This is a genomic window from Streptomyces sp. NPDC007991 (genome assembly GCF_042958445.1).
Taxonomy (GTDB): domain Bacteria; phylum Actinomycetota; class Actinomycetes; order Streptomycetales; family Streptomycetaceae; genus Streptomyces.
In genome coordinates this window covers 286,827-517,512 of sequence record NZ_JBIBJD010000001.1, presented here as the reverse complement: position 1 = coordinate 517,512, position 230,686 = coordinate 286,827, and the positions used below count along the sequence as shown (strand labels likewise).

At 72.0% G+C, this 230,686-nt stretch carries 185 protein-coding genes and 3 pseudogenes (2 of these 188 only partly in view); 98 read left to right on the top strand and 90 right to left on the bottom strand.

Annotated features, from left to right (window positions below; translation table 11 throughout):
* Positions 1-1,239, top strand: the 3' portion of a protein-coding gene (locus ACFZDA_RS02160; RefSeq protein WP_391074558.1) for an LCP family protein. Its footprint begins 306 nt before the window's first position; only the last 1,239 of its 1,545 coding nucleotides appear in the window; the start codon falls outside the window, past its left edge; the stop codon is at positions 1,237-1,239.
* Here ACFZDA_RS02160 and mgtA read toward each other — a convergent pair.
* Both mgtA and ACFZDA_RS02150 read right to left on the bottom strand, forming a co-directional pair.
* Entirely contained in the window at positions 1,230-3,743 is a 2,514-nt protein-coding gene (gene mgtA / locus ACFZDA_RS02155; protein ID WP_391073500.1) for a magnesium-translocating P-type ATPase, read from the bottom strand. The genes ACFZDA_RS02160 and mgtA overlap by 10 nt on opposite strands.
* Entirely contained in the window at positions 3,733-4,080 is a 348-nt protein-coding gene (locus ACFZDA_RS02150) for a metalloregulator ArsR/SmtB family transcription factor (RefSeq protein WP_391073497.1), read from the bottom strand. The genes mgtA and ACFZDA_RS02150 overlap by 11 nt, the downstream gene beginning before the upstream one ends.
* 335 nt (positions 4,081-4,415) lie before the next feature.
* Here ACFZDA_RS02150 and ACFZDA_RS02145 point away from each other — a divergent pair, with 335 nt between their 5' ends.
* The 5 genes from ACFZDA_RS02145 (at position 4,416) to ACFZDA_RS02125 (ending at position 9,511) form a co-directional block, all read left to right on the top strand.
* Complete coding sequence (locus tag ACFZDA_RS02145; RefSeq protein ID WP_391073494.1) at positions 4,416-5,426, top strand: substrate-binding domain-containing protein; 1,011 nt, start codon at positions 4,416-4,418, stop codon at positions 5,424-5,426.
* A 193-nt stretch (positions 5,427-5,619) separates the two neighbouring features.
* The gene (locus ACFZDA_RS02140) at positions 5,620-8,133 is read left to right on the top strand and encodes a nitrate- and nitrite sensing domain-containing protein (RefSeq protein ID WP_391073491.1); all 2,514 of its coding nucleotides are present in this window, start codon (positions 5,620-5,622) and stop codon (positions 8,131-8,133) included.
* Positions 8,134-8,147: 14 nt separating this feature from the next.
* Positions 8,148-8,579 carry a roadblock/LC7 domain-containing protein gene (locus tag ACFZDA_RS02135; RefSeq protein WP_010034179.1) on the top strand — a complete coding sequence of 144 codons (432 nt, stop codon included), beginning with the start codon at positions 8,148-8,150 and terminating at the stop codon, positions 8,577-8,579.
* Position 8,580: 1 nt separating this feature from the next.
* The gene (locus tag ACFZDA_RS02130; protein WP_307178201.1) at positions 8,581-8,940 is read left to right on the top strand and encodes a DUF742 domain-containing protein; all 360 of its coding nucleotides are present in this window, start codon (positions 8,581-8,583) and stop codon (positions 8,938-8,940) included.
* Positions 8,927-9,511, top strand: a complete 585-nt coding sequence (locus ACFZDA_RS02125; RefSeq protein WP_391073488.1) for an ATP/GTP-binding protein — start codon at positions 8,927-8,929, stop codon at positions 9,509-9,511. The genes ACFZDA_RS02130 and ACFZDA_RS02125 overlap by 14 nt, the downstream gene beginning before the upstream one ends.
* 54 nt (positions 9,512-9,565) lie before the next feature.
* On the opposite strand, the gene ACFZDA_RS02120 is transcribed toward ACFZDA_RS02125, so the two are convergent.
* The 6 genes from ACFZDA_RS02120 to ACFZDA_RS02095 form a co-directional block, all read right to left on the bottom strand.
* Entirely contained in the window at positions 9,566-10,516 is a 951-nt protein-coding gene (locus ACFZDA_RS02120) for a glycine betaine ABC transporter substrate-binding protein (RefSeq protein WP_391073485.1), read from the bottom strand.
* Between the two features lie 69 nt (positions 10,517-10,585).
* On the bottom strand, positions 10,586-11,251 hold the full coding sequence (locus tag ACFZDA_RS02115; protein ID WP_391073483.1) for an ABC transporter permease subunit: 666 nt from the start codon (positions 11,249-11,251) through the stop codon (positions 10,586-10,588).
* Positions 11,248-11,946 (bottom strand): ABC transporter permease subunit, encoded by a 699-nt coding sequence (locus ACFZDA_RS02110; protein WP_391073480.1) that lies wholly within the window; start codon positions 11,944-11,946, stop codon positions 11,248-11,250. The genes ACFZDA_RS02115 and ACFZDA_RS02110 overlap by 4 nt, the downstream gene beginning before the upstream one ends.
* Positions 11,943-13,064, bottom strand: a complete 1,122-nt coding sequence (locus ACFZDA_RS02105; RefSeq protein WP_391073477.1) for an ATP-binding cassette domain-containing protein — start codon at positions 13,062-13,064, stop codon at positions 11,943-11,945. The genes ACFZDA_RS02110 and ACFZDA_RS02105 overlap by 4 nt, the downstream gene beginning before the upstream one ends.
* Before the next feature lie 79 nt (positions 13,065-13,143).
* Positions 13,144-14,631 carry an ATP-binding protein gene (locus ACFZDA_RS02100; protein ID WP_391073475.1) on the bottom strand — a complete coding sequence of 496 codons (1,488 nt, stop codon included), beginning with the start codon at positions 14,629-14,631 and terminating at the stop codon, positions 13,144-13,146.
* A complete protein-coding gene (locus tag ACFZDA_RS02095; RefSeq protein ID WP_391073472.1) occupies positions 14,628-15,326 on the bottom strand; it encodes a response regulator in 699 nt (232 codons plus the stop codon). The genes ACFZDA_RS02100 and ACFZDA_RS02095 overlap by 4 nt, the downstream gene beginning before the upstream one ends.
* Before the next feature lie 205 nt (positions 15,327-15,531).
* Between ACFZDA_RS02095 and ACFZDA_RS02090 the strand changes: the two genes are divergently transcribed.
* The 3 genes from ACFZDA_RS02090 to ACFZDA_RS02080 are packed head-to-tail and all read left to right on the top strand — an operon-like array spanning position 15,532 to position 18,029.
* Positions 15,532-16,818 (top strand): ferric reductase-like transmembrane domain-containing protein, encoded by a 1,287-nt coding sequence (locus ACFZDA_RS02090; RefSeq protein WP_391074555.1) that lies wholly within the window; start codon positions 15,532-15,534, stop codon positions 16,816-16,818.
* Positions 16,819-16,837: 19 nt separating this feature from the next.
* Entirely contained in the window at positions 16,838-17,248 is a 411-nt protein-coding gene (locus tag ACFZDA_RS02085) for an FMN-binding protein (RefSeq protein ID WP_391073469.1), read from the top strand.
* A gap of 4 nt (positions 17,249-17,252) precedes the next feature.
* Positions 17,253-18,029, top strand: coding sequence for an FAD:protein FMN transferase (locus tag ACFZDA_RS02080; RefSeq protein WP_391073467.1), 777 nt, complete (start codon positions 17,253-17,255; stop codon positions 18,027-18,029).
* A gap of 8 nt (positions 18,030-18,037) precedes the next feature.
* On the opposite strand, the gene ACFZDA_RS02075 is transcribed toward ACFZDA_RS02080, so the two are convergent.
* From ACFZDA_RS02075 to ACFZDA_RS02050, 6 genes are all read right to left on the bottom strand, one after another.
* Positions 18,038-20,101, bottom strand: coding sequence for a beta-galactosidase (locus ACFZDA_RS02075; protein WP_391073464.1), 2,064 nt, complete (start codon positions 20,099-20,101; stop codon positions 18,038-18,040).
* Positions 20,102-20,130: 29 nt separating this feature from the next.
* Positions 20,131-20,949 (bottom strand): ABC transporter permease subunit, encoded by an 819-nt coding sequence (locus ACFZDA_RS02070; RefSeq protein ID WP_391073462.1) that lies wholly within the window; start codon positions 20,947-20,949, stop codon positions 20,131-20,133.
* Complete coding sequence (locus ACFZDA_RS02065; RefSeq protein ID WP_391073459.1) at positions 20,949-21,887, bottom strand: ABC transporter permease subunit; 939 nt, start codon at positions 21,885-21,887, stop codon at positions 20,949-20,951. Before ACFZDA_RS02065 ends, ACFZDA_RS02070 begins: the two co-directional genes overlap by 1 nt.
* An 88-nt stretch (positions 21,888-21,975) precedes the next feature.
* Positions 21,976-22,740, bottom strand: coding sequence for an extracellular solute-binding protein (locus ACFZDA_RS02060; RefSeq protein WP_391073456.1), 765 nt, complete (start codon positions 22,738-22,740; stop codon positions 21,976-21,978).
* A 27-nt stretch (positions 22,741-22,767) separates the two neighbouring features.
* Positions 22,768-23,325 carry an extracellular solute-binding protein gene (locus ACFZDA_RS02055; protein WP_391073453.1) on the bottom strand — a complete coding sequence of 186 codons (558 nt, stop codon included), beginning with the start codon at positions 23,323-23,325 and terminating at the stop codon, positions 22,768-22,770.
* Positions 23,326-23,348: 23 nt separating this feature from the next.
* The gene (locus tag ACFZDA_RS02050; RefSeq protein ID WP_391074552.1) at positions 23,349-24,359 is read right to left on the bottom strand and encodes a substrate-binding domain-containing protein; all 1,011 of its coding nucleotides are present in this window, start codon (positions 24,357-24,359) and stop codon (positions 23,349-23,351) included.
* 293 nt (positions 24,360-24,652) lie between these two features.
* On the opposite strand from ACFZDA_RS02050, the gene ACFZDA_RS02045 reads away from it, so the two are divergent.
* A complete protein-coding gene (locus ACFZDA_RS02045) occupies positions 24,653-27,028 on the top strand; it encodes a SpoIIE family protein phosphatase (RefSeq protein WP_391073451.1) in 2,376 nt (791 codons plus the stop codon).
* A 61-nt stretch (positions 27,029-27,089) separates the two neighbouring features.
* Here the strand turns inward: ACFZDA_RS02045 and ACFZDA_RS02040 are convergent, their stop codons facing one another.
* Entirely contained in the window at positions 27,090-27,854 is a 765-nt protein-coding gene (locus ACFZDA_RS02040) for a sugar isomerase domain-containing protein (RefSeq protein ID WP_391073448.1), read from the bottom strand.
* A gap of 166 nt (positions 27,855-28,020) precedes the next feature.
* Here ACFZDA_RS02040 and ACFZDA_RS02035 point away from each other — a divergent pair, with 166 nt between their 5' ends.
* The 6 genes from ACFZDA_RS02035 (at position 28,021) to ACFZDA_RS02010 (ending at position 37,282) form a co-directional block, all read left to right on the top strand.
* The gene (locus ACFZDA_RS02035; RefSeq protein WP_391073446.1) at positions 28,021-28,905 is read left to right on the top strand and encodes an SIS domain-containing protein; all 885 of its coding nucleotides are present in this window, start codon (positions 28,021-28,023) and stop codon (positions 28,903-28,905) included.
* A gap of 107 nt (positions 28,906-29,012) precedes the next feature.
* Positions 29,013-33,224: an NEW3 domain-containing protein gene (locus ACFZDA_RS02030; protein WP_391073443.1), complete on the top strand. Its 4,212-nt coding sequence runs from the start codon at positions 29,013-29,015 to the stop codon at positions 33,222-33,224.
* Complete coding sequence (locus ACFZDA_RS02025) at positions 33,221-33,865, top strand: peptidyl-prolyl cis-trans isomerase (RefSeq protein ID WP_391073440.1); 645 nt, start codon at positions 33,221-33,223, stop codon at positions 33,863-33,865. The genes ACFZDA_RS02030 and ACFZDA_RS02025 overlap by 4 nt, the downstream gene beginning before the upstream one ends.
* Positions 33,866-33,993: 128 nt before the next feature.
* The gene (locus ACFZDA_RS02020) at positions 33,994-35,367 is read left to right on the top strand and encodes an extracellular solute-binding protein (RefSeq protein ID WP_391073438.1); all 1,374 of its coding nucleotides are present in this window, start codon (positions 33,994-33,996) and stop codon (positions 35,365-35,367) included.
* Between the two features lie 2 nt (positions 35,368-35,369).
* A complete protein-coding gene (locus ACFZDA_RS02015; protein ID WP_391073435.1) occupies positions 35,370-36,407 on the top strand; it encodes an ABC transporter permease subunit in 1,038 nt (345 codons plus the stop codon).
* Positions 36,404-37,282 (top strand): ABC transporter permease subunit, encoded by an 879-nt coding sequence (locus tag ACFZDA_RS02010; protein WP_391073432.1) that lies wholly within the window; start codon positions 36,404-36,406, stop codon positions 37,280-37,282. Before ACFZDA_RS02015 ends, ACFZDA_RS02010 begins: the two co-directional genes overlap by 4 nt.
* Here ACFZDA_RS02010 and ACFZDA_RS02005 read toward each other — a convergent pair.
* Positions 37,246-39,426 (bottom strand): glycoside hydrolase family 3 N-terminal domain-containing protein, encoded by a 2,181-nt coding sequence (locus ACFZDA_RS02005; RefSeq protein WP_391074549.1) that lies wholly within the window; start codon positions 39,424-39,426, stop codon positions 37,246-37,248. The two genes, ACFZDA_RS02010 and ACFZDA_RS02005, sit on opposite strands and share 37 nt — an antisense overlap.
* Positions 39,427-39,506: 80 nt before the next feature.
* Positions 39,507-41,555 (bottom strand): hypothetical protein, encoded by a 2,049-nt coding sequence (locus tag ACFZDA_RS02000; protein ID WP_391073430.1) that lies wholly within the window; start codon positions 41,553-41,555, stop codon positions 39,507-39,509.
* Between the two features lie 30 nt (positions 41,556-41,585).
* Between ACFZDA_RS02000 and ACFZDA_RS01995 the strand changes: the two genes are divergently transcribed.
* A complete protein-coding gene (locus ACFZDA_RS01995; protein WP_391073428.1) occupies positions 41,586-42,857 on the top strand; it encodes a cellulase family glycosylhydrolase in 1,272 nt (423 codons plus the stop codon).
* Between the two features lie 3 nt (positions 42,858-42,860).
* On the opposite strand, the gene ACFZDA_RS01990 is transcribed toward ACFZDA_RS01995, so the two are convergent.
* Positions 42,861-44,429, bottom strand: coding sequence for a glycoside hydrolase family 3 N-terminal domain-containing protein (locus ACFZDA_RS01990; protein ID WP_391073425.1), 1,569 nt, complete (start codon positions 44,427-44,429; stop codon positions 42,861-42,863).
* A gap of 204 nt (positions 44,430-44,633) precedes the next feature.
* On the opposite strand from ACFZDA_RS01990, the gene ACFZDA_RS01985 reads away from it, so the two are divergent.
* Positions 44,634-47,492: an ABC transporter substrate-binding protein gene (locus ACFZDA_RS01985; RefSeq protein ID WP_391073422.1), complete on the top strand. Its 2,859-nt coding sequence runs from the start codon at positions 44,634-44,636 to the stop codon at positions 47,490-47,492.
* Between the two features lie 14 nt (positions 47,493-47,506).
* On the opposite strand, the gene msrB is transcribed toward ACFZDA_RS01985, so the two are convergent.
* The 4 genes from msrB to ACFZDA_RS01965 form a co-directional block, all read right to left on the bottom strand.
* The gene (gene msrB, locus ACFZDA_RS01980) at positions 47,507-47,914 is read right to left on the bottom strand and encodes a peptide-methionine (R)-S-oxide reductase MsrB (protein WP_391073420.1); all 408 of its coding nucleotides are present in this window, start codon (positions 47,912-47,914) and stop codon (positions 47,507-47,509) included.
* A gap of 14 nt (positions 47,915-47,928) precedes the next feature.
* Positions 47,929-49,320, bottom strand: a complete 1,392-nt coding sequence (gene murC / locus ACFZDA_RS01975) for a UDP-N-acetylmuramate--L-alanine ligase (protein WP_391073418.1) — start codon at positions 49,318-49,320, stop codon at positions 47,929-47,931.
* 82 nt (positions 49,321-49,402) lie between these two features.
* Positions 49,403-49,876 carry an indole-3-glycerol phosphate synthase gene (locus ACFZDA_RS01970; RefSeq protein WP_391073415.1) on the bottom strand — a complete coding sequence of 158 codons (474 nt, stop codon included), beginning with the start codon at positions 49,874-49,876 and terminating at the stop codon, positions 49,403-49,405.
* A gap of 252 nt (positions 49,877-50,128) precedes the next feature.
* Positions 50,129-50,944, bottom strand: a complete 816-nt coding sequence (locus tag ACFZDA_RS01965) for a dihydrofolate reductase family protein (RefSeq protein WP_391073412.1) — start codon at positions 50,942-50,944, stop codon at positions 50,129-50,131.
* 37 nt (positions 50,945-50,981) lie between these two features.
* On the opposite strand from ACFZDA_RS01965, the gene zapE reads away from it, so the two are divergent.
* The 7 genes from zapE to ACFZDA_RS01930 all read left to right on the top strand — a co-directional run bounded on the left by zapE (position 50,982) and on the right by ACFZDA_RS01930 (position 58,330).
* Positions 50,982-52,079, top strand: a complete 1,098-nt coding sequence (gene zapE / locus ACFZDA_RS01960) for a cell division protein ZapE (RefSeq protein WP_391073409.1) — start codon at positions 50,982-50,984, stop codon at positions 52,077-52,079.
* A 164-nt stretch (positions 52,080-52,243) separates the two neighbouring features.
* Positions 52,244-52,672, top strand: a complete 429-nt coding sequence (locus ACFZDA_RS01955; protein WP_391073406.1) for a hypothetical protein — start codon at positions 52,244-52,246, stop codon at positions 52,670-52,672.
* Positions 52,673-52,751: 79 nt separating this feature from the next.
* Entirely contained in the window at positions 52,752-53,333 is a 582-nt protein-coding gene (locus tag ACFZDA_RS01950; RefSeq protein WP_391073404.1) for a carbonic anhydrase, read from the top strand.
* Between the two features lie 8 nt (positions 53,334-53,341).
* Positions 53,342-54,835 (top strand): SulP family inorganic anion transporter, encoded by a 1,494-nt coding sequence (locus tag ACFZDA_RS01945; protein ID WP_391073401.1) that lies wholly within the window; start codon positions 53,342-53,344, stop codon positions 54,833-54,835.
* 156 nt (positions 54,836-54,991) lie between these two features.
* Positions 54,992-55,882, top strand: coding sequence for an SPFH domain-containing protein (locus ACFZDA_RS01940; RefSeq protein ID WP_391073398.1), 891 nt, complete (start codon positions 54,992-54,994; stop codon positions 55,880-55,882).
* 90 nt (positions 55,883-55,972) lie between these two features.
* Positions 55,973-57,358: an alkaline phosphatase PhoX gene (locus ACFZDA_RS01935; protein WP_391073395.1), complete on the top strand. Its 1,386-nt coding sequence runs from the start codon at positions 55,973-55,975 to the stop codon at positions 57,356-57,358.
* A gap of 87 nt (positions 57,359-57,445) precedes the next feature.
* Positions 57,446-58,330 carry a PPK2 family polyphosphate kinase gene (locus ACFZDA_RS01930; RefSeq protein WP_391073393.1) on the top strand — a complete coding sequence of 295 codons (885 nt, stop codon included), beginning with the start codon at positions 57,446-57,448 and terminating at the stop codon, positions 58,328-58,330.
* Between the two features lie 24 nt (positions 58,331-58,354).
* Here ACFZDA_RS01930 and ACFZDA_RS01925 read toward each other — a convergent pair whose 3' ends face one another.
* The gene (locus ACFZDA_RS01925; protein ID WP_391073391.1) at positions 58,355-58,840 is read right to left on the bottom strand and encodes an SRPBCC domain-containing protein; all 486 of its coding nucleotides are present in this window, start codon (positions 58,838-58,840) and stop codon (positions 58,355-58,357) included.
* Positions 58,837-59,211 carry a metalloregulator ArsR/SmtB family transcription factor gene (locus ACFZDA_RS01920; RefSeq protein WP_391073387.1) on the bottom strand — a complete coding sequence of 125 codons (375 nt, stop codon included), beginning with the start codon at positions 59,209-59,211 and terminating at the stop codon, positions 58,837-58,839. The genes ACFZDA_RS01925 and ACFZDA_RS01920 overlap by 4 nt, the downstream gene beginning before the upstream one ends.
* Before the next feature lie 85 nt (positions 59,212-59,296).
* Here ACFZDA_RS01920 and ACFZDA_RS01915 point away from each other — a divergent pair, with 85 nt between their 5' ends.
* Together ACFZDA_RS01915 and ACFZDA_RS01910 are read left to right on the top strand one after the other, a co-directional pair.
* Positions 59,297-60,817, top strand: a complete 1,521-nt coding sequence (locus tag ACFZDA_RS01915; RefSeq protein ID WP_391073384.1) for an FAD-dependent oxidoreductase — start codon at positions 59,297-59,299, stop codon at positions 60,815-60,817.
* Positions 60,818-60,856: 39 nt separating this feature from the next.
* A complete protein-coding gene (locus ACFZDA_RS01910) occupies positions 60,857-61,036 on the top strand; it encodes a hypothetical protein (protein ID WP_391073381.1) in 180 nt (59 codons plus the stop codon).
* Here ACFZDA_RS01910 and ACFZDA_RS01905 read toward each other — a convergent pair.
* The gene (locus ACFZDA_RS01905) at positions 61,028-61,699 is read right to left on the bottom strand and encodes an ABC transporter (protein WP_391073378.1); all 672 of its coding nucleotides are present in this window, start codon (positions 61,697-61,699) and stop codon (positions 61,028-61,030) included. The two genes, ACFZDA_RS01910 and ACFZDA_RS01905, sit on opposite strands and share 9 nt — an antisense overlap.
* Positions 61,696-62,562, bottom strand: a complete 867-nt coding sequence (locus tag ACFZDA_RS01900; protein WP_391073376.1) for an ATP-binding cassette domain-containing protein — start codon at positions 62,560-62,562, stop codon at positions 61,696-61,698. Before ACFZDA_RS01900 ends, ACFZDA_RS01905 begins: the two co-directional genes overlap by 4 nt.
* A gap of 42 nt (positions 62,563-62,604) precedes the next feature.
* Between ACFZDA_RS01900 and ACFZDA_RS01895 the strand changes: the two genes are divergently transcribed.
* A complete protein-coding gene (locus tag ACFZDA_RS01895; RefSeq protein ID WP_391073373.1) occupies positions 62,605-63,366 on the top strand; it encodes a peptidyl-tRNA hydrolase in 762 nt (253 codons plus the stop codon).
* A gap of 106 nt (positions 63,367-63,472) precedes the next feature.
* On the opposite strand, the gene ACFZDA_RS01890 is transcribed toward ACFZDA_RS01895, so the two are convergent.
* Positions 63,473-63,991: an ion channel gene (locus ACFZDA_RS01890; protein WP_391073370.1), complete on the bottom strand. Its 519-nt coding sequence runs from the start codon at positions 63,989-63,991 to the stop codon at positions 63,473-63,475.
* Positions 63,992-64,173: 182 nt separating this feature from the next.
* On the opposite strand from ACFZDA_RS01890, the gene ACFZDA_RS01885 reads away from it, so the two are divergent.
* The 6 genes and pseudogenes from ACFZDA_RS01885 to ACFZDA_RS01860 all read left to right on the top strand — a co-directional run bounded on the left by ACFZDA_RS01885 (position 64,174) and on the right by ACFZDA_RS01860 (position 70,828).
* On the top strand, positions 64,174-65,817 hold the full coding sequence (locus ACFZDA_RS01885) for a DUF692 family multinuclear iron-containing protein (RefSeq protein WP_391073367.1): 1,644 nt from the start codon (positions 64,174-64,176) through the stop codon (positions 65,815-65,817).
* A gap of 322 nt (positions 65,818-66,139) precedes the next feature.
* Complete coding sequence (locus tag ACFZDA_RS01880) at positions 66,140-66,871, top strand: DUF4142 domain-containing protein (protein ID WP_391073364.1); 732 nt, start codon at positions 66,140-66,142, stop codon at positions 66,869-66,871.
* 86 nt (positions 66,872-66,957) lie between these two features.
* Positions 66,958-67,716: a TIGR04222 domain-containing membrane protein gene (locus ACFZDA_RS01875; RefSeq protein WP_391073362.1), complete on the top strand. Its 759-nt coding sequence runs from the start codon at positions 66,958-66,960 to the stop codon at positions 67,714-67,716.
* Between the two features lie 481 nt (positions 67,717-68,197).
* Positions 68,198-68,368, top strand: a pseudogene (locus ACFZDA_RS01870) (LacI family transcriptional regulator); the annotation flags it as partial.
* 254 nt (positions 68,369-68,622) lie between these two features.
* A complete protein-coding gene (locus tag ACFZDA_RS01865) occupies positions 68,623-68,952 on the top strand; it encodes an RICIN domain-containing protein (protein WP_391073359.1) in 330 nt (109 codons plus the stop codon).
* A gap of 217 nt (positions 68,953-69,169) precedes the next feature.
* Positions 69,170-70,828: an alpha/beta fold hydrolase gene (locus ACFZDA_RS01860; protein WP_391073356.1), complete on the top strand. Its 1,659-nt coding sequence runs from the start codon at positions 69,170-69,172 to the stop codon at positions 70,826-70,828.
* On the opposite strand, the gene hemQ is transcribed toward ACFZDA_RS01860, so the two are convergent.
* Positions 70,829-71,572, bottom strand: coding sequence for a hydrogen peroxide-dependent heme synthase (hemQ, locus tag ACFZDA_RS01855; protein ID WP_391073353.1), 744 nt, complete (start codon positions 71,570-71,572; stop codon positions 70,829-70,831).
* Between the two features lie 5 nt (positions 71,573-71,577).
* Positions 71,578-73,041, bottom strand: coding sequence for a protoporphyrinogen oxidase (gene hemG / locus ACFZDA_RS01850; protein ID WP_391073350.1), 1,464 nt, complete (start codon positions 73,039-73,041; stop codon positions 71,578-71,580).
* Positions 73,042-73,212: 171 nt separating this feature from the next.
* On the opposite strand from hemG, the gene ACFZDA_RS01845 reads away from it, so the two are divergent.
* On the top strand, positions 73,213-74,214 hold the full coding sequence (locus ACFZDA_RS01845; RefSeq protein ID WP_391073347.1) for a DUF4349 domain-containing protein: 1,002 nt from the start codon (positions 73,213-73,215) through the stop codon (positions 74,212-74,214).
* 27 nt (positions 74,215-74,241) lie between these two features.
* Positions 74,242-75,634 (top strand): annotated as a pseudogene (locus ACFZDA_RS01840) (FAD-dependent oxidoreductase).
* Between the two features lie 93 nt (positions 75,635-75,727).
* On the opposite strand, the gene ACFZDA_RS01835 reads toward ACFZDA_RS01840, so the two are convergent.
* The gene (locus ACFZDA_RS01835) at positions 75,728-76,057 is read right to left on the bottom strand and encodes a hypothetical protein (RefSeq protein WP_391073345.1); all 330 of its coding nucleotides are present in this window, start codon (positions 76,055-76,057) and stop codon (positions 75,728-75,730) included.
* A gap of 134 nt (positions 76,058-76,191) precedes the next feature.
* On the opposite strand from ACFZDA_RS01835, the gene ACFZDA_RS01830 reads away from it, so the two are divergent.
* Positions 76,192-77,016 carry a rhomboid family intramembrane serine protease gene (locus ACFZDA_RS01830; protein WP_391073343.1) on the top strand — a complete coding sequence of 275 codons (825 nt, stop codon included), beginning with the start codon at positions 76,192-76,194 and terminating at the stop codon, positions 77,014-77,016.
* Between the two features lie 13 nt (positions 77,017-77,029).
* Here ACFZDA_RS01830 and hemE read toward each other — a convergent pair whose 3' ends face one another.
* Entirely contained in the window at positions 77,030-78,097 is a 1,068-nt protein-coding gene (hemE, locus tag ACFZDA_RS01825) for a uroporphyrinogen decarboxylase (RefSeq protein ID WP_391073341.1), read from the bottom strand.
* A gap of 102 nt (positions 78,098-78,199) precedes the next feature.
* Here hemE and ACFZDA_RS01820 point away from each other — a divergent pair, with 102 nt between their 5' ends.
* The 3 genes from ACFZDA_RS01820 to ACFZDA_RS01810 all read left to right on the top strand — a co-directional run bounded on the left by ACFZDA_RS01820 (position 78,200) and on the right by ACFZDA_RS01810 (position 81,336).
* Positions 78,200-78,874 (top strand): DUF3000 family protein, encoded by a 675-nt coding sequence (locus tag ACFZDA_RS01820; RefSeq protein ID WP_391073338.1) that lies wholly within the window; start codon positions 78,200-78,202, stop codon positions 78,872-78,874.
* Between the two features lie 324 nt (positions 78,875-79,198).
* Entirely contained in the window at positions 79,199-79,861 is a 663-nt protein-coding gene (locus ACFZDA_RS01815) for a response regulator transcription factor (protein WP_003993737.1), read from the top strand.
* Positions 79,862-80,046: 185 nt separating this feature from the next.
* Positions 80,047-81,336 carry an HRDC domain-containing protein gene (locus ACFZDA_RS01810; protein ID WP_391073334.1) on the top strand — a complete coding sequence of 430 codons (1,290 nt, stop codon included), beginning with the start codon at positions 80,047-80,049 and terminating at the stop codon, positions 81,334-81,336.
* Positions 81,337-81,389: 53 nt separating this feature from the next.
* On the opposite strand, the gene ACFZDA_RS01805 is transcribed toward ACFZDA_RS01810, so the two are convergent.
* The 3 genes from ACFZDA_RS01805 to ACFZDA_RS01795 are packed head-to-tail and all read right to left on the bottom strand — an operon-like array spanning position 81,390 to position 84,480.
* Positions 81,390-82,220: an ABC transporter permease subunit gene (locus tag ACFZDA_RS01805; RefSeq protein WP_391073332.1), complete on the bottom strand. Its 831-nt coding sequence runs from the start codon at positions 82,218-82,220 to the stop codon at positions 81,390-81,392.
* The gene (locus ACFZDA_RS01800; protein WP_391073330.1) at positions 82,217-83,167 is read right to left on the bottom strand and encodes an ABC transporter permease subunit; all 951 of its coding nucleotides are present in this window, start codon (positions 83,165-83,167) and stop codon (positions 82,217-82,219) included. Before ACFZDA_RS01800 ends, ACFZDA_RS01805 begins: the two co-directional genes overlap by 4 nt.
* Positions 83,167-84,480, bottom strand: coding sequence for an extracellular solute-binding protein (locus ACFZDA_RS01795; RefSeq protein ID WP_391073327.1), 1,314 nt, complete (start codon positions 84,478-84,480; stop codon positions 83,167-83,169). Before ACFZDA_RS01795 ends, ACFZDA_RS01800 begins: the two co-directional genes overlap by 1 nt.
* Before the next feature lie 163 nt (positions 84,481-84,643).
* Between ACFZDA_RS01795 and ACFZDA_RS01790 the strand changes: the two genes are divergently transcribed.
* From ACFZDA_RS01790 to ACFZDA_RS01765, 6 genes are all read left to right on the top strand, one after another.
* On the top strand, positions 84,644-87,019 hold the full coding sequence (locus ACFZDA_RS01790; protein ID WP_391073324.1) for a glycoside hydrolase family 2 protein: 2,376 nt from the start codon (positions 84,644-84,646) through the stop codon (positions 87,017-87,019).
* Positions 87,016-88,053: a substrate-binding domain-containing protein gene (locus ACFZDA_RS01785; protein WP_391073321.1), complete on the top strand. Its 1,038-nt coding sequence runs from the start codon at positions 87,016-87,018 to the stop codon at positions 88,051-88,053. Before ACFZDA_RS01790 ends, ACFZDA_RS01785 begins: the two co-directional genes overlap by 4 nt.
* 128 nt (positions 88,054-88,181) lie before the next feature.
* Positions 88,182-89,399: an acetyl-CoA C-acyltransferase gene (locus ACFZDA_RS01780; RefSeq protein ID WP_391073319.1), complete on the top strand. Its 1,218-nt coding sequence runs from the start codon at positions 88,182-88,184 to the stop codon at positions 89,397-89,399.
* Positions 89,396-91,525, top strand: a complete 2,130-nt coding sequence (locus ACFZDA_RS01775) for a 3-hydroxyacyl-CoA dehydrogenase NAD-binding domain-containing protein (RefSeq protein ID WP_391073316.1) — start codon at positions 89,396-89,398, stop codon at positions 91,523-91,525. Before ACFZDA_RS01780 ends, ACFZDA_RS01775 begins: the two co-directional genes overlap by 4 nt.
* Before the next feature lie 163 nt (positions 91,526-91,688).
* Positions 91,689-93,140 (top strand): cellulose binding domain-containing protein, encoded by a 1,452-nt coding sequence (locus ACFZDA_RS01770; protein WP_391073314.1) that lies wholly within the window; start codon positions 91,689-91,691, stop codon positions 93,138-93,140.
* Positions 93,137-94,624 carry a polysaccharide deacetylase family protein gene (locus ACFZDA_RS01765; RefSeq protein WP_391073311.1) on the top strand — a complete coding sequence of 496 codons (1,488 nt, stop codon included), beginning with the start codon at positions 93,137-93,139 and terminating at the stop codon, positions 94,622-94,624. Before ACFZDA_RS01770 ends, ACFZDA_RS01765 begins: the two co-directional genes overlap by 4 nt.
* Before the next feature lie 69 nt (positions 94,625-94,693).
* On the opposite strand, the gene ACFZDA_RS01760 is transcribed toward ACFZDA_RS01765, so the two are convergent.
* The 3 genes from ACFZDA_RS01760 to ACFZDA_RS01750 form a co-directional block, all read right to left on the bottom strand.
* Positions 94,694-96,445, bottom strand: coding sequence for a glycosyltransferase (locus ACFZDA_RS01760; RefSeq protein WP_391073308.1), 1,752 nt, complete (start codon positions 96,443-96,445; stop codon positions 94,694-94,696).
* On the bottom strand, positions 96,442-97,713 hold the full coding sequence (locus ACFZDA_RS01755) for a nucleotide sugar dehydrogenase (RefSeq protein WP_391073304.1): 1,272 nt from the start codon (positions 97,711-97,713) through the stop codon (positions 96,442-96,444). The genes ACFZDA_RS01760 and ACFZDA_RS01755 overlap by 4 nt, the downstream gene beginning before the upstream one ends.
* A gap of 209 nt (positions 97,714-97,922) precedes the next feature.
* Positions 97,923-98,939: a hypothetical protein gene (locus tag ACFZDA_RS01750; protein ID WP_391073302.1), complete on the bottom strand. Its 1,017-nt coding sequence runs from the start codon at positions 98,937-98,939 to the stop codon at positions 97,923-97,925.
* Positions 98,940-99,021: 82 nt separating this feature from the next.
* On the opposite strand from ACFZDA_RS01750, the gene ACFZDA_RS01745 reads away from it, so the two are divergent.
* Positions 99,022-99,393 (top strand): NTP pyrophosphohydrolase, encoded by a 372-nt coding sequence (locus ACFZDA_RS01745; protein ID WP_391073299.1) that lies wholly within the window; start codon positions 99,022-99,024, stop codon positions 99,391-99,393.
* Positions 99,394-99,675: 282 nt separating this feature from the next.
* On the opposite strand, the gene ACFZDA_RS01740 is transcribed toward ACFZDA_RS01745, so the two are convergent.
* The 9 genes from ACFZDA_RS01740 to ngcE form a co-directional block, all read right to left on the bottom strand.
* The gene (locus ACFZDA_RS01740; RefSeq protein WP_391073296.1) at positions 99,676-101,169 is read right to left on the bottom strand and encodes an amino acid permease; all 1,494 of its coding nucleotides are present in this window, start codon (positions 101,167-101,169) and stop codon (positions 99,676-99,678) included.
* A 147-nt stretch (positions 101,170-101,316) separates the two neighbouring features.
* Positions 101,317-103,248: a 1-deoxy-D-xylulose-5-phosphate synthase gene (gene dxs, locus ACFZDA_RS01735; RefSeq protein WP_391073293.1), complete on the bottom strand. Its 1,932-nt coding sequence runs from the start codon at positions 103,246-103,248 to the stop codon at positions 101,317-101,319.
* A 255-nt stretch (positions 103,249-103,503) separates the two neighbouring features.
* Positions 103,504-104,802, bottom strand: a complete 1,299-nt coding sequence (locus ACFZDA_RS01730) for a sugar ABC transporter permease (RefSeq protein WP_391073291.1) — start codon at positions 104,800-104,802, stop codon at positions 103,504-103,506.
* Positions 104,799-105,590, bottom strand: a complete 792-nt coding sequence (locus ACFZDA_RS01725; RefSeq protein ID WP_306962490.1) for an ATP-binding cassette domain-containing protein — start codon at positions 105,588-105,590, stop codon at positions 104,799-104,801. Before ACFZDA_RS01725 ends, ACFZDA_RS01730 begins: the two co-directional genes overlap by 4 nt.
* Positions 105,591-105,793: 203 nt before the next feature.
* Entirely contained in the window at positions 105,794-106,894 is a 1,101-nt protein-coding gene (locus ACFZDA_RS01720) for a substrate-binding domain-containing protein (RefSeq protein ID WP_391074546.1), read from the bottom strand.
* A gap of 133 nt (positions 106,895-107,027) precedes the next feature.
* The gene (locus ACFZDA_RS01715) at positions 107,028-108,239 is read right to left on the bottom strand and encodes an ROK family protein (RefSeq protein ID WP_391073287.1); all 1,212 of its coding nucleotides are present in this window, start codon (positions 108,237-108,239) and stop codon (positions 107,028-107,030) included.
* Between the two features lie 337 nt (positions 108,240-108,576).
* Complete coding sequence (locus ACFZDA_RS01710; protein ID WP_391073285.1) at positions 108,577-109,500, bottom strand: ABC transporter permease subunit; 924 nt, start codon at positions 109,498-109,500, stop codon at positions 108,577-108,579.
* Positions 109,500-110,426 carry an ABC transporter permease subunit gene (locus ACFZDA_RS01705; RefSeq protein WP_391073281.1) on the bottom strand — a complete coding sequence of 309 codons (927 nt, stop codon included), beginning with the start codon at positions 110,424-110,426 and terminating at the stop codon, positions 109,500-109,502. Before ACFZDA_RS01705 ends, ACFZDA_RS01710 begins: the two co-directional genes overlap by 1 nt.
* 42 nt (positions 110,427-110,468) lie before the next feature.
* Positions 110,469-111,923 (bottom strand): N-acetylglucosamine/diacetylchitobiose ABC transporter substrate-binding protein, encoded by a 1,455-nt coding sequence (gene ngcE, locus ACFZDA_RS01700; RefSeq protein WP_391073278.1) that lies wholly within the window; start codon positions 111,921-111,923, stop codon positions 110,469-110,471.
* Positions 111,924-112,442: 519 nt separating this feature from the next.
* Between ngcE and ACFZDA_RS01695 the strand changes: the two genes are divergently transcribed.
* A complete protein-coding gene (locus ACFZDA_RS01695) occupies positions 112,443-114,428 on the top strand; it encodes an alpha-glucuronidase (protein WP_391073275.1) in 1,986 nt (661 codons plus the stop codon).
* Between the two features lie 6 nt (positions 114,429-114,434).
* Here ACFZDA_RS01695 and ACFZDA_RS01690 read toward each other — a convergent pair whose 3' ends face one another.
* From ACFZDA_RS01690 to ACFZDA_RS01680, 3 genes are read right to left on the bottom strand one after another with little or no spacing between them, the layout of a single operon-like run.
* Positions 114,435-116,441: a beta-galactosidase gene (locus tag ACFZDA_RS01690; protein ID WP_391073272.1), complete on the bottom strand. Its 2,007-nt coding sequence runs from the start codon at positions 116,439-116,441 to the stop codon at positions 114,435-114,437.
* Positions 116,438-117,121 (bottom strand): hypothetical protein, encoded by a 684-nt coding sequence (locus ACFZDA_RS01685; protein ID WP_391073269.1) that lies wholly within the window; start codon positions 117,119-117,121, stop codon positions 116,438-116,440. The genes ACFZDA_RS01690 and ACFZDA_RS01685 overlap by 4 nt, the downstream gene beginning before the upstream one ends.
* The gene (locus ACFZDA_RS01680; RefSeq protein WP_391073266.1) at positions 117,118-117,342 is read right to left on the bottom strand and encodes a hypothetical protein; all 225 of its coding nucleotides are present in this window, start codon (positions 117,340-117,342) and stop codon (positions 117,118-117,120) included. The genes ACFZDA_RS01685 and ACFZDA_RS01680 overlap by 4 nt, the downstream gene beginning before the upstream one ends.
* Before the next feature lie 42 nt (positions 117,343-117,384).
* On the opposite strand from ACFZDA_RS01680, the gene ACFZDA_RS01675 reads away from it, so the two are divergent.
* The gene (locus ACFZDA_RS01675; RefSeq protein WP_391073263.1) at positions 117,385-117,609 is read left to right on the top strand and encodes a hypothetical protein; all 225 of its coding nucleotides are present in this window, start codon (positions 117,385-117,387) and stop codon (positions 117,607-117,609) included.
* A gap of 101 nt (positions 117,610-117,710) precedes the next feature.
* Here the strand turns inward: ACFZDA_RS01675 and ACFZDA_RS01670 are convergent, their stop codons facing one another.
* From ACFZDA_RS01670 to ACFZDA_RS01660, 3 genes are read right to left on the bottom strand one after another with little or no spacing between them, the layout of a single operon-like run.
* Positions 117,711-119,366 carry an extracellular solute-binding protein gene (locus tag ACFZDA_RS01670; RefSeq protein WP_391073261.1) on the bottom strand — a complete coding sequence of 552 codons (1,656 nt, stop codon included), beginning with the start codon at positions 119,364-119,366 and terminating at the stop codon, positions 117,711-117,713.
* Positions 119,367-119,409: 43 nt separating this feature from the next.
* Entirely contained in the window at positions 119,410-120,282 is an 873-nt protein-coding gene (locus ACFZDA_RS01665; protein ID WP_391073258.1) for an ABC transporter permease subunit, read from the bottom strand.
* Positions 120,276-121,268 (bottom strand): ABC transporter permease subunit, encoded by a 993-nt coding sequence (locus ACFZDA_RS01660; protein WP_391073255.1) that lies wholly within the window; start codon positions 121,266-121,268, stop codon positions 120,276-120,278. Before ACFZDA_RS01660 ends, ACFZDA_RS01665 begins: the two co-directional genes overlap by 7 nt.
* Before the next feature lie 231 nt (positions 121,269-121,499).
* Between ACFZDA_RS01660 and ACFZDA_RS01655 the strand changes: the two genes are divergently transcribed.
* A complete protein-coding gene (locus ACFZDA_RS01655; RefSeq protein WP_391073252.1) occupies positions 121,500-122,495 on the top strand; it encodes an acetylxylan esterase in 996 nt (331 codons plus the stop codon).
* Positions 122,496-122,600: 105 nt separating this feature from the next.
* On the opposite strand, the gene ACFZDA_RS01650 is transcribed toward ACFZDA_RS01655, so the two are convergent.
* On the bottom strand, positions 122,601-123,011 hold the full coding sequence (locus ACFZDA_RS01650) for an MmpS family transport accessory protein (protein WP_391073249.1): 411 nt from the start codon (positions 123,009-123,011) through the stop codon (positions 122,601-122,603).
* Positions 123,012-123,329: 318 nt separating this feature from the next.
* Here ACFZDA_RS01650 and ACFZDA_RS01645 point away from each other — a divergent pair, with 318 nt between their 5' ends.
* The 6 genes and pseudogenes from ACFZDA_RS01645 to ACFZDA_RS01620 all read left to right on the top strand — a co-directional run bounded on the left by ACFZDA_RS01645 (position 123,330) and on the right by ACFZDA_RS01620 (position 131,530).
* The gene (locus tag ACFZDA_RS01645; protein WP_391073246.1) at positions 123,330-124,421 is read left to right on the top strand and encodes a lytic polysaccharide monooxygenase; all 1,092 of its coding nucleotides are present in this window, start codon (positions 123,330-123,332) and stop codon (positions 124,419-124,421) included.
* Positions 124,422-124,742: 321 nt separating this feature from the next.
* Positions 124,743-127,265, top strand: a pseudogene (locus tag ACFZDA_RS01640) (SpoIIE family protein phosphatase); the annotation flags it as partial.
* Positions 127,266-128,022: 757 nt separating this feature from the next.
* Positions 128,023-129,099: a substrate-binding domain-containing protein gene (locus ACFZDA_RS01635; protein WP_391073244.1), complete on the top strand. Its 1,077-nt coding sequence runs from the start codon at positions 128,023-128,025 to the stop codon at positions 129,097-129,099.
* A 13-nt stretch (positions 129,100-129,112) separates the two neighbouring features.
* Positions 129,113-129,892, top strand: a complete 780-nt coding sequence (locus ACFZDA_RS01630) for an ATP-binding cassette domain-containing protein (protein WP_391073241.1) — start codon at positions 129,113-129,115, stop codon at positions 129,890-129,892.
* The gene (locus tag ACFZDA_RS01625) at positions 129,883-131,187 is read left to right on the top strand and encodes a sugar ABC transporter permease (protein WP_391073239.1); all 1,305 of its coding nucleotides are present in this window, start codon (positions 129,883-129,885) and stop codon (positions 131,185-131,187) included. Before ACFZDA_RS01630 ends, ACFZDA_RS01625 begins: the two co-directional genes overlap by 10 nt.
* Positions 131,188-131,248: 61 nt before the next feature.
* On the top strand, positions 131,249-131,530 hold the full coding sequence (locus ACFZDA_RS01620; RefSeq protein WP_391073236.1) for a hypothetical protein: 282 nt from the start codon (positions 131,249-131,251) through the stop codon (positions 131,528-131,530).
* Positions 131,531-131,622: 92 nt separating this feature from the next.
* On the opposite strand, the gene ACFZDA_RS01615 is transcribed toward ACFZDA_RS01620, so the two are convergent.
* Positions 131,623-134,418, bottom strand: a complete 2,796-nt coding sequence (locus tag ACFZDA_RS01615; protein WP_391073233.1) for an aconitate hydratase AcnA — start codon at positions 134,416-134,418, stop codon at positions 131,623-131,625.
* Positions 134,419-134,681: 263 nt separating this feature from the next.
* Between ACFZDA_RS01615 and ACFZDA_RS01610 the strand changes: the two genes are divergently transcribed.
* The 9 genes from ACFZDA_RS01610 (at position 134,682) to ACFZDA_RS01570 (ending at position 145,963) form a co-directional block, all read left to right on the top strand.
* Complete coding sequence (locus tag ACFZDA_RS01610; RefSeq protein WP_391073230.1) at positions 134,682-134,882, top strand: DUF4236 domain-containing protein; 201 nt, start codon at positions 134,682-134,684, stop codon at positions 134,880-134,882.
* Positions 134,883-134,965: 83 nt separating this feature from the next.
* On the top strand, positions 134,966-136,495 hold the full coding sequence (locus ACFZDA_RS01605; protein ID WP_391073227.1) for a UDP-N-acetylglucosamine 1-carboxyvinyltransferase: 1,530 nt from the start codon (positions 134,966-134,968) through the stop codon (positions 136,493-136,495).
* 211 nt (positions 136,496-136,706) lie between these two features.
* A complete protein-coding gene (locus ACFZDA_RS01600) occupies positions 136,707-140,363 on the top strand; it encodes a nitrate reductase subunit alpha (RefSeq protein ID WP_391073225.1) in 3,657 nt (1,218 codons plus the stop codon).
* Complete coding sequence (gene narH / locus ACFZDA_RS01595; protein WP_391073222.1) at positions 140,363-141,970, top strand: nitrate reductase subunit beta; 1,608 nt, start codon at positions 140,363-140,365, stop codon at positions 141,968-141,970. The genes ACFZDA_RS01600 and narH overlap by 1 nt, the downstream gene beginning before the upstream one ends.
* Complete coding sequence (gene narJ, locus ACFZDA_RS01590; protein ID WP_391073219.1) at positions 141,967-142,590, top strand: nitrate reductase molybdenum cofactor assembly chaperone; 624 nt, start codon at positions 141,967-141,969, stop codon at positions 142,588-142,590. The genes narH and narJ overlap by 4 nt, the downstream gene beginning before the upstream one ends.
* Positions 142,587-143,330 carry a respiratory nitrate reductase subunit gamma gene (gene narI / locus ACFZDA_RS01585; protein ID WP_391073216.1) on the top strand — a complete coding sequence of 248 codons (744 nt, stop codon included), beginning with the start codon at positions 142,587-142,589 and terminating at the stop codon, positions 143,328-143,330. Before narJ ends, narI begins: the two co-directional genes overlap by 4 nt.
* A complete protein-coding gene (locus ACFZDA_RS01580) occupies positions 143,327-144,358 on the top strand; it encodes a tellurite resistance/C4-dicarboxylate transporter family protein (protein WP_391073213.1) in 1,032 nt (343 codons plus the stop codon). The genes narI and ACFZDA_RS01580 overlap by 4 nt, the downstream gene beginning before the upstream one ends.
* A gap of 126 nt (positions 144,359-144,484) precedes the next feature.
* A complete protein-coding gene (locus ACFZDA_RS01575) occupies positions 144,485-145,324 on the top strand; it encodes a glucose 1-dehydrogenase (RefSeq protein WP_391073210.1) in 840 nt (279 codons plus the stop codon).
* A 108-nt stretch (positions 145,325-145,432) separates the two neighbouring features.
* Positions 145,433-145,963, top strand: coding sequence for a DUF488 family protein (locus ACFZDA_RS01570; protein ID WP_391073208.1), 531 nt, complete (start codon positions 145,433-145,435; stop codon positions 145,961-145,963).
* Positions 145,964-145,968: 5 nt separating this feature from the next.
* Here the strand turns inward: ACFZDA_RS01570 and ACFZDA_RS01565 are convergent, their stop codons facing one another.
* The gene (locus tag ACFZDA_RS01565; protein ID WP_391074543.1) at positions 145,969-146,607 is read right to left on the bottom strand and encodes a hypothetical protein; all 639 of its coding nucleotides are present in this window, start codon (positions 146,605-146,607) and stop codon (positions 145,969-145,971) included.
* Positions 146,608-146,970: 363 nt separating this feature from the next.
* On the opposite strand from ACFZDA_RS01565, the gene ACFZDA_RS01560 reads away from it, so the two are divergent.
* The 8 genes from ACFZDA_RS01560 (at position 146,971) to ACFZDA_RS01525 (ending at position 155,747) form a co-directional block, all read left to right on the top strand.
* Positions 146,971-148,974: a protein kinase gene (locus ACFZDA_RS01560; protein WP_391073205.1), complete on the top strand. Its 2,004-nt coding sequence runs from the start codon at positions 146,971-146,973 to the stop codon at positions 148,972-148,974.
* A gap of 161 nt (positions 148,975-149,135) precedes the next feature.
* The gene (locus ACFZDA_RS01555) at positions 149,136-149,930 is read left to right on the top strand and encodes an FHA domain-containing protein (protein WP_391073202.1); all 795 of its coding nucleotides are present in this window, start codon (positions 149,136-149,138) and stop codon (positions 149,928-149,930) included.
* A 156-nt stretch (positions 149,931-150,086) separates the two neighbouring features.
* On the top strand, positions 150,087-151,553 hold the full coding sequence (locus tag ACFZDA_RS01550) for an alanine racemase (RefSeq protein ID WP_391073199.1): 1,467 nt from the start codon (positions 150,087-150,089) through the stop codon (positions 151,551-151,553).
* Positions 151,550-152,869, top strand: a complete 1,320-nt coding sequence (locus tag ACFZDA_RS01545; RefSeq protein WP_391073197.1) for a pyridoxal-phosphate dependent enzyme — start codon at positions 151,550-151,552, stop codon at positions 152,867-152,869. The genes ACFZDA_RS01550 and ACFZDA_RS01545 overlap by 4 nt, the downstream gene beginning before the upstream one ends.
* Positions 152,870-152,874: 5 nt before the next feature.
* Entirely contained in the window at positions 152,875-154,071 is a 1,197-nt protein-coding gene (locus tag ACFZDA_RS01540) for an aminotransferase class V-fold PLP-dependent enzyme (RefSeq protein WP_391073194.1), read from the top strand.
* 90 nt (positions 154,072-154,161) lie between these two features.
* Positions 154,162-154,926, top strand: a complete 765-nt coding sequence (locus tag ACFZDA_RS01535) for a methyltransferase domain-containing protein (RefSeq protein WP_391073191.1) — start codon at positions 154,162-154,164, stop codon at positions 154,924-154,926.
* Between the two features lie 159 nt (positions 154,927-155,085).
* Positions 155,086-155,385 (top strand): hypothetical protein, encoded by a 300-nt coding sequence (locus ACFZDA_RS01530; protein ID WP_391073189.1) that lies wholly within the window; start codon positions 155,086-155,088, stop codon positions 155,383-155,385.
* A gap of 50 nt (positions 155,386-155,435) precedes the next feature.
* Positions 155,436-155,747 carry a metalloregulator ArsR/SmtB family transcription factor gene (locus ACFZDA_RS01525; RefSeq protein ID WP_391073186.1) on the top strand — a complete coding sequence of 104 codons (312 nt, stop codon included), beginning with the start codon at positions 155,436-155,438 and terminating at the stop codon, positions 155,745-155,747.
* 74 nt (positions 155,748-155,821) lie between these two features.
* On the opposite strand, the gene ACFZDA_RS01520 is transcribed toward ACFZDA_RS01525, so the two are convergent.
* From ACFZDA_RS01520 to ACFZDA_RS01510, 3 genes are all read right to left on the bottom strand, one after another.
* Positions 155,822-156,259, bottom strand: coding sequence for a DUF6299 family protein (locus ACFZDA_RS01520; RefSeq protein WP_391073183.1), 438 nt, complete (start codon positions 156,257-156,259; stop codon positions 155,822-155,824).
* 105 nt (positions 156,260-156,364) lie between these two features.
* Positions 156,365-156,763, bottom strand: coding sequence for a Rid family hydrolase (locus tag ACFZDA_RS01515; RefSeq protein WP_391073180.1), 399 nt, complete (start codon positions 156,761-156,763; stop codon positions 156,365-156,367).
* Positions 156,760-157,905, bottom strand: coding sequence for an acyl-CoA dehydrogenase family protein (locus ACFZDA_RS01510; RefSeq protein WP_391073177.1), 1,146 nt, complete (start codon positions 157,903-157,905; stop codon positions 156,760-156,762). Before ACFZDA_RS01510 ends, ACFZDA_RS01515 begins: the two co-directional genes overlap by 4 nt.
* Positions 157,906-158,033: 128 nt before the next feature.
* Here ACFZDA_RS01510 and ACFZDA_RS01505 point away from each other — a divergent pair, with 128 nt between their 5' ends.
* Both ACFZDA_RS01505 and ACFZDA_RS01500 read left to right on the top strand, forming a co-directional pair.
* The gene (locus ACFZDA_RS01505) at positions 158,034-159,659 is read left to right on the top strand and encodes an AMP-binding protein (RefSeq protein WP_391073175.1); all 1,626 of its coding nucleotides are present in this window, start codon (positions 158,034-158,036) and stop codon (positions 159,657-159,659) included.
* A gap of 15 nt (positions 159,660-159,674) precedes the next feature.
* On the top strand, positions 159,675-160,493 hold the full coding sequence (locus tag ACFZDA_RS01500) for a PaaX family transcriptional regulator C-terminal domain-containing protein (protein ID WP_391073172.1): 819 nt from the start codon (positions 159,675-159,677) through the stop codon (positions 160,491-160,493).
* A 43-nt stretch (positions 160,494-160,536) separates the two neighbouring features.
* Here ACFZDA_RS01500 and ACFZDA_RS01495 read toward each other — a convergent pair whose 3' ends face one another.
* The gene (locus ACFZDA_RS01495) at positions 160,537-162,948 is read right to left on the bottom strand and encodes a bifunctional salicylyl-CoA 5-hydroxylase/oxidoreductase (protein WP_391073169.1); all 2,412 of its coding nucleotides are present in this window, start codon (positions 162,946-162,948) and stop codon (positions 160,537-160,539) included.
* Complete coding sequence (locus ACFZDA_RS01490) at positions 162,933-163,760, bottom strand: enoyl-CoA hydratase family protein (protein WP_391073166.1); 828 nt, start codon at positions 163,758-163,760, stop codon at positions 162,933-162,935. Before ACFZDA_RS01490 ends, ACFZDA_RS01495 begins: the two co-directional genes overlap by 16 nt.
* A gap of 309 nt (positions 163,761-164,069) precedes the next feature.
* Between ACFZDA_RS01490 and ACFZDA_RS01485 the strand changes: the two genes are divergently transcribed.
* Positions 164,070-164,537 carry an ATP-binding protein gene (locus tag ACFZDA_RS01485; protein ID WP_391073164.1) on the top strand — a complete coding sequence of 156 codons (468 nt, stop codon included), beginning with the start codon at positions 164,070-164,072 and terminating at the stop codon, positions 164,535-164,537.
* 6 nt (positions 164,538-164,543) lie between these two features.
* Here the strand turns inward: ACFZDA_RS01485 and argF are convergent, their stop codons facing one another.
* From argF to ACFZDA_RS01430, 11 genes are all read right to left on the bottom strand, one after another.
* Entirely contained in the window at positions 164,544-165,551 is a 1,008-nt protein-coding gene (gene argF / locus ACFZDA_RS01480; RefSeq protein ID WP_391073161.1) for an ornithine carbamoyltransferase, read from the bottom strand.
* Positions 165,552-165,649: 98 nt separating this feature from the next.
* Complete coding sequence (locus tag ACFZDA_RS01475) at positions 165,650-166,873, bottom strand: arginine deiminase (RefSeq protein WP_391073158.1); 1,224 nt, start codon at positions 166,871-166,873, stop codon at positions 165,650-165,652.
* 116 nt (positions 166,874-166,989) lie between these two features.
* Positions 166,990-168,684, bottom strand: a complete 1,695-nt coding sequence (locus ACFZDA_RS01470; protein ID WP_391073155.1) for an aKG-HExxH-type peptide beta-hydroxylase — start codon at positions 168,682-168,684, stop codon at positions 166,990-166,992.
* Between the two features lie 94 nt (positions 168,685-168,778).
* The gene (locus tag ACFZDA_RS01465; protein ID WP_391073152.1) at positions 168,779-169,012 is read right to left on the bottom strand and encodes a hypothetical protein; all 234 of its coding nucleotides are present in this window, start codon (positions 169,010-169,012) and stop codon (positions 168,779-168,781) included.
* A gap of 97 nt (positions 169,013-169,109) precedes the next feature.
* Positions 169,110-170,237 carry a caspase family protein gene (locus ACFZDA_RS01460; protein ID WP_391073149.1) on the bottom strand — a complete coding sequence of 376 codons (1,128 nt, stop codon included), beginning with the start codon at positions 170,235-170,237 and terminating at the stop codon, positions 169,110-169,112.
* Positions 170,234-171,406, bottom strand: coding sequence for a hypothetical protein (locus ACFZDA_RS01455; RefSeq protein ID WP_391073146.1), 1,173 nt, complete (start codon positions 171,404-171,406; stop codon positions 170,234-170,236). The genes ACFZDA_RS01460 and ACFZDA_RS01455 overlap by 4 nt, the downstream gene beginning before the upstream one ends.
* 41 nt (positions 171,407-171,447) lie before the next feature.
* Positions 171,448-176,010, bottom strand: a complete 4,563-nt coding sequence (fxsT, locus tag ACFZDA_RS01450; RefSeq protein WP_391073143.1) for an FxSxx-COOH system tetratricopeptide repeat protein — start codon at positions 176,008-176,010, stop codon at positions 171,448-171,450.
* Positions 176,010-177,101 carry an AAA family ATPase gene (locus tag ACFZDA_RS01445; RefSeq protein WP_391073140.1) on the bottom strand — a complete coding sequence of 364 codons (1,092 nt, stop codon included), beginning with the start codon at positions 177,099-177,101 and terminating at the stop codon, positions 176,010-176,012. The genes fxsT and ACFZDA_RS01445 overlap by 1 nt, the downstream gene beginning before the upstream one ends.
* Before the next feature lie 16 nt (positions 177,102-177,117).
* Positions 177,118-178,635, bottom strand: a complete 1,518-nt coding sequence (locus tag ACFZDA_RS01440) for a hypothetical protein (protein ID WP_391073137.1) — start codon at positions 178,633-178,635, stop codon at positions 177,118-177,120.
* A 154-nt stretch (positions 178,636-178,789) separates the two neighbouring features.
* Positions 178,790-181,366: a polynucleotide kinase-phosphatase gene (locus ACFZDA_RS01435; protein ID WP_391073135.1), complete on the bottom strand. Its 2,577-nt coding sequence runs from the start codon at positions 181,364-181,366 to the stop codon at positions 178,790-178,792.
* Positions 181,363-182,826, bottom strand: coding sequence for a 3' terminal RNA ribose 2'-O-methyltransferase Hen1 (locus ACFZDA_RS01430; protein ID WP_391073132.1), 1,464 nt, complete (start codon positions 182,824-182,826; stop codon positions 181,363-181,365). The genes ACFZDA_RS01435 and ACFZDA_RS01430 overlap by 4 nt, the downstream gene beginning before the upstream one ends.
* Before the next feature lie 156 nt (positions 182,827-182,982).
* Between ACFZDA_RS01430 and ACFZDA_RS01425 the strand changes: the two genes are divergently transcribed.
* Complete coding sequence (locus ACFZDA_RS01425) at positions 182,983-183,783, top strand: SAM-dependent methyltransferase (protein WP_391073129.1); 801 nt, start codon at positions 182,983-182,985, stop codon at positions 183,781-183,783.
* 94 nt (positions 183,784-183,877) lie between these two features.
* Here the strand turns inward: ACFZDA_RS01425 and ACFZDA_RS01420 are convergent, their stop codons facing one another.
* Positions 183,878-184,801, bottom strand: coding sequence for a TIGR03560 family F420-dependent LLM class oxidoreductase (locus tag ACFZDA_RS01420; RefSeq protein WP_391073126.1), 924 nt, complete (start codon positions 184,799-184,801; stop codon positions 183,878-183,880).
* Positions 184,802-185,040: 239 nt separating this feature from the next.
* Here ACFZDA_RS01420 and ACFZDA_RS01415 point away from each other — a divergent pair, with 239 nt between their 5' ends.
* Positions 185,041-185,214 carry a hypothetical protein gene (locus ACFZDA_RS01415; protein ID WP_391073123.1) on the top strand — a complete coding sequence of 58 codons (174 nt, stop codon included), beginning with the start codon at positions 185,041-185,043 and terminating at the stop codon, positions 185,212-185,214.
* 613 nt (positions 185,215-185,827) lie between these two features.
* Here the strand turns inward: ACFZDA_RS01415 and ACFZDA_RS01410 are convergent.
* From ACFZDA_RS01410 to ACFZDA_RS01395, 4 genes are all read right to left on the bottom strand, one after another.
* Complete coding sequence (locus ACFZDA_RS01410; RefSeq protein WP_391073120.1) at positions 185,828-186,298, bottom strand: DUF6099 family protein; 471 nt, start codon at positions 186,296-186,298, stop codon at positions 185,828-185,830.
* A gap of 199 nt (positions 186,299-186,497) precedes the next feature.
* Positions 186,498-186,821 (bottom strand): MazG-like family protein, encoded by a 324-nt coding sequence (locus ACFZDA_RS01405; protein ID WP_391073118.1) that lies wholly within the window; start codon positions 186,819-186,821, stop codon positions 186,498-186,500.
* Positions 186,818-187,975, bottom strand: a complete 1,158-nt coding sequence (locus ACFZDA_RS01400) for an AAA family ATPase (protein WP_391073115.1) — start codon at positions 187,973-187,975, stop codon at positions 186,818-186,820. The genes ACFZDA_RS01405 and ACFZDA_RS01400 overlap by 4 nt, the downstream gene beginning before the upstream one ends.
* Before the next feature lie 87 nt (positions 187,976-188,062).
* Entirely contained in the window at positions 188,063-188,458 is a 396-nt protein-coding gene (locus ACFZDA_RS01395) for a cell division protein SepF (protein ID WP_391073112.1), read from the bottom strand.
* Positions 188,459-188,652: 194 nt separating this feature from the next.
* Between ACFZDA_RS01395 and ACFZDA_RS01390 the strand changes: the two genes are divergently transcribed.
* The gene (locus ACFZDA_RS01390) at positions 188,653-192,771 is read left to right on the top strand and encodes a molybdopterin-dependent oxidoreductase (RefSeq protein ID WP_391073110.1); all 4,119 of its coding nucleotides are present in this window, start codon (positions 188,653-188,655) and stop codon (positions 192,769-192,771) included.
* Positions 192,772-192,901: 130 nt separating this feature from the next.
* The gene (locus ACFZDA_RS01385) at positions 192,902-194,608 is read left to right on the top strand and encodes a hypothetical protein (protein WP_391074540.1); all 1,707 of its coding nucleotides are present in this window, start codon (positions 192,902-192,904) and stop codon (positions 194,606-194,608) included.
* 11 nt (positions 194,609-194,619) lie between these two features.
* On the opposite strand, the gene ACFZDA_RS01380 is transcribed toward ACFZDA_RS01385, so the two are convergent.
* Positions 194,620-195,135 carry a YceI family protein gene (locus ACFZDA_RS01380; protein WP_391073107.1) on the bottom strand — a complete coding sequence of 172 codons (516 nt, stop codon included), beginning with the start codon at positions 195,133-195,135 and terminating at the stop codon, positions 194,620-194,622.
* Positions 195,136-195,263: 128 nt separating this feature from the next.
* On the opposite strand from ACFZDA_RS01380, the gene ACFZDA_RS01375 reads away from it, so the two are divergent.
* From ACFZDA_RS01375 to ACFZDA_RS01355, 5 genes are all read left to right on the top strand, one after another.
* Entirely contained in the window at positions 195,264-195,779 is a 516-nt protein-coding gene (locus tag ACFZDA_RS01375; protein ID WP_391073104.1) for a MarR family winged helix-turn-helix transcriptional regulator, read from the top strand.
* Positions 195,780-195,973: 194 nt separating this feature from the next.
* Positions 195,974-197,317: a CNNM domain-containing protein gene (locus ACFZDA_RS01370; protein ID WP_391073102.1), complete on the top strand. Its 1,344-nt coding sequence runs from the start codon at positions 195,974-195,976 to the stop codon at positions 197,315-197,317.
* Positions 197,314-198,336: a CNNM domain-containing protein gene (locus ACFZDA_RS01365; RefSeq protein WP_391073100.1), complete on the top strand. Its 1,023-nt coding sequence runs from the start codon at positions 197,314-197,316 to the stop codon at positions 198,334-198,336. Before ACFZDA_RS01370 ends, ACFZDA_RS01365 begins: the two co-directional genes overlap by 4 nt.
* 384 nt (positions 198,337-198,720) lie before the next feature.
* Entirely contained in the window at positions 198,721-198,945 is a 225-nt protein-coding gene (locus tag ACFZDA_RS01360) for a hypothetical protein (RefSeq protein WP_391073097.1), read from the top strand.
* A gap of 202 nt (positions 198,946-199,147) precedes the next feature.
* The gene (locus tag ACFZDA_RS01355) at positions 199,148-199,321 is read left to right on the top strand and encodes a hypothetical protein (protein WP_391073096.1); all 174 of its coding nucleotides are present in this window, start codon (positions 199,148-199,150) and stop codon (positions 199,319-199,321) included.
* Between the two features lie 3 nt (positions 199,322-199,324).
* Here the strand turns inward: ACFZDA_RS01355 and ACFZDA_RS01350 are convergent, their stop codons facing one another.
* Both ACFZDA_RS01350 and ACFZDA_RS01345 read right to left on the bottom strand, forming a co-directional pair.
* Positions 199,325-200,443 carry an acyltransferase family protein gene (locus tag ACFZDA_RS01350; protein WP_391073093.1) on the bottom strand — a complete coding sequence of 373 codons (1,119 nt, stop codon included), beginning with the start codon at positions 200,441-200,443 and terminating at the stop codon, positions 199,325-199,327.
* 333 nt (positions 200,444-200,776) lie between these two features.
* The gene (locus ACFZDA_RS01345; RefSeq protein ID WP_391073090.1) at positions 200,777-201,838 is read right to left on the bottom strand and encodes an N-acetylmuramoyl-L-alanine amidase; all 1,062 of its coding nucleotides are present in this window, start codon (positions 201,836-201,838) and stop codon (positions 200,777-200,779) included.
* A gap of 269 nt (positions 201,839-202,107) precedes the next feature.
* Between ACFZDA_RS01345 and ACFZDA_RS01340 the strand changes: the two genes are divergently transcribed.
* Positions 202,108-202,809 (top strand): hypothetical protein, encoded by a 702-nt coding sequence (locus ACFZDA_RS01340; protein ID WP_391073087.1) that lies wholly within the window; start codon positions 202,108-202,110, stop codon positions 202,807-202,809.
* Here the strand turns inward: ACFZDA_RS01340 and ACFZDA_RS01335 are convergent.
* Positions 202,783-203,367: a GNAT family N-acetyltransferase gene (locus tag ACFZDA_RS01335; RefSeq protein WP_391073084.1), complete on the bottom strand. Its 585-nt coding sequence runs from the start codon at positions 203,365-203,367 to the stop codon at positions 202,783-202,785. The genes ACFZDA_RS01340 and ACFZDA_RS01335 overlap by 27 nt on opposite strands.
* Before the next feature lie 137 nt (positions 203,368-203,504).
* Here ACFZDA_RS01335 and ACFZDA_RS01330 point away from each other — a divergent pair, with 137 nt between their 5' ends.
* The 3 genes from ACFZDA_RS01330 (at position 203,505) to ACFZDA_RS01320 (ending at position 206,555) form a co-directional block, all read left to right on the top strand.
* Positions 203,505-204,269, top strand: coding sequence for a hypothetical protein (locus tag ACFZDA_RS01330; RefSeq protein WP_391073081.1), 765 nt, complete (start codon positions 203,505-203,507; stop codon positions 204,267-204,269).
* Between the two features lie 202 nt (positions 204,270-204,471).
* Entirely contained in the window at positions 204,472-206,184 is a 1,713-nt protein-coding gene (gene ctaD, locus ACFZDA_RS01325; protein ID WP_391073079.1) for a cytochrome c oxidase subunit I, read from the top strand.
* Complete coding sequence (locus ACFZDA_RS01320) at positions 206,181-206,555, top strand: hypothetical protein (RefSeq protein WP_391073077.1); 375 nt, start codon at positions 206,181-206,183, stop codon at positions 206,553-206,555. The genes ctaD and ACFZDA_RS01320 overlap by 4 nt, the downstream gene beginning before the upstream one ends.
* Here the strand turns inward: ACFZDA_RS01320 and ACFZDA_RS01315 are convergent.
* The 10 genes from ACFZDA_RS01315 to ACFZDA_RS01270 form a co-directional block, all read right to left on the bottom strand.
* Positions 206,545-207,852, bottom strand: a complete 1,308-nt coding sequence (locus ACFZDA_RS01315; RefSeq protein WP_391073074.1) for a DUF5933 domain-containing protein — start codon at positions 207,850-207,852, stop codon at positions 206,545-206,547. The genes ACFZDA_RS01320 and ACFZDA_RS01315 overlap by 11 nt on opposite strands.
* A 133-nt stretch (positions 207,853-207,985) precedes the next feature.
* Positions 207,986-209,125, bottom strand: coding sequence for an XdhC family protein (locus tag ACFZDA_RS01310; protein ID WP_391073071.1), 1,140 nt, complete (start codon positions 209,123-209,125; stop codon positions 207,986-207,988).
* Positions 209,126-209,287: 162 nt separating this feature from the next.
* Entirely contained in the window at positions 209,288-211,486 is a 2,199-nt protein-coding gene (locus tag ACFZDA_RS01305) for a molybdopterin cofactor-binding domain-containing protein (RefSeq protein ID WP_391073068.1), read from the bottom strand.
* Complete coding sequence (locus ACFZDA_RS01300) at positions 211,483-212,463, bottom strand: FAD binding domain-containing protein (protein WP_391073065.1); 981 nt, start codon at positions 212,461-212,463, stop codon at positions 211,483-211,485. Before ACFZDA_RS01300 ends, ACFZDA_RS01305 begins: the two co-directional genes overlap by 4 nt.
* A gap of 7 nt (positions 212,464-212,470) precedes the next feature.
* On the bottom strand, positions 212,471-213,109 hold the full coding sequence (locus ACFZDA_RS01295; protein ID WP_391073062.1) for a 2Fe-2S iron-sulfur cluster-binding protein: 639 nt from the start codon (positions 213,107-213,109) through the stop codon (positions 212,471-212,473).
* A 209-nt stretch (positions 213,110-213,318) separates the two neighbouring features.
* Positions 213,319-214,086: a glucose 1-dehydrogenase gene (locus ACFZDA_RS01290; protein WP_391073060.1), complete on the bottom strand. Its 768-nt coding sequence runs from the start codon at positions 214,084-214,086 to the stop codon at positions 213,319-213,321.
* A gap of 34 nt (positions 214,087-214,120) precedes the next feature.
* Positions 214,121-215,374 (bottom strand): MFS transporter, encoded by a 1,254-nt coding sequence (locus tag ACFZDA_RS01285; RefSeq protein WP_391073058.1) that lies wholly within the window; start codon positions 215,372-215,374, stop codon positions 214,121-214,123.
* A gap of 68 nt (positions 215,375-215,442) precedes the next feature.
* A complete protein-coding gene (locus tag ACFZDA_RS01280; protein WP_391073056.1) occupies positions 215,443-215,955 on the bottom strand; it encodes a cyclophilin-like fold protein in 513 nt (170 codons plus the stop codon).
* Between the two features lie 15 nt (positions 215,956-215,970).
* Positions 215,971-216,636: an SDR family NAD(P)-dependent oxidoreductase gene (locus ACFZDA_RS01275; RefSeq protein WP_391073053.1), complete on the bottom strand. Its 666-nt coding sequence runs from the start codon at positions 216,634-216,636 to the stop codon at positions 215,971-215,973.
* 76 nt (positions 216,637-216,712) lie between these two features.
* On the bottom strand, positions 216,713-217,729 hold the full coding sequence (locus ACFZDA_RS01270; RefSeq protein WP_391073050.1) for a zinc-binding dehydrogenase: 1,017 nt from the start codon (positions 217,727-217,729) through the stop codon (positions 216,713-216,715).
* Between the two features lie 177 nt (positions 217,730-217,906).
* Here ACFZDA_RS01270 and ACFZDA_RS01265 point away from each other — a divergent pair, with 177 nt between their 5' ends.
* From ACFZDA_RS01265 to ACFZDA_RS01225, 9 genes are all read left to right on the top strand, one after another.
* Positions 217,907-218,788, top strand: a complete 882-nt coding sequence (locus ACFZDA_RS01265) for a helix-turn-helix domain-containing protein (protein ID WP_391073047.1) — start codon at positions 217,907-217,909, stop codon at positions 218,786-218,788.
* A 339-nt stretch (positions 218,789-219,127) separates the two neighbouring features.
* Positions 219,128-220,606, top strand: coding sequence for an exopolysaccharide biosynthesis polyprenyl glycosylphosphotransferase (locus ACFZDA_RS01260; protein ID WP_391073045.1), 1,479 nt, complete (start codon positions 219,128-219,130; stop codon positions 220,604-220,606).
* 100 nt (positions 220,607-220,706) lie between these two features.
* Positions 220,707-222,023, top strand: coding sequence for a nucleotide sugar dehydrogenase (locus tag ACFZDA_RS01255; RefSeq protein ID WP_391073043.1), 1,317 nt, complete (start codon positions 220,707-220,709; stop codon positions 222,021-222,023).
* Positions 222,013-223,293 carry a glycosyltransferase gene (locus ACFZDA_RS01250; protein WP_391073040.1) on the top strand — a complete coding sequence of 427 codons (1,281 nt, stop codon included), beginning with the start codon at positions 222,013-222,015 and terminating at the stop codon, positions 223,291-223,293. The genes ACFZDA_RS01255 and ACFZDA_RS01250 overlap by 11 nt, the downstream gene beginning before the upstream one ends.
* Positions 223,290-224,684 carry a Wzz/FepE/Etk N-terminal domain-containing protein gene (locus tag ACFZDA_RS01245; protein ID WP_391073037.1) on the top strand — a complete coding sequence of 465 codons (1,395 nt, stop codon included), beginning with the start codon at positions 223,290-223,292 and terminating at the stop codon, positions 224,682-224,684. The genes ACFZDA_RS01250 and ACFZDA_RS01245 overlap by 4 nt, the downstream gene beginning before the upstream one ends.
* Positions 224,681-226,240 (top strand): Wzz/FepE/Etk N-terminal domain-containing protein, encoded by a 1,560-nt coding sequence (locus ACFZDA_RS01240; RefSeq protein WP_391073034.1) that lies wholly within the window; start codon positions 224,681-224,683, stop codon positions 226,238-226,240. Before ACFZDA_RS01245 ends, ACFZDA_RS01240 begins: the two co-directional genes overlap by 4 nt.
* Before the next feature lie 3 nt (positions 226,241-226,243).
* The gene (gene asnB, locus ACFZDA_RS01235; protein WP_391073031.1) at positions 226,244-228,145 is read left to right on the top strand and encodes an asparagine synthase (glutamine-hydrolyzing); all 1,902 of its coding nucleotides are present in this window, start codon (positions 226,244-226,246) and stop codon (positions 228,143-228,145) included.
* A 49-nt stretch (positions 228,146-228,194) separates the two neighbouring features.
* Positions 228,195-230,366, top strand: a complete 2,172-nt coding sequence (locus ACFZDA_RS01230) for a Gfo/Idh/MocA family oxidoreductase (RefSeq protein WP_391073028.1) — start codon at positions 228,195-228,197, stop codon at positions 230,364-230,366.
* Positions 230,363-230,686, top strand: partial view of a heparinase II/III family protein gene (locus ACFZDA_RS01225; RefSeq protein ID WP_391073026.1) — the 5' end (the start) only. Its footprint extends 1,620 nt past the window's final position; 324 of the gene's 1,944 nt are visible here — the first part of the coding sequence; the start codon lies at positions 230,363-230,365; its stop codon lies beyond the right edge, outside the window. Before ACFZDA_RS01230 ends, ACFZDA_RS01225 begins: the two co-directional genes overlap by 4 nt.

Genomic DNA, 230,686 nt, shown 5'->3' with positions numbered 1-230,686 from the left:
GCGCTGGGCGGCGGCGACAAGGACGACGTGGGCCGCTCCGACACCGCGTTCCTGCTGCACGTCTACGCCGACCACCGGCACGCCATCGCCGTGTCCATCCCCCGCGACACGCTGGTGACCATCCCGCCGTGCAAGCTGCCCGACGGCGGCTGGACGAAGGCCCAGCCGGACACGATGTTCAACGCGGCGTACTCGGTCGGGCAGACGGCCAGGGGCAACCCCGCCTGCACGCAGAACACCGTCGAACAGCTCACCGGCCTGCGTGTCGACCACACGGTCGTCGTCGACTTCAAGGGCTTCGCACGGCTGACGGACGTGGTGGGCGGTGTCAGGGTGTGCCTGCCTCAGGACGTGTACGAGAACGATCTCAACCCGCACCTCACCGCCCCCGGCAAACTGCTCTTCCACAAGGGCGAGCAGACCGTCTCGGGCCAGAAGGCGCTGGACTACGTCCGGATCCGGCACGGCATCGGCGACGGTTCCGACATCGGCCGGATCAAGCGCCAGCAGGCGTTCGTGGCGAGCCTGCTGAAGGAGGTGAAGAGCCAGGGCCTCACCCCGACTCGGCTGCTGCCGCTGGCCGAGGCCGCCACGAAGTCGCTGACCGTCGACCCCGGCCTCGGTTCCGCGGACAAGCTGATGTCCTTCGCGTTGTCCCTGAAGGACATCGACCTGCACAACACCAAGTTCGTGACCCTGCCCTGGCGCTACGAGGGTTCCCGGGTCGCGGTCGTGCAGCCGGACGCCGACGCCCTGTGGGCCGCGCTCCGGGCCGACCGCACCATCGACGGAAGGAACGCCGGCGGGAAGAGGACCGGGACGTCGGGTTCTGAAGCGTCCGCCTCCCCCACGCCGGTCTCCGGTGCGGGCATCGACGTCGCCGTCTACAACGGCACCTCCGTCCCCGGCCTGGCCGCCCGCGCCGCCGCCGCTCTCACCGCGGACGGCTTCACCGTCACGGGCACGGCGACGGCGTCCGCCCAGGACCACACCACGACCCTGGTCGAGTACGGCCCCGGCCTGAAGGACCGCGCCCGGACGGTGGCGGCGGCCTTCCCCGGCGCGGAGCTCCAGCCGGTGACCGGCAGCGGGATCAGCGTCGTGCTGGGACAGTCGTACGCGGACAGCCCGGCGGCGAACGCGTCCGCGTCGCCGGCTCCGACCGCCGTGCCGTCGGAGGTCGCCGACGGGGCCAGGTCCGCGGACGACAACCCCTGCTCGAACCTCACCTACGGCTGACGCCGTGTCTGCCGGGCCCGGGCCGCCGTCAGGGCCAGGGCGTACAGGCCGAGGACGACTCCCGGCAGGAGGTAGTAGGCGGCGGGCAGGGCCGTCATGCCGAGGGCCGTGCCGAGAGGGCTCGGCGGCAGCAGCAGGCCGACGGCCGCGAGACCGGCCGCGGCGAGACCGACCGGGCCGGGGGCACGACTCCCCTCGGCCCGCCGGCCGGTGCGCAGGAGCAGCATCACCAGGGCCTGGGTGAGCAGGTTCTCGGTGAACCAGGCGGAGTGGAACACGGCTTCGTCGTCGACGGCGTCGGGGCCGTCGAGCGCGAACGCGAGCACGGCGAAGGTGGCGAGGTCGGCGACCGCGTTGAGCAGGCCGAAGCCGGTGACGAACCGGAGGAAGGAGCGCGGCCGCAGCACGGCCGGCCCGCGTAGGGCCGCCGCGCCGGGACGGTCGTGGGCGAAGGCGAGCTGGGCCGCGTCGAAGCACAGGTTCTGGGCGAGCACCTGCGCGGGGAGCATCGGCAGGAAGGGCAGGAGCAGGCCCGCGGCGAGCATCGCGACGACGTTGCCCAGGTTGGAGGAGAGCGTGACGCGCAGGTACGAGGCGATGTTGCCGCTCGCGTGCCGGCCGGCGGTGATCGCGTGGCCGATCGCCGTGAGGTCCTTCTCGGCGAGGACGACGTCGGCGCTGACCCGTGCCACGCCGACGGCGCAGCGGGGCGCGAGGCCGACGTCGGCGGCACGCAGCGCGGCCACGTCGTTCACCCCGTCCCCGAGGAACCCGACGGTGTGCCCGGCGGCGCGCAGGGCGGCGACGATCCGGGCCTTGTCCTCGGGGGTGCAGCGGGCGACGACGGTCGCCTCGCTGGCGGCCTCGGGGTCTGGCAGCTGTGCCGCGGTCCGTACCTGCCCCGGATCCAGGCCGAGGTCCCGGCAGGCCCGGGCCGCGGTGGCCGCATGGTCGCCGGTGAGGACCTTCACCGTGACGCCCCGGTCGGCCAGGCCGCGCAGGGCCTCGGCGGCGGTCGGGGCGAGGGCGTCCCGGAAGGTCACCAGGCCCCGGAAGGTCAGACCCCGTGTGCCGGGCGGCCCGGGCGCACCGGCAGGGCGGTCGGCCGTGGCGACGGCCAGCACCCGCAGCCCGGCGTCCGCCTCCCGGGCGGCGAACGCCAGCAGCCGGTCGCGCTCGCGGGGCTGAGTCGTACAGCGCTCCACCACGGCCTCGGCGGCGCCGGTGACCACGACGGTGTGACGCCCGAGGGAGCCGCGCACCACCGCCGTCGACAAACGCCGCTGCGGGTCGAACGGCAGGGCGTCCACCCCGTCGTACTCCTCGCCCACCGCCCCGGCCGCCTCCAGCAGGGCCTCGTCGAGGGCGTCGGGCGCGGGCAGTTCGGCGAGCTGGAGGGTCCACCAGGCGCCGACGGCGGCCCAGCGCAGCACCTCCGGGTCGTCCCGGCCGGCCGGGTCGAGGGCCCGTTCGACGACCGGCCGGTCCTGGGTGAGGGTGCCGGTCTTGTCGACGCACAGCACGTCGACCGCGCCCAGGTCGTGCAGCGCGGGCAGCCGTGTGACGATGACGCCGCGGGCGCGGGCGAGCAGGGCGGCGCCCCGGGCCAGGCAGGTGGTGACGATCACCGGCAGCATCTCGGGCGTCAGCCCGACGGCGACCGCGACGGCGAAGGGCAGGGTCTCCGGACCGCGTCCGCGCAGCGCGGCGTTCGCCATCAGGACCAGGGGCGGCGTCAGCAGCATGAAGCGGATCAGCACCCAGGAGATGCCGTGCACGGACCGGTCGAAGGCCCCGCCGTCCCGGCGTGCGGCCGGCTGCCGGTGAGCGGCGGCGAACCGGGTGCCGTCCCCGGTCGCGACGACGACGGCGGTAGCGCTGCCCGTGGCGACGGTGCTGCCCTGGAGACACAGCGGGGAGTCGTCGTCCGCGCCGGATCCGTCCGGTCCCTCCACCGCCCGCTTGGCCACCGGCGCCGATTCCCCGGTGAGCGCGGCCTGGTGGACCGTGAGCCCGCGGGCGCGCAGCAGTCGTACGTCGGCCGGGACGAGGTCGCCGGGGCCGAGGCGCAGGACGTCGCCGGGGACGAGGTCCGTGACCGGCACCTCCCGGGGCCGGGGCGGCTCCCGGTCGGTGTCGCGCCGCAGCACCGTGGCCGTGCCGGCGACGAGCTCGCGCAGGGCGGCCAGGGAGCGGTCGGCCCGGTGCTCCCCGCTCGCGCGCAGCACGCAACTGACCGCCACCAGGGCGAGGATGACCGCGGCGGTGCCCCAGGAGGCGACGGCGGCGGACACCAGGCCGAGGCAGAGCAGGACGGCGGTGAAAGGGTCGCGCAGGGCGTGCGCGCACCTGCGGGGCCAGGACGGCGTGCGCCGCTCGGGCAGGGTGTTCTCGCCGTGGGTGAGCAGCCTGGCCGCGGCCTCGGTCCCGGTGAGTCCCCGGGGGCCCGACTCCAGCCGCCGCAGCACCTCCAGGGTGGTGCCCTCGGCGGTCTCAGAGGCCATGGAGGAGGCGGCGCGGCGGCGCGGCGCGGTCGGTGAGCCGGCCCACCAGGAGCCGTACGACGTCGACGACATCGGGGTCGTCGACGTAGTACACCTGCCGGCGGCCCTCGCGGCGGGAGCCGACGAGTCCGGCCAGCTTCAGCTTGGTGAGGTGCTGGCTGACCGCGGGCAGTGCGCCGCCGACCCGCTCGGCGAGTCCGGTCACGTCGCTCTCGCCCTGGGCCAGCGCCCAGACGATGTGCAGCCGGGCGGGAGAGGCGAGCAGCCCGAAGGCCGCGGCTGCCCGGTCGAGCACGTCGGCGGGCGGGTCCTCGAAGCCACTGCCGGCTGCCGCCACCGTCGCCGTCCCTTCCGTCGCCTCCGTCGCCCTGCGGGCCGCACCAGTCTAGGCGGCCCCGGCAGCCGCCCCGGGAGGCCCTTTCCCGCGGGACGCCGGGACCCGAACCGCACGGACGGTATGAAAAACCCGGGGATGACCTCGACTGTTCGACCGGTCGGACAGATCATCACGATGCGGCAGCGCTGACTCACGGCATGTGGCCGCTCACTTGACGCCCAGTGGTCACACACGGTTGGCTCCGGGCCAGCGAGAGTCATCGGACCCGTGCTCACGTGCGGTCCGCCTGGCTCTCACCCTGCTCTTGCTCGGCCGCACAGCGAGGTCCGCCCCTCATGAACACTCCTCCCCCGCCGCACACCTCCGCGAGACTCAGCCGTGTCGCGGCCCTGGTGTCCGCCGTGTGTCTGCTGGTGGCCGGCTGCTCCGTCCTCGGCACGAGTGATGACGGGTCGGACACGGACCCGGTGGGCGGGCCGGGCGGCGGGATGAAAGTCGCCCTGGTGACGCACGGCGGCAAGGGCGACGCCTTCTGGGACCTGGTGCGCCGGGGCGCCGAGACGGCGGCGGCCAAGGACGGCATCGACCTGACGTACGCCAGCGACGCCGACGGGGCCGCGCAGGCCGCGCTGGTGCGCGACGCGGTCCGCGACAAGGTCGACGGCATCGCGGTGACGCTCGCCAAGCCGGCGGCGATGCGGGGCCCGATCGCCCAGGCCAAGGCGGCCGGCATCCCCGTCGTCGGGCTCAACTCCGGTATCGACGCCTGGCGGCCGGCGGGCCTGCTGGAGTACTTCGGCCAGGACGAGTCCGTCGCCGGCCGGGCCGTCGGCGACAAGCTGGACGAGGTCGGGGCCAAACACGCCCTGTGCGTCGTGCACGAGCGGGGCAACGTCGCGCTGGAGGCCCGCTGCGCCGGCGTGCGCAAGACGTTCCACGGCGAGACCGACAACGTGTACGTGGACGGCTCCGACATGAACGCGGTGACCGCCACGATCGCGTCCCGGCTGCGGCAGGACTCCAGCATCGACGAGATCGTCACCCTGGGCGCCCAGTACGGGCTCAGCGCGGTCGACGCCGTCAAGCAGGCCGGCAGCAGGGCCAAGGTCGCCACCTTCGACCTCAACAAGGACCTCGTCAAGGCGGTCCGGGGCGGCGAGGTGCAGTTCGCCGTGGACCAGCAGCCCTACCTCCAGGGCTACCTCGCGGTGGACGCCCTGTGGCTGTACCGGACCAACGGCAACACCAGCGGCGGCGGGACGGCCCCGGTGCTCACCGGCCCCGCGTTCGTGACGCGGTCCAACGTGTCCGCGGTGGCACGGTTCGCCGCCGCCGGGACCCGGTGACGGACCCTTCCTGTGACGGTGTCGCCAAAGATTCGGTCAGGCCCGGCCCCCGGGGTCACTTGTACGGATAACATCCTGCACACCCCATGTGCCGTAACCGGCACGCGAACACCCCCGCGTCCGTCCCCCACCCCCCGCCCCGACCGTTCCGACTCCCCGTTCCCCGCTCCCCGCTGATCGCCCTAGGACGACGATGTCTCGACGGACAGGTGCCCGGCGCCGTCTCGGTTCCATACGCCTCTCCCTGGTGCTTCTGGCCCTGGTGCCCAGCGTCACCCTCGCCGCCATGTGGGGCGTGACGACCATCCAGATGTTCTCGGAGGGGCTGCGGCTGCGTGACCAGACGGAGCTGAGCCGGTCCACCGGTGCCATGGGTACCGACACGACGCTCGCCCTGCAGCGGGAACGCAGCCTGTCGGCGGCCTGGCTGGCCTCGCCGCACGGCCCACGGGCCGCCCTCGACCAACAGCGCGAGGAGACCGACGCGGCGGTCGGGAAGCTGGTCGGGCAGGCGGACGCGATCGAGAAGGCGCCCTCCCGCGTGTCGGACCGGCTGTACTCGGTGCTGGGCTCGGTGGGCAGCCTGGAGTACTACCGCGACCAGGTGGACCACCCGACCGACATCACCGCGCAGCAGGCGCTGGACCAGTACTCCTCGATCATCGACGACCAGATCCACGCCTTCCAGGAGCTCTCCCAGGTCGACGACGGCGACCTCACCTCGCAGGCCGGTCCGCTGGTCGCCCTGGAGCACGCGGCGGAGCTGGTCTCCCGGGAGGACGCGCAGCTGACCCTGGCCTGGCCGTCCGGGCACCTCGACGACAAGGCCTGGGTGCAGTTCACGGAGCTGGTGAACACCCGGCGCTGGCTCGTCCAGGACCAGGTCGTGCCCCAGCTGACCGGCAGCGCCAAGGCACAGACCGAGCAGATCCTGGCGAGCCCGGAGTGGCGGACGCTGCAGTCCGTCGAGGACCAGGTGCTGGCGTCCCGCAACGCCGGCGCCGACGCGGACCGGATCGCCCTGCCGGACGCCCAGAAGCGGTGGAACGCCGCCATGGACAAACTGTCCGCCCACTACGCGAGCCTGATCCAGCGGCAGACGACGGGCCTGCTCGAACGCAGCGCCGACAAGGCGGACGGGCTGCTGATCAAGGCGGGGATCCTGAGCGCCGGCGGGCTGCTCGCGCTGCTGGTGTGCGTCGGCATGTCCTGGCGGATCACCCGCTCGCTGTCCCGGCGGCTGCGCGGACTGCGCCGGGCCGCCGTCAGCCTCGCACAGGAGCGGCTGCCCGACGTGGTGGCCCGCCTCGACAGGGGCGAGACGGTCGACCCGGACTCCGCGACGCCCCCGTTGGACTACGGCAACGACGAACTCGGCGAGGTGGCACGGGCGTTCAACACCGCCCAGCGCACGGCCGTGCACACCGCCGTCGAACTCGCCGACACCCGGCGCGGCTTCCAGAAGGTCATCCTGGGCATCGCCCGGCAGAGCCAGAACCTGGTCAACCTCCAGCTCAGCAGGCTCGACACGCTGGAACGCGAGCACACCGACCCCGACATCCTCAAGGGCCTGTACGAACTGGACTCCACGGCCAGCCAGTTGCGCCGCTACGAGGAGAACCTCGTCATCGTCAGCGGCGAACGGCCCGGCCGCAGCTGGACCGAGCCGGTGGCGCTGATCGACATCCTGCGCAGTGCGGTCGGTGAGGTCGCCGAGTACCAGCGGGTGGAGGTGCACACCGAGGAGGAGGTGTGCGTCGCGCCGCCCGCGGTGGCCGACGTCATCCATCTGCTGGCCGAGCTCATCGACAACGCGACCGCGTACTCGCCCGCCCCGAGCCCCGTCACGGTGCGGGCCGGGATGGTCGCCAAGGGCCTGGCCGTCGAGGTCGAGGACCGCGGCCTCGGCATGTCGGAGGAGGACTACGCCTCTTTCAACGAACAGCTCGCGGTGCCCCCGCAGTTCGACGTGGTGGCGCTCGCCGACGACCTGCGGCTCGGCATGTTCGTGATCGCCCAGCTGGCCCACCGGCACGGCATCGCCGTCACCCTGCGCTCCTCGCCGTACGGCGGGACGACGGCGATCGTGCTGATCCCGCACGACATCGTGGTGCGGGAACCGGAGGCCGGTGCGCCGGGCTCCCGGGACGGCAAGGACAAGGCCGGCGTGAACGGCCTGGCCGCCCTCGTCGGCCCGCGAGGGGCGGGTGGGGGCCCGAAGCAGAGCGGTGACGGCCCCGACCACGGGCAGAGCACGGTGGACGCCGAGAAGGCCGGCAGCGCCACGGCCGGCGCCGAGGTGCCGGAGGGTGCCGCGGGCACCGCCGGGTCCGCGCGCGAGCCCCGGCCCCTCACCTCGGCCCGGACCGCCACCGCGACCGCCACCACCACCGCAGCCGCCCCTGCCGCCACGTCCGCCGCCCGCGAGGTCATCCCCCGCCGGGACGGTCTCGCCCCACTCCCCCGCCGGGTACCGCAGACCAGTCTGGTGGAGGAACTGCGTGAGGAGTCCACGCCCGCCGAAGACGACGGCTCCCCCGACGACTTCACCGCGGAAGCCGCCGCCTCGTCCCTGGCCGGCTTCCAGCGCGGCACGCTCCGGGCCCGTGACGACGACGCCGAGCCGCCGTACGACGAGGAGGCGGCCGCACCACCCCGGCAGGCCGCCGCCGGCCCCGTCCCCTCGACTCCGCCCGCCGACCGCTGACGAAGGACACCGCAATGACACGCCCCATCCCCGCCACGCACACCCAGCTCGACCAGCTGCTGACCGGACTCGTGGAGCGGGTCGCCGACGTGAACCAGGCCGTGGTGCTGTCGGAGGACGGCCTGGTGGTCAGCAAGTCCACCGGATTCCTGCGCGACGACGCCGAGCGGCTCGCGGCGACGGCGTCCGGCCTGATGAGCCTCAGCAAGGGCGTCAGCATGGACTTCCGGGGCGGTCCGGTGCGCCAGGCGCTCATCGAGATGGCCAACAGCTATCTGATCCTCACCTCCGCCGGTCCCGGCGCCCACCTGGTCGTGCTCACCGGGCCGGGCGCGGACGTCGGTGTGGTGGCGTACCAGATGAACATGCTGGTGAAGAAGATCGGCGAGCACCTCAGCGCGGCACCGCGGGGCGTGGCCGGGCCCGTTGTCGACCCCGGCGTGTGAAGTGGGCGGAGGCGACTCGGCGGGGCGGCTCGTACGGCCGTTCGCGCTGACCGGTGGCCGGACGCGGCCCAGCCGCGCCGACTTCACACTCATCGCGACGGTGACCGCGGTCGATCCGCAGCCCGCCGCGGCGGCTCCCGTTCAGCCCGAGTACACCCGGATCCTCCGGTTGTGCGCCGAGCCGCTGGCCGTGGCGGAGCTGGCCGCCCGGCTCGACCTGCCGGTGAGCGTGGTCGTCATCCTGCTGTGCGACCTGCTGGAGGCGGGCCGGATCACCGTCCGTCCGCCGCGCCTTGTTTCCCGTACCGCTCCGGACCTGGACCTGCTGAAGAAAGTGAGGGACGGCCTTGGCCGGCTCTGACGTCGCCACCGACGCGTCCTCGGCACCCGACACGGTCAAGATCCTCATCGCCGGCGGCTTCGGCGTGGGCAAGACCACCATGGTCGGGTCGGTCAGCGAGATCGCCCCGCTGCGCACCGAGGAACCCCTGACCATCGCCGGTCTGGGCGTCGACGACCTGGACGGTATCGAGGAGAAGCGGGCCACCACGGTGGCCCTGGACTTCGGCCGCATCACCATCAGCCGGGACCTGGTGCTGTACCTGTTCGGTACGCCCGGGCAGCAGCGGTTCTGGTTCATGTGGAACGACCTGGCCCTCGGCGCGCTCGGTGCCGTGGTCCTGGTCGACGTGCGCAGACCCGAGTCCAGCTTCGCCGCGATCGACTTCTTCGAACGCCGGGGCATCCCGTTCGTCGTCGGGGTCAACGGCTTCCACGGGGAACACCCGTACCCGGCCGAGGACATCCGGGACGCGCTCGCGGTGCCGGAGCACGTCCAGGTACTGCTGTGCGACGCGCGGGAGAGGGAGTCGTGCCGGGACGTGCTGATCGCCCTGATCGACCAGCTGATCGCGACGGCGGTGCAGGCTTGACGGCGGTGCGGGCTTTGGGGGTGCCCGGTGCCCCGGACACCCCATGGACAACTATCAGTTCAGTCCCGCCGACTTCAGCCACGCCTTGGCCACGTCCAGCGGGTCCTTCTTCTCCAGCTGTACCTGCGCGTCCAGTTCGCGCAGGGCGTTCGTGTCGAGCTTGGCCGAGACCGCGTCGAGCGCCGCGGCGCCCTCCTTGGACAGCTCTCCCTTGCGGACGAGCGGCTGCACGTTCTGGAAGCCGAAGAGGTTCTCCGGGTCCTTCAGGACGACGAACTTCTCCCGGGCGATGGTCGGGTCGGTGGTGAAGACGTCCGCGACCTGCACGGTGTTCTTCTTCAGCGCCGCCTGGGTCAGCGGGCCGCCCGCGTCGAGGGACTTGAAGGACTTGAACTCCAGGCCGTACACCGACTTCAGGCCTGCCAGGCCCTGGTACCGGGTCTGGAACTCCGGTGAGCCGCCGAAGACCAGGTCCTTGGCTATGCCCTTGAGATCGGCGATGGAGGAGTCCGAGCCGAGCTGGTACTTCTTCGCGGTCTGAGCGTTGAGGGTGACGGAGTCCTTGGTCTGCGCGGCCGAGGGCTTCAGCAGCTCCAGCTTGGGGTCGAGCTTGCCGTTGATCGCGGTCGTGGTCTCCTCGACCGTCTTCGGCTTGGCCTTGGAGCCGAGGTACGCCAGCAGGGAGCCGTTGTACTCGGGCAGCAGGGTGATGGCGCCGTTCTTCATCAGACCGTACGTGGTCTCACGACTGCCGATGTTGGGCTTGTAACTGACCTTGATTCCCTTGGCCTTGAGGGCCTCGCCGTAGATGTCGGCGAGCAGGATGCTCTCGGCGAAGTTGTTGGAGCCGACCACGACGGTGCCGCTCTGCTCTCCGCCGCCCTTGAGCGGGTCGTCGGAGGTACCGCCGGAGGAACAGCCGCCGAGAAGAGCCGCCGCCGCGGCGAGCGCGACCGCCGCCGCGCCGGGGTGCCTGGTGATGGACCGGGTGCTGCTCTTCGCCATAGTAATCACCCATTGATCCAAGCCAGCCGATAATCGGTCAGTCAAGAGCAGCCCGGTCAACAATTGGCGTCATCTCCTGCGTACGCCGGGCGACACCGCGGCCCGCGCCACCGCCCAGAACAGCGCGAGCGTGACCAGCGCCAGGACGGCGACCAGGGTCGCGCCGCCCACCACCTTCTCGTAGTCGCGCTGGTAGAGGCCGTCGACGATGTACCGCCCGAGGCCGCCCAGACTGACGTACGCGGCGATGGTCGCCGTCGACACGATCTGGATGGCCGCCGAGCGCAGGCCGCTGAGGATCAGCGGCAGGGCGACCGGCAGTTCGACCTGGAAGAGGATCCGGGACTCGTGCATGCCCATGCCGCGGGCGGCGTCCACCGGCGAGGGGTCGACGGAGCGCATCGCCTCGTAGGTGGTGACCAGGATCGGCGGGACGGCGAGGACGACCAGCGGGATCATCACGGGCAGCATCCCGAACCCCAGCAGGGTGGTCATCAGCACCAGCAGGCCGAAGCTGGGCAGGGCCCGCCCGGCGGTGGCGACGAGCGACAGGGCGTTCCCGCCGCGTCCGTAGTGACCGGTGACCAGGCCGACCGGCAGTCCGATGGCGGCGGCGAGGGCGAGGGCCTCCAGGGTGTACCCCACGTGCTCCCCGAGGCGGGCCGGGATGCCGTCGTAGCCCTGCCAGTGGGCGCTGTCGCTGAAGAAGGCGTTGACGAAGTTCAGTACGTTCACCGGGCTGCGTCCTTGAGAGCGGGCGCCTGCTTGCGGCCGGCCGTGCCACTGGGCATCCAGGGCGTCAGCAGCACGCGCACGAGGACGAGCAGGGCGTCGACGAGGACCGCAAGGAGGGCCGTGGTGATCACGGAGTTCCAGGTCAGTTCGGGCCGGTTGTAGATCTGCGCGTCGTGGAGCAGGTTGCCGAGCGCGCCCTGGTTGCCGATCAGCATGCCGACGCTGACGAGGGAGATGCTCGACACGGTCGCCACCCGCAGGCCGGCGATGATCGCCGGGACCGCGATCGGCAACTGCACCTGGAAGTAACGGCGTACGGGTCCGAAGCCCATGGCGGTGGCCGCGGACAGGGTCTCCTGCGGCACCGAGCGCACCCCGTCGACGATCGCCGGGACGAGCACCACCAGGCTGTACACCGCCAGCGGGATCATCACGGTGAGTTCGGTCTGCCCGGTGTAGTTGATGAGGACGACGAAGAACGCCAGCGAAGGGACTGCGTACAGCACGGTCGTGACGCCGAGGACGGGCGGGTAGAGCCAGCGGAAGCGGACGCAGAGCTGGGCGATCGGCAGCGCCAGGAGCAGTCCGGCCGCGACCGGCAGCAGGGCCTCTCTCAGGTGGAGCCCGACCAGCCCGATCCAGCTGTGCTGGAGGTCGCTCGGGATGTCGAAGAAGCCGTGGAGGAAGTCGCTCATCCGGCGACCTTCTCGTCGTCGCGTCCCGCCGCGTGGGCGCTGCGGATGGCCGCGCCGATGGTCGCTTGCGAGACGACGCCGGTCACCCGCCCGCCGGTGTCCACGGCGACGGCCCAGCCGGTCGGCGACAGCACCGCGCAGTCGAGGGCGACCCGCAGCGAGTCGGTGCCGGGCACGAACGGCCGGCCGTGGGACAGCAGCCGCTCGGGCCGGATGTCCCCCGCGACCAGGTCCTGCGGCGCGCTCCAGCCGAGCGGCCGGCCGTCCGCGTCGGTCACCAGGAGGTAGGGGGCGTCGGGGGCGGCGATCTGCTCGGCGGTGGCTTCGAGCGGGATCACCGGCTCGCTCGTCAACTCCAGCGGGGCGGACGGGAAGAACGACAGCCGCCGGATGCCCCGGTCGCCGCCGAGGAAGTCCTCGACGAAGGCGTCGGCGGGGCTGGACAGCAGCTCGGCCGGGGGCGCGTACTGGGCGAGGTGGCCGCCGGTGCGCATCACGGCGACCATCGTGCCGAGCTTGATCGCCTCGTCGATGTCATGGGTCACAAAGACGATGGTCTTGCCCAACTCGTCCTGGATGCGCAGCAGTTCGTCCTGGAGTCCCTTGCGCACCACCGGGTCGACCGCCGAGAACGGCTCGTCCATGAGCAGCACGGGCGGGTCGGCGGCCAGCGCCCGGGCCACGCCGACGCGCTGCTGCTGGCCGCCGGACAGCTGGTACGGGTACCGCTTGGCGAGCGCGGCGTCGAGCCCGACCCGCTCCATCAGTTCCGCGGCCCGCGCCCGGGCCTTCTGCTTGCTCCAGCCGAGCATGCGGGGCACGGTCGCGATGTTGTCGACGATCGTGCGGTGCTGGAAGAGGCCGGCGTTCTGGATGACGTAACCCATGGACCGGCGCAGGGTGGTGACGGGCTGGCGCTGGATGTCCTCGCCGTCGAGGAGGATCGTTCCCTCACTCGGTTCGACCATCCTGTTGATCATCCGCAGGGTGGTCGTCTTGCCGCAGCCCGACGGTCCGACGAGGACGGTGATCGAGCGGTCGGGTATCTCCAGCGAGAGCCGGTCGACCGCCACCGTGCCGTCCGGGTACCGCTTGGTGACTGAATCGATCCGTATCAAGACGCCGGGGCCCTTCGGTTGGCGGAGACGTTGGCCATGGTCGTGCACGGCTGGTGGTACGGGCTGTCGCCGGTCGAGTCTAGACGGAGGTCGTTTCCGGCCCCCGGGCGGCCGGAACCCCCGCCCCGGAAAGCGGCAGCCGTACGGTGAACACCGTCGCCCCCGGTTCGCTGTTCAGCTCGATACGGCCGCCGTGGGCCCGGACCAGGGACTGGGCGACCGCCAGGCCGAGGCCGCTGCCGCCGCGGTCGCGGCTGCGGCTGCGGGCCTTGTCGACGCGGTAGAAGCGGTCGAAGACGCGCTCCTGGTCCTCGGGCGGGATACCGGGCCCCGCGTCGGCGATCCGGACCAGGGCGGCGTGGGAGGCGACGGCGACGTCCACCGAGACCGGGGTGCCGGGCGGGGTGTGCACGGCGGCGTTGGCGAGCAGGTTGTCCAGGACCTGCCGGACGCGCTGGGGGTCCAGGCGCACCGTGAGGGCCTGCGGACCGGTGGTCACCGTCAGCGGGTGGTCCGGCCGGCCGGCCCGGAAGGCGTCGGCGGCCTGCCGGACCAGCTCCGTGAGGTCGGCGTCCTCCAGCCGCAGCGGCGCCTCCACCTCCGCCGCGTCCAGCCGGGCGAGCAGCAGCAGGTCGTCCAGGAGGATGCCCATGCGGGCGGCCTCGGCGCGCAGCCGGGCCAGGTGCCGGTCGCGTTCCTCGGGGGCGTTGGCGGCGGCGTACTGGAAGAGGTCGGCGTAGCCGCGTACCGACATCAGCGGGGTGCGCAGTTCGTGGGAGGCGTCGGCGACGAACCGGCGCAGCCGCTGTTCGGCCTGCGCGCGCACGGCGAGGGAGTCGTCGATGTGCTCCAGCATCGTGTTGAAGGCGGTGCGCAGCTCGTCCACCTCCGGGCCGCCGTCCCGGCCGTCGGCGCGCAGCGGCAGCCGGGCCGCCGACTCGGTCAGGTCGTGCGAGGCGATGCCGTGCGCGGTGGACGCCATGTCGCTGAGCGGCTTCAGCCCGCGGCGCAGCATGTGGCGGCCGAAGACCACCAGCGCGAGCAGCGCGAGCGCGAAGGTGACGACCTGGATGGTGATGAGCTGCCCGACGGTGTCCTCGAGGTCCTCCATGGGCGCGGCGCTCACCAGGACCACCCCGGGCTCGACCTCGCAGGCGCGCAGCCGGTAGGTGCCCGCGCCCCTGAGGTGCTCGGTGCGCAGGAGTTCGGTGTGCGCGGTGGTCTGCGCCGAGGCCAGGGCGGTGAAGTCGTCGACGTCCTTCGGCAGGTCGGCGGGGTCCTCGGGCCTGCGCAGCTCGGGCGTGCCGTTGGAGACGTCGTACACGGCGTAGAACCAGCTGTAGTACTTCTTGCCCGTCAGCGTGCCGTAGTCCGCGATGCTCTTGGACTGGGCGATCTGGGCCTGCGCCAGCTGGGTGTCGAGCTGGGCCGACAGGTAGTCGCGCATGTACGTGGTCAGGGCCGTGCCGACGACGGCGAACACGACCAGCGCGAGGGCGCCGAGGCCCAGGGCGAGCCGGGTGCCCAGGCGCATCCCGCGGTAGGCCCGCCGCAGCCGGGCGATCACTCGGAGGCCTGCCGCAGGACGTACCCGAATCCCCGCACGGTGTGGATCAGCGGTGCGCCGCCGTCGTCCGTCTCGTCGAGCTTGCGGCGCAGCCGGCTGATGACCAGCTCGACGACGTTGGAACGGCCGCCGAAGCCGTACTCCCACACGTGGTCGAGGATCTGCGCCTTGGTGAGCACGGTGGGCGACTTGCGCATCAGGTAGCGCAGCACCTCGTACTCGGTCGGGGTCAGCGACAGCAGCTTCTCGCCGCGCCGCACCTCGCGGGTGTCCTCGTCCATGGTCAGGTCGCCGACCTGGAGCACGGACCGCTGGAAGGCGGGCCCGGCGCTGCGCCGCAGCACGGTCCGCAGCCGGGCCATCAGCTCCTCCACGGCGAACGGCTTGACCAGGTAGTCGTCGCCGCCCCGGGTCAGGCCCGCGACCCGGTCGGCGACGCCGTCGCGCGCGGTGAGGAACACCACCGGCACCATCGTGCCGGAGGCCCGCAGCCGGTCCAGGACGCCGAAGCCGTCGACGCCGGGCAGCATCAGGTCGAGCACCACGATGTCCGGCTGGAACTCGGCGGCCCGCTGGAGCGCGTCCTCGCCGGAGTACGCGGTGACCGCCTCCCAGCCCTCGTAGCGGGCGACGGTCGCGACGAGGTCGGCGATGGGCGGGTCGTCGTCGACGACGAGGAGTCGTACTTTTTCCACCCGCTCATAGTGCTGCACGTGTCCCGTGCCGCCATAGGCGCCGGGGCCTTGGCCGCCGGATCGATAAACACTTGAAAGTTGAGCGACAGGATTCCGACAGCTCCCCCGCGACAAGCTCGTATCCCAGGATCCGATCAAGGAGCTGCCGATCGTGACGACCCTCCAACAACGCCCCGCCGCGCCCCGCCCGGGTGTACGCCCCACCGTGGTGGGCCGCACCGGCCTGTACGCGGTGCTGCTGGCCAACGCGGTCGTGGTGACCGTCTTCTTCGTCCAGGCCGGTTTCGCCTCGAACACGCTGATCGTGCTGGGGCGGCTGGCGGGGCTGTACGGGGCGCTGCTCATGGCGTTCCAGTTGCTGCTGGTGGCGCGGCTGCCGTGGTTCGACCGGCGGATCGGCATGGACCGGCTGACGTCCTGGCACCGCTGGACGGGCTTCTCGGTGCTGTGGCTGCTGCTGGCGCACGCCGTGTTCATCGTCTTCGGCTACGCGCAGTCCTCGTCCCTGGACCCGGTGAACCAGCTGGTGGACCTCGCGGAGACCGTCGAGGGCGTGCTGCGCGCGATCACCGCCCTGGCGGTCCTCATCGTGGTCGGCGTGGTCTCGGCCCGCTCCGCCCGGCGCCGGCTGGCGTACGAGACCTGGCATTTCATCCACCTGTACACCTATGTCGCGGTGGTGCTGGCGTTCACGCACCAGGTCGCGGCGGGCACGACGTTCAGCTCGTCGGCGGCGGCGAAGACGTACTGGTACGCCGTGTGGGGCGTGGCCCTCGCCGCGGTGTTCACGGGCCGGCTGGTGCTGCCGCTGTGGCGCAACCTCCGCCACCGACTGCGGGTCACGGCCGTCGTCCCGGAGAACGACGACGTGGTCTCGGTCTACATCACGGGCCGCGACCTGGACCGGCTGCCCGCCCGGGCCGGGCAGTTCTTCCTGTGGCGGTTCCTGACGAGGGACCGCTGGTGGCAGGCCAACCCGTTCTCGCTGTCCGCCGCGCCGGACGGCCGCACCCTGCGCCTGACCGTCAAGCGCGCGGGCGACGGCAGCGCGGCCCTGCGCCACCTGAAGGTCGGCACGCGGGTGTTCGCCGAGGGCCCCTACGGCGCCTTCACCACCTTGCACCGCACCCGCCCGGACGCCCTGCTGATCGCCGGTGGCGTCGGTGTCACCCCGATCCGGGCCCTGCTGGAGGAGCTGCACGGCCACGCGGTCGTGATCTACCGGGTGGCCACGGACCGGGACGCCGTCCTCTACGACGAACTGCGCGAACTCGCGCGCGCCAAGGGGGCCGAACTGCACCTGGTGACCGGCCCGCCGGTACCGGACCGGCTGGCGCCGCGGGAGCTGGCCCGCCTGGTGCCGGACATCACCGACCGGGACGTCTACCTGTGCGGCCCGCCGCCGATGATGAACGCGGTGCTCGGCAGCCTGCGCGAGCTCGGCGTGCCCCGGACGCAGACCCACTTCGAGCGCTTCAGCCTGGCCGGCTGACGGGAACGGGGAGAACACCGTGAAGCGAGCCATACCCGTCCTCGCCCTGAGCGTCGCGGGCCTGATCCCTCTCTGGCGGTACGCGCCGTCGCACGACACCGGGTCGTCGTCCGCCACGCAGGCCGCGGCGCCCGCGTCGACGCCCTCGGTCTCCTCCTCGGGCGGCACCACGACCACGGTCGTGTCGGGCTCGACGCTCGACACCGAGAAGGGTCCGGTGCAGGTCGAAGTCACCTTCTCCGGCGACGAGATCGCCTCGGTGCGGATGCTGCGGCAGCCGAACCATCCGCAGACCAGGGCCGCCGTGCCGAAACTGATCGAGGAGACGCTCCAGGCGCAGAGCGCCGACATCGACACGGTGTCCGGCGCCACGATCACCAGCGACGGCTACAAGGAGTCGCTCCAGGCCGCGATCGACGCGAGGGGCTGACGGCGTGCGGCGCGTCGAGCACGTCATGGGATTCCCGGTGTCGGTACGGATCGACGACGAGGACTTCCCCGAGGCGCCGGTGGACGGGTTCTTCGCCTGGCTGCGCGAGGTCGACGCGCGGTTCAGCCCGTTCCGCCCGGACAGCGAGGTGTCACGCCTGGACCGGGGCGAGATCGCGACCCCCGGCCCGGCGCTCCGCGAGGTCCTGGCCCTGTGCGAGGAGTACCGGATCGCGACCGGGGGCGCCTTCGACGTGCGGCTGCCCGGCCGCGGCCTCGACCCCTGCGCCGTGGTGAAGGGCTGGTCGGTGCAGAAGGGAGCGGAGCTGCTGTCGGCGGCCGGGGCGCGGCGCTTCTGCCTCAACGCGGGCGGCGACGTGCTCGCCTCCGGCGGCCCCTGGCGCGTCGGCGTACGCCACCCCGAACACGCCGACCGGCTCTGCACGGTCCTGGACGTCACGGACCGGGCCGTCGCGACCTCCGCCCGCTATGAGCGCGGCGACCACATCCTCGACGCCCGCACGGGCCGCCCGGCGACGGACCTGATCAGCATGACCGTCGTGGCCCCCACCCTGACCGAGGCGGACACGGTCGCCACAGCGGCGTTCGCCCTGGGCGCCCAGGGCGTCGAGTGGGCGGCGGCCCGCGAGAACTGCGAGGTGTTCGCGGTGGACGCGCACCGACGCGTGCTCCGGAGCCCGGGGTTTCCGGGGGCGGGGGCGGGGTCCGTCGCCGCGGCACAAGCCGCGCACGAAGCACCGGACATAGCGCCGAAGACATAGCGCCGTTGCTACCGAACCGGTTCCTCCAGCAGCACCTTCACGTCCCACGGCCCGAGCGGTACCGCGTCGCCGTACACGGTGTCCGACAGCACGTCCCGCAGGGCGGTGGGCACCGGCACCGACACCTCCCGCCACGACCAGTTGTGCAGGAAGCGCACGCGGCGGCCGTCCCGGGCGGTCGCCGAGGTGGCCGTGACGCTCGGGTGGGCGGGGCGCCAGGCGCCCTGCGGGACGTACCGGTCGAACAGGGCCCGGGCGAGGACGGGGTCGGGGACCGTGCCGACGTAGGTGATGCGTCCGGCGCCGTGTCGGTGCGTGGTGACCGCGGGCCAGCGTCCGAAGTGCGGATGCACGTACGCCGCCAGGGTCTGCGCGCCCCGCGGCAGCAGACCGTCCGCCCAGTGCAGGGCGTGCGCGTCGGCGGGGAGCGGGAGGGAGTCCGTGCCGGTGACCGGCAGCGGGTCGCCCAGGTTGCTGAACTCGTCGTACGTCACCCCGGCCGCCTCGGCAAGCCGCCCCGGCTGGAGGTCGGTGCGGGCGCGGGCCTCGGTGTCGCCGTAGCCGGTACGGGGCCCGAGCACGAGATGGCCGCCGGCCTCGGCGTAGGCGCGGAGCCGGTCCAGGACGCTGTCGTCGGCGGCATAGTAGGCGGGGACGACCAGGAGCGGCGGCAGGTCGGCGTCCGGGAGCTGACCGGGGTGCAGGATCCGCGCCTGGAGGCCCGCGTCGAAGGCACCGCGGTAGAAGGCGTCGAAGATCCTCTCGTACGACCGCCCGTCCGGTCCTCCGGCGGCGTCGGCGAGCGGCGGCTGGCCCTGGAGCGCCCATTTGCTGGGCCCGTCGTAGAGGAAGGCCACGTCCGAGTCCGGGGTGAGGGACGCGACCAGATCACCGGCCTTCTCCAACTCCCCTCCGAGCGACGCGAGTTCACGGTAGACACGGCCGGGTTGCCCGTGGTGCGGGAGGATGCCGCCCCAGTAGGTCTCGGTGCCGAAGTGCAGGGTGTGCCAGTGCCAGTACTCGATCATCGAGGCGCCCCGGGAGATCAGCGCCCAGGCCGCCTGCCGCCACTGGCCGTCGTAGGCGGGGCGGTTGTCCCACGGCCCGCTGATGGCCTGCGCGTTGGTCTCGGTGACCAGGAACGGCTCCTGGCGGGAGGAGTACATGCGGTCGGCGCTGCGGTACAGCGCCCAGGTGCCGTTGGTCGTCCAGTTCTGCCCGGGAGCGCCGGTGTCGGGCAGGGCGAGGGCGTCCTGCATCGTGTAGTACGGGTTGCCCGCGGTGACGTCGAGGTGCTCGGTGAGCCGGTCGTCCTCGACGCCCTGCCGGTCGTAGGAGATGCAGGTCGTGACGAACTGGCCGGGCCGGGCGTACTCGCGGACGATGTCCGCCTGCCAGGCGATGAACTCGGTGGTGAGCCGGGCCTGGAAGCGCCGCCAGGCCAGGTCGTACTGCGGCTGGGCGTTGCCGTCCGGGGTCCACAGGTCGGCCCAGGTGGACAGCCGGTGCGACCAGTAGACCAGGCCCCATTCGCGGTTGAGGGTCTCCACGTCGCCGTACCGCTCGCGCAGTTCGTCGGTGAAGCGCTGGAAGACGCCGTGGTTGTGGAAGAGGTGCAGGCCGGGTTCGTTGTCGACCTGGTAGCCGATGACCGCCGGGTGGCCGGCGTACCGGCCGACGACCTTGCGGATGATCCGCTCGGCGTGGAAGCGGAAGGCCGGGTGGGTGAAGTCGACCTCCTGCCGGGCGCCCCAGCCGATGCGCTCGCCGGTGCGGCGCTCCCCCGCGATCTCCGGGTACTGCCGGGCCAGCCAGGGCGGTACCGCGTACGTGGGCGTGCCGAGGATGACCGAGATGCCGCGCTCGTGGGCGCCGTCCAGGACCGGCTGGAGCCAGTCGAGGTCGAAGCGGCCGTTCTCGGGCTCCCAGGTGGACCAGACGGACTCGCCGACCCGGATCACCGAGAAGCGGGCCTCGGCCATCAGGTCGAGGTCGTCCTTGAGGCGCTCGTACGGCTGGTACTCGTGGTAGTACGCGGCACCGTACAGGACGCGTCGGGGCAGCTCGAACATGGTTCTCCTTCAAGTGAGGTGACGGTGGTTCAGCCCTTGACCGCGCCCGTGGACAGGCCTTCGAGGAGCTGTTTGCGCAGCAGCACGAAGAGGGCGACGGCGGGCAGGACGGCGAGGACGGCCCCGGCGAGCACGAGGTCGTACTGCCGTTGCTCCGACACGAACAGGGTCTGCAGGCCGAGCGGCAGGGTGTACTGGGAGCTGTCGGAGACCAGCACCAGCGGCCACAGGAAGCTGTTGTAGCTCTGGAGGAACTGCCAGACGGCCAGGGCGCCCAGCGCGGGCCGCAGCAGCGGCAGGACGATGGTCCGGAAGATGCCGAACTCGCTCGCGCCGTCGATCCGGGCGGCCTCCAGCACCGAGTCCGGGATCGACTGCACGATGTACTGCTGCATCATGAAGATCCCGAACGCGGGCGCCACCCAGGGCACGATCAGCGCGAACCACGGGCTGCCGAGCCCGGTCTTGACGAGGATCACGAACAGCGGCACGAGGATCACCGCGAACGGGATCGACAGCGAGCTGAACATCACGTTGAACAGCAGCCGCTTCCCGGCGAAGCGGAACTTGGCGAAGCCGTAGCCGGCCAGCGCGCACACGAAGACGGACACGGTGGTGGCGACGACGGCGACGACCGTGCTCATCAGGAACCAGCGGCCGAAGGGCTGGTCGGTGAGCAGGGTGCGGTAGTTGTCGAGGGTGAACGGGTCGGGGACGAGCCTCGGCGGGTAGCCGAAGATGTCGCCGCGCGGTTTGAACGAGCCGCTCAGCGCCCACAGCAGCGGGGCGAGGAAGCCCAGGAGCAGCAGGACCAGTGCGCCGTAGAGAGGTATGCGGGTGCGGGTCATCAGGCGGCCCTCCCGATGCCGAGGAGACGGTTGAAGAGCCGGCTGAGGCCGAAGACGAGGACGAAGAGGACGACGGCCGCGGCGGCGGCGTAGCCGAACTGCTGGCGCTGGAAGGCCGCCCGGTAGATGAACATGGTCACGGACAGGGTGGACTCGGCCGGTCCGCCGCCGGTCAGCAGGTAGGGCTCCTCGAAGATCTGGGCCGCCCCGATGAAGGACGTGACGACGACGAACGCCGTCACCGGCTTCAGCGCCGGCAGGGTGACGGTGGCGAAGGTGCGCAGCCGCCCGGCCCCGTCGAGGGCGGCGGCCTCGTACAGCTCCCGGGGCACGTTCTGGAGTCCGGCGAGGAAGAACACGGTGAGGTAGCCGGTCCAGCGCCACAGCATCACCAGGGCGATGCTCACCCTGGCCATGCTCGGATCGCCGAGCCAGTCGACGCCGCCGGTGCCGAACAGGGCGCGCAGCAGCGCGTTGGCGAGCCCGAACTGCCGGTCGAAGACCAGGCCGAAGACGAGGGCGACGAGGATGGGCGAGACCACCATCGGCACGAAGTAGGCGGTGCGCCACAGGTCCCGCACGCGCAGGCCCCGGGTGTTGAGGGCCTGCGCGATCAGCAGCGCCAGCGGTACGACGGCGCACACCGCGACCAGCACGAACACGGCGGTGTTGCCGAGGGCCCGGTGGAAGCTGATGTCGGTGGCGAGGAGCCGGTAGTTGCGCAGCCCCACCCAGTGCGGGCCGCCGAGCCCCACCCACTCGGTGAGGCTGAGCCACAGCGAGGCGCCGACCGGGACCAGCATGAACAGGGCGTAGAGGAGGTAGAAGGGTGAGATGAAGAGGTAGGGGGCCCAGGACGTGCGGGGGCGGTGTTCTTCCCGGCCCGGGGCGTTGTGCGTGCGTGCGGTGCCGGGCGGCCCGGCAACGGTGGTGGTCATGGTGGGTTACTCCTGATCCGCCGGGTTCGGCAGCGCCCTCAGGGGCGCGGGGAACTGCGCGACACGCCACAGCGGCGCCGCGGCCGCATTACCGCCCGGCCTGGTCATGGAAGTCCGCCGCGGTCTGCCGCAGCGCCTCCCGCGGCGAGACAGCCCCGCGGTAGGCGCGCAGCAGGTTGCCGGCGAGGACGTCGTAGAGGATCGACTGGTCGGGGCTCTGGTGGAACGGCGGTACGTCCGGCAGCAGGTCGCGGTAGAGGCGGAAGAGCCGCTGCCCGCCGCAGAAGTCGTCCGTGTAGCCGCCCAGGCGCGGATCGTCGTAGACGGACCGGCGGGTGGGCAGATAGCCGGTCTCGGTGAAGCGGCGGACCTGGCCGTCGTGGGTGAGCCAGGTCCTGAAGAGGAACTCGGTGGCCGCGCGGGTGTTGGCCTTGTCCTTGACGACGCCGAAGCCGGTGCCGCCGAGCGCGGCGGTCACCCCGCCGCCCTGGGTGAACCGGGGCAGGTCGCGCACCCGCCATTTGCCCTTCTGCTCGGGCACGTTGGGCACCAGGCCGTAGTTCTTGTACCAGATGGCCATGGGCAGGCCGATGACCCGGCCCTGCTTCAGGGCGGTCTGCATGGCGGCCCCGTAGTAGTCGGCGACGTCGACGACGAAGCCGCTGCGCAGACCGTCGCACAGGAACCGCAGCACCTCCTCGGCCTCCGGCGAGTCCAGGAGCAGCGTCCCGTCGGCGTCGAAGAACGCGCCGCCGCGCTGGTAGAGCAGCATCTGGAAGGACTGCACGACCTGGCCGGGGTCGCTGCCCACCGTGGAGACGACGCACAGCGAGGCGCGGTGGTCCCGGTACACCCGGGCGCCGGTGCCGGCGAACTCCTCTTAGGTGCCGACGTCAGCGGGGATCTTGTACCGGTCGAAGAGGTCGTCGCGGTAGAAGTAGACGACCATCGGGGTGTCCGAGTCGAAGGCGTAGACGCGGCCGTCCTTGCTGAAGGGGGCGGTGCGGGCCGGCAGCAGGTCGTCCTTGAGGCCGGGGACGGCCTCGATGTCGGGGGTGAAGTCGTGCAGCAGCCGTTCGGAGATGTCGCCGCGCAGCAGGCGCGGGAAGCTGCCGATCTCGAAACCCACCAGGTCGGGTGTGCCGCGTCCGGCGACGGCCTGGGCGAGCAGCTTGGTGACGATGTCCGCGGGGCCGGAGCGGGTCACCTTCAGGTGGTAGCGGAAGTCGGTGGCGCGGTCGGCCTCGGGGACGCCCTTGACGAAGAAGTCCTCATAGCCCGGGTCGTGGGTCCACAGGGAGAGGGTGACGTCGCCGGAGGTGCGGGGCGTGGTACCGGCGCCGCCGCAGGCGGACAGCGCGGCGGCCGCACCGAGGCCGAGGGCACCGCGCAGCAGGGCGCGGCGGGTCGGAGGGCTGGGGGGCATGGAGGTGTACACACGTGACTCCTCACGTGGTGCGGCTACGGTCGGGGGTGCGTCGGGCCCTGGTCGCATACCGGCCCGGTGGAGGCCCGTACGATCAACTCGACGGCCCGGCCGGGTTGTTCGGCCGGGGCGGGGCGGCCCTCGATCAGGGCGATCAGTACGTCGACGGCGCGGTCGGCGACGGCGGCGAAGTTCTGCCGGACGGTGGTCAGCGGCGGGAAGAGGTAGGCGGCGGTGGGGATGTCGTCATAGCCGACGACGCTCACCTCGCCGGGGACGGCGCGGCCCGCGTCGGCGAACGCGCGCAGGGCGCCGATGGCCATGTCGTCGTTGGCGGCGAACACGGCCGTGACGTCGGAGAGTTGAGCGAGCTGCCGTCCGGCGGCGTAGCCGGATGCCGGGCTCCAGTCGCCCGGTGACGGCAGGGGCGGTTCGGGTGCGCCGGCGGCGGCGAGGGCCTCACGCCAGCCGCGCAGGCGGTCGCGGGCGGCCCACCAGTCCTGCGGTCCGGGCAGGTGCCAGACGGTGCGGTGACCCAGGGAGAGCAGGTGCTCGGTGGCCATCCGGGCCGCAGCGACACCGTCGGCGCCGACCACGGCGCTCGTGCCGGGCGTCAGCTCCACGCCCTCGCCGAGGCTGACCACCGGCACGTCGGCGATCGGTCTGAGCGGCGTGCCGTCGTCGATGGGCTCGGACAGCACGATCCCGTCCACGCCCTGTTCCAGCAGCGCGTCCACGGCGGCCGAGACCTTCTGCCCTTCCAGGGTGCCGGCCAGGGCGACGGAGTACCCGGCGCGCTGCATCGCCCGCTCCAGGGCGATGAGCAGGGTCGAGGGGCCGTAGAGCGAACTGCCCAGCGAGACCACGCCGATCCGGCGGTAGCGGCCGAGGAGCAGGGCCCGGGCGGCGGTGTTGGGACGGTAGTCCAGGTCGCGGATGGCCCTCAGGACGCGGTCGCGCACCTCGGGGCTGACGTGCGGTTCGCCGTTGACGACCCGCGACACGGTCTTCTGCGACACCCCGGCGACCCGTGCGACCTCGGTCATCCCGGGGCCACGCCGCCGGCGCCCGCCGATGGGCGGGTGACCTGCGGCTCCGTTCGTGGTCATGTGGGCTCCCAGGGCGAAAAAGGGCGTGGACTACGTAGTCAGAGACGGCACCATGGAGGAACGGTCCGGGTATGACTACGCAGTCATGCCAGTGTCGGGGCGCCCCACCGCCCCGTCAATGGGGCGGACGGAGCCGATTTCCCGGCGCACGGGGCTCAGGGTGTGGGGCTTCCGCAACGGCTGCCGTACGCGGCTGGACAGAACCCGGGGCCTCGCGCAGGATGTGGGCGATGCGGCCCGACCCCAAGCACTTTCTCACCCACGCGGTCCGTCGCGTCGCGCGCGCCGAACATCCGGCGCAGGTACTGGAGGAACTCTGCGGGGCGACGGTGCCGTCCATCGCGGACGCCCTCGTCGTGTACCTCGACGCGGCGCCGGGCACCACGGCCCCGACGGCCTTTGACGCGCAACTGCGCCTGTGCGGGACGGGGTTGTGCCGTTCCCCCATCCCCGCCCAGCCCTCCGGCCCGGCCTCGTCCCGGGCGGACGGCCCGGCCTACGACACCGGTGCACAGTGGCATCCCGGGTCCCAGGACGGGCTGCGCGGGGTGCTGGACGGGGCGGCGCCGGTCACCGTCGCGATGGCGCCCTCCGGTGTCCTGGCGAAGGTCCTGGACGCCGGTGAGGCGCTGGGCAGGGACTCGGGCGATCTCGAACCGGCCCTGCGCGAGTTGCTGGGGCCGGACTGCCAAGTGCCGCACGGGGACCGGGTGCTCCTCGTCCCCCTGGCCGGCCCCGACGGCACGGTGGGGGCCGCCCTGTTCCTGCGCCGCCCCGACCGGGACGTCTTCCGTGCCCGGGACCGGCAGGTGCTCGGCGAGCTGTCGGCGCACGCCGCGCTCGGCGTGCGCCGGACCCCGCCGGTGCCGCGGCCGGCGGCGCTCCCGCCGCCCCCGGTCTCGCGGGCCGCCGCCGGACCGATGCGGCAGGACGCGGACCGGCTGCGGTTCGTGGGCGCCGCGACGCGGCGGATCAGCCGGGCCATGGATCTGGACGAGATCGTGGCGGGGCTGTGCCGGGCCGTCCTGCCGAGTTTCTCGGACGGGATCCTGGTCTGTCTGCGCGATCCCCTGCCGGTCGGCGACGAGCGGCCCACCGGTCCGCTGGTCCTGCGGCCGCACCGGTTCGACCGCGCCCCGGCGGAGGGGGACACCGGCGCCTCCCCGTCCCCCGAGCCGGCCGTGCCCGCCCCCGGCCTGTGCGAGGTCCGGCCGGGCAGCGATCTCGCCGAGGTGCTGCGGGGCGTACGCCCGGTGTTCACCGACTCCCCGGCCGGCCGTGGCGCGCTCGCCGAACTGACCGGCGGCGGCGACGCGTTCGCCCTCCCGGACGGACAGCGCGCGATCCTCGCCCCGCTGCGCGGCCGGCGCCGCGTCATCGGCACGGCCCTGTTCCTGCGCCGCCCCGAGAGCAGTCCCTTCGAGATCAACGACCTCCTCGTCGCCGCACAGCTCGCCACCCACAGCGCCCTCGGCATCGACAAGGCCGTGCTCTACGGCCGCGAGGCCCACATAGCCGACGAACTCCAGCGCACGATGCTGCCCGAGACCCTGCCCAGCCCGCCCGGCATCCGTCTCGCCGCCCGTTACCTGCCCGCCGCCGAATCGGCCCGGGTCGGCGGCGACTGGTACGACGCGATCCCGCTGCCGGGCAGCCGGGTCGCCCTGGTCGTCGGCGACGTCATGGGCCACTCCATGACCTCGGCCGCCATCATGGGCCAGCTGCGCACCACCGCCCAGACCCTCGCCGGCCTCGGGCTGCCGCCGCAGGAGGTCCTGCACCACCTCGACGAACAGGCCCAGCGCCTCGGCGCCGAGCACATGGCGACCTGCCTGTACGCGGTCTACGACCCGGTATCGCACCGCATCACCATCGCCAACGCCGGTCACCCGCCGCCCGTCCTGCTCCACCCGGGCGGCCGGGCCGAGGTGCTGCGCATGCCGCCCGGCGCGCCGATCGGTGTCGGCGGCGTCGACTTCGAGGCGGTCGAGCTCGACGCCCCGGAGGGCGCGACGCTGCTGCTCTACACCGACGGCCTGGTCGAGTCCCGGCTGCGCGATGTGTGGACGGGCGTCGAGCAGCTGCGCGAGAAGGCGGGGGCCACCGGCCGGCTCGCCGGACCGGGCCGGCCCCCCGCGCTGGAAACCCTGTGCGACGACGTCCTCGACATGGTCGGTCCCGGTGACCGGGACGACGACATCGCGCTGCTCGCCGCCCGCTTCGACGGCATCGCGCCCGGCGACGTGGCGTACTGGTCCCTGGAGCCGGAGGACGCCGCCCCCGGCCAGGCCCGCAGGCTGGCCCGCCGCACCCTGTCCCGCTGGAACCTGGAGGAGCTCGGCGACTCGGTCGAACTGCTCGTCAGCGAGCTCGTCACCAACGCCGTGCGTCACAGTTCCCGGCCCGTCACCCTCCGCCTGCTGCGCTCCGATGTGCTGCGCTGCGAGATCGGCGACGACGCGCCCGAACTGCCCCGGCTGAGGCGGGCCCGGCCCACGGACGAGAACGGGCGGGGGCTGTACCTGGTCAGCCGGCTGGCCATGCGGTGGGGTGCGGCGCGGCTCAGCACCGGCAAGATCGTGTGGTTCGAGTTCGCCCGGCCCTGAAGGGCCAAAAGCGTCCGTCCTGAAGCCTCCCGGGCCCGGACGGCGCCCTGGAGACGCCGGTTCAGCTCGCCGTGCGGCGGATGCGGCCCGCGTACTTCTTCTCCAGCTCCAGGTTGCCCTCGAAGCCGCCGGGCACGTTGGCCGAGACGTAGACCGGGGGGCGCTCGCCGGCGGCGAGGAGGCGGCCGGCGGCCTCGGCGACCGTCATCTGGACCAGCATCACGCCGGTGAGCGTGGACAGGGCGCAGACCGAGCCGCCGCCGGGGAGTTCGAGGAGGGAATCGCCGCGCGGGGCCGCGTTGTCGAGGACGACGTCGGCGATGCCGGCCAGCTTCCGGCCGCTGGGATGGGCGGCGGGGACGGCCCGGGTGTGGGCGAGGGAGGTGAGGGCGAGGACGCGGTGGCCGTGCTCCTTGGCGTGCAGGGCCATCTCCACGATGACGTTGTTGACGCCGGAGTTGGAGATGACGACGAACAGGTCCTGGGGATTCGGGGCGGCCAGCTCGTAGAGCCGGGCGGCCACCCCGGCCCGGCGTTCGAGGAGCGGGTCGTCGAGGACGGCCGGGTCCTCGCCGCCGTAGAGGACGAGGTCGGCGATGCTCAGCCGGTTGGTGGGGACCAGTCCGCCCGCGCGGCCGGCGAGTTCGAGGACGAGGGCCTGCGAGTGGCCGGTGCCGAAGGCCTGGACGACACCCTCCGCGCGGACGCAGTCGGCGACCAGGTCCGCGGCGGCGGCCACGTCGTCCCGGGCGGATTCGATGACGTGCTGGAGGACGGCGAGGCTCTCCCGCGCGAACCCCTGGGCGCTCACAGACTCGACGGACACGCGTCACACTCCCCACTGATGGATTGATTCACCCTACACTTCGCCATCGGTGAATCAATAAATCACACGGCGCCCCGGTCATCAATCGGGCCGTCCGTCCCTCGCGCCGTCGATCGGGTCCTGGTATTCAATCCGCGCACCGGTGGGTGGCTGGTACCTTCTCCCCATGCCGCCCACGGACGTCACCACACTGATCCGCACCGAGCTGCCCCGGCTGGCGGGGTCCCTGCGGAAGGTCGGCGAGCTGATCCTGGAGGATCCGGCCGCCGTCACCCACTGCTCGGCCGCCGAGCTGGGCCGCCGCACCGGCACCTCCCAGGCGACGGTGACCCGTTTCTGCCGGGCCATCGGACTGGATTCCTACCAGCACCTGCTGATCGAACTGGCCCAGGAGCGCGGCCGGGGCGAGGCGTCGGACTGGGGGACCGCCGAGATCGGCCCGGACATCTCCCCGGACGACAGCCTCGAACGGGTCGTCCAGGTCGTCGGCACGGCGGACCTGCGGGCCATCCAGCAGACCATCGACCGGATCGACCTGGACGCGCTGGAGCGCGCGGCCCAGGCCCTGGCCCGCGCCCGGCGCATCGACGTGTACGGCGTCGGCGGCAGCGGCGCGGTGACCCAGGAGACGGAGACCCGGCTGTTCCGCATCGGCTGCGCGGTCCGCGGCTGGACCGAGGTGCACGCGGCCGCCACCTCCGCGGCCCTGCTCACCCCCGCGGACGTGGCCATCGGCATCTCCCACTCCGGGGCGACCCGCGAGACCCTCGAACCGTTCGAGACGGCCAAGGAGCGCGGCGCCACCACGATCGCCCTGACCACCGACCCGCGCTCGCCGCTGTCCAGGTCCGCCGACATCCGGCTCATCTCGTCCTCCTCGGAGACCAGCTTCCGGGCCGAGAGCATCAGCAGCCGGCACTCCGTCCTGATGCTGGTCGACTGCCTGTACGTCCGGGTCGCCCAGCTCACGTACCAGCGCGCGAGCGCCTCGCTGGCGCTGACCGACCACATCACCCCGCAGCACGCGGTGAAGTCCCGGCGAGCCAGGTGACCCGGCCGAGCCTGCATGGATGAACCACCAAGTTGACGTGAAGATGGTTGTTTGAATCACTCCTGCGGTGCAGGATGGGGCTCCCCCAGAGCACTCGTAGGAGCCCCATGCGCGTCACCTCTGTCGAGTCGACCGAGCTCTTCACCGGGACCACCGAGCAGCCGCGCCAGGTGGTGGCCGTCGAGCTGAGCCACACTCCGGGCCGGACCGTGCGGCTCACCGTCGAGGGCCCGGGCCTCACCGGCACCGCCGAGGCCACCGCCGGCGAGGACGGCACCGTACGCGCCGAGGTCCCCGTCACCGGCGAGGACCTGGTGCCCGGCGACCGCCGCGAGGTCACGGTCACCGCGGCCGACGGCGAGGAAGTCACCACCCGCACGGGCGAGTTCACGGCGGCCGAGCCCGGCTGGACCATGTTCATGGTCAGCCACTTCCACTACGACCCCGTCTGGTGGAACACCCAGGGCGCCTACACGGAGACCTGGGACGTCGCCGACGACCCCGCCGCCACCGGCCTGCCCGCCCGCACCTTCGACTCGCGCGGCCAGTCCGGCATGAGCCTGGTCCGGGCCCACTGCGACCTGGCCCGCCGCGACCCGGCGTACACCTTCGTGCTCGCCGAGGTCGACTACCTCAAGCCCTACTGGGACGCCTTCCCGGAGGAGCGCGCCTTCCTGCGGCAGCTGATCCGCACCGGCCGCGTCGAGATCATGGGCGGCACCTACAACGAGCCCAACACCAACCTCACCGGCGCCGAGGCGACGATCCGCAACGCCCTGTACGGCGACGGCTTCCAGCGCGGGATCATCGGGGCGTCCCCCGAAACCGCCTGGCAGCTGGACGCCTTCGGGCACGACCCGCAGTTCCCGGGGCTGATGGCGGACGCCGGGGTGAGCTCCAGTTCGTGGGCGCGCGGGCCGTTCCACCAGTGGGGCCCGACGCTGTCGGTGTTCGGCGAGGAGCCGAGGGACCCGGGCCGCATGCAGTTCCCGGCCGAGTTCGACTGGATCGCCCCGTCGGGACGCGGGCTGCTGACCGCGTACATGGTCAACCACTACGGCGCCGGCTGGGCCATCGACAACGCGCCCACCCTGCCCGAGGCGCGGACCGCCGCGTACAAGCTCTTCCAACGGCTGAAGCAGGTCGCCCTCACCCGCAACGTGCTGCTCCCGGTGGGCGGGGACTACGCGCCGCCGTGCCGCTGGGTCATGGACATCCATCGCGACTGGAACGCCCGGTACGTCTGGCCCCGCTTCATCAGCGCGATCCCCCGGGACTTCTTCGCCGCCGTCCGCGCGGAACTCAAGACGCGGGGCCGCAGGGCATCGCCCCAGACCCGCGACATGAACCCGGTCTACACCGGCAAGGACGTCTCCTACATCGACACCAAGCAGGCCCAGCGGTACGGCGAGACCCTGCTCGCCGACGCCGAGGCCTGGGCGACGCTCGCCTCCCTCGTCACCGGCCGGCCGTACCCGGACGCGGCCCTGGACAAGGCCTGGCGGCAACTCGTCTACGGTGCCCACCACGACGCCATCACCGGCTCCGAGTCCGACCAGGTCTACATCGACCTGATGACCGGCTGGCGGGAGCTGCACGACCTCGCCCGGAGCGTGCACGCCGACGCCACCCAGGCCCTGGCCGACCAGGTCGCCCCGGGCGACGGCCCCGACCTGGTCGTCTTCAACTCCGCGACCTGGGAGCGCCGTGACGTGCTGACCGTCGACGACCCGGGCCTCGTACCCCGAGGGCTCCCCGCGGTCCGGGAGGACGGCCGGCTGCACGTCGTCGTCCCGGAGGTACCCGGCATGGGCCTCATGGCACTCCCGCTCACCGAGGGGTCCGCCCCCGGCTGGACGCCCGGCGAAGGCGTCACCATCCGCAACGAGTTCTACGAGGTGACGGTCGACCCGGCGCGCGGCGGCGGCGTGAGCGCTCTGCGCGGCCTGGCCGAGGGCGGCCGGGAGCTGCTGCGCCCCGGTGACATCGGCAACGAGATCGTCGTCCAGGAGGAGTATCCGAGGCATCCGCGCTTCGGCGAGGGCCCCTGGCACCTCACCCCGACCGGCACGACCGCGGCCCGCAGCCGGGACGTGACCGCCGAGGTACGCGTCGAGCACTGCCCCGCCGGGTCCCGCATCAGCGTCACCGCCGACCTCGGCCTCTTCCGCTACACCCAGCGGCTCACCCTCTGGCAGGGCGTCGACCGGCTCGACGTCACCACGACCGTGGACGGGTACGACGGCGCCGACCGGCTGATCCGGGTGCGCTGGCCCTCGGACGTACGCGGCGGGCTGCCGGTGCACGAGGTGGCGGACGCGGTGATCGGGCGCGGCTTCGGCTTCGTGGAGGTGGACAGCGAACGGTTCCCGTGGACGCTGGACAACCCGGCCAACACCTGGTTCGGCCTGGGCTCCACCGCCCGCGTCGCCGTGCACGACGACTCCGGCGTCCTCCTCGGACACCGCTCCATCGGCGTCGCCGAACTCGTCTACCCCGACTGGGACATCGCGGGCGACCTCGGCGCCCCGCTCGCGGCGGCCCTGGTCCGCGCCGGGGTCACGGCGACCTCGACGATCGCGGGCGGCCCGCGCTACGGCGACCTGGAGGTCGACTCCAACCTCCCGGACGTCCGGATCGCCGTCGGCGGCCCCGACCGCAACGCCGTGGTCGCCGAGGCGCTCGGCTGGGACCCGGCCGCCGGCCGGGAGCTGAAGCGCCAACTGGCCGAACGGGGCGTGGCCGCCGTCTGGGTCGCCCCGCGCGCCTGTCTGCGCGAGGAGTGGATCCCCGGGGCCGATCTGCGCGACCTGGAACGCCTGCCGCTGCTGGTGGTGGCGGGCGCCCGTCCCGAGGACGACGCCAAGGCGGTCGACGCGGTCGTCGCCGACCTGGACGACTTCACGCTGACGGCCACGGCCGCCGGCGGCGGCGAGGCCCTGCCACCGGGCGATGCCTGGGACGGCCGCAGCTTCGCGATCCTCAACCGCGGCACGCCCGGCTGCGTGATCACGTCCGCCGGCGACCTCTACATGTCCCTGATGCGCTCCTGCACCGGCTGGCCGTCCGGCGTCTGGATCGACCCACCGCGCCGCACCGCCCCCGACGGCTCGGGGTTCCAGCTCCAGCGCTGGTCGCACACCTTCGAGTACGCCGTCGTCGCGGGCCCCGGCGACTGGCGCGAACTGCGGCTGCCGCAGGCGGGACACGCGTACAACCGTCCGCTGACGGCACGCCTGCGGCGGTCCGCCGGTGCCCTGCCCCGTGAGGCCACCCTGCTCGGCCTGGAACCCGCCGGCGAGGTGCTGCTCGACGCGCTCAAGCCGCTCGGCTCCCCACTGGCCCGGGGCAGCCAGACACCCGCGGATCCCGGACGGGGCCTCGTCGTCCGCGTGCACGAGGTCGACGGCCGGCCGGTACGGGCACGCGTCACCGGGCCGCTGGCATGGGCGGCGGGCGCCCGCGCCGACGTCCTGGAGAGGCCCGGGGCGCCCCTCGCCCCGGACGAGACCGGCGGCCTCGAAGCCGACCTGACCGGCTTCGAGGTCGCCACCCTCCTCGCCACACCCGCCCGGCCACCCCACCCCCAGGCGTCCGGGCCGGGCATCGACGCCCACGAGCCCGCCCAGCCCGTCGCCACCCGCTACTGGCTGCACAACTCCGGCCCCGCCCCCCGCGGCAACATGCCGGTCGCCGTGTACCTCTCCCCCACCGCCCTCACCGCCGACGGCCCGGTCACCGCGACCGTCCGGGTCTCCTGCGAACTCACCGACGCGCCCGTGTCGGGCACGGTGACCTTCGAGGTACCGCCCGGCTGGAACACCGAGCCCGCCACCCTCCCGTACACGCTCGGTCCCGGCGGCTTCACCCTCACGGACATCACGGTGACACCCCCGCCGGACCCCGCCCCCGGCCGGCACTGGCTCGCCGCGCGACTGTCCTACGGCGGCCAGACGTACGAGGACGTGGTGGCCCTGGACGTCGCGGGCGGGCACAGGGGCCCGACTCTGGTGACGGATCTGGGAGTTGACCGGGTGACCGTACGCCGGGGCGAACGGACCCGGGTCCCCGTGACCCTCCGGAACCCCACGCACGGCCCCGTCGACGGCACCCTGTGGGCCGTCTCCTCCTGGGGCACCTGGCCGGGAGTCACGCCAGGCTGCCAGGGCTTTTCCGTACCCGGCGGGGAGCAGTGGGAGTGCGCGATGGAGGTGGACGGCACCGCGATCCCCCCGGGTTCGTACTGGCTGATGGCGAAGGTGGCCTGGCACGGCTGCGTGGCCTACACGAGGGCGATCGAGCTGGAGGTGACGCCATGAGGGAGGAGTACGCGGCTCTTGTTCGGGACCACCCGATCCCGAAACAGCACGTGGCGACTTTCCTGAGCACCAATGCCCTCAGGGGCGCGGGGAACTGCGCGACCAGCCACGACGGAGCCGCACACGCACGACGACACCGCCAACAACGGCGCTGGGCAACCCAGGTCATCGTCACCGACGAACTCGCCCGCCAGGCCTGCACCGAACGCGGCCTTCCCCCGCCGGACGACGTCCTGCCGATGCGCCTGCTCACCGTCCCGGAAACCGACATCGCCGACCTGGGCAGCATCATCGCCGCAGCCCTCGCCCACTCCCCCGCGGCCCGAGCCCTGCTCGCCGACCTGGAGCGCGAGCAACACGTCCCGGAGACGGCCGTACGGGACTACTACGACCGCAACCAGGACCGCTTCCTCACCCCCGACGCGCTGAGGCGCGGTGTCGACCCGTTCAACACCGTGGAGCCGTCGGACGTCCACCCCTACGAGCACGTCGAAGACGGCATCTCACAACAACTGCGCCACGCCGCAGCTCACCGCGCGTTCTTCGACTGGCTCGACCAGGCAAGGGCGGACGTCGTCTACGCCGAGGGCTACGAACACCCCGGCGACCCCTCCCAGCCGGACCACGAACACCGGCACTGATCGCCGCACGCAACCGAACAGCAACACGGCAAACCATTGACCTCCGATGAATTCTGGTCCACCTTTTCATCAATCGAAGTCCAACTTGGTGATTTGATCCAGCGAAGACTGGTCCCAGGAGGGCAGCAATGCGCGCAAGAAGACTCACCGGATCCCTGACCTGTCTGGTCGTCCTGACGCTGACGGCCGCCGGCTGCGGTCTGTCCGGCGGGGGTTCCGACGGCGGCGACGCCACGGCCGGCGGCTGCAAGGTCGACAAGGGCAACGTCGGTTCCGGCAAGCTCTCCGGAGACGTCAAGGGAAAGATCACTTTCCAGACCACCAACCTGAAGAAGGACTTCGGGAAGTACTTCAACGGCGTCATCGACGCCTTCGAGCAGGCCCACCCCGGCGCCAAGGTCAACTGGATCGACGATCCGGGCGACGCCACCTTCACCCAGCGCCTGGTCGCCGACGCGCAGGGCTGCACGCTGCCGGACGTGGTGAACATCAACGTCAACACGGCGGTGGCGCTGACGAAGAACGGCTATCTGCTGAACCTGGACGCGAAGGCCCCGGACGCGGGCAAGCCGTTCGCGCCCGCCCTGTGGAAGTCGAGCATGTACGCCGACGCGGACGGCAAGAAGGTGCACAGCGTGCTGCCCTGGTACTCCGGCGGCATCGTGCAGACCTTCAACACCGACCTGATGAAGAAGGCGGGCCTGGACCCGGCGAAACCTCCGACGACCGTCCTCGGCCTCTTCGACGACGCGGAGAAGATAGCCAAGGCCTCCGGCGGCAAGTACTACGCGTTCCTCGCCAACCCGCAGCTGCGCATCCCCGCCGACTGGCAGCAGATGGACATCAGGATCCTCTCCCCGGACGGCAAGAAGTTCACCTTCGCCGACGACCCGAAGACGGCCCAGTGGGTCGAGGCCATGACCAAGCTCTACAAGTCCGGCGGCATGCCGAGGGACTCCCTGTCCTCCACGCAGGACCCGGCCAACGTCTACGGCCAGGGCAAGCTGGTCTACGGCCCCACCAACCCCAACTTCCTGCGGTTCATCCAGCAGAACAACCCGAGCGTCTACAAGAAGACCGGCGTGGCCCGCTTCATGCTGGACGCCCTCGGGCACACCGTCGGCGCCCCGCAGTACATCGGGGTCGCGTCCACCAGCAAGAACGCCTCGACGGCGCTGGCCTTCGCGCGGTTCCTGACGAACGCCGAGAACCAGCTCGCCTGGGCCAAGGACCCGAACGTCGTCATCTTCCCGTCCACCACGGCCTCCCTGAACGACCCGTTCTTCCAGTCGGTCAAGGGCGACGACCCCTTCGCCGAGGCCCGCAAGATCGTCGCCAGTGACCGAAAGACCGCCACAGCCGACGAGATCGCGCTGACGCCCGGCGAGCTGAACGCCATATCGGCCCAGATCCAGCTGGCCATGCAGGGCAAGAAGAGCGCCGAGGACGCTCTGAAGGAGGCCCAGTCCAAGGCGAACCAGCTGATCGAACAGGGCAGTTGAGGATGACCCAACCGACCGTCCACCAGGCGCCCGTGCCCGCTCCCCCGGGTGCGGGCGCCGGGCGCCCCGGCGTTTCCCCCTCGCCCGGCACGCCGGGGCCCCTGCGCCGCGCCCTCCGCTACGTCCTGCCCGGCCCGAGCACCGACGCGGGGGGCGCGGCGCTCTACCGCCGCTGGTGGCTGCCCTGGCTGTGGATGACCCCGGCGATCGTCGGCGCGACCGTGTTCGGGGTCTTCCCGTTCCTCAACACGCTCGTCGTCTCCTTCACGGACGCCAAGCCCCTCGGCGGGGCGTACGACGTCGTCGGCCTGGAGAACTACCGCCGGATGCTGAGCGATCCGGACTTCTGGCTGGCCACCCGCAACAGCCTGCTGTACGCGCTGTTCGTCGTCCCGCTGATGGTGCTGCTGCCGCTGCTGCTGGCGATCCTCGTGGAGAAGAACCTGCCGGGCATCGGCTTCTTCCGCTCGGCGTTCTACACGCCGGTGCTCGCCTCCAGCGTGGTCGTCGGTCTGAGCTGGCAGTGGCTGCTGAGCGACCAGGGCCTGGTCAACACCTGGCTGCAGAAGGCCCACATCATCCGCGAGGCCATCCCGTTCCTGTCCGACTCGTGGCTGATCCTGCTCTCCGCGATGGGCCTGACCCTGTGGAAGGGCCTCGGCTGGTACATGATCTTCTATCTGGCCGCCCTCGGGAACGTCCCCAGGGAACTGCACGAGGCGGCGGCCGTGGACGGGGCGGGCGCCGTGCGCCGCTTCTGGCACATCACCGTGCCGGGCGTCCGCCAGTCGATGATGCTGGTCGGCACCCTGACCGGCATCGGCTCCCTGCGGGTCTTCACCGAGATCTACATGCTCGGCGGTTCCACCGGCGGGCCCGGTGGCGCCGACCGCACGCTGCCCTTCTACATCCGCGACGTCGGCCTCGACCCGCTCACCGGCAACGCCGGGTACGGCGCGGCGGTCAGTGTCGCCCTGTTCGCCCTGACCCTTGGCCTCACGCTGCTCGCCCAGCGCCTGACGAAGGAGGACGAGGCATGACGACCGCCGTCGACAAGCGCCGCCGCCCGATGCCCCGCTGGCGGGACTACGGCCGCCCCCGCGAACTGGTCGTCCGCTACCTGCTGCTGGTGTTCGTCCTCTTCATCACCGTCGGCCCGCTGCTGTGGCAGCTGCTGTCGTCCCTCAAGGGCGCGGGCGAGGACGTCTTCGGCGCGGGCGCCTCCCTGCTCCCCCGTCACCCGTCGCTGCGGGCGTACCGCGAGGTCTTCGACCAGGTGCCGGTGTGGACGTACATCCGCAACAGCGTGTTCATCGCCCTGCTGTCCATCACCAGCCAGCTCGTCTTCTCCACCATGGCCGGCTACATGCTGTCCAAGCCCGGCTGGAAGGGCCGCAAGCTGGTCTGGATCGTGCTGCTGGCGTCCATGATGTTCCCCTTCGAGTCGATCATGGTGTCGCTGTTCCTCAGCATCCGGGACATGGGCCTGGTCGACAACCTGGTGGGCGTCTGGCTGCCCGGCTTCGTCGCCGCGATCAACGTCCTCATCATGCGGGCGGCGTTCCTGGCCGTGCCGCGCGAGATCGAGGACGCGGCGATGCTGGACGGGGCGGGCGAGTGGAAACGCTTCCGGTACCTGTATCTGCCCTCCGCCTACGGTGCGATCCTCGTCGTCACCATCAACACCTTCATCAGCGCCTGGGACGACTTCCTGTGGCCGCTGATCGTGCTGCGCACCGAGGGCCACTTCACGCTGACGCTGGGCCTGGCCCGGCTCCAGACCTCGTCCTTCGGCTACGACCAGCGGATGGTGATGGCCGGCTCGGTGATCTCCGTGATCCCTGTGCTGGTGCTGTTCGTCATCACCCAGCGGTGGTTCTACAAGGGGGTCTCCTCGGGGGCCGTGAAGCTCTGAGTCGGTACGGCGGTCAGGGTGGCGCGCGCGGACGCGGCGACGCGGAACTCGACCACCGTGCCGGGCGGCACGGCGGCGGCGAAGTCGGCGCCGAGCGGGAACGTCACCGTGCGGGTCTCGCCCGGCGCCAGGTCGACGGCCCGGAAACCGTGCAGTTCGAGCGTGCGCGGCCAGACGGTGGTCCGCAGCCGGCGCAGATAGAGCTGGGCGACGGAACGGCCGGGGCGCCGGCCCGTGTTGGTGACGTCCGCCTCGACCCCGTGCCCTGACAGCCGCGGCGGACCGTACGCGAAGCTCGTGTACGACAGTCCGTGCCCGAAGGAGTACGGCGGCTCGGCGCTGTCGTCCACGTAGCCGCCGTACTCGGTGTCCTTGTGGTTGTAGTGGACGGGGAGCTGGGCCGCGGAGCGGGGTACGGAGACCGGCAGCCGGCCGACGGGCTCGGCGAGCCCGAGCAGCACCTCGGCGATCGCCGCACCGCCCCACGCTCCGGGGTACCAGGCGGTGAGCAGCGCGTCCGCCGTGTCCGGCACGACGTGCGGGCGGCCCTGGACCAGTACGACCACGGTCGGCGTCCCCGTCGCGACGACGGCGTCCAGGAGCGCGTACTGGGCGTCGCCCAGCCGCAGTCCGGCCAGGTCCACGCCCTCGCCGCAGGTCATCTCGGAGACGGCGGTGCGCGCGGCGCCGTTGGCGTCGAACTCGGTCCCCGCGGAGCGCGCGCTGCTGCCGCCCAGCACCAGCACGGCGACATCGCAGGCGGCGGCGTGGGCGATCGCCTCGGGGATGCCCGACAGGTCGCCGCCGGTGAGGGCGCATCCCCGGGCGTGGCGGATGTCGACGCCGGCCGGGGCGAGCCCCCGCAGCCCGTCGAGGACGCTGGTGCCGGTGCCGGGCCGTTGCGGGGCGGTGTAGTCGCCCAGTTGGTGGGCGACGGTGCCGGCGTGCGGGCCCAGGACGGCGATACGGGAGACGGTCGCCGGCGATAGGGGCAGTACGCCGTGGTCGTTGCTCAGGAGGGTGACGGCGGCGCGGGCGACGGCGGTGCTCAGGTCGCGTCCGGCGGCCGGGGACGGCAACGGGCAGGTGCGGTAGGGGTGTTCGAACAACCCCAGGCGGAATTTCAGCCGCAGGACGCGTGCCACGGCCTCGTCGAGAGCGGCCTCGCTCACCAGCCCCCGCTCGACCGCCGCCTCCAGATGCGTGAACCCCTCGTCCCACAGGCTCAGATCCACCCCGGAGTTGAGCGCGAGGGCTCCCGCGGAGACCTTGTCCCCGGTGATCCGGGCCAGCCGGTCCACGGCGAGCCCGTCCGCCATGACGAGCCCCTGGAAACCCCAGCTCTCCCGGAGCAGGCCATGGAGCAGGGCGCGGTTGCCGGAGCAGGGCAGGCCGTCGACCTCGTTGTAGGCGGCCATGACGGCGGCGGCTCCGGCCCGGATCCCGGCACGGGCGGCGGGGAGGTGGATCTCGTGCAGCTCCCGGAGTCCGAGCTCGGACTCGGCGGAGTTGCGGCCGCCGACGGTGGCGCCCTGCCCGGCGAAGTGCTTGAGGACGACGGGGGCCTTGTCGGCGGGGAAGCAGGCGGCGGGTGGGCCCTGCATGCCGCGCACCAGCGCCTCCGTCAGCCGGGCGGCCAGGTACGGGTCCTCGCCGAAGCACTCCTCGGTGCGCCCCCAGCGCGGGTCGCGGGCGATGTCGAGGGCCGGGACCAGGGCGAGATGCCCGCCGCGGGCGCGCAGTTCGGCGGCGGCGTGGGCGGCGGCCCGCTCGTACAGGCCGGGGTCCCAGGTGGCGCCGACGGCCAGGTTGACGGGCAGGACGGTGCCGTCGAGGGCCATGTGCCCGTGCGGTACCTCCTCGACGAACAGGGCCGGGATGCCGAGCCGGCTGCGCTCGACGACGTGGCGCTGGACGAGGTGGGCCAGTTCGGCGCCGTCCGCGGCGCCGGATCCGGTGGTGTGGTCGACCCCGGACCAGGCGTCGGCGCGCAGCAGCCCGTACAGCGCGCCGAGTCCGGCGAAGCGTTCGGTCTCGGCGTACAGGGCGTCGGTGAGTTCGAAGCCGCCGTCGGGGGTGCGGCGGTAGGCGTCCCAGCCGTACATCCGCTGGTTGAGCTGGCCGGCCTTCTCGCGCGGGGTCATACGGGAGAGCAGGTCACGGACGCGGGCGTCGACCGGGGCGGCGGGGTCGCGGTACAGGGGCGTGCCCTGCCGGGTGGCGGTCACCTGCGGCCGCCGTGCGCGAGACGGGCCAGGGCGACGGCGCCCCGGCAGCCGTCCGGGACCCAGTCGAGGGTCAGACCGAGGGCACCAAGCCGGGTCTCGAGACGGTCGGTGAGGGGCCCGCCGGGCCCGAGCAGCCCACCGGTGGCGACCACCCGCTCCCCGGCCCTCGGCTCCAACGCCCGCACGCTCTGGGTGAGTTGATCCGCCGCCTCGTCAAGGATCGCCAGGGCGACCGTATCCTCGGCGTCCCGGGCCGCCGCGACGACCAGCGGCGCGAGCCGCGCCAGCCGGATGGGCGCCTCGGCCATGACGGCGGGCAGCAGATACCTGCGGTAGGCCTCGCGGCGGGCGCGGGACCAGGGGATGTGATCGCGGGGCGGAACAACACTCCGCCGGCCGCCGGAACTCCCGACCACACCGGACACACCCCCGGCTACCCCGACCTGCCCCGGCCCTCCGGCCTGCCCCTGCCCCCCGGCCACTGCGGTCGGTCCCGGGCCTCCGGGCGCTCCGGCTGGTCCCTGGCCCCCGGCAGTTCGGGCCTGCGCGAGGCCCGTCGGCCCACCGCCCACGCCGACCACACCGGCCCGCACCGGACTCCCGGCCGCTCCGGTCGGTCTCTGGCCCCCGGCCACTCCACCCTGCGCGGAGCCCGCCGCCCCACCACCCGTGCCCCCGGCTGCTCCAGCCTGTCCCTGGCCCGCGACCACTCCGGGCTCCCCTTGCCCCCCTGCCACTCCAGTCGGCTCCAGGCCTGTCGGCCCTCCGACCGGGCCTCCGGTCACTCCGGTCTGCCCCGCATCCCCCGGCCACCCGCCCACGTCCGCGACCGCACCGCCCTCGCCCGGGCCCGCCGCCCCACCACCCGTGCCCCCGGCCACACCGGACTCCCCCTGCCCCCCGGCCACTCCAGTCGGCTCCAGGCCCGTCAGCCCTCCGACCGGGCCTCCGGTCACTCCGGTCTGCCCCGCATCCCCCGGCCACCCGCCCACGTCCGCGACCGCACCGCCCTCGCCCGGGCCCGCCGCCCCACCGCCCACACCCCCGGCTGCCCCAGCCTGCCCCCGACCCCCGGCTCCAGCCTGTCCCTGGCCCCCGACCACACCGGCCTCCCCCTGCCCCCCGGCCACTCCCCCCTGCGCGGAGCCCGCCGACCCTCCCCCCGCAGCCCCAGCCCCTCCGGGGTGCCCCGGATCCGCCGACCCCCCGCCCACTGCCCCAGCCCCTCCGGACCGCACAGACCCCTCCGGTCGCCCAGTCATGCCCCCGGCCCCTCCCGACCACCCGCCCCCAGCGCTCGGCCCGGCGCCCGGCGGAACATCCTCCTGCCTCCCGTCACGCGGTGTGCCCTCCGCGGTGCCCGGGACCACGTCGGGGGACAGTCTCCGTACCGCGCCGCCGGCCACGGCGCCGGACGCCCCGCCGGGCAGCGCGTCGGCCGGGACTCCGAGTTCCCGGCCCACCGTCTCGGCCAGAACGGTCGGCGCGCCCCTGCCGTCGGCCATGCGCAGCGCTGCCCGTACCGCCGCGCGGCCGATCCAGAAGCCGCTGCCGTCGTCGCCGAGGAGCCAGCCGTCGCCGTCCACGGTGACGGTGCCACGGCGGTCGGTGATGCGCATGGCGACCGCGCCCGTGCCGGCCACCAGGGCGAGACCGTCGGCCGGGTTGGCGGGGGCGGAGGCGAAGGCCGCTTCGATGTCGCTGCCGATGACCGGCGGGCCGGCGTCGATGCCCAGCCGGTGCAGGGCCGCGGTGAGGGCGGCCAGGGCGTTGCGCCGCCCGGGCTCGTCGTCAGCGGCGCCGGCCGCGCCCGCGAAACCGCCGGCCACGGCCACCACCCGGTGGCGGACCGGCTCCGGCACGGCGCGCCCGATGGCCTCGGCGAGGTGCTCGGTGAGCTGCGGCAGCGGCACGGTCAGGGCGTTGCCCGGCCCGGCGGCGCCCTCGCCCACCGGATGCCCGTCCTCCGCCGTCGCCAGGACCGCCCGGGTGCGCGTGCCGCCCGCGTCGAGACCGACCACCAGATCTCGACGCTCTTGGTTCAATTCATTATCCATCGCCGACTATGGTGATTGATGCATTCACCCAGGGCAAGCACCCAGCGCAAGCCTCGACCCGAGGAGGACCCCATCCCCACGCTCCGCTTCGGCGTCAACTACACGCCCCGCCGCGGCTGGTTCCACTCCTGGCACGACTTCGACCCGAAGCACGCCCGCGAGGACCTTGACCAGATCGCCGCGCTCGGCCTCGACCACGTCCGGGTCTTCCACCTCTGGCCCCTCCTCCAGCCCAACCGCACCCTCATCCGCACCGCCGCCGTGGACCAGCTGGCCCACCTGGTCGACCTCGCGGCCGAGGCCGGTCTCGACGTCCTGGTGGACGGCGTGCAGGGGCATCTGTCGAGCTTCGACTTCTACCCCGAGTGGACCCGCGGCTGGCACCACCGCAACGTCTTCACCGACCCGGACGCCGTCACCGCCCAGGCCGGCCTCATGCGCACCCTCGCCCGCGCCCTCGCCGGCCGCCCCAACCTCCTCGGCCTCCAGCTCGGCAACGAGCTCAACAACCTGGTCGAGCACAACCCCGTGACCCCGGACGAGGTGGACCACTACCTCGACACCCTGCTGGCCGCCACCCGCGAGCATCTCCCCGAGGACCGGCTCGCGACCCACTCCGCCTACGACGCCGCCTGGTACGGCGACGACCACCCCTTCACCCCGCAGGCCTCCGCCCGCAAGGGCGATGTCACCACCGTCCACCCCTGGGTGTTCTCCGGCGACTGCGCCCGCCGCTACGGCCCCCGCTCCCCGCAGGTGCTGCACCTCGCCGAGTACGGCACGGAACTCGCCAAGGCCTACGCCGAGGACCCGGCCCGCCCGGTCTGGGTCCAGGAGACGGGCGCCCCGCAGCCGCACATCCCGGCGGCCGACGCGCCCGAGTTCGCCCGGGCGACCGTGCGCAACGCGGCCGGGTGCGAGGGACTGTGGGGCGTGACGTGGTGGTGCTCCCACGACGTGGACCGCGCGCTGGCCGACTACCCGGAACTGGAGTACACCCTGGGCCTGTTCGACGAGCGGGGCAGGGCCAAGCCGATCGCGAACGCCCTCGCCGAGACGGTCGCCGAGGTCCGCGCGGGACACCACCCGGCCCGCCCCCGTGAGACGGCCCTGGTCCTGGACTGCACACCGTCCACGCGGTCCGTGTCCGGCCCGGGAGGGGCGTACTTCGACGCGTGGATGGCCCTGCGCACCGAGGGCACCCGCCCGGCGGTGGTCCTGGCGTCCCGGGCGGACGACACCGCCCACCTGACGGCGCGCGGCATCAAGGAGGTCGTACGCGTGCCGTAGGGCTCAGCCGCCCGTCAGTACCTCCGCGACGGCCCGGAGATTCACCCGCCCCCGCCCGTAGGAGCACAGCGCTCCGCCCTCCGGCAGCCCGGTGTCGACCCGTACGGCATCGGGTCGCCGGGCCAGCAGGGCGGCCCGCAGCCGTTCCTGCCAGGGGTGCAGCCCGGCATCGCAGGTGGCGACGACCAGCGGCGCCGCACCGGACGCGCCGAGGATCCCCGCCACGACGGCGGCCGGGTCCGCCGGCTCCCCGGCGACCGCGGTGCCCGTGGCCGTGGGGTCGACGGCACGCACCTGCGTGAGCAGGTCCTCCCCGCCCCAGTTGAGCGCGGGGTGCGGCGGCGGGAACAGATCGACGACATGCGCGCCCCGCACGACCGCCGGCCCCGGGCCGCCGCGGACGGCCCGGCGGGCCGCTTCAAGCCCGGGCCCCGCGCCCCAGCCGCCGGGCCCCGCGCCCCAGCCGCCGACCTCCTCGTCCCAGCCGTCGGCCCCCTCGTCCCAGCCACCGGCCCCCGCGCCGGAGCCACCGGCCGCCCCGCCCGGGACCGCGTACCGCCCGGCGAGCCGCTCCACCCGCCCGGCGGCCTCCCACAGCCGCTCCTCGGGCAGCGCACCGGTGCGCAGCGCGCCGCGCACCGCGTCCCGGCAGGCCAGGGTGACCTCCAGTTCCGGCACGGCCACGATGACCTGGTCGGCACCCGCCGCGAGGGCGATCCGCGCCCCGGCGGCCTCGCCGTAGCGGTCGGCGATCGCCTTCATCTCCAGCGCGTCACTGACCAGGACCCCGTCGAAGTCCAGCTCGTGGCGGAGCAGATCGCCCAGGATGCGGCGGCTCAGGGTGGCGGGCCGCTCGGGATCCAGCGCCGGGAAGACGACATGCGCGCTCATGAGCATCGGCACGCCCGCGTCGACGGCGGCGCGGAACGGTTCGAGGTCGGCGCGCAGTTCGTCGTACGGCCGGGGGTCGACGGCGATGCCGTGATGGCTGTCCGTCTCGGTGCCGCCGTGGCCGGGGAAGTGCTTGGCGCAGGAGGCGACGCCCCGTCGCTCGGTGGCGGCGATCCAGGCCCGCAGATGCCGGGCGGCGAGCGCGGGCTCGGCACCGAAGGAGCGGGTGCGCACGATCGGGTTGCGCGGATGGTGCTGGAGGTCGGCGACCGGGGCATAGGAGACCGTGATGCCGAGCGAGGCCAGGTGCCCGGCGAGCGCGTCGGCGCAGCGGGCGGTGAGCGCCGGGTCGTCGGCGACGCCGAGGGCGAAGGAGCCGGGCACGTCCGGCGCGCCCGCGGCGACCAGGTGCCCGATCCCGCCGCCCTCGTTGTCGATGCCCACGAGCAGGTCCGGCCGCAGGGCCCGCAGCTCCCCGGTGAGCCGGCGCACCTGCTGCGCGTCGCGCACGTTCCGGGTGAAGAGGATGACCCCGCCGAGGCCCTGGTCGATGAGCCGCTTGAGGGTGTCGGGCACGCTCGTGGTGCCGGCGAAACCGGCGACGAGGCAGCGGTGGGCGGCCTCGTCGAGGCCGGGAGGCAGGGGCGCGGAGTGGGTCACCCCGGGAATCTTGTGGCTCACTCAGCCAAAAGTCAACCGATCGATGGATCACCCATTCAAGGCCTTCTGTCGGGCGGACCTGCCGAAACGTTCCCGAAGTTCGTCCGTCACCCACTCGCACCCCACCCGCAGCGGCTAGCCTCGTAAGTCACCGAAGGTGAACGGGGGTTGCCCATGGTGAACACTGATCGCACGCCGCCGGAGTGCCCTGGGGGACATGACGGCATGCCGGAGAGCGGCGCCGGGGTCCACATCCAGGATCAGCTCGAAATCCTCATCCAGGACTTCCGCACGAGCGCCGAGCCGCCGATGCCGGTGTTCGTCGTGCACCCGCAGGACAGCGCGGACGACGACGCCGTGGCCGGCCTGGTCCGGCAGCTGTACGCGGGCCAGGAGGTGCACGGCACGCGCTGCGCGCTGGCGCAGGACCTCTACGAGGGTCCCACGGAGGTGCGCCGGGCCGCGGCCATGGTGCGGGCGCTGAGCGACCCGAAGAAGTGGGGCGGGCCGAAGGCGGTCTACCGGCGCTACGCGTTCCCGCGACTGCGGCTGGTGCATGCCATCGACGACGCGGTCGCCGCACTCGGCGACACCTGGCCGGCGCCCGCCCCGGGCACCCCCGAGGCCGGGCAGGACCAGCGGCAGCGGCTGCTCGACCAGCTGGCCCGGCAGCGCTGGCGCCCGGAGGGCACCGCCCGCTGGCGCTCGGGCCTGCCGCTGTTCGACATGGCGCACATCCTGCCCGCGAGCCTCGTGACCGTGCTCGCCGCGCTCCTCGCCCGCAGCGACTGGTTCGTGGCGGTGGCGGCCGGTCTCGCCTTCCTGCTGCTGCTCACCGTCCTCAACTACGTCCTGCCGGGGCGGGCGCCGATCTTCCTGTGGCTGCGGCGGGAGAGCCGCTGGTTCATGACGACGACCTTCCTCAGGGCGGCCGACCAGGACGATCCCACCGAGGTGTCGCTGCTGCGGCCGGTGCGCTCCTGGAAGGCGATCGCGGCCCGGGCGTACGACGTGGCCGAGGCCCTCACGGCGGGCGGCGACTTCCACCTCCAGCTGTGCGTGCTGGCGCTGCGGGAGGACCTGCGGGACAACCACCGCCGCTGGAGCTGGGACCTGCGCGGCTTCAAACGGCCGCGCCCGCCGATGCTGTTCCTGCCCCGCGCGGACGACCGCAACGGCGGCATCGAACTGATCCGCGCCATCAGCGACGTCCGCAGCCGGCGCAGCGAGCTCGATCCGCTGCTGGTGGTCGCCGCGGTCCGCTCCCACGACGTGCCGCTCCTGGAGCGCGGCGTGGTCCGGACGGCGCCCGACCCGGACCCCGCACCGCCCCGGTTCGGCGAGCGGCTGCGCACCTGGTACCGGGAGTGGGCACGCAACCTGCGCGCGGAGCAGTCGCCCAGCCGGGAGCGGTCCGTCCTGCCCTGGGTGATGAAGATCCCGCTGCCGCACGACCAGCTCGGTCCTGTCGAGGAACGCCGCCGCCATCTGCGGGCCGCCACCCGGCCGACGCTCGCCCGGCTGGTGTGGGCCCTGCACACCCTGGTCCTGGTGATCGCCCTGCTGGCCGCCGGCACCGTCATGCGGGCCGACTCCCTCCACGACCGGTACTGCTCGGCATCCGTACTGACCGCCAACCGGGACACCCGGCTGGCCCGGGCACCCGGCGGCGGCACGGAGTGCATCGGCATAGCGACGGGCGGCGTCCGCTTCGCCGACTGGCTGCCCGCGCCCGAGCCCTCCGACGAGGTCGGGACACTGAGGGCCGACGACGAAACGCCCTGGACGGTGGACGAACTGGAGGACCGCATCGCCGGGCAGAACGCCGACGTCCTCGCACACCACTCCGGCAAGTACGTCACCCTCGTCTACGCCGGGCCGCTGAGCGCCGATCCGGCGGCTGGCTCGTCGTTCGTCAAGGGCATCGAAGAGCTGGCGGGTGTCTATCTGGCACAGGCCGTCATCAACAAGAACTCCAGTGTGAAGCTGCGCGTCCTGGTCGCCAACGGCGGCGTGGACCTCGGCCACCAGGTGGAGATGGCCCAGGCCATCGCCGCGTACGCCGCCGACGACCCGACCGTGGTGGGGGTCGTCGGCACCGGCCGCGACCTGGAGTCGAGCAGGGCGACGACGCGCACACTGCTGGAGGCCGGTCTGCCGGTCGTCTCCGGCACCAACTCCGCCACGTATCTGCCCCGCGAGTTCGCCAACTGGTTCAGCCTGGCCGCCACCGACGAGTGGCAGACCGAGCAACTCGGCCTGATCGCGGCCCAGTTGCGCACCCCGGGCAGACGGCAGTACGCCCTCGTCCTGGCCCGCGACACGGCGCGGACCGACGACCTGTACACCGACGAACAGGCCCGCTACGGCCAGCGGATGCTGCGCCGGGAGGGCTTCACCCCGCTCAAGGCGCGCCGCTACGTCCTCAGCGGGGGCAAGCCCGAACTCCGCTCACACGCCCAGGAGATCTGCCGGGGCGGCCGGGTCCCGTCCGTGATCTATTTCGCGGGCCGGGTGGAGGACGTCGATCCCCTGATGACCCAACTGGGCACCGAGCCGGGCTGCGCCGGAAAGCCCCTGTCCATCTTCACGGGCGACGACCTGTCCAAGGCCGACTTCACCGCCGGCGGGCAGTCCGTCGCGCCGAAGGTCACGCTGTACCACGCGGCCCTGGCCGAGCTGAAGGCGGCCGCCACCAGGACGACCTTCTACCTCTCGGCCGCCGCGTACCTGCCCGGTCTGGGCGACCGGCGCCTGCGCTACGACAACCCCGCCCTGGCCAGCGGCCAGACCGCCCTGTCCCACGACGCGACCCGCGCCCTGTACTGGGCGGCCACCCGCGACGACCGGCCGCAGAGCCGCGCCTCGACCTGGGTGAACCTGCGCAGCGTCAAGATCGAGGGCATGGCCACCGGCACCATCGACTTCACCCGGGCCCCGCTGTACGACGACCGCACCGGCCACAGCATCGTCCTCAAGCGGGTCCGCCGCGCCGGCGACGGCACCGCGGAGTCCCGCGTGCTGTGCAGCCGCACCGCGGGGGACACCGAGCCCCTCACGCAGAAGGAGTGCCGGATCCGGTGACGGCGCGGCCCTCCTCAGCCCTCGGCGGGCGCCAGCCGCAGCGCGATGCTGTTGATGCAGTACCGCTGGTCGGTGGGGGTCGGATACCCCTCACCCTCGAACACGTGCCCGAGGTGGGAACCGCAGCGGGCGCAGCGCACCTCGGTGCGGACCATGCCGTGGGAACGGTCCTCGATCAGCTCCACCGCGTCGGTGTCCTTCGGGTCGAAGAAGGACGGCCAGCCGCAGTGGGACTCGAACTTCGTGTCCGAGGTGAACAGCTCCGCCCCGCAGGCACGGCAGGAGTAGACGCCCCGGGTCTTGGTGTCGGTGTACTCACCGGTGAAGGCGGGCTCCGTGGCCGCCTGGCGCAGCACCGCGTACTCGCCCGGGGTCAGCTCCGCGCGCCACTGCTCGTCCGGCTTCTCGACGTCGTACGGCATGAGCCTCCAGCCCCTCAGTTCGACAGACGGTCCAGGATGCGCGGGCCGAGGTCGGTGACGTCGCCCGCTCCCATGGTGAGAACGAGATCCCCCGCCTTCGCCATTCCCGCGACCACGGCGGGCACGTCCGCCGTGTCGTGCGCCGGCGTCACGTCCGCGCCCGCGGCCCGGGCCGCCTCGATGATCAGCTCGCTGGTCACGCCGGGGATCGGGTCCTCACGGGCCGGGTAGATGTCCAGCACGACCGAGGCGTCGGCCAGGGCCAGGGACTGGCCCATCTCCTTGGCCAGCTCCTGGGTCCGCGAGAAGAGGTGCGGCTGGAAGACGACCAGGATCCGGGCGTCGCCCGCCGCCCCGCGCATGGCTTCCAGGTCGGCGGTCATCTCGGTGGGGTGGTGCGCGTAGGAGTCGATGACCTGCACTCCCGCCGCCTCGCCCTTGAGCTGGAGCCGCCGCTTCACGCCCGTGTACGCCGCCAGCGCCGGGGCCAGCTCCTCGGCGGGGACGCCGAGCGCCACGCCCGCCGCGAGCGCGGCCACCGCGTTGTGCGCGTAGTGCCGGCCGGGCACGGAGACCGTGAAGGTCAGCTCCTTGCCCTCCAGCACGACGGTGACCTCGCTCTTCAGGCCCTGCGGCACGACCGAGAGGATGTGCACGCCGGCGTCCGGCGACTCGCCGTACGTCACCACCCGCACACCGCGTCCCGCGACCCGGCGCGTCAGCTCCCGCGCGCCTTCGTGATCGGCCGCGATCACCAGCGTGCCGCCCTCGGTGACACGGTCCACGAACGTCTCGAACGACTGGTAGATCTCGTCCATGGACGCGTAGTTGGCGTGGTGGTCGAGCTCCACGTTGAGGACGATCGCGACCTCGGGCGCGTACTTGTGGAAGCTGCGGTCGGACTCGTCCGCCTCGGCGACGAAGATCTCTCCCTCGCCGTGCAGCGCGTTGGAGCCGGGCGCGTCCAGGTCCCCGCCGATCGCGTACGACGGCTTCAGGCCCAGTTCGCCGAGCGAGACCGCCAGCATCGAGGTCGTGGTCGTCTTGCCGTGCGTGCCGGCAACCGCGATCGGGCGCAGGCCCTCCATGAGGGCGGCGAGCGCGTCGGAGCGGTGCACGACGGGGATGCCGAGCTCGGCCGCGCGGGCCAGTTCGGGGTTGTCCTGCCGGATCGCCGACGACACGACCACACAGCTGGCGTCGTCGGCCAGGTGCTCGGCGGCGTGTCCGATGCGCACCGTCACGCCCAGCGCCCGCAGCGCCTCGGCCGTCGCCGACTCCTTGGCGTCACTGCCCGCCACCACGGCCCCGCGCTGCGCGAGGATCTTCGCGATGCCCGACATCCCGGCTCCGCCGATGCCGATGAAGTGCGGTCGGTCCATGGCGGTGGGAAGGCCGGGTGCCATGCGTGTCTCCCTGTGGCGTGTGCGGAACGTTCAGCGGCACAGCCTATGCCGAAGCGTCTACAGCTGTTGACACCGTCGGGAGCTACGCCTTGCTGTGCGAGAACAGCTTCAGCACCGGCACGCCCACCTTGTGCCGCGCCCGGGAAGCCCAGTCCCGGTGGAAGAACTCCTCCACGTAATGAGGGTCGGTCAGGACGATGACCTCGTCCGCGCCGACCTCCTCCACCAGGGACTTCAGCGCGTCCAGCGGATGATCCTCGATCAGCCGCCCCTCGGCCCCGCTCCCGGACGCCCGCAACGCCGCGAGCGACACCTCCAGCGCCCGCTGCCCGACGCTCAGCGCGTCCTCGCCCTCCGGCGTCTCCCCCTCGCGGACGGCCTCGTCGAGCTCGCCGAGCGCGACGTCGTCGATGGCCCGCAGCAGCCGGTCCGCCTGTTCGCCGCGCGGCTGGAGCAGCACCTGGAAGGCGACCGGCTCCTCCCCGTGCAACGTCGTGACGAACTCCACGTCGGCGGACGTCAGGGCCTTCTCGATCATCAATACGCTTGTGAACACCAGGCGCCCCTTCTGCTCCCAGGGGCCCGCGGCCCCACTCCTGCGTGGGCCCGCCCGGGCCACGCGGAAACCATCCTGCCCCGTGGTCGCACGGGCACTGCCGGATCCAGTGTGCCCTCCGGAAACCAAACGGAACGGCATATTCCGCCGATTACCGGACCGGCGGCAACCATCGCACCGATTCCGGACCTACCGACCGGTTCGGTTTCCCGGCCGCCGACACCTGTACCCCGTGCCGGCCGGTTCAGTACGTCAGGACCGCCCGTACCGCGTGTACAGGAAGCCGTCCTCCTCCAGCATCGACAGCAGCCTGAAGCGCTGCGGCACCGTGACGGCGGGCCCTTTGGCGATGCGCTGCGCGTCGCCCGCGGTGAGCATCGGGGAGACGGTCAGGCACAGCTCGTCGAGCACGCCGGCCGCCACCAGCTGCCCGAGCAGCCGCGGGCCGCCCTCGGTCAGCAGCCGGGTGTGGCCGAGGACGGCGAGGGCCCGCACGGCACGGGCCGGGTCCACGCCGATGCCGTCCCCGGCGGTGACCACCCGGGCGCCCGCCTTCTCGGCGGCGGCGACCCGGTCCGGTGGGGCCGAGGCTCCCGTGAGGATCAGGGTGGGCACCAGGGGCGAGGTGAACAGGGGCAGCGAGAAGTCCAGGTCCAGGCTGGCGGAGACCACCGCGACCGCGGGCGCGGGGCCCTGCCCGGCCGCCTCCCTCAGCTCAGCGAACTCGGCACGCGCGCGTGCCGGCCGGTAGCCCTCCTGGCGCACCGTCTGCGCGCCGACGACCACGACGTCCGCCAGCGCGCGCAGCGTGCCGAAGATCCGCATGTCGGTCGCGCTGGAGATGGGCTGCGAACGGCCGTCGTGCTGGGCGGCCCCGTCCAGTGTGGACACCATGTTGGCGCGCAGCCACGGCAGCGGCCCGCCGGGCCCCGCCGCGGGATAGGCGTACGCGGCGGCCAGCTCGGCCAGGCTCCACTCCCGTCCGGCCCCGCCGCGATCCTCTTCCCCGGGCCTCCCGCCCGGGTCCGGAGCTGCTGTTTCATCGGTCACAGGGAACAGACGTCGCATGCCGTGCAGTGTTCCACGCGCCGTAGCATGGTGAACCGTGTCTCCTTCTCCCGCCCCTTCCGGAACCGGCCCGATAACCGACGCGGCCCCGCTCTCCCTGTGCGCTCGTGAGCCGCACGTGCCCGCGGATCGGCTGGTGGCCGAGATGGTGCCGCCACCGCGGTTCGACTCGGTGCGGTTCAGCACGTACATCCCGGACCCGAACCAGCCCAGCCAGACGGAGGCCGTCCGGGTCCTGGAGGGTTTCGCGGCGGGTCTGGGCGGGACGGCCGACTCGGGCAGGAGGCGGCTGTTCGGATTCGGCAGGGCGCCGAAGAAGGCCCCGGCCGGCCCGCGCGGCGTCTACCTCGACGGCGGTTACGGCGTCGGCAAGACCCATCTGCTGGCGTCCCTCTGGCACGCCACCCCGGCCGAGCCCGAGCGCAAGGCGTTCGGCACCTTCGTGGAGCTGACCAACCTGGTCGGCGCCCTCGGGTTCCAGCAGACCGTCCAGACCCTGTCCGGCCACCGCCTGCTGTGCATCGACGAGTTCGAGCTCGACGACCCCGGCGACACCGTCCTGGTCTCCACGCTGCTCGGCAAGCTCGTCGACGCGGGCGTCGCCCTCGCCGCCACCTCCAACACGCTGCCCGGCAAGCTCGGCGAGGGCCGGTTCGCCGCGGCCGACTTCCTCCGCGAGATCCAGGGCCTGTCGGCCCACTTCCGCGCCCTGCGCATCGACGGCGAGGACTACCGCCACCGCGGCCTGCCCGAGGCGCCGCCGCCGTACTCCGACGAACAGGTGACCAAGGCGGCGCACGCCACCGAGGGCGCGTCCCTCGACGCGTTCCCGCCCCTCCTGGACCACCTGGCCCGGGTCCATCCCAGCCGGTACGGCGCCCTGACCGACGGCATCGAGGCCGTCTGCCTCACCGGCGTACGGCCGGTCCCCGACCAGTCGACGGCGCTCCGTCTCGTCGTCCTCGCGGACCGGCTGTACGACCGCGAAGTCCCCGTGATGGCCTCGGGGGTGCCCTTCGACGAGCTCTTCAGCGAGGAGATGCTGAACGGCGGCTACCGCAAGAAGTACTTCCGGGCCATCTCCCGGCTCACCGCCCTGGCCCGCGACGCGGGCAAGCTGACAAACCCTCGGTGATCAGGCCTGGTTCAAGCCACCCCACCCACGGTTTTCAGGCTCTCTTCAGCTCGAAACGTTAAGTTAACCCTGCAAATGACCTTGCAGGGTTAATGTGTTTCTTGACCAGCCATTGACCAAGTGTTGGTCAACGCCAGACGTGTGAATCACCTGAAGGGGGGCGCATGTACCGAGGTACGACGGCACGGACCGTGGTTTCGATCCTCGCCGCCGTCCTGCTCGCCCTCCAGCTCTTCGCACCGACGGCGTCCTTCGCATCCGCGCACACGCCCAGCGAAGTCGAGGCCAACGCTCAGCCCGGAATTGAACCCTCCGGTAAGTCCTCGCGCCCCGGGGCCAAGCTGTCCGGGAAGGCCCTGCGCGACGAGATCGCGACCTGCCGCGCCGGACACCACGGGAGCCCGACCGGCCCCCTGCGGACCCGCGACCGGTCCCACCACACCGACTCGGCGCCCTCGGCGCCCGATCGGCACCCGCTGCGGCACATTCCGCCGACAGCGCCGGACCGGGTCACACCCGGCGTCGCGCACGAACGCACGTCGAGATCCTCGGCGTCACACACACCGGCAGCACTTCAGGTCTTCCGCTGCTGAGGAACAGAGCAGTTCCATCCCCACCTCTGTCATGCCCGTCCGACGCGCCCCCACTGCGCGCCAGGAGGAGTCACCACTTATGCAACCCCTCATCGACAACGCCCGCATGTTCGGACAGCGCCCTGAGGAGTTCGCCCGCCTCGCCGAGGGCCAGTCCCCCGACGTCCTGTTCATCACCTGCTCCGACTCCAGGGTCGTACCGGCCCTGATCACGGGCGCCCGGCCCGGCGAGCTCTTCGAGCTGCGCACCGCGGGCAACATCGTCCCCCCGTACGCCTTGGAGCACCCCACGTCCGAGGCGGCCACCATCGAGTACGCCGTGGAAGTGCTCGGCGTCAAGGACATCGTGGTCTGCGGCCACTCGCACTGCGGTGCCGTGGGCGCGGTGGTCCGGGGCGACGACCTCGCCGCCGTACCGGCGGTGCGCGACTGGCTCTCGCACGCCGCCGAAGAGCCCAAGTGCGAGGACCCGGCCGACCCGGCGGTCGCCGAAGCCGTGCAGAACCACGTCCTCACCCAGGTGCTGCGCCTGCGGTCGTACCCGTGCGTCGAGCGCCGCCTGGCGGAGGGCCGACTCGGCCTGCACCCCTGGTTCTACGAAGTGCACACCGGAACCGTGTGGCAGCACCACGCGGAGACCGACACCTTCGAGACCCTGTGAGGGATACCGTGACCAAGTTCCCTTATCTGAGGCAGGACTTCCTCGCCTCCATCGTCGTCTTCCTCGTCGCCGTGCCGCTGTGCGTCGGCGTGGCCGTCGCCTCCGGCGTCCCGGCCGAACTCGGCCTGATCACCGGCATCGTGGGCGGCCTCGTCACCGGATTGATGCCCGGCAGCAGCCTCCAGGTGTCCGGGCCCGCAGCGGGCATGACCGTGCTGGTCTTCGAGGCCGTCAGCGAGTTCGGGGTGGCCGCGCTCGGTGTGATCGTGCTGATGGCCGGTCTGCTCCAGCTCGCCATGGGCTTCCTGGGGATAGGCCGCTGGTTCAGGGCGATATCCGTCTCCGTCGTCGAGGGCATGCTCTGCGGCATCGGCCTGGTGATCATCGCCGGGCAGATCTACGCGGCGGCGGGACTGAAGGCGCCGGAGTCCGGCATCGGCAAGATCGCGGGGCTGCCGGGTGCGTTCACCGACGCCCTGGGCAGCACGGAAGCCATGACGTCGCTCGCGATCGGCGCGGGCGCCATCGCCGTCATCGTGCTGTGGAAGAAGCTGCCGAAGGCCGTGCAGTCCGTGCCGGGCGCCCTCGCGGCGGTCATCCTGGCCACGCTCGCCACGCTCGCCTTCGGCCTGCCGGTCGCCACGGTCGAGGTGGAGGGCCTGCTCGGTGTCATCCAGCCGCCCGGGACCGGGGCGCTCGGCGAGCTGGCCGGCCCGGCCATCTGGGGCACGATCATCGCGTTCGCGCTGATCGCCTCCGCCGAGAGCCTGTTCAGCGCGGCGGCCGTGGACCGGCTGCACAACGGTCCGCGTACCCAGTACAACAAGGAGATGATCGCCCAGGGCGCGGGCAACACCGTGTGCGGTCTGCTCGGCGCGCTGCCCATGACCGCGGTGATCGTCCGCAGCTCGGCGAATGTCAACGCGGGTGCCAAGACCAAGGCGTCCCGGGTGCTGCACGGCGTGTGGCTGCTGCTGTTCGCCGCCGCGATGCCGTGGGCGCTGGCCCTGATCCCGCTCCCCGCCCTCGCCGGCATCCTGGTGCACGCGGGCTGGAAGCTGATCCCGTTCCGCCAGGTCGTGGCGCTGTGGCGGGCTCACAAGGGCGAGGCGCTGATCCTCGTCGTCACCGCCGTGTCGATCGTCGCGGTGAACATGTTCGAGGGCGTCCTGATCGGTCTGGCCCTGTCGGTCGTCAAGACCGCCTGGGAGGCCTCGCACGTCAAGCTGGAGGTCATCGACAAGGGCGCCGGCCCGATCCAGGCGTACCTGTCGGGCAACGCGACGTTCCTGCGGCTGCCGAAGATCCTCGACAACCTGGAGAGCCTGCCCCAGGACCGCCCGGTCGAGCTTGACCTCTCGGGTCTGCACCACCTCGACCACGCCTGCCGCACGGCCCTGGAGAGCTGGGCCGAACGCCACAGCGCGAGCGGCACGGAGCCGGTGAAGGTCACGGAGCCGGAGCTGTCGCCGGAGGCCGAGAAGGTCACGACGACCGCGTAGCGACTCAGCCGACGTCCCTGGTCCGGGGCGCGCCCCAGCGGCGCGCCCCGGACCTTCGCGTGCAGGCCTTGTCTGTCCGGGCATGGCCTCGACCCCGATGGCGGGCATATCGTTACAGCAACGGACGAATCGGGACCTCTGGACGGGGGTGTCGGCATGGTCGAAGAGCTGATCGGGGCGGTGGTGGCGGCCGGAGCCGCGGGGCTGGTGTATCTGGCCTCGGCGGCGCGCGTCGTCAAGCAGTACGAGCGCGGGGTCGTGTTCCGGCTCGGACGGCTGCACGGGGAGGCGCGGCGGCCCGGATTCAACATCATCATCCCCGCGGTGGACCGGATGCGTAAGGTCAACCTGCAGATCGTGACCATGCCGGTGCCCGCCCAGGAGGGCATCACCCGCGACAACGTGACCGTGCGGGTCGACGCCGTCGTGTACTTCAAGGTCGTGGACCCGGCGGCGGCGGTCGTCAACGTCGAGGACTACCGTTTCGCGGTCTCCCAGATGGCACAGACCTCCCTGCGCTCGATCATCGGCAAGAGCGAACTGGACGACCTCCTGTCCAACCGGGAGAAGCTCAACCAGGGCCTGGAGCTGATGATCGACAGCCCGGCCGTGGAGTGGGGCGTGACCATCGACCGCGTGGAGATCAAGGACGTGTCCCTGCCGGACACGATGAAGCGCTCCATGGCCCGCCAGGCCGAGGCCGACCGCGAGCGGCGGGCCCGGGTGATCAACGCCGACGCCGAGTACCAGGCCTCGAAGAAGCTGTCACAGGCCGCCCAGCAGATGGCCGACACGCCGTCCGCGCTCCAGCTCCGCCTGCTGCAGACGGTCATGGCCGTGGCGGCGGAGAAGAACTCCACACTGGTGCTGCCCATCCCGGTGGAGCTCCTGCGGTTCCTGGAGCGGGGCCATCAGGAGGCGGCACTTCAGGAAGGCGCGCAGCAAGACCGGCAAGAGGGAAGCCGGCCGGCACCGGCACCGGGAGAGCAGCCCGTCGACACCGCCGAACAGGCCATCGACGAGCTGCGGCGCGCGGTCGAGCGGTGAGCCACGCTACGCGCGTGGTTCCCGCGACCCGCACCAGGTGATAGACACAGCGGGATCACAGTTCCTGTCCGCCAGCAGGAAGGTTTCCCCATGACCACATCCGGTCGTATCGCCACACGACGTCAGATGCTCGCCGGGACGGGCGCCCTGGGCGTCGGGATCGCGTTCTCCGGTGCCCTGTCCGAACTCTTCGCCGGTACCGCCGCCGCCCAGGACCTCGGCCACGGCGGCGGCTACGGCCCGCTCGTCCCCGACCCGAAGGGCCTGCTCGACCTTCCGGAGGGCTTCCGCTACCGGGTCCTGTCCCGCGAGGGCGACCCGCTGCGCTCCGGCGAGGGCAAGGTCCCCTCGAACCACGACGGCATGTCGGCCTTCGCGGGCCGGGGCGGCCGGGTCCATCTGGTCCGCAACCACGAGAACCGCGCCGACGGCAGGGTCCCGGTCCCGACGGTCGAGGGCCTCACCTACGACCCGGCGGGCAAGGGCGGCTGCACGGCCCTGACGCTGGACTCCCGGGGCCACGTCCTGTCGGAACGCGTCGCGATCGCCGGCACGGCGGTGAACTGCGCGGGCGGCCCCACTCCCTGGGGCACCTGGCTGACCTGCGAGGAGACCGAGGACAGGGCGGGCACCAACGGCTACACCAAGGACCACGGCTTCATCTTCGAGGTCGACCCGGTCGACCCGCACCGCACGGGAGCCGTACCGCTGACCGCGATGGGCCGCTTCCAGCACGAGGCGATCGCCGTCGACCCCCGGCGGGGCGTGGTGTACGAGACGGAGGACGCCTTCCAGAAGCCCTTCGGCCTGTTCTACCGCTTCCTGCCGGACAGGCCGCTGGGCGGGCGGGGTTCGCTGCGCGCGGGCGGCCGGCTCCAGGCCATGCGCGTGCCCGGCGTGCCCGACCTGTCCTCGATCCAGGACACCGGCGCGCGGTTCGACGGCATCGAGTGGGTGGACGTACCGGACCCGCAGGCGGCGCAGACACCGGTCCGGCTGCAGGACTTCGGCCGCGGGGGCATCACGCACGCGCAGAAGCTGGAGGGCTGTTACTGGGGCGGCCGGTCGGTGTACTTCGTGTCGTCGTTCGCCCGCAGCGCGGAGGGGTCGGCGGCCGACCACTTCGGGCAGATCTGGCGCTACGACCCGGACCGGCGACGGCTGACCCTGGTGGTCGTCTTCGGCCCCGACACCGATGTCCAACTGCCGGGAGAGTCGCCGGACAACATCTGCCTCGCGCCCAGCGGCGGCCTCATGGTCTGCGAGGACGGCAACGGCGCCCAGCACGTCTTCGGCGTGACCCGGCGCGGCGAGGTGTACGCGATGGCCCGCGGCAGGCAGAACATCGGCACCCCGGAGGAGCCCGAGTGGGGCGAGTTCGCCGGGGTGACCTTCTCGCCCGACGGCGACACGATGTACGTCAACTGCTACACCCCCGGCACCACGTTCGCGGTGACGGGCCCCTGGCGCCGGTAAGCGCTGCTCGGCTCCCGTCCGGGGCGCCGGATGCGCGACCCGGCGCCCCGGCGGACGATCGAGGCACAGAACCGGAAGGGGGCCCCGGTGGCGGAGAAGGACGAGAGGAAGCAGGACGGGGACGAGTGCGGGGCCTCGCTGCGGGAGCGGCTGCGCCTGACCGGCGGCGAGCCGGTCGACCTGTCCCGCCACGACGCCGCCGCCACCCCCGGCGGCCCGGACGGCAAGGCCGCGGGCAAGGCCGCCACGGCCAGGATCGGCGAGCGGCTCGCCGGCCTCCAGGAGCGGCTGTGGGCGGCGAGCACAGCGGGCGACCGGCGCCGCGTCCTGCTCGTCCTCCAGGGCATGGACACCAGCGGCAAGGGCGGCACGGTCAAGCACGTCATCGGGCTGCTCAACCCGTCCGGCTGCCGGATCACGGCGTTCCGGGCACCGACCGCCGAGGAGCGCGCGCACTCCTTCCTGTGGCGCGTGGAGAAGGCGCTCCCGCTCCCCGGCGAACTCGGCATCTTCGACCGCTCGCACTACGAGGACGTCCTGGTCGCCCGGGTCCGGGACCTCGCGCCCCGCGCCGTGATCGAGCGCCGCTACGAGCGGATCAACCGTTTCGAGCGGTCCCTCGCCGACGACGGCGTGACCCTGGTCAAGTGCTTCCTGCACCTCTCCTACGACGAGCAGCGCCGCCGGCTGCTCAGGCGCCTCGACAAGCCGGAGAAGCGCTGGAAGTTCGCCCCGTCCGACATCGACGACCGCGCCCTGTGGCCCGCCTACCAGGACGCCTACGAGCGGGCCCTGGAGCGCTGCGGCACCTCGTACGCGCCCTGGTACCTGGTCCCGGCCGACCACAAGTGGTACCGCAACTGGGCGGTCAGCACGCTCCTGCTGGAGCATCTGCGGGAGCTGGATCCGCGGTATCCGGAGCCGGACTTCGATGTGGCGGAATGCCGGAAGCGACTACTGCGGCAGCCCTGATCCGGGCGGCCGGTCCCGATCCCGTCAGGCGGCCAGCAGGGCGTCGATCTGGCCGACGGCCTGCGTCAGGCCTTCCTCCATGCCCATGGCGACGATCTGGTCCATCTGCTCACGGGAGTCGAAGAGGGAGCGCATCTCCATCCGGGTCCCGCCGCCGTGCTCGGTGAGCCGCACCGTCACGGACATCGTCGGCATGTCGACCTTGGGCTTTCCGTCGTCGTCGGCGAAGCCGTCGGTGAACTCCAGGGCCGTCGGCTCGGTGACGGACTCGACGCGCCACCAGCCGCGGTACCGGTCGCCCTCCGGGCCGGTCATGAAGTACGTGACCTCCCCGCCGGGGGTCAGGTCGTGCTCCTCCACGGTCGCCGGGTAGGACGGCGGGCCCCACCAGCGCTCCAGCTGCCGGGGGTCGGCCCACAGCCGCCACACGCGCTCCACCGGGGCGGTGAAGTCGGCGATCAGTGTGAGGGTGAGGTGGTCGAGGTCCTTGTCGACACTGGTGACGCTCATCTCTCGGGTCCTTCCGGTGTGTCGTTCTCTTCGGTACCGGGGTCCTCGGCGAGCAGCCGGGCCATCCGCTCCACGCGCCCGCGCCATGCCGACTCCAGCTCGTCGAGGGCCTGGCGGGCGCGGCCCACCGCGTCGGGGTCGGTGCGCACGAGCTGCTCCCGTCCGCTGCGCTGCTTGGCCACGAGGCCGGCCCGTTCCAGCACCGCGACGTGCTTCTGCACGGCCGCGAAGCTCATCGGATAGGCCTCGGCCAGCCGCGAGACCGACAGCTCCCCGCGCACGCAGCGGCGCAGTATGTCCCGGCGGGTGGTGTCGGCCAGGGCGTGGAACAGCCGGTCCACCGTCTCGTCGTTCAGCTCATCTACAACCATTTGGTTGTACGTTAGTCCTGCCCGCCCCTTCTGTAAAGCGACGCGCCGGCCACTGAAGCGGTGGGTCGGGGGTACCCGGTGGCGCATGAGCGAGACGCAGCAGGCCGGCAGCTCGTACTGGATGGAGTCGGCACCCGACGGCCGCCATCCGGCGCTGACCGAGGACCTGGACGTCGACGTGGCGGTGATCGGCGCCGGGATCGCCGGACTGAGCACGGCGTGGGAGCTGACGCGGGCCGGGCGCGGCGTTGCGGTGCTGGAGGCCGGGCGGGTCGCGGCCGGGGTCACCGGGCACACCACCGCCAAGGTCACCGCCCTGCACACGCTCGTCTACGACAAGCTGCGCCGCACCCGCGGCCCCGAGGGCGCGCGGCTGTACGCCCGCTCGCAGTCCGAGGCGATCGAGCGCGCGGCCGGGATCGCCGGGGAACTGGGCATCGACTGCGACTGGGAGACCCGGAGCGCCTACACGTACGCCTGCGACGCGGGCCGGGTGGAGGAACTGCGCGCCGAGGCCCGGGCGGCCGCCGAGGCCGGGCTGCCCGCCTCGTTCGTGACGGAGACCGGGCTGCCCTTCCCCGTGGCGGGCGCGGTCCGGGTGACCGGCCAGGCCCAGTTCCACCCCCGCAAGTACCTGCTGGCCCTCGCCGCCGACCTGGTCGAGCGCGGCGGGCGGATCTTCGAGGACACCACGGTCCTCGGTCTGGACGAGGGCGAGCCGTGCCGGCTGTCGACCACGACCGGGGCGACGGTGCGGGCCCGGGACGTCGTCGTCGCGACGCACTACCCGATCTTCGACCGGGCGCTGCTGTTCGCCCGGCTGACACCGAAGCGCGAACTGGTCGTGGCCGGGACGATCCCGGCGGGCCGGGACCCGGACGGCATGTTCATCACGCCCGACGAGAACACCCGCTCGGTGCGCACGGCACCGTACGAAGGGGACATGCGTCTGCTCATCGTCACCGGTGAGCACTTCACACCGGGCACGGGCGACCCGCGGGCCGCTGTCGAACGCCTCACCGCCTGGGCCGTCGAGCACTTCCCGGACCTGGACGTCACCCACCGGTGGGCCACGCAGGACAACAGCCCGACCGACACCGTGCCGATGGTCGGGCCCCTGCACCCGGGCGCCCGGCACGCCTATGTGGCCACCGGCTTCGGCGGCTGGGGCATGACCGGCGGCATCATGGCGGGCAGCCTCCTCGCCGCGCAGATCACCGGTGAGGAGCGCGAGTGGAGCGGGCTGTACGATCCGCGCCGGCTGAAGCCCGCCGTGCGGGAGGCGCCGGCGTTCCTCAGGACCCAGGCCAAGGTCGCCGGCCACTTCGTCGGGGACCGGCTGCGGCCCTCGCCCCCGGTGGAGTCCCTGCCTCCCGGCGAGGGTGCCGTGGTCCGCGCCGACGGGCACCACCGCCTCGCCGTCTACCGGGACGACGAGGGGAACCTGCACTCCGTCTCCGCCCGCTGCACCCACCTGGGCTGCCTGGTCGCCTTCAACTCGGCCGAACACGCCTGGGAGTGCCCCTGTCACGGCTCCCGCTTCGACACGGACGGCAAGGTGATCCAGGGCCCGGCGACCAAGCCGCTGGAGCAGCGGGACCTCTGACCGGCCGGTGACGCCGCCGCCCAGGCCTACGCTGGGCGTATGAGCGAGGACGACTACTGCCTGATCGACGCGACCAGGCCGCCCCGGGCCCAGGGGCCGCCGTACGCCGAGTGCGTGCTGTGCCGGGAGCCGACGCAGTACCCGGAGTCGTACAAGGGCATCACCCTCTGCCCCGTCTGCGAGTGGCAGGAGGCGCAGCGCACCGCCTGTTCAGGGTGATCTGCGAGAGGCGAGCGCACCGGCCAGGGCCAGCGCGGCCGCCGTGACCAGGGCTGCCGCGACAAGGGGCAGCACCGGCAGCGGGACGGTGCCCAAGCGTGAGCCGGTCACCAGGCCCTGCACCGCCGCCTGCGCCGGGGAGCCGGTCGCGACGAGGGACAGCAGCGCGGCGAGCAGCAGGGCCAGGACGGCACGGCCCCGCGACCGCAGCAGCGGCCGGCTGGTGAGCGCGCCGACGGCCGTGCCGAGCAGGGCGCAGGCCAGGGCGGCGAGCAGCCCGGCCCCGCAGGCGGGGGCGAGCGGCACCGGGGTGCGGTGGTCCGAGGCGACCGGAGCGCTCAGCAGCGTCACGCCGAGGGTCGCGACCGTGCCGAGCGCCGCCGCGCCGGACAACGCCACCAGCAGGCAGGCCACATGGGCGCGGGCGGGCCCGGCGGCCGCCGCCACGCAGCCGCGCGCGGCCTGCGGCTCGGCCGTGACGCAGATCCGCGCCAGCCAGGCGGCGACGGGCAGCAGCGCGGCGGCCGTGTAGCCGAGCGAGTCGAGCACCGGCTGCCCGGCCTGGACGCTGATCGCGAGGAAGGCCGCGTACAGCAGGAACGGCGGCAGCCAGCGCTGGGAGCGCAGCAGCAGGGCGGCGTGGTAGCGCAGGAGGGCGGTCACGGGCGGCTCCCGGGGGTGTCCGGCTGCCGCTCCACACGCACCACGTGCCAGGGCGGGCGGGCCGTGAGCAGGGCGCGGAGCAGGACGTCGGAGTGCGGGGCGGGGACGGTGAGGCGGTGGCTGCCCGGCGCGGTCTCCTCGGCGGAGGTGACGGTCCGCCGCACGTCCTCGGGGAGCCGTCCGTCCGGCGGGCCCTGGACCTCGACGGTGACCCGCGGTCCGGGCGGCGGCGGCCCCGGCACGGCCCGCTCGACGAGGCTGCCCTCGCGCACGGTGTACGTCGCGTCGGGCAGGCCGGCCAGGCGGCGCGGGTCGTGGTCGACGAACACCACGGATCCGCCGGCCGCCGTGCGCTCGGCGACCGCCCGCTCCAACTCGGCGCGGGCATCGGTGTCCAGGCCGGTCCACGCCTCGTCCAGCACCAGCAGCTCGGGCTCCCCCAGCAGGGCCTGGGCGACCGCGACCTTCTGGCTGCTGCCCTTCGACAGCCGGGCCATCGGCGTATCGGCGTACGCGACGGCCCCGAGGCGCTCCAGCCACTCGACGGCGGCGCGGGCGGCCGCAGCGCGGGTCAGGCCGTGCACGGCGCCGAGGTGGGTGAGGTAGCCGCCGGCGGTGAAGGGCAGGGCCGGCGGGAACCGCTCGGGGACGTACGCGGTGCGCGGGCGGCCGGTGATCCGTCCCTCGCTGGGGGCGTCGATGCCGGCGAGCAGCCGCAGGAGGGTCGACTTGCCGGTGCCGTTGGCGCCCTCGACGCGGACGAGCCGGCCCGGGGCCACCGTCAGGTCGATGCCGCGCAGCACCCAGGGGCCGCGCAGGCCGTAGCGGCGGCCCGCGTTCTCCAGGCAGAGGTCGCGTCGCATGGGCTCATCCTGCACGATCTTCCGGCTGGCACACTGGGATTCGTGAGCGAAGACCCGACGCCCGTGCGTGACAGCCCCTTCCGTTCCGAGCCCTCGGACCGCGACACGGCACCGCAGTTCGTGCTGCCGCTGGTCGTGCGGATCGAGCGGGCCGACCCGCCGGCGCGTACGGACGCGCTGGAGACGGCGGCGCGGGCCGTGCTGACGATCCTCAGCGACGAGCGGTCGGCCGGCGACGGCCCGTGGGCGCGGGCGATGCGGGACTGGCAGGACGCGCGGATCCGCAAGGTGGTGCGGCGGGCGCGCGGCGCCGAGTGGCGGCGGGCCGAGGCCCTGCCCGGCATCACCGTCACCGGCAAGGCGGCCGAGGTGCGGGTCTTCCCGGCGGTCCCGCTGGACGGCTGGCCCAAGGACCTGGCCCGCCTCCAGGTCTCCGGAACCGACCTGGACGACCCGGAACCGCCCGTGGAGGCGGACCCGGCCGCTCCCGTGCTGTGGCTGAACCCCGACCTCGGCATGTCGGCGGGCAAGGCGATGGCCCAGGCCGGACACGCCGCGCAACTGGCCTGGTGGGAGCTGCCCGACGAGGAGCGTGCCGCCTGGCAGGACGCGGGCTTCCCGCTCGCCGTCCGGACGGCCGACGCGGGCCGCTGGCCCCGACTGACCGGCAGTGGGCTGCCGTTGGTCCGCGACGCGGGGTTCACGGAGATCGCGCCCGGCTCGTGCACGGTGGTCGCGGACCACCCGGCGCTGCGCCGGGAGCCGTACGCGCCGGGCGGCCAGGCGGCCGCCCGTTCGCAGTAGCCGCGGGCGCGCCGGTCGCGGCCGGACCATCAGGGTGGCGGCCGAGAGCGAGACCCCCGGCCGCCACCACGAGCACACCGACGATCAGATGCCCCCGGCCCCCGGGTCAGGAGGGCGGCGTACGCCGGTCGCGTGCGGCGACCACGGCGTGCAGCCGGCGCGAGAGCGCGGTGGCCGCCGCCGTGAGGAAGATGAACGTGTACAGGATCTGGGCGACCGCCACCAGGCGGGCCTCCTGCCCGCTCGGGGTGATGTCCCCGTAGCCGACCGTCGCGAGGGTGACGACGGTGAAGTACAGCGCGTCGACGCGGGTGCTCAGGCCGGTGAACTGGCCCGGCCGCTGGGCGAGGGCGTAGTACCCCGCCGAGAAGACCAGCACGGCCAGGCACATCAGCAGCGGGATCATGACGCCCGGCCGGGTGTGCGGCTTCTCCAGCACGACGTAGCGCACCTGGCGCAGCAGCAGCGCGGCCAGCAGCCCCAGGCACAGGGCGAACAGCGGCCAGCCCAGCCGGGAGCGGTCCTTGCCGAGCCCCTCCAGCGGGAGCAGGAAGTAGGCCGTGCCGACGGCGACCACCAGTCCCCCGGCGGCGGCCCACACCCACCGCCCGCTGCCATCGCGCATAAGTCCGGTCTACGGCGTACCGGGGGGTGGCGCGACTTTGGTGCCTCCGTCGGTGGGGCCGGGGCCGTCGGGGGCCGAACCTCAAATGTTCCTCTGAAGGCGCCCATGGCGGGGTTCGAGGGCGGGCGGCTGGGCCATACCCCCCTCACGTTCGAGGAACCGGCTGTGCGGAGGAGGGGACAATGGAGCGACTGGGGACGGGCATCGGATGGCGACCGGAGATCGCGGACGCCGTGGAGCGCATGCCGGGCATCGACTGGGTCGAGACCGTGGCCGAGAACGTCTGCCCCGGGCATCTGCCCGAGTCGCTGCGGCGGCTGCGCGAGCGCGGCGTCACCGTGGTGCCGCACGGCGTCTCGCTCGGCCTCGGGGGTGCGGACCGGCCCGACGAGGGCCGTCTGGCCGCGCTGGCCGAGCGGGTGGAGGCACTCGGCTCACCGCTGGTCACCGAGCACATCGCGTTCGTACGGGCCGGTGGTTCCCTGACGGCGACGCCGCACCTGGAAGCCGGCCATCTGCTGCCCGTCCCCCGGACCCGGGACGCGCTCGACGTGCTGTGCGAGAACGTGCGCGTGGCGCAGCAGGCGCTGCCGGTGCCGCTGGCCGTCGAGAACATCGCCGCGCTGATCTCCTGGCCGGGCGAGGAGATGACGGAGGGCCAGTTCCTGTACGAGCTCGCCGACCGCACGGGCGTCCGGCTCCTCATCGACGTGGCCAATCTGCACACCAACCACGTCAACCGCGCCGAGGACCCCGCCAAGGCCCTGGCCGAGCTGCCCTTGGAGGCCATCGCCTACGTCCATGTCGCCGGCGGTTTCGAACGCGACGGCGTCTGGCACGACAGCCACGCCCACCCCGTCCCCCGGCCGGTCCTCGACATCCTGACCGACCTCGCCTCCCGCGTGTCCCCGCCGGGGGTCCTGCTGGAACGCGACGAGAACTTCCCGGAACCGGCGGAACTGGAGACCGAACTGGCCTCGATCCGCCGGGCTCTGGACGCGGGGGCCGTCGAACGGGTGAAGGCACAGGTACGCGCGGCGGGCCACGCGGTCGCCGCGCGGCGGCCGGAGGCCGCACCGGAAGGCCAGCGCGAGACGCGACAGCCAAAGGCATCGCCAGAAGGCCGGAGCCACACCCAACAGCCGGAAGCCACACCGGAAGGCCGGGGCGAGACCCGCCGGCCGGAAACCGCACCCGCAGGCCGGGGTAAGGCTCGCGCCGGCGCGCCCGCGCGCAGCGACGCAGCCACGCCGGGGGCCGTCGGCACGCCGGTGCCGGACGTGCCCGGTGCGGGGTCCCGGGCCGAGCGGTGCGAGCCGCTCGTGGCGGCGGGGCAGTCGCAGGGCCATGAGACCGGGGCGGCCGGGGCGACACGGGGCGCCTCCGGCCGGCCCGAACACACCGGCGTCGACGAGGCCCGGCAGCGGCTCGGGGTCGCGCAGGCCGCGCTGCTGTCGGCGCTGGTCGCGGGGACGCCCGTGCCCGAGGGGTTCGACCGGGTGCGGGTCGGCGTACAGGCCCGGGCGCTCGCCGCGAAGCGGGCGGACGTCGTGGCGAAGGTCGCGCCCGAACTGCCGGAGATCCTCGGGGCGGACTACCGTACGGCGTTCCTCGCGTACGCCCAGTCCCAGCCGATGACCGGCGGCTACCGGCGCGACGCGCTCACCTTCTCCGAGCATCTGCTGTCCGCCGGGCGGCCCGGGGACGCCGCGGCGCGGCGGGAGCTGCGGGAGTGGTGGCTGGAGCGGTCGGGACCGGCGCCGCGCTCGCGACGCCCGGTCCGCCGGCTGGCCCGCGCCACCCGGAAGGCGCTGCTCCGGCGTTGACGCGGGAATCGCCCGTCAGCGTTTCGCCCCCGCCACGGCCTCCTCCTCCGGCACGGCGTCACCGGCGGCCGCGACTCGGGCCCACTCATCCGCACGCGAGTGTGCCCGGGATAACACCCGGGTCCGGCCTGCCTGGAGCCAGGGAGCGTTTTGCGCCCCTTTGCCCCCGTGAGTCCCCCGCCCTGCCTCCCTCAATCGCCCCGTCCTGCCCCCGTTACAACGATTCGCCCCTGTACGGCAGTTGACGTAGACCCCGCAGTAACATGTCAATTCCGCACCCGAAGCGCACTAGCGTGCGGTGCCGTACCAGGAGGCACCACCCATGCGACCGCGACCCCCCGTCAAGGGCCGAGGCATCGTCAGCGGCACGGGGCTCATCGTCACGTGTCTGACGGCGACGCTCGCCGCACTGGTCTTCTCCCTCTGGCCGTACACCGACCGGCCGAGGACGGGACCGGACGTGCTGAGCGCCCAGACCCTGCGCACGAGCTACGGCCCGTTGTCCGCACTCGACCAGGACTTCCTCGTCAAGGTCCGGCTGGCCGGGCTGTGGGAGCTACCCGCGGGGCGGCAGGCGCAGGCGAAGGGGGCCACGCCCGCCGTCCGGACGGCGGGCCGGCATCTTGTCGAGGGGCACCGGTTCCTCGACGAACGGGTCCGCGGTGTCGCCGCGCGGCTGAACCTCGCCCTGCCGGACGAGCCCACCGACCAGCAGAAGCAGTGGCTCGAAACCCTGGACGCGGCACAGGGCGTCGAGTACGACCGCCAGTTCGCCAACCTCCTGCGGCTGGCGCACGGCAGGGTGTTCTCGGTCGCCGCCCAGGCCCGCGCGAGCACCCGCAACTCGCTCGTGCGCGACCTCGCCGACGACGCCGGCACCACCGTCCTCGACCACATCAAGGTCCTGGAGGCCACGGGCTACGTCGACTTCGACGCCGTGGCCCGCGACATGGCCACCGCGAGCACGCCCCCGCCGGTCGCACCCCCGGTGCCGGTCCCGGAACCGGCCACCACGCTGGCGCCGCCCACGTTCCGCCCGCCGCCGGAACAGTGAAACGGAACGTCACATACCGACAACACTCCGTCCGGATCGTGAATAAGGCATGGTGCTCTCGGGACCGTGTCACATACAAACAACATATGCTCTGGGTTCTTTTCCTGCTGGCGGCCTGGGCCGTGGCCGGCACGGCGTGCACGCGCCTGTGCCTGGCCGCCGTACGCGCCGCGGCCAGTGACACGGACACCGGCCGGATCCATGAACTCACGTTGTACGAGGCCGCGTTCCTCTCCGGCGGGCCCCGGCGGGTCGCCGACGTGACGCTCGTGGCCATGGCGCGCCAGCGCCGGCTGCTCCTCGCCCACACCGGCTGGGCGACGGTCGTCGATCCCCTCGGGCGGGACGAGATGGAGCGGTCGGTCATAGGGGCCATCGGCCCCGAGGGGCAGTCCCGGATCGCGCCGGTGCGGGCCACCGCCGCCACGGCCGACGCGATACGCGGCATCGCCGACCGGCTGGTGCGCGCGGGACTCGCGGTGCCCGACAGCGCCCGTACGACGGTCGCGGCGGCCGTACGGCAGGTCCGCTCAGCGGCGTTCGCCGTACTCGCTCTCGGCGTCGCCGCGCTGCTGACGCCCACTCCGCCGGACATGACACGGCAACTGGTCGCCCTGTGGTTCGCGCTGCCGCTCGCCCTGACCCTGAGCTCCCTGGCCATCGCCCGCATCGAGATCCACCCGTACTCGCGCTGGGCCTCCCCGGCCGGCCAGCGGCTGCTCGGCGCCCTGACCCGGGACGCGGACGGCACCGCCGACGACCGCACCTACCTCACCTCCGTGGCGGTGCGCGGCGTCAGCGCGATCGGCGAACCGGACCTGCGCGCCGCCTTCACGCACCGCTAGCGACACTCATTTCGGCTGGTCCGCTCGTTGGCCGGGTCGCGGGGAAACGTCAGTCGCGGCCGTGGAGCGTGTCGGACGAACTGGGGTCGCACATCGAGCCGTTACCGCCCGAGCAGGAGTCGAACCGGTTCGACGGAACCTGGCACCGGGCGAACCAGGGCGGCAATACTCCCGTCACGACTCGGTCTCCCGGCGCGGGCGAGCCGCCGGCGCCTTGCGGGCACAGCGCGCCGAGCTGCCTGACAGGCGCGATACGGGCGGCAGATGGACGACGGTCACGGTCCGCGCGTGCAGGTTGTTCCTCGTGCGGGATGGTGAACCGATTCGATGAAGGAGCGCCCGTGAACATCGGTGAGATCGCCAAGCGGGCCGGTGTCTCGCGGAGCACCGTGTCGTACGCGCTGAGCGGCTACCGGCCCAACGCGAGCGCACGTTCCCTGGCCAACGGCCGGACCCGCACGAGAGCTGCCCCGCCGTCTGCATGCGGGCGTACACCTGCGAGGACGACGCTCCCTCAGGGCAGGCGTTCCTGGAGCGGATCCTGTACGACGCCCCCGCCCCCACGGCCCTGGTCACGCTGAACGAGGCCGCGCTCGCAAGGCCTCTACCGGGGCCTGCCCACGCGGGCCGTCATGTGCCGCGGGACTTCTCCGGGAAGCGGCCGCCCTCGACGGCGCGAGCGTCTGGCGACGGTTCTGGAGCATCACCTTCCAACCTGCTGCCCGCCTTCGGTCCGTCCACGGCCGTAGGCCGCGGCTGACCGCGCTCGCCGCGCTGTTCGCGTCGGTCGCCGCCGTCGGCGCCCTTCCCGGCACCACTGCCCAGGCCGCCGACACCACCGTCGCGGTCGACTTCTCCACCACTCAAGGCGCCCCCGCCTACCGCGCCTCGAGCACCATCTACGGGATGACCGAGAACGGCTCGCTCCCCCAGGTTGGCCCGCAGGCCGTCCACCCCGGCCCGGTCACCGTCTCCGACCAGACCTTGACGGTCAGCGGCAACTCCGCGTCCCTTACCGTCCCGTGGACAGACTCCGGTGACGGCTACACCGTCACCCTGCTCCCGCCGTCCAACACCACCATCTCCACGGTCGCCGTCGCCCAGCACAGCGGCCAGTGCCTGGACGTCTCGGGTGCCTCCACGGCCGACGGTGCCGCCGTCATCCAGTACACCTGCAACGGCGCCACGAACCAGATGTTCACCCTCACCCCGTCAGCGCGCTCGCGAGCGCGCTGAACACCAAGAGGAACCAGATCTGGCGCCTCCAGGGCATGGGCTGATCAGCGTTCCTTCCGTGGGCAGGCGGGACTCTGCGGACACGCCCCAGGCACACGACTGACAGACCGGGGGCGCACAGGGGCTTCGGCGCCGACACCGCCGGACGGTGCTTGCCTTCCCCAACCACCTCACCAAACATCCCTTTTGTCGCCACCGTGCACCGAAGGGATACGCGATGAGAGCCGCCCTCCTCTACTCGGCCGCAGGATCCTTGCTGCTGAGCGCCCTCACCGCCGTCCCGGGCACCGCCGTCCCGGGCACCGCCGTCCCGGACACCGACGGCGCGAGAGCGGCGGCCGAGTCGCGCGGCACCGCGGTGGCCGCCGCGCGGGCGAAGGCGGCCGGCATCGACTTCGGCCCGTGCCCCGACGCACAGGACCTCCCGGGCAGCATGCAGTGCGGCACGGTCACCGTCCCGCTGGACTACGCCCGGCCCGACGGCAGACAGATCGAGCTCGCCGTCGGGCGCGCCCGGGCCACGCGCAAGGACCCGCACCACGGCAAGCACGCGGTCCGCCGCCAGGGCGCCCTGGTCTACAACCCGGGCGGCCCGGGCTCCTCCGGCCTCTACTTCCCCCTCGTCGGCCTGCTCCCCGAGTGGAAGCGCATCGCGGCCGCCTACGACCTCGTCGGCTACGCCCCGCGCGGCGTCGGCCGTTCGGCGCCCCTGTCCTGCAAGGACCCCGCGCACTTCTTCAAGGGGCCCACGCAGGCGCCGACGCACCCCTCCGAGTCGTACAAGAGGGAACGCGTCGCGCAGGCGAAGGCGTACGCGCGCGGCTGCGCCGAGCGGGCCGGCGGCGCGCTGCGGCACTACCACTCGCTGAACAACGCCCGCGACCTCGACGTCCTGCGCGCCGCGCTCGGCGAGGAACGGCTGACCTTCATGGGCTCGTCGTACGGCACGTACTTCGCAGCCCTCTACGCGACGCTGTTCCCCGGCCACGTACGGCGGATGGTGTTCGACTCGGCGGTCGATCCGGATCCGGCGCGGATCTGGTACCGCAACAACCTCGCCCAGTCGGCGGCGTTCGAGGGCCGCTGGCGGGACTTCCGGAAGTGGATCGCCCGGCACGACGACGTGTACGGGCTGGGCAGGACCGCGCGGGAGGTGCTGCGCAGCTACGAGCGGGCGAGCGCGCGGCTGGCCGCCGAGCCGGCCGGCGGGAAGGTCGGACCCGGGCAGTTGCGGGGCGCGTTCCTCCAGGCCGGCTACTACGACGACCAGTGGCCGCACCGGGCGCACGCGCTCTCGGCGTACCTCAAGGGCGATCCCGGGCCGCTGGTCGAACAGGCCGAGCAGCACCCGGAGGCCGCCGCCGAGGCGGAGAACTCACGCGCGGTCTACGTCGCCGTCGAGTGCAACGACGCCCCCTGGCCGACGGACTGGGAGGTGTGGGACCGGGACAACACCCGGCTCGCGCGGCGGGCGCCGTTCGAGACCTGGGACAACGTGTGGACGAACCTGCCCTGCGCCTACTGGGAGGGGCCACGGCAGCGGCCGCTCGACGTCGGCACCGGGCCGGGTGAACTGCCGCCGACGCTGATCCTCGCCGCCGAGCGGGACGCGGCCACGCCCTACGAGGGCGCTCTGGAACTCCACCGCCGCCTCGCCGGCTCGGTCCTGGTGACGGAGCGGGACGCCGGCGCGCACGGCCTGGCGGGCGGGCCGAACGCCTGCGTCAACGGCCATGTGGAGGCGTATCTGCTGGAGGGCCGGCTGCCGGGACGGCGTACGGACTGCGCGGCGCATCCGGAACCGAAGCCGCACCCGGGGCCGCGGTCGCGGTCGGCGGCCCCGGAGCAGCCCGGGGCCGACCGGCCGCTCGGCTGATCAGGCCAGACCCGCGACCAGCTCGGCGATGTCCTTGCGGCGGCCCGTGAAGAACGGGACCTCCTCGCGGACGTGCCGGCGGGCCTCGGAGCCGCGCAGGTGACGCATCAGGTCGACGATGCGGTACAGCTCGTCGGCCTCGAAGGCGAGGATCCACTCGTAGTCGCCGAGGGAGAACGAGGCGACCGTGTTGGCGCGCACGTCGGGGAAGCCTCGGGCCATCTTGCCGTGGTCGGCGAGCATGCGGCGGCGGTCCTCGTCGGGCAGCAGGTACCAGTCGTAGGAGCGCACGAAGGGGTAGACGCTCACATAGTTGCGTGGCGTCTCGTCGGCGAGGAACGCCGGGATGTGCGAGCGGTTGAACTCGGCGGGGCGGTGCAGCGCCATGTTCGACCACACCGGCGTGAGCGCCCGGCCCAGCTTCGTGCGGCGGAAGAGGTTGTACGCCTCCTGCAGCGCGTCGCTGGTCTCCGCGTGCCACCAGATCATGAGGTCGGCGTCGGCGCGCAGGCCCGAGACGTCGTACGTGCCGCGGATGGTCACGTCCTTGGCGGCGAGCTGGTCGAACAGCTCCTGGACCTCGTCGGCGTACCCGGCGCGGTCCTCGGGGAGGACGTCCTTCAGCTTGAAGACGGACCAGAGCGTGTAGCGGATGACCTCGTTGAGGTCCTTGGCCAGCTTGCCCTTGTTCGGGATGCGGTCGGGCTCGGCGCTGGAGGCCGTGGTGGAGGCGTCGTCACTCATGCTCCTCATTCTCCCGCTCCGCCGTGCAGGCTCTGCACCGGGTGGGCGGTGAGCTCCTCCACACCCCGCAGGTCACCGTGGATCTGGTCGACGGCGGCGTACGCGCTCGCGACGCACGCCGGGATGCCGACGCCGTCGTAGGGCGCGCCGCACACGGCGAGCCCCGGGAGCTTCGCCATGTGCTCGCGGATGCGGGCCACGCGCGCGTGGTGGCCGACCGGGTACTGGGGCAGGCCGTCGTCCCAGCGGGTGACGCGGGTGGCGACGGGCGTGGCGTCCAGGCCGGTCGCCGCCTTCAGGTCGTGCCGGGAGACCGCCACCAGCTCGTCGTCGTCGCGCTGGAGGATCTCCGTCTCGCCGTACCGTCCGACGGAGGTGCGCAGGACGACGAGGCCGGGGTTCTCGTCGGCGATCCAGCCCCACTTCTGCGAGGCGAAGGTGGACGCCTTGATGGTGCGCCCGTCCACCGGCGGCACGAGAAAGCCGCTGCCCTCGGGCAGGCCCGCCTCGGCGCGGCGGTAGGCGAGGGTGACCAGGGCCATGGAGGCGTACTCGACGCCGCCGAGCTCGGCGGCGGCCCCGGGGGACTCGGTGCGCAGGAGCCTGGCGGCGGCCGGGGCGGGGACGGCGAGCACGACCGCGTCCGCGCGCAGCACCCGCTCGCCCGCGACCACGCGCCAGCCGCCGCCTTCGGCTGCGCTGTGGCTCAGCTCCGTCACCGGCGTCCCCGTCAGGATCTCGCCGCCGCGGGCCCGCACCGACTCGGCCACCGCGAGGGGCAGCGTGCCGACGCCGCCCCGGAGGCCCATGAACACCGGGCCGGTCTGCCGGGCGGCGGCCTTCGCCTGGATCTCGCGGACCCCCTCCGTCAGGGAAGCGTGGTCGCGGGCCGCCTGGAAGAGCTGCGGGACGGCCGAGCGCATCGAGATGCGGTACGCGTCGCCCGCGTACACGCCGCCCAGCAGGGGCTCCACCAGGCGGTCGACGACCTCGCGGCCGAGGCGCTCCGCCACGTACCGGCCGACGGCCACGTCGTCGCCGATCTCCGTGCGGGGCAGCTCGGCGTCGCGGTCGATGCGGGCGAGGCCCTCGTCGGACAGCACCCCGGACAGGGCCGCGGCGGTGCCGGGCACGCCCATCACATGGCCCTTGGGCATCGGGCGCAGCGCGCCCCGGGTCCAGATCGAGGCCGTCGCGGTCGCGGGCGGCTGGAGCCGGTCGGCCAGGCCCACCTCCCGGGCGAGCGCCACCGCCTCGGGGCGGCGGGCCAGCATCGACTCGGCGCCGAGGTCCACGCGCGCGCCCGCGATCTCCCCGGGCAGCAGCTTGCCGCCGACCCGGCCGGAGGCCTCCAGCACGGTCACCCGCGCCCCGCGCTCCAGCAGCCGGTGCGCCGCGGCCAGTCCCGCGATTCCCGCCCCGATGACGACGACCTGCCCCGTGCCCGCACGGGCTTGAACTTCGCGCATGCCCCCAGCCTCTCAGACCCCACTGACAGCGTTCCCGCGCCCCGGTGTCCGGCACGGGTGATCCGCGCGAGTCCCGACCGTGACCGCATCGGAACCGTCCAGGACCAAACGTCGGGGCCCGCCCGGGCGTCGAAGAAGCGTCAGCCGAACCGAACCCCGGGGGATGCCCGCATGCGCACACGACGACCCGCCCGCCACCCCGTCCCGGCGCTCACGGCGCTCCTGCTGGCCGCGGCCCTAGCGCTCACCGGGTGCAGCGGCGCGGGCGACGACTCCGCCGGCAGCTCCGCCGACCGCGGGGTCGCCGCCCCGCAGCCGGACGGCAAGGCCGGCGCGAACGAGGCCGCTCCCGGCGGCGCCGGAAGCGGAGCCCGGGCGACCTCCCCGCCGAAGCTCCCCACGAGCCACATCATCCGCACGGCCTCGCTGACCGTGCAGGTCAAGGACGTCCCGAAGGCCCTGGAGGAGGCCCGCGCCGGCACCGAGAACGCGGGCGGCTACGTCGGCAACGAGACCACCACCCGGGACGCGGAGGGTCACGAGCGCACCCGGGTCGTGCTGCGGGTCCCGGTCGAGAAGTACGACGAGGTCCTCACCGAGCTCGAGGGCGCGGGCAAGCTCCTCGACCGCAGCGCCAAGGCGGAGGACGTCACCGACCAGGTCGTGGACGTGGAGAGCCGCATCAAGTCGCAGCGGGCCAGCGTGGCCCGGATCCGCGAGCTGATGGACCAGGCCACCAAGCTCAGCGACGTGGTGACCCTGGAGGGCGAGCTGAGCACCCGCCAGGCCGACCTGGAGGCGCTGCTCGCCCGCGAGGAGTCCCTGAAGGACCGCACGAGCCTGGCCACCATCACCTTGTCGCTGTCCGAGACCCCGGTGAAGAAGGAGGAGGCGAAGGATGACGACCCGGGGTTCGTGGACGCGCTCGCGGGCGGCTGGAACGCGTTCGTGACGATGCTGCGCTGGCTCGCGGTGGCCCTCGGCGCGGTCCTGCCGTTCGCGGCGGTGGCCGCCCTGCTGGCGCTGGTCTGGCTGCGCGTCGTACGCCCCCGCCTGTCACGCGGCCCGAGCCCCGCGCCCGCCAGGAGCGCCCTGGGCCCGCTGCCCACGGCCCGGCAGGCCCCGCAGTCCCCGCCCGCGCGGACTCCTGACGAGCCTGACGAGCAGGACTGAAATGCCCTGCTCCCGTAGCGTGTTCGCATGAGCATGAGCCGTACGCGCAGGGAGCGACTGGTCGTGATCGGCGGCGACGCCGCGGGGATGTCCGCGGCGTCGCAGGCACGCCGGCTGAAGGGCCCCGACGAGCTGGAGATCGTGGCGTTCGAACGCGGCCACTTCACGTCGTACTCGGCGTGCGGCATCCCCTACTGGGTGGGCGGCGATGTCGCCGACCGGGACCGGCTCATCGCCCGCACCCCCGAGGAGCACCGCGCGCGGGACATCGATCTGCGGCTGCGCACCGAGGTCACGCGGCTCGACCTCGACGGGCAGCGGGTACGCGTGCGTGACGTCGACTCCGGCGCCGAGTCCTGGACGTCGTACGACAAACTCGTGATCGCCACCGGCGCCCGGCCGATCCGGCCGGAGCTGCCCGGCATGGACGCCCCCGGGGTGCACGGCGTGCAGACTCTGGACGACGGCCAGGCGCTGCTCGACACGCTGGCACGCACGCGTGGCCGCCGCGCGGTGGTCGTCGGGGCCGGCTACATCGGCGTGGAGATGGCCGAGGCGCTCATCAACCGCGGCTACGAGGTGACGGTCGTCAACCGGGGCAGCGAGCCCATGTCGACCCTCGACCCCGACATGGGCCGCCTGGTGCACAAGGCCATGGAGGGCCTGGGCATCACGATGGTGAACGACGCCGAGGTCACCGAGATCCTCACGGGTGACGACGGCCGGGTCCGGGCGGTGTCCGCCCAGGACCGGGAATTCCCGGCGGATGTCGTCGTGCTCGGCATCGGCGTCCGCCCCGAGACGACCCTGGCGAAGGCCGCCGGCCTCCCCCTCGGCGCCCACGGCGGCCTCCTCACGGACCGCTCGATGCGGGTGCGCGGCCACGAGAACATCTGGGCGGGCGGCGACTGCGTCGAGGTCCTCGACCTGGTCTCCGGCCAGGAACGGCACATCGCGCTCGGCACTCACGCCAACAAGCACGGCCAGGTCATCGGCACCAACGCGGGCGGCGGTTACGCCACCTTCCCGGGCGTGGTCGGCACGGCGGTCAGCAAGGTCTGCGACCTGGAGATCGCGCGCACGGGCCTGCGCGAGAAGGACGCCCACCGCGTGGGCCTGCGCTTCGAGACGGTCACCATCGAGTCGACCAGCCGCGCGGGCTACTACCCGGACGCCTCCCCCCATGACGGTCAAGATGCTCGCCGAACTGCGCACGGGCCGCCTCCTCGGCGTCCAGATCGTCGGCCGGGAGGGCGCGGGCAAACGAGTCGACATCGCGGCGGTCGCCCTCACGGCAGGCATGACGGCAGAACAGATGACGACCCTGGACCTCGGCTACGCCCCACCGTTCTCCCCGGTCTGGGACCCGGTATTGGTGGCAGCCCGCAAGGCGGCCGCAAAGGTGCGGGGTTCTTTGTAAGGGACGGTGCAGGGGTCAGGGGCGCGGGGAACCGCGCGACAAGCCACAACGGTCCCGCACCCGGCAACGCACCCGCACCCCTGCGGCGAAGCCCTACGCGGTCCCAGCCGTCCCGTTGATCCGGTCGATCGCCTGCCGGGCCTGCTCCGCCGGCGGTCGCGACGGCAAGGACGACACCGAAGCCGAAGCCGTCACCGCAGGCGGCTGCTCCCCGGCAGGCTTCGCGTGGGAAGCCACCCGGGTCGACCGCAACCGGTGACTCACCGCCTCCTCCAGCGTCACGGGCCGCCGCATCTGGGCCGCCAGCCGCCCGGCTTCCTGGCCCAGCCGGGCGACGTCCTCCCACGGCAGCCGCACCACCAGCGTCAGCTCCGCCTCACCGTCCGGCAGCGCGTGCATCGGGGGAGTAACTCGGTCGTTCATCGCCTGTTCCTCACGTCGGCCCCGCGACCCGCCTTCCCCGCGCCGCGAGCGGTTGCCGAGACATACGCACGCCCCGACGGCTGCGTTCAGCGGCCGGACCGATTCACCGGCGTCACCCCGGGCACACGTGTGGCGTGGTCATTCCCGTGCACGACGTGAACCCGGTGCGGCGCACCCCCTGGGTGACGTACGCGCTGCTCGCCGCCAACATCGTGGTGTTCCTGCTCACTCCCGGCATGGCCGGTTCCGTGGTGGGCGAGGGCAGCCTGGCCCAGCTGTGTCACCTCCAGGCGTTCCTCGACCACTACGCGGCCGTGCCACGGGAGCTGATCCACCATCAGATGCCTCGGCTGGTGCCCACGGGCGACATCGGGGTGGGCCCGCGGGGAGCCGGCTGCGTGGTCGGCCCGCCGCCCTACGACAAGTCGCCGGAACTGAGCGTCCTGACGGCGATGTTCCTGCACGGCAGCTGGCTCCATCTGCTGGGCAACATGCTGTTCCTGTGGATCTTCGGCAACAACGTCGAGGACCGCATGGGCCACGTCCGCTTCCTGCTCTTCTACGTGGTGTGCGGGTACGCGGCGTCGTACGGCTTCGCGCTCCTCGACTCCGGCTCGGGCGCACCGCTGATCGGCGCCTCGGGGGCGATCGCCGGCGTGCTGGGTGCCTATCTGGTGCTGTATCCGAGGGCCCGGGTCTGGGTCCTCGTGCCGTTCCTGGTCTTCCTGCCGCTGCGGCTGCCCGCCTGGATCGTGCTGGGGCTCTGGTTCGCGCTCCAGACGGTGTACTCCTCCGGCGAGGGCATCTCCGGCGCCGGCACGGTGGCGTACGCGGCGCACGTCGTGGGTTTTGTCGCCGGCATGCTCATCGCCTGGCCGCTCAAACCCGGCACTCCCCCGCCGCCGGAACCGCGCGGCCTGCTGTTCGGCAGGCAGGCGCGGCCCCGGCACACCTGGTGAGCGCCGAGGACGGTCAGCGCGCGGTCTGCGTGTGGACGTACTCCACGAGCCGGGTCAGCGCGTCCGGGTCGTTGGACGGCATGACGCCGTGGCCCAGGTTGAAGACGTGTCCCTCCAGGCCCGCGGCCGCGTCGAGCACCTCGCGGGTCTTCGCCTCGATCACCTCCGCGGGCGCGAACAGGACCGTCGGGTCGAGGTTGCCCTGCAGCGCCTTGCCGGGGCCGACGCGGCGGGCGGCCTCGTCCAGTGGGACGCGCCAGTCGACGCCGACGACGTCCGCGCCCGCCTCGCCCATGAGCCCCAGCAGCTCGCCGGTGCCGACACCGAAGTGGATGCGCGGGACGCCGTACCCGGCGACGGCTTCGAAGACCTTGGCGGAGGCCGGCATCGCCGAGCGGCGGTAGTCGGCGGGGGCGAGCGAGCCGACCCAGGAGTCGAAGAGCTGGACGGCCGAGGCGCCGGCCTCGATCTGCACCTTCAGGAAGGCGGCCGTGATGTCGGCGAGGCGGTCGAGCAGGTCGGCCCACAGCTCCGGGTCGCCGTACATCATCGCCTTGGCGTTCTCGTACGTGCGCGACGGACCGCCCTCGACGAGGTAGCTCGCGAGGGTGAAGGGCGCGCCGGCGAAACCGATGAGCGGGGTGGCGCCCAGCTCGCGCGTGAGCAGGCCGATCGCCTCGGTGACGTACGAGACGTCCTCCGGGGTCAGGTCACGGAGCTGGGCGAGGTCCGCGCGGGTGCGGATCGGGTGCTCGACGACCGGGCCGACGCCCGGCTTGATGTCGAGGTCGACGCCGATGGCCTTCAGCGGGACGACGATGTCGCTGTAGTAGACCGCCGCGTCGACGTCGTGGCGGCGGACGGGCTGGAGGGTGATCTCCGCGACCAGCTCGGGCCGCATGCAGGACTCCAGCATCGGGATGCCCTCGCGCACCTTGCGGTACTCCGGCAGTGAACGCCCGGCCTGCCGCATGAACCACACCGGCGTGTGCGGCACGGGCTCGCGCCGGCAGGCCTTGAGGAAGGCTGAGTCGTACGGGGCGGACGGCTGCTGGGCCCGGGGGGCGTCATTGGCACTCACGGGGCCAAGTTTCGCACGCCTCCGACAGGCGTGATTCAGCCCCTGGACAGGCGCGGGGTGTCTAGCCCGGCAGCCGGGCTCCGGTCCCCGTAACCTTCCCGCATGGCTGCGGCTCAGGGACGACTGTCGGACGGCGCTGGCGGAATGGACGAAGCGAAGGACACCGAGAAGGACCGGCGGGAGGCGGACACCACTCCGCCGCCCTTCCGGGCCGCCGTCGACGCGCTCAAGGCGGCGCGGCTGCGGCCCCAGATCGAGGTGGAGCCGACGCCCGCGCCGAAGCGGCTGGCCCCCTACGCCCACGCGCTGGAGGCGGCGGTCGTCGACGGCGAGGAGGACCTGGCCGACGGCCGGCTGGTGCTGCTGCACGACCCGGCGGGACACGACGCCTGGCAGGGCACGTTCCGGCTGGTGACGCTGGTGCGCGCGGAACTGGAGCCGGAGATGGCCGCGGACCCGCTGCTGCCGGAGGTGTGCTGGTCCTGGCTGACCGGCGCGCTCCAGGCGCGCGGGCTGACGTACGGGGAGCCGAGCGGCACCGTCACGCGGGCGAGCTCGCACTACTTCGGCGGTCTGGCCGCCCGCCCGGCCGCCTCGCAGATCGAGATCCGCGCCTCCTGGACGCCGCGCGAAGGTCTGGGCGGTGTGCCGGACACGGCCGCGCACCTGGCGTCCTGGTGCGATCTGCTCGCCCAGGTCGCGGGGCTGCCGCCGGCCGGGCCGGGGGACGCGTCGGTGGTGACGCTGCCGCAGCGGCGAGGACCGCAGTCCCGCTGATCGAACCTGTTCCGACCCCGTACTGATCGAATCTGTACGGGGCGGTCAACGCTGCCCTGTCGACGATCACACCCACGTCCCCCTCTTGGCCGAATCACTTTGTCGATACGGCCACTTTCGACCGCGTACCGACGCAGACCGAAACCGTCCGGCCTTCGAATGATCGACCGCGTGTCCGAATTGCGCGGATTGTTATCACCGATTCGTGATCATTCTCTAAAGGCGGACGGGTTGGGTGCCGAAGACGACTGTGACCTTGAAAGCACGGTTCGTCCCGGCTTCACCCCCCACGAGCCGGCCCCGTCCCGCACCCCAGGAGGCCTGGTGTCCGTTCTCCTCGAGCAGCCCGCAAGCCTGGTCGCCTACCGCCCGAACAAGCCGACCGCCATGGTGGTCGTGGCCGACCCGCGCGTCCGCTCCACCGTCACCCGCCACCTGTGGGCGCTCGGTGTGCGCGATGTCATCGAGGCCTCGTCCATCGCGGAGGCTCGTCCCCGCATCGGCAACCCCCGCGACATCTGCGTCGCCGACGTCCACCTGCCCGACGGCTCCGGCCTCACCCTGCTGTCGGAGACCCGCGCCGCGGGCTGGCCCAACGGGCTCGCCCTCTCCGCCGCCGACGACATCGGCGCCGTGCGCAACGCCCTCGCCGGCGGTGTGAAGGGCTACGTCGTCACCGGCACCCGTACCAACGTCGGGCTCCCCACCCGGCCGGGCGCCGCCCCCATCGGTGCCGCCGCCGCGCGCCTGCACCGCCGCCCCCCGGGTGCCCCGAGCCACCCGGGCGGCTACCGCGAGCTGTCCGGCCGCGAGGTCGAGGTGCTGCGGCTGGTCGCGGAGGGCCAGTCGAACAAGGCGATCGGCGTCTCGATGGGCCTGTCCGCGCTGACCGTCAAGAGCCACCTCGCCCGCATCGCCCGCAAGCTCGGCACGGGCGACCGCGCCGGGATGGTCGCGGTGGCCCTGCGGACCGGAATCATCCACTGACCCGCTCCACGATGACCCTTTGTGATCATTCACTCACGTGAACGGGACCGGCCGCGGCTCCCGCGCTGTCACTCACGGTTCGCCGGCCCGACACTTCCCCGACCTGACTGGTTTGCGACCCCCGGGCGCCCGTCGACGGAACGTTCCGTCGACGGGCGCTGTCCATACACGGATACCCTTGACATGTGACCGACGCCCACGAGACCGCAGCAGACAGCTCACTGCGAACCACCGGAGGCGCCCCTCCGGACGACGGCGGATCTTCTGCTACGGAGGCGCCGATCCCTTTGCTGGAACCGCGTGAGGGCATTCCTCCCGTGATCGCCGACGAGGACGCCCTGGCCCGGACGATCGCCGCCTTCGAGGCGGGCTCCGGACCGGTCGCCGTCGACGCCGAGCGGGCCTCCGGCTACCGCTACGGCCAGCGCGCCTACCTGGTCCAGCTGCGCCGCCAAGGGGCCGGAACGGCTCTCATCGACCCCGTCGCCTGCCCCGACCTGTCCGCCCTGGGCGAGGCCCTGTCCGGCGTCGAGTGGGTGCTGCACGCCGCCACCCAGGACCTGCCCTGCCTGCGTGAGATAGGCATGGTGCCGACGCGGCTGTTCGACACGGAGCTGGCCGGGCGGCTCGCCGGGTTCCCCCGGGTCGGCCTCGGCGCGATGGTCGAGGGCGTCCTCGGCTTCGTCCTGGAGAAGGGGCACTCCGCCGTCGACTGGTCGACCCGGCCACTGCCCGAACCCTGGCTGCGGTACGCGGCGCTGGACGTCGAGCTGCTCGTCGACCTGCGCGACGCGCTGGAGAAGGAGCTGGACCGGCAGGGCAAGCTGGAGTGGGCCCACCAGGAGTTCGACGCGATCGCCTCCGCCCCGCCGCCCGAGCCCCGCAAGGACCCCTGGCGGCGTACGTCCGGCATGCACAAGGTGCGCCGGCGGCGGCAGCTGGCCGTCGTACGGGAGCTGTGGCAGACCCGGGACCGGATCGCGCAGCGGCGGGACGTCTCGCCGGGCAAGGTGCTCGGGGACGCGGCGATCGTCGAGGCCGCGCTGGCGATTCCGGCCAACGTGCACGCGCTGGCCGCGCTGAACGGTTTCGGACACCGGATGAGCAAGCGGCAGCTGGAGCAGTGGCAGGCGGCCGTGGACCGGGCGAAGGCGTTGAGCGAGGCGCAGTTGCCGCAGCCGGGGCAGCCGGTGACCGGGCCTCCGCCGCCGCGGGCCTGGGCGGACAAGGATCCTGCGGCTGCGGCTCGGCTGTCCGCGGCCCGGACGGGTGTTTCGGCGCTGGCCGAGCAGCTCAACATGCCGCAGGAGAATCTGATGACGCCGGACACGGTGCGGCGGGTGTGCTGGGAGCCGCCGGCGGTGGTGGACGCCGAGTCCGTGGCGGGCGCGCTTGCCGGGCATGGCGCGCGGCCGTGGCAGGTGGAGCTGGTGACGCCGGTGCTGGTGGAGGCTCTGTCCGTCAAGGAGGCCTAGGGCCCTAGCCGCCGTAGAGCTTTTCGTCGTGCGGCGGCTGCGCGCCCTGCCTCCTACTTCGTGGCGCCCTGCGTGAAACCGTTGTAGATGAACCGCTGCAGGAGCAGGAAGACGATCAGGGTGGGGGCGATGACGAGGATCGCGCCTGCTGAGATGGTCTCCCAGTGGGCTCCGAAGGGGCCCTTGAAGCGGAACAGGGACGTCGAGATCACGCCAAGATCCTCGGAGGGCATGTAGAGGAAGGGGATGTAGAAGTCGTTGTAGACGTTGATCCCCTTCACGATGACGACCGTCGCGATCGCGGGCTTGAGCAGTGGGAAGATGATCTTCCGGTAGATCGTGAAGGCGTTGGCGCCGTCGATGCGGGCCGACTCGTCCAGTGAGACGGGGATGGCCCGGACGAACTGCAGGAAGATGTAGATCGACACGATGTCCGTGCCCATGTAGAGCGCGATCGGCGCCCAGAGGCTGTCGAACATCCCGAAGCTGTTCACGATCTGGAAGGTGGCCACCTGGGTGGTCACCCCGGGGACCAGCGCGGCCACCAGGAACAGGGCCGGGACGAGCTTGCGGAAGCGGAACCGGAAGCGGTCGATGGCGTACGCCGTCATCGAGCCGATGAGGACCGTGCCCCCGATGGCGACGACCAGGATCACCGCCGTGTTGGCGAACGCCGAGAGCATCCGGCCGTCCTGGAACGCCGTCACGTAGTTGCCGAAGTTGAGCGGGTCGTCGGGCAGCGTGAGGGCGCCGCTGTCGTCGGCCATCTCCCCGGAGGTCTTCAGCGACGTCAGGAAGACCACGGTCAACGGCAGGAGCACGACCAGCGTCGCGAGGACCAGGGAAAGGTACACGAGGGCACGGGCCACGGCACGTCGCGTCATACGAGGTCCACCTTGTCGTCCGGGACGAGGCGCCGCTGCACCCAGGTCACCGCCAGGATGATCAGCAGCAGTACGACGGCCGCCGCCGAGGCGAGGCCCGTCTTGTTGAACTGGAAGGCCAGCTTCACGGTCTGGATCACGAAGGTCTCGGTGCCGGTCGCGCCGCCGGTCATGATGTACGGGATCTCGAAGACCGACAGCGACCCGGAGACGGACAGGATCACCGACAGGCTCAGCACGGGCCGGATGCCGGGCGCGATGATGTGGCGGAACTGCTGCCAGCGGTTGGCCCCGTCCAGTTCGGCCGCCTCGTACAGCTCCCCCGGGATGGACTGGATCGCACCGAGGAAGAGGACGAAGTTCAGGCCCAGGTAGCGCCAGACGGAGACGCCGGCGAGGGAGACGTTGGCCGACGTGGGTGTGCCGAGCCAGGCGCGGTCGCCGTCGTAGCCGAAGAGGCCCAGGATCGCGTCGAGGGTGCCGCCGTCCTGGAAGAAGTACAGGAAGACGAAGCCGATGGCGACGCCGTTGATCAGGTACGGGAAGAAGAGCACGCCCTTGAAGAAGCCGCGGAAGCGGACGTTGAAGCTCAGGATCGTGGCGAAGTAGAGGGCGGCGCCGATCTGCACCGCGGACGCGGCGAGGTAGTAGCCGCTGACGAAGAACACCTCGAACAGCTCGGGCCGGGTGAAGAGTTCGGTGTAGTTCTCGGCGCCCGTGTAGCGCAGCTCGGGACTGACTCCGTCCCAGTCGGTGAAGCTGTACGCGACCATGTTGACGATCGGCGCGTAGGTGAAGGCGATCAGCAGGGCGAGCGGGGCGATCAGGAACAGCCAGGGGGTCACGCCCCGCCACCGACGCGGCCGGCGCGCGGCGGACGGCGGTGGCGGCCCGGCGGGCGCGGCCGGACCCACCGGCCGCGCCGCCTTCCGGGTGGTGTCGGTCATCAGGACCCCAGGTTCTGCTGCGCCTCGGTCCACTTCTCGCCCAGCCCGGTCAGGAAGTCGTCCAGGCTGCCCTTGCGGGCGCCGCGGGCGAGGTCGACGAGTTCCTGGCGGTAGTCGGGCTTGTAGATGCCGACCTCCGACTGGTTGTCGATGGACTTGACCTCGGCGCCCAGGGTGTCGTCGATGTCGAGAAGCTTCACACCCGCCTCCTGGTACGGCTTGAGGACCTCGGGCAGCGGGGCGTCCTTGCGGGGCGAGAGGGCGAGGTTGGCGTCCGCGTAGCCGGACTTGTCGGTGAACCAGTCGATCCAGGCGCGGGCGGCGGCCTTGTGCTCGGAGTGGACGTTGACGGCCTGCTGGTAGTCGGGGGACGTCACCGCGCAGAACGTGCCGTTCTTCTGGGCGGGGAACGGCATGAAGCCGATGTCGGCCGGGTCGGTGCCCGCCTGCTTCGCCGCGTCCTGCATCTGCACGATCGCCCAGGAGCCGAGCCACATCGTGGCGATCCGGCCCTTCGCCAGGCGGGGCTTGGAGGCCTCCCAGTTGGTGGTCGTCGGGTCCTTCTCGATGAGGCCCGACTTCACGATGTCGTGCAGCAGCGTGTCACCGACCCGGAGGTCGGCGCCTTGTGCCCAGGGGTTCTGCTCGGCGAGCCGGGTGGTGGCCTGGGTGTCGCAGCCGACCGAGCCGTTGACGTTCGTCCACTGGGTCAGCGGCCACATGTCCTTGAAGTTGGTGTAGTACGGGACCGCGTCGGTCTTGGCCTTGACGGCCTTGAGGTCGGCGAGGAACTCGGCCGGGGTCGTGGGCCAGTCGGTGATGCCGGCGGCGCTGAAGACCTTCTTGTTGTAGACGAAGCCCGGGACCACGCCGATCGGGCTCTGCCCGTACACCTTGCCCTGGACGGTGGAGTAGTCGGTGAAGCGGTACTTCTTGCTCCGCTCGGCCTGGGTGCCCAGCGAGGCGAAGAACTTCGGGTAGTCCTTCTTCTCGATCACGGCCGGGATCATCAGGACGTCGCCGTAGTTCTCCGTGTTCATACGGATCTTGACTTCGCCCTCGTAGTCGGTGAGGCCGTCGAACTCGACCTTCACCCTGGGATAGGTCTTGTTGAACGCGGCGGCGTACTTCTTCATCGTCCCGTCCTGCACGAGGTCGGTCCGGTGGGTGAGGACGGTGATGGTCCCTTCGACCTTGGCGGGATCGTCGGGCGCGTCGGCATCCGCGCCCTGGGAGGTGCCTCCGGTGCCGGTACAGCCCGATGCCAGCAGGGCTGCGCCCACGGCGAGGGCGAGGACGGTACGGCGGTTCATGTGCATCAGCTCCGTTCGCGGAGAGGAACTCGGGACGGAAGAGCACGTGCGGTATGGCTGGTTCGGCACTCTGACAGCGCTTTCTCAACCGGTAAAGTCCCATTCCCGCCAACGCTGCGAAACCTGTACACGACTCTTCACTGGACCGGTTAAGGGAGTGCGCATGCTTCAGGCCACACCGCTCGGCGACGGATGGATCCTGCGGCACGATGCGGACGCGCTCCCGGCGTCCGTGCCGGGCTGCGTGCACACCGACCTGATGGCGGCCGGGGTGATCCCGGACCCGTTCCTGGGCCGGGGCGAGTCCGAGGTGGCGTGGGTGGGGCGCCGGGACTGGACGTACGAGCGCGAACTCACGGCCGCGTCCGCGCAGGAGCAGACCGACCTGGTCTTCGACGGGCTCGACACCGTCGCCGAGATCTCCCTGGACGGGCGGCTGCTGGGCAAGGTACGGAACATGCACCGCTCGTACCGGTTCGATGTGACGGGGCTGTCCGGGCGGCTGTCCGTGCGGTTCGTCTCCGCCTACGCGGAGGCCGAGGCCGTGCGGGGACGGCTGGGCGAGCGGCCCGCCGCCTACGCCGAGCCCTACCAGTACCTGCGCAAGATGGCCTGCTCCTTCGGCTGGGACTGGGGGCCGACCCTGGTGACGGCCGGGATCTGGCGGCCGGTGCGCCTGGAGCACTGGTCGACGGGACGGATCGCCCGGGTGCGTCCGCTGGTCACCGTCGACGAGGGTGCGGGCATCGTCGAGCTGGCCGTCGACGTCGAGCGGACCCGGGTCGAGGTGCCGCTCACCCTGGAGGCAGAGGTGGGCGGGGTACGGGCCCGGGCGGAGATCGACGGGGCGGGCGGGGTGGTACGGCTGCGCGTGCCGGACGTCCGGCTGTGGTGGCCGCGAGGCTACGGCGAACAACCGCTCTACGACGTCGAGTTGCGGCTGCTGCACGGCGACGACGCGCTGGACGTGTGGCGGCGGCGGATCGGCTTCAGGACCGTCGAGCTGGACCGGCGGCCCGACGCGCACGGCACCGGCTTCACCCTCGTCGTCAACGGCGAGCGGCTCTTCGCCCGGGGTGTCAACTGGATCCCCGACGACGTCTTCCCCTCCCGCATCACCCGCGAGCGCTATCGGGAGCGGCTGGAGCAGGCGGCCGGGGCGGGCGTGGACCTGGTGCGGGTCTGGGGCGGCGGGATCTACGAGAGCGAGGACTTCTACGACGCCTGTGACGACCTCGGGCTGCTGGTGTGGCAGGACTTCCCGTTCGCGTGCGCGGCCTACCCGGAGGAACAGCCGCTGCGCGGCGAGGTGGAGGCCGAGGCCCGGGAGAACGTCGTACGGCTGATGCCGCATCCGTCGCTGGTGCTGTGGAACGGCAACAACGAGAACCTGTGGGCCTTCCGGGACTGGGGCTGGGAGCCGCGGCTGGCCGGGGACTCCTGGGGCGAGGGGTACTACCTGGGCGTACTGCCGCGGGTGGTGGCCGAGCTGGATCCGACGCGGCCGTACACGGCGGGGAGTCCCTGGTCCGGATCCTGGGACCGGCATCCGAACGATCCGGCGCACGGCACGCACCACTCCTGGGAGGTGTGGAACCGTGAGGACTACGCCGACTACCGGCTGAGCGTGCCCCGGTTCGTCGCCGAGTTCGGCTGGCAGGCGCCGCCCGCGTACGCCACGCTGCGGCGGGCGCTGCCCGGGGAGGAACTCGCGTCGGACTCCCCCGGCATGCTGCACCACCAGAAGGCCGACGACGGCAACGGGAAACTGGAGCGGGGCCTGGCCCGGCACTTCGCCGTGCCGAAGGGGGACTTCGACCGCTGGCACTACCTGACGCAGGTCAACCAGGCCCGTGCGGTCGCGGCCGGGATCGAGCACTGGCGCTCGCACTGGCCGGTGTGCGCGGGCACGGTGCTCTGGCAGCTCAACGACTGCTGGCCGGTGACGTCCTGGGCGGCGATCGACGGGGACGGGCGGGAGAAGCCGCTGTACCACGAGCTGCGGCGGCTGTACGCGGACCGGTTGCTGACGCTCCGGGCGCGGGACGGCGGCCTGGTGCTGGCGGCCGTCAACCAGGCGGCCGGGGAGTGGACGCCGACGCTGACCCTGCGGCGGATGTCCGTCGACGGCGAGGTGCTGGGGCAGGAGGCCGTGGCGGTGACGGTCGCGGGGCGGGCGGTGGCCCATGTCGATGTCCCGCGCGAGCTGACGCCGGCCGGCCCCGCGGAGTTCCTGGTCGCGGACGCAGACGCGGACGGGCTGCGGGCGGTGCACTTCCCCGTGCCGGACCGTGAGGTCCCCTATCCCAGGCCGGAGTTCGAGGTCGCGCTCGCCCCCGGCGGCATCACCGTCACCGCCCGCACCCTGGTCCGGGACCTGCTGCTCCAGGCCGACCGGCTGGATCCGGGGGCGCGGGCCGACCGGGGGCTGGTCACGCTGCTGCCCGGCGAAGAGGTGACCATCGGGGTGCGCGGCTGGAAGACCCCGGACGCGGAGCGTGCGCGTTCGGCCCTGTACTGCGTGGAGCCGACCCGATGACGGCGACGCCGGCCCCCCGCGTCACCATCAAGGACGTCGCCGCGCGCGCCGGCGTGTCCAAGGGTGCCGTGTCGCTCGCGTTCAACCACAAGCCCGGGCTGTCGGAGGCGACCCGGGACCGGATCTTCCGGGCGGCGCGGGAGCTGGGCTGGGCGCCGAACCTCACGGCGCGGACACTGGCCGGTTCGCGCGTGGACGTGGTGGGGCTCGCGGTGTGCCGGCCGGCCCGGATGCTGGGGCTCGAACCCTGGTACATGGAGTTCGTCTCGGGCGTGGAGAGCGTCCTGGCCGAGCACTCCTGCTCCCTGCTGCTGAGACTCGTGCGGAATCTGGACGAGGAGATCGGGGTCCAGGAGGCGTGGTGGCGGGGGCGGCAGATCGGCGGGTCCATCCTCGTCGACTTCCGGGCCGACGATCCCCGGGTGGGCCTGGTGGAGCGGCTCGGGCTGCCGGTGGTCGCGGTGGGGCACCCGTCGCTGACCGGGGGGCTCACCTCGGTGTGGACGGACGACGCGACGGCCGTGACGGAGGCGGTGCGGTATCTGGCCGCGCTGGGACACCGGCGGATCGCCCGGGTGGGCGGGGCGGCGGCCCTCGGGCACACGGCCATCCGGACGGCGGCGTTCGACGAGGCGGCGGGGGCGCTGGCGCTGGCCGGGGCGTGGCAGGTGGCGACGGACTTCTCCGGGGACGCGGGGGCGCGGGCCACGCGGTCCTTGCTGACGGCCGCGCCGGCGGACCGGCCGACGGCGATCGTGTACGACAACGACGTCATGGCGGTGGCGGGGTTGTCGGTGGCGGCGGAGATGGGGGTGCGGGTGCCGGAGGAGGTGTCGCTGCTGGCCTGGGACGACTCGCAGCTGTGCCGGCTGACGCATCCGAGGCTGTCCGCGATGAGTCATGACGTGCATGGGTTCGGGGCGGAGGTGGCTCGGACGTTGTTCTCGGTGATCACGGGGGGTGGGGCGGCAGGGTCGCATCCTGTGCCTACGCCTGTTCTGACGCCTCGGGGGTCCACTGCGCCGCCTCGGTGAGCGCCGTAGGGGAGTGTTTTTTGTGTGACGTTCACCGCTCGCCATGTCAGGACTGGGCAGCTACGTTACTCATAAGTAGCATGGGATGAGCAAGCGCTCAGCGTCCTGGACCCTGGAGGAGAGCCATCGTGCCTCGTACCGTCAGGGACGTCGTCTTCGTAGACGGCGTCCGCACCCCGTTCGGCAAGGCGGGCCCGAAGGGCATCTACCACGAGACCCGTGCCGACGACCTCGTCGTGAAGGCGATCCGGGAGCTGCTGCGCCGCAACCCCGGCCTCGACCCGAAGAAGATCGACGAGGTCGCCATCGCCGCGACCACCCAGATCGGCGACCAGGGCCTCACCATCGGCCGCACGGCCGGGATCCTCGCCGGCCTGCCGCAGTCCGTCCCGGGCTACTCCATCGACCGCATGTGCGCGGGCGCCCTGACGGCCGTGACCACGGTCGCCGGTTCCGTCGCCTTCGGTGCCTACGACGTCGCCATCGCCGGCGGTGTCGAGCACATGGGCCGCCACCCCATGGGTGAGGGCGTCGACCCGAACCCGCGGTTCGTCAGCGAGAAGCTGGTCGACGAGTCGGCCCTGTTCATGGGTATGACCGCGGAGAACCTGCACGACCGCTACCCGCAGATCACCAAGCTGCGCGCCGACGAGTACGCCGTGCGCTCCCAGGAGAAGGCCGCCAAGGCGTACGCCAACGGCAAGATCCAGGCCGACCTGGTGCCGGTCTCGGTGCGCCGCACCTCCCCCGAGGCCGGCGAGACGGGCTGGGGCCTGGTCACCGCCGACGAGCCGATGCGCCCGGGCACCACCCTGGAGAACCTCCAGGGCCTCAAGACCCCGTTCCGTGTGCACGGCAGGGTCACCGCCGGCAACGCGGCCGGTCTGAACGACGGCGCCACCGCCTCGGTCATCGCCTCCGAGGAGTTCGCGCGGGAGAACGACCTCCCCGTGAAGATGCGCCTGGTCGCCTACTCCTTCGCGGGCGTCGAGCCGGAGGTCATGGGCTACGGCCCGATCCCGGCGACGGAGAAGGCGCTGGCCCAGGCGGGCCTGTCCATCTCCGACATCGGCCTGTTCGAGATCAACGAGGCCTTCGCCGTCCAGGTCCTGGCCTTCCTCGACCACTACGGCATCGCCGACGACGACGAGCGCGTCAACCAGTACGGCGGCGCGATCGCCTTCGGCCACCCGCTGGCCTCCTCCGGCGTCCGTCTGATGACGCAGCTGGCCCGCCAGTTCGAGGAGCAGCCGCACGTCCGCTACGGCCTGACGACCATGTGCGTCGGCTTCGGCATGGGCGCGACGGTCATCTGGGAGAACCCGCACTTCGAGGGGGACAAGTGAGCACCACCGCCGAGCTTTTGAAGCAGGCCTCCGACCTGTTCCCGGACGAGGTCGTCACGCAGGCGCACGTACGCCACTTCGACCTCCCCGCCGGTGCCGGGCGCTTCGCCCTGATCACCCTGGACAACGGCCTGGACCACACCAAGCCGACCACGTTCGGCCCGGCCTCGCTGGCGAACCTGAACACCGCGATCGACCAGGTCGAGAAGGAGGCCGCGGACGGCGAGATCGCCGGCGTCGGCATCACCGGCAAGCCGTTCATCTTCGCGGTCGGCGCCGACCTCAAGGGCGTGGAGATCCTCAAGGAGTACGAGCACGCGCTCGCCATCGGCAAGGGCGGCCACGAGGTCTTCAAGCGGCTGTCCAAGCTGGCCGTGCCGACCTTCGCGTACTACAACGGCGCCGCGATGGGCGGCGGTGTCGAGGTCGGTCTGCACTGCACCTACCGGACCGTCTCCGCGGCCCTCCCGGCGTTCTCGCTCCCCGAGGTGTTCCTCGGCCTGGTCCCGGGCTGGGGCGGCTGCACGCTGCTGCCGAACCTGATCGGCGCCGACAAGGCCGTCTCGGTGATCATCGAGAACAGCCTCAACCAGAACAAGCAGCTCAAGGGCAAGCAGGTCTACGAGCTCGGGATCGCCGACGCGCTCTTCGAGGGCGCGGACTTCCTGGAGCAGTCGCTGATCTGGACCGCGTCCGTCCTCAAGGGCGAGATCGAGGTCGAGCGCCCGGTGATCGACCGCGGCGAGGGCTGGGACCAGGCCGTCGCCAAGGGCCGTTTCATCGCGGACTCCAAGGTGCACGGCGCGGCCCCGGCCGCCTACCGGGCCCTGGACATCATCGCCGCCGCCAAGAACGGCGACCTCCAGCAGGGCTACGACGCCGAGGACAAGGCGCTCGCCGACCTGATCATGGGCGGCGAACTGCGCGCCGGCATCTACGCCTTCAACCTGGTGCAGAAGCGCGGCAAGCGCCCGGCCGGTGCCCCGGACAAGAACCTGGCCCGTCCGATCACCAAGGTCGGTGTGGTCGGCGCCGGCCTGATGGCCAGCCAGCTCGCGCTGCTGTTCCTGCGCCGCCTGGAGGTGCCGGTCGTACTGACCGACATCGACCAGGAGCGCGTCGACAAGGGTGTGGGCTACGTCCACGCCGAGATCGACAAGCTGCTCGGCAAGGGCCGGATCAACCAGGACAAGGCCAACCGCCTCAAGGCGCTGGTGACCGGTGTCCTGGACAAGGCCGAGGGCTTCGCGGACGCGGACTTCGTCATCGAGGCCGTGTTCGAGGAGATGGGCGTCAAGCAGAAGGTGTTCGCGGAGGTCGAGGCGGTCGCCCCGGCGCACGCGATCCTGGCCACCAACACCTCCTCGCTGTCGGTGTCGGAGATGGCGTCGAAGCTGAAGCACCCCGAGCGGGTCGTCGGCTTCCACTTCTTCAACCCGGTCGCCGTGCTGCCGCTGCTGGAGATCGTCCGCGGCGAGCAGACCGACGAGGCCTCCCTGGCCACGGCGTTCGGCGTCGCCAAGAAGCTGAAGAAGACCGCGGTGCTGGTGAAGGACGCCCCGGCGTTCGTCGTGAACCGCATCCTGACCCGCTTCATGGGCGAGATCCAGAACGTCATCGACGAGGGCACCCCCGTCGAGGTCGCCGAGAAGGCGGTCGAGCCGCTGGGCCTGCCGATGTCGCCGCTGGTCCTGCTGGAGCTGGTCGGCCCGGCGATCGGTCTGCACGTCTCCGAGACGCTCAACCGGGCGTTCCCGGACCGCTTCACGGTCTCCCCGAACCTCAAGGCGGTCGTCGGGGCGGGCAAGCGCGGCTTCTACGTCTACGACAGCGGCAAGCCCGAGCTGGACCCGGAGGTCGCCGCGCTGCTGAAGCAGGGCGACACCGTCCTGACGGAGGAGCAGGTGCGCGAGCGCGTGCTCGACGCGGTGGCGCAGGAGATCGGGCTCATGCTCGACGAGGGCGTCGTCGCCGAGGCGCAGGACATCGACCTGTGCCTGATCACGGGCGCCGGCTGGCCGTTCCACCTGGGCGGCATCACGCCGTACCTGGACCGCGAGGGCGTCTCCGAGCGGGTCAACGGCAAGAGGTTCCTGGCGCAGGGCGTGGCGAGCGTCCCCGCGTAACGCGTGACCCCTCAAGGGGGGTGGGGCGCCCGGTAACGATCCGGATGCCCCACCCCCCTTCCGTATGCCGCCCCAGATAGGATCCTCACATAATCCGACCATTGTTTACCGTGCCCTGACGGTCTCCACCGGAGACCACCGGGCGCCCTCGAAGGAGTCGTTCGTGGCGTCCTCCCGCCGCCGCCCGCCCGGACGCCGGGTCTGGCCCAAGATCAGGCTCCTGCTCCTCGTGGCGGTGGTCGCCGCCGGCGGCACGGCGCTGTATCCCGTGTGGAAGGCGGCGCATCCGGACCCGCCCGAGCTCAAGGTCCGCTACCGGACCGACACTCCGGCCACGGCCGCGGCGGCCAGACCGTCGTTCGAGGTCTTCAACGACACCGGGAAGGCACTGCCGCTGAGCGATGTGACGCTCCGGTACTACTTCACGGCCGACGGCGCCCCGGGACCCTCGTCGTACGCCTTCAACTGCGTCAACGCCGCCTTCGGCTGCTCGAACGTCGCCGGCCGGGTCGTCGCGATGGACAAGGCCACCGACAGCGCCGACCACTACCTGGAGGTCAGGTTCACGGCCGGCGCGGGCAGCCTCAAGCCCGGCGCCAACAGCAAGGGCATCGACCTCCAGCTCTTCCGCACCGACCACAAGAAGCTGAAGCAGTCCGACGACCGCTCCTTCGACGCACGGATGACGTCCTACAAGGAGGCGGAGAAGGTCACCGCGTACAAGCGGGGCGTCCTCGCCTGGGGTGAGGAGCCGGACGGCACGAAGGCGAGCGACGAGAAGAAGGCCTCGGCGAAGAACGCCGCGCCCGACCCGCTGCCGGCTCCCCCGGCCGGAGTGCTGTTCGACGACTTCGCCTACCAGGGCGCCAAGGACCCGGCCCTGTTCAAGCACGGCTGGCTGGTCCGCACCAGCAAGGGCGGCCCCGGCATCGAGAACACCTGGTCGGCGGACGGCGTCACCTTCCCCACCGCCGAGGGCGCCCACGCTGACGGCCAGGTGCTCAATCTGCGTGCCGTCACGGACGGCACGAAGGCCGGGACGAAGCAGGCGAGCCTCGGCACGGCCGCGAGCAAGTTCCGCGACGGCACCTACGCGGCCCGGATCCACTTCAGCGACGAGCCGGCCACCGGGGACACCGGCGACCACGTCAACCAGACCTTCTACACCATCGGCGGCACCGGCTCGACGTACAGCGAGCTGGACAACGAGTACATGCCGAACGGCGGCTGGGGCCGGCCGGGTCCCAAGCTCGACACCGTGACCTGGTACGACCACAAGACGAACGACCGTGTCTACACCACCACGAACAAGAGCCTCGCCGCCTGGCACACCGTGCTGATCAGGGTGAAGGACGGCGTCGTCGCCTACTGGCTCGACGGCAGGAAGCTCTTCCTCAGCGACGGGAAGTACGCCCCGCGCGCGGACATGTCCGTGAACTTCAACCACTGGTTCATCGATCTGCCCTTCAAGGGCGACCGCGCCTGGGACATGAAGGTGGACTGGCTCTACTACAACGCGAACAAAACCCTGTCGGCGAAGCAAGTGCAGTCCGCTGTCGACGGCTTCACCGACGAGGGAATGAACTACTTCGACATGGTTCGGGAGTCCCGGTGAGCAAAAGGCGGTCCAACGCCCACACGCACGCTGCCCAGGCTGCGGAGAACAAGCCGGTGGTGAGCCGGCGTTCCGCACTGTTCATGGGCGGCACGGGAGGTGTCGCGATGGCCGGCGGCGGCGCATGGCTGGGCAAGGTGGTGGCGCAGCCCGCCGCCGCCCCGGCCGCCGAGGGAGCCATCGGGGGCCTCGCCACGCCTCCCCTCTACGCCCCCTCCGGCCGCCGTCCCAAGTACCGCAGGGCGAGCTGGTCCCAGCAGTTCCAGGCCTCCCACGGCTGGACGCCCGGCGGCGCGGGCACCGCGTCGGCCGAGGCGAACGACACGTCCGTCTTCGTGCGCGGCACTCAGTCGGTCCGGGTCACCACGAACGGCAGCGGCAAGCAGTCCTACGTCCGCAAGACCGGCATGCCCGCGGTGAGCCTGACCGGCAAGATGATCCGGCTCGTCTTCCGCGTCGACGACGTGACGAACCTGGCCAAGCTCGTCTTCTACCTGGGCAGCGGCTCCTTCGCGAACCACTTCGCCTGGACGTTCCACGCCCACTCCAAGACGTCGGCCAACTACGTGCAGTCCGGGGAATGGGTGACGGTCCACCTCCAGTGGGCCGACGTCAACGCGGCGGCCGGCACGTACTCCATCGGCGCCGGCGGCAAGCCGTCCACGAAGACCGGCTTCACCGACATGTCGTTCGCCGTGTACGACAACGCGGGCGGTGCGGTGACGTACCGGCTCCAGGCCGTGGAGCTGATACCGGACACGGTCTCGGTCTTCCCCAAGGGCGTCGTCTCCCTCACCTTCGACGACTCCCACAAGTCGATCCACGACCTGGCCCGGCCGGTCATGGACCGCTACGGCTTACCCGGCACCGTCTACAACATCGCCGACGCCATCGGCACCGGCAGTTTCCTGACACTCAACCAGATGCGTTCGATGCAGGACTTCTCCGGCTGGGAGATGGCGGGCCACTCGTACGCGAACGCCGTCCACACGGCGAGCTACCCGAAGCTCACCGCCGAGGAGGCCGACGCCGACTTCCGGAAGCTGCGCGAGTGGCTGGTGTCCAACGGTTTCACCAGCGAGCACTTCGCCTATCCGCACGGCGCGTTCCAGAAGACGACCGACGGTGTCCCCGTCGACCAGATCGCGAGCCGGCACTTCACCACGGCCCGGTCGATCATCTCCGAGACGATCGAGTCGTTCGCGCCGGCGATGCCGTACCGCCTCAAGGCGCTGACCGGCATCAATGACGGCACGGGCATCGGCGGTACGGCACTGTCGAGGCTGACGGAGGCGGGCGGCCGGCTCGACCGGTGCGTGAACAGCGGTGAGTGGCTGATCCTCTGTCTGCACAAGGTCACCGAGGGCGCCCCGGCGACGAGCACCGAGATCGGCAAGGCGGGCCTGGAGACGCTGCTGAAGGCGATCGACGAGCGGGACATCCCGGTGCTGACGGTCGAGGAGGCGATGGCCTCGTACACCTGAGGCCCGGAACACAGCAGGGAGGGGCGGCCCCCGGCCGCCCCTCCCTGCTGTCTGTTCGCCGGAGGCGGCCTACCAGCCGCCCTGGCCGTGTCCCTGCCCCTGCTGCCAGGAGGGGTCCTGGTACGGGTACGCGCCCTGCTGCGGGTCATGGCCCTGGCCCGGGTACTGCTGCTGGTACGGGTCGGGGTAGCCGTCGTGCCCGCCCTGCCACTGCTGCAGGCCGGCCGGTTGCGGCGTCCCCCAGCTCACGCGCTGCTGCGGGGCGGCCGCGTGCTGCTCCTCGTCGTAGCCGGGGATCGGCTGCGGCTGGGCCGGGATGCCGCCGGACGGGCGGGGCCGGGTGCGCAGCGCCACGCCCTCCAGTCGCATCAGCTGGAGCGTCTCGGTGACCTTCTTGTCGGAGTACGGGTCCTCTTCCTCGAAGATCTCCGTCACATCGGACTCGTGGTCGCCGGCCACGGACACCTCGACACCGCCCTGGCGGGTGCCCCAGCTGCCCTTGTGCAGGGTGAACAGGGCGTAGAAGCGCAGCGGGGTGAGCAGGGTCAGCTGGATGACGCCGTAGATCGGCGCGAGCAGGAACATGCCGAAGCGCTTGACGAAGCCCATGCCGCGGCGCGGGAAGTCGAGGTAGCGCACATTGCGCAGGTAGCCCATCAGGACCATGAAGACGAGGTAGTCGCCGATGTGGTTGAGGAACTGCTGGGGCTTCATGACGGGCAGGATGACCATCGAGTAGAACATCGCCGAGCCGAAGACCAGCCACAGAGCGAGTTCCATACAGGTCAGCCAGAAGGCCGGGCGGTACTTCTTCTGGTGCCGGAAGGCCCAGAGCGACTCACGGAAGAAGGACTTGTTCCAGCGCACCTGCTGGCGCAGGAAGTGCGGCAGCTTCTCCGGGACGGCGGTGTAGCCGACGGCGGTCTCCTGGAAGACCACCTGGCCTTCCATCAGGCAGTAGTTGGTCATCCGGCGGTCGTCACCGAAGACGGCCGGCTTGCCCAGGAACTGCTGGTTGAGGAAGTCCGGCAGATACTTGCGCACCAGCGTGCCGCGGTACGCCGACAGGGCGCCGCAGCAGCACAGGACCGACTTCAGCCGCGAGTAGGCGGCCCGCTCGAAGAGGAACGAGTTGCCGTAGCGCAGGTCCTGGAGGCGGGTGAAGATGTTGCTGTCGTGGTTGAGCGCCAGCACCATGCCCGTGGAGGCCATGATCCTCTCGTCGGCCAGCGGCAGCAGCAGTTCGCGCACGGTGTCGCGGGACAGCACGGTGTCCGAGTCGACGCACAGGAAGATGTCCGAGTACGGCGCGGCCTCGAAGCCCAGCGCCAGCGCCTCGCGTTTGCCCTTGTTCTCGGGCTGGACGCTGACGGTGTACTTGACGCCCTTGGCCTCGAACTCGCGGCGCATCCTCTTCGCCGTCCGGATGCCGGAGTCGTCGGCGCTGGCGTCGTCGATGATGTGGATCTCGTTCGGCAGGCGGCTCTGCGCGAGGAGGCTGCGCATGCCCTGCTCGAACATCACCGGGTCCTCGTTGTAGATCGGGATGACCGCGGTGACCCAGGCGTTCTCCAGGTACTCCAGTTCCTCCCGCCCGGCCTTGGCCGGACGGTAGAAGAGGGCGCCGAACATCTTCAGGGCCAGCAGGCCCATGGCACCCATCGAGTACAGGTGCAGCGACCCGGCGTCGAGCCGGGTGGCGATGAGCGCGGCCAGGCCCAGGAAGACGAAGTACGAGACCTTCAGGTGCCGCCGCTTGCGGTGCGCGCGACGGCCGCCGGAGTCGACGGCCCCGGGTATGTAGGTGCCTTCGGTGGTCACAGCTTGACCACCCGCGGGTGGTCGGAGGACTTGCCCCGGGTGTCGAAGAGCGCCCGGGCCCGGTCGGCGAGCACGCCCAGGTCGATCTCGCGGTGCGGCTGGAGCAGGATGGTGAGGTCGGCCGTCTCGGCGGCGGCGAGATAGTCGTCGGCACGCTCGACGGGCGCACCGGCGACACGCCAGTCCTCCACCCGCGGGTCGAAGTAGGCGAGTTCGGCACCGCGCGCGAGGAGGTTCTCCGCGACGGCCAGCGCCGGGCTCTCCCGCTGGTCGGAGATGTCCGGCTTGTAGGTCACGCCGAGCAGCAGCACCCGGGACCCGCGCACGGGCTTGCCCTGGTCGTTGAGCAGATCGGCGGCACGGTTGACGACATGCACGGGCATCCGCTGGTTGATCTCCTGCGCCAGCTCCACGAACCGGAACGGGATGCCCAGCGAACGCACCTTGTACGACAGGTAGTTGGGGTCGATCGGAATGCAGTGCCCGCCCACGCCGGGACCGGGGTAGAAGGGCGCGAACCCGAACGGCTTCGTGGACGCGCACCGGATGGCGTCCCACAGGTCGACACCGATCTCGCGGCAGAACATCGACATCTCGTTGACGAGCGCGATGTTGACGTGCCGGTAGGTGTTCTCCAGCAGCTTGGCCATCTCGGCCTCGCGGGTGCCCTTGGCCTCGACGACCCGGTTCACGAACCGCTCGTAGAGGGCGCGGGCGGCCTTGGTGCAGTCGGCCGTGATGCCGCCGACGACCTTGGGCGTGTTCTCCAGCCCGAAGGAAGGGTTGCCCGGGTCGATGCGCTCCGGGGAGAAGGCGAGGTGGAAGTCGGCACCGACGCGCAGCCCGCCGGCCTCCAGCCGGGGCCTGACGACCTCGTCGGTGGTGCCCGGGTACGTCGTCGACTCCAGCACGACGAGCGTGCCGGCCCGCAGATGGGCGGCGATGTCGTCCACGGCCGCGTGCACCGCGCCGAGGTCCGGGGCTCCGTGGTCGGTGAGCGGCGTCGGCACGCACACCACGACCGCGGCGGCATCCGCGATGACCCCGGCCCCGTCGGTGGCCTCGAAGCCCCGCTCCAGCATGGCGCGCACATCGGAGTCGGTGATGTCGTCCACATGCGAACGGCCCGCGTTCAGCCCGTCGACCACCCGTCGGCTGCGGTCGAGACCGACCACCTTCAGGCCCGCGGCAGCCGCGGACCTGGCCAGCGGCAGCCCCACGTAACCGAGTCCGACAACGACAAGATCCACCGTGGAGGATCTGCTCACGACATCATTCCTCAACCCCGTTGCCACGGCCCCGGCCAGACGCAGCGGCAACCGGCCCCCCAGCAAATCGAACAGTGCGAGGAGGCTAACAAAACCTTCACTTTTTGACCATGTTCACCCGAGGTGCGTCTCGTCACGCACACATCCGCACAACCCTTGACACACCTCGTGAGTCTGGAGCGACAGGAGCCCCAGGAACGAACGGGGCGTCAGATCTCCCGCCAGGCCTCCAGCGCGAGCCCCGGCTCGTCCTTGCGGCGGGTGAACAGCAGCTTCCCGTTCGACGGGGACTGGGAGGCCGCTACGACCTCGTCATGCTCGTCGAGCGCGAGCGACACGGTGGCGTCGGCGGGCAGCTGAGGGCCGGACTCGGTCCACCAGGCCCCGGCGGACTCCTGTTCGGTCGGATAGGCGGCGAAGGCCACCCGGCCGCTCGACGACCGCTGGGCGAGCACGGTGCAGTCGTACCCCTCGATCTCACAGCGCACGGCGGACACGGGGCCCGGCCCGGCGGAGGCGATGAGCGTCACCGGCTTCTCCCCCGGGCGCCAGGCGCACAGGTCGCCGGAGGCGTCCGTGAAGAAGAGGGTGGTGTGCTCGGCGGACGTGGCGATCGCGCGCAGGGTCCCCGGACGAGCGGGCACATCGGCCCCCTCCCCCCGCACCGGGGTCCGGCCCGGCTCCTCCTGCCGCCAGTGCAGAATCCCGCCGGCCGCTGCGGCGTACACCTCGACCAGCCCCGACTGACCCGTCACGGCGGCCAACTCCCCCTCCACGTCGTGCCCCTCCAGGTCCTGCCAGGCCCCCCAGCCGCCCTTCTCCTTCTGGTTGCGCAGGCTCACCCCGCCGCCCTTGTTCCGGACGAAGACATGGCAGCGCCCCTGCGCGTCGACGGCGACGGCCGGCTCGCCCGTCCGGTCGCCCTTCTTGTCCGGGTGCCCGATCGGAACCCAGTCCAGGGGCGCGAGCCGGGGCCGGAAGTGGGTGGAGTGCACCAGGCCCGACTCGCCCGGCACGGTGGGCCGCCAGGCGGCCAGATGGGCGTAGCCGTCGGCGCCCTGGCCGACCGCGGCACCCGGGTGCAGCTTCTGGGTGCCGCCGACGGTCCGGGGGGCGTCCCAGGAGCCGGCGGGGCCGCGTTCCGCACGGCACAGGACGGCGTCGCCGGAGGGCAGGTAGACGGTGAGGCGGCCGTCGCGGCCGCGGATGAGCCAGTCGCCGTTCACCGGTTCACCTTACGCGGGCGGGAGGTGTCGACGTCCCGCCCGCGCCCTGCCTGGCCGGGATCCGCCGTGCGACCCTGGCCACATGAACAGCAACGCTCCCCTGCTTGTCGTCGTCGACGCCGCGAATGTCGTCGGGTCGGTGCCGGACGGGTGGTGGCGGGACCGGAAGGGGGCGGCGGAACGGTTGCGGGACCGGTTGGCGTCGGACGGGGTGCCGGGGGTGGACGGGCCGGTGGACGTCGTCCTCGTGGTGGAGGGTGCGGCTCGGGGGGTGGAGTCCGTGGCCGGAGTGCGGGTGGAGTCGGCGCCGGGCAGTGGGGACGACCACATCGTGGAGGTGGTCGCGGGGGCGGGGGCGCGTCCGGTACTGGTGGTCACGGCCGACCGGGAGCTGCGGAGGCGGGTCGGGGAGCTGGGGGCGGACGTCACGGGGCCGCGGTCGGTACGACCGTGAGAGCGGGGCGTTTTTGCTGACCCGCGCCGCAGGGGTGCTGCGACCGCTGCCCGGGTCGGGTGGGCGCGGAGCCCGGCGCTGCGGGGTGCCGCTGCGCCCACCGGTGCCGCCCTGGGCTGAGTGCGCCGCACCCGCCGACGGCGGGAAGGGGACGTGTCGGGAGGTGTCCGCCCGCAGCGGTTGGCGCGTCAACGGGGAGTCAGCCGGCGTCCGGCCCCATCGCGCCGTTCCGAGGACGGACACCCCCCGGCGCGGCCCCGGCCCACAGCCGGCCGCAGGCGGCTACGGCGTCTCCTCCGCCTTCGTGGTCCTCCCGAGGCGGCTGTGGCTGCGGCCGTAGAGGAAGTACACGAAGAACCCGACGACCATCCAGATCGCGAACCGCACCCACGTCTCCGCCGGCAGGTTGATCATCAGCCACAGCGAGGCACACACCGACAGGATCGGGATGACCGGCACCCACGGTGTGCGGAACGCCCGGTGCAGGTCGGGCCGGGTCCTGCGGAGGACGAGGACGCCGACGGCGACCACCACGAAGGCGAACAGCGTGCCGATGTTCACCAGCGCGGCGAGCTCCGTCAGCGGAGTGAAGCCGGCCAGGACCGCGATGACCACGCCGAGCAGGATGGTCGGCCGGTGGGGGGTGCGGAACCGCGGATGGACGTGCGAGAAGAATCGCGGCAGCAGCCCGTCACGGCTCATCGCGAAGAACACCCGGGTCTGGCCCAGGAGAAGGATCATGCAGACCGTCGTCAGGCCGACCGCCGCGCCGAAGCTGATGAACCCCGCGTACCAGGGATGCCCCGTGGCCTTGAACGCGTCGGCGAGCGGCGCGTCCACGGACAGCCGGGTGTAGTTCTGCATGCCGGTGACGACGATCGACACGAGAACGTACAGCGTGGTGCAGATCAGCAGGGAGCCGAGAATGCCGCGCGGCATGTCGCGCTGTGGATTGCGGGTCTCCTCCGCCGCCGTGGCCACGATGTCGAAGCCGATGAAGGCGAAGAACACGACGGAGGCGGCGGTGAAGATGCCCATCACGCCGAAGTTGGAGGGCGCCCAGCCGAACATGAGCTGGATCAGCGGCGCTTGGAGACTGCTCCCGGCCTCCACCGTCTTCGCCTTCGGGATGAACGGGTCGTAGTTGGCACCCTTGATGAGGAACGCACCCGCGACGATCACGACGAGGACGACCGTCACCTTGATGGCGACGACGAGCGACGTGATCCGCGCGGACAACTTCATGCCGAGCACGAGAATGCCGGTGAGGGCCAGCACGAGCGCGGCGGCGAGGATGTCGAAGCCGAAGACGTCGGCGCCGTCCCTGCTGCCCAGGGACGCGGGCATCTCCCAGCCCGCGTTGCTCATGAGCGACTGGATGTAGCCCGACCAGCCGACGGCCACCACCGCCGTACCGAGCGCGAACTCCAGGACCAGGTCCCAGCCGATGATCCAGGCGGGCAGCTCGCCGAGGGAGGCGTACGCGAACGTGTAGGCGGACCCGGCGACCGGGACCGTCGACGCGAACTCGGCGTAACAGAGGGCGGCCAGCGCACACGCGACGCCGGCCGCGACGAACGCCAGGGCCACCGCGGGCCCGGCGTTGTTCTTGGCGACTGTTCCGGTGAGGACGAAGATGCCGGTGCCGATGATCACGCCGACGCCGAAGACGGTCAGATCCAGCGCGGACAAGGACTTCTTGAGCGCGTGCTCTGGCTCCTCGGTGTCGAGGATGGACTGCTCGACCTTCTTCGTCCGGAAGAGGGTGCTGCTCACGGGGTACCTCCCACGCTTGTCGTCCTCGACATGATCGAGAGGGGGCACCATCCGTATGCCCCGGCGGCGATGGATTCACGCCAATGGGCCGGTTCCACCCCCCTTGGCGGGGGTGGAACCGGCCCATTCAGCGGTACCGAGGCGGTGTCAGTCGCGCGCGGGCTCCACGGAGTCGACCGCGTCGGCCGCGGAGCGTTCGTATCTGCCGTCCAGCCTGGCGACCAGCCCGGTCACCTGGCGGGCGATGTCCGGCGCGGTGAGGCCGATCTCGGCCATGACCTCGGCGCGCGAGGCATGGTCGAGGAAGCGCGGCGGGATGCCGAAGTCGCGCAGCGGCACGTCGACGCCCGCGTCACGCAGCGCCTGCGCGATCGCCGACCCCACCCCGCCGACCCGGCTGTTGTCCTCCACGGTGACGACCACGCGGTGCCGCTCGGCGAGCGGGGCCATGGCCTCGTCGACGGGCTTGACCCAGCGCGGGTCGACGACGGTGGTGGAGATGCCCTGCCGGTCGAGCAGGCCGGCGATCTCCAGGCACATCGGCGCGAGGGCACCGACGGAGACCAGCAGCACATCGGGCCGGTCGGCGCCGGGCTCGCGCAGCACGTCCATGCCGCCGACCCGCCCCACGGCGGGCACGGCGGGACCGACGGCGCCCTTGGAGAAGCGGACCACGGTCGGCGCGTCGTCGACGGCGACGGCCTCCCGCAACTGCGCGCGGACCTGGTCGGCGTCGCGCGGGGCGGCCAACCGCAGCCCCGGCACGACCTGGAGGATCGACATGTCCCACATGCCGTTGTGGGACGCGCCGTCGGTGCCGGTGACTCCGGCCCGGTCCAGGACGAACGTCACCCCGCACTTGTGCAGGGCCACGTCCATCAGCACCTGGTCGAAGGCGCGGTTGAGGAAGGTGGCGTACACCGCGAACACCGGGTGCACGCCGCCCGTCGCCAGGCCCGCGGCCGACACCGCGCCGTGCTGCTCGGCGATGCCGACGTCGTAGACCCGCTTCGGGAACCGCTTGGCGAACTTCTCCAGGCCCACCGGCTGGAGCATGGCGGCGGTGATGGCGACGATGTCCTCGCGCTCCTCACCGAGCTTGACCATCTCCTCGCCGAACACGGACGTCCAGTCGGCGCCGGAGGTGGCGATCGGCAGGCCCGTGTCGGGGTGGATCTTGCCGACGGCGTGGAAGCGGTCGGCCTCGTCCTGGAGGGCGGGCTGGTAGCCGCGGCCCTTCTCGGTGAGGCAGTGCACGATGACGGGCCCGCCGAACCTCTTGGCCCGCGCGAGGGCGGACTCCAGGGCCTCCAGGTCGTGCCCGTCGATCGGGCCGACGTACTTCAGGCCGAGGTCCTCGAACATGCCCTGCGGGGCGATGAAGTCCTTCAGGCCCTTCTTGGCGCCGTGCAGGGTGTCGTAGAGCGGCCGGCCGACGACGGGGGTGCGCTCCAGCACCTCCTTGGTGCGGGCGAGGAACCGCTCGTAGCCGTCCGTCGTGCGCAGCGTCGCCAGGTGGTTGGCGAGACCGCCGATGGTCGGTGCGTAGGACCGCTCGTTGTCGTTGACGACGATGACGAGGGGCCGGTCCTTGGCGTCGGCGATGTTGTTCAGCGCCTCCCAGGCCATGCCGCCGGTCAGCGCCCCGTCACCGATCACGGCGACGACGTGGCTGTCGCGCTCGAGGAGCTCGTTGGCCTTGGCGATGCCGTCGGCCCAGCCGAGGACGGTCGAGGCGTGCGAGTTCTCGATGATGTCGTGCTCGGACTCGGCCTGCGAGGGGTAGCCGGACAGGCCGCCCTTCATCTTCAGCTTCGAGAAGTCCTGACGGCCGGTGAGCAGCTTGTGCACGTAGGACTGGTGGCCGGTGTCCCAGAGCACCTTGTCCTTGGGCGATTCGAAGACCCGGTGCAGGGCGATGGTGAGCTCCACCACGCCGAGGTTGGGGCCGAGGTGACCGCCGGTCTTGGAGACCGCTTCGACAAGGAAGGTCCGGATCTCCTCCGCCAGCTGGTTCAGCTCTTCCAGGCTGAGCCGGTCCAGATCGCGCGGTCCCCTGATTCGGGTCAGCAGCGGCACCCGTGCCTCCTTGCAGTAGAGCTGTTCGAGCAGTTGCCGGGCTCGTCGAGTCTAATGTTCCGCCCTTGAGGACCGCGCCGAGGCCGTGCGTCATACGTCACGCATTCGGCTGTACCCAACTTGTGCCCCACCTACGACACAACTGTGCCCGGCACCTCACGGTGCCGGGCACGGTCATGTCCCCAAGGGGCGCGGGGAACTGCGCGACAAGCCACGGCGCACCCGCGGCCGGGGACCGGGCGCAGCCCTGCGGCGCTACGCCCGCCCCGCCGTCTTCTGCGTCTTACGAGTAACGGCGTCGATCACCACCGTGGCCAACAGCACACCACCCGTGATCATGTACTGCACCGGAGAGGCGATGCCCTCCAGGGCGAGCCCGTACTGGATCGACACGATCACCAGCACACCGAGCAGCGCGTTCCATGTCCGTCCGCGACCGCCGAACAGCGACGTACCGCCGATCACCGCGGCCGCGATCGCGTTCATCAGCAGGTCACCGCCACCGGCGCCCTGGTTCGCCGCGGCGATCTTCGACGCGATGAACAGACCGCCGACCGCCGCGAACGTGCCGGAGATCGCGAACACCGAGATCCGCACCGTCTCCACGTTGATACCGGCCCGGCGCGACGCCTCGACGCTGCCGCCGAGTGCGAACACCTTCCGCCCGTACGCCGTGCGCCGCAGCACGAAGTCCGTGACCAGCAGCACCACGATGAAGATCACCACGGCCAGCGGCAGGCCCTTGTACTGGTTGAAGACGATGGCGACGGCGAACGCGACGACGGCCAGCAGCACCGTCCGCACGATGGTCTCGCTCAGCGGCCGCGACGGCACCCCAGCGGCCTCCCGGCGGCGGTTGCCGAGGAAGGAGCTGAGGAAGAACCCGGCGGTCACCACGGCGGCCAGGCCGTACGCGGCGGCCACGTCCGAGAAGTAGTAGCTGGTCAGCTTGGCCACGACCCCGTCCGGGTCGAGGTTGATCGTGCCGTTGTCGCCCAGGATCTGGAGCATGAAGCCGTTCCAGAACAGCAGACCGGCCAGGGTGACGGCGAACGCGGGGACGCCGATCTTCGCGAAGAAGAAGCCGTGCAGCACGCCGGCGACGGTGCCGGTGAGGATGGCCAGCACGAAGGCGAGCCACTCGTTCATGCCGTGGGTGACGTTGAGCACGGCGAAGCTCGCACCCGCGACACCGCTGACCGAGCCGACCGACAGGTCGATCTCGCCCAGCAGCAGCACGAACACGATGCCGACGGCGATCATGCCCGTGCCGACCATGGCGACGGACATGTCGGACAGGTTGCCCGCGGTGAGGAAGTTGGAGTTCAGGCTCTGGAAGATGATCCAGATGATCGCCAGGCCGATGACGACCGGGATGGAGCCCAGGTCGCCGGACTTCATCTTGCGCTTGAACTCACTGACGTAGCCGGCGAACCCCTGCTCGCGCACCAGCAGCCGGGGGTCGACGACCGTGACGGAGGCCTTGGCCGCCTCCGGGTTCTCCACGACGTGGTCTTCGGGGGCTCCCGTGGCGGAGGTCTTGTCGATGCTCACTTGGAAACCTCCCCGTTCGTGCGCGCCGCACGGCGGGTCACGGCGTTGTCGGTGGCGCCGGTGATGGCGGAGATGATCTCTTCCTGCGAGGTCGACTTGACCTCGAAGACGCCGTTGTTGCGCCCGAGGCGCAGCACGGCGACCTTGTCCGCGACGGCCTTCACATCGGCCATGTTGTGGCTGATGAGGATCACGGCGTGGCCGCGCTCGCGCAGCCGCTCGACCAGGTCGAGGACCTGCGCGGTCTGCTCGACGCCGAGGGCGGCGGTGGGCTCGTCGAGGATGACCAGCTTGGGCTCGCCGAGCATGGACCGGGCGATGGCCACGGTCTGGCGCTGACCGCCGGAGAGCGAGGCGATCGGGATGCGCACGCTCGGGATACGGATCGACAGCGTGTCGAGCAGCTCGCGGGAGCGGCGCTCCATCTCCACCTCGTCCAGGACACCGCGCTTGCGGATCTCCCGGCCCAGGTAGAGGTTGCCGACGACGTCGATGTTGTCGCACAGCGCGAGGTCCTGGTAGACGGTCGCGATGCCCAGGTTCTGGGCGTCGTGCGGTTTGTTGATGTGGACGGACCTGCCGTCCCATTCGATGACGCCCTCATCGATGGGGTGCACGCCGGCGATCGTCTTGACCAGCGTGGACTTTCCGGCGCCGTTGTCGCCGACCAGGGCGACCACTTCACCGGCGTGGACCTCAAGCTCTACGTCGGTGAGCGCCTGTACGGCACCGAACCGCTTGGAGACCCCGCGCAACGCCAGCACGGGCGTAGCGGACACGTGAACCATCTCCTTCGCCGCCTGACCCGGCGGGAGGTATGTACAGAAGGTTTGGCAGAGAGTGCGGGAGTGATCACTCCGGCGCCCCGCGGAGCTTGCGGGGCTGGTGTGGCGGGGCGCCGGAGGAACTCGGGGCAGCGGGTCCCGTACGGCGGGCACGGGAGTCCGGAGGCGGACTCCCGTTTCCCTCTCCGCGGGGACCTGACGGCTGCTTACTTGAGACCGATCTTGTCGCAGGCGGCCTTGTACTTGCCGGTGCAGATCTCGCTCACGGTGTAGATGCCGTCCTTGATGACGGTGTCCTTGATGTTGTCCTTCGTCAGCGAGACGACCGGGACCAGGACGGAGGGGATGGCCTTGGTGGTCGGGCTGTCGACCTTGTCCTTGGCGATCGAGTCGAGCGACTTGCCCTGGGCGAGGGCGACGGCCATCTCGGCCGCGACGTCCGCCTCCTGCGGGTAGGGCTTGTAGACGCTCATGTACTGCTCACCGGTGACGATGCGCTGCACGCCGGAGAGCTCGGCGTCCTGGCCGGTGACCGGGATGTCGGCGATGCCGGCGGCCTTCAGGGCGGTGATGATGCCGCCCGCCATGCCGTCGTTGGCGGAGTAGACGCCGATGATCTTGTCCTTGCCGAGGGCGGAGATGGCGCCCTCCATGTTGGCGTTGGCGTTCTCCGGCTTCCACTCCTTGGTGTCGTACTCGCGGCCGACGTTCACCTTGCCGTCGAGGACGGAGTGCGCGCCCTTCTTGAACTGGGCGGCGTTCGGGTCGGTGGACGACCCGTTCATCATGACGATCTGGCCGTCCTTGGCCTTGGAGCCCAGGGCCTTCAGCAGGGCCTCGCCCTGGGTCTTGCCGACCGTGACGTTGTCGAACGAGGTGTACGCGTCGATCGGGCCCTCGGCCAGGCGGTCGTAGGCGACGACGGGGATGTTCGCGTCCTTGGCCTTCTTCACCGAGCCGGCGATGGCCTTGGAGTCCACCGCGTCCACGATCAGCACGTCGACCTTGTTGGTCACCATCGTGTCGACCTGCTGGTTCTGCGTGCTGGCGTCCTGCTTGGCGTTGGCGTAGACGACCTCGCCCTTGCCGCCGGTGAGCTCCTTGACCTTCTTCTCGATGAGCGGCCGGTCGAACTTCTCGTAGCGCGCGGTCGCGTTCTCCGGAAGGAGCAGACCGACCTTGATCTCGTCGCCCTTCTTGGCGGACCCGCTGGATTCGGCGTTGTCGCCGGACTCCTTGGCGCTGCCACAGGCAGCAAGCGAAACGGCCATCGCACCGGCGGCAATCGCAACAGCGGCGCGACGCATACGCGTGTTCACTTCAGAAACCTCCCTGACGAGGCCGCGACAGTGCGGCCGAGGTGGCTGGAAGTCAACTCGGCCACACGTGCGACGTCAAGAAGTAAATCCTTAACGAGATGGCAACGGTGCCATCCGTTCTCTAAGTGAAGGCAGGGGTCGCCGCCTGCAACGCCCCGACGGCGGTCCCGTCCAAGAGGGTCGAATCGCCCATCTCGCTGAGGGCGAGCGCGAGCGCTCCGAGCACCTCCGCACGACCACCGAGGGCCCCGGGGAGAACGGACAGCTGGCGTGCCGCGCTGGGGATGGCGTAGCGGCCCACGGACTCCCGGATCGGCCCGAGCACCAGCTCACCGGCCTCGGCGAGATCACCGCCGAGGACCACGCGGCTCGGGTTCAGCAGGTTGCAGAGATTGGCGACTCCACTGCCGATGTGGCGGCCGACGTCGGCGATCACCCGACGGCAGCCCGGGTCTCCGTCCCGCGCGAGCCGTACGACGCCTTCCATCGTCAGGTCGGTGCCGTGACTGGACTGGAGGAGCGGCAGCACGTAGCGCGCGGCCGCGAAGGTCTCCAGGCAGCCGCGGTTTCCGCAGCGGCAGACGGGGCCGGATTCGTCGAGTGTAATATGTCCGATTTCTCCTGCGGTACCGCCAGGACCGCGGTAGATCTTGCCGTTGATCACCAAGCCCGCTCCGACACCGCTGGCGACCTTGATGTACGCCAGGTCGCGCACGCCACGGCCGCTGCCCCAGACCATCTCGCCGAGGGCGCCGAGGTTGGCGTCGTTGTCCACGTGCACGGGGACGCCGAGGCGCTCGCGCAACTCCTCGGCGGGCTTGGTGCCGGTCCAGCCGGGCAGGATGGCGGTCGAGCCGAGGGTGCCGGACTCGACGTCGATGGGGCCGGGGACGCCGAGGCCGACGCCGGCGATCTTGGAGCGGTCGACGCCGGTGGCTTCGATCAGGCGGGTGACCAGCTGCTCCGCCCGGTCGAGGCCCTGGGTCGACGAGGCGTCGACATCGAGGGGCTCGGACTCCTCGGCGAGCACCTGGTGGGCGAGGTTGCCGATCGCGACGCGCAGGTGGGTGTGGCCGAAGTCGACCCCTATGACGATGCCGGCGTCTCCGCTCAGCGACACGCTGCGGGCCCGGCGGCCGCCCGCCGAGGTGGGTGTGACCTCGACCGTGCCGCGTTCCTTCAACTCCCGGACGATGTTGGACACCGTCGCGGCGGACAGGCCCGTCGTCCGCGCGATCTCGGCCTGGGTGAGGGAGCCCGCCAGGCGCACGGCTCGTACGACCCGCTCCAGGTTGGCTCGGTGCAGCGACGACTGCGACCCCGGAGTCTCCACGACGACCTCCTGCGCGCGGGGCCGCTTCAATGACGCCCCGTCCATGTCCAACTAGTGAACTCTAAGCTGAGCCGTTCGGGTTGCCTCCCGTCAAGAGGTTGAGCCGATTCCCGGGTGTGCGCGTGCGGTCGCGGAGGGCTACGGGTGCGGGTTTGCCCCTGCGGGGTGGGGGCGGGCCGTCGGCGGCTGCGGGCGCGTCTCGCCTTGGCTGCGGGCAGTCGTGCCTCACCTGGCGCCTCGAGGGCCTGGGAGGTGCCCCCAGGCGGCACGGGTGGGCGCAGCGGCACCCCGCAGCGCCGGGCTGCGGGGTGCCCTGCCCGGGCAGCAGCCGGCCGTGTTACTTCAGCGCCCCCGCCGTCAGGCCCTGCACCACCTGGCGCTGGAAGATGATGTACGCGGCGAGCACCGGCAGCATCGCCATCACCAGGCCCGCGAAGAGGCCCGACCAGTCGCCCTTGTAGCCCTGGCTGACCGCCAGCTGGACGAGGCCCTGGGTGAGGACGCGCTTGTCGGGGTCGGTGTTGAGGACCGTGGGGAGCATGTACTGGTTCCACTGCCCCAGGAAGTTGAAGATGCCGACGCTGACCAGGCCCGGCTTGGCCATGGGCAGCATGATCTGGAAGAACGTACGGCTGTGCGAGGCGCCGTCGACGAAGGCCGCCTCCGCCACCGACGTCGGCAGGGTGCGGAAGAACGCCGTCAGGAAGAAGACCGTGAACGGCAGGGAGTAGGCGATGTAGACGAGGATCAGGCCGTGGATGGTGTTCAGCAGGCCCATGTTGTTCACGACGTAGAACAGCGGGACCAGCGCCAGCATGATCGGGAAGCTCATGCCGCCGATGAACAGGTAGTAGATGAAGCGGTTGCCCGGGAAGTCGAAACGGGCCAGGACGTACGCCGCCATCGAGCCGAGGACCAGCGTGCCGATGAGCGAACCGCCGACCACGAGGACCGTGTTGAGGAAGTAGTCGCTCATGTTGGCCTCGGTCCACGCCCGCGACCAGTTGTCGAAGTGCAGCGTGTCCGGCAGCGACCAGGGGGAGCTGAAGATGGACCGGTCGTCCTTGAAGGACGTCATCACCGCCCACAGCAGCGGCATGACCACCATGACCGCCCACAGGACGAGGATGCCGTGGGAGAAGACGTTGAGGACCGTGCCCTCCTTCTTCTCCTTCGGCGGTGGGCCCGCGGGGAGATCGACCTTGGTCACGGGCGCGCCGGACTCGGCCGGCACGGGCGCGGGGGTCTGTGTCGTCTTCATCAGTACTCCAGCCGCTCGCGACGGCCCAGCCGCATCACCACGGCGGCGAAGGCCAGCGTGACGACGAGCAGGGCGACACCGATGGTGGTGGCGTAGGCGGCCTGCCCGTCCCGGAACGCCTTCTGGTACACGTACAGGACCATGACGGTGGTCGAGTAGTCGGGCCCGCCCGGCCCGGTCGTCATGATCTGCACGACCGCGAACGACTCGGCGCCCAGGGCGAGGATCCCCATGTAGACCCAGCCCGACTGCACGGTGTCCCAGAGCAGGGGCAGGGTGATGCGGAAGAACGTGGTGAAGCGGTTCGCGCCGTCCAGCAGCGCCGCCTCGTACAGCTCCCCCGGGATGGAGGCCATGCCGGCGGAGAAGAGGACCACGAAGAAGCCGACCGTGGACCAGACGAGGACCGCCATCACGGCCCACAGCGCCAGGTCGGGGTCGCCCAGCCACAGGGGCTGGACGTCGCCGAGTCCGATGCCGCGCAGGACCGAGTTGATCGCGCCGCTGTCCGGGTTGTACGCGAACGCGAACAGCAGCGCGACGATGGCGATCGAGAGGACCTGCGGGAAGAAGTAGACGATTTTGTAGAAGGAGGAGCCGCGGACGCCGGAAATGACCGGGCCGTTCTTTCTCTTTCTGCCGCCCACGTTGATCATGAAGGCGAAGAACAGCGCGAGGCTGATCGTCACCACCGGCAGCAGGAGGGCGAACAGCAGGCTGTGCTGCAACGACTTCCAGAAGATGTCGTCGTCGAGCAGCCGGCTGTAGTTGTCGAAACCGACCATCTTGAATTCGGGACTCAGGCCGGTCCAGTCCGTGAACGAGTAATAGATGGACTGGATGAACGGCCAGACCACGAAGAGCGCGTACAGTCCCAGGGGCAGCGCGAGGAAGCCCACGATGAACCGGTACTTGCCGTGCTGCATCGCCACTCCGGTGCCGTTGCGGAAATTGTTTTTCCGGTGCCGTTACTGGTGCTTGTAGTGCTTGACCGAGTCGTCCTTGGCGGTCTCGTCGGCGAATCCCTGGATCTTTTTGATGGCCTCGGCCGGGGTGAGGCGGCCGGCCATCATCTCGCCGAGGCCGGAGACACCGATCTTCTCCTTCTGCAACTGGACGTACCAGTCCTGAAGGCGGGGGTTCACCACGTTGTCGCCGGCCTTTTCCAGCGCCGCGACGCCCGACTTGAGGCCGGGGGTGAGGGCGATGCCGTCGGTGCCGCCGTTGTACGCGGTCAGCGACTTCACCTTGCTGGTGAAGTTCTTCGAGGAGGCCTCGCTGAGCATGATGCGCAGTTGCTCCATGCCGCCCTCGGCGTTCTTCGCCTTGGACGGGACGATGAAGGGCTCGCCGCCGGAGGCCCAGATGGTGCCGAAGGGCATCTTGTCGGAGGAGTCGAGGCCGGTGGGCGCGGAGACGGCCAGGTCGAAGTCCTTCGGGATGACGTTCGCCGACTCGTTCTCCACCCAGGAGCCGTTCGGGATGAACAGCGCCTTGCCCTGGGCCCAGGCGGTCTGCGACTGGATGTGGTCCAGGCCCGGGGTGCCCCTGAGGACGTAGCCCTTCTTGTAGAGCTCGTAGTAGGCCTCGAAGCAGGCCTTGACAGCCGGGTGCTTCCAGGCGTTCGGCTCCAGGTTGTCGATCGCGTCGAGGACTTCGCGGCCGCCGACCTTGCCGATCATCGGGTAGAGCGAGAAGGGGAGGTAGTACGGGTACTTGCCCGCGTACGTCCAGCCGGCCATGCCCTTCTTCTTGGCCTTCGCGCAGACCGCGAGCATCTGGTCCCAGGTCTCGGGGTACTGCTCGTCGAGCGAGTCCAGGGCCTTCTGCGAGTACCAGACGCCGTAGACGGTGTAGGCGTAGTAGAAGACCCAGACCTTCTCGCCGTCGAACTGGCCCATCTCCACGATGCCGGGGCGCAGGGTGTCGCGGACCTTCTTGCCCGGGTCGTCGTAGGAGGGCGCGTCCAGCAGCGGGGTGAGGTCGGCGAGCTGGTTCTTGCCGACCAGGACGCCCATGTCCATCTGCTCGGCGCCGGAGTTGTCGATGAGGTCCGGCGGGGTGCCCTGGTTGAAGCGGGGCTGGAGGGTGGACTGGATCTTCTGGGTGGCGGAGAACTTCACCTTCACCTTGGGGAAGTTCTTCTCGTAGATCTTCACGGCGTCCTGGGCGTACTCCTTGCCGAAACCGCCGTCGAACAGGACGAATTCCATGCCCGCGGTGTCATTGACGCCGAGCGGGTTCTTCGCGGTCTTCTTGCCGGCCTTGGCCTTGTCCCCGCTGTCGTCACCCCCGCTGCTGGCGCAGGCGGACAGGAAACTCATCGTGGGAACGGAGATCAGGCCGAGCGCGGCGGACCTTTTGATCAGATCACGGCGGCCGACACCCTCGGTGCCGTGGTTCTCGGCGGAAGTGGATCCCATGCTCAAGTCCTCGCCTTCTCCAGGACTCAGGCGGTGAACCGGATCCTTCCCGGCACCGCGATCGGGTCAAGCTGGGTCGTGCAGGAAGTGCGGGTGGTGACGTGCGGGCGTGACGTGCGGATCGTGTGAAGCGTGCGACAGGTATAGTCCACTTCCCCACAGGGGATCAAGATCGAACACAGGGTTGACCATGGGTCTTATCCGAGTTGAGACCTCGCGGAAAGCCGAGCGGCCTGTCTGCCCCTCGGCGGAAAAATCCCGGTCATCACCCCCGAATGCCACAACAACACCCTTGACGCTGCCTGACGCTTGGGCGGCTGCCGGTCCCTGCGCATCGTAATTGACAACGTTGTCCACCGCGCATGAAGGGTACCCGCCGACGCAACGGAAAGCTCCGGCAGACACGCGCGTTCAGCGTGAGGTCACCGGGTACGTACGACACGTACCGCCTGGCCCTCGACGGCGAGGGCGCCCTGGCGGAGGTCGCTGCTCGCCTGAGCAGCCGAGTTGGGGGGGTTTATGCCGCTTCCCGTGCCCGTTCTGCCCGAGGGTGTCGACCCGGCCTGGCTGCCGCCCGCGGCCTTCCGGGCGGTCGGCGGCCGGCGGACGCTGATCCGTGGATCGGGTCCGCCGGCGGAGACGGTGCACGGGGAGGTGGCTCAGGCCTGCCGGCGGTTCGGGGGCCGGGTCGTGCGGGATGCCGCGTCGGACGGTGGTCACGACCTGGTTCTCCGCCTCGTCGATGACGAGGGCCTCGGGGAAGAGGGCTTCAGCTGCGCGCGCGACGGCGGCACGACGACCGTCACCGCGTCCGGCGGACGCGGGCTGCTGTACGGCCTGTTCCACGTCGTACGCCTCGGTGAGGCGGCGTTCACCGGTGCGTGGGCGCGGCAGATCCATCGCCCCGCGCTCGCCCTGCGCATGCTCGACCACTGGGACAACGTCGCCGTGCACCCGGTCATGGGCCAGGTGGAGCGCGGGTACGCGGGCGGCTCGCTGTTCTGGGAGGACGGACGGGCGCGCGGCGACCTGGAGCGGGTGCGGGCGTACGGCAGGCTGCTCGCGGCGTGCGGGATCAACGCGCTCTCCGTCAACAACGTCAACGTCCACGCGACCGAGGCGCGTCTGCTGACCGACCGGATCGGTGACGTGGCCGCGATCGCCGATGCGCTGCGGCCCTACGGCATCCGCACCCATCTGTCCGTGTCCTTCGCCGCGCCGGTGCTGCTCGGCGGGCTGCCCACGGCCGATCCGCTGGACGAGGCCGTGCGCGGCTGGTGGGCCGAGGCGACGCGGCGGGTGTACGAGGCGATCCCCGACTTCGGCGGATACGTGGTGAAGGCCGACTCGGAGGGCCAGCCGGGCCCGTTCGCGTACGGCCGCAGTCACGCCGACGGGGCGAACATGCTGGCCGCCGCGGTGGGGCGGTACGGCGGTACCGTGCACTGGCGGGCGTTCGTCTACGACCACCGCCAGGACTGGCGGGACCGTACGACGGACCGGGCCCGGGCCGCGTACGACCATTTCGTGCCGCTGGACGGCGAGTTCGCGGCCGACGCCGTGCTGCAGGTGAAGCACGGGCCGATGGACTTCCAGGTGCGCGAGCCGGTCTCGCCGCTGATCGGGGCGATGCCGGGCACCCGGCTGGCGGTGGAGCTGCAGGCGACCCAGGAGTACACCGGGCAGCAGCGGCACGTCTGCTGGCTGGGGCCGATGTGGAGTGAGGTGCTGCGGTTCCGCCCTGAGCAGGGGGTGTCCGTCGGCGAGTCGGCAAGGGGCGGGCTCGTCGCGGTGTCCAACGTCGGCGACGACCCCTTCTGGACGGGGCATCCCCTCGCCCAGGCCAACCTGTACACCTTCGGGCGGCTGGCCTGGCGGCCGGACGCCGAGCCGCGTGCGGTGCTCGACGAGTGGATCGGGCTCACCTTCCCCGAGGCCCCCAAGCGCCTGTCCGAGGGGCTGCACGCGGTGCTCGACGGCTCGTGGCGGACGTACGAGAAGTACACCGCTCCGCTCGGCGTGGGATGGATGGTGCAGCCGGGCCATCACTACGGGCCGAGCGTCGACGGGTACGAGTACAGCCCGTGGGGCACCTACCACTTCGCGGACCGGGACGGCATCGGCGTCGACCGCAGCGTGGCGACCGGGACCGGGTACGCCGGGCAGTACGCCAAGCCGTGGGCCGAGCTGTACGAGTCGCCGGACACCTGCCCCGACGAGCTGCTGCTGTTCTTCCACCATGTGCCGTACGGGCATCCGCTGAACAGCGGGACGACCGTGATCCAGCACATCTACGACACGCACTTCGAGGGCGTGGAGGAGGTCGAGGAGGCCCGGGAGGTGTGGGCCTCTCTGGCCGGGCTGGTGGACCCGGCGCGCCACGCGCGGGTGGCGGAGCGGTACGAGGAGCAGCTCCGCAGCGCCCGCGAGTGGCGCGACCAGATCAACAGCTACTTCTTCCGCAAGTCGGGGGTGCCGGACGAGCGGGGGCGGCAGATCTACTGAAGGGCTTCATTGAAGGATCGCGACGCCCAGGGGGTCGAGGACCAGGGGGTCGCCCCGCTCCACCCGCTTGCCGGTGAGCAGGTCGGTGGCGGTGGTGTGGGCGGTCAGGCGGGCCGGTTCGGGGGCGTGGTTGAGGAGGAAGAGCAGGCGGGTGCCGTCGGGGGCGACCCGGGTCGCCGTCTCCACCGTGGGGTGGCCCGCGTAGGGGCCGAGCAGGTCGTGGCGGGTCAGGATCCGGCGCACGACCTCGTCGACACCCGGCTGGTCGAGGGCGGTGGCGACGTACCAGCCCTCGCCGTCGCCGTACGGGTTGCGGGTGACGGCCGGAGTGCCCGCGTAGAAGTCGGTGCCGTAGGTGGCGACCGGTTGGGCGCCGCGTGGCAGCACGATCTCGAAGACCAGCCGTGCCTCGGCCGGCAGTTCGGGGACCGGCTGGGTGAACTCCGGTGGGCGGGCGTCCCATTCGTCCACGCGGATGCCCATCAGCGGCGCGAGCGGGCCGGGGACGTCCGAGAGGAAGGCCCGGTCGTGGGCGTCGACGCGGCCGGAGAGGAACGTGGCCAGGACCGTGCCGCCGCGTGCGGCCACTTCTTCGAGGCGGGTGGCGAGGTCACCCTTGATCATGTGGAGGGCGGGGGCGAGCACCACGTCGTAGGGCGTGAGGTCGGCGGACTGCGGGATCACGTCCACGTCGGCGCCGGCCTCGCGGGCGGCCCGGTAGTAGGCGTGCGCCACGTCCGGGTACTTGACCAGCCGGGACGGGCCGTCGGAGATCTCCAGGGCCCACCAGCTGTCCCAGTCGAAGAGGAGGGCGGTGCGGGCCGGCGTGCGGGCGCCGAGGGTCCGGCCGCCGAGGGCCTCCAACTCCCGCCCCAGTTCGGCGACTTCACGGAAGACGCGGGTGTCGTCGCGGCCCGCGTGGCCGATGACGGCCCCGTGGTACTTCTCGCAGGCGCCCCGTGAGGCGCGCATCTGGAAGTAGAGGGCGGCGTCCGCGCCGTGGGCGATGGCCTGGAAGGTGGCGAGGCGGAGTTCGCCGGGCCGCCGGAGCGGGTTGACGTCCCGGCAGGCCGTCGTCGAAGGCGTCTGCTCCATCAGCCAGAAGGGTGCGCCGTCCTTCAGGCCGCGCATCAGGTCGTGGGCCAGGGCGGGCCGGGTCGGAGGGGCGTCCAGGGGCGGGTAGTTGTCCCAGGAGGCGAAGTCGAGGTGGGGCGCCCAGCGGTGGTAGTCGAGGGGGCGAAAGGTGCCCATGAAGTTGGTGGTGACGGGGGTGTCCGGGTCATGGGCGCGGATCACCTCCTTCTCGGCCAGGAAGCAGCCGAGGAGGGCGTCGGTGGTGAAGCGGAACCAGTCGAGGGTGATGCCCTGGAAGGCGGTGTGGTCGGGGCCGCGCCAGTGCTCGGTGAGGGCGCTGGGCGGCTCGATCTGGTCCCAGTCGGTGTAGCGGTGCGACCAGAAGGTGCTCCACCAGGCGTCGTTGAGGGCGTCGAGGCTGCCGTGCCGGTCCCGGAGCCACTGACGGAACGCCTCGGCGCACAGCTCGCAGTAGCAGGCGCCGCCGTACTCGTTGTTGATGTGCCAGGCGAGCAGGGCGGGGTGGTCGGCGTACCGCTCGGCGAGGCGGGAGGCCAGCGCGGTGGCATGGTCGCGGTACGCCGGTGAGCTGGGGCAGAAGTTGTGGCGCTGGCCGTAGCGGTGGCGGCGTCCCTCGAAGTCGGTGCGGTTGACCTCGGGGTGCCGCTTGGCGAGCCAGGGCGGGAGTGCGGCGGTGCCGGTGGCCAGACAGATCTTGCGTCCCTCGGCGGCGGCCCTGTCCAGGGTGCGGTCCAGGATCGTGAAGTCGTAGGTGTCCGGGGCCGGCTGGGTGAGGGACCAGGTGAACACGCCGACGGTGAGGGTGTCGATGCCGGCCCGGGTGAACAGGCGGTGGTCGTCGTCCCAGACGGTCTCGGGCCACTGCTCGGGGTTGTAGTCACCGCCGTAGGGGATCTTCGGCGTGCGCGGCGCGGTCATGCCGTGAACTCCTCGTGGGTCTCGGTGATCACCGTGCGGCTGCCGTGCAGCAGGGACAGCAGCAGCGGGGCCGCCAGCAGGGCGGGCAGGGCCTCGGTCAGCAGGGCTGTCATCGCTGCCGCCAGGACGAGCAGGCAGGCCGCGGCGAGGGTGGCGCGGCCGTGCCGGAACAGGAAGTACCCGGCGAGGCGGGCGGTGTCCCGGGCACGGAAGGCGAACAGCGAGGTGAGGACGAGGGCGTGCGCGCCCCACAGGAGGGAGCCGGCGCCGATCACCGCGAGCAGCACCGCCCACCAGCCGGGCAGGCCGGTGGCGGAGAAGTGGGTGAGGCTGAAGGCGATGATGGTCAGCCAGGCCAGCAGCGGCGCCCACAGCTTCAGCGCCGGTACGGCGTTGAGCCGCCAGCCGCGCAGGAAGGCGCGGGCCGGACGCAGCTCGGTGAGATCGCGGCTGCGGTGGTGGAGGGCGTAGAGCGCGGCGGACAGGGCCGGTCCGAGGGGCAGCAGGCAGAGGGCCGCGAGGGGGAGGTTGGCGGGGTCGGGGCCGAGCAGGAGCAGTCCGGCCAGGCCCGGGGAGGCGGCGAGGAGCAGCAGAGCCTCGACGGTGAGGACGGTGTGGACCAGGGCGGAGGCGCGGGAGAGGGCTCCGGTACCGAAGCCGGAGGTGCGGACGGTACTCATGCCGCCTCCCGGCCGGGCAGGCGCCGCGCGTCCGACCAGGGCCGGTCCTCGTCGCCGGCCGGGGCGAACTCGACGAGGGTGACCTCATGGCGGCTCAGGGCCCGGGGCGGGACGACACGGCCGGCGCCGGTGGTCGACCGCCGGTGTGAGTGTGCGGGCCTGGTCGACTCCCGGCAGTCGCGACGCGGTGCCAGGACGACACGGCCGGCACCGGCGGCCAAGCACCCTTCGGAGCCTGCGCGCTCGGCCGAGCCCTGAGAGCCGTGGCGCGAGCCGAAGACGACACGATCGACGTCGGCGGCCGACCACCGGCCATGGACCACGGGCTCGGCCCGGTCCCGGCAGCCATGGCACACGGCGAAGACAACACGACCGACACCAACGACCCACCACCCACCAGAAACCACGCGCTCGGCCGACTCCCCGCAGCCACGGCACAGGCCGAAGACGACACCGCCGACACCACCGGCGCACGCCCGCTCGGCTGAGCCCTGGTAACCGCGACGCGGGCCGGGGTCGTGGTGGCCGGTGTCGGCGTGGTGGTGTCGGGCGTCGGTCAGCCGGAGGTTCGGCGCGTCGGGGACGCGGATCACCCGTTCTCCTTCTTGAACCGATCGTGGGCCTTGTTGTGCAGGTCGACGAGTTGCTGCATGTTCTTCGACTTCAGTTCGGCGAGGTAGGCGTTCCATTCGGACATGGGCCGTTTGCCGAGGACGAACTTGAGGGTGTTCTGGATGACGGTGTCCTTGAGCGGGGTGTCCCAGAGGGTCGCCTGTTCCTGCTCGAAGGACTGGAGCGGGTGTGGCGGGTCGAGGGGCAGTTGCCGTCGCTGGGTCATGGCGTCCTGGAACTTCTTCTCGTCCGGGCTGAACGAGGAGGAGACCAGGGCCCAGCTGCCGCCGTAGGTGAAGACGCCGTTGAAGAAGCCGTAGTCCTTCTGGAGGTCCTTCGGGGCGTCCGGGTCGGAGCCCATCAGGGAGATGCCGGGCTTCACCGCGGGCCGGCCGCCCGACTCGGTGTAGGTGACGCCCTCGACGCCCCACTTGCAGAACTTCTGGCCCTCGTCCGAGTACCAGAGCCAGTCGAGGAACTGCATCATCGCGACGAAGCTGTCGCTCTTGAGGGCCTTGCTGGAGACCATGACCCCGTTTTCCAGCCGGGTGCCGCCGAGCACGACCGGGCCGGCCGGTCCAACGGGCACGGGGACCATCTCGATCCGGGCCCCGTCGACCTGCTTCTCCAGGTTGTACCGGTAGTTCTGCACCAGCTCCTGGGGGTTGGCGCTGATCGCGTAGGACTTCTCGGCGAGGAGCTTCTGCACGGCCTGGTCGTCGGTCTGGCTGAAGCTCTCGGGGTCCAGGAGCTTGTCGGAGACGAGTCCGCGCAGGTACTCGACCATCTGGCGGTAGCCGTCCTGGGCGCCGGTGAAGACGAACTTCTGCGCCTGGTGGTCGAAGCTGATGTTGTCGTACGACCAGCCGGCCCGGACGCCGAAGGCCTGGCCGAGGTAGCCGAACAGGGCGCCGCAGGGGAACGGGGTGTTGGTGCTCCAGCGGTCGGAGAAGGGGTACGTGCGGGGGTACTCCTCCTTGAGGGCCTTGAGGACGTCGTGCACCTCGTCCCAGGTGGTGGGCAGGGTCAGGCCGTGCTTGTCGAGGACGTCCGTGCGAAAGGACAGCGAGTAGCCGGCCTTGGCCTTCTCGTGCAGGCCGGGCAGCAGGTAGTACTTGCCGTCGGACTGGCGGATGGCGTCCAGCTCGGGCTCCAGCTTCCACTTGCGCACCTTGTCGCGGAAGTTGGGCATCAGATGCACGTAGTCGCTCACCGGGAGGATCGCGCCGGAGGAGACGAAGGCGACCTCGGAGGGGTGGTACGTCTTCGGGATGAGGAACGGGGCGTCGCCGGCCCCGATGAGGACGCTGCGCTTCTTCTCGTAGTCGGCCAGCGGGACGTCGACGGGCTTGAGGGTGACGCCGGTGCGCTTGGTGAGCTCCTTCCAGAACAGCCAGCCGTCCTTCATGGGGTAGACCGGGTTGTTGTTGTGCAGCACCGAGAAGGACAGCGGCTTGGCGGCCTTGAACTGCTGCCCGGCCCGGTAGTTCTTCATCGCCCCGTGTCGTTTCCTGGACAGGTCCTTGCCGTCCCCGCCGTCGTCTCCGCTGCCGCAGCCGGTGAGGGTGGCGAGGCCGATGAACCCGGCGGCGGCGAGTACCTGGCGCCGCGAGAGCTGTCCTGCGTTCTGCACGGAGACTCCTTTGTTCCGTAGGCGAGTTGAACAGGCGGCGGCGTCAGCCCTTGACCGCGCCGAGCATCACGCCCGAGACGAAGTAGCGCTGGACGAACGGGTACACGCAGAGGATCGGCAGGGCGGTGAGCACGATGGTCACCGACTGGATGTTCGCGCCGACCTGGCTGAGCTGCTCGGTGCCCGCGCCGGCGTTGCCGCCGCCTGTGGCGCCCTGGATGAGGTTGCGGAGGTAGACGGTGACCGGCATCAGATCCGTCCGGTCCATGTAGAGGAAGGCGCTGAACCAGGAGTTCCAGAAGGACACCGAGTGGAACAGCACCATCGTCGCGACGACTGCCTTCGACAGCGGCAGGACGATCCGCAGCAGGATGCCGTACGTGCTGAGGCCGTCGATCTGCGCGGCCTCCTCCAGTTCGGTCGGCAGGCTCTCGAAGAAGGCCTTCATGATCAGGAGGTTGAAGACGCTGATCGCGTTCGGCAGGGCGATCGCCCAGACGCTGTTCTTCAGACCGAGACTGGTGACCAGGATGTAGTTCGGGATCAGACCGCCGGTGAAGAACATGGTGAACACGGCGATGCCGACGAGCAGGCCACGGCCCTTGAGGTGCTTCTTCGACAGCACGTAGGCGTAACACGTCGTCAGCACCATGGCCACGGCCGTCGCCACGACCGTGTAGAGCACGGTGTTGCCGTAGTTCCGCCAGAACATCGAGTCCTGGAAAACGATCTGGTACGTGGTGAGGTTGAACCCCTTGGGCAGCAGGGTCACCTCACCGGCCCGGATCTGCCGCTCCCCGCTGAAGGACCGGGCGAGGATGTTGACGAAGGGGTACAGGGTCACCAGCACGACGAGGGTGAGCACCACCCCGTTGATCCCCTGGAAGACCCGGTAGGAACGACTCGGCTTCACCACAGGCTCGTCCCCACTGTGCGGCGCGAGAGCTGGTTGGCGGACGTGATGAGGACCAGGCCGATGATCGCCTCGAACAGTCCGATGGCGGCGGCGTAGCTGAAGCTGTTGGACTCCACGCCGGACCGGTAGACGTACGTCGAGACCACGTCGGCGGTCGGGTACGTCAGCGGGTTGTACAGCAGCAGGACCTTCTCGAAGCCGACCGCCATGAACGTGCCGATGTTGAGGATCAGCAGCGTGACCATGGTGGGCCGGATGCCGGGCAGGGTGACGTGCCAGATCTGCTGCCAGCGGTTGGCGCCGTCGATGCGGGCGGCCTCGTACAGGTCCTCGTCGATCGTGGTGAGGGCGGCGAGGTAGAGGATCGTGCCCCAGCCTGCGGTCTGCCAGATCTCCGAGCCGACGTAGATCGTGCGGAACCACTCGGGTTCCTGGATGAAGCGGATCGGTTCGTGGCCGAACCAGCCCAGGATGTGGTTGACGGGGCCGTCGCTCGCCAGCATCTGCATGGTGATGCCCGCGACGATCACGATCGACAGGAAGTGCGGAAGGTACGACACCGACTGCACGAACCGCTTCAGGGAGCGCCGGCGCACCTCGTTGAGCAGCAGCGCCAGCACGATCGGGACCGGGAAGCAGAACAGCAGCGTGAGCCCGCCGATCCACAGGGTGTTGCGGAACACCTGCCAGAAGGTGGGGTCGTTGAGGAACATCTGGACGTAGCGCAGCCCGACCCAGTCCTCGCCGAAGATCGACCCGCCCGGCTCGAAGCGCCGGAAGGCGATGACGTTGCCGATCATCGGCAGATAGCGGAAGACCAGGAAGAACAGCAGCGGCAGGACCGCCAGCGAGTACAACTGCCAGTCGCGGCGCAGTGCCCGCCGCCAGCCGGTCCGGGCGGGGTCCCGCTTGCCGCGTCGGGGTGCGGCTCTGGCCCCAGGCGGATCCTCGGTGCCCGGCGGGGCCGATGTGGTGGACGTGCTCATTGCTCGGGCCTCCCGTGGGCATGGGACGCGGAACCGAAACTTTCGACCTCTTACCGGTAACTTCGCGGCAACCTAAGGGCAGCAGAAAGCGCTGTCAATGGGTGCAGCGGCAGTCGGCTGGGGCGTGTGTGCCGCGTTGGAATCGCGTCGAACCTGGGTAGGGACCAGAGGCCTGCCGCCTGTGCCCGTCGCAACTTTCTGGATGATCACCGACTCCTGCGAGGTGCCGCCGTGCCCGCGTTCGACCTTCCGCTGACGGAACTGGAGCGTCACCGCCCGGACATCGGGGAGCCCGCCGACTTCGACGCGTTCTGGCTGCGCACGCTGACGGAGGCCGGCCAGGCGGACCCGCTGCTGTCGGTGCGGCCGGTGGAGACGGGGCTCCGGCTGATCCGGACCTGGGACGTGGCGTTCCGGGGCTTCGCGGGCGACCCGGTGCGTGCCTGGTTCAGCAGACCCGCCGGGGTGGACGAACCCCTGCCCGCCGTCGTGGAGTTCGCCGGGTACGGGCGCGGCCGGGGCCTCCCCCACGAACGCCTCACCTGGGTCAACGCCGGGTACGCGCACCTGCTCATGGACAACCGCGGCCAGGGCGACGCGTACGGGTGCGGCGGTGACACGCCCGATCCGCACGCCACCGCACCGGGCGGGCCCGGACCGGCGGTACGCGGCCTGCTCTCACCCGAGGACTACCACTACCGCCGTCTGATCACCGACGCCGTACGCGCCGTCACGGCGGTGCGGGAACTGCCCGGCGTCGACCCCGCGCGGACCGTCGCCGTCGGCAACAGCCAGGGCGGCGGGCTGGCTCTGGCGGTCGCGGGGCTCGTCCCCGGCCTGGCGGCGCTGCTCGTCACCGCCCCGCTGCTGTGCGGCATCCGCCGCGCGCTCGACCTCACGGACCAGGGGCCGTACGGGGAGATCGCCGGCTACCTCGCCGTCCACCGGGGCGCCGAGCACGACGCCTACCGCACCCTCTCCTACGTCGAGGGCGTCTCCTTCGCCCGTCGCGCGCAGGCCCCGGCCCACTTCGGCGTGGGACTGCGGGACACGGTGTGTCCGCCGAGCGGGGCGTACGCCGCGTTCAACCGCTACGCCGAACTGACCGGCGCCGAGGCGCGCAAGGAGATCCACGCGTATCCGTTCAACGGGCACGAGGGGGGTGACGCGGTGCAGGTGCGGCGTCAACTGGTCTGGTTGCGGAAGGTCTTGGGCGACCCGGGGTGATGGACGCGCGGTACTGCGGTCACCGTCAGCGGTTCGAAGGCCCGCGGTCCGGCCGGAACTAAGGGTGTGGGACGCCGGGCCGCCCAGCGTCCTCGCGACTCGGGGCTACTTTCCGATCGGGGACTGCGCGGTGCAGCCGCCGGCGGTCACCAGACCATCGGCACTCTGCTCCTCGATCACCTTGCCCTTGTGGATGATCTTGCAGGTGATCTGGGCGCCTTCGGGGTCTGCGGCGACCGGCATGACCGCCGCGGGCATGATGCCGCGCAGCGTGACCGTCTTCCTCCAGGGCAGTTCGGGCTTCGACACCGACTCGATCTTCGGCTTCATGGCCTTGCCGCCGCCGCCGTGGAACTCGATCGAGTCGACGTTCTTCCCCGTGACCTCGTAGGTGACTTCGTACGTTTCGTCCACTGCCTTGTCGACCTCGTCGACCGCCTCGGAGCAGGAGCTGAGACCGAACGCCAGACCGGCGGCGGCGAAGGCGCAGAGGGCTGCACGGATGGTGCGGTTCAAAGGGATCCCCCCGGATCGTGAAGGTCGGATCGGCAGCCAACCGTGAGGGGGAGGCAAAGTCAACTCCATAAGGCGCGACGCGAGTTCGTCAGGCGACGGTGAGGCCGCATGCGCTGCCCCGTACACCCGCCCGTCCTGACCGACGCTCTTGCGCCGGAGCCGTTTACAACTGCGCCGTCCGGCGCTAACTTCCGCAGCAGCGGGGTGGGAGCGCTCCCATAACGGTGGACCGGAACCCGCCCTCGAGTCGCCCCCACCCCGCGCACCCCCGCACACGCATCCGCAGGCCCGTACCCCCAAGGAACGGACGATGCTGTCATGATCCTGACAAGAATTCCGGAGGCATCCCCGAGGCCCCGATCAGCACCCCCCGCCCGGGCCAGAGCCTTCTTCCTGGTCCTGCTCTCCCTCCTCGTCACCGTGCCGGCCCTCGGCCTGGTCATGACGGCCGGCGGTGAGGCGGAGGCGCACGGCACCCCGATGAAGCCCGGCAGCCGCACCTTCCTGTGCTGGCAGGACGGTCTGACCGACACCGGCGAGATCAAGCCGGTCAACCCGGCGTGCCGGGCCGCGCAGCAGGTCAGCGGCACCACGCCGTTCTACAACTGGTTCTCGGTGCTCCGCTCGGACGGCGCCGGCCGCACCCGGGGCTTCGTACCGGACGGCGAGCTGTGCAGCGGCGGCAACACCAACTTCACCGGGTTCAACACGCCCAGCAAGGACTGGCCGCTCACCCACCTGACCTCGGGCGCGACGGTCGACTTCTCGTACAACGCCTGGGCGGCGCACCCGGGCTGGTTCTACGTCTACATCACCAAGGACGGCTTCGACCCGACCAAGACGCTCACCTGGAACGACATGGAGGAGCGGCCGTTCCTGAGCGTCGACCACCCGCCGCTGAACGGCTCCCCGGGCACGGTCGAGGCCAACTACGCCTGGAACGGCAAGCTCCCCGAGGGCAAGTCGGGCCGCCACATCATCTACATGGTCTGGCAGCGCTCGGACAGCCAGGAGACCTTCTACTCCTGCTCGGACGTCGTCTTCGACGGCGGCAACGGCGAGGTGACCGGCATCAAGGAGCCGGGCACCCCGTCGGAGCCGGTGCCCGGCACCTGCACGGCCACCCGTAAGACGACCGGCAACTGGAACGGCGGCTACCAGTCCGAGGTGACCGTCACCAACACCGGCACCGTCCCGATGCTCGGCTGGATGGTCGACTGGACGCTGCCGTCCGGCCAGAAGATCGAGAGCCTGTGGAGCGGCAACGCCACCTACAACGGCCAGTCGGTGATGGTCCACAACGCCGGCTGGAACGGCTCCCTGGAACCAGGCAAGAGCACGACGTTCGGATACACCGTCTCGGGCTCGGGCGGTGACAGTACGGTGAGCCTGCCCTGCCGGGTCGGCTGAATCGTCGCTCCGGGCGGGTCCGTCGCTCCGGGTGGGCCCGGTGGCCGGTGAGTCCCGGCCGCCGGGCCCGCTCGCGCGTGACCGTCGAGACGCGGCGGCAGCGGCAGCGGGTGCTCGGCTGAGCCGGCCTGCCGGTCCCCTGGGCGACCTCTTGGGCGATCCCCTGGCCCATCCCGTATGTCGGTGTTATCCAGGTATGCGATTCTGAGGTGTGGGTGCCCTGCCGCTCATGTGGTCGTGGAGCCGCCGCGTCGTCGTCGCCTGAGTTCCGGGGACTCCCATCTGCCGAGGCTGCGGCGTGGACGGGAGGTGGATGCGGACATGCCCCATTACGGCGAAGCCCAGGCCACGGCCCCCGGTCTTCGGGCACCGGGGAACGAGGGCTCCGGTTCGCCTCGCCCCACGCCGGAGTCCGCCGCGCGGGAGCGGGTCCTGGCGTTCGCCGGAGCGGCGCTGGCGGCGGTGTACGTCCGCAGCGAGGACGGTGCGGAGCTCCAGCTGGTGGAGACCGCCGGTGCCGACCCGGAGCAGTACGGGCTGCCGGGCCGGGTGCGGCACGGCGAGGGCACCTCCGCCACTCCGGCTCCTGGCTACGCGGCGGTGTCGGGGGGCTGCGGGTCCGCCGTGGTCGAGGCCTTCCGGAGCGGGCGGGCGCTGTGGCTCGCCGGCCGGCTGGAAGGCGGAGTCACCGGCGCGCCGCTCGGGGTGGTGCCGCTGGGCGCCGCCGGCGGGTGGCTGGGGTGTCTGGCCGTGGTGGGAGAGACCGGGGAGGGGTTCGGGACCGAGCAGCGGGAGTTCCTGGAGAGGTACGCCGAGGCCGTCTCCGGGCGGTTGCGGGGGGAGGCCGACCGGTCCGCCCCCTCGCCCCTGCTGGATTCCGCGCTGCGTGCCCTGGGGGTGGGTTCCTTCGCCCTGACACCCGGCACCGGGCTGGTCGAGACCGACCCTGCCCTGCTCGAACTGGTCGGCATCCCCGAGGGCGGCTTCGACGGCAAGACCGACACCCTGCTCTCGTACAGCGTCCCGGAGGACGTCCCGGCACTGCTGTCGGTCATCGAACCGTCCGCGCAGACCCCCGGGCGCCGGGAACTGGAGTTCCGTACCCGCCGGGCCACCGGTGAACTGTGCTGGCTGCGCCTGAGCTGCCGGGTGCTGAAGGGGCCCGACGGCGCCCCGGAGCGGGTGCTGGGCGTGGTGACCGCGGCCCCGGTGCTGCGGCGCAGCGCCAGCGATGTCGCCCGGATCCAGTGGCTGACGGCCGCGCTCGACGACGCGACGACGGTCCGGGACGTCAGCCGTGTGGTGGTCGCCGCGCTGCGCGAGCCGCTGGGTGCCGACCGGGTGGCGCTCGCCGAGCTGCTGGAGGACCGGCTGGCGGTCACCGTGCTCGATCCGCCGGGTGCCGGGGCCTGGCCGGAGCTGTGGCGTTCCGAGTGGCGCTCGGAGTGGCCCGACGCGCCGGTCACCGCCCTGCCCACCCTCCACGCGGCGCTGCGGGACGGGCGGATGAGCCTGTGGCCGGCCGGTACCGCGCTGGAACCCGGGCTCGCGGGGATCGGCCCCGGCGGGCTCGCGGTCCTGCCGCTGCCGGCCAAGAGCAGGGTGGCCGGGGTGTGCCTGGTCGGCTGGGACGCGCCGCACGAGTTCGCGCCCGAGGAGCGGGCCCTGCTGACGGCGACCGCGGGGCTGGTGGGGCAGGCCCTGATCCGCGCGCACGCCTACGACGCCGAGCAGGAGCTCGCGACGATGCTCCAGCGCAGCCTGCTGCCGCGCCGGCTCCCCCCGTTGCCCGGGGGCACCGCCGTGGCCCGCTATCTGCCCGCCCGGCGCGGGCTTCAGGTGGGCGGCGACTGGTACGACGTGATCGCGCTGTCGGACAGGAAGGTCGCCCTGGTCATCGGGGATGTACAAGGGCACAGTGCCGGGGCCGCGACGATCATGGGCCAGATGCGCACGGCGGTCCGGGCCTACGCCGTGGAGGGCCATCCGCCGGACGTGGTCGTCGCGCACGCCAACCGGCTGCTCGTCGGCATGGAGACCGACCTGTTCGCCACGTGCTGCTATGTCGAACTGGACATGGAGGAGGGCAACGCGCTGTTCGTGCGGGCCGGGCATCTGTCGCCGCTGGTGCGTCATCCCGACGGCGGCACGGAGGAGATCGCGGTCGAGGGCGGGCTTCCGCTGGGCGTGCTGGAGGACGCGGAGTTCCCGCTGACGGCGGTGGCGCTGGCGCCCGGCTCGGTGCTCGCGCTGGTGACGGACGGCCTGGTCGAGTCGGCCGAACTGGACGTGGACGAGGGCATGCGGATCGTGCGCGAGCTGCTCGCCGCGGCGGACCCTGCCGACCCGGGGCGGATGGCCGACGACCTGCTGGGCGAGGCCGGGCGCCGGGAGGACGACGTGGCGTTGCTGCTGCTGCGCTACGACGGGATGCGGGTGCGGCCGGTGCGGGCGGGCTGGGTGGTGTGGCGGCTGCCGGACGCGGTGATGCACGCCCGTCGGTTCAGCGCGCGCACGCTGCGTTCGTGGGACGTCGGGGCCGAGGCCGACACCGTGCTGCTGGTGGTGTCGGAACTGGTCACCAACGCGCTGGTGCACACGCAGGGGGCGCTGCGGCTGGACCTGACCCTGGCCGCGGACCGGCTGCGGGTGACCGTGAGCGACTCCTCGCCGCGGGCGCCGGCCAAGCCGGTGGTCGTGGACTGGGAGTCGACCGGCGGCCGCGGGCTCTTCCTGGTCGAGGCGGTGTCGGCGGCCTGGGGCTCGGTTCCGGTCGGCGGCGGCAAGCAGGTGTGGAGCGAGATCGTCGTGTCCCGCCCGGAGGCGGACGGCGAACCGGAAGCGGAACCGACACCGCGGGCGGAGCCGGCGACCGCGCCGGCGGAGGAACGGCAGCCGGCCCGGGGCTGGGGCCTCGGCCGCGGCCGAGACTGGGTCATGGGCCGAACCCGCGACCGCACCGGCAGGGGCCCGGCCCGGAGCCGGACCCGAGCCCAGGGCCGTGACCAGGACCCGGGCGGGAGCCAGGCCCAGGACCGTGACCCGGACGCGGGCGGGAGCCGAGCCAAGGACCCTCACCAGGACCCGGGCGGGAGCCAGGCCCAGGACCGTGACCAGGACCCGGGCGGGAGCCGAGCCAAGGACCCTGACCAGGACCCGGGCGGGAGCCAGGCCCAGGACCCTCACCAGGACCCGGGCGGGAGCCAGGCCCAGGACCCTCACCAGGACCCGGGCGGGAGCCAGGCCCAGGACCCTGACCAAGCCCGGAACCAGAACGGACGCCCCAACCCGGACCACGACCAGACCTCAGACCACACCCCGGACCACAACCAGACCACAGACCACACCCCGGACCACGACCAGGCCGTGGACCGTGACCACGCCCGGAACCAGAGCGCACACCCGGGCCCGCGCCCCGGCACCAGCCAGGGCCAAGCCCCGGACCCGCGCCTCGGCGAAAACCAGGGCCAAGCCCTCGGCCAGCACCCCGGCGAAAACCAGAACCAAGCCCCCGACCGGCACCCCGGTGAGGGCCAGGGTCCAACCCCCGGACCGGCGCCGGCCCCGGGGCCGAGGCCCGGGGCCAGGAGGGAGGGGTGGGATGACGGGCTGTAGGTGGCGCGTGGGGGCCGGGCTCGTCGCGGCCGTGATGGCCGTGGCCCTGGCCGGCTGCAGCGAGGACGGCGGGAAGGGCGGGTTGACCGTCGGGCTGCTGCTGCCGAGCCGCGCGGTGCCCCGGTGGGAGCATTCCGACAAGCCCCTGATCGAGAAGCGGGTGAAGGAGCTGTGCTCTGACTGCAGGGTCGTGTACGCCAACGCGGAGAACGACGCGGTGAGCCAGCGGCAGCAGATGAACTCGATGATCACCAACGGTGTGTCCGCCCTGATCCTGGACGTCGTCGACCCCAAGGCGCTGCGCTCCTCGGTCCGCGCGGCGGACCGCGCGGGCATCCCGGTCATCGCCTACGACCGGCTCGCCGAGGGCCCGATCTCGGGTTTCGTCAGTTTCGACGGCGGCAAAGTCGGCCGACTCCAGGGCGAGGCGCTGCTGAAGGGCATGGGAGCCCGGGCCGACGGCGGCGGTGTCGTCATGGTGAACGGCGACCCGTCCAGCCCCAACGCCGCCTGGTACGAGGGCGGCGCACGCTCCGTCCTGCGGCACAAGGTGCGGATCCTCAAGTCGTACAACACCCTGGGCTGGCGCACGGAGAACGCGCACGACCACATGTCCGAGGCGATCAGCACCCTCGGCACGAACCAGATCGACGGGGTGCTCGCGGCCAACGACTCGATCGCCGCCGGCGTCATCGCGGCGCTCAAGAGCGCCCACATGTCGCCGTTGCCCCCGGTCACCGGCCAGGACGCCGACCTCGACGCCGTGCAGCGCATCGTCAAGGGCGAGCAGTACATGACCGTCTACAAGCCCTTCCGGCAGGAGACCGACGCGGCCTCCGCCATGGCCGTCGCCCTGGCGCACGGCAACGACATCGGCGTCCTCGTCACGACGACCGTGGACAGCCCCACCACCCGGAACGTGCCGGCGTTGCTGCTCGAACCGGTGCCCGTGACGGCCGAGACCATCGGGCGGACGCTCGTCCGCGACGGCGTCTACAGCGTCGACCAGATCTGCACCCCGAAGCTCCGGCCGGCCTGCGAACGGGTCGGGCTCGCCCGGTGAGGAGGTGACCCCCGTGGCCCATCCGCCCGTACTGGCGTTGCGCGGCGTCTCCAAGCGGTTCGGCGGCGTGCAGGCGCTCGTGGACGTGGATCTCCAGGTCCGGGCCGGCGAGGTCGTGGCCCTGGCGGGCGACAACGGCGCCGGCAAGTCCACGCTGATCAAGGTGATCTCGGGCGTCAGCCCCGCCGACCGGGGCGTCATCGAGTGGGAGGGGCACCTGGTGCAGATCAAACGCCCGCACGACGCCCACGCCCTGGGCATCGCGACCGTCTACCAGGACCTCGCCATGTGCGACAACCTCGACGTCGTGGGCAATCTCTTCCTCGGCCGGGAGATCGACCGGGTGGGCATCCTCGACGAGGTGGAGATGGAGCGCCGGGCCCGCGACCTGATGCGGGCCCTGTCGATCCGTATCCCCGACGTGCGCATGCCGTTCGCGGAGCTGTCCGCCGGGCAGCGGCAGGCCGTCGCGATCTCCCGTTCGCTCATGGGCGCGCCCAAGGTCCTGCTGCTCGACGAGCCGACCGCCGCCCTGGGGGTCGAGCAGACCAGCCATCTGCTCGACCTCATCGAGGAGGTGCGCGACCGCGGTATGGCGATCATCCTCATCAGCCACAACATGGGCGACATCAAGGCCGTCGCGGACCGGGTCGCCGTGCTGCGCCTGGGCCGCAACAACGGTCTGTTCGACGTGAGCACGGTGACGCAGGAGCAGATCATCTCCTCCGTCACCGGGGCGGCGGACAACGCCGTGGCGCACCGCGCGAAGGGCGACGAGGAGGCGTGGCCGTGACCGGGGGCGGGCCGCACCGCGGCGGCGGGCCGGCCGCGCCGGGCGGCGGCGCCGAGCCGGTCGCGCCCGGCCGCGCGCCGCGCACCCGCGGCTGGTCCGGCACGCTGCGCGGCTATGCCGTGGAGTTGCGCGGCAGCGTGCGGGACGGCGAGCGCGGGCCGCTCCTGGTGATCGCCGGGCTGATCGTGATCTGGTGCCTCTTCCAGGCGCTGGACGACAAGTTCCTCTCGCCGCGGAACCTGTCCAACCTCAGCGTGGACATCGTCGGGACCGGCCTGGTCGCCGTCGGGATCGTGTTCGTGCTGCTGATCCGGGAGATCGATCTGTCGGTCGGCTCGGTCAGCGGCCTGTCGGGCGCCGTGTTCGCGGTGCTGAACGTGAACCACGGGATGCCGGAGTGGCTCGCGGTGCTCGTGGCGATCGCCGCGGGCGTGGCGGTGGGCGCCTTCCACGGTTTCTTCTTCGCCTGGCTCGGCGTGCCCGCCTTCGTCGTGACCCTCGCGGGGCTGCTGATCTGGAACGGCCTGACGCTCTACCTGCTGGGCGCGAGCGGCACGATCAACATCGACGAGGGGGGCCTGGTCGCGTCCCTGACCAGCCGGCACTTCAGTGACGACATGGCGGCCTACGCGGTGGCGGCGCTCGGCACGGCCGGGTACTTCCTGGCCGCCCACCGCAAGCGCGCCCGGCAGCGGGCCGCCGGGATGCCGTACCGGCCGCCGGTCGAGATCTGGGTGCGCACCGGCGTCCTCGCGGTGCTCGCCTTCACCGCCGCCTACACGCTCAACCGGTTCCAGGGGCTGCCGCTGGCGCTGCTGATCTTCCTGGTGGTCCTGGTCGTCTCGGACTACGTGCTGCGCCGTACGCGGTACGGGCGGCGGGTGTACGCGCTCGGCGGCGGGGTGGAGGCGGCGCGCCGGGCGGGTATCTCCGTGGAGCGGGTGCGGGTCGCGATGTTCATGGTGTCGGGGACGCTGGCCGCGGTCGGCGGGCTGTTCGTGGCCTCGGGTCTGACCTCGGCGAGCCCCACGACGGCCCGTGCGGCCGGCTCCGGGATGCTGCTGATCAACGCGATCGCGGCGGCCGTGATCGGCGGTACGAGCCTGTTCGGCGGTCGTGGCTCGCCCTGGTCCGTGCTGCTCGGTGTGCTGGTCATCCAGTCGATCGCCTCGGGCATGGGGCTACTGGGGGTGGAGGACGCCGTCCAGTTCATGATCACGGGTGGGGTGCTGCTGGCCGCCGTCGCGGCCGACGCGCTCTCCAGACGCGCGGCGGCCCGACGGGGGCGTCCCTGAGCCGCCCGGCGTCCGGGAGGCGGACGAGGACTTCGACCAGGACGACGTCTTCCCCAGCCTGGTGTCCTCACTGACCGGCAAGGACGGCGAGCTGGGCCCCGCACGACCGGACAAAGAAGGCCGGCTGGCTGTGGACCTGGGCTGGGGCATCCGGCAGGCGGCCGGCGCCTGGTACCGGCAGACGTACAGGGCGGTGACCGACTCCGCCGACCCCAAGAACCCGGGTCGGTCCCCGTCCCAGCAGATCTCCGCGGCCATCGCCGGCCGGCAGTCGGTGGACAAGGCCCTGGAGAACTCGCAGGACCTCGCACGGGCAGCGGCGGCGAAGTACCGGGGCGAGTGACCCGGTGTCATCCGTGCACGAGGCGAGGGCCGCGCCCCCGGTCACCCGGGAACGCGGCCCTCGGACTGCCCTGAACAGCCTTGCCGCTCCGCTTACTTGCGGATCAGGCTGCGCAGCACGTACTGCATGATGCCGCCGTTGCGGTAGTAGTCCGCCTCGCCGGGGGTGTCGATGCGGACGACCGCGTCGAACTCGACGCCCGTGTCGGTGGTGACCTTGACGGTGCGCGGGGTGGTGCCCTCGTTGAGTTCGGTGACGCCGGAGACGGAGAAGGTCTCCTCACCGGTCAGGCCGAGCGACTCGGCGGTCTGGCCCTCGGGGAACTGCAGCGGCAGGACGCCCATGCCGATGAGGTTCGAGCGGTGGATGCGCTCGTACGACTCGGCGATGACGGCCTTGACACCCAGGAGCGCGGTGCCCTTGGCGGCCCAGTCGCGGGACGAGCCGGAGCCGTACTCCTTGCCGGCCAGGACGACCAGCGGGATGCCGGCGGCCTGGTAGTTCTGCGAGGCGTCGTAGATGAAGGAGACCGGGCCGCCGTCCTGCGTGAAGTCACGCGTGTAGCCGCCCTCGGTGCCCGGCGCGATCTGGTTGCGCAGGCGGATGTTGGCGAACGTGCCGCGGATCATGACCTCGTGGTTGCCGCGGCGCGAGCCGTAGCTGTTGAAGTCGCGGCGCTCGACGCCGTGCTCCGTGAGGTACTTGCCGGCCGGGGTGTCGGCCTTGATGGCACCGGCCGGGGAGATGTGGTCGGTGGTGACCGAGTCGCCCAGCTTGGCCAGCACGCGCGCGCCGGAGATGTCGGAGACCGGGGTGGTCTCCATCGTCATGCCCTCGAAGTACGGGGGCTTGCGGACGTAGGTGGACTGCGGGTCCCACTCGAAGGTGTTGCCGGTGGGGATCGGCAGCGCCTGCCACTGGGCGTCGCCCGCGAAGACGTCCGAGTAGGACTTGGAGAACATGTCCTCGCCGATGGCGCTGGCGACGACCTCGTTCACCTCGGCCTCGGAGGGCCAGATGTCCGTCAGGAAGACCGGGTTGCCGTCCTGGTCGGTGCCCAGGGCGTCCCGGGTGATGTCCACCTTCATCGAGCCGGCGATCGCGTAGGCCACGACCAGCGGCGGGGACGCCAGGTAGTTCATCTTGACGTCCGGGTTGATCCGGCCCTCGAAGTTCCGGTTGCCGGAGAGGACCGAGGTGACCGCGAGGTCGTGGTCGTTGACGGCCTTGGAGACCTCCTCCGGCAGCGGGCCGGAGTTGCCGATGCAGGTGGTGCAGCCGTAGCCGACGAGGTTGAAGCCGACCTTGTCGAGGTACGGGGTCAGGCCCGCCTTCTCGAAGTAGTCGGTGACGACCTTGGAGCCCGGGGCGAGGGTGGTCTTGACCCACGGCTTGCGGGTCAGGCCCTTCTCCACCGCCTTCTTGGCCACCAGCGCGGCGGCGACCATGACGTACGGGTTGGAGGTGTTGGTGCAGGAGGTGATGGCCGCGACCGTCACCGCGCCGTGGTCCAGCTCGTACTTCGTGCCGTCGGGGGCGGTGACGGTGACCGGGTTCGACGGGACGGCGGCACCGGTGCCGTCGGCGTGCTGCGGCGCGCCGGCGCCGTTCTCCTGCTGGCCGTAGGCCGGGGCGTCGGAGGCCGGGAAGGACTCGTCGCTCGCCTCGTCGACCGGGGAGGCCGCCAGGGCCTGCTGCGCGACGGGCGCCTCGACGTAGTTGAGGACGTCCTTGGCGAACTGCTGGGCGGCCTCGGCGAGGACGATGCGGTCCTGCGGGCGCTTCGGGCCGGCGATGGAGGGCACGACCGTCGACAGGTCGAGCTCCAGCTTCTCGGAGAAGTCGGGCTCGGCGGCCGGGTCCAGCCAGAGGCCCTGCTCCTTGGCGTACGCCTCGACGAGGGCGAGCTGCTGCTCGGAACGGCCTGTGAGCTTGAGGTACTTGATCGTCTCGTCGTCGATCGGGAAGATCGCGGCGGTCGAGCCGAACTCCGGCGACATGTTGCCGATGGTGGCGCGGTTGGCCAGGGAGGTGGCGGCGACGCCCTCGCCGTAGAACTCGACGAACTTGCCGACGACACCGTGCCCCCGGAGCATCTCGGTGATGGTCAGCACGAGGTCGGTGGCGGTGGTGCCGGGCGTGAGCTCACCGGTGAGCTTGAAGCCGACGACGCGCGGGATGAGCATGGAGACCGGCTGGCCGAGCATGGCGGCCTCGGCCTCGATGCCGCCGACGCCCCAGCCGAGGACGCCCAGGCCGTTGACCATGGTGGTGTGCGAGTCGGTGCCGACGAGGGTGTCGGGGTACGCCTGGCCGCCCCGCACCATGACCGTGCGCGCCAGGTGTTCGATGTTCACCTGGTGGACGATGCCGGTGCCGGGGGGTACGACCTTGAACTCGTCGAAGGCGGTCTGGCCCCAGCGCAGGAACTGGTAGCGCTCCTTGTTGCGGCCGTACTCCAGCTCGACGTTCTGTGCGAAGGCCTCGTTCGTGCCGAACTTGTCGGCGATGACGGAGTGGTCGATGACCAGCTCGGCCGGCGCCAGCGGGTTGATCTTCGCCGGGTCGCCGCCCAGCTCCTTCACGGCCTCACGCATGGTCGCGAGGTCCACGACACAGGGCACGCCGGTGAAGTCCTGCATGATCACGCGGGCCGGCGTGAACTGGATCTCCTGCGACGGCTGGGCCTGCGAGTCCCAGCCGCCGAGGGCGCGGATGTGGTCGGCGGTGATGTTCGCGCCGTCCTCGGTGCGGAGGAGGTTCTCCAGCAGCACCTTCAGGCTGTAAGGGAGGCGCGCGGCGCCCTCGACCTTGTCCAGCCGGAAGATCTCGTACGACTCGTCGCCCACCTGCAGCGTGCTGCGGGCGTCGAAGCTGTTCGCCGACACGACAGTCTCCTTCATTGATGTGCGCGTACCACCACGATCCTGCCGCCACGGCATCTCGGCCGATCCGCTAAGGTAAGGCTAAGTTAGGCACGCCTTACCGGGCTGGCGGCTGCGGTGCTCTCCGACAGATATCTCGATGTCGAGATAACTCTAGTACACCGGGGCCGGTAGGTCATGCCCCGGCGTCCGTCATGCGGTCATGCACCCCCCTCTCCGGGGTATCCGAACCAGGTGTCCACACCGCAAACGGAGAGGAGTCAGGCATGCCGCTCACGTTCCGCAAGAGTTTCCGGATCCTTCCGGGGGTGCGCCTGAACATCAACAAGCGCTCCTGGTCCCTCACGACCGGCGGCGGAAAGAACGGCCCGCGCTACACCCGCAGCAGTACGGGACGTCGTACGACATCCATGGACCTACCCGGACCTTTCGGGTGGCGGCGTACACGCACCGCCCGTCGACACTGAGGCCACCGGGGAGGGTTGACGTCCCGTCACCCGAACGGACCCCCCGACGGGCGCCATCTCATATCTGAGATAACCTCAACCGCATGGCAGACGATTACCTCGTACGCATCGGCAAGCTCATCCGTGACGCCCGGCAGCACCGTGGCTGGACCCAGTCGCAGCTGGCGGAGGCCCTGGGCACCAGCCAGAGCGCCGTGAACCGGATCGAGCGCGGCAACCAGAACATCAGCCTTGAGATGATCGCGCGCATCGGGGAGGCCCTCGACAGCGAGATCGTGTCGCTCGGCTACGCCGGTCCGATGCACCTGCGGGTGGTCGGCGGCCGTCGGCTGTCCGGCGCCATCGACGTGAAGACGAGCAAGAACGCGTGCGTCGCGCTGCTGTGCGCCTCACTGCTCAACCGGGGGCGCACGGTGCTGCGCCGCGTCGCCCGCATCGAGGAGGTGTACCGCCTCCTGGAGGTGCTGGGCTCGATCGGCGTCCGCACCCGGTGGATCAACGACGGTGTCGACCTGGAGATCGTGCCGCCGGCGGAGCTGGACCTGGCGGCGATCGACGCCGACGCGGCCCGCCGCACCCGCTCGATCATCATGTTCCTCGGTCCGCTGCTGCACCGCATGGACACCTTCAAGCTGCCCTACGCCGGCGGCTGCGACCTCGGTACGCGCACCGTCGAGCCGCACATGATCGCACTGCGCCGGTTCGGGCTGGACATCGCCGCCACCGAGGGCCAGTACCACGCGATGGTCGACCGCTCGGTCCGCCCCGACCGCCCCATCGTACTGACCGAGCGCGGCGACACGGTGACCGAGAACGCGCTGCTCGCCGCCGCGCGGCACGACGGCACCACCGTCATCCGCAACGCCTCCTCCAACTACATGGTCCAGGACCTGTGCTTCTTCCTGGAGGCCCTCGGCGTCAAGGTCGACGGCATCGGCACCACCACGCTCACCGTGCACGGCGTGCCGACCATCGACGCCGATGTGGACTACTCCCCCTCCGAGGACCCGGTCGAGGCGATGAGCCTGGTCGCGGCGGCCGTGGTCACCGAGTCGGAGCTGACGGTGCGCCGCGTGCCGATCGAGTTCCTGGAGATCGAGCTGGCAGTCCTGGAGGAGATGGGCCTGGACCACGACCGCACGCCCGAGTACTTCGCCGACAACGGCCGCACCCGGCTGGTGGACCTCACCGTCCGGCCCTCCAAGCTGGAGGCGCCGATCGACAAGATCCACCCCATGCCGTTCCCCGGCCTGAACATCGACAACGTCCCGTTCTTCGCGGCCATCGCGGCGGTCGCCCAGGGCAAGACCCTCATCCACGACTGGGTCTACGACAACCGCGCGATCTACCTGACGGACCTGAACCGCCTCGGCGGCCGGCTCCAGCTCCTCGACCCGCACCGCGTCCTGGTCGAGGGCCCGACCCGCTGGCGCGCGGCCGAGATGATGTGCCCGCCGGCCCTGCGCCCCGCGGTGGTCGTCCTGCTGGCGATGATGGCGGCGGAGGGCACGTCGGTACTGCGCAACGTGTATGTCATCAACCGGGGTTACGAGGACCTGGCCGAGCGGCTGAACTCGATCGGCGCGCAGATCGAGACCTTCCGGGATATCTGACGCAGCGGAAACCTGAGCGAAAGATTTCGGCCACGGGGATTCCGAACGTGCGTTTTTCGTCCGTGTGGCCGAATTTGTAAAGCCCTTTTGCAAAAGGAAGGGAAAACAAATTCTAAGTACATTCAACTGGCTAAAAAGAGATCGTTGTACGGGCCCTTGAAGGCGCAACCTGACTCTCGTCAGCAGACGGGTGCGCGCTTGAGGGGAGTCCATGGGCGTGGGACGTGCCAGGGCAAAGTGGGAACGGATCGCTTCGGACGCGGCCGAACGGCTGTTCGCTGCGGGGCAGTTGCTCCAGCGGGCGCCGACCACGCCGGAGGGACGGGCGGTCTTCCGCACGGATCAGCAGGTCAATGACCAGCCGTACCGGGAACGGTGGGCGCACGACAAGGTGGTGCGCTCCACCCACGGAGTGAACTGCACGGGTTCGTGTTCATGGCAGGTGTACGTCAAGGACGGCCTGATCACCTGGGAGACCCAGGCGACCGATTACCCCTCGGCGGGCCCGGACCGTCCCGACTACGAACCGCGGGGCTGCCCGCGCGGCGCCTCCTTCTCCTGGTACACGTACTCGCCGACACGGGTGCGCTACCCGCACGCACGCGGTGTGCTGGTGGAGATGTTCCGCGAGGCCAAGCGCCGTGCGGACGGAGACCCGGTCGCGGCGTGGGCGGAGATCACCGGTGATCCGGACAAGCGGCGCCGCTACCAGTCGGCACGCGGCAAGGGCGGCCTGGTGCGCATCGGCTGGGACGAGGCGCTGGAGATCGCCGCCGCCGCGCACGTGCACACGCTGCGGGAGTACGGCCCGGACCGGATCGCCGGCTTCTCCCCGATCCCGGCGATGTCGATGGCCTCGCACGCGGTCGGTGCCCGCTTCCACGCCCTGATCGGCGCGCCGATGCTGTCGTTCTACGACTGGTACGCGGATCTGCCGGTCGCCTCGCCGCAGGTGTTCGGTGACCAGACCGACGTGCCCGAGTCGGGCGACTGGTGGGACGCGGCGTATCTGATGCTGTGGGGCTCCAACGTCCCGGTCACCCGCACCCCGGACGCCCACTGGATGGCCGAGGCCCGCTACCGGGGCCAGAAGGTCGTGGTGGTCTCCCCGGACTACGCGGACGCCACGAAGTTCGCCGACGAGTGGCTGCACCCCCACCCGGGCACCGACGGGGCGCTCGCCATGGCCATGGGGCACGTCATCCTGCGCGAGTGCTTCGTCGACCGGCAGGTCCCGTACTTCACCGACTACGTCAAGCGCTTCACCGACCTGCCGTTCCTCGTCGCCCTGGACGAGCGGGGGACGGACACGCACACACCCGGGGCGTTCGTGACGGCCCGGGACCTGGACCTGGCCAGGGACGCCGAGGCGGCGGCACGGCGCTGGATGCCGGTGCTCTACGACACGGTGTCGGACCAGCCGGTCGTGCCCAACGGCACCATGGGCGACCGCTGGGGCAAGTCGAGCGAGGGCCGCTGGAACCTGAATCTCGGCGACACCGAGCCGCTGCTGAGCTTCCACGGCCGCCCCGGGGCGGTGCCGGCCGGCATCGAACTGCCGCGCTTCGACGAGCGGGGAGAGACGGTACGGCGCACGGTGCCGGCGCTGCGGCTGGGCGACCGCCTGGTCACGACCGTCTTCGACCTGATGCTGGCCCAGTACGGCGTGGCCCGCGACGGCCGGCCCGTGCCGTACGAGGACGCGGCCACGCCGGGTACCCCCGCCTGGCAGGAGGCGATCACCTCGGTGCCCGCGAGGGCGGTGGTGCGTGCGGCGCGGGAGTTCGCACGGACCGCCGAGCAGACCAAGGGCCGCTGCATGATCGTGATGGGGGCCGGCACCAACCACTGGTTCCACTCCGACACGATCTACCGGTCCTTCCTGTCGCTGCTGCTGCTCACGGGCTGCCAGGGCGTCAACGGCGGCGGCTGGGCGCACTACGTGGGGCAGGAGAAGGTGCGGCCGTACGCGGGCTGGCAGCAGATGGCCACGGCCTCCGACTGGGTGCGCCCCTCGCGCCAGATGGCGGGCACGCCGTACTGGTATCTGCACACGGACCAGTGGCGCTACGAGGGGTTCACCACCGACGCGCTGACCTCGCCGACCGCACCCGGCGCCCTCACCGGCCTGCACACGGCCGACCTCGTCGCACGGTCCGCCCGGCAGGGGTGGATGCCGTCCTGCCCCACCTTCGGCGCCAACCCCCTGGAGCTCGGGCGCCGCGTCCATGAGGAGGGCGTCGACCCGGCGCGGTGGGTGGCCCGCGAGCGGGACGCCGGCCGGCTCTCCTACGCCTGTGAGGACCCCGACGATCCGGCCAACTGGCCGCGGGTGCTCACCGTGTGGCGGGCCAACCTGATCGGTTCCTCGGCCAAGGGCAACGAGTTCTTCCTGCGGCACCTGCTGGGCGCCTCCGACAACGCCACCGCCGAACAGGCCCCGCCCGAACTCAGGCCCCGGGACGTGACCTGGCGGGACGAGGCCCCCCGCGGCAAGCTCGACCTGCTGCTGGCGCTGGACTTCCGCATGACGTCCACGACGCTCTTCGCCGACCTGGTGCTGCCCGCGGCCACCTGGTACGAGAAGCACGACCTGTCCAGCACGGACATGCACCCCTACGTGCACGCCTTCTCCCCGGCGATCAGCCCTCCGTGGCAGGCGCGCACGGACTTCGAGATCTTCCACGGACTGGCCGCCGAGGTCAGCCGGCTGGCCGCGGGACGCCTGGACGTGGCCCACGACCTGGTGGCCACCGCACTGCAGCACGACACCCCCGGAGAGGCCCCGCCCGACGGGCCCACCGGCCCCCAGTTCACCGTCGTCGAACGGGACTACACCGCCATCGGCGACAAGATCGCCGCACTGGGCCCGCTGGCCGAGGAAGAGGGCATGACGGTGAAGGGCGTGACCGTTCAGCCCGCGCAGGAAGCCGGCTGGCTCGCCGCGCGGTGCGGTACGGCGGCCCGCGGCCCGGCGCGCGGACGGCCCCTGCTCGACACGGACGTCAAGCTGTGCGAGGCGATCCTGGCCCTGTCGGGCACGACCAACGGCAGGCTGGCCGCCGAGGGCTTCGAGCGGCTCGCCGAGCGCTGCGGCGCCGACACCGGCCTCGCCGAGCTGGCCTCGTCGGTGGCCGAGCGGCGCGTGCTGTTCTCCGACACGCAGGCCCGTCCGGTGCAGGTCGGGGCGAGCTTCGAGTGGTCGGGCAAGGAGGCCCCGGACCGCCGCTACTCACCGTTCACGATCAACACCGAGCACTTCAAGCCCTGGCACACGCTCACCGGGCGCCAGCACTTCTACCTCGACCATCCCTGGATCGCCGAGTACGGCGAACAACTCCCGGTCTACCGGCCGCCACTGGACCTGAACGTCCTCGGCGAGCAGCCGCGCGGCACCGGCGGCGAAGGGCGTTCGGTGACCGTGCGCTACCTGACCCCCCACTCGAAATGGTCGATCCACTCCGAGTACCAGGAGAACCTGCTGATGCAGACCCTGGCCCGCGGCGGCCCGGTCATCTGGATCAGCGTGGACGACGCCGCCGCGATCGGCGTGGCCGACAACGACTGGATCGAGGCGGTCAACCGCAACGGCGTCGTCGTGGCCCGCGCGGTCGTCTCCCACCGAATGCCGCCGGGCACCGTGTTCATGTACCACGTCCAGGAACGCCTGGTGAACGTCCCCAAGTCCGAGGCCACCGGCCGGCGCGGCGGCGTCCACAACGCCCTCACCCGGCTCCTGATCAAGCCGACCCATCTCATCGGCGGCTACGCGCAGTTGTCCTTCGCCCCCAACTACTACGGCCCCACCGGCAACCAGCGCGACGCCGTCACCGTCATCCGCCGCCGCTCCCAGGATGTCGACTACTGATGAAGATCATGGCCCAGGTGGCGATGGTGATGAACCTCGACAAGTGCATCGGCTGCCACACCTGCTCGGTCACCTGCAAACAGACCTGGACCAACCGGTCGGGCACCGAGTACGTGTGGTTCAACAACGTCGAGACGCGCCCCGGCCAGGGCTATCCCCGAGGCTACGAGGACCAGGAGCGATGGCAGGGCGGCTGGCGGCTCAAACACGGCCGCCTGGTGCCGCGCAGCGGCGGCCGGGCCCGGCGCCTGGCCCGCCTGTTCGCCAACCCCGAGCTGCCCTCGCTCGACGACTACTACGAGCCGTGGACCTACGACTACGACAACCTGATCAGCGCGCCGCTCGGCGACGACGTCCCCACCGCCCCGCCCCGCTCCCTGATCGACGGCCACCCCACCCAGGTGACCTGGGGCCCCAACTGGGACGACGACCTCGGCGGCGGTCCCGAGCACCTCGCGGGCGACCCCGTACTGAAGAAGATGAACGATCAGGTGCGGCTGGAGTACGAGCAGGCGTTCATGTTCTACCTGCCGCGCATCTGCGAGCACTGCCTCAACCCGTCCTGTGTCGCCGTGTGTCCCTCCGGCGCGCTGTACAAGCGGATCGAGGACGGCATCGTCCTCGTCGACCAGGACCGCTGCCGCGGCTGGCGCATGTGCGTGACCGGCTGCCCGTACAAGAAGGTGTACTTCAACCACTCCACCGGCAAGGCCGAGAAGTGCACCCTCTGCTACCCGCGCATCGAGGCCGGGCAGCCCACCGTGTGCTCCGAGACCTGCGTGGGCCGCCTGCGCTATCTCGGCGTGATCCTCTACGACGCCGACAAGGTGGGCGAGGCCGCCGCCACCGCCGACGAGAAGGACCTGTACGAGGCGCAGTTGGGCTGCTTCCTCGACCCCGACGACCCCGCGGTGCGGCGGGCCGCCGAGGAGGCGGGCATCCCGCACGACTGGATCACCGCCGCCCGGCGCTCGCCCGTGCACGCCCTCATCAGCCGGTACAAGGTGGCGCTGCCGCTGCACCCCGAGTACCGCACGATGCCCATGGTCTGGTACGTCCCGCCGCTGTCGCCGGTCGTGGAGTCCCTGACCGCCACCGGCCACGACGGGGAGGACCCCGCGAAACTGTTCGCGGCGATCGACTCCCTGCGCATCCCCCTGGAATACCTCGCCGGGCTGTTCACCGCGGGCGACGTGGCCCCCGTGGAGGCGGCGCTGTGCCGGCTCGCGGCGATGCGCTCCCACATGCGGCGCGTCAACCTCGGCGAGGAGCAGGACCCGGCCATCGCCCGCGCGGTCGGCATGGACGCGGAGGGCATGGAGGCCATGTACCGGCTGCTCGCCCTCGCCAAGTACGACGAGCGCTACGTCATCCCCACCAGCTACACCGGCACCGTCCCCGCGGACGACCTCGACTCCGGGTGCAGTCTCGACGGCGACGGCGGCCCGGGCATGTACTCCGCCGACACCTTCCACGCAACGCCCGCCCCCGGCCCGGAACCCGAGCACGCGGGGGTGTCGCTGCGCGGCCGCGTCAACCTCCTGAACTGGGACGGACGCGGACGCCCCGACGGCCTCTTCCCGCGCGGAGAGGGGAACCAGGCGTGAGCACCGCACTGATCCACCAGGCGGCCTCGCTGCTCCTGCTCCACCCCGGCCGGGACTGGCCCCACCGTCTGAGCCTGGTCACGGACGCCCTGGACGGCGTGCCACGCGCGCAGGCCGAGCCGCTGACACGGTTCTGCGCGACCGTCGCCGGGGTCCCCGCCCTGGAGTTGTCGGCCCGCTACGTGACCACGTTCGACCGCAGCCGGCGGCGCACCCTGCACCTGACCTACTACACGGACGGTGACACCCGCCGCCGCGGCCAGTCGCTGCTGGAGTGGCGCGAGCTGTACCGCGCGCACGGCTGGCAGCCGCCCGCCGACGAACTGCCCGACTTCCTGCCGCTGGCCCTGGAGTTCGCCGCCCGCTGCCCCGAGCCCGGCCGCAAGGCCTTGCAGGACCACCGCGCGGCACTGGAACTCCTCCGCCTCGCGCTGCACGAGCACCGCAGCCCCTACGCCGACGTCCTGGAAGCGGTCTGCGGCACCCTGCCCGGCGCTTCCCCCGCCGATCGCGCCGCCGCCCTGCGCCTGGCCCGCTCCGGCCCGCCCACCGAGTCCGTCGGCCTGCCGCCCTTCCCCGGGCGCCCGACGGTCGCGCACGTCGAGGAGACCTCCCGGTGAACCATCTCCACACCGCCCTGTGGGGCGTACTGCCCTATCTCGTCGTCACCGTCCTGGTCGCCGGCACCGCCTGGCGTTACCGCTACGACCGGTTCGGCTTCACCACCCGCTCCAGCCAGCTGCACGAACACCGCCTGCTGAGCATCGGCGGCCCGCTGTTCCACTACGGGCTGCTGTTCGTGGCGGCCGGGCACGTCATCGGCCTGCTCGTCCCCGAGTCGTTCACCGAACGCGTCCACGTGCACGAGCGGCTGTACCACGCCAACGCCCTGATCGTCGGCGGCACCGCGGGCCTCGCCACCCTCGCGGGCCTGGCGATCCTCCTCCACCGGCGGCTGCGCGTACCCGCCGTCCGCGCCGCGACCAGCCGCAGTGACCGCGCCGTCTACCCGGTCCTGGTCTGCGTCCTGCTGGCGGGGCTCACCGCCACGGCCACCACCCTCCGACCGCACCCCTACGACTACCGGCTCGGCGTCTCGCTGTGGTTCCGCTCCCTGTTCACCCTCGACCCGAACGTGCCCGCCATGGCCCACGCGCCGCTCGCCTACCAGGTCCACGCCCTGCTCGCCATGGCCCTGTTCGCGCTGTGGCCCTTCAGCCGCCTCGTCCACGCCTTCACCGCACCCCTCGGCTATCTGGCCCGCCCCTATGTCGTCTACCGCTCCCGCGGCACACGGCACGCCCGGCCCGCGCACCGTCCGGGTCAGCAGCCGGCACCGCCCGCCGCCGTACGCCGGTGACGCGGCCGGCGCTCCTCGACCGGTGCCGACGGCTGCCCCCGGCCTGCTTCGCTCCCGTGATGGCCACCGGCGCCGTCTCCCGTGCCCTGGCGCAGTCCGGCGCCCGTGCGATGTCCGCCCTGCTGCTCGGCATCGCGGTGGCCGCCTACGTCACGCTGCTGGCCGGCGCCGTCCTCAAGGCCCTCCGCCACCGGGACGTCCTCGGGGGCGAACTCCGTGACCCGGCCCGTCTCTTCGGCCATTTCACGTTCGTCGCCGCCAGCGGGGTCCTCGCCACCCGCCTCGCCCACGGGCCCACCCGGGGCGCCGCCTGCGCCCTGCTCTGCGTCGCGGCGGTGGTGTGGACGGCCCTGGCCACCGCGGCCGTCGCCGTCGCGCGCTCGGGTGGGCGCACCGTGCTGCGGTACGCCGACGGCACCTGGTTCCTGGCCACCGTCGGCCTGCAGGCCCTCGTCCTCACCGTCGTCGGCCTCCACCCCGGTCGCGCCGTCCTCACGGCCGCCCTCGCGCTGTGGGCGACCGGGGTCCTGCTGTACGCGGTCACCCTCACCTCGGTCGTCCTCAGGCTGCTGCGTGATCCGCCCGGGGCGGCGCACCTGGCGCCCACCTACTGGATCACCATGGGTGCCGCCGCCATCAGCACCCTCGCGGGCGCCCAGCTGATCCCATCCGAACGGCTCCTACCGGGCCCGGTCCGAGTCCCTCTCGACACCGCGGTCACCGTCCTGTGGTCCTGGGCCACGATGCTGATCGTCCCGCTGCTGGCCGCAGGGGTGTGGCGGCACCGGTACCACCGCGTTCCCCTCGCTTACGACCTCACCCTCTGGTGCATCGTCTTCCCTCTGGGCATGTACACCACAGCCACCGCCCAACTCGCCACCGTACGAGGAACGACCGCCCTGACGGCCATGGAGCGCCCGCTCGTGTGCGTCGCCGCGGCGGCATGGCTGGCGGTCGGCGCGCGCTTCCTGACAGCCCCTTACGGACCCGCTCGACCTCGTTCTTCTTGGCGTAGCCCGACCGCGTGACGGGCGGCGCCGAAATCGGCGGCACAGCGTGCCGGTCGGTCCCGCCCTCGGCGCCGGGTGCTTTCGTCTGAGGCTGCGTCGCCCGAAACCCGCGGGCGTGCCGTCCGAAACGCCCAGGGAGAGATCGTGGTGGCAGCGAAAGCCGGAAACCGCCGGACGACGTCCGCGCAGCTTCTCAAGGGCCAGAAGGCGCTGGTGACCGGAGCCAACTCGGGTATCGGCCTGGCGACCGCCCTCGCCCTGGGCCGGGCCGGTGCGGACGTCGTGGTGAACTACGTCGTCGGTGCGGACGAGGCGGAGAACGTCGTGAGGGAGATCGAGGGCTTCGGGGTCCGCGCGTACGCCCATGAGGCCGACGTGTCCGACGAGGACCAGGTGACCGCCATGGCCGGCCGGATGGTCGAGGAGTTCGGCACCATCGACATCATGGTGGCCAACGCGGGCCTCCAGCGGGACGCGGCCGTGACGGAGATGTCGCTCGCCCAGTGGCAGAAGGTCATCGACGTCAATCTGACCGGCCAGTTCCTGTGCGCGCGGGAGGCCGCCAAGGAGTTCATGCGGCGGGGCGTGGTGGAGGAGGTGTCCCGTTCGGCGGGGAAGATCATCTGCATGAGCTCGGTCCACCAGATCGTCCCCTGGTCGGGCCATGTGAACTACGCCACCTCCAAGGGCGGCGTGGGCATGCTGATGCAGACCCTCGCCCAGGAGCTGGCGCCCCACCGCATCCGGGTCAACGCCGTCGCGCCCGGCGCCATCCGCACGCCGATCAACCGCGACGCCTGGTCCACCCCCGAGGCCGAAACCGAGCTGCTGCGCCTGATCCCGTACCGCCGCGTGGGCGACCCGGACGACATCGCCAACGCCGTCGTCGCCCTGGCGTCCGACCTGCTCGACTACGTCGTCGGCACCACCCTCTATGTCGACGGCGGCATGACACTGTTTCCCGGCTTCGCCACCGGGGGCTGATCTTCGGGGCCGCTGGGGGATGTCACGTGAGGAACGTGCCCGAGGATCTGACCGGACTGTCCCGCCAGGGGCATGTGTGGATCGGCGAGAGAGGGATAGTCCGGCGCTGTGGACGTGCTTCTGGTGACCTTCGGGCACAGCACCGCGGGCCGGGACCGGATCACCGAACTGCTGCGTCACGCCGGCGTCACCGCCGTCGTCGACGTGCGGACCGCTCCCGGCAGCCGCCGCGACCCCGATCTGTCGCGGCGGCGGCTCGCCGACTGGATGCCGGGCCGCGGCATCGCCTACCGGTGGGAACCCGCCCTCGGCGGGTTCCGCACACCTCCCCCGGACAGCCCGGACATCGTCTGGCGCAACGCCTCCTTCCGCGGCTACGCCGCCCACACCCGCGCCCCCGAGTTCGTCGCCGCGATGGACCGGGTGCTGGCCGACGCCGCGCACGTCCGCACCGCCGTGATGTGCAGCGAGGCGGTCTGGTGGCGCTGCCACCGCCGGCTGATCGCCGACTTCGCGGTACTCGCCCGCGGCGTACCGGTCGACCACCTCATGCCCGACGGGCGTCTCAGCGCCCACGCGCCGACGCCCGGCGCACGGCTGCGCGACGACGGGCTCGTCGTGTACGACGGTCGCGGCTGAGCCCGTCAGAGCAGCTTGTTGACCGCCGTGACGGTGGTGGCCTTGAAGTCGGACACCTGGGCGTGCTGGAAGGTGCCCATCTGGCCCCACCGGACGACCGTCACGGTCGTGCCGTCGCGGCCGACCGAGAACAGGTTGATGTCGGAGGAACCCCACGCCGAAGCGGTGTGGACGCCGTAGACGTAGGCGCCCTCCTCGACGTCCAGCCGGCCGTAGTTCTTCTGCGTCGCCGTGATGTCGGGGTCCTGCTCCATCAGCTTCTTCGCGCAGCCGGCGAGGTCCTTGCGCAGCAGCGCCGCGAAGTCCTTGGCCCGCTGCTCACTGCGCTCCTGGACCGTGATCTGCTGGGCGTTGGTGTCGTAGTCGGTCCAGTACGAGCGGTACGAGGCGGTGGACGGCAGGGCCTCGCCCACGCAGGCCGGCAGCGGGTCCGGCTGACCGGCGGTGACCGGACCGGCGTACCAGGGGGAGGTCGGGTGCGGCGGCAGTTCGGCCGGCTCCAGGAACCGGGGTGTGTCGGAACCCGGTGCGGTGGCGGCGGCCGGGAGGGCTGCCGCGGTGACACCGCCCACGGCCGCGAGCGCGGCCAGCGCCACGACGGTGGTACGGATGCCCCGGGTACGGACGCGCACGGTCTCCCCCATCATTTCCCCCGCTTTTTCCTCCATGTTCTCCCCCACGTTTTCCGCCATGTGCGCCCGCATGATTTCCCCCATGATTTCCCCCATCGAATTCCCCACGGTCTCCCGCGGGGTTCCCAGTCGAATGCCCGGGCTTTTGCCCTTGCACCCCGTACGACCCGCCACCCCACGGATACGTTGCCCTGCACGCCCGCTACGGGTTCGTCCCGAATGTCACCGGCGCGTCACAGGGGGACGCACGTGCGTGCGTGCGGCCGATGGAGGCTCTGGGGAGACTGTGAGTAACGTCCCCTGTACGCAGTAGGTTCGCTCTACGCGCGCGTGGGTGGCGGCGCGCTTCTGGGCCGATGCGAGGGGGAGAACAACGTGCGTCCCGGAGACGAGTTCGCCGGCCGCTATGTCCTCAAGGAGGTCATCGGCGCCGGGCGCGGCGGCGACGTGTGGCTGGCCCACGACACGGTGGTGGGGCAGGACGTCGCACTGAAGCCGGAGCGGGTCGAGGGCGACCGCGAGACCGCGGTGCGGCGGCTGCTGGGCGAGCCGCGCGCCCTGGCCAAGTTCCGTGATCATCCCCATGTCGTGACGCTGTTCGACGTCGTCACGGTGCCCTCGCACGGGGACGCGGACGGGGACACCGACGGGGAGGCGGGCGAGACGTACTGGTTCGTCATGGAGTACGTGCCCGGCGGCGGCCTCGACCGGCAGCCGCCCATGAGCCCCGAGCGCGTGGCCCGGATCGGGGCCCAGCTCGCCGACGCGCTCGCCGCGTTGCACGAGGCGGGCATCGTGCACTGCGACCTCAAGCCAGCCAACGTCGGCCTCACCCGGCACGGTGCCGCCAAGCTGCTGGACTTCGGTGCCGCCTACCGGGCCGGCGGCAGCGAGACGATCACGGCCAACGGCCCCTACAGCTTCACCCCGGACTACGCCGCCCCCGAACTGGCCCGGGGAAACGTCCCCCGGCCCGCCTCCGACGTGTTCTGCCTGGCCGCCACACTGCACGCCCTGGTCACCGGATCCCCGCCGCGCGGCGGGGAGGCGGCGGCGGACGGTGACGGTGCGGGGGCCGCCGGGGAGGACCAGGACCGTCTGACGTACTGGAAGGCCGAGCAGGGCGTCGTCGAGATGGACGCGGATGCGGTGGGCCCGCTCCACCCCGTGCTCGGCGCCATGCTGCGGCGCGACCCACGGCAGCGCCCGGATGCGGCCGAGGCCGGGCGGCTGCTGGCGGCCGTGGCGGAACGGCGGACTCCGGACCCGGACGGCCGGTCCGACCCGCCCGGCGGCGGGCGCCCGCGGCGGCGACGCCGTGCCCTGCTCGTGGCGGCCCTCGGCGTCGGCGCCGCGATCGTCCTGGGTCTCGTCGCCTTCCCATGGGGCGGCGACGAGCGGGGTGACGGCCGGAACGGCACCCGTGGGTCCGCCGGGAGACAGCTGCCGAAGGACCCCTCGAACGGCGGGACGAGGGCCCTGATCGGTGATCCGCGCACCGCCGACGTGTGCGCCCTGGCCGACGCCGACGCGCTCGACCGGTTCGGGGAGAGCGAAGTCGACCTCGACTACGGCAACTTCGACCGCTGCGACGTGCTCGTCCACCCGGACGACAGGTCCCGTATCGACGTGTCGGTCCAACTGCGCCGGGGCTCGCCGCCCGAGGCGTCGGACCCCGTCAGGACCATCGGGGGCATCGCCGTACGGGAGGCGCCGCCGAAGGAGGGCGAGTGCGGGCTGCTGCTGTCCCGGGACGACGACGCGGCCGGGGGCAGCGACAGCACCGGCCGCGACCGGGGCAGCACCGGCGGCGGCATGTTCGTGGGGGTCCGTGTCGACGTGGGGCACGGCACGGTGGCCGGCGGCGCCGCGGCGCTGTGCGCGGTCGCCGACACCGCCGCCCGCAGCGCGGCCGAGGTCCTGAACCGCGGCCCGCTCCCCCGCCGTTCCCCGCCCTACCCGGCCGCCTCGCTGGCCTGGCGGAGCGCCTGCGCGCTGCTCGACGCCGAGGCACTGTCCGTCGTCCCCCGCATCGAGGCCGACGTGCCGGAGGCCGGTGTCGCGGACTGGGACTGCGAGTGGTCCAGCGACGTCGACGACCTGGAGGCGGAGATCGCGTTCTTCCGTGACCAGCCCAAGTCCGCGCGGGACGGCCGCATTGTCCGGCTCGCCGGCTACGACGCCGTCGTCGAGCCGGAGGGCAACGGCGAGGGCACCTGCACGGTGTTCGTCCCGTACCGCGAGTACGGCGGCCGGGACGCCGAGACGGCCGTCGAGATGCTGCGGCTGCATGTCGGCGGGCAGCGGTCCAGCGGCGAACTGTGCCATCTGGCCACGGAACTCGCCGCCTCCGCGGCCGCGAAACTGCGCACGCGCTGAGTCCCGGAGCCACGGGGAGGGGTCCCGGGCGGGTCGGCGCAGGCTGACGGGTACGTCCGGCGGGACCCGCCCGCGCCGGGACCACACCGTGTCCACTTCGTACGAGTCGCAGGGACGAGTCGCAGGACGAGTCGCACGCCCACGCACCGAGGAGACCAGCGATGTCCTTCTCCGCCAGCCTCGCGCGCGGTGTCGCGCCCACCACGCCCGGAACCCTGCACGCGCGCACGGTCACCGGCGACCTGAGTGCCCCGCCGCGTCCGGGGCTGACCGTCCGCTTCGGGCGGGGCGAGCGGCCGCACGTGGATCTGGAGGTCGGCGTGGACGACCTGCGGGTGAGCCGCCGGCACGGGGAACTGACGTATCTGCGGGGGCAGTGGTGGCTGCGCAACACCGGGCGGCAGTTGGTGCGGCTGCCGCGCGGCCGGATGATGCACACCACCACCGAGCCGGTCCCCCTCGCCACCGGCTACACCCCGCTGTTCGTCAAGGGCTCCGGCTACCGCGAGCACCTGATCGAGCTGTACGTGGCCGACCACGACGACCAGGGGCCGGTGTCGCGCCGCCGGGCCGAGACCCTGCGGCCCAAGACCTGGGCGCTCGACGACGACGAACGGCTGCTGCTGGTCGTCCTCGGCCAGCGGTACCTGCTGTACGAGGAGGAGCCGCGGCCCCTGACGTACTCCATGGCCGCCCGTCAGCTCGTCCATCTGCGTCCGGCCGGCAACTGGACGGAACGCAGGATCGAGCACCGAATCGAGGCGGTACGCCACCGTCTGCACGGCACCGGCTTCAAGTACCCGCTGGTGCACGACAAGACGCAGGAGCGGCGGCCCTACGACAACACGCTGCTGCACAACCTGCTCAAGGGCCTGGTCGAGTCGACGACACTGGTGCCGCCGGACCTCAACCTGATGGACGACACCCCCGGGACTCAGGGACTCCAGGACAGGTAGCCCGTCGTAGGGGGAGACGTCGACCACGAACGGCCCCGACGCACCGGACAGGGCGTAAAGCGACCGAAGAATGGATATGGGCTATACGGCGAAACGCAGGGAGTGTCGGACGTGCCCGGATGCAGGGCGCAGCCGCTACCGGGGGAGGGAGCGCGCATGGACGGCCGGCCCTTGTATCTCGAACCCCGACTGGAAGCACGGCTCGGTTCGCTGCTGGCCGCGACGGGGACGCTGCACTCGCTCACGGACGCGCTCGGCTCACCCCTGCACATCGTGGTGCCCGACCAGATCGCCGAGAACCTGGAGCGGTTCCGCGCGGTGTACCGCAGGCATCACCTGTCCGGCCAGGTCTTCTACGCCCACAAGGCGAACCGGTCCAGCGCGCTGCTGCGCCGGCTCGCCGCCACGGACGCGGGCGTGGACGTCGCGTCCGTGGGCGAGTTGCAGCACGCGCTGGGGGCCGGTTTCACCGCCGGCCGGATCACGGCCACGGGTCCGAAGGACCCCGAGTTCCTGTGGCTCGCGGCCCTCACGGGCGTCACGGTCGCCGTCGACGGCGTCGCCGAACTGGACCAGGTCGCCGCGCTGGTACGCAAGCACGCGCTCGCGCCGGTGCGGGTGCTGCCGCGGCTGTCGGGGTTCGAGACGTCGGGGGTGAAGGTCCTGAGCCGGCGCAGCCGGTTCGGCACGCCTGTACGGGAGTTGGAGCCGCTGCTGGAGGCGGTCGAGCGGCACGGCGACGCGGTGGAGCTGACGGGCGTGGCCTACCACCTGGACACCACGAGCGTCGCGGAGAAGGCGAGCGCCCTCGAAGGGGCCCTGGCGGCCCTGGAGGCGTGCCGGAGCCGGGGGCTGCGGCCCCGGGCCGTGGACGTCGGCGGCGGATTCGGCGTCAGTTACCTCGCCGATCGGGAGCAGTGGGAGGCGTACACGAGCGCGCTCACGGCCGCCGTCCTGGGCCGCCGTCCGCCTCTGACCTGGGGCGGGCACGGCTACGGGCTGCGCAGCGAGTCGGGCACCCTGCGCGGCGCGCTCGGCCTCTACCCCGCCCACCGGCCCGTCGCCGGCGCGGCCTATCTGGACGAGTTGCTGGCCCAGCCCGCCGCCTCGCTGGGCGGCCGTCCGCTGGCCGCGCTGCTGCTGGAGCACCTCTACGACCTGCACAGCGAGCCCGGCCGGGCACTGCTGGACCAGTGCGGGCTGACGCTGGCGAGGGTGCTGGAGGTCCGCTCCCAGGAGGCGGACGGCGCGCTGCTCGTACGGCTGGCCGCGAAGGCGGACGACATCGCCCTGGAGGACCACGGAGTGCTGCTGGACCCGGTCGTCGTCCCCAGAAGCGGAGCCGGGCCGGGCGAGGGGCCCGTGGCCGTCCACCTCTTCGGCGGCCTGTGCCTGGAGACCGACCTGATCACCCGGCGTACGGTCTTCCTGCCGCGCCGCCCGGTCCCCGGCGACCTGCTGGCCTTCGCCAACACGGCCGGCTACGCCATGGACTTCCACGCCACCCGCGCCCAGCACCAGCCCGCCGCCCGCAAGGTCGCCGCCTGGCAGGACGGCGACGCCTGGCGCTGGTGCCTGGATGAGCAGTTCTGGCCGATCACGCCCTCGGGGGGAGCCCAGTGAGGTACGACAGCATCACCGAGGCCATGGGCAACACCCCGCTGGTGCGGATCGACCCGGCCGTGCACGGCCTGCGCAACATCGACCTGTTCGCGAAGCTGGAGATGCTCAACCCCTTCGGCTCGGTCAAGGACCGGGCGGCCTGGAACATGGCGCGTCCGCTGCTGGCCGAGGCGGTCGAACACGGCAGCCAGGTCGTGGAGTTGTCCAGCGGCAACACGGCGAAGGCACTGGCCGTCCTCGCGGGCATGCACGGCCTGGGTTTCAAGAGCGTCACCAACCGGATGCGGGTCCCGGAGATCAAGGACCTCCTGCTGCTGCTCGGAGCGGAGATCGAGGAGCTGCCGGGGCAGAGCGAGTGCCTGGACCCGACCGCGACGGACGATCCGCTGACCCTCTTCCACCGCACGCTGTCCGCCTCCGGCAGCACCTACCTCCACACGGACCAGTACTTCAACCCGCGCAACACCGAGGCACATCTCACCGGCACCGGCCCGGAGATCGTCAAGGACCTGGACGGCCGGGTGCCGGACTGGTTCGTCGCCTGTGTGGGCACGGCCGGTTCCTCCACGGGCGTGGCCCGCGCCCTGCGGGAGGAGGATCCCTCGGTGCGGGTGGTCGGGCTGGTCGCGGCCAAGTCGGACTTCATCCCCGGGATCCGCACCATCGACGAGGTGCAGGAGGTCGGCCTGTTCGACCCGGAGACGTACGACGCGATGGAGTCGGTCGGCTCCGACGAGGCGATCGAGGGGATGCTGACCCTGAACCGCCGCTGCGGCATCCTGGGCGGCCCCACCGGGGGCGCCGCCTACCACGGGGCCGTCCGTCATCTGCGCGCCGTCGACGAGGAGTTGACCGAGCGCCGGACGGCGGTGTTCATCGTCTGCGACCGCGTGGAGAGCTATCTGAGCTACGTCCGGCAGCGGCGGCCCGACCTGCTGGGCCGGCCGCCCCGGAAGAACTCGCCGGCCGATCTGACCGAGGCGGAGGTCGGCGGGGCGCCGTCGGTCACGGTGGCCGAGGCCCGGCGGTGGATCGACTCCGAGGGGCCGCTCGTGGTCGACCTGCGCAGCCCCTTCGCGTACGCGGCGCTGCACATCGACGGGTCGGTCAACATCGTCGACGAGATGTTCGCCGAACTCCTCCAGGGCGGCCTGCCGTTCAGCCGCAGCCGTCCGGTGCTGCTGGCGTGCCCGGTGGGCGAGCAGTCCGCCCGGTACGCGGCGCTGCTGACCCGGATGGGCCATCCCGGCGTGCGCAGTCTGGCCGGCGGCATCATCGCCTGGCGGGACGCGGGCGCGCCCCTGGTGCGGGACTGACCGCCATGACCGCACCCGCGATCCACGACGACCTGCGCTCGTGGCAGCAGGCGCTGCGCGCCCAGTTCCCCATCGTCACCGGGCACCCGGAGCTGGCGTACCTGGACAGCGCGGCGACGGCACAGAAGCCGCAGGCGGTGCTGGACGCCGTACAGAGGTATCTCACCACCGGCAACGCGAACGCGGCACGCGGCACCTACACATGGGCCAACCGGACGACGGAGCTGGTCGAGCGCACCCGCGGGCGCGTCGCCCGGTTCCTCGGAGACCGGCGACCCGAGCGCTCCGCCGTCCACTTCACGAGCGGCACGACCGAGGGGCTGCGCACCATCGCCCGCGACTGGCTGCCGGGGTTCCTGCGCGACGGCGACGAGATCGTCGTACCGGACGCCGACCACCAGGCCAATATCGCGCCCTGGCGGGAGGCCCAGCGGCTGCTGGCCCGCGAGGGCACGCACGTCCGGGTGGTGCCGATGCCGTACCAGAGCGGTTCCGGGGACTACGACCACCGGGCGCTGGCCGAACGGGCCGGGCCGCGCACCCGGTTCGTCGCCACGACCCATGTGCACCATGTCTACGGCGGCGACATGAACGCGCGGCGCATCCGCCGGGCGGTCGGCCCGGACGCGGTGATCTGTCTGGACGCGGCGCAGAGCGTCGGGCATCTGCCGGTGTCCGTGGCCGAGCTGGACGTCGACTTCGTCGTCTTCTCCGGGCACAAGGCGCTGGCCCTGCCCGGCTCCGGGGCGGTGTGGGCCCGGCAGGCGCGCGGCCCGGCGTTCACGCCCGGCGGGTGGAGCGGCACCCCGAACACCGTCGGCATCGCCTCGCTCGAAGCGGCCCTCGACTGGCTGGACGCCGCCGGCGTGGAGCGCGTCGAGCAGTGGACGGTCGCCCTGGCGGCCCGGCTCACCGAGGGGCTGCGCCACCTGGACTCCTACGAGGTCCTCGGCTGCCCGCTGAGCCTGGCCGCCGACTCGACCGTGCAGCGGCGCCAGGGCATCGTCACCCTGCGGCATCGCGCGATCGACTCGGGCGACCTGGGGTTCATCCTCTTCAGCCACGGTTTCATGGTCCGCTCGGACCACCACTGCCAGGGCGACGCGGGCGAGAAGACCGGCTCGGTCCGGGTGAGTCTGCATGTGTACAACACCGTTGAGGAGATCGACCGGCTGCTGTCCGTCCTCGGTTCACTCGCGTGACTCCACCGACTATACGTAATGGGAACCGTTTCCACCTGTAGGCTCGGACCGGCAAGGATCGGGTGCGAGACGGCAAGGTGGCGCGACCGGATGGGACTGAGTCTGGCGACGGCGGAGCGATGGGTGGAGCGCTGGGAGCTCCAGCAGCGGCGGTACGCGGTCGACCGCGAGGAGCGGTTCACGGTGATCGCCGATGTCGTCGAGCACGTGACGGCCGGGCGAGGTTCCCGGCCCCTGATCGTCGACCTGGGCTGCGGACCCGGCTCTCTGGCGGCCCGGCTGGTCCGGCGGCTGCCGGAGGCGGAGATCGTCGCCGTGGACCGCGATCCCGTACTGCTGGAGCTGGGCCGGACCCACCACCCGGACGCGGCCCGCTACGTCGACGCCGAGATCGGCGCACCCGGCTGGACCTGGGCGCTGGACCTGGACCGGCCCCTGGACGCGGCCGTCTCCACGACGGCCCTGCACTACCTCGACCGCGACACCCTGCTGCGCGTCTACCGGCAGCTCGCCGCGCTGCTGCGGCCCGGCGGCGTCCTCGTCAACGGCGACCACCTCCCCCAGGACGCCACGGGCCCGGCCGGGATCGCCGCCCATGTCGGACGGTGCCGGGCCGACCGGCAGCGGGTGTTCGCGCACGAGGACTGGGACTCCTGGTGGGCCGCCGTCGCCGACGAGCCCGAGCTGACGGACCTGCTCGCCGAGCGCCGCCGCCGCGAGGCGCCCCTCGGCACCGGCAGCCCCGCCGAACTGCCCCTCTCCGCCCATCTGGAGTTGCTGCGGCAGGCGGGCTTCGCCACGGCGGGCCCGGTCTGGCAGTACGGCGACAGCTGCGTGGTCGTCGCGGTTCGCTGACGCCGCCGCCACGTCGCGCGTCACCCGGGCGCCGCCCCGGCTCGCGGGCGGCGCCGGCCGCCCGGACAATACATGCAGGAATCGCTATATGTTAATGTCGCTATGACAGCCCCGGCCGACGCGTCGCGGGCAGCACGCGCACACGCAAGGAGCCACCCCATGACCACCGCCGGACACCTCACCCACGACAACCACGCGCACGCCCACGGCGACGACTGCGGCCACGTCGCCTTCACGCACGGCGACCACACGGACTACGCCCACGACGGCCACATCCACCGGATGCACGAGGACCACGTCGACGAGTGCGTGAACGGCGGCCATGTGGTGCACCAGAACCACGACCACCAGCACGGCGACAACTGCGGCCATCCGGCCGTGCGGCACGACGACCACACCGACTACGTGCACGACGGTCACCGGCACGCCGCCCACGAGGGACACTGGGACGACCACTGAGGCACCCGCCCGGAATACTGGAAATCGTTGTCATATGCTAATGTGTGCATATGACAACGACGCCCTCTCCTCCGACGGACGAACCGGACCAGACCCTGCAGACGGCCAGCGAGCTGCTGCGCGCGCTGGCCTCGCCCGTCCGGCTGGGGATCGTGCGCGAACTGTCCGGCGGCGGTAAGTACGTCCATGAGCTGGTGACCGCGCTGGGCGTGAGCCAGCCGCTGGTCTCCCAGCATCTGCGGGTGCTGCGCACGTCCCGGATCGTCGCCGCCCGGCGTCAGGCCCGCGAGACGCGGTACACCCTCACCGACGACCATGTGGCGCACATCGTGCTGGACGCCATCCGGCACGCACAGGAGTAGCACACCCGGGCAGCGCACACCGAGACGGCCGCCCGGCAGCAAGCCGGGCGCCCGTCTCGGCGGGGACCCCGCACTCAGCCCTGGGTCAGGGTGATGGCCTGCTCGTGCACCGCGTGGAAGCGGGGCAGCGGCAGGCCGCTGAGGGTGCGCAGTTCCATGACGGTCGCCTCGACGCGGGCCGCGCCGGGCACGAGCGCGCCGGACAGGGGGCGGCCCGTGTTCTCCCAGCGGTGCTCCGCGCCGTCGCACACGGCCCGGGTGCCGCCGATGCCGTAGCGGATGGTGGAGGAGCCCTGGCCCACGGAGGAGCTGACGTAAACCGGGCCGCTGGAGCCCTGACAGCGGTAGGTGCCGGAGAGGGTGACGGTGCCGTCGGCGGTGATCCGGCCGACCGAGTCGACCGTCACGGCCTCGGACGGGGTGGGCACGGCGGTGGCGGGCGTCGCGGCGGCGCCGGTGAGCAGGAGCAGCGCGGCACCGGCCGCCGCGCCGAGAAGAGGACGTAGACGCATGGGGGAAACCTCCCGAACAGAGTGGAGTTACGGCTTCCACTCGTACCGGGCCTGCGGCCCGGCGCCCGTGACCCTCACCCCTTCGGTGGCGAGTCCGCCCCGCCGCTACTCCAGCACCGCGAAGCCGTCCAGTTCCACCAGCGCCTCCTCGTCCCACAGCCGGACGACCTCGACGACCGCCATGGCCGGGTAGTCGCGGCCCGCCAGTTTCCGCCAGAGGCGGCCCAGTTCCGGGGCGTGGGCGCGGTACGCGGCGACGTCCGTGGCGTAGACGGTGACGCGGGCCAGGTCGGAGGGTGTGCCGCCGGCCGCCGCGAGGGCGGTCAGCAGGTTGGCGAGGGCCTTCTCGAACTGTTCCGGCAGCGTCGCGCCGGTCACCTTGCCGTCCCCGTCGAGGGCGGTCTGCCCCGCCAGGAACACCACCCGGGACCCGGAGGCCACGACGGCGTGCGAGAAACCCGCCGGCGGGCAGAGACCCGGCGGATTGACACGTTCGGCGGTCACCGGGCCTCCTGGTGGGCCGCGTACGACTCCGCCGCGTACAACTCCTTGGCGATGATGCCGCGTTGGACCTCGCTGGCGCCCTCGTAGATGCGGGGGGCACGCACCTCCCGGTAGAGGTGTTCGAGCAGGTGACCCCGTTGCAGCGCGCGGGCGCCGTGCAACTGGACGGCCGTGTCGACGACGTACTGCGCGGTCTCGGTGGCGAGCAGCTTCGCCATGGCGGCGCGCCGGGGCACGTCCGGGGCGCCCTCGTCGTACGCCGCCGCCGCCGCGTAGACCATCAGCCGGGCCGCCTCCGTACGCAGGGCCATCTCGGCGACCTGGTGGGAGACGGTCTGCAGGTCCCGCAGCTTGCCGCCGAAGGCGTCCCGTCCGGCGGTGTGGGCGAGGGCCGCGTCGAGGGCCGCCTGCGCCATGCCGACCGCGAAGGCGCCGACGCTGGGGCGGAACAGGTTGAGCGTCCCCATGGCGACCCGGAACCCCCGGTCCACCTCGCCGAGCACGTCGTCGGCCGTCACCGGCACGGCGTCGAAGTCGAGCGAGCCGATGGGATGCGGGGAGAGCATGTCGAGCCCGGCACCGGTCAGCCCCGGCCGATCGCCCGGGACGAGAAACGCCGTGACGCCCCGCGCCCCCGCTCCCGGGGTGGTCCGCGCGAAGACGGTGCAGAAGTCGGCCTCGGGGGCGTTGGAGATCCAGCATTTCTCGCCGGTGAGACGCCAGCGGCCGGGGCCGTCGGGGGTGGCGGCCAGGTTCAGCGCCGCCGCGTCCGATCCCGCCTGCGGCTCGCTCAGGGCGAAGGCCGCGATCGCCGTGCCGTCGGTCACCGGGGGGAGCCAGCGCGCGCGTTGGGCCTCCGTGCCGTGGGCGTGGACCGGGTGGGCGCCCAGGCCCTGGAGGGCCAGGGCCGTCTCGGCCTCCGTGCAGGCCTGGGCGAGGGACTCCCGCATCAGGCACAGGTCGAGCGCGCCCGAGGTGAAGAGGCGGCCGAGCAGGCCGAGGCCGCCGAGTTCGGCGACCAGGGCCCGGTTCACCCGGCCCGGTTCGCCCTTGTCGGCCAGCGGGCGGAGCCGCTCCACGGCGAGGGCGCGCAGCTCGGCGCACCAGGCGAGTTGTGCCGGTTCGAGCGAGAATGCGGTCATCACCGGTCCCTTCTGCGCCACCCCTGCCTCCCGGCCGGGCCACTCCGAGGTTATCGCGGACCGTTGACTGCCGTCACCAACACGATACGCTCCTGGAGCGAGCCCACCACGCCAAGGGGGCGAATCGTATGAATCCACGGGGTACGGCCCACGTCGACACCTTCGCCCGTGACCATCTGCCACCCCCGGACCAATGGCCCGAGCTCCGTTTCGACCTGCCGGAGCTGCGCTACCCCGAACGGCTCAACTGCGCCGCCGAGTTGCTGAACGGCCCGCCCGACGACCGCCCGGCGTTCCTCACCGCCACCGGCGAGCCGTGGACGTACGGTGATCTGCGCGCCCGCGTCGACCGCGTCGCCCACCTGCTCACCGGCGAACTCGGCGTCGTCCCCGGCAACCGGGTGCTGCTGCGCGGCCCCACCACACCGTGGCTCGCGGCCTGCTGGCTGGCGGTGCTGAAGGCGGGGGCCGTCGCGGTCACCGTGCTCGCCCAGCAGCGCCCGCACGAGCTGAGCGCGATGTGCGAGATCGCCCGCGTCCGGCACGCGCTGTGCGACATCCGGGCCCTCGACGACCTCGCCAAGGCCGAGATCCCGCACCTGCGGATCACGTCCTACAACGGTGACGCCCCGGACGACCTCCTCAACCGCCCGGCGCCCGGCACGCCCTACGAGGCCGTCGACACGGCGGCCGACGACGTCGCGCTGATCGCCTTCACCTCCGGCACCACCGGCCGCCCCAAGGGCTGCGTGCACCTCCACCGGGACGTCCTGGCCATCGCCGACACCTTCTCCCGGCACGTGCTGCGCCCACGCGCCGACGACGTGTTCACGGGCAGCCCCCCGCTCGGCTTCACCTTCGGCCTCGGCGGGCTGGTGGTCTTCCCGCTGCGGGCCGGGGCGAGTGCCCTGCTGCTCGAACAGGCCGGTCCGAAGCAGTTGCTGCCGGCCGTCGCCCGGCACCGGGTGTCCGTGCTGTTCACGGCCCCCACGGCGTACCGCGCGATGCTCGACGAGCTCGACGGGTACGACGTCTCGTCCCTGCGCCGCTGCGTCTCGGCCGGCGAGAACCTGCCGGCGGCCACCTGGCGGGCCTGGCACGAACGCACCGGGCTGCGCCTGATCAACGGCATCGGCGCCACCGAGCTGCTGCACATCTTCATCTCCGCCGCCGACGAGCGGATCCGCCCCGGCACGACGGGCCTGCCCGTGCCGGGCTGGCACGCGCGCGTGCAGGACGAGCACGGCGAGCCGGTGCCCGACGGGGAGCCGGGGCTGCTCGCGGTGCGCGGACCGGTCGGCTGCCGCTACCTCGCCGACCCGCGGCAGCGGGAGTACGTCCGCGGCGGCTGGAACGTCACCGGCGACACCTACGTCCGCGAACCCGACGGCTACTTCCGGTACGTCGCCCGCGCCGACGACATGATCATCTCGGCCGGGTACAACATCGCCGGACCGGAGGTCGAGGACGCGCTGCTGCGGCACCCGGACGTGGTGGAGGCGGCGGTCGTGGGACGGCCCGACGAGGAGCGGGGGCAGGTCGTGGTCGCCTTCGCCGTCCTCAAGGAGGGCGCCGACCGGGACGCCGGGGCGCTGCGCACCTTCGTGAAGAGCGAGCTTGCACCGTACAAGTGCCCGCGGGAGATCGTCTTCCTGGACGCGCTGCCGCGCACGGCCACCGGCAAGCTCCAGCGGTTCAGGCTGCGCACGGGAGAGCTCCTCCCGGACGGCGGCACCGAAGACGACCGGGAGTGACCCGTACGACCTAAGATGATCAACGTGTCCGACCAGCATGCACCACGGTCTCTCATCGTCACGCTCTACGGCGCGTACGGCCGCTTCGCGACGGGTCCCGTGCCCGTCGCCGAACTGATCCGGCTGCTCGCCGCGGTCGGTGTCGACGCCCCGTCCGTACGCTCCTCGGTGTCACGGCTGAAGAGACGCGGACTGCTCGTGCCCGCCCGCACCGCCCAGGGCGCGGCCGGGTACGAACTGTCCCGGGACGCCCGCCAGTTGCTCGACGACGGCGACCGGCGCATCTACGCCACGGCACCGCCCGGGGACGAGGGCTGGGTGCTCGCGGTGTTCTCCGTGCCGGAGTCGGAGCGGCAGAAGCGGCACGTGCTGCGCTCCCGGCTGGCCGGTCTCGGTTTCGGCACGGCCGCGCCGGGCGTGTGGATCGCGCCCGCGCGGCTGTACGAGGAGACCCGGCACACGCTCCAGCGGCTGCGCCTGGACGCGTACGTCGACTTCTTCCGCGGCGACCACCTCGGCTTCGCCCCGACCGCGCAGGCCGTGGCCCGCTGGTGGGACCTGGCCGCCATCGCCAAGGAGCACGAGGCGTTCCTCGACCGCCACGAACGCGTCCTGCGCGACTGGGAGAAGCGCGAGGACACCCCGCCGGAGGAGGCCTACCACGACTACCTCCTCGCCCTGGACTCCTGGCGCCACCTGCCCTACACCGACCCGGGCCTGCCGTCCGAACTGCTCCCGCAGGACTGGCCGGGCACCCGCTCGTCGGAGGTGTTCCAGGCCCTGCACGAACGGCTGCGGGACGCGGGCGCCGAGTTCGTCAACCGAGCCGAATGATCCTGTCTCTGCCCGTCAGTGACAACGTCTGGCCGCCCATGACTCAGCTGTCCAGGCTCAACCGCGGCTTGGGCGCGTCCGTGCGGCCCGTCCGGGGGCGGCGGCTGCCCGCTCGGTACGGGGCCGGCCAGACGGCGCCGGGGCCCGTGTAGCCCTGTTCGGCCGCGGCGTGCAGCGTCCAGTGCGGGTCGTACAGGTGCGGGCGGGCCAGGGCGCACAGGTCCGTGCGGCCCGCCAGGATCAGGGAGTTGACGTCGTCCCAGGAGGAGATCGCGCCGACCGCGATCACCGGGATGCCGGTGGTGTGGCGGATCCGGTCCGCGAACGGGGTCTGGTACGACCGCCCGAACTCGGGCCTCTCGTCCGCCACGACCTGCCCCGTCGACACGTCGATCGCGTCGGCGCCGTGCGCGGCGAAGGCCCGGGCGATCTCGACGGCGTCCTCGGCCGTGGTCCCGCCCTCGGCCCAGTCGGTGGCGGAGATCCGGACGGTCATGGGCCGCTCCCCCGGCCAGACGTTGCGTACGGCGTCGAACACCTCCAGCGGGAAACGCAGCCGCTTCTCCAGGCAGCCGCCGTAGGCGTCGGTGCGGCGGTTGGTCAGCGGGGAGAGGAAGCCGGAGAGCAGATAGCCGTGGGCGCAGTGCAGTTCGAGCAGGTCGAATCCGGCCCGGGCGGCACGGCAGGCGGCGGCCGCGAACTGCTCGCGGATGTCGGTGAGCTGGGCGCGGGACAGCTCGCGCGGAGTCTGGCCGAAGGGCTTGTACGGGAGCGCGGACGCGGCCACGAGCGGCCAGTTGCCCTCCTGGAGCGGCTCGTCCATGCCCTCCCACATCACCTTCGTGGAGCCCTTGCGGCCGCTGTGGCCGAGCTGCACGCCGATCGCGGTGCCGGGAGCCCGCTCGTGCACGAAGTTCGTGATCCGCCGCCAGGCCTCGGCCTGGCGGCCGGTGTAGAGGCCGGCGCAGCCGGGCGTGATCCTGCCCTCCTCGCTGACGCACACCATCTCGGTCATCACCAGCCCGGCCCCGCCCATCGCCCGTGCGCCGAGGTGGACGAGGTGGAAGTCGCCGGGGACGCCGTCGACCGCCGAGTACATGTCCATGGGCGAGACGACGACCCGGTTGCGCAGGGTCAGGCCGCGCAGCCGGAACGGTGTGAACATCGGGGGCGTGCCGGGCGGGCAGCCGAACTCCCGCTCCACCGCCTCCGTGAAGCGCGCGTCGCGCAGCCGCAGGTTGTCGTGGGTGACCCGGCGGCTGCGGGTGAGCAGGTTGAAGGCGAACTGGCGGGGCGGCTGGTCCAGGTACCGGGCGAGGTCCTCGAACCACTCCAGGCTGGCCCGGGCCGCGCGCTGCGTGGAGGCGACGACGGGCCGCCGCTCCGCCTCGTACGCGGTCAGGGCCTCGTCCAGGGTGTCCTGTTCCTCCAGGCAGGCGGCGAGGGCCAGGGCGTCCTCGACGGCGAGCTTGGTGCCGGAGCCGATGGAGAAGTGGGCGGTGTGGGCGGCGTCGCCGAGGAGGACGACGTTGCCGTGCGACCAGCGGTCGTTGACGACCGTGCGGAAGGTCGTCCAGGTGGAGTTGTTCGACTTCAGGGGGCGGCCGCGGAGCGCCTCCGCGAAGATCTTGGCGCAGCGTTCGACCGACTCCGCTTCGCCGAGTTCGTCGAAGCCGGCCGCGTGCCAGACCTCTTCGCGCATCTCGATGATGACGGTGGAGGCGCCGCATTGATTCGGCGGCCCGGAGGGCCTCGTTGAGGGGTGGTGGTCGGGTGACGGGCGGGCGTAGGGGTAGCCGTGGAGTTGCATCACGCCGTGTTCGGTTTCGGCGATCTCGAAGCGGAAGGAGTCGAAGGGGAAGTCGGCGGCGAGCCAGATGTAGCGGCAGCGGTGGGTGGTGACGCGGGGGCGGAAGACGTCCGCGTGGGCCTCGCGGGTGCTGCTGTGGACGCCGTCCGCGGCGATGACCAGGTCATGGGTCTGTGCGAGGTCGTGCGGGGCCTCGGTGTGGAAGCGGAGGTCGACGCCGAGATCGCGGCAGCGGGTGTGGAGGATGTCGAGGAGGCGTTTTCTGCCGAGTGCGGCGAATCCGTGGCCGCCCGAGGTGTGCCGTACGCCTCGGTGGACGATGTCGATGTCGTCCCAGCGGACGAAGTGCCTCTGGAGGGCCTCGTAGACGTGGGGGTCCGCGTGTTCTATGCCGCCGAGGGTTTCGTCGGAGAGGACGACTCCGAAGCCGAAGGTGTCGTCGGGGGCGTTGCGTTCCCAGACGGTGATGTCGCGGGTGGGGTCGAGGCGTTTGAGGAGGGCGGCGGCGTAGAGGCCGCCGGGGCCGCCGCCGATGACGGCCACGCGTAGGGGGTGGCTTGTGTCGTGGTGCGGCTGCGGGTGCGTGGGGCCTGATCGCGCAGTTCCCCGCGCCCCTGAGGGTGACGCGCTCACCGTCCGCTCCATTTGGGAGGGCGCTTGTCCGTGAACGCCGCGTGGAACTCCGCGTAGTCCTCTCCTGTCATCAGGAGGGCCTGCGTCGAGGCGTCGAGTTCCACCGAGGCCGCCAGGGGCATGTCCAGTTCTGCCGTGAGGAGGGCTTTCGTCTGGGCGTACGCCAGGGCCGGGCCCTGCGCCAGGCGGAGGGCCAGGTGGTGTGCCGCCTCGTCTGTGCGGCCCTCCTCCGTCAGTTCGCTGATCAGGCCGATGCGCTCCGCCTCGGGAGCCCGGACCGGGTCGCCCAGCATCAGCAGGCGGGTGGCGTGGCCGAGGCCCACGACCCTGGGCAGGAGGTAGGCCGCGCCCATGTCGCCGCCGGAGAGGCCGACGCGGGTGAAGAGGAAGGCGAAGCGGGCCGTGGGGTCGGCGACCCGGAAGTCGGCGGCCAGGGCGAGGACCGCTCCGGCGCCGGCCGCCACGCCCTGGACCGCCGCGATCACGGGGAAGGGGCATTCCCGGATGGCGCGCACCACCTGCCCGGTCATCCGGTTGAAGTCGAGGAGCTGGGCGGTGTCCATGGCCAGCGTGGCACCGATGATCTCGTCGACGTCACCACCGGAGCAGAAGCCGCGGCCCTCGCCGGCCAGCACCAGGGCCCGTACGGACCGCTCCCGGGACAGCTCCGCGAGCAGGTCGCGCAGGTCGGCGTAGGCCCCGAAGGTGAGCGCGTTGAGCTTCTCGGGGCGGGCCAGGGTGACGGTGGCGACGCCGTCGGTGACGTCGACGCGCAGATGCTCCCAGCTCGGGGTGCGGGCGGCGGAGCCGGTGAAGGGACTCATGACGTGCGGCCTCCTCGGGCGGGCACTGCCTCACTGAGCCTTACCCCATGAAGTTATCACTCATTCGTGACTGTCGTCATGAGTACGCGATAGGCCGTCCGGGCAGCACTTCCTCGGGAGCCGGGTGTGAACCGGGCCGGTCACATCCGTCACAGATCATCCACACCGGCGTAACGGCGGGAGCAGCTGTGCGCGGCACCGCGTTCACCTGGGTAAGCCGTGCGGCAAGGGGGCCGCAGGGTCCCCGGCAGCGCCCCTCGCCAGGCCACGGAAGAGTGGCCCCGTACCATCCATAAGGTTGAAAGCAGGATGTCCTGCGCCATGAACGGACCCGCCTTGTACGAACTCCCCTCAGCCCCCGCCTCCTGGCGCGTCGCGCTGCCGCACACCGCCGCGGCGGTGCCCGTGGCCCGTGCCCTGGTCCGTACGGCGCTGGCCGAGCTGGAGCACGCGGCCGACCGCGACACCGCGGAGCTGCTCACGGCGGAGCTGGTGGCGAACGCCGTGGAGCACACCTCCGGCGAGACGCCGATAGAGCTGGTGGTGGAGCTGATGCCGTCGGGCTGCCAGGTCGAGGTGCACGACACCGACCCGAGGCCGCCCGGCGATCTGACGTGCCCGTCCGGCGGGCTGCCCGACCCCTGGCAGGAGCACGGGCGCGGCCTGCTGCTGATCCGCACCCTGAGCTCGTCGTGCGGACACCGGCCGACCGAGTCCGGCAAGGCGGTGTGGTTCAGGCTGCCGGTGGTGCCGGCTCAGCGGCGCCCGTCGGCCTGACGCGGTTCAGCCGAGCGTCGCGACCAGCACGGCCTTGATGGTGTGCAGACGGTTCTCCGCCTCGTCGAAGACGACGGAGTGCGCCGACTCGAAGACCTCGTCCGACACCTCCAGGTACTCCAGGCCGTGGGCCGCGTGGACCTCCTGGCCGACCTTGGTGCCGAGGTCGTGGAAGGCGGGCAGGCAGTGCAGGAACTTCACGTCCGGGTTGCCGGTGGCGCGCAGGACGTCCATGGTCACGGCGTACGGGGCGAGGGCGGTGATGCGCTCGGCCCAGACCTCCTTCGGCTCGCCCATCGAGACCCAGACGTCGGTGGCGACGAAGTCGGCGCCCCGGACGCCCTCGTCCACGGCCTCGGTGAGGGTGATGCGGGCCCCGCTGGTCTCGGCGAGCGCGCGCGCCCGGTCGACGACCTCCTCGGCCGGCCAGTACTCCTTCGGGGCGACGAGACGCACGTCCATGCCGAGCAGGGCGCCGGTGACCAGGTAGGAGTTGCCCATGTTGAAGCGGGCGTCGCCCAGGTAGGCGAAGGCGATCCGAGCCGGCGGCTTGGCGCAGTGCTCGGTCATGGTGAGCACGTCGGCGAGCATCTGGGTGGGGTGCCAGTCGTCGGTGAGCCCGTTGTAGACCGGCACCCCGGCGTGCGCGGCCAGCTCCTCCACCTTCCGCTGGCTGTCGCCCCGGTACTCGATCCCGTCGTACATCCGGCCCAGCACCCGCGCGGTGTCCCGCACCGACTCCTTGTGGCCGATCTGCGAGCCGGACGGGTCGAGGTACGTCGTCGAGGCGCCCTGGTCGGCGGCGGCGACCTCGAAGGCGCAGCGGGTGCGGGTGGAGGTCTTCTCGAAGATCAGCGCGATGTTCCGGCCCCGCAGGTACGGCGTCTCGGTCCCGGCCTTCTTGGCGGCCTTCAGCTCGGCGGCCAGCTCGACCAGGGAGCGGAACTCCTCCGCGGTGAAGTCCAGCTCCTTGAGGAAGTGGCGGCCGGCGAGGGCGGTCGGGACTGTCGCCATGGGGCGCTCCAGGGATACGGCGGTACGGGGACGGCAGGACTACTGGAATACTATACGAGACTCAGCATGCCTATACGTCGGCGGTATGCACTGGGTGCTTATACGGCCTCCCGTTCCACCGGGCAGCTCATGCATCGCGGGCCGCCCCTGCCCCGCCCCAGCTCGCTGCCCGGGATCTCTATCACTTCGATGCCCTGTTTGCGCAGGTGGGTGTTGGTGGTGGCGTTGCGCTCGTAGGCGACCACGACGCCCGGTTCGACGGCCAGGACGTTGCAGCCGTCGTCCCACTGCTCGCGTTCGGCCGCGTGCACGTCCTGGGTGGCGCTCAGCACCCGGATCTCGTTGAGGCCGAGCGCGGCGGCGATCGCGCGGTGCATGTGCTCCGGCGGATGGTCGGTGACCTTGAGTTCCTTCTCGCCGACGCCCGGTTCGATGGTGTAGGAGCGGAGCATGCCGAGCCCCGCGTACTGGGTGAAGGTGTCGCCGTCGACCATCGTCATCACGGTGTCGAGATGCATGAAGGCACGCCGCTTGGGCATGTCGAGGGCCACGATCGTCTCGGCGGAACCGGCGGCGAACAGCTTGTGCGCGAGCATCTCGACGGCCTGGGGCGTGGTGCGCTCGCTCATCCCGATGAGCACCGCTCCGTTGCCGATGACGAGGACGTCCCCGCCCTCGATGGTGGACGGGTAGTCGGCCTGTCCCTCGGACCAGAGGTGGAAGGTCTGGTCGCGGAACAGCGGGTGGTGCCGGTAGATCGCCTCGAAGTGCACGGTCTCGCGCTGCCGGGCGGGCCAGCGCATCGCGTTGATGGAGACGCCGTCGTAGATCCACGCGGAGGTGTCACGGGTGAAGAGGTGGTTGGGCAGCGGATCCAGCAGGAAGTCGTCCAGCTCCATGACGTGGAAGCGCACCGAGGTCGGCTCCGGGTGCACGTCGAGGAACTCGCGCTTGGTCATGCCGCCGACCAGGAGCTCGGCCAGTTCCGCCCCGGGCAGGTTCTCGAAGGCGGCTCTGAGATGGTCGGTGGCCAGCGGGCCGTACTCCTTCTCGTCGAAGACCCGGTCCAGGACGAGGGCCCTGGCCGCCGGGACCTCAAGGGCCTCGGCCAGCAGGTCACCGAAGAGGTGGACGGTGACGCCCCGGTCGCGCAGCACATCGGCGAACCCGTCGTGCTCGGCGCGGGCCCTGCGTACCCACAGCACGTCGTCGAAGAGCAGCGAGGTCTTGTTGCTGGGGGTGAGCCTTTTGAGCTCGAGATCGGGCCGGTGCAGGATGACGCGGCGCAGCCGCCCGGCCTCGGAGTGGACGTGGTAAGCCATGCCTCCATCCTGACCATCGCAGCGCCTCTTGACGCGCTGCTCGCGCGTTTCGGCGAACTCTTGTTTGCGTCTGCCTGACGACAATCGTCCGTCCGACGACGATCGGCCCGGGCGGGTCAGCCGCTGGGCAGCGGCTGGAGCAGCTCCGGCCGGGCCAGCATGCGCCGCGTCGCCCGCCCGGGTTCCAGCACGGCCCGGGCGACGATCCAGCCGGCCAGGGCATGCGGCTCGGCGGGGTCGGCGGCCAGTTGCCCGGCGTACCGGGCGAGCGCGGCGGCCGCGTCCCCGGCGGCCAGGTGCTCGTCGGCGGTGTGCGGGGCGGCGGGCCGGCCGGCGAAGGCGTGGGTGCGCACGTCGGGCCATGAAGTGCGGTCGGGGCGGAAGCGGGGGCCGTCCGACGGTATCTCCACCGCGGGGTCGACGTTGCGCAGCCGCCACTCGGTGCGGTGCAGCGCGGCGGCCGTACGGGCCCGGGTCAGGGCGGCGTACGGGACCGGTTCGCGCAGCCAGCCGTCGAGGGTGCGGGCGAGGCCCGACACCAGGGCGCGGCCCTGCGCGGTCAGACGGCCGCTGGTCAGCAGGGTGCGCACGGCGACACGGCTCTGCAGACGGCGCAGGGCGAAGAAGTAGGCGGCCCGCTCGACCGCCTCCCCCTCCTGCGCACCGGCCAGCCGGTCCCGCCAGAAACCCGCGACGCCGGTGAAGGCGTAGGCGCCGTGCAGCAGGCCGGTGAGATGGCGGGGGTCGGTGCGCCAGGGGGCGTAGTAGCGCTCGGCCCGGTCGTCCTCCAGCAGCGGGAACAGGTGGAGGAGGGCGGCCAGTTTGCTGTGCTGGAGCTCGTGCACCAGGGTTTCGGCGAGGGCGAGCGCGGAGGCCGGCCGGACGATGAGCATGCCGCCGAAGGAGTCACCGCTGGAGGCCGACACCTGCACGAAGGGCGGCGGGGGCGGGCTGGCGGAGGTGCGCCCGAAGGGCACGATCGCCCGGATCATGGCGGGGTCGACCCGCCCGGGGCCCGGTGTGCCCGGGCGCGCGAGGATCCCCGCGGCCTCCCCGAACAACCGCTGCCACTCCTGTGCCTCGTCCTCGTCGAGCCGGGCGGGGGGCAGGTGGTCGTCGAGATCGCGGTAGGGGTCGAGGTCTTCGAGGACGACGGTGACGGGGGCTCTGCCGTCGGGGCCGGTGTGGGTGAGGGTGCGCAGCGGGAGCCAGGTGCCACCTTCGGCCTGGGCACGCCGCGTCAACGGACGGCAGGTCACCCGCACCGAGCCGGTCGGGCGCCCCGGCCCGGTGACCGTCAGCTCTCCCCCGGCGGTGGTGACCCGGCCGACCGCCAGGCCCTCCTGCGCGTCGGGCAGTTGGATCATGCCGAGACCGGGCAGGGGCAACCGACCGCTGGTGAGGGGGACATCGAGGGCCGTCTCGGTGCCCGCGTGCACGGAGGCCGAGAGGGCCAGTGCGCTCAGGTGACCCGCCTCCGCCCACAGGGGTGGCCCGCTCGCCGTTCCGTGCACCCGGCGCAGCATGTGGGAGATCCAGCCGCCGGTCGCCGGCGCCAGCAGCAGGCGTTCGACCGGCTCGGGCGCCTTCTCGGCCGCCTCCTTGAGCACCCGCCAGGCTTCGGCGACCGGGGTGAGGGGGGTGGGCAGGGCGCCGAGGTGACCGAGGAGGGTGCGCAGGAGCAGCAACCGACGCGCGCGTTCTGCTCGTTCGAGGAAGGCGACGGCCGCTGCCGAGCCGCCTCCGGCGGCCAGCTCCGCGAAGAGCCGGTCCGGCATGCGGAAGGGAGCGAGGTGCTGCTCGCTGGTCATCGTCGCGGACCTCCGGTCGGGTTGGCGGACATGCGGGGACCCCGGTGCGCGTGCGGGTCTCGCACCGGGGTTCTGCCGTCAGGACGGGCAGCGGCTAATCGGCCCGGGCGCTGGGGCCTCCCTCACCGCTCCGCATGCTGCTGCGGGCGCGCAGCACCTCGGTCAGCAGGCGCGTGGTGGAAGGCAGGGCGGGGAGACCGTCCACGGCGCTCAGGGGCAGCGCCGCGAGGTCCGCCAGATCGGATTCCCAGACATCGGTCCCCGGTGTGTCGACGACCGGTTCAGGTGCGGCGGCTCCGGCGTGGTGCAGAGCGGGCGGCTGGACCAAGATGCTCCCCCTTCTCGCACGGTGGCACTCGATGCCCCGTGTCTTTCCATCATGGCCAATACCTCACGGAGCGAAAACCGTACGATCACGCCACTGATCACTCCCGATCACGCCGGCGCGCCGACGAGGCCGCCAACTCGGCCAGTGCCGCGCCCAGTTCGTCCTTCAGTTCCGGGTCGTCGTCGACGGACACCACGGCGTCGAACAGGTCCCACAGTGCCTCCGGATTCCGCCGGGCGAGCCCGCCGAGGATGTTGACGACGTCGGTGCGCGCCCTGCTGTGACGGCGCAGTACGGCTGTGACACGCGGGTTCAGCGCGGCGACGACCGTCTGCCGCTCGTCGGGGTCGTGCATCAGGGAGTACGCGAGGAGGGCCTCCACCGCCCGCTGCAAGGCCGCGAGGGGACGCGAGCCGGCGGGCGGTCCCGCGGGGGGCAGGGTCTCGGTGCGGTCGGGGCCCTGGAGCCGGATCTCGGGATGCTGAAGAGTACGGCCCTCTTCCCTGAGGGCCGCGATGCGCGCTCGAACGGCCGGAAACAGTTCCTCCGGATCGGGCGGTGCGGGCAGAACGGCCGCCCGGTCGGCCAGCAGACCCAGCAGGACGTCGGAGAACAGGCCGGTGGCGCGGACGGGGTCGTTCGCCGCGACCCTGCCCCGGCCGGCCGCGCGCAGCACGGTCTGCCGGTGCGCGTGGTTGGGCCGGCCCACCGGCAGGGCGTCGGCGGGCAGCGCCTCCTGGAAGGCCAGGTCCTGCTCGAAGGTCTCGCAGGCGTCCACGATCCACATCTGCTCACGCAGACCCGGCACGGCGTCGCCCGCGTACCGGGCGAGCGCGCTGTCCAGGTCGATGCCCACCTTGTCGGCGACACCCGCGTCCGCGCAGAACAGCCGGAGCCGCCCGGCCCGGTCCAGCACACCGTGCCCGCCCCACCACACCCACAGCATGTCGCCCTGCTGCGGGGACAGTTCACGCACGAGGACCCGGCGCAGCGTCGCCTGGTCCGCGCGCCCGTAGGGGACTTGCGGGTCGTAGGGGGACAACGGACTCAGGTGCAGCCGCAGTTGCGGCTCGGGGACCCCGGCGTCCCGCAGCAGCCGCCAGAAGCGTACGGCGTCCCGGGCGGGGCCGGGCAGCCGCCAGGCGTCCCCGGCCTCGTACGCCTCGATCCCGACGACGAGGGCGTGCACCCGGGCGGGGTCGACGGACGGCACCGGCCCGGTCACGGCAGGCGGTCCACGATGTGGCGGTACACGGCGGGGTTCGTCCAGTAGGCGCTGTGCGCGGCGGGGAACGGCTGGCCGCTGTCGACGGCGACATCGGTGACGCGGCCCGGGAAGAGTTCCGCCCCGAGATAACCGAGCAGATCGCGAGGGTCGTACAGGTTCAGCCAGGCGGGGACGTACGACGGCAGGGGCGCGGGGTGTTCGAGGGTCGGCAGGGAGCCCGACTCGTAGAGGAAGGGCCCCTGGGAGCCGGCCGTCACCAGGAGGCCGACCTGCGGCAGCGGGGCGGAGATCAGCGTGTCGAGGGCGATGATGCCGCCGAGACTGTGGCCGACCACGGCGACGGGCGGTTCCAGGCCGGCGACGAGGGCGCGCAGGCCGTCGCGGAAGGCCGCGCCCCGGCTCAGATAGCGCAGGATGTCACCGGCGGCGGGGTGGGCGGCCTCGGTGAGGGCCCGCCGGCGGCGCTCGACGGCCCGTGCGGCCATGGCTCCGGCCGACCGCAGCAGGCAGGAGCGCAGGCCTCGCTCGGTACCCCGGGGTGGTGCGCCGAGCGCCTCGGCGATCCGGTCGGTGACCGCGTCACGGGTCTGCCCGACCGGGACGAGCGGGGAGTCGGCGTCGAGGGCGTCGGCGATCAGGCGGGCGGTCAGGCAGCGGGCGGCGAGAACGGCGAGATCCGCCGGGTCGAGGGCGTCGGCGGCGGGGCCGAGCAGGGGGTGGGTGGCCAGGTCGGTGGCGGCGCGGGCCAGCCCGGGACCCACCTCGGCTCCTGGTGCGTCGCCCCGGGCGGCGAGTGCGGTGAGCAGCGCCCGTATGCGCTGCTCCGGCGGTACGGTACCGGGCGGGCGTTCGGCGGCCGGGCCGGACCGGGCGGCGGCCAGGGCCAGTTCGGCGTACGGGTCGGCGTAGAGAGCGGCCCAGGCCGCGGCCGTTTCGTCGCCCGGGTCCGGTCCCGGGCCGTCGCCGGGACCGCGCGTCGTACCGGACCGGGGCGGCAGGCTCGCCCCGCCGGCCACGAGTCTGGCACCGTGTGCCGCTCCCCAGTCGTAGGACACGATGCGCACCCCCGCACGCTGTGCGGCCAGTCCGGCCGTCACCCGCCCCACCAGCGCGGACAGGCCCGGTTCACGAACACCGGTCCCATGAACGAAGACGACCGCCGTCATACGCCCCCCCCCGTGACATGACTGCCCTTGGATACCGGTGGTCACATGGGCATGGGCGCGATGTCGCACTCGATACGGCGCCGCTGGCGGGCGGCCTGGAGCCAGGGGTGGTCGTTGCGCAGCACCGCGGCCAGGCCCTCCACGGCCTTGCGCTGGAGCACGTCCGCCTCGTCGGCCCGCCCGAGGCCCCGCAGATCGAGGGCGAGGTTGGAGGTGCACGAGAGGGTGAGCGGATGGTCCCCGCCCGCCACCTCGGCCAGCAGCGGCAGGTTGGCGGAGTCGATCGCGTGCGCCCGCTCGAAGTCGAGCCGGGCGTACGCGGTGTTGGCGCGGCTGATGCCTACGGTGAGGGTGATGACATGGTGCGCTCCGACCGTGTCGCCGAGCCGGCGCACGACGTCGTCCTCCAGCTCCTGCGCGGTGTCCAGGGCACCCAGGGCCCGCTCGGTGGCGGCCAGGTTCGCCCTGGTCGCCAGCGTGTGCGCGTGATCCGGTCCGAGGCGCCGCACCAGCCTGGCCACGGTGGACTCCGCGATGCGCCGGGAACCCTCCAGGTCCCCGGACAGACGCCGGTCGACACAGACGTTGGTCGCCGTGGTCAGCGAGTCGAGGTGCTCGTCGCCGTAGCGGGACTTGAAGTTGAGCAGGGTCTCCTCGGCGAGCTTGGCGCCCTCGGCGAGGTCTCCGTCCCGGCGGCGGCAGACCGCGAGGTCGCGGGCGATGCGCAAGGTCAGGGGGTGCTTCTCGCCGAGCGCGGTGAACGCCCGGCGGAAGACGTCCTCCTGCCATTCGCGCGCCTTGGGGTACTGGCCCGCCTCGCGCAGGTCGATGGCGACGCAGTGCAGGGTGTTGAGCGTGAAGAAGCTGGAGTCGCCCAGCAGCATGTCGCGCTGGCGGGCGGTCTCCTCGTCCAGCGGCAGCGCCTCCCTGAACTCCCCGCACAGTCTCAGGTCGACGCCCCAGCTGTGGCTGCCCCGCAACGTGGCCGGGTCCTCGGGGCCGAACAGTGAACGGGCCAGTTCGGTGGCCTCCTTGCCGAGGTCCCGCGCTTCCTGGAACCGGCCCTGGTACCGGTGGGCGTCGGACATCTCGCACAGGGAGTCGATCAGTTCCTCCGGCTCGACCTGCACGCGGCGGGAGACCTCCAGCGCCTTCTCGGTGAGCGGGATCGACTCGGCGATCTGGCCCACCTGGCGCAGCAGGAACGCGAAGCCCTTGGTCATGCGGATGACGTAGATGTCCTCCTCGCCGGAGGCGGCGAGCCAGGCGCTCCACGCCTGCCGGCCGAAGGCCGCGGCGCCCTCGTGGTCGCCCCAGTAGTAGAGGAACCACATCGTGTCGTAGACCAGGTCGCGCACATAGGGGTCGGTGCTGGTCACGGCCTGGGAGGCGAGGACGTGGGGCAGCAGCGCCTGGTAGTCGCGCCACTCCTGGGAGGATCCGTAGGGGCCTCGATTGGCGGCGGACAGCAGCTGGTGGGCGGCGTCCCGCATCCTCTCGCGTTCCTCTTCGCTGAGCTTGGCGAGGAGCACGGTCTGGAGCAGGCGGTGCATCTGCAGGGTGCCCGCGCGGGGGTCGACCTTGATCAGGGAGAACTGGCTGAGGTCGCGGATGGCCCGGTTCAGCTTGATCGGCTCGCGCAGCATCGGGTCGATCTCCGGCGTGATGTTGACGCCCCGGCTGCTGCGCAGGATCGACCTCGGGATCGGTTCGGGAGCCATGCTGGCGCAGATGTCGAGAAGCTGACGGGCGCCCGGATTGTTCTCCCTGATCCGCTCCAGGGAGATGTCCCAGGCGGCGGCGACGGAGACCGGGTAGTCGGGGCTCTGCTCGATCTCGAGGATCTCCGGGCTGCGCTGCGCGAGCAGTTCGAGGTACTCGTCGACCTCCATGCCGGTCACACCCAGCCAGGCGCCCGCCTGCTCCACGGCCAGCGGCAGGTCGCCGAGCGCCTCGGCGAGCCGGTCGGCGTCGTCCCGGGGCAGGTCCTGGGCGCGCTTCTGGAGCAGTTCGATGGACTCGTCGCGCTCGAAGACGTTCACCGGCAGCGAGGTGGCCACCCGTTCCCAGCCGCGGTTCCGGGAGGTGACGATGACCTTGCCCGGCCCGTTGTGCGGGAAGTAGCCGCGCACCGCCTCGATGTCCTCGGCGTTGTCGAAGACCAGCAGCCAGTTGTCGTACGGCGTCCCCGTGCGCAGCGCCTCCAGGACGGCGGGCACGGCGGTGTTGGCCGCGGCGGCGCCCAGGCTGTCCTGGCCGGCCGGGGCGACGCCCAGCTGGGAGGCGAGGGAGGACAGCGCCGCCAGGATGAGGCTCTCGCGTTCGGCGGGGATCCAGCAGATGATCCGGTAGTCGCGCTGGTGGGTGTAGATGTACTCCAGCGCCAGCTGGGACTTGCCGACGCCGCCGAGGCCGTGCAGGGCGTTGGGCAGCACGGCCGCGGTGTCCTGGGCGGCGAGCTGCTCCTCCACGGCCCTCAGCAGCGCCTGACGGCCGACGAACGAGGTGTTGCGCATGGGCACGTTCACCAGTAGGGCCGGCGTCGCGGTCGTGGTGCGCTGCATGAGCGGCTCTGCCTCCGGGGTCTGTTGTGGGTGGGTGCCGGCCGTCGGAGACGGCGCGGATTCTCCGGTCGGATCGGACTCGGCCGATTCCGGGTTGATGTCGGTTGGGCTGGATGGAGTCGCTTCGTCCGGATTATTCACCTGTGGGGGTGGATGGGCAGACGCGCTGTTCTCCACCTGTTCCGCCGCGGCGGCGGGCGGGTTCCGGGACAGATTCGGTTCGATGCGCCGGGCCCGCTCGGAGTAGGGCCCCGACAGGGCTCGCATCACGGCCAGTTCGCTGCGCGCCCAGCCGCGGTCGGCGGGGTCGGGCAGCCGGGTCCGCTGCGGGTCGTGCAGGGCGGCGCGCAGGGCGACGCCCCGCTCCCCCGCGGCGGGCAGCTCGCCCACCACGCTGACCGTCTGGGCGAGTTGGCTGCGCGTGGTGGTCGCGAGCAGCGCCTCCCGGACGCCCTCGGCGAACTCGGGGCGCCCCTCCTCTCCACCCTCCCAGTCGATCAGCCCGCCCATGAGGATCTCGGCGAGGTGATCGGGGCCGGTCTCCGGCATGACACGGCGCCGCAGCTGCTCGACGAGGTCGAAGTCGAAGGGGACGGCGGCGAGTTGGGTGGCAAGCCGGCGGGCGGAGGGGGTGGCGAGGCTGAAGAAGCGCCGTACGGCGGCCGTGGCGGCGCGCGGGAGGCGCGGGGCGCGCAGCCCGGGAGCGGGCGCGCCCTTGCTCAGGGCGCCCGCCAGCACCACGGGCAGTGAACGCCGCACGCCGCGCCCACCGGTGACCAGATCGGACCAGGCGGCGAGGGAGGCGGGCTTCAGGGAGAGCACCGGGACGGCGACGGAGCCGTCGCCCGCTTCGGGCAGGGGCCGCATCGGGTCGGGGCCGCCGGGCGGCGCCCAGTGCCCGAGGCTGCCGTTGGGGGCTCCGAACCCGCCGGCCTCCAGGACGGCCGGGTAGGGGTAGAGCGAGGAGCGGTGGCGCAGATGCGGCGGCAGCAGATGGACGAGGGCGGTGGGGCCGGCGTGGGCGAGGCGGCCGAGGAGCTGGTCGGCGGCGGTGGCGGCCCAGCCGTGGGCGAGTCCGTCGGTGACGACGAGGAAGATCCGGCTGCCCCGGCCGTCGAGCAGTTCGGCGGGGTCGGCGACGGTCCGTCCCGTGGACCAGCGCAGGGTGGCGGTGCCGGTGCGCGGCACGTTCACCCGGAGCGTGCGCACGCTGCGGAAGGCACCGCTGTGCTCGGCCGCGTGGGCCAGGCGCGCGGCGCTCTCCTCCCAGATCCGCATCGTGGGCGCGTCGTCGAGCAGCAGCACCAGGTCGAAGGCGGAGACCCGGGCGGGCCGCAGGAACGGCATCCACAGCCCGTCGGCAAGGCCCTGTTCGGCGGTGGTCTCCTCGTCCAGCTCCAGGTTGTCACGGGAGGGGATGCGGCGGGCCAGATGGTGCAGGGCGCGTGCGAGCAGGGCCGTGACGCGGCCGGGGCCGGACGGGTCGGGTCCGGCCTGGGGCAGCAGCGGCGGCCCGAGGCGCAGGGTGAAACGGCCTTCGGGGTGGGGTAACAAGCGGCTCACGGGCCGGGCGACGGACCGGTCGGCGGAAGGGACCGGCGCGTCGGGGGCGTGGCTCGCCGGCGGCGGCTGGGAAGGGAGGGCGTCGCCGGCCGCGGACGGACCGGGGAGTGCGTCGCCGGCCGCGGGCAGCCTGAGGTCTGTGCCGTCCGCCGGTGGCCGGTCCGGTCGTCCGGCGTCGGTGTCGGTGTCCTGGGGGAGTGCGTCCTGCGGGATTGTGTCCTGTGGGCTCGCGTCCTGTGCCGCCTGGGCCGGCGCCTGCGGGGGCGCGCTGCCGGGGCCTGCGTACCTGCTCCAGTGCGCGGCGAGCCACACCGCGTCGGCGAACTCCTGCCAGCGCGGGACGAAGTGATCGGGAGCGGCGACCCGGTCTCCGCGCTCGCTCGCACGCGCGAGCGGCTCGGGGGACACCGAAGGAGGCGGCGACGATCCCGATGCGGGATCCCCGTCGCCCGGTCCGGATGCGCGCTCCCGGGTCATCAGCGGCCCTTCGCGAGGTCGCGGAGCAGCATTTCGACGAGCTTACGCCCGTCACCGTCCGCCTGAAAACCACCCGCGGTAGTCATCTGGACAGCGTTGAGCAACTGGTCGAGGGAGTGGACACCGCCCGCCTGGATCCGCTGAACGAACAGGTCGACGAGGTCTTCGGTGCCTCGCGGCCGGAGCCCCAAGTGCCCTTCCACCATGGCCAGTAGTTGCTCCCGGGTGGGTGTGTGCATCTCCATGGGCAGGCAGCGGCGGCGGAAGGCGGCGGGGAATTCCCGCTCCCCGTTGCTGGTGATCACCACGACCGGGAACTCCCGGCACTCGACCCGCCCGCCGTGCACCACGGCCCGGCCTCCCGGGTCGCTGGTGTGCACGCTCGCGGTGTCGGCGGCGTCGCGCACCAGCTCCGGAACCTCATAACTTCCATTCTCCAGAACGTGCAACAGGTCGTTCGGCAGGTCGATGTCGCTCTTGTCGAGTTCGTCGACGAGAAGCACCCGGGGCCGTTCGTAGGGCAGCAAGGCGGTTCCCAGGGGCCCCAGTGTAATGAACTCGCCTATAACCGGCGCAAGTTGACGATCTTTTGACAGCGGAGTGTGGTTGACGGTCTGTTCGCCGTCTTCGAACACCGGCTGCGTCCGGTCCGCGTCGCGCAGGCCCGCCTGCCAGGCGGCGATGGCCTGGGCACGGCCCATGGCGTCGTGGACGTACAAGCCGTCGCGCAGGGTGGTCCGGCTCACGATGTTCCATTCCAGCACCCGGCCGAGCCCCAGCTCACGCGAGATCAGGTAGGCGAGCGTCGACTTGCCGACGCCGGGAGGGCCGGTGATCAGCAGCGGGCGGCGCAGCAGCAGGGCGGCGTTGACCGTGTCTATCTGCTCCTCGTCGAGCTGGGGTGTGAGACCGCCGGACCCCAGGCGGCGCAGCTCGGCCTCGGCGTCGTCCGGGGGCGGGGTCTCGACCGGGCCGCCGCGGAACCTCCGCCAGGGCGGCGGGTCCGGCAGCACGGGCGGGGCGTCCCGCGGGCCCCCGGTGGCGTGGAACACCCGCCAGTCCTCCGCTGCCGTCCGTTCCTGTGCGCTCATGCCGAAGCCTCCTAGGTCAGCTGGCGAGATCGCCGGGGTCGGTGGCCTGGATGTCGACGACTCGGGTGGGGTCGTCCCACAGGAATCCGACGTTCCGGGCCAGGTACTGGACCGCGTCCTCCGCGCCACTCTCGGCGTTCCTGCGCATGCGGTGAATGACGGAAGGAAGCTGCACGGGCATCGTGACGGCCGCGAACACCGCGGTCACGACTTCGCGCCGCTCCTCCATGAACACACCTCTGCGGTCCCAGACGGCCAGCCCGATCCCCTCCGCGATCGCCGCTTTGAGTGCCTCCAGGGCGGGCGCCCCGGTCGGCGCGTCCAACAGCACTGCCGTACTTCTCGATTCCCCGGCGAGCGCGATCTGCCACGCGCGCAGCCGCCGGGCGTCCGCTTCTCTCCAGGCGTGCACCGTGATCCCATGCTGCTTCAGAGCCGCCCAACGCCGCTTCCACTGCTGCCGGACCACGGCGTTGTCCGTACGCATGCGTTCGAGACTGCGTAGATGGACCCCGTACCGCAGGCCGAGCGGAGTGGGCTCACCGTCACCGATGGCGAACGTCAACCCGGCCACATCGTGGTTCAGCAGATCGTACGGAAGGATGAACTCTATGTACGCAGGCGGCTCCTGGAGTCCGCTCCGGTCCGGTTCGCGGGGCACCAGCCAGAGCCGGGTGCCGCTCTGGAGCGCCTCGTCCACCGCTTCGCCGAGGCCGTCCAGGGGGATCGTGTCAGGCTCTCCGGGGCGTGGGTCCCACCGGCCCGGGGTCGCGTTCGTCCAGGTCCGCACGACCACGTCCGTGCTGCCGTCCCGGGCCGGCTCGACGGCGACGACGAGGGTGCGGGGGATGTCGGGCGACCACGCCACCGCGGCGCGTCTCTCCCGGCGTCCGGCCAACTCGGCGGTCAGTCCCTCGCGTCCGGCCCAGTCGTCGGCCCAGGCGGTCAGCGCGAGGCGGTGGTCGAGGGTCCGGGCGAGGCGGGCCGCGTGATCGAGGAGGACGACGGCGGGCGGCAGGCCGTCGTCCTGTGCGTTCCATTCGAGAAGGTGCGCGAAGAGCTGTTCGGGGGTGAGCCCGTCGGGGAGGTCGACGCCGACGAGTTCCTCGGCCAGACCGTCCCGTAACCGCGCGGCGGGCAGGTCGCCGCGGGTGAGCGCGACGCGGGCGCTCTTCTCGTCCTCCTTGGACAGCGGTCCGGGCAGGGCGGGGACGGGGGCGATCAGCCGTGCGAGTTCGTCTCCGGCGGGGGCGCCTTCGAGGATGCGGACCACTCCGACAAGTACGTGTTCCCCGCCCGCCGCACTCAGCGCGGCGGTCACCAGAGTCGCCACGTCCTCACGGAGCCTGACGCCGCGTATGTCCACCTGCCGGCCGAGCTGGCCTCCCAGCAGACTGGCGAACTGCACCCGGCTCGGCGCGTCCTCCACGCAGCCCAGCTCGCTGAGGACCTCGGTGAGCTGTAACAGCAGCTCGAAAGGCGGCTGATGCCCGCCATCGCCACCGGGCTCGCCGGCGGCCGCACCTGTCCGCACCGACTTTCCCCCTGAGTCGGTTCACCTGCCTGACCGACCAGCGAAGTTAGCACGGCAACCAACGGTTAACCAGGGACGGTTGGGACCGGGCTCACGACTTCCGGCCAGGTTCGCGCCAGGGTGGCGCACCCTGGCCGGAAGTCGGCTCCGCGGGTCACAGCCTCGGGTCCACCGGCTCCGACTCCAGCGCCAGCACCCCGAACACCGCCTCGTGCACCCGCCACAGCGGCTCGCCCCCGGCCAGCCGGTCCAGGGCCTCCAGACCGAGCGCGTACTCGCGGATCGCGAGGGACCGCTTGTGGTTGAGGAACCGCGAGCGCAGGCGGGCCAGGTTCTCCGGGCGCGTGTACTCGGGGCCGTAGATGATCCGCAGGTACTCGCGGCCCCGGCACTTGATGCCGGGCTGCACCAGGCGGCCCTGGTCGTCGCGCACGAGCGCGCCGACCGGTTTGACGACCATGCCCTCGCCGCCGCGGCCGGTCATCTCCAGCCACCAGTCGACACCGGCCCGGACGGACTCCGGGTCGGCGGTGTCGACGTAGAGCCGCCGGGTGGTCTGGAGCAGGCCGCTGCCGTCGTGTTCGACGAGCCGGTCGAGCAGGGCGAGCTGCTCGTCGTGCGGCAGTCCTGCGAGGCTGCGGCCCTGGACCGCGAGGATCTGGAACGGTGCCAGACGGACGCCGTCCAGGCCGTTTGTGGTCCAGCAGTAGCGGCGGTAGGCCTCGGTGAAGGCGGCGGCGTCGGCGGACCGTTCGCGGGTGCGGGACAGCAGTCCGGTCACGTCGACGCCCCGTGCCGCCGCGCCCTCCAGCGCGGCCAGCGCGCCGGGGAGCACCGCGCCGGACGCGGCGCCCACGGCGGCGTACTGCGACCGCAGCAGCCCGGACGCCTTCAGCGACCAGGGCATCAGCTCGGCGTCCAGCAGCAGCCAGTCGGTCTCGAGGTGGTCCCAGAGGCCGGCTTCGCCGATCGCCGTGCGCACCCGGTCGAGGATCTCCTCGGTGAGGGCGTCGTCGTCGAGGAACGGGCGGCCGGTGCGGGTGTAGAGGGAACCGGTGGGGCCTGTCCCACTCCCGGCTTCGCTCGAGCGGGAGGTGCCCCCACCTCCGAACCGCTTGCGGGCCGTCTCCGCGTCCCGGCACACCAGGGCCACCGCCCTGGACCCCATGTGCTTCTCCTCGCACACGACCCGGGCGACACCGTCCCGCGCGTACTGGGCGAAGGCCTCGGCCGGGTGCTCCAGGTAGCCGTCTTCGTGCGAGGTCGCGGTCGGGGCCATCGTCGGCGGGAGGTACGGCAGCAGCCGCGGGTCCACCGCGAAGCGGCTCATGACCTCCAGGGCCGCAGCCGCGTTCTCCTCCCGGATCGAGATCCGGCCCTGGTACCGGGTCTCCACGACCCGGCGGCCCCGTACGTCCGCCAGGTCCAGTGGGCGGCCGTCCTGCCCGCCGGGGGCCTCGGAGCGCAGCGGCCTCGCCGGCTCGTACCAGACCCGCTCGGCGGGGACGTCGACCAGCTCGCGCTCCGGCCAGCGCAGCGCGGTGAGCTTGCCGCCGAAGACGGCGCCGGTGTCCAGGCAGATGGTGTTGTTGAGCCAGGTGGCCTCCGGGACCGGAGTGTGGCCGTAGACGACGGCCGCCCGGCCCCGGTACTCCTCCGCCCACGGGTAGCGCACCGGCAGGCCGAACTCGTCGGTCTCCCCGGTGGTGTCGCCGTACAGGGCGTGGCTGCGGACCCGGCCGGAGGTGCGGCCGTGGTACCTCTCGGGCAGTCCGGCGTGGCAGACGACCAGCCGGCCGCCGTCGAGGACGTAGTGGCTGACGAGGCCGTCGATGAACTTCCGTACCTCGGCGGCGAACTCCTCGCTCTCGCCCGCCATCTGCTCGATGGTCTCGGCCAGGCCGTGGGTGTGCTGCACCTTGCGGCCCTTGAGGTAACGGCCGTACTTGTTCTCGTGGTTGCCGGGCACGCACAGGGCGTTGCCCGACTTCACCATGGCCATCACGCGGCGCAGCACGCCGGGGCTGTCGGGACCCCGGTCGACCAGGTCGCCGACGAAGACGGCGGTCCGGCCCTCGGGGTGGACGCCGTCGGTGTAGCCCAGCTTGCCGAGCAGCGAATCCAGTTCGGCGGAGCAGCCGTGGATGTCGCCGATGATGTCGAAGGGGCCGGTGAGGTGGGTCAGGTCGTTGAAGCGCTTCTCGGTGACGACGGTGGCGGTCTCGACGTCCTCGACGCCGCGCAGGACGTGCACCTTGCGGAAGCCCTCGCGCTCCAGGTGCCTGAGGGAGCGGCGCAGTTCACGGGTGTGGCGCTGGATGACCCTGCGGGGCATGTCCGCGCGGTCGGTGCGGGCCGCGTTGCGCTCGGCGCACACGTCCTCGGGGACGTCGAGCACGATGGCTATCGGCAGCACGTCGTACCGCCTGGCCAGCTCGACCAGCTGACGGCGGGCGTCGGGCTGCACGCTGGTCGCGTCCACGACGGTGCGGCGGCCGGCGGCGAGGCGCTTGCCCGCGATGTAGTGCAGGACGTCGAAGGCGTCCTTGGTGGCGCTCTGGTCGTTCTCGTCGTCCGAGACGAGACCGCGGCAGAAGTCGGACGAGATGATCTCGGTCGGCTTGAAGTGCCTGCGGGCGAACGCGGACTTGCCGGAGCCGGAGGCGCCGACGAGGACCACCAGGGAGAGGTCGGTGACGGGCAGGACGCGCCCCTCGCGTACGTCGGTCATGCCGCCTTCGCCTCCTTCGGGGTGGTCAGGGTGAACACGGCCATCTGGGTGGGCGGCCCCACCTCCGGGTCGTCCGGGCCGACGGGTATGAACTCGGCCTCGTATCCGTGCCGTTCGGCGACCGCCCGCGCCCAGGCCCGGAACTCGGCCCGGGTCCACTCGAAGCGGTGGTCGCCGTGCCGGACGTGGCCGGCCGGGAGGCTCTCCCAGCGCACGTTGTACTCGACGTTCGGGGTCGTCACGAGGACGGTCCTGGGCCGTGCGGCGCCGAACACGGCGTACTCCAGCGCGGGCAGCCGGGGCAGGTCGAGGTGCTCGATCACCTCGCTGAGCACGGCGGCGTCGTACCCCTTGAGCCGTTTGTCGGTGTAGGCGAGCGAGCCCTGGAGGAGCTTGACGCGCGCGGCCTGCCGCTCCCCCATGCGGTCCAGCTTCAGCCGCCGGGAGGCGATGGTGAGCGCGCGCATCGACACGTCCATACCCACGATCTCCGTGAACGCCGGGTCCTTGAGCAGCGCCTGCACCAACTGGCCCTGGCCGCAGCCGAGATCGAGCACCCGGGCGGCCCCGGACGCCTTGAGCGCGGCCGTGATCGCCTCCCGGCGCTGTACGGCCAGCGGGGTCGGCCGCTCCTCGGTCTCGGTCTCCGCCTCGACCGCGTTGTCGATCTCCTCGACCGCGCTGTCGTCCGCCTCGGCCAGCCGCACCAGCTCCAGCCGCTCCGTCGCCTGCCGGGTCAGCGACCAGCGGCGCGAGAGGAAGCGGCTGGTGATCAGCTTCTGCTCCGGGTGGCCGGGCAGCCAGCCCTCGCCGGCGCGCAGCAGCTTGTCGACCTCGTCGGAGGAGACCCAGTAGTGCTTGGCGTCGTCCAGGACCGGGAGCAGGACGTAGAGGTGGCGCAGTGCCTCGGCGAGGGTGCGGTCCGCGGACTCCAGTTCGAGCCGGACGTAGCGCGAGTCGCCCCACTGCGGGAACGCGGTGTCCAGCGGCACGGGCTCGGCCGTGACCGTCCAGCCCAGCGGCTCGAAGAGCCGTCGTACCAGTGCGGGGCCGCCCCGGGCGGGCAGCGCCGGCACCTCGATGCGCAACGGCCGGGGTGCGGCGGGCAGTTCGGGCCGGGCGTTGCAGACGCCCTTCATCGCGCTGGAGAACACGCCGCTCAGTGCCACGGCGAGGAGGGAGGAGGCGGCGTACGGGCGGTCGTTGACGTACTGCGCGAGTGCCGCGTCCGGGGCGCCGCCCCGGCCCTTGCCCTTGCCCCGCCGGACCAGGGCCACCGCGTCGACCTCCAGCAGCAGCGCCGCCGTGCAACGCTGGTCGTCGGCCTCGGGGTAGAGGACGTGGGCCGTGCCGTAGGAGGTGGAGAACGCCTGCGCCTTCTCGGGATGCTTGTGCAGCAGGAAGCCGAGTTCGGTGGCGGGGTGCTCCGGGGTGCCGGTGGTCGTGATGGTCAGAAACACGGTGGGTCGACCTTTGATCAGTGGTCTGAACTGCGGATACGCCCCACCGTACAGAGCCGGCACCGACGGCACCCCAAAATTTTCGCTAGCCTCCCGGTCGACCGGGCGTTCGAGGGGATTCGGAAGGGCGCCCACGCAAAGATGCGGAGGCCTCACGTGACAGACGCCGGGACCAGTGCGGGACACATCGACACCGGCAAACCCCACTCGGCACGCATGTACGACTACTACCTCGGCGGGAAGGACAACTACCCGGTCGACGCGGAGGCGGCGGAGCAGGTGATATCCCTCTTCCCCGCCGCGAGGGAACTGGCGCGGACCAACCGTCTGTTCATGCACCGCGCCTCCCGGCTGCTGGCCGGGCGGGGCGTCCGGCAGTTCCTCGACATCGGAACCGGCATTCCGACCGAGCCGAACCTCCACCAGATCGTCCAGGAGACCGTCCCGCAGGCCCGGGTGGTGTACGCGGACAACGATCCGATCGTCCTGCGGCACGCCCAGGCCCTGCTGCACAGCACGCCGGAGGGAAAGACCGCCTACGTCCACGGCGACGTACGGGAACCGGGGAAGATCATCGCGGCGGCCCGGGACACCCTCGACTTCACCCAGCCCATCGCGCTGTCCCTCGTGGCCCTGCTGCACCTGGTGGGGGACGAGGACGAGCCCGCCCGGATCGTCCGCGAACTTGTCGAACCCCTGCCGTCCGGAAGCTACTTGACGCTCTCGCACGCCACGGGCGACTTCGACCCGGAGACCTGGGAGCGGGTCGTCGAGGTGTACCGCAAGGGCGGCACGGCGGCGCAGGTGCGCTCCCACGCCGAGTTCTCGGCGTTCTTCACGGGACTTGAGCTGGTGGAGCCGGGGGTGGTGCTGGCCGCGCGGTGGCATCCGGAACTCGGTGAACCGGGCGGGGGCGAGGAGATGCCTCTGTACGTGGCGGTCGGCCGCAAGCCCTGACGGGCGGGGCAGGCCGTGACGGACGGCTGTCCTGCGGATCGCGCTCCACGCCGGATCCGCCGGACGGCCGTCCTGCTCTCCTGCCGTACCAGTCCTACGACAGCTGCGACTGCACCTGCGAGGAGATCAGCTCCAGGTGGTCGAGGTCGTCCAGGTCGAGGATCTGGAGGTAGATGCGGCTCGCTCCGACCTCGGCGTAGCGGCCGATCTTGTCGACGACCTCGGCCGGGGAGCCGGCCAGGCCGTTGACCTTCAGCTCGTCGGCCTCTCGGCCGATCGCGGCAGCCCGGCGGGCGACCTCCTGGTCGTCCCGGCCGACGCACACGACGAGGGCGTTGGAGTAGGTCAGGTCGTCGCCCTTGCGGCCGGCCTCCTCGGCGGCGGCGCGCACCCGGCCGAACTGGCGCTCGCTGTCCTCGACGGAGGCGAACGGCATGTTGAACTCGTCGGCGTACCTGGCGGCCAGCCGCGGGGTGCGGGTCGGGCCGTGGCCGCCGACGAGCACGGGGATCTTCTCCTGCGCGGGCTTGGGCAGCGCGGGAGAGTCCGTGAGGTCGTAGTAGGTGCCGTGGAAGTCGTAGGTCTTGCCGAGATCCGTCGACCACAGGCCGGTGACGATCTCCAGCTGTTCCTCGAGGCGGGCGAACTTCTCCTTGGGGAACGGGATGCCGTAGGCCTTGTGCTCCTCCTCGAACCAGCCCGCGCCGAGGCCGAGTTCGACCCGGCCGCCGGACATCTGGTCGACCTGCGCGACCTGGATGGCGAGCACGCCGGGGAGGCGGAAGGTGCCGGCGGTCATCAGGGTGCCGAGCCGGATGCGCTTGGTCTCGCGGGCGAGTCCGGCCAGCGTGATCCAGGCGTCGGTGGGGCCGGGCAGGCCGTCCACGGAGCCCATGCGGAGATAGTGGTCGGAACGGAAAAATGCGTCGAAGCCGAGCTCTTCGGTGGCCTTGGCCACGGTGAGCAGAGTGTCGTAGGTGGCCCCCTGCTGGGGCTCGGTGAAGATGCGAAGGTCCATGCTTCCCATCCTGCACGCCGGGCCGCGGGACGCCGCGATCGGACCCCCGTCGCGCACGGTCCCCGGTCGGGTGAAATTACGTCCATACCGCGGGTCCCGCGTGACCGGGCCAGTGACCGGCCCCGTTGATGATCGTTGGCTCGGGCGGAGCCGGAGCCCCCGGCTTCCACGCCGGCCGGTGAGGGCCGGTGAGTCATCCGCGTCGGCCTCCCCGGGGGCCAGGGGCCGAGGAGGCCGTCATGTCCGAAGAGACCGTGCCGCAGCAGGGCGGGACCGGGCAGCCGAAAGGGCTGTTGCAGCAGATGGAGGAGCTGATGGCGGCGTTGAACGCGGATCTGTCGGCGCTGGACGCGGATCTCCAGGCGGCGGGGGACGCCGACCGGAGGTCGGGCGAGGAGAAGCAGGTCGGCTGAGCTCCGCTCCGGCGGGGCGGCCGAAGCCGGTATGCGGCGGCGCCGGGCCGGTCTGCGGGGACCGAAGCCGGTGCGTGGCGGCCGAAGCCGGTCTCTGGCAGCCGAGTCGGCCTACGTGGCCGGGGCCGGTACGTGATGGCCGGGCGGGCGGGAGCGGCCGAAGCCGGTCTCCGGTAGCCGAGGCCGGCCCGCAGTGGCCGAAGCCAGCTCTGACAGCCGGAGGCGCTCTACGGTGGCCGGGACCGGTCCGTGGTAGCCAGGGCCGGTACATGGCGGCCAGGCCGGTCCGCGGCGGCCGGGAAGGGTCCGTGGTGGCCAGGCCGGTCCGTGGTGGCCAGACCCACCCGCGGTGGCCGGACCGGTCCGTGGTGGCCGGGACCGGTCCGCGGTGGCCGGGACCGGTCCGTGGTAGCCAGGGCCGGTACATGGCGGCCAGGCCGGTCCGCGGCGGCCGGGACCGGCCCGTGGTGTCCAGGGCCGGTACATGATGGCCAGGGCCGGTCCCCGGTGGCCAGGCCGGGCCGTCGTAGCCGCAGACGGTCCATGGCGGCCGAAGTCGGGGTCTCGTAGCCGGAGGCAGTCTCCGGCAGTCCGAGGCGGTTCGCGGTGGTTGCTATCCCGCCTCCTTCTCCGGTAACACCTGTTCCCGGTCCGCGAGTCTGCGGAGCATTTCCAGGACGCGGTCCCGGGACTCGTCCGCCGCGTCGATGGCCTCCATGCACTGCCAGTACGTGCCCTCGTCGTCCGCGGCGCAGGCGAGGCCCACGAGGGCGATGCCGACCTCGCCGAGGAGGCCGCCGAGGTACATCAGGGTGTGGCGGGCGTCGCCCAGCTCCGTGAGCTGGCCCGCCCGCAGCTCACCGGGGGCCAGTTCGGGCGGGTCGAGGACACCGCAGCCACGGCCCGCCAGCTCCGTCAACCCCAGGGCCTCGCCGCGCAGTTCGGGCGGCCCGGCGACCGCGAGGCGGCTTCCTATCGCCTGTGCGAGGGCCTGTGCCTGCCACACCTCGGCCAGGATCCCCGGCACGTCGCCGCCCGCGGCCAGGGACCGCCTGCTCGTCACGATGAGCCGCACCGCGTCCATGCGCTGCCCCGTCCTGTCCGACGCGCTCCGCGCGTCCGTCCGCCCGAACTCCCTTGTTCACTACCCAGAGTGAAGGGGCGTGAGACAAAAAGCCAGAGGAAGACGGAAATCTGCGGACAACAATTCAGAATCGGGCCGCTTTTTGATTACGCAGAGTACAAGTGGACTGTGCGGCTCCGTGGCATGGGCTGTGTGACTCCTAGATCGGGAACCTCCGTTCGTTCCGGTCGATCTTCGCGTCCAGCGCGGCCAGCGGGTCGATGCCGAGCACCTCGCACAGCTGGAGCAGATACGCGAGCACGTCGGCGACCTCGTCCGTGACCCGGTGCGCGGTGTCCGGATCGGTCATGACCCGGGCCGACTCCTCCGGCGTCAGCCACTGGAAGATCTCGACCAGTTCGGACGCCTCCACGCTGAGCGCGGCGACCAGGTTCTTGGGGGTGTGGTAGAGCTGCCAGTTCCGCGCGGCCGCGAACTCGGCCAGCCGGCGTTGCAGTTCGGCCACGTCGAGAGGTTCTGTCACGGCTTCAGGTGTACCACTGTGGCCCCGTCGGTCCCGGCGGCCCAGGACGCGTCGCTCACCGCGCCGACCAGCCGGATGTGCCCCCGCTCGCACATCCGGACCGCGAGCCGCAGCAGTTCCTCTCGCTGCCGTACGTCCAGGTTCCGGTCGAAGCCGTCGGCGAGGACGGTGAGCGTCTGGAGTGCGGCGGGCACCTCGCTGACCGGGTCGACCTCCAGCACCCCGGGGCCGGTGAGCAGCACCAACCCCAGGGCGATGTACCGCAGTTCGCCGTCCCCGAGCCGTCGCAGCCCGGTCCGGACGCCGTCGCCCCGGTCGAGCACCGCCCGCGTCGTGCCGTTGTCCAGCTGTTCGGCGAGCACGTCCGCCACCGGCCCCGCGCAGCCGGCCCGTACGGCGGCGACGAACTGCGTGTGCCGGTGTCCGCACTCGGCGCGCGTGCGCGACAGGACATCGGCGAGGTTGCCGCAGTCGCGCAGCAGCCGCCCGGAGCCCGCCGGCACGGGGCGGCGCATCCGGCCGGGGTCGGGATCGCAGGCGAAGGCGGAGCGCAGGGCGACGACCAGTTGCTCGGCGGCGGCCAGCACCCTGCGCTGCCCGGGCGTCCGGCCGGCCACGCGCAGGGGCAGCAGGGCGGTCCCGAGCCGGTCGTCCGGCAGCGGCCCACGGGTCACCGGCGTCGGCCCGGCCGTGTGCCAGGCGGCCTGCACGGCCCGCTTCCCGGGGTCGCGCAGGGCGGTCTCCAGCAGCACCAGTCCGCCGGCCGTCAACCGCTCCCCCACGACACGCAGCTGAGGCTCGGCCTGCACGGCGATATCGAGCCGGACCGGGCCGGCGGGCCCGTCGGCCGTGCAGCCGATACGGAAGCCGCGGCGGCGTTGCGCGTCGGGCCGGGCCCGCTCCGGCACACAGGCGACGGGGTCCGCGAACGCCTCACCGAGCACCGCGCCTGCCCCGAGCCGGGCGAGCGCCTCGTACGCCCGCAGCGCACTGGACTTGCCGCAGCCGCTGGGACCGGCGAGGAGGGTGAGCGGCCCGAGCGGGAGTGCGGCGCGGCGGTGCCCGGCGAAGGCGGACAGCCGCAGTTCGGTGATGCGCGGCCGAACGAGGGGGGCGGGAGGAGTGGGCGGCAGGGCAGCGGGGGGCTGGGTCATGTCCGGACCGTAGGACTCCGTCCGCGGGACGAACCGTTCCGTCTCCCGCCGCTTCCTACGATCGGGCGACCCGGCCCTCGATGGGCATCACACCCCGGGAACGCCGACCCCCTCCATCAGCCCCGTCACCTCGGTCCCCGCCGGTGTCAGCAGGAACACGTTGCGGTCCACCCGGTGCATTCCGCTGGCCAGACCGAAGACGACACCGGTGCTGAAGTCGAGGACGCGCTTGGCGACCTCCGTCTCCGCGCCGGTCAGGTCGAGCAGCACCGGCACGCCCGCCATCAGGGTCTCGGCGACGTCACGGGCGTCGGCGAAGACGTTGACCCGCAACACGACGAAGCGGCGTCGCGCCTCGGTCTCGGCCTCGGGTATGGACCGGTTGCCGACGGAGGACGGCCAGGCGTCCCGGCCCCGCAGCGGCACGACCTGGGCGAGCCCCTCCCACTGTTCGTCGGTGACATCGTGGCTGTTCACCGGCATGCTCCGTCCTGGCTCGCGCTGGCTGTCTCCATCGGCCAATTCTTGCGCACGGTCACCCGTTCGGCCCAACTGCGACACGCTCCGCCACCTCGATGCACCTCACAACGGCCGGAAGACGGCTGTGTGACGGGCGTAACTCCTCATGATCAAGCGATGTGACACCTGCGTAACGGGGCGTTCGTACCGTCGACGGCATGACCACGACCCCCCGGCCGCAGCAGAAGACGCAAGCGGTGCGCACCGTCTGCTCGTACTGCGGGGTGGGCTGCGGTCTCGTGCTCGACGTCGGCATGGGCCCGGACGGGCGGCGCACGGTCCTGAAGGCGTCCGGCGACAAGGCGCACCCGGCGAACGCGGGCCGGCTGTGCACCAAGGGCGCGACCACCGCCGACCTGCTCGCCGCGCCCGGGCGGCTCACCACGGCGCTGGTCCGGGACGACCGGGGCGAGGAGCCGGTGCCCTCGCCCGTCGCCGACGCGATCGCCGAGACCGCCGCGCGGCTACGGGCGATCGTCGACACGCACGGGCCGGACGCGGTCGCCTTCTATGTGTCCGGGCAGATGAGCCTGGAGGCGCAGTACCTGGCGAACAAGCTGGCCAAGGGGTTCGTGGGGACGAACGCGATCGAGTCGAACTCGCGGCTGTGCATGGCCAGCGCGGGCACCGGCTACAAACTGTCGCTGGGCGCGGACGGGCCGCCCGGCTCGTACGAGGACTTCGATCAGGCGGACGTCTTCCTCGTCATCGGCTCGAACATGGCCGACTGCCATCCGATCCTCTTCCTGCGGATGATGGAGCGGGTCAAGGCGGGCGCCAGGCTGATCGTCGTCGATCCGCGGCGGACCGCCACCGCCGCCAAGGCCGATCTGTTCCTCCAGATCCGGCCGGGGACCGACCTCGCGCTGCTGAACGGCCTGCTGCACCTGCTGCACGAGGACGGGCACACCGACCCGGAGTTCGTCGCGGCCTACACCGAAGGCTGGGAGGACCTGCCCGGGTTCCTCGCCGACTACGCCCCGGCGGCGGTCGCCGAGATCACCGGGCTCGCCGAGGACGACATCCGCCGGGCCGCGACACTGATCGGCGAGGCCGGCCGGCGGTGGATGAGCTGCTGGACGATGGGTCTCAACCAGTCCACGCACGGCACCTGGAACACCAACGCCCTGGTCAACCTGCATCTGGCGACGGGCGCCATCTGCCGTCCGGGCGCCGGGCCGTTCTCCCTCACCGGCCAGCCCAACGCCATGGGTGGGCGCGAGATGGGCTACATGGGCCCGGGGCTGCCGGGGCAGCGGTCGGTGCTCGTGGCCGAGGAGCGGGCGTTCACCGAGGAGGTGTGGGAGCTGCCGCCGGGGACCCTGCGGGCAGACGGGGCCGGGCAGGGCACCGTCGAGATGTTCCGGAAGATGGCCGACGGGGAGATCAAGGCCTGCTGGATCATCTGCACCAACCCCGTCGCCTCGGTCGCCAACCGGCGTACGGTCATCGAGGGTCTGGAGGCCGCCGAGTTCGTCGTCACGCAGGACGTGTTCACGGACACCGAGACGAACGCGTACGCCGATGTCGTCCTGCCCGGCGCGATGTGGACCGAGGCGGAGGGCGTCTTCGTCAACAGCGAGCGCAACCTCACCCTGACCCGGGCCGCCGCGGACCCGCCCGGGGAGGCGATGGCCGACTGGCGGATCATCGCGGAGGTCGCGTGCGCGATGGGGTACGAGAAGGGGTTCTCGTACGACAGCGCCGAGCAGGTCTTCGAGGAGATCCGGCGGTTCCACAACCCGAAGACGCAGTGGGACCTGCGCGGTGTCTCCTACGAGCGGCTGCGCAGGACGCCCGTGCAGTGGCCGGCGGCGCGGGAGGACGGGCCGGAGCGCAATCCCGTCCGGTACGTGGGTGACGACGGGCTGCGGTTCCCGACGGCGAGCGGCCGTGCCGTCTTCTTCGCCCGGCCGCATCTGCCCGCCGCCGAGATGCCGGACGACGACTATCCCTTCGTGCTCAACACCGGGCGGGTGCAGCACCAGTGGCACACGCTCACCAAGACCGGGAAGGTCGCCAAGCTCAACAAGCTGAACCCGGGGCCGTTCGTGGAGCTCCACCCGCGGGACGCGGACGCGCTCGGGGTCGCGGAGGGCGATCTGGTCGAGGTCGCCTCGCGGCGCGGGCGGGCGGTGCTGCCGGCGGTGGTGACGGACCGGGTGCGGCCGGGCTGCTGTTTCGCGCCCTTCCACTGGAACGACCTGTTCGGCGAGTACCTGAGCATCAACGCGGTGACGAGCGACGCGGTGGATCCGCTGTCGTTCCAGCCGGAGTTCAAGGTGTGCGCGGCGTCGCTGGCGAAGGTGGCGGCACCCGTGCGGGAGGCTTCCGTGCGGGAGGCGGCGAGCGCCGTACGCGAGGAACCGGCCGGGGCTCTGACGCCGACGACCGTCACTCCCGCCGGGACCGACCCCTTCGGGCTCCAGCCGTCCCCTCCCCCGGTGCTGTCCGCGCAGGAACGCCAGTACCTCACCGGCTTCCTCGCCGGGCTCGGCTCGGGCGCCCCCGGCGTTCCGGTGCTCCCGCCCGACGCGCCCTTCACCCCCGAGCACGCCCTGTGGGTCAACGGGGTCCTCGCCGGCATGTACTCGCGCTCGGCACCACCGGCCGCCCCCGCGCGGGAGCCGGCCGGCCGTGAGGTCGTGGTGCTGTGGGCCTCGCAGACGGGGAACGCCGAGGAGTTCGCCGCCGCCACCGCCGAGCGGCTGACCGCGACCGGGCACCGTACGAGCCTCGTCGGCATGGACGAGGCGGACGTCGTCACGCTCGCCCGCACGGCGGACCTGCTCTTCATCACCAGTACCTTCGGTGACGGTGACGCGCCCGACAACGGCACCGGCTTCTGGGACACGCTCTCCGGCGAACAGGCCCCGCGGCTGGAGGGGGTGCGGTACGCCGTACTCGCCTTCGGCGACTCCTCCTACGACGACTTCTGCGGGCACGGGCGCCGGCTGGACGCGCGCCTCGACGAGCTGGGCGGGGTGCGGCTGGCCCCGCGTACGGACTGCGAGCCGGACTACGGGAGCTCCGCCGGGGCGTGGCTCGACCAGGTGCTCTCGGCACTGGGCGGTCCGGACACCGCGCCGGCCGGCTCCCCGGTCTCAGGGCCCGAACCCGAAGCGAAGCCCGGACCGCGAGCGAAGCCCGAGCCGAAGCCGAAGCCCGCCGCCGCGGTCGCCCGGCTCGTCGGCAACCGGCTGCTCAGCGGGCCGGGCGCGGGCAAGGAGGTCCGGCGGTTCACCTTCGACACCAGCGGGACGGACCTGGCGTACGAGGCCGGGGACGCGCTGGGCGTGCGGCCGGTCAACGCGCCCGCCCTCGTGGCGGAGTGGCTGGCGGTGACCGGGCTGGACGCCGGGGCGGCCGTCGAGGTGGCCGGGGTGGGCGAGGTGCCGTTCGCCGAGGCGCTGGGCCGGCACCTGGACATCACGAAGATCACTCCCGATTTCCTGCGGTTCGTCGCCGAACGCGCCCGGGACAAGCACGAGTTGCGCAGGCTGCTGCGGCCCGACAACAAGGACGGGCTGGCCCAGTGGTGCTGGGGGCGGCAGGCCGTGGACGTGATCGCCGAGTACGCGGTGCGGGCGGGCGCCGAGGAGTGGGCCGGGGTGCTGCGCAGGCTCCAGCCGCGGCTGTACTCCATATCGTCCAGCCCGCTGGTCGATCCCCACCAGGTGTCGCTGACGGTGTCCGTGGTGCGGTACGAGAACCTGCGGGGGCGTCGGCGCGGCGGGGTGTGTTCGCCGTTCCTCGCCGACGCCGGGGCGGACACCGAGGTGCCGGTGTTCGTACAGCGCTCGCCGCACTTCCGGCCCCCGGCCGACGCGTCGACCCCGATGGTCATGGTCGGCCCCGGCACCGGCGTCGCGCCGTTCATCGGTTTCCTCCAGGAGCGGCGGGCCCTCGGGCACCGGGCCCCCAACTGGCTGTTCTTCGGCGAGCAGCACCGCGCGACGGACTTCTACTACGAGGACGAGCTGACGGCCCTGCTCGACGAGGGCACCCTGAGCCGTCTGGACACGGCCTTCTCCCGCGACCAGCGCAACAAGGTGTACGTGCAGGACCGGATGCGCGAGCACGGGCCGGAGCTGTGGCACTGGCTGCGCGACGGCGCCCGCTTCTACGTCTGCGGCGACGCCTCCCGCATGGCCAAGGACGTGGACCGGGCCCTGCGGGACATCGCGGTGGCCCACGGCGGGCTGAGCGAGGCGGAGGCCGCCGTGTACGTGAAACAACTCGCGGCGGACAAGCGGTACGTACGGGACGTGTACTGAGCGGGCGGCGCTCCCCGGGCTCTCCCTGCGGTCCTTACCCGCCTCACACCCGCCTCTTCACCGCCGCCCGGGCCCCGCTCACCGGCGGCGGTTAGCGTCCTGCGGCGTGTACTCGGCAGAAACCACGCTGGTGGTGCCCGGCTCGCGCACGCAGTCGGCGGTGGCCGTGCCGCCGCCCCCGGCCCAGTGGCACCGCGTCCTGACCCTGCTCGCGGACATCAGTCTGCTGATCGGCACCCGTGCGGTGTGGGCGACGGCGGCCGGTCACCGGCCGGCCGTGGCCGCGGTGATCTCGCTCTGTTACGCCTCGGTGCTGGCATGCGGGGTGCTGGCCCTGGCCGTCCGCCGGCAGCGGTCGCTGGCGCGGGTGGACCTGTGCGTGCTGGTGACGGGCGTGACGCTCGCCCTGTGCGCGTGGGTCATGCTCCACCACGGCTCCGACGAGGCGCTGCTCACCACCCAGGCGGCGCGGGAAGTGGCCGCGGGGCACCCGGTGTACGGGCAGCCGTGGCCCTGGCTCTTCGGCCACGGTGTGGCCCTCACACCGACGGTGACCGGCGGCTACGACCTCACCTACGGCTATCCGCCGCTGGCCCCGCTGCTGGCCGTGCCGCTGCTGTGGCTGGGGCACGGCGGTGCTCCGGCGACGGCGGTGAGCACGGGCGCGCTGGTCGCCGGCACGGTCGTGCTGTGGCGGATGCTGCCGGCGCCGTGGCGGTCGGCGGCGACCATGGTGTGCCTGGGTTTCGGGATGCTGCCGTCGTACGGGCGGCTCGGCTACCCGGCGATCGTGGCCCTGGCCCTGCTGGTGCCGGTGGTGGTGCGCTGGCCGCGCATCGGCGCGGGCGGGCGGCTCGGAGCGGCCGGTCTGGCACGGGCCGCGTGTCTGGGGGCGGCGTGCGCGGCACAGCAACTCCCCTGGTTCCTGGCGCCGTTCCTGCTGGCCGGGCTCTACGCCGTGCGGCGCGGCGAGCTGGGCGGCCGGGCCGCGGCGCTGGTGGTGCTGCGGTTCGCGGGGGCCGCGGCGACCCTGTGGCTGCTGGTCAACACCTACTTCGTCGTCAGCGAGCCGGGCCCGTGGCTGACGGGGATCGCCCTGCCACTGACGCAGGGAGCGGTGCTGCACGGGCAGGGCGTGGTGGACGTCTCGCTGTACCTGACGAACGGCAGCGACCGGCTCGGCTGGTACTCCTTCGCGAGCCTGCTGCTGTTCGCCGGCCTGCTGGTGCTGTTCGTGCTGTTCGTACGGCGGCTGGGGCCGGCCGCGACCGTCCTGCCCTGGTGCGCCTTCTATCTGGCGACCCGCTCCCAGGACGGCTACTACCTGTTGATGACGCCGCTGTGGCTGGCGGCGGCCGTCACGGCTCCCGCGTCGGCGTTCGCCGGGGCGTGGCAGCCCCGGGTTCGTCCGCTGTCCGGGCCGCGGCGCCGCCCGGCCCGGATCGCCCTGGCGGCGTTGCTGCTCCTGCCCGCGCTGGGCTGCGCGGCCGTGGCGGCGAGTGGCACGCCGCCCCTGCGCATGCGGGTCGTCGCGGCCCGCCATCCCACCGCGGCGACCGTCTCGCGCCTCACCCTCCAGGTCACCAACACGGACGACACGGCCCTCGCCCCGCACTTCACCCTGACCATGGGCCAGGGCATGGACCCGTACTGGCGGGTCGTCCGGGGCCCGCGCGCCCTGCCCGCGCATGCCACCGCCCGCTATGAACTCCAGCCGCCCTCGGGCCGCTTCACCCTGCCCCGGCCGGGGGCCCGGATCCGGCTGCGCGCGTTCACGGCGGCGCCGCAGACCCTGTCGAGCACGGATGTGCAGCAGGCGGTGCGCCGGTCGGGCTGACAGGGGCCGTGTCAGCCGGTGGTCCGGACGAAGCGCAGGGCGGCGGTGACCGTGGTCCGGCCGCGCATCATGCCCAGCTGGTTCCAGCCCATGCCGAACTGGTCCCGGTCCACGGTGAACTCCGTCTCCAGCGTGAGCCCTGTGGCGTTCCCGTCCGTGAGGCGGGCGGTGAGGGACAGCGGCCTGCTGACGCCGCGCACGGTGAGCTGGCCCACGACGTGCACCTGGTCGCCGTCGCGCAGCTCGGCGCTGCGGGCCATGAAGGTGATCTCGGGGTGGTGGTCGGCGTCGAAGAAGTCGGCGGACCTCAGGTGGGTGTCGCGCTTGGCGTTCTTGGTGTCGAGGGAGGCGACGCCGAAGGTGAGGGTGCCGACGGCGGACCCGTCGGCCCGGACCTCACCCGAGCCGCTGATCGCGCCGAAGGTGCCCTTCACGGTGACCAGGCCCCACATGGTCTTGTGCCGGATGCCGACGGTCGAGGCGGTGGTGTCGAGCTGCCACAGTCCGGTTTCCACAGCGACGGTCATGATCTTTCTCCACTCGGGTCGGGTTGCCCAAACCTGTCTCGTCCAAAATTGGATGACTGCACGCTAGCGGCTCGTCCAAAATTGAACAAGCCCCTGTTCCAAAGTTGGACGACAGGTACGCTGGATGCATGGCCGACCCCCAGGAGCACCCCGCCGACCTGCCTGAATGCCCCTCCGCCGAGGGCAGCGGGCTGCTGCCGGCCGAGCTGCGGGCCTGGATGCTGGTGCTCGCCGCGACCGGGGCGGTGGAGCAGCGGCTGCGTTCGGTCGTGAAGGAGAAGCTGGACGTCTCGCACGACGAGTTCCTGATCCTGTGCCTGCTCGCGGAGCAGCCCGAGGGCGGCCTGCGCATGACGCGCGTCGCGGAGCTCCTGGGCCGTCCGAAGACCCGTCTCACCTACCAGATCGCCTGCCTCCAGCACGCCGGCCTCGTCACCCGCAGAGCGGTGTGCGGCGACAAGCGCGGCGTCGAGGTCACCCTCACCGACAAGGCCCGCCGCCTCCTGACCGAGGCCGCCGGCCCGCTCGCGGGGACGGTGACGCAGTCCCTCGCCCGCTTCATCGGCCCGGACCAGCGGGAAGCGCTGCGCGCGCTGGTGCCGGACCTCGCCGAGGAGTCCCGCGTGGAGTCCCGCACGGACTGAGGTTCTCTACACCGCCGTAGAATCCGGGAACACGGGCGCGATGACGAACGTTCACCCCGATACACACCACACATGAGGAGCCACTTCTTGTCCGCCAGACCGACGGACCCTCCGGGGCACAGTCCCCGGCCATCCCGCCACGACATCAGTGATCGCGGCACGCGGCGGGACGCCCCCTCGCAATCGATGCGTCGATGAGTGCCGCGAACGCCCTGCTGGGCCTGCTCGCCGTGTTCGTGCTGACCGCCGGCACCGGCTATTTCGTCGCCCAGGAGTTCGCCTACGTCTCCGCGGACCGGCTCACGCTCGCGCGTGAGGCCGAGGCCGGGGACAAGAAGGCCGCCCGCGCACTGCGGGTGCTGGAGCGGCTGTCGTTCATGCTGTCGGGCGCACAGCTCGGCATCACCGTCACCGGCCTGGTCGTCGGCTTCATCGCCGAGCCCTCGGTGTCCGCGCTGCTCAGGCCCGCCCTGTCCGGGCTCGGCCTGCCCGGGGCGGCCGTGAGCGGCGTCTCCGTGACGCTGGCCTTCGTGCTGGCCACGGTCGTGCAGATGGTGCTGGGCGAGCTGGCCCCGAAGAACCTCGCGATCGCCGTGCCGGAGCGGCTTGCGAAGGCGCTGGCCCCCTCGACGCTGGCGTATCTGAAGGTCGTCGGCCCTGTTGTACGCGTCTTCGACAGCGCGGCGAACAAACTGCTGCGCAAGGCCGGCATCGAGCCGGTCGAGGAGCTGCATCACGGCGCCACGCTGGAGGAGCTGGGGCATCTGATCGGCGAGTCGCACGAGCAGGGCGCCCTGCCCAAGGACACCGCCGCGCTGCTGGACCACGCGCTGGAGTTCTCCGAGCGGACCCTCGACGAGGTGATGGTGCCGCGCGCCGACGCCGTCTTCGTCCGCACGGACGCCGGCGCCGACGAGGCGGTCGGCCTGATCGCGGGGCACGGCCACTCCAACTACCCGGTCCTCGGCGACCACCCGGACGACATCGTGGGCGTGCTGGGCGTGCGCGAGCTGATGGCGCTGCCCGCCGCGCGCCTCGCCGGCGCGCGGGCCGGTGAGGTGGCCCGGCGGCCGCTGCTGCTGCCGGACACCCTCGGGCTGCCGGACGCGGTGACGCGAATGCGGGAGCAGGACGACGAGTTCGCGGTCGTCCTCGACGAGCACGGCGGCGTGGCGGGCATCGTCACGTACGAGGACATCGCCGAGGAGCTGGTCGGCGACATCGCGGACGAGTCCGACCGGGTCACCGTACTGGCCGTCGCGGACGGCGACGGCTGGCTGGTGGACGCCGGCCGCCGACTGGACGAGGTGGCCGAGGCCACCGGTGTCCGGCTGCCGGAGGACGACGATTACGACACCGTGGCCGGCCTGGTCGTGGACCGGCTCGGCCGCTTCCCGACGGTCGGCGACCGGGTCACCGTCGAGCTGCCCGACGGCGCCCGCGCCGTGATCGACGTCCGCACGCTGGACCGGCACGTGGCCGACCGGGTCCGGATCAGCCCGGTTGTGCGGGCCCCGGAAGCCGAGGAGATGGCGTGAGTTTCCCGATGGCGCTCTTCGTGACCGTGCTGCTGCTGATCGGCAGCGGCTTCTTCGTGGCGGCCGAGTTCGCGCTGGTCGCCGCCAAGCGGCACCGCATGGAGAAGGCGGCGGCCGAGGGGCGGCGCGGCGCCGGGGCGGCCCTGGCCGGTATGCGCGAGCTGTCGCTGATGCTGGCCGGCGCCCAGCTGGGCATCACCGTGTGCACCCTGGGCCTGGGCTCGGTGTCCAAGCCGGCGATCTCGCACGAACTCGACCCGCTGCTGCACACCCTGGGCCTGCCCAGTGCCGTGAGCTACGGCGTGGCGTTCGCCGTGGCGATGGTCGTGGTGGTGTTCCTGCACATGGTGGTCGGTGAGATGGCCCCCAAGTCGTGGGCGATCGCCCACCCCGAGCGTTCCGCGATGCTGCTCTCCCCGCCGTTCCGGGCCGTGGTGCGGGCCGTACGGCCGCTGATCCGGCTGCTCAACGCCGTGAGCAACGCGCTCGTACGGCTGTGCCGGGTGGCCCCGCGCGACGAGCTGGCCTCGGTGCACGACCGGGAGCAGCTGACGCACCTGGTGGCGGAGTCCGAGCGGCTGGGCCTGATCAGCGCGACCGACTCGGAGCTGCTGACCCGCTCGCTGACCGAGCCGGAGACGCCGGTGGCGGCGCTGCGGATCCCCGCCGCGGAGATCACCTGGGTCGAGGGCGGCACGGACGTCGAGGCACTGCTGCGACTGGCCGCCGCGCACGACCGCACCCGGCTGCTGGTCCGGGAGGACGGGGCCGTCCTCGGTTCGGTCCACGCCCGGGACGCCCTGGTCGCCCGGGCCCGGGGCCGGGCCACGACCGCCCGGGAACTGGCCCGTCCGGTGCCCGAGCTGACGGAGGACACCACGGTCGCCGACGCGATCGAGGTGCTGCGCCGCCGCCGGTCCTCCCTGGCCGTGGTCCGTGACACCGCGGACCGGCTCACCGGACTGGTCACCCTGGACGATCTGCTGGCCCGGCTGATGCAGCCGGCCGCGGTGGCCTGACGAAGCGGAATCCGAACCTCCAGCCAATCTGCACACCGTTCGCAAGGACGCCGTGGAACGGCAGGACGGGCGCCAAGTCAGTGACACGGCATGGGAACTTGGCGCCGAAGTGCCCGCTTGGGGAATCCGGGCGCAATACCCGTACGTGCCGCAGGACGACGGGTTGCGTGAAGGAGTGGGCACATTTCGGTGCCCCGGTGATCATGTCGGTGAAGGCGGTCGCCGCAGCGTCCACTTCGACGCCGGCGATCGGTTGGCCGTCTGCTTCGCGAAATGCTTTGATCCTGCGCACGGCGGAGCCGTCGGCACGGAATCTCGATTCTGGATCCGGCGACCCCCACGCGCGCCGCCACGGCAAGACATTCACGCGAAGGGAAACACCCCATGAACCTCACCCCTCAGGTAGACAGCGCCGAGCTCTCCGACGCCGACCTGGACAACGTCTCCGGCGGTATGGCGGGCGGCGCCTCCGCGGACCTCGTGGGCACCCTCTCCGGCGGCCTGGTCGAGCCTCTGACGGCGGGCCTCTGCGCCAACCTCCAGGGGTCCCTGTCGCCGGAGGGCGCCGCGGCCGGCGGCAGCGCGGACCTGCACACGACGTCGCTCTGACGGCATCCGCGTAAAGGGCCCCGGGGTGTGATTCCCGGGGCCCTTCGCCATGCCCGGGCGTTTTCCCACGGTCGCAAAGATGGGGAATTCGCGAAGCTCGTGACGGAATTCTGGACACGACGGGGGTGGGTAACACCCCGGCTCGGCATGACGCAGACTTACACGGGCCCCTCAGACCCGGATAAAGCGTTAGGACAACCCTGTGAAACCCGACTCGCCCCGCAACGAAGAACTGCCGATCTACGCAAGCCTCATACGCGAACGCGGTGACGTCGTCGAGGAGGCTCGCGTCGTCGCCGAGGAGACGCAGCACCAGATGACGCAGGCCCTCAACGGGCACGCGCCCGTGCAGCAGGAGAGCGGCGCCCAACAGTAGGCGTCACGCGCGGACATCACCCCGCGGCGGGGCCGCGTCCCCCCTGCCGAAGGCCCACGCCATCCGCGGTTCCGTCACACAGCGCACCACGCGCCGCACCGGGGTCGTGCACAGCGCCGTGACGACCACGGCCGCGACCAGGGTGGCGGCGAGCGCGCCGGCGGGCCCGTGGACCCAGGCCGGCTCGTACCAGCCCCCGTACCTGGCGGCCTGCGCGACGAAACCATGCAGCAGATAGCCGCACAGCGTGCCCGCGCCCAGGGCGGTGAACCACGTCCGGCGCCCGGGCACCCAGGCGAGGAAGCAGGCGACCAGGACGGTCGAGCAGCCGAAGGCAGCCAGCGTCATCACGGGCCCGTACCAGTACGGGGCGCCCAGGGCACGGGCGCTGTCGGCGTGGAAGAACCAGGCGTAGTTCATCCGCGGCACCGCCCAGTACGCCACGCCCAGCGCGCAGACGGCCACGGGCACGGCGAGGATCCGCGCTCCGCGCCGGCGCACCAGCCGGAAGTGCTCCGGCCGCAGCAGCAGACCGGACACGAAGTACGGCAGGAACTGCAGGGCGCGCTGGAGATCGAGGTCGTGGCCGATGGACGGCGAGAGCGTGGCCAGCATCGCGACGACGAGGGCCGTCGGCAGCGGCCACCGCACATGCCGCCACAGCGGCGTCGTCAGCCGCCAGACGAACAACGCCGCCAGGAACCAGGTCAGATACAGCGGGTCCAGCAGGCTGACCGGGCGGTCGGGGTCCTGGCTGGTCCACCGGGTGAAGAGGGTGTACGCCGTCTCGAACACCACGTACGGCACGGCGACACCGGTGACCAGGCGTTTGAGGCGGGCCGGGCTCCCGTCGAAGGTGCGCGAGAAGTAGCCGGAGACGATGATGAACGCCGGCATGTGGAACGCGTAGACGAGCATGTAGAGCGCGGTGACGGCCCTGCTGCCCGGCCGCAGCGGCTCCCAGGCGTGTCCCACGGCCACCAGCACGATCGCCAGGTACTTGGCGTTGTCGAAGAACGCGTCCCGCTGCCGCGCCGGGCGGGCCGCCGCGCCCTGTTCCGTTCCCCGCGACGCCCGGGTCGCTTCGGCCACCGGGCGGGCCGTCGTCACCGTGTCACTCACGGGCCCTCCCCAAGAAGCTCGAAGCGGCCGTGCCTCGTCTTGCCCGGGGTAAGGGGGTGGCGTCTGCGCAGAACATCGCCCGCACCCTAATCACAGGGCCGTGCCCCGGTTCAACTCGTAACGGGGGTGACTCGCTTCGGTTCATGCCCGGGTATACGTGTCCGGACGGGCGATCGTCTCCCGCAGGGAGGCGGTGAAGGGTGCCGTGGCCCGGTCAGGATCCTCCGCGCGGCAAGTCGACCGACGGGGAACCGCACGGCCCTTACCCGGACGGTGCCTTCGACAGCACCGACTCCGTCAAGCGGGCAGACGGGCCCGACCCGGCGCCCGGCTCTAGGTCTCCTTCCACACCAGCACCGTCAGCACCGCGCTCGCGACGGTGACCGGGACGGCCGCCTGGTTCAGCAGCCGTACCCGCATGCTCCGGCCGGAGGGGAGCCGCTTCGTCAGGGGCACGACCGCGAAGGTGCCGCCGCCGGTCCCGGTGATCTCGTGGATCGGGTGGTCCGCGCGGTGCTGGTCGCCCTCGTACTCCGACATGCGCGCCTGGACGACCGCGCCCGCCGGCAACCCGTCGAGGTGCAGGCTGACGCTCCCGCTGAACCGGGCCGGGCCACGGGCGAAGACACTCCCGCCGGTGGCGTGGTCGCCGGTCTCGTCGGCCCACTCCGTGGCGAACTCGACCGAGTCCCAGGCGCCGGGCGCGAGCCGATAGCCTTTGGCGACACCGAGGTTGACGTACTGAGGCATGGGGTCCTCTCCTTCCCATAGGCCCGCCGGGAGGGCCAGGGCGTCGGCGACGTCACGGCGGAAGTCGGCCATGTCGAATCCGCGCGGGTCGACCTTCCAGTCGCTCCACTCCAGGTGACCGATCGCGCTCTTGGGGCCCCAGCCGTGCGAGCGGCAGATCGCGGCGGTGGCCTTGACGATGGCGATGTACTGGACACCCGGCCACGGGTCCTTGCCGTCGCCCTTGTTCTCGCATTCGAAGCCGTAGAAACGGGCGTTGCCGTCGACCGCGCCGGCCGAGCCGTCGTGCTCGCGCGTCGCGGGCGGGTAGGTGCCGTACGACTCGCCGATGACGGCGTTCAGCACGTCACCGTCGCCGCCGCCGGCGTGGTTGGCCCGGCCGTTGCCGGTCAGGTGGACGACGCCGTCCTTGGTGATGCATCCGGTGGCGAGCGGACCGGGCAGGGCGCTGTGGCCGTGGTAGATCAGGTCGACGACGTCGGTGCCGGGCCCGGTGACGGTGTGATGGATCATCACCCCGTGCACGGGACCCCACGGGCCCTTGTGGTTGCGGTTGTTGGTGCGCCATCCGCCGACCTCGTGAACGGCGCAGCCCTCGGACTTCAGCGCGGCGACGAGCCGGGCGGCGGTGAGCGGGGTGGCCATGAGTCGGTCCTCCGTTTCGGCGCGCTCGTGCCGGTCCGAAGACACTCGTGCCGGTCCGAAGACAGTGGTCGCGGTTGCGGAGCGGGTCCGGCGGCTCGTTTCGTCCGAACCTGCCCGGGACCCCGCCAAGCCCTCACCCATCATTCTTCCGCCGCTTGCCTCAACGGTCACCTCGCCGTACACCCGCACACGAATTCGGCGGGATTACGACGCTGCCGCAGCAGGAAGGGCAGGGGCGCTGTCGGTGGCCCGGCATAGTGTCCGCTGCCATGAGCATTCCCGCCGTCGAGGAGTCCTGGGCCCGTGTCGACGCCTGGCCGGCCCGGCACGCTCCCCTCTCCCACGCCACGCTGCGCCCACCCGCGTCGCAGGCCGGCATCGAGGACGCGGAACGCACGCTCGGCGTGCCGTTCCACCCGGATCTGGTGGCCTCGCTGCCGTGCCACGACGGGGTGGAACCCGAGGTCAGGGCAGTTCAGTTGGCGTTCTACGGCCCGCTGTGCGCTGTCGCGGACATCGTGCGGAACACCACGGTCCTGCGGAGCCTCGGGGCGGACGAGGCAGGGCTGCCCCTGACCCTGGGCATCGGCCGGCGGGCCTCGGACGGCCTGTTCCTCGCCGGCCGCCCCGGACCCCACCACGGACAGGTGGGCCGCCGCTTCGACGAGGACCTGCCGTCCTTCGCGCACTGGCCGTCACTGCGTCATGTGCTGGCCGACCTCGCGGACGCCCTGGAGGGCGGGCTCACGTTCCTCGGCCGCGTCCCCGTGGCCGTGGCCGGAAAGCTGGGGTGGGAGGAGGAGCGGACCGTGCCCGCCGAGGCGGTCTCCCCACCGGCGTGGGCCGCCGCGCTCGCCGAGCCGGAGTCGGACCCGCCGACCCCACACCGGCATCGGCGGCCACACCCCAGTCAGCCGCGTCACCAACCTGTCCGGACAGCACACCTAGCCGCGGACCTGGACAGCGTGTGACGCCCGGGCGTGCAGGTGCCCTTCCCGGGGGAACGCCGGTGGCGCCGCGGCCACGAGCGAGGACAGTGCGTAACCGCACTTCCGCGCGACGCGGCACGAGGCCGTGTTGTCCGCCTGGTGCAGGAGCTCCAGACGGGTCAGACCGTCGCCGGCGAAGGCGGCGAAGGCCCAGTCCGTCAGCGCCTCCAGGGCCCGGGGAGCCACACCCCGGCCGCGCGCATGCGCCGCGGTCCAGTAGCCGACCTCCGCCGACGAGGCACCGGGCGTGACGTTCTTGAGGACCACGTGCCCCACCAACTCCCCTTCGCCGCAGGCCGCCTGGACCTCCGAGACGGCGAACGCGAAACGGTGCCCTGCTTCCCGGCCGCGTTGCTGGTCCTGGATCCACCGTGCCGCGCCGGCACGGTCGTGCACGCCCGTACTCACCCAGCGACGCAGGGCCTCGTCCTGGTACAGGCTCACGAGGTCCGCGGCGTCGGCCGGCCTCCAGGGACGCAGGAGGAGTGCAGGGGCCGATGCCGTGGCCGCGGCGGTCAACCGCGTGATGATCCCGTCCATCGGGCGAGCGTACGTGGCCCGGTTCGCTGCGACAGCCGTTCGGGCCGGCCGTGCAACCGTCCAGGCCCCTTTTGCCGTCCCCACGTCGGGGGCGAGGCGCGCCCGGTTCTCGGGTACGGGTGGGGGATGGAGGCGGAATGCCGGCGCTGGGCACGCAGTTCATCACCGGCTGCCTGCTCCTGGCCGGGCTGGTTCCCTACACGCTGTGGGCATCGCGGCGCGGCCCGTCCCGGGAGGTCCGCTGGACGGTGATCGGTCTGTGGGCGACGGCGGTCGGTTACGCGGGGGCCGTGGCCTGTGGGCTGGCCTTCACCGATCCCGTCTCGGTGTGCGGCCGGCGGACCCTCGACGACGACTTCCCGCTGGTGCACGTCACCGTGGACTCCTTCCCGCCCGACGTCGCCTGCTACTGGACCGACTCGACGTCGTACGGGCCGACGCACCCCACCGCCCTGAGCGCCTGGGTCATGTGGGCGGGGCTCGCCGTCACGGTCGTGGCCCTCTCCGTCGTCCTGCTCAGAAGGCAGTCGCGCGCCTCGCCTGCCGCCTGGGCCGGTGCGATGTGGTCGCCGATGGCGGCGGTCGCCATCTGGGCCGCCGGGATCGACCCGGCGCTGGACCTCTCCCGCAGCGACCTCTACGACCGGTGCCTGCACGCGAAGACCGTCCCCCCGGACACCAAACTGACCCGGATCGAGATCCTGGACATCGACAGGACCGTCTTCCCGCCGTCCATCACCTGCACGTACCCCGACGGGACGACGAACCTCCTGGCGGACCAGTGGATCGCCGTGCTCATCTGCGGCGCCGTGTCGGCGGCCTTCGCGGGGGTCGCCCTCCACCAGGTCCGGCGCGCGGGCGCGCCCGCGCGCCGGAGCCGGGCATCACGCGCAGACGCCTGACGCCACAGCCGTCGCCGCCCGGCTCGCCCACGGCCAGGCTCGGGGCCGGAAGCCGGCACACCGTGCCGGTATCGGCGGAACACCACTCGTTCGCATGGATCGCTGGGCCGTTCGGCTCAGCGGAGCCCCACGTCAGGCGACTGCTCCGCATCGGCGGGACTAGTTTCCGCCGGGTCGACCCGCACTGCCGATCGAGGAGCTCATGGCGACACATACCGAACCGGTCGCTCCGGTAGCGGCGGCGGAGCGCCGCAGGCGGGGCCAGGTGATCGTCTCCTGGATGACGACGACGGACCACAAGAAGATCGGGCACCTGTACCTGATCACGTCGTTCGTCTTCTTCCTCATCGCCGGGGCGCTGGCGATGGCGATCCGGGCCGAACTGGCCCGGCCGGGGATCCAGTTGCTGTCGCACGAGCAGTACAACCAGGCGTTCACCATGCACGGCACGATCATGCTGCTGCTGTTCGCGACGCCGACGTTCGCCGGGTTCGCCAACGCGGTGATGCCGTTGCAGATCGGCTCCCCGGACGTGGCCTTTCCGCGGCTGAACATGTTCTCGTACTGGCTGTTCCTCTTCGGCGGCCTGATCGTGCTCGGCAGTCTGCTCACCCCGCAGGGCGCCTCGGACTTCGGCTGGACCGCCTACACCCCGCTCAGCGGCGGGGAGCGCACTCCCCAGATCGGCGGGGACCTGTGGCTCATGGGGCTGGCCCTGGCCGGGTTCGGCACCATCCTCGGCGCGGTCAACTTCATCACCACGATCATCTGCATGCGCGCCCCCGGCATGACCATGTTCCGCATGCCGATCTTCACCTGGAACGTCCTGCTCACCTCGGTACTGGTGCTGATGGCGTTCCCGGTGCTGGCCGCCGCCCTGCTGGTGCTGGAGGCCGACCGCCAATTCGGGGCGCAGGTGTTCGACGCGGAGAACGGCGGCGCGATCCTCTGGCAGCATCTGTTCTGGTTCTTCGGCCATCCCGAGGTGTACATCCTGGCCCTGCCGTTCTTCGGCGTGATCAGCGAGATCATCCCGGTCTTCGCCCGTAAGCCGATCTTCGGTTACACGGGGCTGATCGGCGCCACGATCGCCATCGCCGGGCTGTCCGTGACGGTGTGGGCGCACCATATGTTCGCCACCGGGGCGGTGCTGCTGCCGTTCTTCTCCTTCATGACGTATCTGATCGCCGTGCCGACGGGGGTGAAGTTCTTCAACTGGATCGGCACCATGTGGAAGGGCTCGCTGTCCTTCGAGGCGCCGATGCTGTGGGCGGCCGGCTTCCTGGTCACGTTCCTCTTCGGCGGTCTGACCGGGGTCATCCTCGGTTCGCCGCCCCTGGACTGGCACGTGACCGACTCCTACTTCGTGGTCGCGCACTTCCACTACGTGCTCTTCGGCACGATCGTGTTCGCGATGTTCGGCGGCTTCAGCTTCTGGTGGCCGAAGATGACCGGCGCGATGCTGGACAACCGCATCGAGAAGATCCACTTCTGGACACTTTTCGTCGGCTTCCACACCACGTTCCTGGTGCAGCACTGGCTGGGCGCCGAGGGCATGCCCCGCCGGTACGCCGACTACCTGGCCGCGGACGGCTTCACCTGGCTGAACACCGTCTCGTCGATCGGCGCGTTCCTGCTGGGCCTGTCGACGCTGCCGTTCCTGTACAACGTGTGGAAGACCTCCCAGCGCGGCGAGCGGGTCGCGGTCGACGACCCCTGGGGCTACGGGCGTTCCCTGGAGTGGGCGACCTCGTGTCCGCCCCCGCGGCACAACTTCGTCACCCTGCCGCGCGTCCGCTCCGAGTCCCCTGCCTTCGACCTGCACCATCCCGACGTGGCCCAGCTGGACGAGGCGGCGAACGCCGGCCGACGCGATGTCGTCGAGGCCGAGGGGCACAAGGGCGAGCGGCCGTGAGACGCGGCGGTCACGGGGCTCCGTACGACGACCCGCGGCAGGCGCTGGCCGACGAGGCCGAGGGCTTTCTCCTCGCTCAGGTCCACCGCGACCAGGCACGCCGTGAGGCCGAAGAGCTCTGCGCGCGGATGCCGTGGCTGACCACCGCCCAGGCCGAGGAACTCACCGGCCACTACGTCCGCCGGCGCCTCGACGTCACGCGTCAGCTGCTGCACGACACGGTACGGCGGGCCAGGGAACTGCGGCATGAGTACGAGAGCCGCTACGCCGCCCTCCGGCACGCCCTGCTCCGCCGTCACGCCGCGTGCGCCTGCGCCCTCCTCGCCTGTGCGGGCGGGGTGAACGCCCTGGCGGTCCTGCTCACCCGCTGACGAGTTGGTGTTCCGGTACCGGCTGCCGCGCCGGTAGGGCCTTCGTCTCCCACTGGCCGGTGGTCCGTACGTAGCCGTAGATCACCGAGGCCATCGCCAGAAGGAGCAGCGGCCCGAACAGCCAGGGGCGCTCGGCCATCTCCGTCGGCAGATAGCGGTAGGACAGCAACAGCGCCCCGAAGACGGCCACTCCATACGTGACCAGTTGAGTTCCGGACCGGTCCCAGCCGCGTGCGAGTGAGCGCAGGGCCGCCTCGATCGTGAGCGTGAACACCACGCCGGCGATGAGGTCCACGCCGTAGTGGTAGCCGAATCCCAGGGTCGCGGTGAGCGTGGCTATCAGCCAGAACGTGCCCGCGTAGCGCAGCAGGCGCGGGCCCCTGCGGGAGTGGATGAAGATCGCGGTGGCCCATGCCGTGTGCAGGCTGGGCATGCAGTTGCGGGGGGTGATCTCGTCGAACGGCATCTCGTGCGGGGCGGTGCTGATCGGCGGTGGCAGGTCCGGCCACAGGTCGGCCGCCGCCCAGTGGAGGCCGCCGGTGCCGAAGGCGCCCGGGCCGTAGGCGAAGATCGGGCCGACGACCGGGAAGATCAGGTAGATGCCCGGCCCGAGGAGGCCGATGACCAGGAAGGTCCGCACCAGGTGATGGCGCGGGAAGCGGCGCTCGGCGGCCACATCGCGCAGTTGGTAGAGCGCGACGACGACCGCGGCCACCGCCAGTTGGGCGTAGACGTAGTCGAGGGCATGGGCACCGACCGGACCGGTGGCCGTGACGATCCGGCCCATCAGCCAGGAGGGGTTGCCCAGCGCGTGGTCGGCGACCGCCAGGTACGGGTCGAGCACCATCGGGCGGGTCTTCGAGGTGATGAGCAGCCAGGTGTCACCGGTCTTGCGGCCGGCCACCAGCAGCAGGCCCAGCCCGACACCCTTCAGCAGCAGGACGCGTTCGGCGCCGGTGCGGCGCGTCACCGCGATGACCGCACAGCCCAGGATCACCCACAACGCGCCGTTGCCGAAGGGCTGGCCGTCCAGCACATCGACGCCGGCCGCCCAGCGCACCACCAGGAAGACGGCGTCGATGCCGAGCGCGACACCGACGGCGATGAACCGTTGCCGCCGGGTGAGGACCACCATCGTCAGCGCCATACCGGCGTACAGCAGGAAGCCCGACTTGGGGGCGACGATCACCTCTCGCACCTGGGTGGTGATCGGCCCGGGCAGCCCGTAGTGCCGCGCGGCGACTTCCAGCGCGACGAGAAACCCGAGGGCCACGACACCTGCTGTGGCCCACAGCATCGTCCGGGGTCGAGGCCGTGCGGTGAACGTGATTCCGCGTCTTCTTCGCGAGGAAATCCGCGTTTTTATAGGTATCAATTGTTTTATTCGATTTGTTAGTTGTAATGAAATGATCGTCACGCGATCGAATATGCTATCGGAGCGATGCGCCCCCGGGATGGCGCGCTGCCCGGTGGATCGGGCCGGTGGTCCTGGTCAGGGGCCGGCCCGTGCCCTGGTTGGCCTGGGCGATGATCTCCGCGGTGATGGAGACGGCCGTCTCCTCGGGTGTGCGGGCTCCGAGGTCGAGGCCGATCGGGGAGCGCAGCCGGGCCAGGTGGTCTTCCGTGACGCCCTCCTCACGCAGCAGCCGCAGGCGCTCGGCGTGGGTGCGCCGGGAGCCCATGGCGCCGACGTAGGCGACGGGCAGGCCGAGTGCCAGGCGCAGCAGGGGGATGTCGAACTTGGCGTCGTGCGTGAGGACGCAGACGGCGGTGCGCTCGTCCACCTCGGTGCGTTCCAGGTAGCGGTGGGGCCAGTCGGCCACCACCTGGTCCGCGTGCGGGAAGCGTGCGGTCGTGGCGAAGACGGGGCGGGCGTCGCAGACGGTGACGTGGTAGCCGAGGAAGCGGCCGGCCCGGCTCAGGCCGGCGGCGAAGTCGACGGCGCCGAAGACCAGCAGGCGGGGCCGGGACGCGTGGACGTGGACGAGGACGGACAGCGGTTCGGGGCATCCGTCCGCCTCGCCGCCGATGTCGGCGCGGGCGGTGCGGCCGGCCCGCAGCAGGGCCCTGGCCCGGTCGGCCACGGCTCGGTGCGCCGGGCCGTCGTCCAGGCGGCCGTGGGCGGCGTGGTCACCGCCGAGCACGCTCAGCGTGGAGCCGAGGAGGCGTTCCGGACCGTCCACGACCTGGGCCACGGCGACCGGTCGTCCTCGGTCGATCTCGGAGAGGGCCGTGGTCAGGTCCGGCCGGGCCGCGGGATCGATGCGCTGGACGACGATGTCGAGTTCGCCGCCGCAGGTCAGGCCGACGGCGAAGGCGTCGTCGTCGGAGTAGCCGAACCAGGCCCGCTGCGGAGCGCCCCGGTCACGGAGCACCTGCCGGCACAGCTCGTAGACCGCTCCCTCGACGCAGCCGCCGGAGATGCTGCCGACGGCGTTGCCGTCCTCGTCCACCGCGACCGACGTACCGGTAGGCAGCGGGGCGCTGCCGTGCACGCCGACGACGGTGGCCAGGGCGAAGGGGCGGGCCTCGCGGCACCAGCGGTGCAGTGTGTCCGCGATGTTCAGCATGGCGGTTCTCCATGGCGGGACCGGGATCGGAAGGTGAGCGGGCCGCCGCCACGACGCAGGGGATACGTCACGCGGCGGCGGCCCTGGGATGTCCGGCAGCGGACGGGGCGCCGGGCTGCCGGACGAGCGGTGTGGGCTTCGGGATGCTCCGAAGCGCACAGGTCAGAGCAACGCCTCCGCGGTGATGGGCAGTTCGCGGACGCGGCGGCCGGTGGCGTTGAAGACCGCGTTGGCGATGGCGGGTGCCACCCCGATCATCACCAGCTCTCCGAGGCCCTTGACGCCGAGCGGGTCGGCCTCGCGGTCCTCGCCGTCCAGGTAGATCGCCTTGAGGTCGGGGACGTCGGCGTTGACGGGCACCAGGTAGTCGGCGAGGTTGGCGTTGACGATCCGGCCGTCGCGGTGGTCGGTGACCGTGTGCTCCAGCAGGGCCGTGCCGATACCGCCGACCATGCCGCCGAGGGCCTGGCTGTCGGCGAGCTTGGGGCTGATGATGCGGCCCGCGTCGTACACGCCGAGCACCCGCCGCACCCGCACCAGACCCAGGGTCGCGTCCACGGCCACTTCGGCGAACGTCGCGTTGTAGCCGTAGAAGGAGTGCCGTTCCGGGCCCGACGGCGGCGCGAAGGAGCCGTCGGCCTCCAGGTGGGTGCGGTCGTTGCGGGTCAGCAGCCGCCGGTACGTCTCCCCGCGCGTGGGGTCGTTCTTCACATGCAGTCGGCCGTTGCGTACCACGATGTCGTCGGCCGCCACCCCGTACAGCGGCGACTCGCGGTCCCCGACGGCCAGTTCGATGGCCTGACGGCGGACCTTGGCGCAGGCGTCGAGGGTGGCGGAGCCGACACTGGCCATGGTCATCGAGCCGCCGTGGGGCGGGGTCGGCGGGTAGCGGGAGTCCCCCAGCCGGAAGGTGACCGCGCGCACGGTCAGCCCCAGGGCGTCGGCGGCGACCTGGGTCTGGGAGGTGTACGTCCCCGGGCCCATGTCGGTGGCGGCGGCATCCACCACGGCGGTGCCGTCTGCGGCCAGGTGGGCCCGGGCCTGGGCGGGCATGCGCGCGGTGTCGTAGACGCCGGCGGCCATGCCCCTGCCGATCAGCCAGTCCCCCTCACGCGTGGAGCGGGGCTCGGGGGTGCGGCGGTCCCAGCCGAACTCGCGGGCTCCGACGCTGTAGCACTCGCGCAGCCGGCGGGTGGAGAAGGGCAGCCCGTTCGACTCGTCCTTGGCCGGCTCGTTGCGCCGGCGCAGCTCGATCGGGTCGACGCCGAGCTTGTGGGCGAGTTCGTCCATCGCCGACTCGATGACGAAGGAGGCCGTCTGGAAGCCGGGGCCGCGCATGTACAGCGGTGTGGGCAGGTCCAGCGGCACCGTGCGGTACGCCTGGCTCACGTTCGGCATGCTGTAGAGCATCTGCCCGGCCGCGAGGACGGCCTCGGTGAACGTCTCGTACGACGAGGTCTCGGCGTCCAACTCGTGGACCGCGGCGGTCAGTCGGCCGCGCCGGTCGCTGCCCAGCCGGAGACGGTAGTCGTAGGAGGGCCGGTAACCGGTGCCGAGGTACATCTGCTTGCGGCTGAGGACCAGTTTGACCGGACGCTTCGTCTCGCGGGCGGCCAGGGCGGCGACGACCACGTGCGGCCAGCAGCGCAGCGCCGTACCGAAACCGCCGCCGACGAACGGTGAGACGACCCGCACCGCGTCCGTCTCCAGGCCGAACACCGCCGCGAGTTCGGTCTGCGTGCCCACCACCCACTGGGTCTTGTCCCAGACGGTGAGCCGGCCGCCGTTCCAGCGGGCGATGGTGGCGTGCGGCTCCATCGGGTTGTGGTGGTTGCGCGCCGTGCGGTACGCGAGGTCGAGCCGTACGTCCGCCGTGCGCAGAGCCGCTTCGGCGTCGCCGCGCGCGTAACGGGTCGGCTCGCCGGGCTCGGCCTCGGTGAGGTCGGTCGACGGCTGTTCGGCGTCGTAGCCGACCTTGACCAGGCTCGCACCGTGCTGAGCGGCCTCCAGGGTGGTGGCCACGACGACGGCGACCGGCTGGCCGTGGAAGCGGACGCGGTCGTCCTGGAAGACGCGCAGCCGCCGCCCCTGCGAAGGGTTGTTGGAGCCGGGATTGTCGCGGTACGGCAGTGTCGGCGCGTTGCCGTGGTGGATCACCTTCAACACGCCCTGCTGGGCTTCGGCCGCGCGGGTGTCGATGGAGGTGATGCGGCCGCGGGCGATGCTCGCGTCGACGATCACGGCGTGCACGACTCCGTCGACGTCGTGCTCGGCGGCGTACTGCGCCTGTCCGGTGACCTTGAGCCGGCCGTCCACCCGGGACAGCGGCGCGCCCACGGCTGCCTGCGGCTGGGGGCTCACTTGGTACCTCCTACGACGCGCAGCTGGCGTTCGACCGTGCGCTTGAGCAGCTCGACCTTGAACCGGTTGTGCTGAAGGGGACGGGCGCCGTCCGCCGCCTTCGCGGCGGCGGCCGGCCAGAGGGCCCCCGAGGGGCGTTCACCTACGAGGTGCTGTTCGACGGCGGGCAGTTTCCAGGGCACGGTGCCCACTCCCCCGGCGGCGACCCTGGCCTCGCGGATCACCCCGCCGCGGATGTGCAGCGCGACGGCCGCCGAGGTCAGGGCGAACTCGTAGGACTGGCGGTCACGTACCTTCAGGTAGCCGGACCTCAGCGGGCGCGGGAGGGCGGGTATCTCCACCGCCGTGATCAACTCGCCCTCGCGCAGGGCCTGTTCGCGTTGCGGGGTGCTGCCGGGCCGCAACAGGAAGTCGGCGAAGGAGATTTGGCGTTCTCCGTCCGGGCCCAGCAGGTGCACTCGGGCCTCCAGGGCGGCGAAGGCCACGGCGGCGTCGGAGGGGTGGGTGGCCACGCAAGTCTCGGAGGTGCCGAGGATGGCGTGGGTGCGGTTGACGCCGTGCAGCGCGGCGCAACCGGAGCCGGGGTCACGCTTGTTGCAGTTCGCGGTCACGTCCCGGAAGTAGGTGCACCGGGTGCGCTGCATGATGTTGCCGCCGATGGTCGCCATGTTCCGCAGCTGGGCCGAGGCGCTCAGCTCCAGCGCCTCGGAGACGACGGGGTACAGGGTGCGCACCTTGGGGTGGGCGGCGGCCTCGGACATGGTCACCAGGGCGCCGATGCGCAGGCCCCCGCGCTCGGTGGCGGTGATGTCGCCCAGCGGCAGGGCGGTGATGTCGACGAGGGTCTCGGGCCGTTCGACGGTCTCGCGCATCAGGTCGACCAGGGTGGTGCCGCCTGCGATGTAACGCCCGCCGTGGCGACCGGCGTCGATGGCCTCACGGGTGTCGGACGCCTTGGTGAAGGCAAAGGGATACATCAGGCCCTCACTTCCGGCCCGCGGTCTGCTCGACCGCGCGCACGATCTTCAGGTAACAGCCGCAGCGGCAGATGTTGCCGCTCATCCACTCCCTGATCTCCTCCGGCGAACCGGTGTGACCCTCCTTGACGCAACCCACCCCGGAGACGATCTGACCCGGGGTGCAGTAACCGCACTGGAAGGCGTCCTGGTCGATGAACGCCTGCTGCAGGGGGTGCAGTCGGTCACCCTCGGCCAGGCCCTCGACCGTGGTGATCTCGGCGCCCTCCAGCCGGACGGCGAGCGTCAGGCAGGAGTTGACCCGGTGGCCGTCGACCAGCACCGTGCAGGCGCCGCAGGCTCCGGCGTTGCAGCCCTTCTTCGAGCCGGTCAGGCCGAAGTGCTCGCGCAGCAGGTCCAGCAGCGAGGTCCGGTTGTCGACCGTCACGGTCCGGCGGGTGCCGTTGACCGTCAGGGAGACGCGGCTGGACGGCGCCGTTGCCGCGGCGGTGGCTTCTTCCGGGCCCGCGAGGAACGCCCCTCCGGCCACGACAGCGCCGCCGAGCGCGGCACTGGTGGCGATGAAGGTGCGCCGCGTGGGCGCCGGGGCGGACTCGCCGGCTTCGATGGGGGGTGGAACGGCGGACTCCGGGAGTTGAGTTGACATACGTACGCCTTCGTATCGCGGGCGGATCGGCCGTGCACAACGGCGGGACGGGAGACAGGTCGTCGTCACCGCGGAGGGAGGATGGGGCGACCGTGCGCCTTGGCGGCGGCGACTGGTCGCCCGGGGAGTCTCGCACCACCGGCAACGCTCGTGACAGGGAGACTTTTCTCCCCCTTTACGCTCCCGCGGAGGGCCTTCGCGGACACGCCCTAGCGGGCGACGTAGCCGCCGTCGACGGGCAGGGCGACGCCGAGGACGAAACTCGCTCCGGGGCTGCACAGCCACAGGACCGCTTCGGCGATTTCCTCGGCCGTACCGAGGCGGTTGATCGGCTGGCTGGCCTCGGCCTCCGCCCGGTCGAGTTCCCCCTTGGCGATCATGTCGCTGACCATGGGGGTGTCGATGGTGCCGGGGCAGACGGCGTTGACGCGGATGCCGCGCGGGGCGTATTCGAGGGCGGCGCTGCCGGTCAGGCCGATGACGCCGTGCTTGGAGGCGTGGTACGAGGCGCGGCCGGGGAGGCCGACCAGGCCGCCGAGCGAGGAGCAGTTGACGATGGCACCGCTGCCCTGGGCGCGCATGTGCCGCAGCTCGTGCTTCATACAGGCCCATACGCCGCGGAGGTTGACGGCGTTGACGCGGTCGAAGCGTTCGGCGGGTTCGTCGGCGGCGTCGCTGGGCGGGATCTGGATGCCGGCGTTGTTGTAGGCCATGTCCAGGCGGCCGAAGGTCTCCACCGTGCGGTCGACGGCGGCGGCGACCTGTTCCTCGTCGCTGACGTCGCAAGGGAGGGCGAGGGCCTGGTGGCCCGCGTCGGTGAGGTCCTTCACGGCCGCGTTCAGCGCCGCTTCGTCGATGTCGGTGAGGGCGACGGCGGCTCCGGACGCGGCGAACGCGCGGGCGGTCGCCAGGCCCATCCCGGCGCCGGCGCCGGTGACCAGGGCGACCTGGCCGGTGAAGTCGTACGTGGGGTTCACGTCGTGGTCTCCGTTCGAGTGCGGGGGTACGGCGTCAGTACTGCGACGGTGCCTGCGCGGGTTCGTCGCGGCGCTGCGCGGGAGCGCCGCTCCGGGCCACGATCCGGCCCGTGCCGGAAGGGCCGTGGACGGCGAGGGCGATCAGGGGCAGCAGTGTGAGGGCGGCGATGACGGTGCCGGCCAGGGGCGGGCCGGTCAGGCCGAGGGAGGAGTCCAGGGCCTGACCTGCGATCACCGAGCCGGCGGCGATGCCGGTGTTGAAGGCGGAGGTGGTCAGCGACGAGGTGAGGGTGGGGGCGTCGCCCGCGAAGCGCATGGCGAGGGCGGTGACGACCGGGTTGACCGTGAAGCCGGTCAGGCCCATGAGGAAGACGAGGAGGGTCGCTGTCACCGGGTTGCCGGACAGCGGGATCAGCAGGAACAGGACCAGGGCGGTGGCCGCGGCGGCCGTGACGGTGGTGACCATCGGACGTCGGTCGCCCAGGCGGCCGCCCGTGGTGGTGCCTCCCAGGGCGCCGACGCCGAAGGCGACGAGGACGAGCGGTACGGCGCCCGCGGGGACGCCCGCGCGGTCGGTCAGCAGCGGCGTGACATAGGTGTACGTCGCCAGGACACCGCCCATGATCAGCATCGCGGCGCCGAGCGCCAGCCACAGCCGGCCCTGCCGCAGAGCCCGGACCTCGGCCCGGACGGACACCTCGACGCGCTGCTCCCGGGCCGGGATGAAGCGGCCGATGAACACGGCGGCGAGCCCGGAGAGGGCGGCCAGGGCCCAGAAGGGGCCGCGCCAGCCGGTGAGCCGGCCGGCGAAGGAGCCGATCGGCACGCCGACGACGTTGGCCAGGGTCAGGCCGCCGATCATGACGCCCGTGGCGCGGGTGGCGTGGTGCGGGCCTGCCGCGGTGGTGGCGACGACGAAGCCGACCGCCCAGAACGCCCCGGTCGCCAGGGCCGTGACGACCCGGGCCGCGAGGACGACCGTGAAGGACGTGCTGAGGACGGCGACCAGATGTCCGAGACAGAACACGGACAGGGCCAGGATCAGCGTCCGGCGTCGCGGCAGCCGCAGGGTCGCCAGGGCCATGGCCGGCGAGCCGACGATCATGCCGATGGCGAAGGCGGTGATCAGCAGGCCGGCGTGCGAGACGCTGACTCCGAGGTCGCCGGCCAGCTCCGGCAGCAGTCCGGCGACGACGAACTCGGTGGTCCCCATCAGGAACGTGCCGGCGGCCAGCACCCAGACGACGAAGGGGAGCTTGCCGGGGGTGGTCCCGGATGCGGAAGGCATACGTGTGGAGTCTCCTTGCGTGGACATCGTGCGGTGGCGCCCCTGGGGGCGAGCGGTTCGGAGCCCGGTCAGGGCACGGCCTCGATGGTGATCTCGTCGGCGGTGGCGAGCTGCTCGGTGCCGCCGTCGGCCATGTGCCCGAGAGGGACCAGGCCGGTCGCGTAGGGGGCGTCGCGGTAGTAGGTGGCGAGCTGGTTCCAGGGCGCGTAGTACGCCAGGTCACCGGCCTTGGGGTCGGCACCCTCCGGCGCGCCGGACGTGGTCGGCTTCCAGGGCAGGTCGGCGATCTTCTCGGCCTGGTGGAAGTCGCGCAGGGACAGCGTGAGGGGGAGCCGGGAGGCGAAGTCGCGGGCGGTGGCGCTGTCGTTCAGGGTGGCGGCGATGTGGTGGCCGTCGAGGGTGAGCCGGATGTTCATGGCGGCCTTCCTGCCGGGTGAGGTGGTGGCGGCCGGGGCTGTCGAGGCCTGCGGCGAGGCGGGCCCGGAAGGGGGCGGGGAGTCGCTGGTGCAGGCGGTCGCGACCAGCAGCAGTGCGGCGGCCGGGGCCAGCCGGGCGAGAGCGCGCGGGGGCGCGGGGTTCACGGTGTCGTTCCGTGGTCAGTCGGGCAGGGGCTCGGAGTAGTGCCGGAAGCCGTCCCGCCGCTGGTGGATGTCGTACAGGCGCTGCGCCAGCGCGTCGGGGCTGTTGTGCTCGGCGTCGGGCCGGATGGCCCCGGGGATGATCAGCTGGGCGGCGTGGACGTTCTCCTCGGCGAGCACGTCGTGCAGCATGCGGGCGTAGGCGCTCTCGGCGGCGAAGGCGATCGAGGTGCCGGCGACCTTCGGGTTCGGGCGTACGGCACTGCCGCCGTTGACGAACAGCAGCATGCCGCGGCCGAGGGCGCGCATACCGGGCAGGACGGCGTTCACACAGGTGACGGGGCCCTTGACGGAGAAGTCGAGTGGGGCGTCGAGGTCGTCGGCGCTGGTGTCCAGGACCGGTTTCATGAAGTCGGCGCGCGGCACCGGGCTGTACTGGAGGATCTCGATGGGCCCCAGGTCGGTCCCGGCCGCGTCGAGGGCGGTGGTCAGGGACTCGGTGTCGAGAACGTCGGCGGTGTAGCCGCGGGCCTGGATGCTGTCGCGGGCGAGGTCGGCGGCCAGGCCGCCCAGTTTCTCGGCGTCGCGGGCGATGAGGGCGACGCGGTGGCCGGCCGCTCCGAAGCGGCGGGCGGTGGCGAGCCCGAGGCCCGGCCCGGCACCCACGAGGGCGAAGGTCGTCATGGTCGGTCCTTGCGTGAGAGGGGTGGATGGCCCCGAGGGGGGAGGCGTTCGCGTTCGGGGCGTGGACAGGATTCGGTCAGGGCTTGAGGAGGGTCTTGATCGCGCGGCGTTCGTCCATCGCCCGGTAGCCCTCGGCCACCTCGTCCAGGGGCAGGGTGAGGTCGAAGACCCTGCCCGGGTCGATCCGGCCGGACAGGACGCGGTCGATCAGGTCGGGCAGGTAGCGGCGTACGGGGGCCGGGCCGCCGCGCAGGCCGACGTGGGAGAAGAACAACTCCTCGCCGTCGACGGCCACCTCGTGCGGGACGCCGACGAAGCCGACGTTGCCGCCGGGCCGGGCGGAGTGCAGGGCCTGCCGCATCGACTCGGCGGTGCCGACGCACTCCAGCACGCAGTCCGCGCCGATGCCGCCGGTGAGGTCCTTGACGCGGGCGATGCCTTCGTCGCCGCGTTCGCTGACGATGTCGGTGGCGCCGAACTCCACGGCGAGCTGCTGGCGCGACGCATGGCGGCTCATGGCGATGATCCGCTCGGCGCCGAGCTCGCGCGCGGCGATGACGCCGCACAGGCCGACCGCTCCGTCGCCGACCACGACGGCCGTGGAGCCGGGCTTCACCTCGGCGGCGAGGGCGGCGTACCAGCCGGTGCCCATCACGTCGGAGACGGCGAGCAGGCTCGGCACGAACGCGCCGTCCGGGTGTTCGTCGGTGGCGACGAGGGTGCCGTGGGCGTTGGGGATGCGCACGTAGTCGGCCTGGCAGGCGCTCATGAACTCGCGGTGCAGGCAGGAGGACTGCCAGCCGTTCCGGCAGTTCGCGCAGGTGTTGTCCGAGGTGGCGAAGGAGCCGACCACGAACTGGCCCGGCTTGACGCCCGTGACCTCGCTGCCTGCCTCCTCGACGATGCCGACGTACTCGTGCCCCATCGGGTGCGGGTCGCCGATGGGTTCCGCCCCGCGGTAGGGCCACAGGTCCGAGCCGCACACACAGGTGGCGACCGTGCGGATCACCGCGTCCGTCGGATGGAGGATCTTCGGGTCGTCGAGGCTCTCGAAGCGCACGTCGCCGGGGGCGTAGATGACTGCTCCGCGCATGGGGGTGCTTCCTTCGTGCGGGGGTCGGTGTGCCTCAGCCGGGATCGGGATCGGGATCGGCTGAATCGATATCGAGCCTCACACGCGAGGGCGGGGGCGAAAAGCGGACGAATTCATCCTGGGAAGGGAACATCCTGGGAGGGATTTCTCCCCCCTTCCCCGGGTGGAACCGGTGTCATGCTGGGAAGCATGACCGCCAACGTCCCCCTGAATGAGCTGGGAGAATTCCTCAAGAAGCGCCGCTCGGAACTGAGCCCGCGCACGGTCGGACTGCCCGAGACCGGCAAACCCCGCCGGGTGGAGGGGCTGCGCCGCGAGGAGGTCGCCCAGCTGGCCAGCATCAGCACGGACTACTACACCCGGCTGGAGCAGGGCCGCATGCAGGCCTCGGCACCCGTGCTGGACGTGCTCGCCCGGGTACTCCACCTGGACGACGACGAGCGCGGCTACCTCTTCCAGCTGGCGGGCAAGACCACCACCCGCACCCGGCGTCGCGGTCGGCAGAAGGTACAGCCGCAGCTTCAGCGGGTCCTGGACGACCTCACCGCCACCCCCGCCATCGTCCAGGGCCGGCGCGGGGACATCCTGGCCTGGAACGCGCTGGCGGCCGCCCTGGTCACCGACTTCTCCCGCCTCGCGGAAAAGCACCGCAACTACCCGCGGATCATCTTCACGGACCCCACCATGCGCACCCTGTACGCCGACTGGGAGACCTCCGCGCGGATCTCCGTGGCCCAGCTGCGGATGGAGGCCGCGAAGTACCCCGAGGATCCCCGCCTGATCGAGCTGGTCGGTGAACTGTCCCTGCGCGACAAGCAGTTCGCCCGCTGGTGGGGCGATCACCACGTCGCCGCCCGCACCGTGGGCACGAAGACCCTCAACCATCCGGTCGTCGGCGAACTCGTCCTGGACTGGGACACCCTGACCGCCAACACCGATCCCGACCAGAACCTGACCGTCTGGACCGCCGCGCCCGGCTCCCCCACCCATGAACGGCTGCGCATCCTGGCGTCCTGGGCCGCCGACCAGGACCTGTCGGCCTCTTCGCCCCTCAGCTGACCGCCCCGGCACAACGAGTCTCAAAGCTTGCGCACAAATTGCACACATACTCTCTACATACTGATCCCGGTGGTCTAGATTGACCGTGCTTCGGATGTTCGAACACGAGGCGACCGTTAATGATCTATAGGTCCGGAGCCGCGGAAAGCCGGCGGCTGTCTCCTCACCGCCAGACGTGGTGGTGATCCATTTCTTGAGCCCGGGAGGGTGCCTTGGGTGCGGGGAGCACCCGGGGTTCGGGCTGTTCAAGTAGCGCGCGAGGCGGGAGGCGGGGGCCTCCCGAGGCGAGATCAGTGTGGGGCGAACACGTCGAACTATTCGGCGACCTGGGGGGGTTCTGTGCAGCAGGGTGAACTTGTCGACCCTTTTCCGTCGGCGCGGGGGCATCTGGCGAACGGGGCGATCAGCCGGCCGGCGACCGACTGGGAGCAGCGATACCGCCGCAACGTGATCATCAGCGACACCGCGGCCACCGCCTTCGTGGTGGCGGCGATCGGCAACTTCTTCGGGTCCCGCGACGCGGCCAACTGGCATGAGAAGTGGGGCATCCTCGCGTTCGGCACCGAACTGCTGGTGCTGGGGGCGCTCGCGGTGAGCCGGTCCTGGGCTCCGGCCGTGCTCGGCCAGGGGGCCGAGGAGTTCCGCCGGCTCGGCCGCGCGCTGTTCACGGCGACCGTCGTACTGGCACTCGGCGGGATCGCCCTGACCTCGCGCAACATCAAGCTCTGGATCTTCGTCGCGATCCCCGCGATCGCGCTCGTCACCATGACGGCGCGGTATGTGCTGCGCCTCTCGCTGCACAAACAGCGCAAAGAAGGCCGGTGCCTGAGACCGGTGCTCGCCGCCGGGAGCGCGGCCACCGTGCGTGACCTGATCAGCCGGACCCGCAAGTTCCCGCACCTGGGCTGGCGGGTGGACGCGGTGTGCACGACGGACGGTCTCGGGCTCGACGGTGCCCACCTGGACGGAGTGCCGGTCGTCGGCCGGCTGGCGGACGTCGCGGGCCACGTCCGCCGCGACGGCTACCGGGTCGTCGCGGTCACACCGGACCCGCACTGGACACCGGACCGGCTGCAGCGGCTGGCCTGGAACCTCGAAGGCAGCGACGCCGAAATGGTCGTGGCCCCCGTGCTCATGGAGGTCGCCGGCCCGCGGCTGCACGTCGACGCGGTGCTCGGGATCCCGCTGCTGCGGGTCAGCATGCCGGCCTTCACCGGGGGCCGCCGGGTGGTCAAAGGGGTCGTCGACCGGATGGGCGCGGCGATCCTGCTGCTGCTGTTCGCGCCGCTGATGGTGTGCGTCGGACTGCTCGTGCTGGCGGACAGCCGGGGCGGGGCGTTCTACCGCCAGCGCCGGGTCGGCAAGGACGGCCGCGAGTTCACCATCCTGAAGTTCCGCACCATGGTCGTCGGGGCCGACGGGGCACGTGCCGGGCTGGCCGACCGCAACGAGGGCGCCGGCCCGCTGTTCAAGCTCCGCCGGGATCCGCGGGTGACCCGGGTGGGAGCGGTGCTGCGGCGGTACTCGCTCGACGAACTCCCGCAGCTTCTCAACGTGCTCACCGGATCGATGTCGCTCGTCGGTCCGCGGCCTCCACTGCCGGAGGAGTGCGCCGCGTACGCCCCGGACATCCGGCGGCGGCTGCTGGTCAAGCCCGGACTCACCGGTCTGTGGCAGATCAGCGGACGCAGCGACCTGTCGTGGGAGGAGGCGGTCCGGCTGGACCTGCGGTACGTGGAGGACTGGTCGCTCGCCCTGGACTCAGTGATCTTGTGGAAGACGCTGCGTGCGGTGCTCCACGGTCAGGGCGCCTACTGATGCGCGCAGGTCGGCGTCCGGACGGGGCGCGGACCGCAGGCCGAAAGGGCCTGCGTGGGGGGACCGCAGGCCACAGGGTCTGCCTGGGGAGGGACGGGTCATGAGAGTCAGCGTTTTCGGGCTCGGCTACGTGGGCTGCGTGTCGGCCGCGTGCCTGGCCAGCATGGGGCACGAGGTCGTCGGGGTGGACGTGAACCAGGTGAAGGTCGACCTGGTCAACGACGGCAAGGCCCCGGTGGTCGAGGAGCGGATCGGCGAGGTCATCGCCGAGGTCGTGCGCAGCGGAGCGTTGCGCGCCACCGGCGACGTCCGCGAGGCGATCATGGACAGCGAGGTGTCGCTGGTCTGCGTGGGCACGCCGTCGGAGCCCAACGGCAGCCTGTGCACGGCGTACTTGGAGCGGGTCACCGAGGAGATCGGCGCCGCGCTGGCCGAGCGGGGCGGGCGCCACACGGTCGTGTTCCGCAGCACCATGCTGCCCGGCACCTGCCTGAACCTGCTGGTGCCGATCCTGGAGAAGTACGTCGGCGGCACGGCCGGGGTGGACATCGGGGTCGCGGTCAATCCGGAGTTCCTGCGTGAGGGCACGAGCGTGCGGGACTTCTTCGACCCGCCCAAGACGGTCATCGGCGAGCTCGACCCGGCCAGCGGCGACGCGGTGCTGGCGCTGTACGAGGGCCTGCCCGGCGAGGTGTTCCGGGTGCCGGTCCCCACGGCCGAGGCGATCAAGTACGCGGACAACGCGTTCCACGGCCTCAAGATCGGCTTCGCGAACGAGCTGGGCGCGGTGTGCCAGGCGCTCGGGGTGGACTCGCACCAGGTGATGGACGTGTTCCTGGCCGACCGCAAGCTGAACATCAGCCCCGCCTATCTGCGGCCCGGCTTCGCCTTCGGCGGCTCCTGCCTGCCGAAGGACCTGCGCAGCCTGGTCCACGCGGCGCAGCGGGCCGACGTCTCGGTGCCGATCCTCTCCCATGTGCTGCCCTCCAACTCCGACCATCTGCAGCGCGCGGTGGACCTGGTCGAGCGCACGGGCAGGCGCCGCATAGGCATGTTCGGGCTGTCCTTCAAGCCCGGCACCGACGACCTGCGCGAGAGCCCCCTCGTCGAGCTGGCGGAGAGGCTCTTCGGCAAGGGGTACGACCTGCGGATCTACGACGCCAACGTGAACCTCTCCCGGCTGATCGGCGCGAACCGCGAGTACATCGAGAACCGGCTGCCGCACCTCGCGCAACTGCTCGCGCAGTCCGTCGACGAGGTGCTCGACCACGCCGAGGTGTGCCTGGTCGGGACCAGGGATCCGGCCGTGCTGGCGGCGCTGCCCCACAGCGAGGGCCCGGTGCTCGTCGACCTCGTCCACCTTCCCGACGCCGATGCGCGCCGGGCCGAACCGGGGTACGTGGGCCTTGCCTGGTGACAGCTCTTTCGATGAGACAACCGGCGGCGACCGGCCGGGCCGGCGCGCGCTGATCCTGGTGGAGAACCTGTCGGTGCCGTTCGACCGGCGGGTGTGGCAGGAGTGCACGACGCTGCGCGACGCGGGCTGGACGGTGCACGTCATCTGTCCGCAGGGCAGCAAGCGCGACACGGAGCCGGAGGTGGTGATCGACGGGGTGCGGATCCACCGCTATCCGTTGCGCGCGGCCACCGGAGGGCCGGCCGGTTACCTGCGGGAGTACGGATCGGCGTTGTGGCACACGGTGCGCCTGGCGCGCACGGTCGGCCCGGTCGACGTGGTGCACGCCTGCAACCCGCCCGACCTGCTGTTCCTGCCGGCGCTGTGGCTGAAGCGGCGCGGGGCGCGGTTCGTCTTCGACCAGCACGACCTGGTACCCGAGTTGTACCTCTCCCGGTTCGGCCGCGGCGAGGATCTGCTCTACCGCGCCGTGTGCGCGCTGGAACGGCGGACCTACCGGGCCGCGGACATCGTCCTCGCCACGAACGAGAGCTACCGGGACGTCGCGCTGCGCCGTGGCCGCCGGCGGCCGGAGGACGTCTTCGTGGTGCGCAGCGCACCCGCGATCGACCGGTTCCAGCCGGTACCGCCCGAGCCGGAGTTGAAGCGCGGCAAGCCTCATCTGCTGTGCTACCTCGGCGTGATGGGCCCGCAGGACGGCGTCGACTACGCGCTGCGCGCCCTCGCGAAGCTGCGCGACGAGCTCGGGCGCACCGACTGGCACGCGGTGTTCGTCGGCGCCGGCGACGCCTTCGAGGCGATGGTGGAGCTGTCGCGGCGGCTGGGGCTGTCCGAGCAGGTGCAGTTCACCGGGCGCATACCGGACGCCGACCTCGTGCGGTACCTGTCCACCGCGGACGTGTGCCTCTCCCCCGACCCGCGCAATCCGCTCAACGACGTGTCGACCATGAACAAGGTCCTGGAGTACATGGCGATGGGCCGGCCGATCGTCTCGTTCGACCTGAAGGAGGCGCGGGTCTCCGCCGGTGACGCCGCCGTCTACGCGCCCGCCGACGACGAGGCGGAGTTCGCCGGGCTCATCGCGCTGCTGCTGGACGACCCGGAGAAGCGGGCCCGCATGGGCAGGACCGGCCAGGAGCGGATCAGCGGGCCGCTCTCCTGGCGGAACTCGCAGGCGTCGCTGCTCGCCGCCTACGCCGCCGCCTGCCGGGACCGCACCGCGGGGTCCTCGGGCACCCCGGTCCGCACAGGGAAGAGGCAGCGCAGTTGAGCGATGACACGATACGCCTGGTCACGATCGGGCGGATTCTCCGTCGGCGCCGGCGGCTTCTCGCCGTCCTCGCCATGGTGGGCGCGCTCGTCGGCTTCGGCGCCTCCGTGCTGTTCCCGCCGCGGTACACGACGTCGGCGTCGGTCCTGCTGCCGGGGCAGTGGGAGGAGCGCGAGCTGCTGACCCAGGCGGAGATCGCGACCAGTTCGGTGGTGACCGACCGCGCGGCCGCCGCACTCGGCTGGCCCGGGGTCAGCGGCAGCGAGCTGCGGGACCGGGTGAGCGCCAAGGCCGCCGACGGGAACATCATCAAGATCTCGGGTACGGCCGACACCCCGGAGCGTGCGCAGCGGCTGTCCGACCAGGTGGCCGGGCAGTTCGTCACCTTCGCCGCGCGGCTCGCGGGCGACAACCCCGACCCCGGGGCGGCGGCCGGGCCCGAGGAACTGCGCAAGACGGTGGTGCAGACCGACCGCCGCATCACCGACCTGGCCGAGGCGGCCGATCCGGGGCGGACCGTGGAGAGCGTGCAGGCCCGCACCGAGCTGGAGAAGCTGCGTGCCGCGCTGCTGGACGCCATGAAGAAGCTGGACGAGGCCGACCCGGCGACCAGCAAGGCCGGCCTTGTCGTCATGGGCCCGGCGGCCCGGCCGGCCGGCGAGGCGGCGCCGACGAGGACGCAGCTCATCGTCGCCGGGGCGCTGCTGTTCTTCCTGCTCGCGGTCATCGGCCATCTCGCCGCCGCCCGGATGAGCCGACGGCTGCGCACCGCACCGGAGATCGCCGCCGCGCTCGGCTCCGCGCTGCTGGGGACCGTCGACGTACCCGGTGAACGGCCCGCGCGGCGGCCCGAGGGCCGTGGCACCCGGGCCTGGATCCGCCGGCTGCTGGGGGTCGACACCCGGTGGGACGTACCGCCCCCGCAGCCGTCCGGCGGCGAGGCCGGCAGGCGGATCCGCTACCGGCGGGTGTGTGCTCGCCTGCGGGACGAGCTGCCGGCTCCCCGGCGGCTGCTGGTCGTCGTCCCGGACGGCGACGAGGTCGCCGTCCGTGCCGCCGGGCAGCTCGTGGCAGAGGCCGGCGGCGACCCGGGTGCTTCGAGCAGGGGATACCCCGTGTTGCGGGTGGTGGCGGTGTCGGTGTCCGGGCCGCTGGTGCCGGACCGCGACACCGAGTCGGGTGCCCTGGTGGTGCTCAGCGCGGGCAACTGGACCGCGGCGGAGCTCGCCGGTATCGCCGAGGCGTGTGCGGACGCGGGGCATGAGGTCGTCGGCGTCGTCGTCGCCGGCACGACCCGGGGCCGTGCCACGCGGACTCCCGGCCGCCGTCCGGCGGATGAGGCCGTCCCGGAGTTCGCGGTGAACGGCCACGCGACGGGAGGTGCGCTGTGACGACGAGCGAGACGTCCGAGTCGCCGGCCTCCACCGCGCTGCTGGATCTGCAGGGGCTGGTGGCGGCGGTGCGCAGGCGCCGTCGCCTGTGGAGCTCCCTGGCGCTGCTGGGGCTGCTCGCCGGCGTGGCGGTGGCGGTCCTGCTGCCGGCGCCGCCGGCCGCGGTGACCAAGGTGCTGGTCGCCCACAAGGAGGACCAGCCGAACGACACCGGAACGCTGATCCGCACCGACGTGGAGCTGCTGCGGACCACGCGGATCGCCGGCGAGGCCCTGAAGTCCCTCAAGTCTCCGGAGAACCCGGATGACTTCATGCGGGATTACCGGGGGACCGGCCTGTCCAACAACCTGCTGCAGATCGATGTGACGGCTGACAGCGACGCGGAAGCGGTGGCCCGGGCCAAGGCGCTGGCCGACGCGTTCGTCGCGGACCATGTGCGGCGGATGCGCCAGAGCGCGAAGGCCGAGTCCAAGGCCCTGGCCGACCAGGGCGACCGTATGCGCAAGGAACTCGCCGACGTCAACAAGGCGATCGGGGACGGACCGCCTCAGAGCAGCCCGAAGGCGTCGGCGAGCATGGAGTCGCTCTTCGCCCGCCGGGCCGAACTCACCTCGCGGATCGCCGACTTCGAGCAGCGTGCCGAGGAGGCGCGCATCGGCACCCCGCAACTCGTCGCCGGCACACAGATCGTGGACGCCCCGCGCGCGGTGCGGCACTCCCTGCCCAGGGCCGTTGCCACCAACGCCGCGATCGGGCTCGTCCTCGGGCTCGTCCTGGGGCTGGCGGTGGCCGCGGTCGGCTCGGTGGTGGCGGACCGCCCCGTGCTGCGCCGGGACATCGCGGCGCACCTGGGCGCCTCGGTCATCGCGGAGCTGCCCCGTGCGCCTCGCCGGCCGGCGAGGCTGTGGCAGCGCCGAAGGACCCGGGCGGCACGCGAACGGCTCACCGCCTTCCTGGCCCGCGCCGTGCGCGGCTCGGCGCAACCGGTGTCGCTGCTGGAACTGGGCTGTGCGCGCACCACGAGCGTGATCGCCGTGGACCTCGCCAGGGCGCTGACGGCAAACGGGCCGGTGGTCATCGTCGACGGTCTGCCCGGCCCGCAGCTCGCCGGCCGCCGCCCGCAGCCGGGTGACCCCGCCGTGGTCGGCGGCGAGCGGGCCGAGGCCGCGTCGGACCAGGAGCGCCTGCTCGGTGTCGGCTCGGTGGCGCCCGGCACGGCGTGGACCGACCTCCAGTACCTCGGCACCCGGACCGTGCTCGTCGTGCGGGCCGGGCACGGCAGCGCCGCGTGGCTGCACACCGTGGCGCGGCAGCTCGCGGACCAGCGCGTCGAGGTGATCGGCGTGGTGCTGATCGACCCCGATCCCCGGGACCGGACCGACGGCACGCTGTGGGACGGGCCGCACCACGCGCTGCGCGGCCGCGTCGAGCGGCCGGCCCGGCAGATCGGTGGGGGCTCCCACGCCGTTCAGGCAGTGGGGGAGGGCCGGCGGCGGGCGGAGCGGCTGCCGATGTGGGCGGCACGGGTCCCGGACAGCAACCAGGAGGCGCGGTAGCACATGTGCGGCATCGCAGGCACGTACCGGTGGCCGGACGGGAAGGCCGTGACCGACCGGCTCACCCAGGCCCTCGCCCACCGCGGCCCGGACGGGGCGGGCCGCTACGGCCATCCCGCCGGTGACGGCGACGTACAGCTCGGGCACCGCCGGCTGGCCATCATCGACCTGTCCGAGACCGGCGCCCAGCCGATGGTCTCGGGCGGCCTCGCCCTGACGTACAACGGCGAGCTGTACAACGCGCCCGAGCTGCGTGCCGAGCTCACGGCCGGCGGGGTGCGCTTTCGCGGTACCTCCGACACCGAGGTGGTGCTGGAGGCCTGGCGGCGGTGGGGCACGGACTGCCTGCCCCGGCTGCGCGGCATGTTCGCGTTCGGGATCTTCGACGAGCGCACCGGTGAGCTGGTGCTGGTCCGCGACCAGCTCGGCATCAAGCCGCTGTTCCTGCTCCGGCGCGGCGAGGGCCTGGTGTTCGCCTCCGAGCTCAAGGCGCTCGCCGCCGCGACCGGCGGGAAGCTGGAGGTGGACCATGCGGCACTGGTGGCCTCCCTGCTGTACTACTGGGTGCCGGACTCGCGGTGCGCGTTCCGCGAGGCGGAGAAGCTGCCGCCGGGGAGCTGGCTGCGGTGCCGTCCCGACGGCCGGGTGGAGCGGGGCCGGTTCTGGCACCTGAAGGACGTCGCCGCGGAGGGCCGGGAGCGGGCGCGGGCCGGCGAACAGCCGGACATCGCCGCCGTCGTCGAGGAGTCGACCCGGCGCCATCTGCTCTCCGACGTGCCCGTGGCGACCTTCCTCTCCGGCGGGCTGGACTCCAGCTACCTGACCGCGCTGGCGGCCCGCGACCGGCCCGGGATCCCCGCCTACACGATCGGGTTCCGCGCCGAGGACGCCAGGTTCGAGGCGATGCCGGACGACCTGCGCTATGCCCGGCAGGTCGCCCAGCGGTTCGGTGTCGACCTGCGGGAGATCGAGATCGCCCCGGACGTGCTCGACCTGCTGCCGCGGATGACGTACCACCTGGACGAGCCGATCGGTGACCCGGCCGCGATCAACACGTTCCTGATCTGCTCGGCCGCCCGGGAGGCCGGGATCAAGGTGATGCTCTCGGGGATGGGCGCGGACGAGCTGTTCGCCGGGTACCGCAAGCACCTGGCCAACCTGCTCGCGCTGCGCTACCAGCGCGTGCCCCGGCCCCTGCGGCGCGGAGTGTCCGCGGCCGTGGACCGGCTGCCGGTCGCGTCGAGCCGCCGGGGGTACCGGTCGGTGCGCTTCGCGAAGCGGTTCCTGTCCTTCGCCGGTCTGCCGGAGGAGACCGCGTTCCGGCGCAGCTACACCATGTACGACCGGGACGAGCTGCTCGCCCTGCTCGATCCGGACCTGGCCGGGACGGTCGAGGACGTGCTGACCGAGCATGCGGACGTCTACGAGGACAACGGCCTCGACGACTTCGTCAACCGCATGTGCCTGACCGACGCCCGGATGTTCCTGCCGGGCCTGAACCTCGCGTACACGGACCGCTCCAGCATGGCCGCGTCGACCGAGGTGCGGGTGCCGTACGTGGACGTCGAGGTGGTCAGGGCGGCGTTCGCCGTGCCCGGCGACCGCAAGATCGTCGGACGGCAGGGCAAGGCGGTCCTCAAGGAGGCGGCCTCCTCGGTCCTGCCCCGGGAGATCGTGTACCGGCCCAAGGGGCTGTTCAGCGCCCCGCTGCGGGCCTGGATGAGCCGGGATCTGGCGCCGCTGGTGCGCGAGGTGGTGAACGACGGCGAGCTCGTCCGTGCCGGGTTCCTGCGCCGCGACGCGCTGGCGCGGATGGTCGCGGAGGACGCGTCCGGGCAGCGGGACTTCTCCAAGCATCTGTGGCATGTGCTGACCCTCGAGTACTGGTATCGCGGCGCGACCTGAGGGGCCGGCCGGAACTCTCCCTGACGGCGTAGAGACAAGAGGACATTCGGTGAAACAGGTTGTGCAGAACTACAAGAGCGGCGAACTGGCGCTGCTCGACGTGCCGGCGCCGGGGTGCAAGCCGGGCGGTGTGCTGGTGCGCAGCGCCTTCTCGCTGATCTCCACCGGGACCGAGCTCATGAAGGTGTCCGAGGCCGGCATGTCGATGCTGGGCAAGGCCCGCTCCCGGCCGGACCAGGTGGCCAAGGTCGTGCAGAGCGTGGCCGCCAACGGGGTGCCCGCCACCTACCGCAAGGTCATGGGCAAGCTGGACTCCTACACGCCGCTGGGCTACTCGCTGTGCGGGGTGGTCGAGCAGGTCGGTGCCGGCATCGACGACGTGAAGGCCGGCGACCTCGTGGCCTGCGCCGGCAACGAGCACGCGCTGCACGCCGAGCTGAACTGGGTGCCGAAGAACCTCTACGCCCCGGTGCCCGACGGCCTCGCGGCGCGGCACGCGGCCTTCGGCACCGTCGGATCGATCGCGCTGCAGGGCGTGCGCCAGGGCGAGTCGCAACTCGGCGAGGTGGCGCTGGTCATCGGCCTCGGGCTGATCGGACAGCTGGTGGTGCAGCTGCTGGCCGCCTCGGGAGTCCGCGTCGTCGGGGCCGACCCCGACCCGGCGCGCTGCGAACTCGCCGAGGGGCTGGGCGCGGCGGCCTGCGGCGATCCCGCGTCCGCGGTCGTGGAGGGCGCCGTCGCCGAACTCACCGGCGGCCTGGGCGTGGACCAGGTGTATCTGGCCGCCGGCGGCGGCAGCAACCAGCCCGTCGAGCTGGCCGCGCGGCTGAGCCGGGACCGCGGCCGGGTCGTCGACATCGGCAAGTGCCGCCTGGACCTGCCGTGGAACGCGTACTACGAGAAGGAGCTCGACGTCCGGTTCTCCCGCTCCTACGGCCCCGGGCGCTACGACCCGGAGTACGAGCTGGAGGGACGCGACTACCCGATCGGCTACGTCCGCTGGACCGAGCGCCGCAACCTGGCGTGCTTCCTCGATCTCCTCGCCCGCGGCCGCGTCGACGTCGAACCTCTGATCTCCCACGTCGCCGACTTCGACGACGCCGTCGAGACGTACCAGAACCTGAAGGACGGCGAACTGAAGGCCGTCGCGGTCCTGTTCCGGTACCCCGGCCAGGCGACGGAGGCGCCGGCCCCCGCGGTGGCCGTGCCCGCGGTGAGCGTGAGGCCGAGTCAGGTCCGGGCCGCCAGGACGCCGGTGCGCCTCGCGTTCATCGGCGCGGGCAACTACGCGACGTCGATGCTGCTGCCGCACCTGGCGCAGCGCGACGGCGTCGAGTTGTCGACCGTCGTCACCACGACGGCGCTGTCCGCGGCCAACGCGCGGCGCAAGTTCGGCTTCGCCGGGGCGACCACCGACCTCGACGCCGTGCTCGGCGACCCGTCCGTCGACGCGGTGTTCGTGGTCACCCGGCACAGCTCGCACGCCGAACTGACCCGGAGAGCACTGCTGGCCGGCAAGACGGTGTTCGTGGAGAAGCCCCTGGCCCTCTCCGAGGACGAGCTGGCCGGTGTGCTCGCGGCGGTGGAGGAGTCCGGCAACGACCGGCTGCAGGTGGGCTTCAACCGCCGGTTCGCACCGCTGCTGCAGGAGGCCAGGAAGCGGTTCGGCGCCCGGACCGGTCCGGCGAACCTGCGCTACCTGGTCAACGCGGGCCGCCTCGACCACGGCAGCTGGTACCTCCGACAGGGCACCGAGGGCTCGCGGTTCGCCGGCGAGGGCGGGCACTTCATCGACACGGCCAGCTGGCTGCTGGGGGCCGACCCGGTCTCGGTGTACGCGGTCGCCTCGCCCGGCCACGAGGATCTGCAGGTCGTCCTGCGCTACCCGGACGGGTCCACCGCCACCATCAGCTACGTCACCACCGGCGCGCCCGGCTTCCCGAAGGAGACGCTGGACCTGGTCGCGGACGGCAAGGTGCTGCGGCTCGACGACTTCGTCCGCGCCTCGGTCTACGGCCGCAAGCGCTGGGTCAGCTCACGGCTGCCCAAGGCCCGGGACAAGGGCCAGAACGCCGAACTGGCCGCGTTCGTCAAGGCCGTGCGGACCGGCGGGCCGATGCCGGTGCCGCTCCAGTCGCTGGTCGCCACCACGGCGGCCACCCTCGCCGTGCAGCACGGCCTGGCCGGTGGCGCGCCGGTGGCGCTGGAGAGAACGCGATGACCATGAGCGCGGGCTGGTACCTGCGGCGGCTGTCCCGGATGGGGCCGCGGGAGATCGGCGGACGGGTGGGCGACGCCGTGCGCAGGCGGCGGTGGCGGTCGGCGCCGCCGGACTGCCCGAGCGTGACCGGCGCCCGGTTCACCGCGGTCCTGCCCGCCTGGGCGATCGCCGCGATACCTCCGGACGCCGCGAAACGCCTCATCGCCGAGGCGGACCGGCTGATGGCCGGACACGCCGAGTTCTTCGGGGTGGACCGCGACGACCTGGCCGACCCGGACTGGTGGTACGACCCGAAGACCGGGCGCCGGGCGCCGTCGGGC

Excerpts from the sequence above, each read along its gene's own strand:
- ACFZDA_RS01490 (WP_391073166.1), bottom strand. The coding sequence starts at position 163,760 with ATGAGTCCCTTCACCGGCTCCGCCGCCCGCACCCCGAGCTGGGAGCAT.
- ACFZDA_RS01495 (WP_391073169.1), bottom strand. The coding sequence starts at position 162,948 with ATGGAGCGGACGGTGAGCGCGTCACCCTCAGGGGCGCGGGGAACTGCG.
- ACFZDA_RS01360 (WP_391073097.1), top strand. The coding sequence starts at position 198,721 with ATGAACCTCACCCCTCAGGTAGACAGCGCCGAGCTCTCCGACGCCGAC.
- ACFZDA_RS01470 (WP_391073155.1), bottom strand. The coding sequence starts at position 168,684 with ATGACCAGCGAGCAGCACCTCGCTCCCTTCCGCATGCCGGACCGGCTC.
- ACFZDA_RS01270 (WP_391073050.1), bottom strand. The coding sequence starts at position 217,729 with ATGCGCGGAGCAGTCATCTACGCCCCCGGCGACGTGCGCTTCGAGAGC.
- hemQ (WP_391073353.1), bottom strand. The coding sequence starts at position 71,572 with ATGAGTGACGACGCCTCCACCACGGCCTCCAGCGCCGAGCCCGACCGC.
- hemG (WP_391073350.1), bottom strand. The coding sequence starts at position 73,041 with ATGCGCGAAGTTCAAGCCCGTGCGGGCACGGGGCAGGTCGTCGTCATC.
- ACFZDA_RS02025 (WP_391073440.1), top strand. The coding sequence starts at position 33,221 with ATGAGGGAGGAGTACGCGGCTCTTGTTCGGGACCACCCGATCCCGAAA.
- ACFZDA_RS01285 (WP_391073058.1), bottom strand. The coding sequence starts at position 215,374 with ATGCCTTCCGCATCCGGGACCACCCCCGGCAAGCTCCCCTTCGTCGTC.
- ACFZDA_RS01950 (WP_391073404.1), top strand. The coding sequence starts at position 52,752 with ATGCAACCCCTCATCGACAACGCCCGCATGTTCGGACAGCGCCCTGAG.
- ACFZDA_RS01610 (WP_391073230.1), top strand. The coding sequence starts at position 134,682 with ATGCCGCTCACGTTCCGCAAGAGTTTCCGGATCCTTCCGGGGGTGCGC.
- ACFZDA_RS01785 (WP_391073321.1), top strand. The coding sequence starts at position 87,016 with ATGACGGCGACGCCGGCCCCCCGCGTCACCATCAAGGACGTCGCCGCG.
- ACFZDA_RS02065 (WP_391073459.1), bottom strand. The coding sequence starts at position 21,887 with ATGACCACCACCGTTGCCGGGCCGCCCGGCACCGCACGCACGCACAAC.
- ACFZDA_RS01275 (WP_391073053.1), bottom strand. The coding sequence starts at position 216,636 with ATGACGACCTTCGCCCTCGTGGGTGCCGGGCCGGGCCTCGGGCTCGCC.
- ACFZDA_RS01910 (WP_391073381.1), top strand. The coding sequence starts at position 60,857 with ATGAGCGAGGACGACTACTGCCTGATCGACGCGACCAGGCCGCCCCGG.
- ACFZDA_RS02035 (WP_391073446.1), top strand. The coding sequence starts at position 28,021 with ATGCCGCCCACGGACGTCACCACACTGATCCGCACCGAGCTGCCCCGG.
- ACFZDA_RS02145 (WP_391073494.1), top strand. The coding sequence starts at position 4,416 with ATGAACACTCCTCCCCCGCCGCACACCTCCGCGAGACTCAGCCGTGTC.
- ACFZDA_RS01420 (WP_391073126.1), bottom strand. The coding sequence starts at position 184,801 with ATGGACCTTCGCATCTTCACCGAGCCCCAGCAGGGGGCCACCTACGAC.
- ACFZDA_RS01995 (WP_391073428.1), top strand. The coding sequence starts at position 41,586 with ATGCATTCACCCAGGGCAAGCACCCAGCGCAAGCCTCGACCCGAGGAG.
- ACFZDA_RS01520 (WP_391073183.1), bottom strand. The coding sequence starts at position 156,259 with ATGCGTCTACGTCCTCTTCTCGGCGCGGCGGCCGGTGCCGCGCTGCTC.
- ACFZDA_RS01370 (WP_391073102.1), top strand. The coding sequence starts at position 195,974 with ATGAGTGCCGCGAACGCCCTGCTGGGCCTGCTCGCCGTGTTCGTGCTG.
- ACFZDA_RS01860 (WP_391073356.1), top strand. The coding sequence starts at position 69,170 with ATGAGAGCCGCCCTCCTCTACTCGGCCGCAGGATCCTTGCTGCTGAGC.
- ACFZDA_RS01660 (WP_391073255.1), bottom strand. The coding sequence starts at position 121,268 with ATGAGCACGTCCACCACATCGGCCCCGCCGGGCACCGAGGATCCGCCT.
- ACFZDA_RS01530 (WP_391073189.1), top strand. The coding sequence starts at position 155,086 with ATGACCACCGCCGGACACCTCACCCACGACAACCACGCGCACGCCCAC.
- ACFZDA_RS01300 (WP_391073065.1), bottom strand. The coding sequence starts at position 212,463 with ATGTATCCCTTTGCCTTCACCAAGGCGTCCGACACCCGTGAGGCCATC.
- ACFZDA_RS01985 (WP_391073422.1), top strand. The coding sequence starts at position 44,634 with ATGCCGGAGAGCGGCGCCGGGGTCCACATCCAGGATCAGCTCGAAATC.
- ACFZDA_RS01920 (WP_391073387.1), bottom strand. The coding sequence starts at position 59,211 with ATGGTTGTAGATGAGCTGAACGACGAGACGGTGGACCGGCTGTTCCAC.
- ACFZDA_RS01345 (WP_391073090.1), bottom strand. The coding sequence starts at position 201,838 with ATGGCCACCCCGCTCACCGCCGCCCGGCTCGTCGCCGCGCTGAAGTCC.
- murC (WP_391073418.1), bottom strand. The coding sequence starts at position 49,320 with ATGGCACCCGGCCTTCCCACCGCCATGGACCGACCGCACTTCATCGGC.
- fxsT (WP_391073143.1), bottom strand. The coding sequence starts at position 176,010 with ATGACCCGGGAGCGCGCATCCGGACCGGGCGACGGGGATCCCGCATCG.
- ACFZDA_RS01820 (WP_391073338.1), top strand. The coding sequence starts at position 78,200 with ATGGCTGCGGCTCAGGGACGACTGTCGGACGGCGCTGGCGGAATGGAC.
- ACFZDA_RS01340 (WP_391073087.1), top strand. The coding sequence starts at position 202,108 with ATGAGCATTCCCGCCGTCGAGGAGTCCTGGGCCCGTGTCGACGCCTGG.
- ACFZDA_RS01885 (WP_391073367.1), top strand. The coding sequence starts at position 64,174 with ATGGAGCGACTGGGGACGGGCATCGGATGGCGACCGGAGATCGCGGAC.
- narH (WP_391073222.1), top strand. The coding sequence starts at position 140,363 with ATGAAGATCATGGCCCAGGTGGCGATGGTGATGAACCTCGACAAGTGC.
- ACFZDA_RS01565 (WP_391074543.1), bottom strand. The coding sequence starts at position 146,607 with ATGGGGGAGACCGTGCGCGTCCGTACCCGGGGCATCCGTACCACCGTC.
- ACFZDA_RS01500 (WP_391073172.1), top strand. The coding sequence starts at position 159,675 with ATGATCAACGTGTCCGACCAGCATGCACCACGGTCTCTCATCGTCACG.
- argF (WP_391073161.1), bottom strand. The coding sequence starts at position 165,551 with ATGGCGACAGTCCCGACCGCCCTCGCCGGCCGCCACTTCCTCAAGGAG.
- ACFZDA_RS01330 (WP_391073081.1), top strand. The coding sequence starts at position 203,505 with ATGCCGGCGCTGGGCACGCAGTTCATCACCGGCTGCCTGCTCCTGGCC.
- ACFZDA_RS01695 (WP_391073275.1), top strand. The coding sequence starts at position 112,443 with ATGCCGCTTCCCGTGCCCGTTCTGCCCGAGGGTGTCGACCCGGCCTGG.
- ACFZDA_RS01745 (WP_391073299.1), top strand. The coding sequence starts at position 99,022 with ATGAACAGCAACGCTCCCCTGCTTGTCGTCGTCGACGCCGCGAATGTC.
- ACFZDA_RS01510 (WP_391073177.1), bottom strand. The coding sequence starts at position 157,905 with ATGACCGCATTCTCGCTCGAACCGGCACAACTCGCCTGGTGCGCCGAG.
- ACFZDA_RS01535 (WP_391073191.1), top strand. The coding sequence starts at position 154,162 with ATGGGACTGAGTCTGGCGACGGCGGAGCGATGGGTGGAGCGCTGGGAG.
- ACFZDA_RS01790 (WP_391073324.1), top strand. The coding sequence starts at position 84,644 with ATGCTTCAGGCCACACCGCTCGGCGACGGATGGATCCTGCGGCACGAT.
- ACFZDA_RS01315 (WP_391073074.1), bottom strand. The coding sequence starts at position 207,852 with ATGCTGTGGGCCACAGCAGGTGTCGTGGCCCTCGGGTTTCTCGTCGCG.
- ACFZDA_RS01925 (WP_391073391.1), bottom strand. The coding sequence starts at position 58,840 with ATGAGCGTCACCAGTGTCGACAAGGACCTCGACCACCTCACCCTCACA.
- ACFZDA_RS01390 (WP_391073110.1), top strand. The coding sequence starts at position 188,653 with ATGACCACGACCCCCCGGCCGCAGCAGAAGACGCAAGCGGTGCGCACC.
- ACFZDA_RS02015 (WP_391073435.1), top strand. The coding sequence starts at position 35,370 with ATGACCCAACCGACCGTCCACCAGGCGCCCGTGCCCGCTCCCCCGGGT.
- ACFZDA_RS01805 (WP_391073332.1), bottom strand. The coding sequence starts at position 82,220 with ATGACGCGACGTGCCGTGGCCCGTGCCCTCGTGTACCTTTCCCTGGTC.
- ACFZDA_RS01845 (WP_391073347.1), top strand. The coding sequence starts at position 73,213 with ATGCGCACACGACGACCCGCCCGCCACCCCGTCCCGGCGCTCACGGCG.
- ACFZDA_RS01605 (WP_391073227.1), top strand. The coding sequence starts at position 134,966 with ATGGCAGACGATTACCTCGTACGCATCGGCAAGCTCATCCGTGACGCC.
- ACFZDA_RS01335 (WP_391073084.1), bottom strand. The coding sequence starts at position 203,367 with ATGGACGGGATCATCACGCGGTTGACCGCCGCGGCCACGGCATCGGCC.
- ACFZDA_RS01295 (WP_391073062.1), bottom strand. The coding sequence starts at position 213,109 with ATGTCAACTCAACTCCCGGAGTCCGCCGTTCCACCCCCCATCGAAGCC.
- ACFZDA_RS01380 (WP_391073107.1), bottom strand. The coding sequence starts at position 195,135 with ATGACCGTCGCTGTGGAAACCGGACTGTGGCAGCTCGACACCACCGCC.
- ACFZDA_RS01800 (WP_391073330.1), bottom strand. The coding sequence starts at position 83,167 with ATGACCGACACCACCCGGAAGGCGGCGCGGCCGGTGGGTCCGGCCGCG.
- ACFZDA_RS01720 (WP_391074546.1), bottom strand. The coding sequence starts at position 106,894 with ATGCGTCGCGCCGCTGTTGCGATTGCCGCCGGTGCGATGGCCGTTTCG.
- ACFZDA_RS01900 (WP_391073376.1), bottom strand. The coding sequence starts at position 62,562 with ATGCGACGCGACCTCTGCCTGGAGAACGCGGGCCGCCGCTACGGCCTG.
- mgtA (WP_391073500.1), bottom strand. The coding sequence starts at position 3,743 with ATGGCCTCTGAGACCGCCGAGGGCACCACCCTGGAGGTGCTGCGGCGG.
- ACFZDA_RS01880 (WP_391073364.1), top strand. The coding sequence starts at position 66,140 with ATGCGACCGCGACCCCCCGTCAAGGGCCGAGGCATCGTCAGCGGCACG.
- ACFZDA_RS01875 (WP_391073362.1), top strand. The coding sequence starts at position 66,958 with ATGCTCTGGGTTCTTTTCCTGCTGGCGGCCTGGGCCGTGGCCGGCACG.
- ACFZDA_RS01940 (WP_391073398.1), top strand. The coding sequence starts at position 54,992 with ATGGTCGAAGAGCTGATCGGGGCGGTGGTGGCGGCCGGAGCCGCGGGG.
- ACFZDA_RS01835 (WP_391073345.1), bottom strand. The coding sequence starts at position 76,057 with ATGAACGACCGAGTTACTCCCCCGATGCACGCGCTGCCGGACGGTGAG.
- ACFZDA_RS01475 (WP_391073158.1), bottom strand. The coding sequence starts at position 166,873 with ATGGCTTACCACGTCCACTCCGAGGCCGGGCGGCTGCGCCGCGTCATC.
- ACFZDA_RS01265 (WP_391073047.1), top strand. The coding sequence starts at position 217,907 with ATGCTGGGAAGCATGACCGCCAACGTCCCCCTGAATGAGCTGGGAGAA.
- ACFZDA_RS01505 (WP_391073175.1), top strand. The coding sequence starts at position 158,034 with ATGAATCCACGGGGTACGGCCCACGTCGACACCTTCGCCCGTGACCAT.
- ACFZDA_RS01600 (WP_391073225.1), top strand. The coding sequence starts at position 136,707 with ATGGGCGTGGGACGTGCCAGGGCAAAGTGGGAACGGATCGCTTCGGAC.
- ACFZDA_RS02010 (WP_391073432.1), top strand. The coding sequence starts at position 36,404 with ATGACGACCGCCGTCGACAAGCGCCGCCGCCCGATGCCCCGCTGGCGG.
- ACFZDA_RS01310 (WP_391073071.1), bottom strand. The coding sequence starts at position 209,125 with ATGCTGAACATCGCGGACACACTGCACCGCTGGTGCCGCGAGGCCCGC.
- ACFZDA_RS01705 (WP_391073281.1), bottom strand. The coding sequence starts at position 110,426 with ATGCAGCACGGCAAGTACCGGTTCATCGTGGGCTTCCTCGCGCTGCCC.
- ACFZDA_RS01540 (WP_391073194.1), top strand. The coding sequence starts at position 152,875 with ATGACCGCACCCGCGATCCACGACGACCTGCGCTCGTGGCAGCAGGCG.
- ACFZDA_RS02045 (WP_391073451.1), top strand. The coding sequence starts at position 24,653 with ATGCGGCCCGACCCCAAGCACTTTCTCACCCACGCGGTCCGTCGCGTC.
- ACFZDA_RS01690 (WP_391073272.1), bottom strand. The coding sequence starts at position 116,441 with ATGACCGCGCCGCGCACGCCGAAGATCCCCTACGGCGGTGACTACAAC.
- ACFZDA_RS01865 (WP_391073359.1), top strand. The coding sequence starts at position 68,623 with ATGACCGAGAACGGCTCGCTCCCCCAGGTTGGCCCGCAGGCCGTCCAC.
- asnB (WP_391073031.1), top strand. The coding sequence starts at position 226,244 with ATGTGCGGCATCGCAGGCACGTACCGGTGGCCGGACGGGAAGGCCGTG.
- ACFZDA_RS02005 (WP_391074549.1), bottom strand. The coding sequence starts at position 39,426 with ATGACCCCGCGCGAGAAGGCCGGCCAGCTCAACCAGCGGATGTACGGC.
- ACFZDA_RS02070 (WP_391073462.1), bottom strand. The coding sequence starts at position 20,949 with ATGACCCGCACCCGCATACCTCTCTACGGCGCACTGGTCCTGCTGCTC.
- ACFZDA_RS01375 (WP_391073104.1), top strand. The coding sequence starts at position 195,264 with ATGGCCGACCCCCAGGAGCACCCCGCCGACCTGCCTGAATGCCCCTCC.
- ACFZDA_RS02120 (WP_391073485.1), bottom strand. The coding sequence starts at position 10,516 with ATGGCGAAGAGCAGCACCCGGTCCATCACCAGGCACCCCGGCGCGGCG.
- ACFZDA_RS01445 (WP_391073140.1), bottom strand. The coding sequence starts at position 177,101 with ATGAGCGCACAGGAACGGACGGCAGCGGAGGACTGGCGGGTGTTCCAC.
- ACFZDA_RS01555 (WP_391073202.1), top strand. The coding sequence starts at position 149,136 with ATGTCCTTCTCCGCCAGCCTCGCGCGCGGTGTCGCGCCCACCACGCCC.
- ACFZDA_RS01915 (WP_391073384.1), top strand. The coding sequence starts at position 59,297 with ATGAGCGAGACGCAGCAGGCCGGCAGCTCGTACTGGATGGAGTCGGCA.
- ACFZDA_RS01685 (WP_391073269.1), bottom strand. The coding sequence starts at position 117,121 with ATGAGTACCGTCCGCACCTCCGGCTTCGGTACCGGAGCCCTCTCCCGC.
- ACFZDA_RS01635 (WP_391073244.1), top strand. The coding sequence starts at position 128,023 with ATGACGGGCTGTAGGTGGCGCGTGGGGGCCGGGCTCGTCGCGGCCGTG.
- ACFZDA_RS02140 (WP_391073491.1), top strand. The coding sequence starts at position 5,620 with ATGTCTCGACGGACAGGTGCCCGGCGCCGTCTCGGTTCCATACGCCTC.
- ACFZDA_RS01415 (WP_391073123.1), top strand. The coding sequence starts at position 185,041 with ATGTCCGAAGAGACCGTGCCGCAGCAGGGCGGGACCGGGCAGCCGAAA.
- ACFZDA_RS01890 (WP_391073370.1), bottom strand. The coding sequence starts at position 63,991 with ATGCGCGATGGCAGCGGGCGGTGGGTGTGGGCCGCCGCCGGGGGACTG.
- ACFZDA_RS02110 (WP_391073480.1), bottom strand. The coding sequence starts at position 11,946 with ATGAGCGACTTCCTCCACGGCTTCTTCGACATCCCGAGCGACCTCCAG.
- ACFZDA_RS01255 (WP_391073043.1), top strand. The coding sequence starts at position 220,707 with ATGAGAGTCAGCGTTTTCGGGCTCGGCTACGTGGGCTGCGTGTCGGCC.
- ACFZDA_RS01400 (WP_391073115.1), bottom strand. The coding sequence starts at position 187,975 with ATGACCCAGCCCCCCGCTGCCCTGCCGCCCACTCCTCCCGCCCCCCTC.
- ACFZDA_RS01935 (WP_391073395.1), top strand. The coding sequence starts at position 55,973 with ATGACCACATCCGGTCGTATCGCCACACGACGTCAGATGCTCGCCGGG.
- ACFZDA_RS01525 (WP_391073186.1), top strand. The coding sequence starts at position 155,436 with ATGACAACGACGCCCTCTCCTCCGACGGACGAACCGGACCAGACCCTG.
- ACFZDA_RS01795 (WP_391073327.1), bottom strand. The coding sequence starts at position 84,480 with ATGAACCGCCGTACCGTCCTCGCCCTCGCCGTGGGCGCAGCCCTGCTG.
- ACFZDA_RS01710 (WP_391073285.1), bottom strand. The coding sequence starts at position 109,500 with ATGAAGACGACACAGACCCCCGCGCCCGTGCCGGCCGAGTCCGGCGCG.
- ACFZDA_RS02135 (WP_010034179.1), top strand. The coding sequence starts at position 8,148 with ATGACACGCCCCATCCCCGCCACGCACACCCAGCTCGACCAGCTGCTG.
- ctaD (WP_391073079.1), top strand. The coding sequence starts at position 204,472 with ATGGCGACACATACCGAACCGGTCGCTCCGGTAGCGGCGGCGGAGCGC.
- ngcE (WP_391073278.1), bottom strand. The coding sequence starts at position 111,923 with ATGGGATCCACTTCCGCCGAGAACCACGGCACCGAGGGTGTCGGCCGC.
- ACFZDA_RS01645 (WP_391073246.1), top strand. The coding sequence starts at position 123,330 with ATGATCCTGACAAGAATTCCGGAGGCATCCCCGAGGCCCCGATCAGCA.
- ACFZDA_RS01550 (WP_391073199.1), top strand. The coding sequence starts at position 150,087 with ATGGACGGCCGGCCCTTGTATCTCGAACCCCGACTGGAAGCACGGCTC.
- ACFZDA_RS01965 (WP_391073412.1), bottom strand. The coding sequence starts at position 50,944 with ATGCGACGTCTGTTCCCTGTGACCGATGAAACAGCAGCTCCGGACCCG.
- msrB (WP_391073420.1), bottom strand. The coding sequence starts at position 47,914 with ATGCCGTACGACGTCGAGAAGCCGGACGAGCAGTGGCGCGCGGAGCTG.
- ACFZDA_RS01435 (WP_391073135.1), bottom strand. The coding sequence starts at position 181,366 with ATGACCGACGTACGCGAGGGGCGCGTCCTGCCCGTCACCGACCTCTCC.
- ACFZDA_RS01955 (WP_391073406.1), top strand. The coding sequence starts at position 52,244 with ATGTACCGAGGTACGACGGCACGGACCGTGGTTTCGATCCTCGCCGCC.
- ACFZDA_RS02020 (WP_391073438.1), top strand. The coding sequence starts at position 33,994 with ATGCGCGCAAGAAGACTCACCGGATCCCTGACCTGTCTGGTCGTCCTG.
- ACFZDA_RS01410 (WP_391073120.1), bottom strand. The coding sequence starts at position 186,298 with ATGGACGCGGTGCGGCTCATCGTGACGAGCAGGCGGTCCCTGGCCGCG.
- ACFZDA_RS01725 (WP_306962490.1), bottom strand. The coding sequence starts at position 105,590 with ATGGTTCACGTGTCCGCTACGCCCGTGCTGGCGTTGCGCGGGGTCTCC.
- ACFZDA_RS01455 (WP_391073146.1), bottom strand. The coding sequence starts at position 171,406 with ATGACGGCGGTCGTCTTCGTTCATGGGACCGGTGTTCGTGAACCGGGC.
- ACFZDA_RS02050 (WP_391074552.1), bottom strand. The coding sequence starts at position 24,359 with ATGACCGAGGTCGCACGGGTCGCCGGGGTGTCGCAGAAGACCGTGTCG.
- ACFZDA_RS01485 (WP_391073164.1), top strand. The coding sequence starts at position 164,070 with ATGTCCTGCGCCATGAACGGACCCGCCTTGTACGAACTCCCCTCAGCC.
- ACFZDA_RS01395 (WP_391073112.1), bottom strand. The coding sequence starts at position 188,458 with ATGCCGGTGAACAGCCACGATGTCACCGACGAACAGTGGGAGGGGCTC.
- ACFZDA_RS02030 (WP_391073443.1), top strand. The coding sequence starts at position 29,013 with ATGCGCGTCACCTCTGTCGAGTCGACCGAGCTCTTCACCGGGACCACC.
- ACFZDA_RS02075 (WP_391073464.1), bottom strand. The coding sequence starts at position 20,101 with ATGTTCGAGCTGCCCCGACGCGTCCTGTACGGTGCCGCGTACTACCAC.